Here is a 230,686-nt window from a genome sequence, read left to right as displayed (position 1 = left end):
CAATGGCTTTTGCTGGTGCACTTCCGGTAATACGTGAAGAGTGGCATATAGACGCCGCCGCTGCGGGAACAATACAGACGGTATTTAGTATTTCAAACGCCTGCGCCTTATTTGCTGCCTCCTGGCTGTGCGACTATCTGGGGGCTCGCAAGGTGTATCTCATTTTCTCGTGGTTCGGTGTGCTCGCTTTATTGCTTTTTGCCTGTTTTGCCCGCTCTTATTCCTCCGCTCTGGTCATGATGGCCTTTGTCGGATTGACCCAGGGTGGGGCCTACACGCCAGCGATGATGTTGGCTATGGGCATGAACAGCGTGCCCAAACGTGGACTTGCCGTTGGGATGATCCTGGCCGCAGGTTCGTTTGGCTACCTGCTGTCTGTATTTATCTCCGCCTGGGGAGCATTGCGCTGGGGAGCTTCCTTTGCGTTCTCTTTATGTGCCGCAGGCGCATTGGTTGGCGCGGTATCCGGTTCAGTGGCGTTATCCGGCTATCAGGAAGACATGTACAGGACGCAGAAGCAGGGGGGATCGGCAAAGAGCCATGTTCTGTCGGTCGGCGCGATACTGCTGATGGTAGGTTATATTGCGCATTGCTGGGAGTTACTGGGGAGCTGGGCATGGACCCCCAGCCTGGTGACGAATGCGCTGCAAGCCTGGCAGATGGAGCCGATGGCCACCGGGTTGATCGTCGCCTGTGCTGTACATTTATCGGGGATGTTCTCGACGCTGATTGTAGGGGCAATCTCCGATTATTTTAATCGCGCATCGGTGTTGATTTTTATGGGCGCTGCCGGTGCGTTGAGTTCACTCCTGATGGGATTATCGGTTTCCTGGGGGGCGGGGTGGACATTATTGTTCGCGTTTATGGGGAGTTTCTTCATTCTTGGTGATTCAGGCGTCTTATCTGCCGCGATTGCCGATAATGTGCCTCAGGCAAAGCTGGGGAGTGTGATGGGATTGCGGTCGCTGCTTGGATTTGGCGTGGGGTCTCTTGCGCCTTTAACATTTGGTGTGGTGATGGATTCAACGCAAAGCTGGGAACTCGCTTATAGCGTGCTGGCTGCGGGGGGAACCATCGCTTTCTTCTCCGCCTGCGTACTTAGATTCAATTGTTTTAACGCCAATAAATAACCCGTCTGGCGACGGGTTCTTTTTGAATCAGGCAAAGCGCATGACCCAGGCATCTGACTTACGATCGTAGTGCTCGCGGAATAGAACGGAATGTTCTCCATTGAGAAGGGCCGGGACGCTGGTGTCGGCATCCCAGGCGTCCAGTTGCATACATAAATCCGGATCGGATTTACAAGGAATGGTTAACGTTCGGTTCCCCGGCGATTCGCCATGTAACTCGGCGTCGTCGATTTCAAAAGCGCCAATGCGCACACTGGTTTTCATCATCGTGCTCTCCGTTGATTTGCGGGTTGTGGTACGACCAGTTAAGCCGCCCATTTTTCAGCGTAGTCAACGTGGGCAAAAGCGCCAGTAAAAACGTGCGTTATCCTGTAAAGAGTTTTCCATCCCGGACAAGATCGCGTGGATAACTGTTCTTCAACCGTGATCCAATACGTTTTGCCAGTCCAATCGGCTGATGCTGGAACGTGACCAGTACATCGTCGGTTGTTGGTGAGGTTTGCGGGTAGACATCTCTGCCGCGATACCACTCTTCCGCTTCTTCAAGCGTCAGTTCAAACGCATTGTGATGTTCTGGGTTAGCAAGGGCGATAACTGCCTCATGCTGCCAGCGGTAACCCTTATTGTGGGTTTCAGCGAGTTTAATCCCGAGGCGGGAAAAACGGACTTTACCAATCAGCTGTTCAATGTCTGTCGGGAATAACCAAATTTCTTTATCACGCTGCCAAAGGCGCAGATTGTCTTGCCATTGCAATCCACAGGCGGTAGCAGCCTGGGTGATTTGTGCGGCTTCCCGGCTTTTCAGCGGGCTGAAGGGGAAATTTCCCACCTTATATTTCGGCGCAGGCAGTGCAGGGATAGGGGCTGTTTTTCGCAAACGCGCGACAAAGAATCCTTCACAGTCATAAATTTGTGGGAACACGTGCAGGAATCCCTCAGGTGTCAGGGCGCGTCCGGCCTCCGGAAATAAATCACCCAGAGGAAGAAACTCGACGGCGTCCGGGTAAGTCTCAATCAACCACTGCATGACGTTTTCATTTTCGTCACGGTTAAGCGTACAGGTCGAGTAAACCAACGTGCCGCCGGGGCGCAGAGCGTGAAAGGCGCTGTCGAGCAGTTCGCGCTGAGTTGCGGCTATTTCCAGATTACTTTCTGGCGACCAGTTTTTTAGCGCATCGGGGTCTTTACGCATCACGCCTTCGCCGGAACATGGGGCGTCCAGCAAAATGGCATCGAAGGATTCAGGCAACGCTGCGCCAAATACCCGGCCGTCAAAATGGGTGAGCGCGACATTGGCTATCCCGCAACGGCTGATATTGGCATGCAGAACTTTGACGCGACTGGCGGAAAACTCATTCGCCAGAATCGCGCCCTGATTATTCATTTTTGCGGCAATTTGCGTGGTTTTAGATCCGGGGGCTGCCGCAACATCCATGACACGTTGCGGAGTATTACCTTCGGCAAACAACGCGGCGACTGGCAGCATTGAGCTGGCTTCCTGAATATAAAACAGACCGCTTAAATGTTCTGCGGTGCTGCCGAGCGGTACAGACTCTTCATCGTTGCGCTCAATCCAAAAGCCTTCAGCACACCAGGGAACCGGAGTGAGTGACCAGTCATAAGGCGCGGTTAAGTCGAGAAAATCAGCAACGGAGATTTTCAGCGTATTGATGCGGATACTGCGGCGTAATGGACGCTGGCAGGCTGCGAGAAAATCTTCAAAAGAGAGCGTGGAAGGCATTGCTTCACGCATTTGTGTCAGAAAGGCGTCAGGAAAATAAGCCACTTGGTACCACCGGCAAAAAAACAGGTGCGCAGTGTAGCATATACCCTCAATAATTCGAGTTGCAGGACAACTATGCGCCTACTTGAAGTATGACGAGGCTAACCGCTCCGGCGCGAGTACGCCGGAGCAGGGAAAAGATTAGCGTGGCAGGGCGGTTCCCCACTGACGCCATTCTTTCGGCTCACTCTCCAGTAGCAGGAAGTGTTTACCCGCCTGCGCTTTCGGTGCCAGTGGCGTACCTGGTGGGGTGGCAAACGCGATACCACCGCGAATGAATTGATTGAAGGTACCTGTCTTCACGACGCCGCCGGTGAGGCCGAAATCGAGATTGTATCCAGATGCCAGCCAGAACACGGAGTTATTGCGCACCAGGTGCTGGTAGCGCTGACTGATGCGCATGGCCACCATCACGCGATCGGACAGTGAACCCAGCGTCAGACCCGTGACGGTCCCCACTTCAATACCTCTGAACAGAACCGGAGTACCGATATTGAGTGATCCTGCTTCTGGCGCTTCTACCACAATACTCAGACCATCAAGGTAGCGTGAATCAGTAATCGTCGCTTCCTGCAGTTCAAAATCACGGCGCGGGTTACCGCGCCCTGGTTCCACGTTAATGTATGGCTGTAAGATAGTATCCAGATGCTCTACACCTGCCGCCGAAATTTGCGGGGTAATTACCGAGAATCGTGTACCGCTTCGCGCGAAGGTCTGCACGTATTCCGGATACAACACCGCTTTGGCTTGCACTTCGTTACGGCTGGTGAGCAGTTCAAGGGTCTGGATCTGACCAATATCAATCCCCAGGTAGCGAATTGGCATCCCTGCGGCGAGTTTCCCAGCGTCGAATGCGTGCAGAGTAATCTGTCCACCTACCGCACGTGCAGCGGTCTCTGACGCGTACAAAATACGCTTGTCGCCTTTGCGCTGGCTGGCGCTGGCACCGCTCAGGTTATCGAAGCTAATCGCCCCTTTTAGCGCCCGCGACAGGGGAGATGCCTGTACGGTCAGGCCGCTGCCGTTAAGCTGAACTTTTGCGCCACCTTCAGCCCAGAACACGCTGTTGCTGGTTAACAGATTGCGGTATTCCGGTTTGATATGCAGATCGATATCAAACGCGTCGGCACGAGGGCGTACGCTAATGACTTCACCGACGTCGAATTTACGGTATAGCACCACTGACCCGGCCTGCACATCCGGTAGTGTCTCGGCGCTCAGGCTGACGGTGGTGGTGGGCAGATCGCTCAGGCTGTTCTCAATTGCTTTTTCGAGGTTTGCATACAGTGGATAGCTTTTTTTCATTTCACCTTTGGTACCAGGCAAAATGCGAATACCGCCGCTTATCCATTCGCTGGCGCTGGCGCCAAGGAACTCAACGCCATCAATGCCCACTTTGACATCCACTCGACTATTAACCACGAATTTGCTGTCACCTTGCACCAGTGCACGATGCTGCGGCTCGATAGCCACGATAAATGAAACGCCATCGCTTGATAGCTTACGTTCGATAACCTGACCGACCTGCACGCCATGAAGGATCAGCGGCTGGCCAGCATCGATGCCGTAACTTTCCGGGGCGGTCAGTGTAAGTGTCATAACGCCGGGATCATGAAGCAGGGACTGTTCACCGGGGATCACCACAAACTGGCTACGTGGCTCGCCTTCGCCGGGCACCAGTTCAAACGTTTTCCCTGTTAACAGCGAGCTCAGGCTCATATCGTTTAATGATAATTTGGGGCTTTGTAACTCAATGCGCGTGCCGTCGCGCAGCAGCGTTACAACGCTGGGGTCGACGGTCATTTCACCAGTGACTTTACCGCCTGGATTCAAATCCAGCCGGGTCAGTTGACCGACTTCCAGGCCCTGATACATCAGCGGGGTTGATCCAGCCTTCAGGCCATCGCCGCTGGGTAGTTCCAGTTTGACGATCACGCCACGTTGGCTGTGGGCGAGATCCTGATATAACCCAAACGTGTCGTCGGCGGCGGCAGGTTGTGAATCTTCTGGGGAGTCAAAGGCTATGGCGCCATTGACCAGCGCGGCCAGACTTTCCAGTTTTACCTTTGCGCCGCTCAGGCTGACATCCGCATTCACGCCAGACACATTCCAGAAACGACTGCCTTTTTTCACCAGATTGGTAAAGCGGCGCTCAATCAGTACATCGATGGTTACACCCTGATGATTGGGGTTGATGGTGTAGTCATAGACCCGGCCTACCGGGATCTTGCGGAAATAAACCAACGAACCGCTGTTGAGAGAACCGAGGTCGGATGCTTGCAGGTGCAACATCAAATCGCCATTATTCAGCCGATATTTTGGCTGCGTGTCGAGCGCGACGAAATGATCTTCCGGCTCGCCGGTGCCCGGCATCATCCCGATATAGTTCCCGCCAACCAGTGCATCGAGGCCAGAAACGCCCGCCAGTGATGCCTTCGGCGTGACCAGCCAGAATTGTGTGTCTTTGCGCAGGGCATCTTTCATGGTGGACTTAATGCTGACTCGAACTTCAATTTTGCGCAGATCTTTACTCAGGCTGATATCCTGCACCGTGCCAACTTCGACACCCTGATAGCGCACGGGCGTGCGTCCTGGGACAATACCGTCCGCGGACATAAAGTCGATGGTCACGGTATTGCCACGATCTTCATAGCTGCCCCAGATGAGCCATCCTGCAATCATCAGTGCGATGAACGGCAGCAGCCAGAACGGAGAGATACGGCGTTTTGTTTTAATCTGCGCTTCAATCTGCGAAGCGGGCGTTTCCTGACTCATGTGCATCCCAAAGTAAGCGGCTGTCCAGCCATTCCACTGCAAGAATAGTCAATATTACCGCTGCACCGAAATAAAACGCAGCCGGTCCCATAGTAAAAGCAAGTATCTGATCGCGATTTATCAGCGACATGGTTAAGGCGATAACAAACAAGTCCAGCATCGACCAGCGACCAATCCAGGTCACCATACGGAGTAGCAGGATGCGGGTGCGCAACCCTTGTTCACATTTAAACTGGATACTGAACAACAACGTAAACATCACAATCACTTTGGTGAAGGGCACCAGGATACTGGCGATAAAAACAATGGCTGCTACACCAACGTTGCTGTTCGCCAGGGACATGATGCCTGTCAGGATAGTGTCTTCCTGGCGGGCACCGTTAACATAAATTACCGAGATGGGCAGCAGATTAGCAGGCAGCAACAGGACAATCGAGGCCAGCAGAGCTGCCCAGCACTTTTGGATGCTCTGATTTCTGCGCCAGCGTAATGGAATATGGCAACGGGGACAGCGGCCTCGGGCATCAGGATAACCTGTAAAGTGACAACCGAGGCAAACACGAAGCTGTCCGTCGGGGCGGCGTGCGGGCCTTTGTGGATAAAAGCGTTCCCATAATTGCTCAACATTGAGGTGCGACAGCGTCAAAATGCTCAGGATCACCAGCGCAATAAAAGCATAGAGTCCCACTCCAGGCAGCAGAAAAGCGTAGTCCTGCACTTTGATCGAGGCGACGCCGATACCGACAAGATAGATATCAAGCATGACCCACTCTTTAAGCCTTTCCAGCATCAATAATACTGGGCGCAGGTTCATACCGAGAATATTGCCAAACCATAAATAAGCGATTGATGAAACGAGTATTACGGGAGCGCCAATGACGCAAAACATCACGAAGGATGCGGTCAGCGGATCGCCTTGCCGGGTCATCTGCCAGATGCCCTGTACTACATTCGCGTCAATGCGTATGCCTAATAGATAGATGTGCAGCAGCGGCTCTCCCCACGCAAAGGGCATCAGTAACAGCATGGTGAAAGCCATTGCTGCCAGTCGCGTTAACGACCAGTCACGGCCGTCACGAATTTTGGCCTGACAGCGTGGGCAGAATGCACTTTGGTGCGAACGCATTTTCGGCAAGCTAAACAGCAGGTCACATTCAGGGCATCGTTGGTAATGCGCACGGGGTAGCGCTTCACCAATGGATCTGATCGCTATTTTTTTAGTCGGCGTGATGCGTGGATGAGTAAGGGCCATGTATCGCGAATCAAGTGTTGAAGTAATGTTATCTTAACCCATGATGGGAATGATCTTGAGCATTTACGCATTTAATGTTTATTTTAGTAGGCTGCAGTTTTAAGTAAGACAACTAAGTGATTACATAATGAACAAAATAGAGCTATACACGGATCTGAACCGTGATTTTCAGGCATTAATGGCAGGTGAAACCAGTTTTCTGGCAACGTTGGCGAATACCAGCGCGTTATTGTACGAACGTCTTGCAGAAGTGAACTGGGCAGGTTTTTACCTGCTTGAGAACACTACGCTGGTGCTCGGTCCCTTCCAGGGGAAAATCGCCTGCGTACGCATCCCGGTAGGGCGCGGCGTGTGCGGTACTGCGGTGGCGCAGAACCAGGTTCAGCGTATAGAGGACGTGCATGCCTTTGATGGCCATATCGCTTGCGATGCCGCCAGCAATGCGGAAATCGTTCTGCCGATTACGGTTGAGAATCAAACTATCGGCGTGCTGGACATTGATAGCACAGCGTTTGGTCGCTTTACAGAAGAAGATGAACAGGGTCTGCGGACGCTTGTGGCACAGCTTGAAACCGTGCTTGCAACGACGGATTACAAAAAATTCTTTGCGACCGTCGCAGGATAATCAACGGATAACGTAGCAATTACTGATGACGTCATTATAATGACGCCTGTTCATGCCTGCGCTTGTTGGCTACGTCCGTTGTAATCAGGAAATTTCATGGAAAATCAACCTAAGTTGAATAGCAGTAAAGAAGTCATCGCGTTTCTGGCCGAACGCTTCCCGCAGTGTTTTAGTGCGGAAGGCGAAGCGCGCCCACTGAAAATTGGCATTTTTCAGGATCTGGTAGAGCGTGTTGAGGGCGAAATGAACCTCAGTAAAACACAGCTCCGCTCTGCCTTACGTCTCTATACTTCAAGCTGGCGCTATCTGTATGGCGTTAAATTGGGCGCAACGCGTGTCGATCTTGACGGCAACCCTTGTGGTGAGCTGGATGAGCAGCACGTTGAACATGCGCGCAAACAGCTGGAAGAAGCTAAAGCCCGCGTTCAGGCGCAACGTGCAGAGCAACAGGCGAAAAAACGCGAAGCGGCCGCTGCTGCTGGTGAAAAAGAAGACGCACCGCGTCGCGAGCGCAAGCCGCGTCCTGCTCCGCGTCGTAAGGAAGGCGCAGAGCGTAAACCTCGCGCTGAAAAACCAGCAGCAAAAGCACCGCGTGCTCCTCGTGAAGAACAGCATACCCCGGTATCTGATATTTCAGTGCTGACGGTAGGGCAGTCTCTGAAGGTGAAAGCAGGTAATAATGCGATGGATGCCACCGTATTAGAAATCACCAAAGATGGCGTCCGTGTACAGCTGAATTCGGGTATGTCTTTGATTGTACGCGCAGAACACCTGGTGTTCTGAAACGGAGGCCAGGCCTGGCATGAACACTTTTTTTAGGCTTACTGCGTTAGCTGGTCTGCTTGCATTTGCAGGCCAGGCACTCGCTGTGGAAGACATCACGCGTGCCGATCAAATCCCCGTTTTAAAGGAAGAAACCCAGCATGCGACGGTAAGCGAACGTGTGACATCGCGTTTTACGCGTTCACACTATCGCCAGTTCGATCTGGATCAGGCGTTTTCGGCGAAAATTTTTGACCGCTATTTGAATCTGCTCGACTACAGCCACAACGTGCTGTTGGCGAGCGATATCGAACAGTTTGCAAAAAAGAAAACGGTCCTCGGTGATGAACTGCGTAGCGGTAAGCTGGATGTCTTTTACGATCTCTATAATCTGGCGCAAAAGCGCCGGTTTGAACGTTATCAGTACGCATTAGGCGTACTGGCACGTCCAATGGATTTCACCGGTAACGACAACTTTAACCTCGACCGGAGTAAAGCTCCGTGGCCGAAAAGTGAAGCAGAGCTTAACGCGTTGTGGGACGGCAAGGTTAAATTTGACGAACTCAGCCTGAAGCTGACCGGTAAAACCGACGCTGAAATTCGCGAAACGCTGACGCGCCGCTACAAGTTTGCGATTCGCCGTCTGGCGCAGACCAATAGCGAAGATGTGTTTTCTCTGGCGATGACGGCTTTTGCCCGTGAAATCGACCCGCATACTAACTATCTTTCTCCACGCAATACCGAACAGTTCAATACGGAAATGAGCTTGTCTCTTGAAGGTATTGGCGCAGTGCTGCAAATGGATGATGACTACACCGTCATTAACTCCATGGTTGCGGGCGGCCCGGCAGCCAAGAGCAAAGCGATAAGTGTTGGCGACCGTATTGTCGGCGTAGGCCAGACCGGAAAAGGTATGGTCGACGTGATTGGCTGGCGTCTGGATGATGTTGTCGCGCTGATCAAAGGACCAAAAGGCAGTAAAGTTCGCCTCGAAATCCTGCCTGCCGGTAAGGGAACCAAGACGCGCATCGTCACGTTAACGCGTGAACGCATTCGTCTCGAAGACCGCGCTGTTAAAATGTCGGTGAAAACCGTTGGTAAAGAAAAAGTCGGCGTACTGGATATTCCTGGTTTCTATGTTGGCCTGACGGATGACGTCAAAGTTCAGCTGCAGAAACTGGAAAAACAGAATGTCAGCAGCGTGATTATCGACCTGCGTACCAATGGTGGTGGCGCACTGACCGAAGCGGTCTCGCTTTCCGGTCTGTTTATCCCTTCTGGTCCGGTGGTTCAGGTTCGTGATAACAACGGCAAGGTGCGCGAAGACAGCGATACTGATGGCGTTGTTTACTACAAAGGTCCGCTGGTGGTACTGGTTGACCGCTTCAGTGCTTCGGCATCAGAGATTTTCGCTGCGGCAATGCAGGATTACGGCCGTGCACTGATTGTCGGTGAACCGACGTTTGGTAAGGGTACCGTACAGCAGTATCGCTCTCTGAACCGTATTTACGATCAGATGCTGCGTCCGGAATGGCCGGCGCTGGGTTCTGTTCAGTACACCATTCAAAAGTTCTACCGCGTTAATGGTGGCAGTACGCAGCGTAAGGGCGTAACGCCGGATATCATCATGCCGACAGGTAATGAAGAAACCGAAACCGGTGAGAAGTTCGAAGATAACGCGCTGCCGTGGGACAGCATTGATGCTGCAACCTACACTAAGTCAGATAATCTGACGCCGTTCGGACCTGAATTGCTGAAAGAGCACAATGCACGTATTGCGAACGATCCTGAGTTCCAGTACATCATGAAGGACATTGCGCGTTTCAATGCGATGAAGGATAAGCGCAACATCGCTTCTCTCAATTACGCTCAGCGCGAGAAAGAGAATAACGAAGATGACGCAATGCGTCTGGCGCGTATCAACGATCGGTTTAAACGTGAAGGCAAACCACCATTGAAGAAACTGGACGATCTGCCGAAGGATTACCAGGAGCCGGATCCGTACCTGGATGAAACGGTAAAAATCGCGCTCGACCTGGCGCATCTTGAGAAAGAGAAGCCAGCGGAACAGCCCGCAACCACTCAATAACCTCATACAGGCACAAGAAATTGTGCCTGTTTTTTTAACAAACGCATGAAGACGTCAGTCTGATACGATAAAATGTAAAGTTGTGTCTTTCTGGTGACTTAGCACCTATGGATGCTTGAAAATAGCCGTAAGACCCATACGATATGGGTAATCGCATAGTGCGTTTTGTTAAATTGAGGTTAAAAGAAAATTATGATGCGAATCGCGCTCTTCCTGCTGACGAACCTGGCTGTGATGGTCGTTTTCGGGCTGGTATTGAGCCTGACAGGGATCCAGTCAAGCAGCGTTCAAGGCTTGTTGATCATGGCACTGCTGTTTGGTTTTGGTGGTTCCTTCATTTCGCTGCTGATGTCCAAATGGATGGCGTTAAAGTCCGTTGGCGGGGAAGTTATTGAGCAGCCGCGTAATGAAAGAGAACGCTGGCTGATGAATACAGTCGCGAATCAGGCCCGCCAGGCCGGGATCGCTATGCCGCAGGTTGCAATCTACCACGCGCCTGATATTAACGCGTTTGCTACCGGTGCACGCCGGGATGCTTCGCTGGTGGCTGTGAGTACCGGCCTGTTGCAAAACATGAGCCCTGATGAAGCCGAAGCCGTTATCGCGCATGAGATCAGCCACATTGCCAATGGCGATATGGTGACCATGACGTTAATTCAGGGTGTGGTGAACACCTTTGTTATCTTTATCTCGCGTATTCTGGCGCAGATTGCCGCTGGGTTTATGGGCGGTAACCGCGATGAAGGTGAGGAAAGCAACGGTAATCCATTAATCTATTTTGCGGTGGCGACAGTGCTGGAGCTGGTGTTCGGTATTCTGGCGAGCATTATTACCATGTGGTTCTCACGCCATCGTGAATTCCATGCGGATGCAGGTTCTGCAAAGCTGGTTGGTCGTGAGAAGATGATTGCCGCATTGCAGCGTCTGAAAACCAGTTATGAGCCGCAGGAAGCGACCAGCATGATGGCGTTCTGCATCAACGGTAAATCCAAATCGTTGAGTGAGCTGTTTATGACTCACCCCCCTTTGGACAAACGTATTGAAGCGCTGCGCAGTGGGGAATACCTGAAGTAAGTTACCTGTATTGATAAAAGGGTCACATCGTGACCCTTTATTTATTAGCCCCAAACTACCGCCGATAGTGGGAGTATGGTCATATCCCGAGGAAAATGCTATGCAGATGGATTAATTTCAGGGAAGGTGGTTTTAACGTATGCAATAAATTTTTCATATGTGGAATTAATAGCCACTCTAACTGAATTATCGCGGCCCTCCCCCTTAAAACTGCCCGTCTCAGTATGACAGGATTTTACAAAATCATTTGCAACTATAATAGCCTGTCCGAAAAAAGTAGAAGCAAAATCCTTATCAAAAAAAATATTCTTATTTAAGTTTGTAGTGAAAGCCTTATATAAGGATAATGTCAGCTCGCGGTCATTTACTGGTAACTCCTGAAGCCGTTGATTCATATATTCATTAAAAGCAGGTTGCTCAAGCCTGGCGATGCTAGCGTCACTGATATGCACTGATCGAGAGGACGACAGAAATCTTTTGATAATTTGGCCTGCTGCATTACCTTGCTCACTAATTGCCATATTAATGTCAGATGTACTATATTCGGTGTTCAATATGTTAGTTAAAGAGGTCCTGATTGTATCAACATCAAGATTTGTAGTCTGTCTGACCGGTGACTCATTCAATTTAGTATATTTATTAAGCATTGCATTGAAAACAGGATTTATTGTATCAGCATCGACCATTTCTGCACAGGTTTCTACGCAGTTAATAACTGCTTTACCATTTTAGACCTGAGCAAAAAAATTGGTTTTAAATTCCTTTATTTTGTCTTTTAGAACATTATAAGCCTCTAAATTTTTCCCGCTAAGAGAATCAGTTTTGTATCGATTTTCAAAGGTTATTATGGCTCTATTCATATTTGAGGCTGTGTTTACCTCCAATTTTACACGATTTTCATTTAGAGTCATGATACCTCTATTATTGAACGAATGTATCGGAATATCTACACGATTAGCATTACTACGCGCCAAGTCTGCTGTTGTTTTTTGAAGGGTTTTGCTAATGCTAATATTTTTAGGGACATTAGCGATAGCTGATAAACATGCGGACAGTAAATTATGGTTCTTAACTTCTCTTTGCCTGTATAAATCACTTTTATAATGGCTATAAACATTGTGTGAGTATGTTTTAACTACACTTGGCATATACATCTCCATATGATTTTGTTAATCATCAAGTTTCACGTGTATGATGGCGTCACTGTTGACGGATTTCTTTCAAAAAGTGCCTCAATTTTTTATTTGGCAACCTGAGCGCTAATCTTCTAAATTTTTATTTATTTATTTCAACAATAAATGCGGTGATAATTATAGGAAAACAATTATCTATTATTTGTATGGATCTAAATTTATTATGGACAATGAAAATGATGTGTTGATGGAGGATCTTCTCAGCAAGATCTCTGCAGAAAATCGCGAACAGTTTATTGAAGATTTATTTGAGTCTGGCGCTACCCGCAAACAGCTGTATGGCATTCCAGATAGCCTGATGAACGGTTTCTACGCCTGTGCATACGAGTATTACCAAAAAGGAGAAATTGATAAAGCGGAGCACTTTTTTAAATTTTTAATGATGTATGACTTCTATAATCCTGATTACGCATTTGGCCTGGCCGCCGTTTATCAGCTAAAGCAGGACTACAAACATGCACTGGATATCTATGCAATTGCCTATGCGCTTGATGATGACAATCTGCGCGCCATTTTTGAAGCAGGGCAATGCTATATGCACTTGCATAACTATTCGAAAGCACGCGACTCATTTGAAGAGGTCGTGGCTCACGAAAAGGATCCTGAGCTGGTCAAGCGTGCCGAAGTGTATCTTAAAGCGCTAACAAAGATTAACGACAGTGATGAGGATCATAACCATGTACGGAATAACAAATAAGCCTGTCACGCTGGTTACCCAGCAGGTAACCAGTGAAGGTGATGTCGAAAGAGCAACTACCGCGAAAAAGGACATTAGTTCTACAAGCAGCAGCGATGGAAATGCGGCGCAGAAAATAGTCCAGGAAAAATTGGTTACGCGCGCAGAGAAATCGGTTATGACCAGTGAATCATGGAAACCAACGTTGCGTTCCCCTGAAAGTGTGACGCTGCGATCATCCCTGCAAGCTGAATCGCAGTCAGGTGAGACCAATAGTGCGATGCCTGGAGGGAGCGCACAATCATCGACCTATTCCCTCGCCGTTGTTTTGGCCACGTTAGCGGTAAAACTGGGTGATTCAGCTGTGGTAGGGCAGCTGTTTCGCGCTACGGCGACACAGTTGATGGGAAAAGGATCCTCCGCAGCACTTAATCAGGCTTCACAAGATGTTGAGAATGCACAGCAGGCAGTTACACAGGCAAACTCAGATTACACTGAGGCCGCAAGGGAGAAAGAAAAGGCTGACAGTAAGTTGACTGCAGCTGAAAAGGCGCTGGAAAGTGCCGATCAGACCCTGAAGTCTGCAAATAGCGAGCTTGCTGACGCGAAAGAAGATGCTGAGAGGATTTATCAGGTGGCGGTCAAGGGCTTTACCATTGATCCCAATGAATTGAGCGAGGCCCAGGACCGCGTGAAGAAAGCGCAACAGGCTGTGGATAAGGCTTCGGAGGGGTACCAAACGGCGCTGAATACCAGAGACAATGCGCGAGAGGCGGTAAAATCTGCCACCGCAAATATGGAGCAAAAGCAGCAAGTGCTGGTGGCGGCAAATCAGACGTCAGCTGCGGCGGAGGATCGCTTAAACACCCTGACGGCTAAAATTCAGAACATGAACAACACCAGTAAAGTTAACAACGCCAGTGATACCGGTGGGATTAATTCAGTTGACCTTATGATGGCACAGTTAGTGACTATTTTAGGTAAATGTAACGAAGAAACCTTAAAGACGAATATGGAGCTGGCAAAAAGTCAGCAGTCAGCCAAACAGGCTGAACTGGCAAAGGAAACTGAGAAATCAGATAAAATCGCGGAAAAACAAAAAAGGATGCATAAGATTTTTGGTGCTATCAGTAAAGTAATTATGTGTGTGACGATGATAGCCGGTGCCATTTCAGCACTATTTACCGGTGGTGTTATGGCAATTTTGTTTGTTGCCAGCACGGCCCTTATGATATCGGATCAAATTACGAAAGCGGCAACGGGTGAGTCCTTTATGGCTAAAGCGATGAATGCCGTTGTGAGCGAATTTGCTAAAATGTTTGAAGTTATGGGAGCGGATGAGCTTGTTGCCTCTATTCTTGCATCAATAACGATGTTATTAACAACGATTGCCGCTATGGTAGTGCTGGGGGGCGGGGCAAAATTATTGGGTAATAAATTCGCAAGCAATATGACAAACTCGGTGTTGCGAGGCTTGTCAAATCACGGAGAATCAGGTGCTGGACGCATTGTAAAAATTGTGTCTAAACATACATTCAGAACTTCGCTAGCAGCCAGCGGCATTAATAATGGCGCTTATTCAATTACCAGCGGTGTTTATGAACAACAACGCGATAATATTTCAGCGAAGCTGATCGAAATTATGAAAGATAATGATTTTGTAAAGAGATTTATGGATATGATCGTGGACAACTACAGTAACACGATGAAAACCATGACCGCGATTATTAAAAATGAAACGGAAGCAACGGGTATGTCTATGCAGGCGGGTAAGCAAATTCTGGCACATACCCGTGCGTAATTATCATAGAAACGGAGATAAATAGCATGGTTGGATCGATTAAATCAGTAGTAACGGGCAATATATATCTTAATGCTGGTGATAATACGGATATTGTTCTGACGGAAACTACGCAGAACGTTAACGATACGCAGGTCTACCAGACGTTAGTGAAATTGGTTAGCGATGGCTACAAAGGTGTGGGCGGGACTAAAGAAGACAAAGCCGCAGTACGTAATGAGGCTCAGCAACTTCTTAGTCAGTTACATAGTGGTTTAGGCAGCAGCGATACCAGCACAGGTAATGTGATAACAGTATCAATGCCAAAAGCCAGTTCGCTGCTAACGCTGTTGATTGCCATGATAGAATCAGAAAATGAATCTTCAATTGCGGGTTATAAGATGTCCGGTGAGCTCGGTGTCATCAGTCAGGATTTCACCAATGCTGCGGCAGATGAATTACGCGAGCAGGGGATATTGGCTTTGTCATCGGGTATTACTAGCGGTACTACTCAGATGGTTGCTTCGGGAGTGGGGATTGGGACGGGTTTCTTAAAAAATCAGGCGCACGCTTCTGCTTTCAGCCAAGGGGCTATGGGATTGGGACGAGGTCTTTCTGAGGCAGAACAAGGCTCGTTTGGTATGGAGACGAAAAATTCTGAAGCCGAGCAGACATCCCTGCAGGCAAGTAGTAAAATGATGGATCAAACTATGGAGATGAGCAAAGAAACAGCTCAAAAAGCGGCGCAAGTGATGAGTAGTCTTCTTTCTCTGATGGCTGATGTACGCCACTCGTCAGCAGATCTGGTTTCTACAGTCAGTAGCAATCTGAAAGCCTGATTGCTAACCGAAATATAAAAAAGGCCCGATATGTTTCGGGCCGTTATACGTGCTTAAAAATCAGAGAGCTAAATCGATTATTCCAAAACAGACTCTACTGCCTGCTGACGATATTCTTCAAGGCGTTCAGAAATATTCAGCGTAGCAAAAGAGGCGGCAATAGCTAATTTAGCCAGCTGGGATGGCTGGCGCTGAAAATTACAGCACCATATTTCCTGTCCGTATTCTACCCGTAACTCTTCAGCTTGACATGTTCGAAGTTCAACATCAATTCCGGACTGCTTAAAATGGTCACTGATGGATTTGGCTGAGCGAATGGCATAAGCAGGGAATGAAACGATAGCTTTGTAGTCCGTAATAGCATCACGTGATAGATAATGAGCTAAAAGTGCGAGTATATTTTCTATACCGGCCTCACTGGCAAATAATTGCTGCAACTGTTTCTCCAGTTGCAGTTGCGAACGTTGCAACAACTGTGATGTTGCAGATTCAACATTGCTGACGTAATCGACTACAGTTTGTGATGCCTTCTGTATTCCCTGAGTATAACCTTCTATCCAGGCAAGAGAACGCAATTCATCAGCCTCGTTTCTTGCATCACGGAGAATATGTTGAGCATGCTTTCTGGCAAGCAGCTCAAGTCTGGATGCACTGGTCGCTGAATTCAGCCATTTCGCTTTGATAAGTGGGGTATCTGGCAAATGATACTGCTTCGGAAGTGATATTTGTCTAAGCATATTCTAAGGCCTGCAAAAAAAGAAAGTATTCTTCAGAATAGATTTGGTCATCTCTGATATCTGGCTCTTGACATTCATCAGAGAAAAATAAGGCCAGTAGAGGGACAAGAGGAGGGGGAAATCGATTGTGCATTGCTTTTATCAACAATGTGCATGCATACTGTTCAAGCATAACGAGATCAGGTTGGCGATATTCCTCGTTTATGGGTAAAGATGAAAACCAGGGAATATAAAGGAAAGCGCGCTGTTTGGCCGTTAAAAGCGTGAGGGCGGCGGGAAACCGCACGAACATAGGAGCCAGTTGCCGTGATGCGGCCATTATCGCTGCACTATAGATTTTGTCCCAGCGAGAAATAAAAAACATATTTTGTTCAGAGAGTTGTAATAGGTCAATATCAATAGTGTTATGTGGCAACAGAAGTCTGTTTACAATAGTACGTGGCACATTGCGCAATTTAGCTACTCTGGTAATATTTGCCCAGTCAGCCGGCATTAGCACAATTTTGCTAAGCATAATTATCTCATTCATAGCTTATCCAATAATTAGCGACGAAAAGACATCGTCGCTAATGAAATATTGTGATTGATTACTCTGTCTCTTTCTTAGAAATAAAACGCTGAGATATACGGGGCCAGAACACACCTAGCAAAATCAGAAATAATAGTAGAACTGAACATGCAATGATAACGGTGTATCCCCATAGCGGATGTGAAGGTCTGATACTCACTAACTTAAGCGGCGCGGATTGGCGGAACATAACCACAGATATATTTTCATAGTGCATATCCTGCAATCCGTTCTTTATAAATAGGCGTATCTTATCTGAATATGCTGCCTCATCAATTGTTCCCTGATAGGTTATCAATACTGATGCCACCATTGAAGATGAATCATTATTTTCAGGGCTAATACCAGGATAACTCAAGTGCACTCGGGCGCTGGTAATATGCTCCAGTTCTTGTAGTGACTGACCCAGTCTCTGTTCAATAGCTGAGATCAGTCGTGCTTTTTCACCAAGGGGGGTCGACACCATAGCATCCGCAGGAAATTGTTGCGATATTTCAATATCCTCAGCAGATGGAAGGTTATAAGCAGTCAGTAATACCGTCGCGGAAGCCAGGCTTTCTGAGGAAACCTGAATGGAATATTTTCCTTTGCCACCGTCAACCTTGAAAGCATTGATATTATTCGACTCCAGAAGTGTAATTATTTCGTTAGCTTGCCTTTCAGATAATTGGTCAGCTAATTTTTCATTACATCCGCAAAGTAGAAACATAAGTAGTATCAGCGCAGTCTTTATATTCAATGATTTCATCATGTTTTTATTAATGTTTCGATTGCGGAAACACCCTTACGAGCCAGCGTGCTATATAAACTGGTATCTATAGTATAAGCGCTCAGCTTGTTTTGCCATATTACGAGTTGCTCAGGGTCGGAAGTGACAGCTGGGTTATTCAATGCGGCGGTAATTCTGTCTTTTTCAACCTGGGTACCTGCTGCCAGTCTGGAGACTTCTTCAGCTAATCGTGTATCCAGATCAACCAAATCACCCGTGACTAAAGAGGGTTGTGATTCTGAAAAAGTGGGTGTCTGTAATGACTGCAATGATATCTGATTAATAGACATGCTCACGTTAGTACTCCCTGTCCTTAGGATAAATCGATAGCGGCAAAAGCAGTGGACCTACCTTGCCGCACATCATTTTTACTTAAAGTTAGCAATAATGCCCTGGTCAATATCACGGAATGATTTAACAACGTTCGATTGCGCATTTTTATAAAGAGTATACTCAGATAATGCAGATTGGTATGCCGCCAGATTAGCGGGGTTACTTGGATCCTTTTGTAAAACCGTTAATGCATCATCCAGCGATTGTCTGAGGTCTTGTGTACCTTGCTCAAATCCTAAAGCCATATTGCTAATATATCCCGACCCAAACTCCAGGTCGGTTACAGTACTTGCATCATGCGATTTATTATCAAATGTGACCATTCTAATTGCCTCTTATTCCATTTAATTTAATAGGGATAAAGCCAGTGGTAATCAGACATGATGGCATAACTGTCATCACCGTTCCGATAGGTCAATGGCCGTAACCCCGGTTCGTCCAGTCCAAAATCAAACTGAACATATTCACCGCCAAACCTTTGTCTAAAACTGTCTATCGAATTCTGGATAACAGAATACTGTTCCCTATCGATAACACCATGAATAATAAAATTCGCTCTTAAAGGTGTAATGTCTGTTGTAAACTGAAATCCTAATTCATTGAGTTTATGCTTAGCAGATGCAATGATTTCTTGATCGGCAAATGAACCAATGACTGTATTTTTTATCCACGGATAATCTTTACCAATCAACGTGTTAAAGGGTTTGTTGCACGTATCTTTAGTACAACGTTCTGTACTAAATATTATTGCTAAAGTTGAAGAATCAGCGAGTTCAATTTTATGGAATGGGATCTTCAGTTCGTGGAGCATTGCTGAAAGATCAAGGCGAGCCGATTCAAGAGATACAATGTGAATTTTTTCTGTATTAATATTACTTTTATTGAGTTCCTGCCAGCCCCAGCCGGCGTCGGTATCGTTCCTCACAATGACATAAATACTGCCATCCTTAAGTTTAACGATATCAGGATCAACAGGAGACAATAAAGACAGTACGGAAGCACTGTTATCCACCTTAGCGTAATAACCGATGAAAGAAGTGGCGGCGACAGAAAGGATAACGGTGCTGAGAAAAATCAGCCAATAAAGTTGGCGACGAAAATATGATCTATCGGTTGATACTTTAGCAAATGAAGGATCGGTAATGCTTTCATCCTGATTCAGAGAAGAAAGCGGCTCTCTGGAATAGTTTACAACGGCCTGATTCCAGTATTCACCCTTGATTTTTAAGGCAATAGTTATCAGGCCAATCTTAACTGGGTTGTTCAGGTTTAAAGCTCGAACTGAAGTCTCTCCGCCATTTTCCGAAGAAAGGGGGTCTTCTCCGGCGAGGGACAGTACCTGGCAAGATACAGCCACTGTTTCATTTTCAGCAGAAGTTATAAACGACAACAGAAAGCAGGTGCTCTGGTCTGTGGGGGCTGGGACGACAACAGTGTTGACGCTGCTAAAAATAGACTGCTGTTCACTTTGTTCCGCAGTTAATAACTGTTCCTGTGACATGAAGCGGACATGCACGTTTTCGCTGTGAGGTAATGGAATGTCTACTCCATACATCGAGCCAGAAAGCACCTTCATGACATAGTGGGGCAGGCAATCCATACCTGCACGCTGCGAATTCTCTTCCATAAAAATCCCGTACAAAAACAAAGTTACTATGCTCCTAAGTAGTCTAGGGGATATAAAAAATGAAAAGAATAAACATTTATTTATTCAACAAAAAAGAAAATAGAAAAAATAAATAAAAATTTATGTAATTTTCTTATGAAAGACACTAGCCTATGTCAAAGCTAAGGTTCCTGATGATTAAAGGGGCATTCAATAGCAAAACGGCAGAGGCGTTTTCTCCCAAGGAAGGGAATTTAAATATGAATAAACATTATATGTATAAGGGGCCTTTATCATTTATTGCTGTAATGATTTTATCAACTGTGCTGTTCGGCTGCACAGTTAAAAAACCGTTAGAAAGAGACATCGCATTGGTGCCTGATGGACATATTACGCATTCTACGCGTTTATTCAGGCAACAGCTTGTATACTGTGCAACGCAGTATCTTGCCGAGGCTCAACATCCAGATGCTGAAATTCAATGGAATCTTCAGTCAAAAACCTTAACGATCAATAGCGCTGACCAAAATCTGGAACATTTCTTAAAAATCTGTGTAACGGACACCGTGGCAATGATGGCTGATGTTAACGATAGTGGAAGTATGACAATTTCTGCCAACCAGAGTTTTGAATAAAACGGATGTAGGCCATGAATGTTAAAGGAATTAAATGGTATCCAGGGAATAAAATTAGCCGCAGACAGTTATCTGAAAAATTTTTGCTATGCGTTTCACTAAACACTGAAAATAAATTGAATCAATGCCCAGGGAATGTGCGGTGTGAAAACCATATCTGGACGATTGGCGAACAGGGAAGATTTTCACAGCATTTAGTCTATGGCCGCCAGATCAGAGATTATCACCAGCAGTCACGGATTTTAACGGGTACTGTAAATGTAGGGTATTTTTCTGAATTGCTTGCATTTCTTGATGCTGCGTATCAGGTTTTTTCTGACATAAATACGTACTGGAATTCTGATACTCAACATAAGCATAATGGCAATATATGCTTAAGATATTCAGAACTAGAACAATTATTTATTATTAGATATATTCAAAGAATTGAAGATTTTGACTTTGCTTCATTATGTGAATTTATACGACAGCAAGAGTCTTATATGATCGCAAACTATCTTATAGGAAATTATATCAATAATGATATTAGCAATGTTACTAACTTGAGTGAACGTTACGGTTTGTCATACTCGAATTTCAGAAAAAAAACACAACTATATTTCGGTGATACAGTAAAAACCAGAATGCAGGCATGGCGATTGACAAAAACAATGCTGGATATTGTAGAGACAAAAGAAAGCCTTACTCATATAGCAATGAGCAATGGATTTAGCTCACAGTCTCATTTGAACCAGGTTATCTTATCCTCTTTCGGTATGACACCGTCCTCATTGAGGAAGATAAATGAAAAATTATAGTATCTGCCATTCTGAACAGTATGTGTTGTTCCAGCTAACCGACGAATATTTTATTGATAAGTATGCCGTTCTCTCAATGTTAGTGATGAAATTGAATCAATTTTTTGCGTGTGGAATTGGTATTAACGACGGCTGGGTTTGTTTGTTTCCACTTGAATGCTCGAATATGGAATTTCTCATGTCTTTCATGGATGGATATATCAATGTTTTTCGGGACTGAAGCCGCAATAAAAAATTTAAGTACACTCATTGTATTGGGTGTACTAAGCTATAGTGGAGCGGTTTATGCTGTTGAGGATAATTTGGAAAGTAATGGCATTCGCCAATCGATCCCCAGTAACGATGTCAATTTAACAGCACCAATTAACAGTTTTACTGCCAATAATAAGAGCGTTGATTTTGTTTTTAAAGCGATATCATCACAAACTAATAAACCATTTATTGTAAGCTCACGCGCAAAAAAATATTCGGTGACAGGCCGTTTCGATCTTAACAGACCAATGGAAATGGTCGAGCGCATTACGCATGACTTAGGGTTAATTTGGTACTTTGATGGTTCAATATATTATATATATGAAGCCTCAGAAGCTAAAACTGCAATCATTCATTTTCCAGCCAGAAGCTATAGAGATCTGGAGGATTTCTTGCACAGCAATGGTATGTATGATTCTCGATATCCACTTAAAATGAATATGCCATCCAATACACTTTATATCTCAGGGCCACCAAAATATATTGAAATCGTGGTTGGTATAGCTGGTTTTATGGGAGAGGGATATTCATCATCTAACAGCGAATTAGTCATTGATACAGTAAAACTCCGGCATGTGTTCGTGGATGATCGTACTTATAGCTATCGCGGGCAAACGAAAACGATGCAAGGTATTGCCACCACAATCAACAACTTGTTTTCCGATAATGGAGTTCAAGGAAAAAGTAATGTTGCAGTCAAAAAGCAAATTAAGCCAGAGTCTACAGCTGAAACAGAGATTCTCGAAGAATCTGAATTTGGCGTGCGTGCAGAATTTAACGATAATGGCAGAATTTCTGGCAGTGAAATTAAAGTATTGCCATTTTCAGGTCGTAATAGTTTGCTTATTAAAGGCACGCAAGATCAAGTTAACATGATAAAAGATCTTATTGCACGCCTTGATGTTCCTCGTAAACAAGTCGAGTTTTCACTTTGGATTATTGATATTAATAAGGATGATTTAGAACAAATAGGCGTAAATTGGCAAGGGCAATATAAAGTCGGTTCGAGCATCCAGACATTTTTTAATGCCACAAGTATCTTAACAAGCTCGCAAAGTGATATGTTTTTGGCAACCGTTAATGCGTTAAGTCAGAGGAATAAGGCGAATATTGTATCACGCCCCATCATCCTGGCTCAGGATAATATTCCGGCTATCTTTGATAATTCGCGTAGTTTTTATGTCAAATTGATGGGGGAAAGAGAAGTTTCGCTCCAGACAGTAACCTATGGTACTTCCATCAACGTTATTCCAATGATTTCAGATGATAATAAACTCGTTGAGATGAATATTGACATTACAGATGGAAATACTGTGGAAGATGATCAAGGTGATACTGCAACGGTAGATCAGTTACCGGTTGTGGGAAATACTGCTATCAGCACCATGGCTCGGGTGACTGCCGGTCAGAATCTTTTAATTGGTGGCTATACACGCGATCAGTTGTCTGATGGTGTTACTAAAATCCCATTGCTTGGCGATATTCCATTTATCGGTAATTTATTTAAAACAAAGACAAACAATTCCTCGAAGGCGGTAAGACTCTTTTTGATTCAGCCCAGGATACTAGAAGATGATTTTAGCCACAAAGATGCGCTTGATGGTTACATTAATGATGGATGGGATGCCATTAAAAATTATCAGAATAAGACGCAAAAAATTAATCAAGATGCTTTTATAACACCAACTCATCAGGGGTAGAATATGGCATTAGAATCTTTGCCAATGGCCAGTGTCCGAAGTGCGGGAGGGATTGGCGATTTAAGCAACGTCCTTGTTAAGATGCAGGATGATGCTGAAGTGAAGGTGGAGAAAGGTTCTTTTTCAGTTGCGATGACTATGGCCGATGATATGTCAGCGTTATTGAGTTCTTTTCTGCAGAATAATCGTGCGGCGAAGGCAAAACCTTCATCACCAGAAAGCATTGCTGAAGAGTGTGAAGCCTCAATAAAGGAGAAAACGCCAAACTGTGTGATGAAAATCAATGATTTTGCCAAAGGCGGAGCAATGACGGCAAAACAATTATTAAATTATCTGCATCAGTTATTCGCCGACCCGACAGAAATTGCTTTACTTCTTCACGCGTTTATCTTGATGAAAAAGAAGAAAAAAGAAAATGATGAGTTGCCTGATATTTCTTTGGATATTCTGGAGTCTGCTCTTGAAAATCTAAAGAAGGGACCTGACAGGAAAAAGATAAAAGCAGGCATTAACAGTGCAAATACAGCAAGAAAATTTAGTTTGCAACTAAAACAAAACGAACAGTCATTGCGTAAAGCTTATGAGGGGTTTCTTACGCAGGACCTTGATCCACTAGAAATATACCAGATGTCGATTGAGAAATTTGGCATTGAAAATCGCTACGCTGTGCTGGATTACTATTCCCAGGCACTGCATTGTGATATTAATAGTTACGACCCTTCATGCAGCGCACTTGAATTTGGCACTTTGCTTGAAGCAAATTTTAGAATGAATATACTTCGTTCTGCCGATAAGATGTTTATGTCGAAGATGAATGAAGGTGAGTATATTCCATCAACAAATGAAAGAGATTCCAGATTGCTTGATTTCTTCTTTCATATTGTTTTGCAACCTGATGAAACTAAGAATTTAACGATTGAACTGATTAACAACTGTATGAAATATTATGCAGGTAGCAATAAAACCAACTTTGTCCAACAAATTTATTCTGCTATTAAGCCACTTCCATTCGGGATCTTTGCAGATGATCTGGCAGATGCTGAAAAAATGAAAATGAGTGTTGAGAATACTCTTGCAATGATTATCGACGGGTTTTCTCGTTTTACTCATATCAGAAGGACATATGGTTAATAGCGGACTGGAAGATGAGGTATGCAATTTGCTAGCCGGAGAAGAAATCTCTGTTACATTCAAGGGAAGTTTATTCCGCTGCTGTCGATATGGAGTATGGTACTTTGTAATGGTGGAAATGCCCATAGGTGTGATCGATCTTTCTGCATGGATATATAATAACAGTGAAATGCTTAGTCACAATGAGCAAGTTCTATCGCATCACAATAAAGTCTATTATTGTGTATTGCAGAAAAAAATAGATATAGCTCTTATATACGAGAGATTTATAAAGTATATAGAGTGTAATTAACATTATAGCGTAGTCTGAGATACATATGTGGCAAAAAATAGCGCAGAGACCAGAATTATTTTTGGTTGTGTTGATGATATTAATATTAGCCATGTTGATTATACCACTACCAACATGGCTTATTGATGTACTATTAGCTTTTAATATTACATTTTCTATTTTAATTTTTATTGGCACATTTTATATACAGAAAGTGTTGGAATTTTCTGCATTGCCTTCACTTTTGCTCATTACAACGCTCTTTCGTCTTGCGTTATCTATCAGTACCAGCCGTATGATACTGGTGCAAGCTGATGCAGGACACATTATTACAACATTTGGTAACTTCGTTATTGCTGGGGATATTATTGTTGGTTTTATCATTTTTTCAATTGTTACACTTTTTCAATTTATTGTTATAACAAAAGGTTCAGAGCGTGTCGCAGAAGTTAGTGCACGTTTTTCTCTGGACGCCATGCCCGGTAAACAGATGAGTATTGATGCCGACCTGCGAGCGGGAAATATTGATGCTGATGATGCCCAACGGCGACGCTCCATGCTGGAAAAGGAGAGCCAACTGTATGGTGCATTAGATGGCACAATGAAATTTATCAAGGGTGATGCAATTGCCAGCATTGTGATTATCTTTGTCAATTTCATTGGTGGCGTATCTATTGGCATGGGGCGTCATGGTATGTCCTTTAGTGGGGCTACCGATGTCTATACGATTTTAACAATTGGTGATGCCTTGGTCGCTCAGATTCCGGCTTTGCTTATTTCCATTGGTACCGGCTTTGTGGTAACAAGGGTTAGTGAGGATGGAAAAAATCTGGGTAACAATATCATTGATCAGATTTTCCAGCGTGATTTTGTTTTGATTGTTACGGTAATTGTAGCCATTTTAATTGGTTGTCTTCCGGGATTTCCATTGATAATTTTTATGTTTATAGCTGGTATTATTCTTGCAGTTTATATTAATCGTATGATGAAAGCTAAAAAGCAGGCAACGTCTTCGGGGAGTATAAAAACGAATTCAGGGGGAAGTTTTGGTAGTGAAGGAAATACTCTTTTACCCACAGCAAGTATTATACCTGAAACTGTACCGTTGATGGTAATGCTTCCAGAGCAAGATTTTAACAATCTGGATCTTGAACATTTTGGCATGCGTTTTTCACAGGATTTTTACCTTAACTATGGCATTGAACTCCCGAAAGTCAGTGTGGTAATGAGCCCAAACGTACAGTTGAACCATGTTGTTGTCCTGATCAATGAAGTTACTGCAGGTGTATTTCCTATTAACTTTGGGCATTTCAAACTTTTGAATCTTGACGGTATTATTGATTTACCCGGCATTGATGTAATCACCACTGAATATGGAAATGAAAAAGAATACTGGGTCGCCGAACAGAGCCAGGAGTTATGTTCATCTTTGGGATTTACGTTGCGTTCGGCAGAAGATGAAATGATGCTTTCTTTTCAGTTGCTGGTGACCGCACAGATCCCTGAGCTGTTTGGTATCCAGGAAACCAAAAATATTATGGATAAATTTGAACGCCAGTATCCTGAGTTATTAAAGGAAACTTACAGGCATTGTACTGTCCAGCGAGTATCTGAAGTCTTACAGCGTTTGTTAAGTGAACGTATTTCAGTAAGAAATATGAAAGCAGTGCTGGAAGCGTTGGCGATGTGGGGCGGGAAAGAGAGAGATACGATCCAGTTGGTAGAGCATGTGCGCAGTGCGTTAGCTCGCTATATTTCAGATAAGTTTTCTACTGAAAATGTATTGTCAGTTATGGTGTTATCACCTGAGATTGAAAATAAAATCCGTAAGGGAATTAAAACATCTGCTTCTGGATCATTTATTAATATGGAACCGGCAGATAATGAGTTTGTTATTGACAGGTTTGAGCATCATTTATTGAACCTTTCACGAAAGGATGTTGTATTTCTAACTGCAGTTGATATCAGACGCTATACTAAACGTTTGATAATGTCGCAATTTACTGATCTGGATGTCATTTCATTTGGCGAAATATCAGAAAGTGTTAAAGTTAACGTAATCAAAATGGTGGATTAATTAAATGGATGTTTCAAAAATTGTAGATATTCTCAAACAGGCGCTTGAGGTAATGGGATGCGATCCATCGTTGATCTCTGATATAGATCATCATTCCACAATCGAGCTTAGTTTTGGTGAAAAACCGTCAATTATGTTTAGTACTGTTAACGGTGTTGTGGTTCTTTGGAGTGCTGTTGCAAAATATGATAGCCATGCCTTATTAAATGCTGCTCCACAACTTATCGAATCATTGGTTGCAACTTGTGACTGGAGTATTACAGGCCAGCTACAGCTAGTTGAAGATGATGGAAATTTTGTTTTAAGAGTATTTTTAAGTGAAAATGTAATTGAACAAGGTGAGTCATTGGCGGATGTATTGAACCAGTTTTATGAGCGTGTAGATGAATTTAGCCAGGCGCTAAAATAATGCAGGAAATCTTGCTTAGTGATATTTTTGATTGTAACGCCAGGATAACATCGATTCAGGGGACGATCATTACTGCACCGTTGCGCCATACTTTTATTGGGGAACGATGTCGTATTTATCGCTCTCTGAGCGATCCTCGTGTCATTGGACAAGCAGAGACTATCGGTTTTAGCCAGGGCAATGCTGTGCTGTGCCTGCTGGGCGGGTCTGATGGTATTTCATGTTCCAATATTATTGTTCCGGACGGTACTGCTTTTTCTCTTTCAGTATCGATGGACACGCTGGGTACAGTTATTAATGCACAAGGCGAGATTTGTGAACGTTTTGCGTCACCACCCCCTGCCAACGCATCTTTACCGATGTTTCGAACCATTATGCAATCTCCGCCAGATTACAGTGAGCGGCGGCCAATCGATAGCTTATTTGCGACAGGTGTCAGAGCTATCGACGGGTTATTAACTTGCGGTATAGGTCAACGTGTAGGGATCTTTGCTGGGGCTGGGGCCGGAAAAACGTCCTTAATGACAATGATCATTAGCCATTCATCTGCAGATGTTTACGTTATTGGACTGGTTGGTGAACGAGGCAGGGAGGTCACCGAGTTTTTAGCTGAAGGGATCCCGGAGGATAAGCGTGATAAAATTATTGTCGTCTATTCTACTTCTGATCGGCCCGCTGTCGAAAGGCGGAATGCAGCGCTTATTGCCACCACTATTGCTGAATATTTTCGTGACGCCGGCAAGAATGTTGTGCTGATGATTGATTCAATGACACGCTATGCCCGTGCGCTTCGTGACGTCGCGCTTTCCGCTGGAGAAATGCCTGCAAGACGCGGTTACCCATCATCTGTTTTTGATAATTTGCCACGAATCCTGGAAAGAAGTGGTAAAACTCAATTCGGCAGCATTACAGCGTTCTATACGGTACTGCTTGAAGAAGAAGAGGAAGTAGACCCCATCGGTGATGAAGTGCGCTCGATTCTTGATGGGCATATTTATCTTTCCAGAAAACTGGCTGGTACAGGGCATTATCCGGCAATTGACGTATTACGTAGCGTCAGTCGTGTAACGCGTGCAGTATCATCTGATGAGCAGTGTGAAGCTGCATCTTTATTTCGAAATTACTTGTCAAAACTGGACGAGTTGAAGCTGATGATTGAATTAGGTGAATACCAACCAGGTGAAAATCCAGCCACAGATAAAATTGTTGGGAAAACTGACATTATAAAGAATTTTCTCCAGCAAAAGATGGAAGATAAAACATCATTTACACAAATGTTGGAGTCACTGTATGCCATATAAAAGTATGGAAAATCTGTATTCAACGTACTGCGATAGCCTTGTTCTGAAAGTGACACGTATTGAACGCGAAATTGAACGATTAAAAAATTTGCTGATTGCTAATGCTGAAGGTCATAAGGAGACTAATGACTGTATCATCACCTTATGGCATGGAGTTACCGAAAGTGAAGTAACGAAAGACAATATATATGCTATTAAAAGAAAAGAATCATTGCTGCTCTCAGTTTTATATCGTCTGGATTCGGAAAAAGATGAATTAATTGCAAGTCAGCATGAACAAGAAGATGAAAAGTCGCGTCTGTTGCAATTACGCGCCAGCTATGAACGAAAAAAGCGTAAGTGGTCTTTATGCCAACAAAAAGTTAAACGCCTGCGTAGTGTCAAAAAAATTGCTCTGGAAGAATATTCTATAGAGGAATGTATTGCATGGAAAATATAAAATCATCATCAGTAGAAGCGTATTTATCAGAAAACATAGGTTCTTGTGACATTGTGCAATCTATTGATTGTATTATTCAGAAATTATTGAATGATACTGATACCAAGTGGAAAAAGAATACTAAGATTGAGGCTTTTGACGGTAACAAAGATGAGAAAAAAGGAGATAAGGGCACCGAGCAAACTGATCAGATTGCGGTATCGGTAATATTAGCTGGGGAAGCGCTATCATCGTCTCTGTCGGCCAGATTCGTGCAGCAGCTACAAACGAATAGTACGGGCAATAAGTCTGTATCTAATGTGCCGACACGTATTTCCGCCGGGAATATTAGCCAACATGCCAGCGTTGATGTAGGGCGATTAAAGGAAGAAGCCCTGATCCACAGTGGAGCGGCAGCAATTTTTACCGCAGCGGTTCCGCAACATCATGAGAATACTCAGAAATCTGATAAGAAAAAAAATGAATCTTCAGAGGTAACAGTTCTGTCTGCAATGCCAGTCCCTGACAAGGCTATCGTTGAATCTGGATGGGTAACGGAAAAGCTATTATCTGGAGAACGCGGAAAGGAGACAGTTAATCAGCAGCAATTAAAGTCTGCCAAAGATGTAGCGCTTGCAGTAAACACGAAATCGAATGTGACCGAAGTGAGCTGGACCTTTCCTACTCAACAAACGGCCCAGGTACGCATAGAACACGCACAGAATAAATCTGATACGCAAATACAAATTATGCCATCGGACATTGAAACTGAACAACAGCTAGTAAATTTCCAACAGCAATATCCTTTGCACGGATTGCGTGTAGATGGTGCCGTGTCGACGGCGAATGACTATCTACAGAATAAGCAAAACTCACAGCAGCAGAATGAGGCAAATCAGGATGTTTTAAATGACGAAGAGGAGGAGACGTGAATACCATTCTTTCGTGTTTACGGCACCTGGATGTCACAGAAAACCTGATCATGCAGTACTGCGCACGCAATTCTATCGCTTTGCTGACAAATCAGAAACGAATGCAGGGAGCATTCATTCGCTGTAGCGGTGTTCACGCCGGAACGGAGATATGTTTTTTTGTCTCTGCAGAAACGCTTTTGCAGAAATATGGCATGCAGGATGCTCGATTTTCTGTTCAGGCGATGGGAAACAAATTTATTTCTACATTGTACGGTGAGCTGTTATTTAATCTCTCCTTGGGGACTGAGTGGTTTTCAGCACCTATTGCTGAAGTTCTTATTGAGGACCCAGAATGTCAGATTCCTCTGCATGAAAAATTCTACAGTGCCGGTGATGATGCCGGTTTTGTTTGGTTTCCAAAAACATCTCTAACCTCATTAGATGTGCTGGATACGGAAACAGTAAACGATTGCCAGCATTTGCTTTGTCCCATCAAAGTATCTCTCGGATTCACATCGTTACCTGTGAGTGATATCGAAAATTTGGCCATTGGTGATGCCTTGTGGATTACAAATGTTCAGATTTACCTTTATGTCGGAAACATAGAATATTGTGCGATCCAATATGAACAACACAGTTTTACTGTAAGTGAGGATATTATGGATAGTCAAATAAATAATGCTCTTGTTGATAAGTTATGGGCGGCAGATGGACTCAAACTAAACATTGAGTTTGTACTCAGTGAAACAACCATGACATTAGCAGAAATTAGTAAAATACAAACCGGCGATGTATTAGATGCCCTGATTGGTCTGGGAGACAATAAAGTTGATGTTGAACTCCGGGTTCAGGGACAAAAGTTAGCAAAGGGAGAACTTGTTTTACTGAATGATCGCCTGGCGGTGGAAATAGAGGAAGTTTACAACACATTGTGAGATGAAATTATGACGGATTATAACAGCATTGGTCTGGTAGGGATTCTGAGTCTTGCGACACTTTTGCCATTTTTCATTGCGGGCGGAACGTGTTTTATTAAATTCTCTATTGTTTTTTCATTGATACGCAACGCCATAGGCTTACAGCAGGCGCCATCCAATATGACCTTGAATGGTATCTCACTACTATTAACTGCTTTTGTCATGTCGCCAGTTGCCCTGCAGGGCTATGAATATTATCGCCAGGAAGGTGTCTCTTTCGACAATGTTGAATCAGTGCAAAACTTCATCGATAACGGCATTTCTGGGTATAAAAATTATTTATACCGATTTTCTGATAAAGAACTCCTTACATTTTTTAGTAATATCTATCAGCAGCAATATCCCGTAACGGATGATCATCAGGTTGTTGGGGTTAAACCAACAGTTGAAAATAGCTCGTTATTTACGCTGTTAGCGGCTTATTCGCTGAGTGAAATAAAAAGCGCCTTTGTTTTAGGCTTCTATGTTTATCTTCCTTTTATTGTAGTGGATCTGTTAGTTTCCAACGTATTACTGGCTCTCGGCATGATGATGATGAGTCCTGTAACAATATCATTACCAATAAAATTGGTACTTTTTGTTGCCATTGATGGCTGGTCTAAGATTGCGACCGGCATGGTCATGCAGTACGCAGCCTTATGGAAAACGGCGGGATAACAATGGATGGTATCTTTTATATAGGCAATAAAGCACTATATATGGTCTTAATATTATCTTCAGTTCCGGTTATTGTCGCAACGGTGGTGGGGATAGTTGTGGCCATTCTTCAGGCAATTACTCATATTCAGGAACAGACCTTGCCATTTGGTATTAAATTGCTGGCAGTATGTGCCGCGCTTTTTATGACTGCGCCCTGGTTTGTTTCCAGCCTGAAAAATTTCTCTGCCGAAGTGTTGGCCCTGGCATTCCAGATACCCTAATGAGTCGCCTATGAATGTTTATGTGCTCTACCATGAATATATCCTGTTGATTGTTATCGGGATGGCCAGACTTCTGCCAATAACATTTTTCTTACCCTGGTTTAACAGCCAGGTGCTAGGGGGCATGTTAGCCAAAAATGTGATTACGTGCTTTATGCTTCTTGGTTTTTTGCCTCTGCTGAGTGTACAGTTTCCACTGGCGCCGGCAGCGGCACCAATGGTGATTATCGTTCGGGAAGCGATTATTGGTTTACTATGCGGTATTTGCCTGTCAGTGCCATTCTGGATTGCTTTGGTGGTAGGTGAGGTCATTGACAACCAACGCGGAGCAACTATTAGTAGTACTATGAATCCAGGTATAGGGGTTGAAACTTCTGTTTTCGCCAGTTTTATGAACTATTTCTACGGCGCGACTTTTATGCTAAGTGGCGGAATGGTTACGCTTTGTGAGGCGATAAAAAAAAGTTATCAAATATTTCCGGTAGCACAATCCTTTCACTTTGATAAAGCATTAGCATTGCAAGTGGTTCATCTTGTTAATGAGTTAATGCTGAAGGCTTTAATTTTGGTAGGGCCTGTCGTCGTCGCTTTATTTGTCACAGAATGCGCGCTTGGTTTACTTTCACGTTTCGCATCACAATTGAATGCTTTTTCTGTCGCATTAACGTTAAAGAGTGTTATCGCCATTTTTGTTCTGTTGATTTATTTAACACCATTACTTATCACCCAGTTGGCAGGATTACGACTGAGTGATTTTTTACCGAAGAGTTAAGTATAATGAGTGAAGAAAAAACAGAACAGCCAACACATAAGAAGAAAGAGGATTCTGCTAAAAAGGGACAGATGTTTCTTAGCCGAGATTTTGTAGGGCTACTTACGTTAATTGCGGTCTCATCTTTTGTATGGATGACCATCAATGCGAGGGAGTTGACATTTTATTTCGATTTATTCGTCAGTAGTGGTTTCATGCTATCAACGGGAGAATATGCGCGACTGGTATTTACAACAGCGTTTAAAATTATCTCTGGTATTGCCCTGATTTCTGTTTTCACTTCGGCACTGATGACATTGATACAAACACGTTTTAAAATGGCGTCGGAGGCGATTCGATTGGATCTGAATGCTATTAATCCAATAAAAGGATTTAAAGAAATATTCAGTATCAGGGGGCTGAAAGACAGTGTAAAAGCTATTTTGTATCTTGGGATGGCACTCACTGGGTTTAGTGTTTTTATTATAAAATATCATGCTCGATTATTTACTATACCGACTGGCGGGATCCAGCATTTTATTAATGTGTGGCGTGGGCTGATGCCATTGCTTTTTTGTTATACCTTGTTGCCGTTTTTAATTATTATGGCGTTTGATGCTTTGGTTGATTTTTATTTATATATTAAAGATTTGATGATGACCAAACAAGAAATAAAGCAAGAGTATAAAAATAATGAAGGTGATCAACACATTAAAAGCGCGCGTAAGCAGTTGCATCGTGAATTGCTTTCTGAACAGACTAAAGCAAATATATTGACTTCAAAAATGGTGTTGGCTAACCCGACGCATATCGCATTGGGAATTTATTTTAATCCCACGGTAATTGGCTTGCCTTTTATTTCAGTTGTCGAGAAAAACTCTCGTGCTGTTGCGGTTATTGCTTTCGCGGAAAAAAACAATATCCCTGTTATTCGCAATATTTCGCTGGCACGAAGAATTTTTAAGACGGCAAAAATTTATACTTTTATTGATAGCAGCAGTATTGATGAAATAATGCGCTTACTGACCTGGCTAGAGCAGATGGAACAAGCATGGAAAGATGATATTCCTCAGAATGACGTGCCAGGAGAGATGGCGGTTGATGTTAAATGCGATAAAGAAAATGCGGAAACAAACAAGGAAGGGGATGGAAATGCGCCATAGTATATTTGTTTTACTGTGTTGTTGCATGCCTCCTGCGATGGCAGCGCAGTGGTGTTATGAAGATGCTCAGGGAATCATGTATGTCGAACAGCAACGAACATCAAACAAGGGGCGGCGTTGCGCTATCGCTAAAAATGATGCCGTGCAACGCTGGCAGGCCACGAAAGCCAATTCCGCCATTCGCATATCACGTTCCTCACCGCGGCGTCAGTTTACGACACAGATGGCAAATGGTCGTTACGATAAGGTTATCGGCCACTATGCCAGGCAGTATGGTGTCGATCCGTATCTCGTTAAGGCGGTTATGGCCGTTGAGTCTGGATTTAATCCGGACATTATCTCGGCAAAAGGCGCTGTGGGTTTAATGCAATTGATGCCTGATACAGCGAATCGCCTGTCTTTAGCATTGGGCTATTCTCTCGAAAAGCATAGATTATCTGATCCTGAGATGAATATTCATCTTGGCACTTATTTGCTCTCGGAATTGACGAAACGCTATAGAAGTAATCCCGAACTGGTTCTGGCCGCATATAATGCGGGAGAGGGGAACGTTTCAAAGTATAACAATCAAATCCCTCCGTTTAATGAGACACATAAATATATTAAAAATGTGATAAATGAGTATAAAGCTATTCATTAATGAAATGATTTAATGTGTTTTTAATTCTAAAGTTAGAATAAATAATTTGAGTTGCGTTGCCCTGCATGAAATTATCGTAAATAATTTATTTTTAGCTAATTAAGGATTGATTAGCGTTTGCATAAGAAGGAATCGAGTATGTCCCATAAATTCCTACATTCCCGACTCTCCGTTGCGGTTGCCAGTGATGAACCGATTGTTATTACAGGATTACGCAGCTTACTTGCCGGGTATGCGGATATTGCATTTGTAACTCATTCGCGAAATGAATTGATTCACGCGTTATCAGGCAAGTGCGATGATAAAAATTTAGTGTTGATTGTTGATGTATCTTTTGACTGTCAAAATAATAATGATGCCAGTCACTATATCTCGAGAATTCAAAAGGTAGCACCGGAACTCAAGCTGATTGCGCTGGTAAGTGAAAACTACACGTTTACTCCCACGCTCCGCCGTCTCCGGGCGTCAGGGGTACACGCGTTAATCAGCAAGAAAGATGATTTGGAACGTTGTCTGCCAAAAGCATTATCTGATTTGGTGGCAAAGCGCTTTTATTCTTCTCCGCGGATCCAACAGACGGATATAACTACTGGTTATGCTCAACAGCAGTCCCAGTTAACTTCGAGAGAACTCGAAATTATTCGCTTGTATGCACGAGGCATGCGGGTAAAGGAGATTGCAAACCTTCTCAAGCGTTCAGTCTGTACGGTTGCGGTACATAAGCACAACGCGATGCAGAAACTTGCAATTACCAGCAACATACAATTGCTTCATTATGTGCAATCTCAGGATACGCTTGCCGGGATGTCAGGTAGCTAAAACGTTGCACACCTTTCAGGGAAAGATACGATGTCTACAAGTATCACAACAGCAGGACAAATTTCATTTTCAACTCTATGTACAACCACGGATGCGGTTTCTTCATCGCCTGAGGTGGTACAAGCTTCGACAACTGCCAACACTGCAGAAACGGGTACGCGACGCCAGCAGGTAATTGATATATTGACAGAAAAACTGGCAGTCTATTCTGAACAGTATCATCAGCTGCTCAACAAAGGGATCCTTATCGATACGGCTCCTGCACAGGCCGTATTGAAATCGTCTCTCTCTCGGTTCATGAGCACTGGTGTTTCAAGCGAAAAGAGCGTGGGAGAATCTTTAGAGGACTCCGCTGCTGGGGGGGCACTCTGGGACATCACTTTCGACAAAAACATGGATAAGGACGGTGATGGCAAGATTGATGATGATATCGATTTCAGCACCTCTATCTGGTCAAATGATAACGATCATGGCAATGGGGTGAATTATCCCGAGAGTGACTGGGAAATTTATGCGGATGTTAGTACTGAGCTTGCTGGGCTGCAAACGGATTATATGGATGTATATACCGATCTTGCTAATCAAAGCGTTGAATTTCTCAATGATGTTAACAGCTTTAAAGCGCGGATGGTGGCATTTGTCTCCAATAGCGACGATAAAATGAAAATTGAGATGAGCAGTGTAATGGAGGAACTCAATGCCATAATTGATGGGTGGGGGATATATGATGCCAACGGTAATATCAACCTGACGCCCATTAACCCTGAAACGACTTCCGGCCCCTATCCTGAACGCGGACCTGTGGCTATCCGCGGATTAGATGCCCAGGGAGTCTATTATTGGGCTACACAACTGGAGTTAACCGATCAGCTTGTTATTGCAACGCATGAAGAGGCAGGATCTGATGGGAAAATGAATACAGGTAACCCTGGAGATGATATAGATAATATTACGATGGTTGATTCGGTTGCTAATCTTAATGAACCACCAGAAGAGGACTGTCGGCTTTATTTGGTGATGGAAGCCGATGGCACTTATAGCCTGTATGTCTACCCTGATCTACAACCGATTCGTGACGCAATAGATTCTACAGTAGGTTTATATGGAAACGGTACAATCGGTAAAGACAACCCATTCAATATTGGGGCACCAACAAATCCACCTGCAAGCTCGTTGCTACCGCAACAACTGATTGCCGACGAGCGGTATTATGGCGATACGAAGAATTCGTATGATTATGAGCATTACTCTGGTGGTGACACAACTGAAAAGTATTATTATATGATGCCAACAGCTGAGGACTTAACGTATGTAAATCCAGTTCTCTTGGATATTGCGGGATGGTATGTACCTGAAGGTTATACAGCCGTGATTATAAAAGATAGAGGTGGTTCTGATCCATCTGACTACCTTTTAATCCCAACAAGCTTACTGACACCTTCACCTGAGGACGGCTTAAGTAACGGCTCTACGGTGCATGTCACAGAGCCTCTGGTTATTCAGGCTGAATCTTATAAAATGGGTAATAGCTCTGAACGCACTGACGTGTGTATTTCTACAGGTGCAGATTGGGATTATACTAACAGCGCAGCTGTCACTATCAGCAGCGGTATGTTTAACGAGTGGGAAAACTCGATGAACACGATGTCCAGTACAGTAGAAAGTCAGTCACAAGTTATGTCAGAAAAATTAAGCCAGGCTAATACCATCTTCAATAACCTGACCAAGGTATTGTCGTCGACGATAGAAGCTCTACTGGAAACCCAAAAAGAGTTCCTGAAATAGGTATTTATCATGAGCGACATGACCATCAGCTCAACGCCAGTTTCTGCAGATGATGCTGTTTCAGCAGAAGAACTCGACCCAACAGCGAATTTAACGGATGAGCAGCGTAAATTGATGCAGTTAGCCACTTCAGGATTTAGTCTGGAGTTTTTTTCAGATTGTATAATGGGAGATACCGACGATCCGTCCAATCCTATGTACCAGCCGGAGTGGTGACATCGGAATCGTTACGCGAATAATAAATGACGCCAGGCCCGGCGAAGTGTTGCCGGGCCTGGCGTTTATGCACGCGGCTGCGTGATACGCAGGCCGCTCACTATGGCAGCAACCGTTGCCAGTACACCCGCAGTTATCAGAGATATATGTGTTCCATTATCGCCAAACTGATTGAGCATCAATGCCACCAGCGCTGCGCCGGTACTTTGCCCTAACAGGCGCGCCGTTCCCAGCATACCGCTCGCCCCGCCGCTGCGCTCACGCGGCGCAGAGGTGATAATGGTGTGGTTATTCGGTGACTGGAATAGACCAAAGCCTGCGCCGCACAATATCATCGGCCAGATGATATTATAATCGGAGGGCGAAGCGGGCAGCAGCACCAGCGAAAACAACCCGCTTGCCATCACGACCATACCCAGCGCACCCAATAACCCCGCGTGGACGCGTTCGATAAGATACCCGGCCAGTGGCGCCATCACCATGGTTGCCAGCGGCCATGGGGTCAATAGCAGGCCCGTTTCTACTTCGTTACGACCGAGCACAGTTTGTAGAAAGAAGGGCAGGGAAACCATCGCCAGCATTTGTGCGCTAAATGAACAGATTGACGTGCAAATCGAGAGTGAAAACAGCGGAATGCGCAGCAGGTCAACCGGTAATAATGGTACCGGTAGCGCGAGCTGACGGCGGATAAAGAAGAAACCGACCACGATGAGCCCTACGAGCTCAGCACCAATTAACTTAAGCGATTGCCCTTGTGCAAAACCGCTAAGTGCGGTGATTAGCAAGCCAAACGTTAGCGCATTCATCACCGCGCTGGGCAGATCAAAACGTGGCTTATTGCTACGCGGTGTATTAGGTGGCAGGAAGCGCATGGCCAGCAGTAACGCGATAATACCCAATGGCACGTTAATCAGAAACAACCATTTCCACGAGGCAATTGACAGGATCGCTGCCGCAATCGTCGGGCCTGCTGCTGAGGAAACCGCCACGATAAAGGAGTTGATTCCCATGCCTCGTCCAAGCTGACGCTGCGGATAAATCAGGCGAATGAGTGCTGTATTCACGCTCATCAATGCCGCTCCGCCGAAACCCTGAGCCACACGCGCCAGTGTTAGCATGTGCAGCGAATCGGAGAGGGCACAGAAAAGTGATGCGAGCAGAAATACCACCAGTCCGCACTTGTATATGCGTCGGTAGCCAAACATATCACCCAGAAATGAGAGTGACAGGAGTGATACGACAATCGCAATTTGGTAGGCGTTAACGACCCAGATTGAACTGGCCGCGGAGGCCTGAAGATCGGTGGCAATCGTCGGCAGGGCAACGTTAGCAATTGCGCCGTCCAGTACTGCCATAGAGATGCCAATAACAATGGTTAAAATTGCACCATATCGCTGGGGCAATGGCAGGCCATCGGCCTGAATTTTTTCCATAGGAAGTCAATTTTGTCGGAAATTATGATGAGAATAATAATTTTAGCATTGATATTCAGGCGTTAGGTCGCAGATTTGTAACTAAGTGAGCAAAGACAGATTGCGACGGCAGGTACGTGAAATTATAATAAAAACCGGTTCTGATTTTTATAAAACACTCGCAATGAGGTGGTAAATGGCTATCGCAGATCTGGATAAACAACCCGATTCTGTATCTTCCGTGCTGAAGGTTTTTGGCATCCTGCAGGCGCTGGGTGAAGAGCGCGAAATTGGTATTACCGAATTGTCACAACGCGTCATGATGTCAAAAAGCACCGTTTATCGCTTTTTGCAGACCATGAAAACGCTGGGTTATGTGGCACAAGAAGGCGAGTCTGAGAAGTATTCCCTGACCCTGAAATTATTTGAACTGGGTGCGCGTGCATTACAGAACGTTGATCTGATCCGTAGCGCTGACATCCAGATGCGCGAACTTTCACGTCTGACCAAGGAAACAGTACACCTCGGTGCGCTGGATGAAGACAGCATTGTCTACATCCATAAAATCGACTCGATGTACAATTTGCGCATGTATTCCCGCGTGGGTCGTCGTAATCCGCTGTACAGCACCGCCATTGGTAAAGTGCTGCTGGCATGGCGCGACCGCGATGAAGTGAAGCAAATTCTGGATGGTATTGAGTACAAACGCAGTACAGATCGGACAATCACTAACACTGATGAATTGCTGGTATTACTCGATAAAGTCCGTGAGCAGGGCTATGGCGAAGACAACGAAGAGCAGGAAGAAGGACTGCGCTGTATCGGGGTACCGGTGTTTGATCGTTTCGGCGTGGTCATTGCGGGTCTGAGCATCTCATTCCCGACGCTGCGTTTTTCTGAAGAACGTTTGCACGAATATGTCGAAATGCTGCACACCGCAGCGCGTAAGATTTCAGAGCAAATGGGTTATAACGATTACCCGTTCTAATTTTGACGTGTTGCGATACGCAGAAAACCCGATACGGCGTATCGGGTTTTTTACGATCTGCCGTCGTCGCCGGAGCGAATAACGTACTGATTTTTTGCTGCTATATTAACCATTATCGATAACGACGGTGCTTTTCCTCAACAGGGGGCAATCTGACAGGCCAATGATGCCGCTGTTGGTATGGACGTATTGCGCGGTGCTGGTCCCGCGGGCGGTCAGATATTGACATTGCAGGCCCAGACCTGCCGCAGTCTCCTTACTTCCTATCAAAACGCCGTAGCCACTCAGTAATAAACCGATCCAAACCAGAGCGAGCAATACAATAGCGCGGATAATCAAACGCATTACAACCTCTTATCTTTTCTCGTTATTATTAGATTAGCCTGTACATGGGATGAAACAAGTGAATCATTCCTAAAAACATTTAATGCCGTTACAGTTAACTTAGGGTTTAGGTAACTCATGATAATTTATCAACATAGGTTGTAGATTCGGAGAGTGGAGTTGGAGTGAAAAAAATTCGATGGGTGGTCCTGATAGTTGTCGTGCTGGTATGCATACTGATGTGGGCTCAGGTGTTCAACATCATGTGCGATCAGGACGTACAATTTTTCAGCGGAATTTGCGCCATCAATAAATTTATTCCCTGGTAAGCGCATTTCAGTAACAGTTGATTACCTTCTTGTGCGGCAATGGTAAACTACGCTGTCTACATTGAGGTGGTGAAATGAACGAAGTTTTGAATTCTGGCGCGTTGAGTTTTGCGTCTTTAGTGGTATCGGTGGTGGTTCTGGTAATCGGGCTTGTATTGTGGTTTTTCATCAATCGGGCAAGTTCGCGTACTAACGAGCAGATTGAACTGCTTGAGGCGTTGTTGGAGCAGCAAAAACGACAGAACGCATTGCTCCGTCGTCTTTGTGAAGCTAACGAACCGGAAAAAGCAGAAGAGCCTACCGCGGTGCAAACTCAGGATGAAGATGATGACATCATTCGTCTGGTAGCCGAACGGTAGTAAACAGAAAGACAGGGTGAGAGTCTGTAGATGCTATTCTCAGATGCTTCATCCTGTCGTCAACGACATCAGATTATTTTCTTCTGCAACAATCCGGCAATTACTGCGCCGACACACGTGGAACCTGCGTTTTTCCAGATGCTCTGACCAATTAATATCTTATCTCTGGTTTGACATAAATATAATTATCCATAGATTAATAATATGATTGTGTCATTTTTGTGATACCGATCGTTTTATTATCAGCGAAACGTTTCTCTTACTTTTTTTGTGCATTGTCATCATTCTTTCATTATTTTGGTGCAAAACCAGAATGCCGGTCTCATTTTTACGCTTGTGATATTTTATGCATTACTAAGCATAAAAAATGATATCTGGCAGAGGCTGTGACAGATAATCTGGAACAGTTGAACCTGATGAGCTATGGTAGAAAAGTCCCTGCTACGGCGCAGGCCAGCCGGGGCAAGGGGAGAGAGGCGAGGATATATCTCTACTCGGCCTGGCGCATAACTGTGCAGTTGTTGTTTGATGAACTGTGGGATTTGTGCGACCGATCGAGACACGTTTAAAAATGGCTTGCCATTATTAACGTTGTATGTGATAACACGGTTTGGGTTAAACGAGGTACAGTTCTGTTTATGTGTGGCATTTTCAGTAAAGAAGTCCTGAGTAAACACGTTGACGTTGAATACCGCTTCTCTGCCGAACCTTATATTAGTGCCTCAAGCAGTAATGTCTCAGTTTTATCTATGTTATGCCTGCGGGCGAAGAAAATACTCTAAGGAATTTTGCAAATGGCAAAGATTAAAGGTCAAGTTAAGTGGTTCAACGAGTCTAAAGGTTTTGGTTTCATTACCCCGGCTGATGGCAGCAAAGATGTGTTCGTACACTTCTCCGCTATCCAGGGTAACGGCTTCAAAACTCTGGCTGAAGGCCAGAACGTTGAGTTCGAAATTCAGGACGGCCAGAAAGGTCCGGCTGCTGTTAACGTAACAGCTATCTGATCGATACCACTGATTTGAAGCGCTCAGGCGCAACCAATTCAGATATAAAGCCTCGCTTATGCGGGGCTTTTTAATTCAAATTACGTCAAAATATTTCTGAATGCCTCTCCATTAGCGCTTTGTTGCAAAGGCGCGATGTTCGTAGCATTGTTTTTCCCGCTTTCTCCCGGCAATTCCCGTTAAATCAGTCACCTGAAAAACTATCTTGCTGGAGCCCCGGTGAAAAAGAAAAACGACGGCGATGCGCGCAATTTTACTCCCGTACGTTTTGCCCTGCTTTGTGTGGCAATACTGTTGAGTCTGGGATTGTTGCTTGGTCGGGTTGCGTGGTTACAAATTGTCACCCCAACGAGCCTGGTCAAGCAGGAGGATATGCGTTCGTTACGTGAAGTCACAATCGCCTCACCGCGTGGGATGATTACCGACAGAGAAGGACGTCCTCTCGCAGTAAGCGTGCCGGTGAATGCAGTTTGGGCCGATCCGAAGACGATTGTCAGCAAAGGTGGCGTTGGCTATAACGAACGCTGGCAGGCATTGGCGAAGACCCTGCATATTTCACTCAGCACGCTGGCTGAACGTGTTAACAGCAATCCAGCTGGCCGCTTTATTTATCTGGCGCGCCAGATCTCTCCTCAGCAGGCGCAGTGGGTCGATGATCTTAATCTCCCGGGGATTAATCTGCGCGAAGAATCCCGCCGTTTCTATCCCGCAGGTCATGTGGCGGCAAATCTTATCGGCTTTACAAACATTGATGGACAAGGTATTGAAGGCCTGGAGAAAAGTTTCAACAGCCAGTTGATGGGTAAACCCGGCTCTCGCCTTGTGCGCAAAGACAAGTTCGGGCATGTGATTGAAAATATCACGGAAGTGATGCCGGTCCCCGCGCACGAATTGCAGCTCAGTATTGATGAGCGCTTGCAGACGGTGACTGAAGATGCGCTGGATAATGCCGTAACATGGAATAAAGCGGAATCTGGAGCCGCGGTGCTGGTCAATATTGCCACCGGCGAAATCCTGTCGATGGCAAGCTTTCCCGACTTCAATCCCAATAACCGTGATGGCGCGGTGCTGGATGATTTTCGCAACCGTGCAATTAGCGACACCTTTGAACCCGGTTCAACCGTTAAACCGCTGGTGATCATGACTGCTCTGCAGCAAGGGATTGTGCAGCCTGATAGCGTCATTGATACCCATCCTTTTAATCTCGATGGACATCGCATCCGCGATGTCGGATTTTACCCGGAGCTATCGCTTACCGGTATTTTGCAGAAATCAAGCGATACCGGTGTGTCGCACCTTTCGCTGGCAATGCCGGTACAGAAACTGCTGGATACCTATAAACGCTTTGGTTTTGGCGACCCAACCGGGCTGGGGCTAACCGGAGAAAGTAGCGGTTTAATGCCTCAGCGACGTTACTGGAGCGATCTGGACCGGGCGACCTTTGCATTCGGTTACGGGTTAATGGTGACGCCGCTCCAGTTGGCGCATGTCTATGCCACCATCGGCAGTTTTGGTATTTACCGCCCCCTTTCTATTACGCGTATCGATCCGCCAGTGATAGGTACGCGGGTGATGCCGGAGGCGTTGGTGCATCAGGTTGAACATATGATGGAAAGCGTCGCGCTACCCGGCGGCGGTGGGACCAAGGCTGCGGTGAGGGATTACCGTGTTGCGGTGAAAACCGGGACGGCAAAGAAAATTGGTGATGACGGTAAATATGTCGATAAATACGTGGCTTATACGGCAGGGGTTGCGCCAGCGAGCGATCCAAAATTCGCGCTGGTCGTGGTGATTAATAACCCGCAAAACGGTGCTTACTATGGGGGAGCCGTCTCCGCGCCGGTCTTCAGCCAGATTATGGGCGATGTTCTGCGTCTGGAAAACGTCAAACCGGACGGCATGCCTGCTGACTCCGATCATCTGCTGGTGATGCACGGCAGCAGCGTATCCTCGCCGTCGCTGTAAGTTATTTTCCCAGGGCGCAATTCGCGTTACACTTGCGCCCTTAAGCCACCTGCCGGAGTTGTCATGTCGTTTTCCTGTCCTCTTTGCCACCAGCCTCTTACTCAAGCGAATAACAGTTTTGTCTGCCCGGAGCGACACCAGTTTGATGTGGCGAAAGAGGGATATGTTAACCTGATGCCTGTTCAGCATAAGCGGTCTCGCGATCCGGGTGACAGTGCGGAAATGATGCAGGCGCGCCGGGCATTTCTTGATGCTGGTCACTATCAGCCGCTACGCGATGCGATTGTGGATGCGCTCAAGCAGAGGCTGATTTCAGACGATGCGACGATCCTGGATATCGGCTGTGGGGAAGGGTACTACACTCACGCGTTTGCCGATGTGCTGGCGGGCTGTACAACCTTTGGTCTTGACGTCTCCAAAGTGGCAATTAAAGCCGCAGCCAGACGCTATCCGCAGGTGACCTTTTGCGTTGCCTCCAGCCATCGTCTGCCGTTCGCAGACGAGTCAATGGATGCCATCATCCGGATCTATGCGCCCTGTAAAGCGCAAGAGCTGGCTCGCGTGGTTAAACCGGGTGGATGGGTGATCACTGCCACGCCGGGACCGCGTCATTTAATGGAACTGAAAGGGCTGATTTATGATGAGGTGCGTTTGCATGCGCCCCATACTGAGCAACTGGACGGTTTTGTTCTGCAACAGAGTATTGCGCTGGGATATCAGATGCAGCTTCAGGGCAGCGAGGCCGTTGCGTTACTGCAAATGACGCCGTTCGCCTGGCGGGCAAAGCCGGAAGTGTGGGAAACGTTAGCGGGGAAAACGAAGTTTGACTGCCAGACTGACTTTAGTATTCATATCTGGCAGCGTCTGAATTAACCGTGGAAGTGTGCCCAGAGGATCTGGGCACCGATACCAATCAGCACCACCCCACCCAGAATTTCAGCTCGCTTGCCCAACATCGGGCCAATAAAACGACCGATCATCATGCCAAGCGTGGACATAATTAACGTGGCGCAGCCAATGGCCAGCGCAGTGGCAATAATGTTGACCTGCAGGAAGGCCAGACCCACCCCGACGGCCATCGCGTCGAGACTGGTCGCAATGGCAGTGGTGACCAGCAGCCAGAAACCGTGGCGGCGCTGCGGCTCTTCATCTTCATCATCGTTGTCACGAAAGCCTTCGATTATCATTCGGCCGCCTAAAAAGATCAGCAAAATGAAGGCGATCCAGTGGTTCCACTCCAGCACGAATTTGCTGGCAAGCATCCCCATTCCCCAGCCAATCAGTGGCGTAAGGGTCTCGACTGCGCCAAAGATAAGGCCGGTACGCAGAGCTTCAGAGAATTTAGGTTTATGTAAGGTGGCGCCTTTGCCAATTGATGCTGCGAAAGCATCCATCGACATGCCGAAAGCGAGAAGAACAGTTGCGGTGATATTCATAACAGCGTCCTGACCGGGGTATTCCATAAAACACATCACTGCCCCCAGTAACCATGCACACTGAGCGGACCCATTGTCTATACAGAGCCATTCAAATATGCATTGCAGTTGATGTGCCTATGGTCTCGCCTGACTAAACGTGATGTTCAGTCCGTACGTGCCACGTTTTTCAACGAGTATGTTGACACGTACATTTCCGGAGTCTGGAAATCGGCTACTCCCCAACGACGGGCGCAACCTTAACATATTTTTGGAATATAAAACAAGAAACGCAGAAATATTATTTGACTTCTAAATGAAAACAATTTTCATTTAGATTTATTTATAGATAAAACGTTAAATTAAATAACATATGGGCGGAGAAATATAGCCTTAGCTATGTTTGTTTTTCACTGAGATATAAAAAACATAGTTCGGGCTATATTTGTAACTTATTGGTTTGAAATGAGAAGTTTATATATCTTCTCCAGGTCGTCTATATTTCGTACGCGAATAAGCAATCGTCTTTGCTCTAATTGCATCACCAGCACACCGTCTTCTGATAAATTCATCTCTTTAATCCGGTCATATTCAATCCAGACATTGGCGAAGAAAAAACCTTTTTGTTTGAAAATAATTTTAGGCGTACGGATCCAGAACAGATACAACCCCATTAACACCAGTGCACATAATAACCATGTGGTAAATTGCGCGCCGTGGCTGGTGATGTTGTTGTAGATCAGAATAACAATCAAACCGATGAAGATAACGCTGTCGACTCGACTGCGTGGAAGCAGGGCAACAGTAAGTAGAGTGGGGCCATTACGGCGGGGCATGATGAACTGATCGTAAATGGCATACGCCAGCAGCGAAAAGATAAATAGAACCAGCACCAGGTCCGTGATAGTCATGAATCCTCAACCCTCTAAATAGAAAAACCGGGGGCAAGCCCCCGGTGATGTACAACAGTCTTACAGGCCGAGCAGGCCGACAGCGTAGCCCGCGATACCGATGACGAAAAAGCCAACGATGATCCACAGTGGGTTCACTTTCTTACGCAGAAGCCACATACAGGCGAAGGTCAGTAGCAGAGGAACCAGGCCCGGCATCAGCTGATCAAGGATTGTCTGCACAGTGGTCACGCGCGTTTGGCCATCCTGACCGGTGATGGTGGAGACCACCAGTGGGATATTCACGTGCGTCCACTTGTTAACCAAGGCCCCCATGACAAACAGGCCGAGGATTGACGCTCCCTCAGTCAGTTTCTGCAGGAAGCCGCCGCCCATATCTTTAACGATATCTACGCCTTTACGGTAGCCGTATGCCACGCCGTAGTAACGGGTTGCCAGACGTACCAGGTTGAACAGGATAAAGAACAGCAGTGGCCCAAGCAGGCTACCGCTCATCGCGATACCTGCACCCAGCGCGGCGAATACCGGGCGTACGGTACCCCAGAAAATCGGGTCGCCCACGCCTGCCAGCGGTCCCATCAGACCAACTTTGATACCGTTGATAGCACCATCGTCAATCTCTGCGCCATTCGCACGCTGTTCTTCCATTGCCAGTGTAACGCCCAGAACCGGTGCCGCTACATAGGGATGGGTGTTAAAGAATTCCAGGTGACGCTTGATAGCTTGCTTACGGGCGTCGTTGTTTTCCGGATACAAGCGGCGAATAGCCGGTACCATGGAGAAACAGAAGCCCAGCGCCTGCATACGTTCGAAGTTCCATGAACCCTGAAACAGGTTAGAACGAATGAACACGCCACGAATGTCACTCGGAGTGAGTTTTTTCTCGGTGGTAGTTTTAGTCATATCAACCATTTCGCTCACCTGCTAGTCCAGTTCGTTATCGAGATCGTTATTGCCAGCCGCCGCAGCAGGCGCACCGGCTACGCGGTTATATTTCGGGCTCAGCTGAATGTAGAGGATCGCCATTACTGCGCCAATCACACCCAGAGCAACCAGGTTGAAGTTAGTAAATGCCGCGGTGACGAAGCCGAGGTAGAAGAATGGCATCAGGTAGCCTGCGCGCATCATGTTGATGACCATCGCATAACCAACCACCACGATCATACCGCCTGCGATGTTCAGGCCGCCGGTCACGACTTCCGGAATGGCATTAAGCATGCTCTGAACTTCACTGGTACCGACAGAAATCGCTACGATTACCGCCGGGATAGCGATACGCATAGCCTGCAGGAACAGGGAGGAAACGTGCAGCCAGGAGAGCGCCGTCAGGTTGCCGTTTTCGGCCGCCTTATCCGCCGCGTGCTGGAATGCTACGGTGATGGTACGAACGATAATGGTCAGAACCTGGCCTGCTGCTGCCAGTGGTATCGCCAGCGCGATACCTGCACCGATACTTTGGTGACCCGCAATAACCAGAACGGTAGAGATAATGGAAGCCAGTGCAGCATCAGGCGCAACCGCAGCACCGATGTTCATCCAGCCCAGAGCGATCATTTCCAGGGTACCACCGATGATAATACCGGTTTTCATATCCCCGAGAACGGCACCAATCAGCGTACAGGCCACCAATGGACGGTGGAACTGAAATTCATCGAGTACCGACTCCATACCCGCGATACATGCGACGATGAACACCAGCACAATCTGAAGAGTGGTAATCTCCATTGTACTTCTCCTATTGCTATACAGACTTAAGTGTGAAAACTAAGTAAATGCCAGGTGGTTATTTCGCCTTGGCAATCAAATCCATCATTTTCAGTTTCTGATCGGTAGAAACCTTACGGGCTTCGAGCTCAATACCGCGTTCGTTGAGTTTCTTGAAGGCTTCGATGTCTTTTTCATCCACCGAAATCGCGTTGTTTACCTGCGTTTTCCCCTGGCGGAATGCCATGCCGCCAATGTTAACAGAGGTAATTTTTACGCCACCTTCAACGATGCGTTCTACATCGGTCGGGTTGGTGAACAGCAGCATTACACGTTCACCGGCGTATTTCGGGTTGTTATAGACGCGGATCATTTTCGCGACATCAACCACATGTGCGGTAACGCCTGGCGGTGCGACCTGAGTCAGCAACGTCTTACGCACGGTGTCAGCAGCAACTTCATCACTGACGACGATAATGCGCGTTACGTTGGTTTCTTTGGTCCAGCGAGTTGCCACCTGACCATGGATTAAACGGTCATCGATACGTGCGAGGCCGATCTGCATATAGTCGTTCGGGCCCATCGGTTTCGCGGGTGCCGCTGCCTTAGGTGCTGCGACGGGGGCAGGTGCGGCTTTTTCAACAGGTTTTGCTTTCAGCGCTTTTACGCCTTCGCTACCCGTTTCAACCGCCAGTGCGACTAATTCATCGAAGCTGGGGTTGTCGTCACGCGCCATGAAGGTTTCTACCAGCATGGGAATGTTCACGCCTGCGATAACTTCATAATGCTCTTTATCGACAACAATGCGGCTCGCAGCGTTAAACGGGCTGCCTCCCCATGTGTCAACGAGAAACAGCACGCCTTTACTGGTATCCAGTTTTGCCAACTGAGCGTTATACTTTTCAATCAGCGTTTCGGCATTTTCGCCTGGAACGAAATCGATCCAGCCGACGTTTTCCTGCTCGCCTAACAACATCTCTGCTGTTTTAAGTAACTGCTCTGCAGCCCAACCATGTGTGCCTATTACAATAGCAATGGTCACTTGCTACCTCCTTTATTATCGTTAACACATCAACGTGAAGATGCATTTTGAATCGCTCGTCCGCAATCGAATCGATTCAGATAAGGGTTACAAAGAAAAACCTATGATTTTCGTGAATTATTTTAGATATCGAAAAAAATATTTTATGTGATGAAGATCCGTAATTTAACTTCCGATCAGAAGAAATTTCGAAGGGTGAAATATCTCCGAAACAACTTATTGCAAAGGAAGGTAAATCTTTGCTAAAAACCGGTTGTCTCTGTTATGTTTAGCATCTGTTTAATTACTCAGGAGTATAGGGCAGTAGCCCACCATATGGATCGTCACCGACGTCATTTCACCTTTAGGCCGTATCAAGCCTGTCAGTTTGGCACTTTTTGCCACAAACTTTATCTGCATATTGCTTTAACGCCTGAGATGTTCAGGGCGCAGTTTGATCATTCCTTAAGCAGGAGCTTGTCATGGAACTCTTAATGGACCCGCAGATTTGGGTGGGTTTGCTCACGCTTGTTGTTCTCGAAATTGTTCTGGGTATCGATAACCTGGTCTTCATTGCAATTCTTGCCGATAAGCTGCCACCGAAACAGCGAGATAAAGCGCGCCTCATTGGTTTGTCACTGGCGCTGATTATGCGTCTGGGCTTGTTGTCCGTGATTTCGTGGATGGTGACGCTGACAAAACCGCTGTTTACGGTCATGGACTACGCGTTTTCCGGGCGAGATCTGATTATGCTGCTGGGGGGTATCTTCCTCTTGTTCAAGGCTACGACAGAGCTGCATGAGCGGCTGGAAAACCGTGAACATGATACCGGGCAGTCAAAAGGCTATGCGAGCTTCTGGGTCGTGGTGACGCAGATTGTTATCCTCGATGCGGTGTTCTCACTGGATGCGGTCATTACTGCAGTCGGTATGGTCAACCATCTGCCGGTGATGATGGCGGCGGTGGTTATTGCGATGGCGGTGATGCTGCTGGCATCGAAGCCGCTGACGCGATTTGTGAACCAACATCCGACGGTGGTGGTGCTGTGTCTGAGCTTCCTGCTGATGATCGGTTTGAGCCTGGTTGCCGAAGGGTTTGGCTTCCACATTCCGAAAGGCTATCTGTATGCGGCGATTGGCTTCTCAATTATCATCGAACTGTTTAACCAGATTGCCCGTCGTAACTTTATTCGCCACCAGTCGACTCTGCCGCTGCGTGCGCGGACTGCGGATGCAATCTTGCGTCTGATGGGGGGTAAACGTCAGGCCAGCGTGCAGATGGAATCCGACAATCCGGTTCCTGTTCCGGTCCCGGAAGGCGCGTTTGTGGAAGAAGAACGCTATATGATCAACGGTGTTCTCTCACTGGCATCCCGTTCATTACGCGGCATCATGACACCTCGTGGTGAAATTAGTTGGGTCGACGCCGATCTGAGCGTAGCGGAAATTCGCGAACAGTTGCTTTCTTCTCCACACAGCCTGTTCCCGGTGTGTCGCGGTGAACTTGATGAAATTATCGGTATCGTGCGTGCTAAAGAGCTGCTGGTGGCGCTGGAAGACGGTGTGGATGTTGCAGCGATTGCGTCTGCCTCGCCGGCAATTGTCGTCCCGGAAACGCTCGACCCGATTAATCTGCTAGGCGTGCTGCGTCGTGCCCGCGGTAGCTTTGTCATCGTCACTAACGAATTTGGTGTGGTGCAGGGGCTGGTAACACCGCTGGACGTATTAGAAGCGATCGCAGGTGAATTCCCGGATGCCGACGAAACCCCTGAAATCATTGCTGACGCCGGTGGCTGGTTGGTGAAAGGGGGAACCGATCTGCACGCGCTGCAACAGGCGCTGGACGTGGATACGCTGGTGGATGAGGACGAAGACATCGCTACCGTAGCAGGGCTGGTGATTGCGGCTAACGGTCACATCCCGCGTGTAGGTGATGTTATTGAGGTTGCACCGCTGAGCATTACGATTGTCGAAGCTAATGACTATCGTGTGGATTTAGTTCGCATTGTTAAAGAACAACCCGCTCACGACGAAGACGAGTAAACGGGGTTAGCGAAATGGCATAATGGGCATGATATGGTGCCCGTTATGCCTGGCGGGTGGCGGCGTGCTGCCCGCCAGCCATTTGGGAAAATCACGAAGCGGCATCGGCTTGGCATACAAAAAACCCTGCAAGATATGTACGCCATGACGGCGTAAATGCTGCGCCTGTGCCTGCGTTTCTACGCCTTCAGCCACCAGTTCGATATTCAGCCTTTTTCCCAGCGCGATAATGATGTCTGTGACGGTTGAATTCACGGCGTCGGTTCCGATCGCCGAAGTAAATGATTTATCAATTTTCAGCACATCCGGGCGCAATTTTTCCAGCCAGGAAAGCGAGCTGTTTCCGGTACCAAAATCGTCAATCGCCAGCTTAACGCCGAGGCGATTCAACTCGCGGACGATCCGATAATCCACATCCAGTAAGGCATCGCGTTCGGTCAGTTCTATAACAAGTTGCTGGATGGGATGCTGGCTGAACCAGTACTGATTAAGGTCTTTTAACAGCGTACCGTGGCGGAAATGGCTGGCGGCAACATTGATACCGATATGAAACTGGCTACTCATCGGAAAAACGTGTCGTTGCTGAATGGTTTCTGCGATGACATGACGGGTAAGAGGGACAATCAGGTTGTGCTCTTCGGCGATAGGAATAAACACTTCCGGCGAAATCCAGCCCTGACGTGGGTTGTTCCAGCGCAACAGAATTTCTACACCCATACATTGCTGGGTCTGCGCGTTCAGCAGTGGCTGACAAAACAACTCGAACTCGTGTGCCGCGAGAGCCAGATTAATCTCCCAGGAAAAACTCATTCTGCTGGCGGTTGCCAGCCAGGCAAGGTATCCCACCAACAGGCTCAGGATCACCGCCAGCGGCAGTTGTGTCGGCAGATGTTTTATCGCCAATTCACTGGCGCCAGGGCCGGTGACGCTGATCGTGAAGGGAAAATGTTGCGATGAAAGCTGATAACGTTTTTCATCGTTCAGTGCAGGCAAGGTCTCGACAACACCTTGTCCGTAGAGCAGGTGGCGGTTGCCGACGGTTAAACTGGCGTTGGTGATTTGCGGTGGCTGGGGTTCCAGCAGCATGGTCGATAATAAATCAATATTGACGATTTCCAGCACCCCATTTTCGCCATCCGCGGAGGCCGGATACCACTGCGTCAGAATGGGACTACCTTTAATCAGCGAATGGTCGGTGGACAACAGCAGTTGCGCCTCCTGGCTCGGTAATTCAGGTTGAATTTGGCGGATAGGCACATTGCGATAGCCAAAGATACTGGAGCAATAAAGAATCCCCCCCTGAATCAGACTGATAGAGCGCACTGTTTGTAGCCTGGCAGCATGCTTGCTCAAAGGTAAACGCGCCACAGAGCAGGGAAGACCAATCAACGGGAGCAGTATATCGCGCCCGGCCTGCAGTGGGAGCAGCACATCATCCAGTGCCTCTACGGCATGATTAGCAAAGGTGACGGTGTAACGGTGATTTATATTACGCTCCGAAATAAATCGGACCGTTAATGTGAGGATGAGCGTCAGTAGTGCACATATTGTGCAGACGATTAAGCGATTACGGCGATAGTTTTGAATGATCCGTTGTGCTGTTTGCATGCGGGCCGCCCGATAAGCCGTTGGTCACAGAAGCCAACAGCAACAGAGCAAGTGTAGTGGGGAAAATTACAGTAGACGAGCGAGAAGGGGCAAATTCGCCCATCCGTCGCAGATGGGCGAAAATTAAGTATTAGTCACATTGAACTTTGATTGCCAAACCACCGCGTGACGTTTCGCGGTATTTGGCGTTCATGTCTTTACCTGTTTCGTACATGGTCTCAATGACTTTATCCAGCGAGACGCGTGGCGCGCTGGTGCGGCGCATCGCCATACGTGCGGCGTTAATCGCCTTCACGGACGCAATAGCGTTACGTTCGATGCACGGAACCTGCACCTGTCCGGCAACCGGATCGCAGGTTAAGCCCAGGTTGTGCTCCATACCGATCTCGGCAGCAACACACACTTGCTCAGGGCTCGCGCCCAGTAGCTCAGCCAGACCTGCAGCAGCCATGGAACATGCCACACCGACTTCACCCTGACAGCCTACTTCGGCGCCAGAGATAGAGGCGTTCATCTTGTACAACGCACCAATTGCCCCCGCCGCCAGGAAATAACGGGTGTAGATATCCGGGCTGACGGACTCGATGAAATGATCGTAATAGGCCAGTACTGCAGGCACGATCCCGCAGGCACCGTTGGTTGGCGCGGTTACAACGCGACCACCCGCGGCGTTTTCTTCGTTAACCGCCAGCGCGAACATGTTCACCCAGTCGATCACGTTCATCGGATCGTTGGAGAGCTTGTCGCTGGAAACCAGCATACGACGCAGGGCGGAGGCACGGCGAGGAACGCGCAGCGGACCCGGCAGCACGCCTTCGGTGTTCATCCCACGATCGATACAAGCCTGCATGGTCTGCCAGACGTTGCCAAAGTACTCTTCAATCTCTTTTTTACTGTGCAGCGCAAGTTCGTTCTGCATCACCATGCCAGAGAGAGACAAACCGGTGCTGTTGCAGTATTCCAGCATTTCAGTGGCGGATTTGAACGGATAAGGTACGCTGACCTCATTCGTTGCATCCTGACCAAAATGTTCTTCATCAACGATGAACCCACCGCCAATGGAATAGTACGTTTTGCTGTAAATGACGGTTTCGCCATTGTACGCATGGATCTGCATCCCGTTTTCATGCAGCGGCAGGTTGCCGTTGTGAAAACGCATGCCGTCATTCTGCGGGAAATCCACTTCGTGCTGCCCCTGCGCAAGCAGCAGGCGGCCACGCGTTTCTACGTCGCGGATAAATCCGGGGATGCTGTCAATATCCACGGTAGCAGGCTCATTGCCCGCCAGACCCATAATAATGGCGATATCGGTGTGGTGACCTTTACCCGTGAGCGACAGTGAACCATACACGTCGACGGCGACACGAGTAACGCTGTCCAGTAATCCTTTTTCGACCAGGTCATCGACGAACTGTTTACCCGCCTTCATAGGCCCTACGGTATGGGAAGATGAGGGACCAATCCCCACCTTAAACATGTCGAATAGACTAATCACGATAATACTCCTACAGGGCGACTGGGCTTTCCAGTAACGATGTTATAACTGCGCATAGTGTAAGAGGGAACGCGGCGATCGGCTTAACTATTCACATGAATTAAACTAATAGATAACCGCGGTTTTACTAATGTTGTGACCTGAGTTTCAAGTTGTCTATGGCGTGCGTAAAGATAAGTATAGTCAGGGCTTGACGCCAATTTGCAGCGCCAGCTCACGAATTATTCCGGCGGTCATTCCCCAGACGAAATAGTGCTCATACCAGGAAAGCCATACACGATGTGAATCACCGCGACGGTAGATATCCAAAGGATGATAGCGACCTAAATGCAGGGCCTGCGCCAGCGGCATTTCGAACACTGCAGACACTTCATCCTCACTGGCGCGATACGGTAAATTTGGCGGGATAATACCTACCACTGGCGTGACCTGAAATCCGGTAACGCTGTCGACCGGTGGCAGCACGCCAATCACCTCAACGCAAGAAGGTGGGATCGCCACTTCTTCCTGCGCTTCGCGAAGGGCGGCGGCAATCAATGAAGCATCGCTGCTGTCCACCGCGCCGCCGGGAAAGGCGACCTGTCCGGCGTGCTTGCGCAGATGAACGGATCGCTGGGTTAACAGCAATCCCGGCTGCGCACGGCGTACGACAGGGATCAGTACGGCGGCCTGGCGCTGGTTTAACGCGGCATGATTGACCTGCGGGCGCAGGAGTTGGAAGCGCGATAAAAAATCATCAAGCGTCAGGCTGCTGTATTCCACGTGTCAGTTCTCCAGTTGGTGCAAAATACGATTCACTTTATCAAACGTTTCCTGATACTCCGCGTCTTCCTGACTGTCTGCAACAATGCCACCGCCAGCGGAGCAATAAATTTGTCCGTTTGTGGCTGTCAGTGTGCGAATGGTGATGCTGGTATCCATATTGCCGCAAAAGCTCAGATAACCAATGCTGCCGCACCAGGCGTTGCGTCTTTGCGGCTCCAGTTCGTCGATAATTTCCATCGCCCGCACTTTTGGCGCGCCGGTGATGGAGCCACCAGGGAAGGCGGCACGCAGCAGATCGGCGGCGTGTAATGACTCTGGCAGACGTGCGGTAATGGTGCTGACCAAATGATGAACGGCAGGGAACGGTTCAACCACAAACAGCTCCGGAACCTTTACCGAACCCGGTACAGCAACGCGGCCAATATCGTTACGCATCAAATCGACGATCATCAGGTTTTCCGCCCGATCCTTTGGCGAATTTGCCAGCTTGTCGGCTTGCTGGCGATCGGCATCAGGATCGTCCAGTCTGGGTAGCGTACCTTTGATGGGGCGTGTCTGGATATGCTGATCTTCCAGTTGAATAAAGCGTTCCGGTGACAGACTGAGGATTGCGCCGTCTTCCAGGCGTATAAACGCACTGAATGGCGCGCGGTTAGCGCGATTGAGCTGCACAAACGCTTGCCATTCATCTCCCTGATATTGCGCCTGAAAACGTTGGGCCAGGTTGACCTGATAGCAGTCGCCGCTGTGCAAATAGTGCTGCACCTGACGAAATTTTTCGCCGTATTGCTCACGGCTCATATTCGAGTGCCATGCCGACGTTAATGTAAATGGCTCGCGTACCGGCGGCAGTTGATTTTCGAGCCACGCCAGACGGGCATGCACATCGCTATGGCTAAGCAGTGATACAGTCTGTAGCTGGTGATCGACAATCAACGCCCAGTCATAGATACCGACGCCCATATCCGGCAGGGCGATATCGCGTTCGGCAATATTTGGCAGCGATTCAAAGCGGCGGCCCAGATCGTAGCCAAACAAACCCAGTGCGCCGCCCTGGAACGGGAGGTCGGGATGATAATCAGGCTGAATAGCCTGAGCGGTTAGCGTTGAATATAATACTTTCATCGGGTCATCAAGCGTGCGCAAAATGCCTTGCCTGTCCTTGACCATAGTCTCCTGTGCACGCGTAACCAGGGTCGCTACAGGGTCGGCGACCAGAATATCAAAACGGTTATGCGGATGATCGGCATGACCTGAATGCAACAGCATCGCCCAGGGCAGATGGCTTAAGGTCGAAAAATAGCGTTCAGCGGCGTCCTGACACCAGGGCAATGTGATTACTGCGGGAGATAACGTCTTCATCAGTCCTGACTCGTTGCTACTCTACTGGCTAACTGCCCGGTAGCATGAAATAATTAGCGCAGACAATTTAGCAGGAGTTAACAATGTTTGCAGGTTTACCTTCACTCAGTCATGAGCAGCAGCAAAAAGCAGTAGAGCGGATTCAGGAACTGATGTCGCAGGGGATGAGCAGCGGACAGGCGATTGCTCTGGTTGCTGAAGAGCTACGCGCCAGCCATACCGGTGAACGGATCGTGGCGCGTTTTGAAGATGAAGACGAGTAGCGCCGCTTAAACCGCAGCGATAATCTTGATCTCGACTTTGTATTTCGGGTTCATCAATCCGGCCTGAACGGTACAACGTACTGGCGCGTGACCGGCAACGACCCACGCATCCCAGGCTTTGTTCATGGCGGCAAAATCACTTTTGTCCGCCAGAAAAAGGGTGGCATCAAGGATTCGTGACTTGTCGCTACCCTGTTTTTCCAGCACCGCATCAATTTGCGCCAGCGTATTTGCCGTTTGCTCAAAAGCGTCTGCATCCAGATTTTCCGGCACGCCGGTGTAATACAGCGTGTTGTTGTGGATAACCACGTCAGACCAACGAGCTTCAGCATCAATGCGCACAATCGTCATAAATCATTCCTTATTTACATTTTTCTTCATGGGCTTCAGATTGCGCCAAGACTGCCATAATGTTGCGCCCGCGTCACCTCTTCAACTGGCGAAAGACCCGCTGGCCTGACATAATCCCTGTTCAAATGAACAGGGGGCAGTGTGACGGACGATTTTGCAGCAGACGGTCAATTGGCTAAAGCGATACCGGGTTTTAAACCGCGTGAACCACAGCGACAGATGGCGATTGCTGTCAGTCATGCCATTGAAAAATCACAACCGCTTGTTGTAGAAGCCGGCACTGGCACAGGTAAAACGTACGCTTACCTCGCCCCAGCGCTTCGCGCTGGAAAGAAAGTGATTGTGTCGACGGGATCGAAAGCGTTGCAGGATCAGCTCTACAGTCGCGATCTTCCCACCGTTGCCAAAGCACTGAAATTCACCGGTAAGCTGGCGTTGCTAAAAGGGCGCTCCAACTACCTGTGTCTGGAACGCCTCGAACAGCAGGCGCTGGCGGGTGGTGATCTACCGGTACAAACGTTAAGCGATGTCATACTGCTGCGCTCATGGTCAAATCAAACGCTTGATGGCGACATCAGCACCTGCGTCAGCGTGGCGGAAGACTCTCAGGCCTGGCCGCTGGTAACCAGCACAAACGATAATTGCCTTGGCAGCGACTGCCCGCTGTATAAAGAGTGCTTTGTCGTTAAAGCGCGCAAGAAGGCGATGGAAGCGGATGTCGTCGTGGTGAACCATCATCTGTTTCTCGCTGATATGGTGGTGAAAGAGAGTGGATTTGGTGAATTAATCCCCGAGGCAGACGTGATGATCTTCGATGAAGCCCATCAGCTACCGGATATCGCCAGCCAGTACTTTGGTCAATCGCTTTCCAGTCGCCAACTGCTGGATCTGGCAAAAGACATCACCATTGCCTATCGCACCGAGCTGAAAGACACCCAGCAGTTGCAAAAATGCGCGGACCGGCTGGCGCAAAGCGCGCAGGACTTTCGCCTACAGCTCGGCGAGCCCGGCTATCGTGGAAACCTACGAGAGTTGTTGGCTGACCAACGTGTGCAGCGCGCGTTTTTGCTGCTCGATGACACACTTGAGCTCTGTTATGACGTGGCGAAGCTGTCTCTCGGCCGTTCTGCCTTGCTGGATGCTGCGTTTGAACGTGCCACGCTTTACCGTGCGCGCCTGAAGCGTCTGAAAGAGATCAACCAGCCAGGCTTCAGCTACTGGTATGAATGCACCTCCCGCCATTTTACGCTCGCGCTGACGCCGCTCACTGTGGCGGATAAATTCAAAGAAGTGATGGAACAAAAGCCGGGCTGCTGGATTTTTACCTCCGCGACGCTGTCGGTAAACGATGACCTCCATCATTTCACCGCGCGGCTGGGTATTGACGATGCCGAGTCGATGCTACTGCCGAGTCCATTTGATTACACCCGTCAGGCGCTGCTGTGCGTGCCGCGTAATCTCCCGCAAACCAACCAGCCGGGGGCTGCGCGGCAGTTGGCTTCCATGCTGCGTCCCATTATCGAAGCGAACAACGGTCGCTGCTTTATGCTGTGCACTTCGCACGCGATGATGCGCGATCTGGCGGAACAATTCCGCGCCACCATGACGCTTCCCGTTCTGTTGCAGGGCGAAACCAGTAAAGGGCAACTGTTACAGCAGTTTGTCAGCGCAGGTAATGCGCTACTGGTTGCCACCAGCAGCTTCTGGGAAGGCGTGGACGTGCGCGGTGATACGCTGTCGCTGGTCATTATCGACAAACTGCCGTTTACCTCGCCGGATGACCCGCTGTTAAAAGCGCGAATGGAGGACTGCCGCCTGCGCGGCGGCGATCCGTTTGAAGACGTCCAGTTGCCGGATGCGGTTATCACGCTGAAACAGGGGGTAGGGCGACTGATCCGTGATGCTGACGACCGCGGTGTGCTGGTGATTTGTGATAACCGTCTGGTGATGCGGCCTTATGGCGCGACCTTCCTGGCAAGCCTTCCGCCTGCGCCACGCACGCGTGATATTGCGCGTGCTGTTCGCTTTCTTGCTATACCATCGGCTGAGTAATTTGTTACGGAGTGTGGTAAGATGCGCGCCAAATTTATTGATCTGATCACAAATACCCATGCGAATTCTGGCTATCGATACCGCCACAGAGGCGTGCTCTGTTGCCCTGTGGAATGACGGTACTATCAAGGCTCACTTCGAGCTTTGCCCACGAGAACATACCCAACGAATTTTACCGATGGTCGAGGAAATCCTGGCCGCTGGCGATCTCACGTTAACCGACATTGACGCCCTGGCATTTGGGCGCGGTCCCGGTAGTTTTACCGGCGTACGTATTGGGATTGGCATTGCCCAGGGGCTGGCGTTAGGCGCGAATTTACCGATGATCGGCGTCTCCACCCTGGCGACCATGGCGCAGGGCGCCTGGCGTAAGTCGGGCGCGACTCGCGTACTGGCGGCGATTGACGCGCGAATGGGCGAAGTCTACTGGGCTGAATACCAGCGTGATGAAGATGGCATCTGGCACGGCGAAGAGACAGAAGCGGTGTTAACGCCGGAGCAGGTACACGATCGCCTGCTGCAGCTTTCTGGCGACTGGGTAACCGTTGGCACGGGCTGGCCAGCCTGGCCTGAACTCGGCAAAGATAGTGGTCTGATGCTGAACGATGGCGACGTATTGCTTCCTGCGGCAGAAGATATGCTGCCTGTCGCCACGCAAATGCTGGCTGCCGGTAAGACCGTGGCGGTTGAACATGCTGAACCGGTTTATTTACGTAACACCGTGGCGTGGAAGAAACTTCCCGGTAAAGAATGAATCTTAGTAGTACATCCCTGGTAAATTCGCACTGATGTCAATACACAGCATCGCGAACATGTCCGGGCAGAGGCTAAGAAAAGGGAGTCGCAATATGGTGGTGCAAAAGCAGTTATTGAAAGGTGTACTGGCAGGCGTATTGGCGTTATCGCTAAGTGGCTGTGTCACCATCCCGGATGCGATTAAAGGTTCGAGCCCGACACCGCAGCAGGATCTGGTGCGGGTGATGAATGCGCCGCAGTTGTACGTCGGACAAGAAGCACGTTTTGGCGGTAAGGTGGTGGATATTCAAAACCAGCAGGGGAAATCCCGACTGGAGATCGCCACTATGCCGCTCGATAGCGGGGCACGACCGATTCTGGGCGAAGCGTCACGCGGGCGAATTTATGCCGATGTTAACGGTTTCCTCGACCCGGTAGATTTTCGTGGTCAACTGGTCACCGTCGTCGGACCCATTAGCGGAACTGTGGACGGAAAAATTGGTAGTACACCGTATAAGTTCATGCTGATGCAGGTAACCGGTTATAAACGCTGGCATATTACTCAGCAAATTGTGATGCCTCCGCAGCCGATTGACCCCTGGTTCTACGGTGCGCGTGGCTGGCCTTACGGTGGCTACGGCGGATGGGGATGGTACAATCCCGGTCCCGCGCAGGTTCAGACGATAGTAACAGAGTAACTCTTTGTTTTAATGATAAAAGAAACAGCGGCTCGTCCGCTGTTTCTGCATTAACGTGGATATAAGAAAAATAAATAGTGACGTGCTTCGCAACCTTGTCGTTGTGTAATAAACAAACTGGTACGCTGAGTTAATATTATGTTAACAGTTTGTTTATTGTCTGGGGTTGTGATGACGACGAATACGCATTTTAGAGGTGATGTATTGAAAAAGGTTTGGCTTAACCGTTATCCCGCTGGTGTTCCCGCGGAGATCAATCCTGACCGTTATCAATCCCTGGTGGAACTCTTTGAACACTCAGTAAGACGGTATGCCGATCAACCCGCGTTTATGAACATGGGGGAGGTGATGACCTTCCGCAAACTCGAAGAGCGCAGTCGGGCATTCGCGGCTTATTTGCAACAAGGACTTGGACTGAAAAAGGGCGATCGCGTGGCACTGATGATGCCCAACCTGTTGCAATATCCCGTTGCACTGTTTGGGATTTTACGTGCTGGCATGATAGTTGTGAACGTGAACCCGCTGTACACGCCTCGCGAGCTGGAACATCAGCTCAACGATAGCGGTGCATCGGCGATCGTCATCGTCTCTAACTTTGCTCACACGCTGGAGAAAGTGGTCGATAAGACCTCAGTTCAACACGTGATCCTGACGCGTATGGGCGATCAGTTGTCCACCGCCAAAGGGACGCTGGTTAACTTCGTCGTGAAATATATCAAGCGTCTGGTGCCGAAATATCACCTGCCGGATGCCATCTCGTTTCGCAGTGCGCTGCAAAACGGCTACCGCATGCAGTATGTGAAGCCGGAAGTCGTGTCAGAAGATTTGGCTTTCCTGCAGTATACCGGTGGTACCACCGGTGTGGCGAAAGGCGCAATGCTCACGCACCGTAACATGCTGGCTAACCTGGAGCAGGTTAATGCCACCTATGGTCCGTTGCTGCATCCGGGCAAAGAGTTGGTGGTAACAGCTCTACCGCTGTATCACATTTTTGCGCTGACGATGAACTGCCTGCTGTTTATTGAGCTGGGCGGTCAAAATCTGCTGATTACCAACCCGCGCGATATTCCCGGACTGGTAAAAGAGCTGGCGAAATATCCGTTCACCGCGATGACCGGCGTCAACACGCTGTTTAACGCGCTGCTGAATAACAAAGAGTTCCAGCAACTGGACTTCTCGTCACTGCACCTTTCTGCAGGCGGCGGGATGCCGGTTCAACAGGCGGTAGCGGAACGTTGGGTGAAGCTGACGGGGCAGTATCTGCTGGAAGGCTATGGCCTGACGGAGTGCGCTCCGCTGGTGAGCGTCAACCCTCACGATATCGACTACCATAGCGGCAGTATCGGGTTACCGGTTCCGTCTACCGAGGTCAAACTGGTGGATGATGACGACAACGAAGTGCCACCGGGAGAACCGGGCGAACTGTGCGTGAAAGGTCCGCAGGTGATGCTGGGGTACTGGCAGCGACCAGACGCCACAGACGAAATCGTCAAAGACGGCTGGCTGCACACCGGCGATATTGCGGTGATGGATGATGAAGGCTTCCTGCGTATTGTTGATCGTAAGAAAGATATGATCCTGGTCTCCGGCTTTAACGTCTATCCGAACGAAATTGAAGACGTGGTGATGCAACATCCAGGTGTGCAGGAAGTGGCTGCCGTTGGCGTTCCATCAGGCAGCAGCGGTGAAGCGGTGAAAATTTTTGTGGTGAAGAAAGACGCCTCGTTAACCGATGAAGCGCTGGTTACTTTCTGCCGTCGTCACCTGACGGGCTATAAAGTACCGAAGCTGGTGGAATTCCGTGATGAGTTGCCGAAATCTAACGTCGGTAAAATTTTGCGACGAGAATTACGTGACGAAGCGCGCGGCAAAGTGGACAATAAAGGCTGAGCGTTAAGACAGCCAGCAGAAAGCGCCGGATAATCCGGCGTTTTTTTTGGCGAAAACCTAAGAGAGCACGATTTGAATTATCAAATGATCACCACGGACGACGCGTTGGCCACGCTGTGCGAAGCCGTTCGTGAATTTCCGGCGATAGCCCTGGATACCGAATTTGTTCGCACGCGTACCTACTACCCGCAGTTGGGACTGATCCAGCTGTTTGATGGCAAACACGTTGCTCTGATTGACCCGCAGGGGATCACCGACTGGTCGCCGCTGCGCGATATCCTGCGTAACACTGCGATCACCAAATTCCTGCATGCCGGAAGTGAAGACCTCGAAGTGTTTCTCAACACGTTTGGTGAGCTCCCGCAACCACTGATCGATACACAGATTCTGGCCGCCTTTTGTGGGCGCCCACTGTCGTGGGGCTTTGCTGCGATGGTGGAAGAGTTCACCGGGGTGGTGCTGGATAAAAGTGAATCACGTACCGACTGGCTGGCCAGACCGCTGACTGAGCGGCAGTGCGAGTATGCGGCGGCAGATGTCTGGTATTTATTACCGATCACCACAAAACTGATGGCAGAAACCGATGCATCCGGCTGGCTGCCCGCTGCGCTGGACGAATGTCGTTTGATGCAACAGCGTCGTCAGGAAATTCTGGCACCCGAAGATGCGTGGCGAGAAATTACCAATGCCTGGCAGTTGCGTACCCGTCAGCTCGCCTGTCTGCAACTGCTTGCCGACTGGCGGTTGCGCAAAGCGCGTGAGCGCGATCTGGCGGTAAACTTCGTGGTGCGTGAAGAGCATCTGTGGGCGGTGGCCCGTTATATGCCGGGCAGTCTGGGCGAGCTGGATAGTCTGGGACTTTCCGGGAGCGAAATTCGCTTCCACGGCAAGACGCTGATCTCCCTGGTAGAAAAGGCACAGGCCTTACCGGAAGAGTCGCTGCCGCAACCGTTGCTGAATCTGATGGATATGCCGGGTTATCGCAAGGCATTCAAAGCCATTAAAGCCCTGGTGGCCGATGTGAGTGCGGAGCAGAATCTTAGCGTGGAACTCCTTGCTTCGCGTCGTCAAATCAACCAACTGCTCAACTGGCACTGGAAATTAAAGCCGCAGGCGTCCCTGCCGGAGCTGATTTCCGGTTGGCGTGGTGAACTGATGGCCGACCGCCTCAAGACGCTGCTGCTGGACTATCCACAGTAAGCGAGCAGGCCGACCGGGGAGTCCATCGCTTATCCGGTCGGTTAAATTCTACAAATCAAGCACCAGGCGTTTGCCTTTGGCACGTGAACAGCAAATAAGCATGCTCTGCTGGCTGGCTTTTTCGTCGTCGCTAAAGTATTGATCGCGGTGATCCGCTTCCCCTTCAAGAATCGTCGTCTCACAGGTACCGCACACGCCTTCACGGCACAGGCACTCGACTCTGGCAGCTTTGTTATTTTCGATAACCTGCAGAATCGTCATCTCTTGCGGAACGACAAACTCACGTCCGGAACGTGCCAGCACGAGGGTGAAAGCATCACCGCTTTTATCTTCTACCGCAAATTGCTCGAAATGCAGCGTATTGTTATCCAGACCGTGGCGGGCGGCCTCGCTTCTTACGGCATCGTTAAGCACGGCCGGGCCGCAGGTATAAATATGGGTGCCGGGTTCTACATCGGCAAGCAGACGTGCCAGGTCGAGGCGTGTGCCTTCACTCGAAAGGTGCAGATGAATGCGATCGGCCTGGCGGTGCTGTTTCAGTTCATCATGAAACGCGCAGTTTTCAGGGCTGGGTGAACAGTAATGTAGCTGCCACTGTGCCTGGGCGCTTTCGAGTTCCGGGATCTGCGACAGGAAGGGCGTAATACCGATGCCGCCAGCGATTAACAAATGCTTTTGCGCCTGCGGTTCGAGGGCGAAAAGATTATTGGGCGTGGAAATCGTCAGCGTATCGCCGGGTTTGACCTGCTGATGCAGGTATCGTGAGCCGCCTTTGGAATTCTCCTCCAGGCGCACAGCGATTTGCCAGGTGCGGGTATCCAACGGCGAGCTCATCAGCGAGTACGCGTTGCTATAGAGATTTTCGCCATCGCGCATCTGCACGATGATATGGCTGCCGCCCTGGAACGCAGGCAACGGATCGCCTGAGGCAGCCGTTAAGGTGAAGCGCTTTACATGCGCGGTAATCGTTTCAATCTGACTGACCTGAACTTCTCGCATTTGATATTCAGACATTGCGGCACTCCCTAAAAATTCTGTCCGGCGCGGGTTACCCGGCGCGCCGGAATCTGTCGTTACAGCCCCTGGCAGAGATATTTCATCTCCAGGTAATCTTCGATACCGTGTTCAGAACCTTCTCGCCCCAGCCCTGATTGCTTCACACCACCGAAAGGGGCGACTTCATTCGAGATCAGTCCGGTATTAATACCGACCATGCCATACTCCAGTTGCTCTGAAACACGCCAGATGCGTGCGGCATCATTGCTGTAGAAGTAGGATGCCAGTCCATAAATGGTGTCATTTGCCTGGCGGATCGCATCCTGTTCATCTTCAAACTTCACCAGCGCGGCGACCGGTCCGAATATCTCTTCCTGGAGCAACTGCGTGCCCGGCTGCACGTTGCCGATGACGGTGGGCGTAAAATAGTTCCCTCCCAGAGCATGGCGTTGACCCCCGGTTAACAGCGTGGCGCCCCGCGTCAGCGCGTCATCAAGAAGCGACTGCACTTTGTCGACGGCGGCGGTATTGATCAGCGGACCGGTTTGTACGCCGGGTTGCTCACCGTTGCCGACTTTCAGAGCGGCGACCCGGGCCACGAATTTCTCGCAAAACGCGTCATAAACAGCCTGATGAATGTAAAAACGGTTCACGCAAACACAGGTCTGTCCGGCATTGCGGAATTTAGCCACCAGCGCACCTTCAACGGCTTTGTCGAGATCCGCGTCCTCAAATACGATAAACGGCGCGTTGCCGCCCAGCTCCAGTGAGACCTTTTTGATAGAATCGGAACACTGGCGCATCAGTACGCGCCCTACCTCGGTAGAGCCGGTAAACGACAGTTTGCGTACGCGATCGTCTGCGGTGAACAATGCTCCAATTTCGCGGGACTTTCCGGTCACGACATTGATAACACCCGCCGGAATACCGGCCTGACGTGCAAGTTCTGCCAGCGCCAGAGCGGTAAACGGTGTTTCGTTGGCCGGTTTTACTACCATCGTACAACCTGCAGCCAGCGCGGGACCGGCTTTGCGGGTGATCATTGCCGCAGGGAAGTTCCATGGTGTTATTGCCGCGCAGACACCGATACCCTGACGGATAACCATCAACCGTTTATCCGCCGCAGGCGAGGGGATAATCTCGCCATTAGTACGTTTAGCCTGCTCGGCAAACCACTCAATAAACGACGCGGCATAGACAATCTCTCCTTCCGCCTCAGCCAGCGGTTTGCCCTGCTCGGCGGTCATGATTTGCGCCAGCGCCGTTTTGTTGTCGAGAATTAAATGATGCCAGGCTTTAAGCAACGTGGAACGTTGGGCTGCGGTCATTGCCCGCCAGGCAGGAAGCGCCTGAGAGGCGGCATCAATGGCGCGTTGCGCCTCTGACGTTCCCATGTTGGGAATTTGTCCCAGAACGGCCCCTGTTGCCGGGTTGCTGACCGACAACGTGTTACTGTCATCGGCATCACACCACAGTCCGGCGATAAACGCCTGCTGGCGAAAAAGTGAAGTCTGAAAAACGGTCATGACTAACTCCTTCACTGATTAATCCTGAAACACCTGAGCGACCAGGTTATGGAAATGGGCAATGCCATGTTCGGAGATTCCGCTACCGCTGGTATCCGCCATAATGCGTCCCTGTCCACGATAGCCACGTGATTTCAGACCTTTTTGTACGCTCTCAACCAGGCGTAAATCCTCAGGGCGGAAGACATTGCGATACCATTCGATCAGCGCTTTTTGCTCTTCGGTCAGCTCTTCATTAGTGAAATAGATGTCGTAGTTTTGCAGTGTGGTTTCTGCATCCACCGGGAATTCATAAATAACGGTCATCATGCCTTTGATTGGCGTGACGTTAAGCATGGTGCACGGCCACAACCAGAAGCCGTGGAACGCAGCATCAACACCTTCTTCGAACTTAAACGACTGTTCAGAGGGTTTGGCAAAACCGTATTGCAGCGTCCAGTTGCCGTGCATGGTATGCCAGTAACGGTCAACCTGTACTGAGTCGGAAAAACCAGGGTGGGCCGGACCGCAGTGGTAGCACTCCAGATAGTTATCAACGATATTTTTCCAGTTGGCCGGCGTGCGGGTAGTGAAACGCGCGGCGAGTTTCAGATCGTGCACGTCAGGGCAGGCCTCGACGACTTTGGCTGCCAGTCCCGGAAGCTGATCTTCAACGCTACCGGCGTTCGGGTCCATATTGATGAATACAAAACCGGCATATTCTTCGAGTCGCACTGGTGTCAGATGAGCCTTCTCACTGTCAAAGTTGGCGACGTTTTCACAGTTACGGGCATGAGCCAGATTGCCATCAAGTTTGAATGCCCACGCGTGGTAGGGGCAGGTAATCACGTTCTTGGCTTTCCCTTCGCCGCTCAGCAGTTGATGACCACGATGCGGGCAGACGTTGTAGAATGCGCGCAGTACATTATCGCGGCCACGCACCAGCACGATGTTCTCACCAATCACTTCACGCGTGACATAGTCATTTGGCTTTGCCAGTTCGCTGCTGTGGGCAACACAAATCCAGCTTTTGGCAAACACGTTCTCTTGTTCGTGTTCAAAAGCCTGCTGGTCGGTATAGAACCGTGCCGGGATAGTCCAGGCGTCCTGCGGATTGGCACAAAAATTTTGCGGCAGAATAAACTCAGGGCTCAGATTGCTCATTGGATTACCTTTAATTTGTGAGTAAGAAGATTTTTGACTGGCGCTTAATTGCCGCCTTTGAGTAGTGTCCCAGCCGGTGGCGTGACAGGCGCGTCGCCCGGTGCTTCGGGAAGATGACTTTCAATTTGGTGAGCAGGAACATGGGCATAATCCTGCCGTACCCAGCGAAGAAAACCGCCGACCTTTACCAACAGGATGGCGAGGAAGGGAAGGGCGGTCAGTACCACCGTGGTCTTCATTGTTTCCAGAGACGCACCGGTGAATAAAATTGATAATGGAATTAATGTGATGACCACACACCAGAACAAACGTAAGCCACGTTCAGGATCATCCCCTTCCTGTAGATTACGTGTGCTGGTGGCTGCCATGGTGTAGGCCACAGCATCCATATGCGAGGCAAGGAAAATAATCATGATGGCCAGATACGCGACCAGGAACAGCTTCCCGGCAGGCAGTGACATCAGTACCTGCTGCACAGCCGTTTCTCCGCCCTGCGTTGACATGATCTGCGGGATATCAATCACGCCATTGACAAACTGATGGATAGAGTAGCTCTCCATCACCCCGAAGAAGAACCAGCAGCCAACGGTGCTACCGAGGATTAATGCCCAGATAACCTCTTTAATTTTGCGACCGCGGGATACGCGCGTGACAAACATAGCGACGCCCGGGGTGTAGGAGATCCACCACAGCCAGTAGAACACCGTCCAGTTGCGGGTAAACTCACCGTTACCGAGTGGATCGGTAAACAGACTCATCTGCAAAAAGTTTTGTGTCGTCAGGCCAATAGCGTTGATGATGTTATTGGTGATGAACTCGGTTGGGCCGACAATCAGTACCACCAACGGCAGTAAAAATGCCCCCCAGCCGACCATTTTGCTCAGACGTTGCAGACCATTGTTGATGCCAATCCAGGAGCTCAGGCAGAAAATGCCGCCAGAGAACAGGATCACAAAGGCTTGCACCGTGAAGTTATCCGGTAAACCGGTGAGTGCTGATAAACCACGAGTGAAGGTTGCAGCGGTAACGACCAGGGAGATGGTTAACGCGCCGACGGTGGCGATCAGGAACATCAAATCGACCAGTCTTCCCCATACGCCCTGTGGATGAACGCCGGTGATAGCAGCAATTATCCCGGACAGGCTCAAGCCTTTATTTTTACGCACATGGAAATGGTAGGCCATGGTTAACGAGGCCAGCGTGTAGGTCGCCCATGCGCTGATCCCCCAATGGAAAAAGGAGTAAGGCAGACTGAATTCCAGGGCCTTTTGTGATTGTGGGGCGATGTTTAGCCCCGGCGTTTGGTAGTAATAGGCCCATTCAGCAACCCCCCAGTAGAGCGTGGAGGAGCCTAATCCAGCGCAAATAAACATAAACAGCCAGGAAAGGGTACTGTATTCCGCTTTACCTTCACCGAGGCGAATATTGCCGTATTTGCTGGTGGCCAGCCAGACAACCAGCCCCATGGCCATGAGGACCAGGATCTGCACGGCGGAACCCAGCATTCGGGTTACGCCGTTAAAAATGGTATTTGCAACTTGTGCAGACTGCTGAGGGAAGAAACTGAGTGTGGCGGCGATAAAAAGAATAGCCACCAGGCTGATGGCTATCAGTGGCACATCTTTTTTCTTTACGTTGCTCAACATGGATGATCTCCTGGGCATAGTCGCCCGCGTTTGGCATTAGCCTGTCGTTGTTATCATGCTGTAGGGTAAGATTTTGTCGCTTCGTATTTAACAATTTTATTATTTGTTCTTTACATGAATTAAACAATTGCCTGATGCGTGAAGCAATAAAACACGGAACGGAAATAATAAAAGGTGAATTCACGCAGGTTATTTGACGTACAGAACACATAAAAAAACCGCGTCAGTGACGCGGCTCATATTTCGTGGTTTGACCTCTAACGCAGTGCCCGGCAGATAGCGTCAGCTACCTGTTGAGTGGTGGCATTGCCTTTCATATCCGGCGTTTTCGGGCCGCTGGCAATAACCTGTTCAATCGCAGCCAGAATGCCATCGTGGGCCGCCTGATAATTCGCATCGCCGTTGCCAAGGAAATCCAGCATCATCGCACCAGCCCAGATGGTGGCAATTGGGTTAGCAATATTCTTGCCGTAGATATCCGGGGCCGAACCGTGGACCGGTTCGAACAACGATGGGAAGGTTCGTTCCGGATTTAAGTTTGCCGAAGGTGCAATGCCAATCGTGCCAGTGCAGGCAGGTCCCAAATCGGACAGGATGTCGCCAAACAGGTTAGAGGCGACCACTACGTCAAAACGCTCTGGCTGCATCACAAAGCGGGCGCACAGAATGTCGATATGCTGTTTATCCCAACGGATCTCGGGATAGTGAGCCGCCATAGCTTCAACGCGCTCATCCCAGTAAGGCATGCTGATAGCCAGGCCATTGGATTTGGTCGCCGAGGTCAGGGTTTTACGTGGGCGGTTTTGCGCCAGCTCGAAAGCGTAACGCAATATACGATCCACGCCGCGACGGGTGAAGACCGACTCCTGAATGACCACTTCATGTTCGGTACCCTCGCTTACGCGCCCACCCAGTGATGAATACTCGCCTTCGGTGTTTTCACGCACAACGTAGAAATCAATGTCGCCAGGTTTCTTACCCGCCAGTGGGCAAGGAACACCAGGAAACAGGCGTACCGGACGCAGGTTGACGTATTGATCGAACTCCCGACGAAACTTGAGCAACGAGCCCCATAGTGAGATGTGATCCGGGACAGTGTCCGGCCAGCCGACCGCACCAAAGTAGATAGCATCGAAGGATTTCAACTGTTCATGCCAGTCATCGGGCATCATCTTGCCGTGATGCATATAGTACTCGCAGCTGGCCCATTCCATTTGCTCAAAGCTGAGCGACAACCCCCAGTGCTCAGCGGCCGCTTGTAACACATGAATGCCTTCAGGCAGGACTTCTTTACCAATGCCATCTCCGGGGATAGCGGCAATACGACAGGTTTTCTTCATAGCAGCTCTCACTTGTACGCCATCAAAATTGACTTTCCCCTTATCCTATAATTGACTGATTAATAGTTAATCCCTCCAACTGGTGAAACATAAAACACAGATCATGAATAATCTGCCGTTGTTAAATGATTTACGCGTCTTTATGCTGGTTGCCCGCCGTGCGGGTTTTGCCGCCGTTGCCGAGGAGCTAGGCGTTTCACCGGCTTTTATCAGTAAGCGAGTTGCCCTGCTGGAGCAGACGCTGAATGTAGTGCTGCTGCACCGGACTACGCGACGCGTAACCATCACGGAAGAGGGGGAGCGGATCTACGAATGGGCTCAGCGGATCCTGCAGGATGTGGATCAGATGATGGATGAGCTGTCTGATGTCCGGCAGATCCCGCAGGGGATGTTACGTATTATCAGCAGCTTTGGTTTTGGTCGTCGTGTAGTGGCTCCAGCGTTGTCAGCGCTGGCAAAAGAGTATCCGCAGCTGGAGTTGCGGTTTGACGTTGAGGATCGGTTAGTCGATCTGGTTAATGAAGGTGTCGATCTTGATATCCGCATCGGGGATGATATTGCACCTAATTTGATCGCACGTAAGCTGGCGACCAATTATCGAGTATTGTGTGCATCGCCTGAGTTTGTGGCGCAGCACGGTACACCGAAGCAACTGAACGATCTGTCCACGTTGCCCTGCCTGGTGATTAAAGAGCGCGATCATCCATTTGGCATCTGGCAAATGCGTAATAAAGAGGGCGTGCACTCGATCAAGGTGACGGGGCCGCTCTCCTCCAATCATGGCGAAGTTGTTCACCAATGGTGTGTCGATGGTCAGGGGATTGCGCTACGTTCATGGTGGGATGTCTGCGATAACATCGCCAGTGGGCATCTGGTTCATATATTGCCTGACTATTATCAACCAGCAAATATTTGGGCTGTTTATGTGTCACGTCTGGCGACATCGGCAAAAATCCGTATTACCGTGGAGTATTTACGTCGCTATTTTGCTGAGAACTACCCGAAGTTCAGTTTGGAATAAATGGGGCGCAGCCTGGACTACGATCAAAAATAAAAAAGGCAGAATAATCTGCCTTTTTTCAACCATGACTCATTTACAAAAGATGCTATTTAGACTCTTCTGCTTCAGGCAAAGTCACGTTAAGTTCGAGGATAGAAATATCGCCGTCTTTTTGTTCAAGCTGTACGGTGACCATTTCAGGATCAATTTGTACATACTTGCAGATAACCTCGAGAATATCTTTCCTCAGTTGCGGTAAATAATGTGGCTCTGCGTCACTACGACGACGTTCCGCAACAATAATCTGCAGTCGCTCTTTAGCGATGTTCGCTGTGCTCTTTTTCCGCGAGAGAAAAAAATCCAGTAATGCCATAACTTATCCTCCGAACAGGCGTTTGAGGAAACCTTTCTTCTCTTCTTCAATGAAGCGGAAAGGACGTTCTTCTCCCAACAGACGGTCTACGGTATCAGCATAGGCTTTACCGGCATCAGCATTGATGTCGAGAATAACCGGCTCACCCTGGTTAGACGCGCGCAGGACTGACTGATCTTCAGGAATCACACCAACCAGCTTGATTCGCAGAATTTCCAGTACGTCTTCCATGCTGAGCATGTCACCTTTATTTACGCGGCCAGGGTTATAGCGCGTAAGCAGCAGATGCTCTTTAATCGGATCTTCGCCATTTTCAGCGCGACGAGATTTCGACGCCAGAATACCCAGAATACGGTCAGAGTCACGTACAGAAGACACTTCCGGGTTGGTGGTAATAATGGCTTCGTCGGCAAAATACAGGGCCATCAGCGCGCCGGTCTCAATACCTGCCGGGGAGTCGCAGACGATGAAGTCAAATTCCATCGTTTTCAGGTCGTCCAGAACTTTCGCGACGCCTTCACGGGTCAGTGCGTCTTTATCACGAGTCTGTGAGGCCGGAAGAATAAAGAGATTTTCGGTACGTTTATCTTTGATCAACGCCTGATTTAACGACGCATCGCCCTGAATAACGTTGACGAAGTCATAAACGACGCGGCGTTCACAACCCATAATCAAATCAAGGTTACGCAGGCCGATATCAAAATCAATAACGACAGTTTTCTTTCCCTTCTGGGCCAAACCTGTAGCGATGGCCGCGCTGGAGGTGGTTTTGCCAACGCCCCCTTTACCCGAAGTAACAACAATAATGCGTGCCATAGAAATTCCTTGTTAAAAAGGGATCAATTCAACGGTTGAACTGTCAAAGCGTTCTCTGCCAATTGCAGACGTGCCGCTTTGCCATAAAATTCTGCTGGGATTTTATCACTCAGCCAATAAACACCTGCGATAGACACCAGTTCTGCCGTCAGGTGGGTACAGAAAATTTGCGCTTCCCGATCGCCGCTTGCGCCCGCCAGCGCACGGCCTCTCATCATGCCATAAACGTGAATATTGCCATCGGCGATAAGCTCTGCGCCCGCACTGACGTGACTTGTAACAATCAGATCACATTGTGGAGCATAAATACGCTGACCGGAACGAACCGGTACATTTATTAATCGTGTTTTTGTGATGGGAGTAACGTTTTGTGGCGGTACGGCAGGTGCCGGAGTTTCAACAGGTGCGGAACGAATGGCTTTTTCTTTACCTTCTGTCAGTAAAGGAAGACCCATTTCGTCGATTTCAGCTTTGAGTCTGGCATCTTTGCATCCGCTAACGCCGATAATGCGCAATCCGGTAGACGCGACAACTTTCTGCAGCGCTGACCAGTTTACCGGACTTTCAAGACCACTCACGTTAACTACGACGGGAGCATGTTTTAAAAAAGCAGGTGCCTGCGCGATTTTGTCTTCCAACGCCTGACGAATAACCTCGGGTTCTGCTTCATGTAAGTGAACCACTGATAAGGTGAAGCTACTGCCTTTAAGCTCGATTGGCGTGTTTGACATCCTGGCCTTACTCAATTTGCTATTTATCATCCCCGGTGCGGGGTGATATTCCGAAGACTATAAGGCATGTTATAGTCAGTATTATATTGAGGCAAGCCACCATTCCGTGAATTCAGAGTAAAAGATATGTTTTGTGTGATCTACCGAAGCAGCAAACGTGACCAGACCTATTTATATGTCGAAAAAAAAGACGATTTCTCGCGTGTTCCTGAAGAACTGATGAAAGGGTTTGGCCAGCCAAAGCTGGCAATGATTTTACCGCTTGATGGTCGTAAAAAACTGGTTAATGCCGATCTTGAAAAAGTAAAACAGGCACTAACCGAGCAGGGATATTATTTACAAATACCACCGCCGCCTGAAGATTTACTCAAACAGCATTTATCTGCGGTAAAAGAAAATACATCAGACGCTAAACGTTAAACTGCATCCGGCAGTAGCATGTCTCATCGATGCAGTACCTGAAATCTATGACTACGTTAGGGGAAAGTAATGTATCAACATCACAACTGGCATGGTGCTCTGCTGGATTATCCGGTGAGCAAAGTGGTTTGCGTCGGTAGCAATTATGCAAACCACATTAAAGAGATGGGGGGAGCAACGCCGGAAGAGCCAGTGTTGTTTATTAAGCCTGAAACTGCGCTGTGTGATTTGCGCCAACCGCTGGTCATTCCGGCGGATATGGGTTCCGTCCATCACGAAGTTGAACTGGCCGTGCTGATCGGTGCAACCCTGCGCCAGGCGACAGAAGAGCATGTGCGCAAAGCCATCGCTGGCTATGGTGTGGCGCTGGACCTGACCCTGCGTGATATTCAGGGCAAAATGAAAAAAGCGGGCCAGCCGTGGGAAAAAGCGAAGGGTTTTGACAACTCTTGCCCGCTGTCGGGGTTTATTCCGGTAGCGGAATTTAACGGTGATCCGCAGGATACTCAGCTCGGATTAACGGTGAATGGCGAAGTCCGCCAGCAGGGCACTACGGCGGATATGATCCATCATATTGTCCCATTGATTGCTTACATGAGCCGATTTTTCACGCTTAAAGCCGGTGATGTGGTATTGACTGGGACGCCAGCTGGCGTTGGGCCGTTACACAGCGGTGATGAGCTGGCTATCAGTTTCCATGGTCAGACGCTAACCACCCGGGTGCTGTAACCTCTGCTTGCCGCCTATTTCGGGCGGCAAAACTTGCATCAACGTGCCAGACTGGTTATAAGGTGCAGCTTTAGTGAAATAGCGGATACCCTGATGAGCGACATACCTTTCTGGCAAAGTAAAACCCTTGATGAAATGACCGATGCCGAGTGGGAGTCATTATGTGATGGGTGCGGCCAATGCTGCCTGCATAAGCTGATGGATGAAGACACCGACGAAATCTACTTTACCAACGTCGCGTGTAAGCAACTCAATATCAAAACCTGTCAGTGCCGTAATTACGAACGTCGATTCGAGTACGAGCCTGACTGCATCAAGCTGACGCGCGATAATTTGCCGACTTTTGAATGGTTGCCGATGACCTGCGCCTATCGTCTGCTCGCGGAAGGTAAAGGGCTGCCGGAGTGGCATCCGCTGCTGACGGGGTCAAAGGCGGCAATGCACGGTGAGCGTATTTCAGTACGCCATATCGCGGTGAAAGAATCAGAAGTGCGTGACTGGCAGGACCATATTCTGAACAAACCTTCATGGGCGGACTAAGCCGCCCATCGATTAACAGGCGTTAAGGATTAAGACTTTTTCGCCTGATACATCTCATCACTATGGTTGTCATCTTCAACCCAGAAATTAATGTTGAACTGCGCATCGTCGCTTAATTCAACACGATGCCAGTACTGCGGTGGGCTGGTCGCGAACTGTCCGGCATTAATGACCACTTTAACTTCAGGTTCTTTTGCGTCTTCATTGGCAAAGCCGTAATACGTTACAGTGCCTTCCATCACGCAGAGTTGTCCAAAAACGCCGGCTGCTGTGTTGTGGTGAGAAAGCAGAGCGGCCGGGACATTGTCTTTCGTAAAGAAGGGAGTAGAGCGTTTAACTTTCCAGTTTGCCGGGATGCGTAAATGGGACATAAGACATCTCCTTTGTATGGCATCTATAAGATGTATTTAATATACATCTTATAGATGCCAGCAAGCAATGACATTATGGCAAAAAAAACGCTCCCGAAGGAGCGTTCTGTTAGCGACCGAAGAGGTCACGTTTTTTCGGTTTAAAGGGCTGAGCAATTAGCACCAACACTGCAACGACCAGATACGCGGCAAAAATCCCCAACAGCCACTGCGGCATCTCCAGGGTTAAAAATGACCACTGACGCTCAGCGCAGTCACCGGATGCCATAAATACCTGCGGCAGCCATTTATCCAGCGGTAACCAACTCGGGAAGCGCGCGGCAAAATCACAGGTCATGAACGGTGATGGGTGAAGCTGAATCATCGTGTGTTCATACGCTAACTGAAGCCCGCGCCAGGCGCTGTAAATCCAGATAAGCATTGCCACATAACGCAGTGGCGTTTTTGGGGCAATTGCGCCCACCAGACCAGCACCCATCACGCCAAATAATGCGCTACGTTCGTAAATACACAACACGCAGGGTTTTAGCAGCATGACATGCTGGAACCACAAGGCAACAAGTTCCAACGCCAGGGCGGTTAGCGCCAGCAATAACCACGCTCCACGCCCACGGGAGCACTGGTTTAAAAATCGCAACATAATAATTTCCCTGCAACATGCGTAGAGACCGCAGTTTAAACCAATTCAATTTATGCGCCACTAGCGGCAATTGAAATATTGTGTAATCGGATAATTATCATGCAAAAAGTCAAACCGGGCAGTGATTTACCCGGTTTATTGTTATGAAAGTGTAGCTAACCAGCCTGTTTGCGTCATCCACTCGGTCACTGGAACCAGCGTGAACTCTACGCAAAGCAGACCGACGAGCGTCAGGACGAGAGTATACGGCAGAGCCATCCACACCATGCGACCATAAGAAAGGCGAATCAACGGTGCCAGCGCGGAGGTCAGCAGGAACAGGAATGCTGCCTGGCCGTTTGGCGTGGCCACGGAAGGCAGGTTGGTCCCGGTATTGATCGCCACCGCTAACAGTTCATATTGATTCAGGCTAATCGTCCCGTGCTCCAGCGCCGCTTTCGCTTCGTTGATGTAAATTGTGCCAACAAAGACGTTGTCTGAAATTGACGACAGCAGGCCGTTGAAAAGATAGAACAGGGTCAGCTGTGCATGCTCAGAAGACTGCAAAACAAAATGAATAATCGGCGAGAAGAGCTGTTGATCGATAATCACCGCAACGATAGAGAAGAACACGGTCAGCAGGGCGGTGAACGGCAGCGACTCGGTGAAGGCTTTACCAATAGCGTGTTCGTCAGTAACGCCAGTTAACGAAGTCGCCAGAATAATCACCGACAGGCCAATTAATCCAACTTCTGCCAGATGCAGCGCGAGGGCGACGACCAGCCATACGCCGATGACTGCCTGAATAATCAGCTTGATTTTATCCTGGCGGGTACGTTGTTGCCGGCTTTCATCGTCAAACTGTTGCAGAACGCCACGGACAGCTTCCGGCAATGTTTCACCGTAGCCAAACCAACGTAACTTTTCAACCAGCAGGCAGGTGAGCAGACCGCAAATCAACACCGGGACGGTGACCGGCGACATGCGCAGGAAAAAATCACCAAAATGCCAGCCAGCTGCTTTGGCGATAATCAGGTTCTGCGGTTCGCCAACCATGGTCATCACACCGCCTAAGGCTGTGCCGACTCCCGCGTGCATCATCAGGCTGCGCAGAAAACCGCGGAACTGCTCCAGTACGACTTTATTGTGCTGGTCGATATGGCTGTCATCCAGCAAATTGTTATCTCCCGGGCGGGAAGAGGCGACGCGATGGTAGATACCGTAAAAACCGACCGCCACGCTGATCACGACCGCGACCACGGTCAATGCGTCGAGGAACGCCGAAAGGAAGGCAGCGGCAACACAAAAGGCCAGCGACAGCAGCATCTTGGAGCGAATACTGAGCAGCAGTCGGGTAAAAATAAACAGCAGCAGTTGCTTCATAAAGTAGATGCCCGCCACCATAAACATCAGCAGCAAGAGCACTTCAAGGTTGGCGGCAACTTCTTCACGAACATGAGTGGCGCTGGTCATGCCGATGACGACAGCTTCGATGGCTAACAGCCCGCCCGGCAACAGTGGATAACACTTAAGCGCCATTGCCAGCGTAAAAATGAATTCGGCCACCAGCAACCAACCCGCGATAAAGGGATTGATGAAAAAAATAAGCGGGTTAATGATTAAGAAGACGAGCAGTGCAAGTTTATACCAGTCCGGCGACTGGCCTAAAAAGTTGCGCCACATAGCGCGGCCCCATGATAGCTCCATGGCAGTTTCCCTTACCTGTAAAAATGAAATCATGTTTTTATGTTTGACCGCAAAGCTTAGCGGCACGAGTGAACGCAGGCAAGCTCTTCACGTGGCTTATCGTACCGACTGCGTATCAGCGTTATCTGGAAAATGAAGCCTTGATCCACTTTTTCTTCGTTGCGTCAGCTATCAGCTAAGAAACCCGTCTGGTATGATGTGTGTAACTATGTTTTGCTGTGTAATGGAATTATCACTATGGTCATTAAGGCGCAAAGCCCTGCTGGGTTCGCGGAAGAGTACATCATTGAGAGTATCTGGAATAACCGCTTCCCACCTGGCACTATTTTGCCCGCTGAACGTGAACTCTCCGAACTCATTGGAGTAACACGTACCACGTTACGCGAAGTTTTGCAGCGTCTGGCGCGGGACGGCTGGTTGACCATTCAACACGGCAAACCGACGAAAGTGAATAACTTTTGGGAAACCTCCGGACTGAATATCCTGGAAACGCTGGCGCGTCTCGATCACGAAAGTGTTCCGCAGTTGATTGATAATCTGCTGTCTGTGCGTACTAACATCTCGACGATCTTTATTCGCACCGCATTCCGCCAACATCCTGATAAAGCCCAGGACGTTTTGGCCACGGCGAATCAGGTTGCTGACCATGCTGACGCGTTTGCCGATCTGGACTACAACATTTTCCGTGGTCTGGCATTTGCATCGGGCAATCCGATTTACGGTTTGATCCTCAACGGTATGAAAGGACTTTATACGCGTATTGGCCGTCATTACTTTGCCAACCCGGAAGCGCGCGGCCTGGCGTTGAACTTCTACCGTAAGCTGTCAGAGCTGTGTGAGCAGGGCGCTCATGATTTGGTCTATGAAACGGTGCGCCGCTATGGTCACGACAGTGGTGAGATTTGGCACCGTATGCAGAAGAATTTACCGGGCGATTTAGCTATTCAGGGACGCTAATCGCGCAATGCCGGATGGTGACGCCAAAGCGTCTTATCCGGCCTACAATGCGTCTACGTCGTAGGCCGGATAAGGTATTTACACCGCCTCCGGCAATAAGCGTTACAGGCCGTTCATCCTTGGCGGGCAACGCTCCAGCAGCTCAACGCTGCCATCTTCATTCTGCTGCTCCAGCATCACATCAAAACCCCATAGCCGGTGCACATGCTTAAGCACCTCTTTGCGTCCTTTATCCAACGGCGCGCGGTTATGTGGGATATAACGCAAGGTCAGTGAACGGTCGCCGCGCAGATCGACATTCCAGATTTGAATATTCGGCTCCAGATTGCTCAGGTTATATTGCGATGACAGCCTGTTACGGATCTCGCGATACCCCTCTTCATTGTGAATCGCTGAAATTTCCAGGTAATTATGGCGGTCATCATCCAGCACCGTGAACAGGCGGAAATCGCGCATCACTTTTGGTGACAGGAACTGGCTGATAAAGCTCTCATCTTTAAAATCACGCATCGCGAAATGCAGCGTTTCCAGCCAGTCGGAACCCGCAATATTTGGGAACCAGTATTTGTCCTCCTCGGTGGGCGACTGACAAATACGTTTGATATCCTGGAACATAGCAAAGCCCAGCGCATACGGGTTTATCCCGCTATACCATGGACTGTTATACGGTGGCTGGAATACCACGTTGGTATGGCTATGCAGAAACTCCAGCATAAAGCGCTCGGTGACTTTGCCTTCATCATAAAGGTGATTGAGGATGGTGTAGTGCCAGAAGGTTGCCCATCCCTCGTTCATCACCTGAGTTTGTTTCTGCGGATAAAAATACTGGCTCACCTTACGCACAATACGCAGGACCTCTCGCTGCCAGGATTCAAGCAGTGGGGCATTTTTCTCCATAAAATACAGCAGGTTTTCCTGCGGCTCAGAAGGATAACGACGCGCGGTAGAGATCGTCTTCTCTTCCTCTTTCTTCGGCAGCGTGCGCCACAACATATTCACCTGACTTTGCAGATACTCTTCACGACTTTTCTGACGGGCTTTCTCTTCCTGTAGGGAGATTTTTTGCGGGCGTTTGTAACGGTCAACGCCGTAGTTCATCAGCGCATGGCAGGAGTCGAGGAGCTTTTCGACTTCATCCACCCCGTAGCGTTCTTCACACTGGGTTATATAGTTTCGTGCGAAGATTAGGTAATCGACGATGGAACTGGCATCCGTCCAGCTACGAAACAGGTAGTTGTTTTTGAAGAAGGAGTTGTGTCCGTAGCAGGCATGCGCCATCACCAGCGCCTGCATGGTGATGGTGTTCTCTTCCATCAGGTACGCGATACACGGGTTGGAGTTAATAACAATCTCATAGGCCAGCCCCTGCTGACCATGCTTGTACAAGCGTTCGGTTTCAATAAACTTTTTACCAAACGACCAGTGCGGATAGTTGATCGGCATCCCAACGCTGGAATAGGCGTCCATCATTTGCTCGGAGGTGATCACCTCGATTTGGTGCGGGTAGGTATCCAGCCTGTAGAGTTTCGCCACGCGGTCTATCTCTGCCAGATAGACATCCAGCAGATCAAACGTCCAGTCGGGTCCATCGCTTAACCGTGTGCTGTCCTTGTTCATGGAATCAATCGTAGCCATTCGCGCACCCTCATTGTTGGCGGCACTCTCTGTCTGGAGTACCTCAATTCAAGCATAGATCATGGTGTTAAAAAACGTGCTGCAGGAGAAATTTTTTCTTTGCGATTTCACGTCAGCGAAGCGTCGAAAAACGGCCAGGTGACAAAATTTTATGCTGGATAAAAATAACGCACAGCAGGAGATGCCAAAGCAGAGACTTCCCTGCAATCACTGCTATGTGTGAGATACATCACCATAAAAAAGCCATATGTTGAATAATATTTTCAACTGAGTTATCAAGATGTAATTAGAAGATTGTTCTTTTACTGTTAACGGAGTGGCTATGCGAGTTGTCATACTGGGAAGTGGCGTCGTTGGCGTGACCAGCGCCTGGTATTTAAGTCAGGCTGGACACGATGTCACCGTCATCGATCGTGAGCCGGGGCCGGCACTGGAAACCAGTGCGGCGAACGCCGGGCAAATCTCCCCTGGTTATGCCGCGCCGTGGGCGGCCCCAGGTGTACCGCTAAAAGCGATTAAATGGATGTTTCAGCGCCACGCGCCGTTGGCAGTACGCCTCGACGGAACGCAGTTCCAGTTGAAATGGATGTGGCAAATGCTGCGCAACTGCGACACCAGCCACTACATGGAAAACAAGGGGCGGATGGTGCGCCTGGCGGAATACAGCCGTGATTGCCTGAAAGCGTTACGTGCCTCTACCGGTATCGAGTATGAAGGACGTCAGGGCGGAACCCTGCAACTGTTCCGTACCGCTCAACAATATGAGAACGCCACCCGCGACATCGCCGTGCTCGAAGATGCGGGCGTACCCTATCAACTGCTGGAAGCAAGTCGCCTGGCGGAAGTCGAACCTGCGCTGGCAGAGGTCGCGCACAAACTGACAGGCGGGTTACGGTTACCGAATGACGAAACCGGTGACTGTCAGCTGTTTACCCAGCGTCTGGCGCAAATGGCCGAGCAGGCGGGGGTAAAATTCCGTTTTAACACTCCGGTCGATAAGCTGCTGAGCGATGGCGAGCAGATTTATGGCGTTCAGTGCGGCGAGGAGATAGTCAAAGCCGATGCCTATGTTATGGCCTTTGGCTCGTACTCCACGGCAATGCTCAAAGGGATCGTTGATATTCCGGTGTATCCGCTCAAAGGCTACTCATTAACCATTCCGGTGGCAGAAGATGACGGCGCTCCGGTTTCAACTATTCTTGATGAAACCTACAAAATCGCCATTACCCGTTTTGATGAGCGTATTCGTGTTGGCGGTATGGCAGAGATTGTTGGTTTTAATACTGAGCTACTACAACCACGCCGTGAAACGCTGGAGATGGTGGTGCGCGATCTCTTTCCGCGCGGTGGGCATGTGGAACAGGCGACCTTCTGGACCGGGCTACGCCCGATGACGCCAGACGGAACGCCAGTGGTGGGGCGTACCCGCTTTAAGAATCTGCTGCTCAATACGGGTCATGGCACATTGGGCTGGACGATGGCGTGTGGATCCGGTCAGTTGCTGAGCGATATCCTCTCTGGTCGCACGCCTGCCATACCTTATGACGATCTGAGCGTGGCGCGTTACAGTCCGGGATTTACTCCGTCTCGCCCGCGGCATTTACATGGCGTACATAACTAATAAGGACGCGAGATGACCCGCCCGATACTGGCCAGCATTGACCTGCAGGCGTTGAAACAAAACCTGATCATTACGCGTCAGGCTGCGCCGGACTCCCGCGTCTGGTCGGTCGTAAAAGCCAATGCCTACGGACACGGTATAGAACGTGTCTGGAATGCACTGGGAACGACCGATGGTTTCGCGATGCTCAATCTCGAGGAGGCGATCACCCTGCGGGAGCGGGGATGGAAAGGACCGATTTTAATGCTGGAGGGTTTTTTCCATGCCGAAGACCTGACGGTGTATGACACATATCGTCTGACCACTTGTGTCCACAGTAACTGGCAGCTCAAAGCGTTGCAAAATGCCCGCCTGAACGCGCCGCTGGATATTTACCTCAAGGTGAATAGCGGCATGAACCGGCTGGGTTTCTTACCAGAGCGCGTTGCGACCGTCTGGCAACAGTTACGGGCAATGCCTAACGTGGGTGAAATGACGCTGATGTCACATTTTGCGGATGCTGAACATCCGGATGGAATTAAGGACGCGATGGCGCGTATTGCGCAGGCAACGGAAGGGCTGGAGTGTCGACGTTCGCTGTCGAATTCGGCTGCGACGCTGTGGCACCCACAAGCGCATTATGACTGGGTTCGCCCGGGTATTATTTTGTATGGCGCATCACCGTCGGGGCAATGGCGGGACATCGCCAATACCGGCCTGAAACCAGTAATGACCCTGAGCAGCGAGATAATCGGCATACAGACGCTGAAAGCCGGAGATCGGGTGGGCTACGGTGGACGCTACACTGCCAGCGGCGAGCAGCGCATTGGCATTGTGGCGACAGGCTATGCCGATGGTTATCCGCGCCATGCGCCAAGCGGCACGCCTGTGCTGGTGGATGGCGTACGTACCGGGACGGTCGGCACGGTATCCATGGATATGCTGGCGGTAGACCTGACGCCGTGCCCGCAGGCGGGGATCGGGACGCCAGTGGAGCTGTGGGGTAAAGAGATTAAAATCGACGATGTGGCGACAGCGGCGGGCACGGTGGGTTATGAATTAATGTGTTCTTTGGCGCTGCGCGTACCGGTTGTGACGGTGTAACTTTTGTAGGCCGGGTAAGGCGCAGCCTCCACCCGGCAAAAAACATCCGCGTTACTCATCCTCATCTTCTGCCACACGGACACCCACTTTCAGCACGGCATTATCTTCTTTCTCGGCTACCGTCCAGATCATGCCAGCAAATTCCACCTGGTCACCGACGACCGGCGCAGCCCCCAACAGTTGCTGGACAATTTCACCCAGCGTTTGCTGCTTATCGCGATACCCGGTGCCATCTTCCAGGCCATAAATCAGTGCCACATCGGCATATTTCGCGCTGGCTTCAAGAATAAAATCACCAAAGAAACGCTGGTCTAACGACACTGGCGGCGACTGGCTGAACAGCTTACCTAAGGCGGGCAGGTCGCGTTCGCGGCCAATGACGCACAGTACATCGCCTTCACGCAGGCGGGTACTGCCTGAGGGGTGAAACAGCACGTTGTCACGAAACAGGGCGGCAATTCGCGTCTCTTCCGGCATATGCAGGTCACGCAGCGCGGCCCCGACACACCACTTATCCGCACTGAGCTGATAAACAAACTGCTCCCAGGGATTATCCGGATGAATATCGAGACCTATACGAGAAACCGGCCAGCCAACGGGCGGGACCACCACTTTGGCTTTTTTGGCGGCCCACGACAGCGACGTTCCCTGGAACAGCAGCGAGATCAGTACCACAAAGAATGCGACGTTAAAGAACAGGCGCGCGTTTTCCAGGCCCGCCATCATTGGGAAGACGGCGAGGATGATCGGCACCGCGCCGCGCAAACCCACCCAACTAATGAAAATGCGCTCACGCAGATTGAAACCACGAAATGGCAGCAATCCGGCGAACACTGACAACGGACGCGCGAAGAAAATCATCCAGGCGGACAAAATCAGCGCCGGAATCGCGATAGGCAGCAGGTCGGACGGCGTAACCAGCAGTCCAAGCACCAGGAACATGGCGATTTGCGCCAGCCAGGCCAGACCGTCGAAGTTTTGCAGAATACCAAACCGATTGCGGATCGGGCGATTACCCAGCAGGAAACCACACAGATAAACCGCCAGAATACCACTGCCTTCCAGCGCGGTAGTCAGGGCAAAAATCAGGATCCCACCGCTCAGGGCCAGCAGTGGATAAAGCCCGGCAGGCAGTGAAATACGGTTAATCATCTGCTGGAGCAGATATCCACCGCCGAGACCGATAGCGATACCTAAGCCAAACTGCTGGATAATATGTACCGCAAACATCCAGCTTAAACCGGTCTCGTGGTTCTGGATCATTTCGATAAGCGTAATGGTCAGAAATACGGCCATTGGGTCATTGCTACCTGACTCAATTTCCAGCGTCGAGCCCACACGTTCGTTGAGTCCTTTACCGCCGAGCAGGGAGAAGACCGCCGCGGCATCGGTTGAGCCGACAATCGCACCAATCAGCAGCCCTTCAATGAGATCCAGATGAAACAGCCATGCCGCCATCATGCCGGTGAGGCCAGAGGTAATCAGCACACCCACGGTCGCCAGCGATAACGCCGGGCCCAGCGCTACACGAAATGAGCTGGCCTGGGTGCGCATCCCACCGTCGAGCAGAATAACCGCCAGCGCCAGGTTACTCACCATGTAGGCAAAAGGGTAGTTATCAAAAGGAATACCGCCCACGCCGTCCACGCCCGCTAACATGCCAATAGCGAGGAAAATCACCAGAATCGGGATACCAAGACGTGATGAGAATGAACTAAGCAAGATACTGCAGGTGACGAGAACGGAACCCAAAATAAAAAGGCTAATGATTGCTGCGGCATCCAACGTTCGGTTACTCCTGAATTACGCTGTTTCGTATTAATAAACCCTAACATAATAACGACAGAAACAGCGTTTTACTTAGCCCTGAGGCAGGCTTTTTTTACGATTTAAGCACCGGATGACCGGAGATTGTGAGTTGACTGCCGTTTTTATCATTTTTCAGCACGGCTTTGGCCCCTAAAGGTAAGGTGACGGTGCGTTGTTCGTGGCCAAAATCGAGGCCGCCTAACAGTGGAACGGATAATCTGGCGCGCAGAAAATCACAAACTGAATCAAGACTGTAACCGGCATCATAGTCATTAGGCGCACTGCCGCTAAAACTGCCGAGAATGATGGCGTTCTGGCGGGCGAGGATCCCAGCATGATAAAGTTGCAGCAGCATGCGCTCGATGCGAAACGGGTGCTCGTTGATGTCTTCCAGCACCAGAATACCGTTCTCAATGGCGGGCATCCACGGCGTTCCCATCAGCGAAATGAGCATTGCCAGATTGCCTCCCCACAGCGTGCCTTCGGTAGCGCAATCCGGGCCATGCCCTTGCCAGTCGAGGGTAAATTCGGCATTGCGCAAAGCCTGCCAAAAATGGTGCTCGGTAAAGGCGTTCATTTCCTCGGCACCGAAGTTAGCCGCCAGCATCGGGCCGCTGAAGCTAATCACATCACTCTGAGCCAGCAGACCACACTGAATGGCCGTGAAATCGCTGTGTCCACACAGCAGCAACGGGTTTTGTTGCTGACGAACGGCCAGCGCCTGCCAGTCAATATCTGCCAGCAAACGGCTCGCACCGTAGCCGCCGCGCACCGCCATCACAATAGTATCAGGCATTTTTAGCTCAACGAGTGAGTTCACATCCGCCAGACGCTCGGCTTCGGTACCGGCAAAACGCTGACAGCGGCGGGTAATGACGGCAGTGTTATCGACCTGATGACCGGCCTCAGTAAGACGCGCAAGCCCACGTAATGCTGCCTGCTGGTTAATACAGTAGCCCGACGGGGCAATTAAGTGAAACCGGGACATGGCATTTCCTTGCTACAACTAAAACCAAATGTATATCATGCCGCGTAGGTATGTCGTTGTCACCTCAGCGACAGGTTCCGGCTATAAGGATAGATGACGTGAAATTGAGATGGTTTGCTTTTTTGGTTGTATTACTCGCGGGCTGTAGTTCAAAACAGGATTACAAAAATCCGCCATGGAATGCAGAAGTTCCGGTTAAACGCGCAATGCAATGGATGCCGATCAGTGAAAAAGCCGGTGCTGCCTGGGGCGTTAGCCCACAATTGATTACGGCGATTATCGCTATTGAATCAGGGGGGAACCCCAATGCAGTCAGTAAATCTAATGCCATCGGTCTGATGCAGCTTAAAGCCTCTACCTCCGGGCGGGATGTTTATCGTCGTATGGGGTGGAGCGGTGAGCCGTCGACCAGTGAGCTGAAAAATCCAGAGCGCAATATCTCCATGGGGGCGGCATATCTGAGCATTCTTGAAACCGGTCCGCTGGCGGGAATTGAAGACCCACAGGTGATGCAATATGCGCTGGTGGTGTCATACGCGAACGGTGCCGGGGCGCTGCTGCGGACGTTCTCCTCTGACAGGAAAAAAGCCATCAGCAAAATCAACGATCTGAGTGCGGATGAGTTTTTCGAGCATGTTGTCGATAACCATCCAGCGCCGCAGGCTCCACGTTATATCTGGAAGCTTCAGCGAGCGCTGGATGCGATGTAACGCGCGTAATATTACTCGCGCACTTTATTCGTTTTTTCCCGAGCCTCACGCTCAAGTGAAAAAATAATCCGCTGTAAATTCCGCTCCACCGCCGGGCCGACGTTGAGAAAACGAAAGCTCAGGCGGGGAGTGGTGATGGTCTCATTTTTTCCGTCGATCACTTTTCGCTCGGTAATCGAGATGAGCTGGGCATCAACGTGATACACCCCCCATTGTTCCATATTCAGTTCAACCTGCGAGAAGCGCATGCCTTCGACCAGCCCCTCCGGTGCTGTCCCTTCTAATAGCGCGCCCATGCCGCCAAGAGACAAATCGAATAAGCGAAAATGCAGGAGACTGTTGTCCGGCATCTTCGCCTTGCAGTGATAGGGCGGGTGTAACGGCGCGCCGATGCGGAAGTATTCCCGACGCTGGACGAACCACAGCGAAGGTGGCAACGATGAGACAAAGGCTGGCAATCGCTGATACTCGCCTTTTGTCAGTTGCGGGAGGGTAAACTCCACCTTGGCACCCTGCGTTTCAGCGATAATTGAGATCTGGCTGGCGCGTTGCACGGCCTGGTTTTCATATTCCTGACTGCCAAAATCCATGATCAATTCGTCCGGGCCGACAGCAAGAATTTTGCTGATGAACTGACCTCCTGACCAGGAGATACGCAGTGGAACCTGCTGTGAATTTAAGTCCCGGAGTACCCCTAATACGGCGAGCGGGTTTTGCTTCAGGAACTGCTCATTGTAGTTACTCACACCTAATGACTCCTGGATACCTGGCTTATCGTTGGGTTATCGGCATTGCGAGACGGAACTTAATACAAATGGATGAAATTTTTTACCCAAGCCAATGAATTAAGTCTGAGTGCAAACAGCAGGTAGCGATGGCTTGCCTATACTTAACGTGCTGGCGCAAGAATGTCTTGCGTATGCGTTCACTGGAAAGAGGGCCTGAAAATGGGAATTATTGCCTGGATTATTTTTGGTCTGATTGCGGGGGTTATCGCCAAGCTGATTATGCCGGGGCGTGATGGCGGCGGATTTATTCTGACCTGCATTCTCGGTATTGTCGGTGCTGTGGTCGGTGGGTGGCTGGCAACGATGTTTGGTATCGGCGGCGATGTCAGTGGGTTTAATCTCCACAGCTTCCTGGTGGCCGTGGTCGGCGCGATTGTGGTACTGGGTGTTTTCCGACTGGTACGACGAGATTAATTGAACGGCCCCTGCGGGGGCCGTTTCTCTGCGTAGTTTAGTCAGAACTGGTATTCAATCCCCGCCCAGTAATTACGCCCTTCTTCGATAAACCCTTCGCTGTAGACGTACTGTGTATCAAACAGGTTGTTGACCGAAGCGTTAACGCTAAAGCCATGTCCGATGGTGTAATCTGCCCGGAGGTGGGTAATGGCGAATCCGGCCGCTTTTTGTGAGCCATCAGAATTGCTATAGCTTGAAGAGCGGGCTTCTTCGGATAGCGTAATGCTGAGTGGGTCCCACGGTTTCAGCGTCATCCAGGCGGTGAGAGTTTGCGTCGGTAGATCGGTAATTTTACCGATGTCGCTGCGTTTAACGTCAGCATGGATAAGACCGTAGCTCAGTCCCACATCCAGCATGTCAAAGACCTTACCTTTGACGCCGGCATCCAGGCCGGTGTAATCCACCCGACCACTGTTTTGGTTCTGAATCGTGTCGGCATCAATATTGTGCGACAGAATCGCATCGGTAATGCGGTTGTAATACACGCTGGCTTCGAATCCCCAGTTTTGGGTGAACGAACCGTTCCACGTGAGATCGACGCTACGGGCGCGTTCCGGTTTTAGCTGCGGGTTGACCAGCGCTATCTGGTTATAAGCCGGTTTTGACGTGGTGTAGCGCTCTTTCAGTGTGGGGAAGCGCGTTCTGTCAGAGTAGGACAGCGCTAATGTGTCAGAATTTTCAAAGTGATATTTGGTCATTACCTGCCAGTTAAAGGCGGACTGATCGTTGTCATCATAATGGGTAACGCTGCCGTTTTTCTCGTGCTTCATCCCCTCTACGCTGTCACGCCAGTCGTAGCTGATACCCGCCACCACATCGACATTATCCGCAGCCGCCCACTGATATTCACTGGCAACAGACCAGGTGCGATCTTCGTAGCGGTCATAAGCGGCATTTGGAGCCCCTTTTTCGCGATGAACATCGTCTTTCCAGTTCACGGCGAAAGAGAGCAGGTCGTTCTCCCGCATATCAGCGGAAAGCTGCAAACCTGCGCCGTCGCTATAGTCAGAATAATGGCTGTAGCTGCCTTTCTTATTTTTCAGATCGGCAAGGGAATTGTACATCATCAGTGTATTTTCAAAGGTGTCGCGATACAGGCGGCTTTTCAATGTAAAGCGATCGCCCAAATGCGTGGTGCCCTGATAGTAATAACTTTCTTTATCATATTGCGGCCATTGCCAGTAACGTGATTTCTGGCTGCTGGTCCCGGCATATGGCGGGTTATCTTTTTCGCCGTCCTGATTAATGTAGGTCAGAACATACTCATCATCACCGCGTGGCGTGAACCCCAGTTTCACGATGCCGCGTTTATCATCGGCTGATGAGTTAATCATCTTGCCATTGCTGCCCGCTACCGGGTTATCAACACCATGAGGTAATCCGAGGAAATCCTGTTTTAGCTGGCTACCGCTGAGCTGGATATATCCGAGATCGTTGCTGGCACCGAACGACGCGTGCATATCATGGGCATTGTCTTTGCTACGGCTCCAGCCCTGACGATAGCCCAGAGAGCCCTCAATCGGTTTGGTGGGCTTCTTGGTCGTGATGTTAATAGCGCCACCCATCTGGTTCGGCCCCTGTAGCAAGGATGAGTAGCCTTTAGAGACCTCGACAGAAGCGATATCGGATGTCAGAAAACGACCTAAATCAAGGTTGCCATCGTAGGGGATGTACACCGGAACACCGTCGAAAAAGACCGGGACCTGACGACTGTCAAAACCGCGGACCTTCACTTGTTGCTCGTTACGGTTACCGGATTTTTGCAGCACGACGCCGGGAACGACGCTTAGCGCCTGCGCCACGTTTTGTTTATCCAACTGCTGCATCGTTTCCTGGCCGAGAACCGTAGTGGTTGCGGCGGAGGCCGGACTAGACCAGACGGTCATGGTTTCGCTTTCCTGCCCAGCAAAAGCACCTTGCGCGAAAGCAAACGACAGGGCTGTGTAAAGACAACTTTTGTTAAAATTCATTATTTATAGTCCATTTATAAATGTTATACGCCGTGGGCGTCCGGGCTCAGGCTAACTTTGATATCCGCCGGTGGGGCGTAGTAAGGTGCGGAGGTGATAAAGAGTCTGATGCCACAGTCGAGATAACTCGCCAGTGAGGCGAGGGTAATGCCGCCAGTCAGCGCCAGCGTGCAATGGGGGGCCAGAGACGGTGCCAGGCGAGCGATGCCTGCTGCCTGCTCAGGGGTAAACTTATCGAGTTGCAGCACATCAGGGGCCGCATGTAGCGCGGCCAGTGCCTCATCGGGGGTATCTGCTTCGACCACAATCTTTTTTTCTGGCGCATGGGCGCGTAGTTGTGCTATTGCCGCGGCCCAGTTGTTCGGATCGGCAAGAAAGCGGCGATGATTTGCAAACAGCAGCACGGTTTCGGCGCACCCGCCCCGGTGGATAATGCCTCCGGCGGCAAGGATCGCCTGGGTAGCCAGCATACGGGTGCCTGGGATAGTTTTGCGGGTGCAGGCAATCTGGCCATCAGGATAGCGCTGACGCAGGATGCTTAGCATATCGTCGAGATAGCGTGAGACACCGCAACTCCACTCCAGCACGTTCTGTACCGCTTTCCAGCCCTGGTGTAGTGCCGCCGCGTTACCGTGCGCGCGCAGAAGTAACTGTCCGGTACGCGCCCGTTCGCCATCGGGCACAAGGTCGGTAACGGTCAAACCCAGTGATGTCAGCATTTGTCTGGCAACAGTAGTTCCGCTTACGCACCCGCCCTGGCGGTGATAAAAACCCATACTTCCTGGCTGTGCGCCGATACCCAACGCGCGGGTTGTTAAATCGCCGCCCTGAATATCCTCCAGCAGCAGCGCATCGACTTGCGCCTGTGAGAAGTAGATCATTGCAGCGCCTCCCGCGGTACGCTGTCCCACCAGATAAGCGCCCAGTCGCGACTGGCGGGAGCGATGGTGCCGGGGTCCTGCTGATGGTACCAGTGCTCCAGACGCTCAATTTCGTCGGTGCTCAGTTCTCCCATGCTCCAGCGCACGTTCTCCAGAAAACGTGTCCAGGTGCTGTTGTCCTGCTGACAGTTTGGTCCACGGATAAAATCAACATGTGCGTGAATGCCCATCTGATACAAAACATTCAGTGCATAGATATAGTTGGGAAGCTCAATCACCTCGCGCCCCAGCGCGCGCTGAATCGTGGGCGATACAAATGAGGAACTGACGAGATGGGTGGTGTAAACCCGCAGCCGTGCCTGATTATTCAGTTTGGTCATAGCCTGACGCATATCGGCAACCAGCGTTGAACGTGAGGCGACGGCAATATCACACTGGGGCAAGTCGTCCCAGTGCGCTTCCCATGCGCGCTGCACCCACTGTACGTGGCGCGCGCCCATCTGCCCGGCACGGCGAGCGGCAACGCTCAGCATTCCCTGGCTGTAGTCTACGCCGTAAACGATCGGCATTTTTTTGGCCAGCGCCAGCGCAACCGTTCCGGGGCCGCAACCCATATCAAACAGTGATTCAGCACCTTTCAGGTCAATCTTGCTCAATAACTGGAGCAGGTAGTTGTCGGTTAATGAGGCGCAATTTTCTGCCATTTTTTCCGCGCGTTTGTCCCAGTGTTCTGGTTTTTTCTCGGTTCGCTTCGCCTGAAGTAACTGTTTGCGGTACAGGTCAGCAAAATCAATGTCGTCAATGAGCATCGTGATTCCTTAATCGTGTGAGCCAAAGAGGTGATGGGCTATTTGTGAGGGCGTGACCCGATACAGCGTGGCCAGACGTTCAGCAGCCAGTTGGTGTTCAGGCCCCCCCTGTGACACCAGACCATCTGGCTCGACGCGTACCACGCTGTCGGCAATGGCCCGTGCATGCAACGGATGGTGGGTCGACATAAGCAGCGCCATGCCCGAATTTTTCAGCGTGACCAGGGTGTCGAGCAGTCGGATCTGGTGACCAAAATCGAGGCTGGAAGCAGGTTCATCCAGCAGTAAAAGACGTGGACGCTGTGCCAGCGCACGGGCAATCAACACCAGTTGACGTTCGCCACCGCTCAGGGTGTTCCAGCGCCGGGGCGCGAGATGCGGGATTGCCAGCACGTCCAGTTGTTCAAGGGCGATGTCGCGTTCTTTGCCGCCGGGAACGGCAAATGCCGCCATTTGCGGGGCCAGTCCCATCATCACCATGTCCAGAGCCGTGAAGGCAAACGCACCGTCATGTGCCTGAGGAACCCAGGCGATGGCGGCGGCGCGTTCCCGGTCGCTGAGATGATTCACCGCGATACCATCAAGCGTAATCTGGCCAGCAAGCGGTTGAAGAACGCCAAGAATGGTACGCATCAGCGTGGTTTTCCCACTGCCATTGGCGCCAATCAGGCAACAAATTGACCCTGGCGCGACGCTAAACGAGACATCGCGTAATACTGGGTGCCGGGAATGGTAGCCGAGAGATGCATGTTGTACGCTCAGCAGCGTCATTGTCGGCCTCCCCGGAGCAGAAGTAACAGGAAGAAGGGGGCACCAATAAACGCGGTCAGGATCCCCAGCGGGATTTCCGTGCTGCTCAGAGTGCGGGCAAGGGTATCTGTCAGCAGCAGTAAAATAGCGCCGATCCCCATTGAAACAGGCAGTAGCCGTTGGTGGTTGTTCCCACAAAGCAGTCTGCCAATGTGTGGCACCACCAGCCCAATCCAGCCAATAATTCCGGCAATCGCCACAGTACAGGCGGTGATAAGCGTGGCGCAGATAATCAGCCAGAGCCGTAGCCGGGAAACGTTGATGCCCAGAGAACGGGCTTCATCATCCGAGAGGGTGAGTAAATTCATACGCCAACGTAGCAGCAACAGCGGCACCAAACCGGCCACGATCAGCGGTGCGGACAACCACAGGTCATGGGCGGTGATGGTCGACAGACCACCGAGTAGCCAGAAGGTAATCGACGGTAGCTGGGTATACGGGTCAGCCAGCGTTTTGATGAGCGAAATCCCTGCGCCGCACACCGTACCCAGCGCAATGCCGACCAGTACAAGGGTGAGTACCGGATCGTGGCGTTTTACCCGCTGGGTGATGAGCCACACGCCCGCCACCACGAACAGGCCGCCGACAAACGCATACAGTTGAATAAACAGGATCGGTAAACCGAGCAGGATGGCGGTACAGGCCCCTAAACCCGCCCCGGCTGCCACGCCGAGAATATCCGGCGACACCAGTGGGTTACGGAACATACCCTGATAAGTGGTCCCTGCGCCCGCCAGTGCCACGCCCAGCAGCAATGCAGCCAGAATGCGTGGCAATCGAATCTGCCAGAAGACGATTTTGTCCTGGGGCGGCACGCCCGGATGGTCAGCAATGAGGTTCATCACCTGCTGGGCATCCAGGCGATATGCACCTGAAACCGTTGCGACGATGACACACACGGCAATGGCTGCGATCATCAGAGCACTCAGCGTAGTCATTCTCATCAGGGTGTCACCAGCTTTTGAAACTGTGCATCGCTTAATGAGGTGTGCCAGAACAACTCTGCGTAGCGCTGCATATCGGTCTTAAAGTGGGTTTCAATTTTGGGGTCAAGCCAGGCGTGCAGGCGACGTAATCCCAGCAACCGGTTGATGCCCGGCGGGGCGTCCAGCCAGCCAAACGGCAGTCCGCTGAGAAACAGAATACGTTGCTCAGCAACGGCTTTAACCCCTTGCCAGACGGGATCTTCTCGCAGGTACTGTGCGGTGACTGCATCCTGAACCAGAATAATATCGGGCTGCCAGCTCAACAGATTTTCCATGGATACCTGGGTCAATCCATGTCGTCCCGGGATTTGCGCGACATTGTGTAATCCCAGTAACTCTGGTGCTTCGGTATGCAGTGAACCCTGTAAACCGGTTTCCAGTCCTCTGGCACCGCGTGCGGCATAAAAGCGCAGTTTTGCTGCGGGCGAGTGCGAAAATGCATCTGCGTCATCAATAAATCGACGGGCAAGTGCAGCCTGTGCCGAGGCCCGTGTTGCGGTACCCAGCGCAGCCCCTGCGGCTTGCAGTTGTGCCGGGGTTTGTCGGAGCTCGCCGTTAATCAGCAGCCACGGAACGTGCGTTTGCGCGTTGACCTGCCGGGCTTGAGAAAGCCAGGTTTCATCAGCATTGCCGCAGTCAACCACCAGATCGGGTTTCAGCGCTAACAAGGCCTCCAGTGACAGGGTGCTGGCGCGTCCTGCCAGTCTTCCCAATTTCGGTAACGCCAAAATGTCATGATGGAATGGCACTGCGGCCTGGTGAGAAAAATCAAATGATGAAAATCCCACCAGTTTTTCCGGTGCGACAGCCAGCAATAGCATATCAGCAGGTGCTCCGGCACTGACGACGCGCTGGATTGCCTCGGGTGACGGCGGTGAACCGACAGCAACGGTAAGCGGTGTTTGGGCAAGGGCCGGAAAATGGCGTAACAGCAGCGCAGATGCCACGAGCTGGGCAAACATCCTTCTTGTCAGTGGCATTATGTTGGTCCTGAACAGTGATAAAATCGCTATATATTTACATATACAGCGAATAAAAACATGTTCAGAATCAATTTCACACGGATGAAAACAGGGGCTACCCCATAAGGGCTAGATGCAATGGATACACCTGAAATGGAGATACATGGCACCAAAAAATCCGCGACATGGCGCGGATTTAGAGGAGACTGAAGACACCAGAAGAAGATTAGGACGTCGGTTGAGTCTGCTTTTTGGCCTCGGAAGGCGTGTTACTGGCGGGGGCGGGGCGCGTTGCCGGTACGCTGTCGCAGGGTTTATCTTTAGCGCATATCAGATCGAGCATTTTTAACGTTACGCCGTTGGTCCAGCCGAAACCATCCTGTAGCGGGTATTCGCCACCGCCGCCGCCAGTTCCTGTGCTGCTCACGTCATACTTCTCAACCAATTTTTTCTCACGATCGTACGTGTGCTGCACATTGGTGAGGAATCGCCAGGTGACATCCATAGCGACATCATTTTGGCCATAGTTCTGTAATCCCGAGGCGGCGACCCACTGTAACGGCGCCCAGCCGTTGGGAGCATCCCACTGCTGGCCGCTTTTCACCGACGTGGTTGCAAGGCCGCCAGGTTGCAACAGATGCGCCTGAGTTGCTGCGGCCACCTTGCCGGCGCGATCTTTTGCCGCCGCATTCACAAATAAAGGGAACAGCGCGGCGGCAGTTAACTGATTACGGACTTTGTGGCTCTTCAGATCATAGTCGGCATACCAGCCTTCTTTGTCATTCCACAACCAGGTTTCAATCCCTTTTTGGCGGGCATTGGCAAAGCCCTCGTACTGCGCTGCTTTGGCATCGTCACCTGCGGCTTTACTGGCGAGAGCGATCATTTTCTCCATCTTGTATAACAAGGCATTGAGATCGACAGGCACAATGCTGGTGGTGCGCAGGGTACTTAGCTGGTTGGGGTTATCCATCCAGCGTGAACTAAAGTCCCAGCCGGATGCGGCGGCTGAGCGCAGGTCGCGATAAATTTCAGTGGCAGGGCGGTTCGGATTGCTTTTCGCGGTGGCAATATCCTCAACCCAGGATTCAGGTCTTGGCGTATCCCGGTCATCCCAGTAGCGGTTTAAAAGGGTGCCATCAGCCAGTTTGACCACACGTTTATGCTGTTGACCGGGCTGAAGTGTTTCGCCTCCTTCCATCCAGTAGCTGTACTCTTTTTGCATCTGCGGGAGGTATTTTTTCAGCGCGTCGTTACCGTCATGCTGCGCCAGCAGTTCAACCATAAAGGCAAAGAACGGTGGCTGTGAACGGCTCAGGTAGTAGCTTCGGTTGCCGTTAGGAATGTGCCCCCAGGAATCAATCTCATAAGCGAAGTTGGCCACCATATCAGAAACCTTGTCCCAGCGATTGCTCTCGGCAAGCCCCAGCATAGTAAAATAGCTATCCCAGTAATAAATCTCACGAAAACGCCCGCCCGGCACTACATAGGGTTCTGGTAGCGGCAGCAGAGAGTCCCATTTTTCGACATCGGTGGTTGAGCGAGTGAGTACCGGCCACAGTCCGTCAATATGCTCGCGGAGTGATTGCCCGGCCGGGGGCACGTATTTCTCACCCTCTTTTGGCAACGTAAAATTCACTTCCACAAAATGGCGTAAATCAAAGCCGGACTGATTTTTCTGCATCCGATAATCGGCAAGGATCATCAGCGGATCGCTGTTGGGCACTGCGTCGGCAAAAGTTTTCTGATCGGGAAATAGCTTTGCTGTCTGTACATCATTGAACAATGGACCAAGCAGAATATCAGGAGGAGAAGGCGTAGCGACAGGTGAATCCTCAGCGTTCGCAGTAAAAGAGGCCAGAGCAAAAAAGGTGCTTGCGAGCGTCAGTTTTATCGCCACTGAGAGCAGGCCAGGATGGCGAATTGCGGGTGTTATCATCGGTTAATCTCCTTAGCGGCGTGCCGAAGTTGCGGCATCTACCATGAGAAAACCTTAGTTCAGGATCGACCGTTGCGCGTGATCGGCCCCCCATTTTGCGATTAAACAGACATTTCCTGACGGAGGGAGTGAAATAGCCCACCTTTTACAGATAAAGGGTGGGCTGTGGGTATCAGCCCGCGAGGATCACCCGATTTGCTACACCGTCCAGAGTCAGAGCGTCACCCATCTTGATAGCATCGAGGGTTGCGCCTTGTTGGCATACCCAGCACAAGCCCATCTCGCGGGCGATAATCGCCGAGTGGGAGGCTTCGCTACCGGCGCGCAGGCAGATCCCTTTGATCGTGAGCGGGTCGAGTTGCAGCACGGTAGACGGATAGATGACATCGGCGACCAGAATGGTCGGTCGAATAGACGCGGGGATACGGGCACTTTCGCCGGTCAAATGTTGCAGCGTACGGGACAGCAAATCCTCAATATCAATGTATCGCGCCTGTAAATAAGGATCGTCGAGTTGCAGATACTGCTGACTCAGATCGCGCAGTACGTTATGCAAGGCATATGCTGCGCTACACTGCTCTTCACGCATCAAATCACAGGCCATATCGAAAAGCTCAGGATCGTCGAGCAGCGTGTGATGACCAGAGAAAATGGCGGCGATATCAGCGGAATACTTCTCCTCTGCCAGCGCGGTTAAATCACTCAGGTCGTCGAGTGTGCGTTGAATGGCCGCTTTTAGCCGCTGCTGCTCGTCCTGCATATCCGCGGTCGGGCGATGGGTGACTTGCGGTGAGAACGGCGTATAGCAAAATGCCGTACCCGTTGCCAGCGCTGGCACCGGTACTGCGATGCTTTCAGCGCGTGCTTCTTCGACGGACTCGCCAAAATTCTCAGCCGCCAGCTGCGTAAACGCAGCCAGCGCCGCGTCTGCCTGTTCACCTTTAGCAATCAGGCGCAGCGTGTCATTACAGCGCACCTGCAGCAGTGCTATCTGATTCAGGCTGTCAGGGACGACGCATTTGCCGTTTTTTTCCAGCCACATGTCGGCATTAAAGCCAGACAATGTGGAGACCAGCCGCGATGCCGGGCGAACATGTATACCGTTGGGGTTTCTTACGGTCACGGCAACCGAACGAGCATCGGCGTCGGGTGACAATTCAGCGGGTGCTGTCTTCGCAACAGACGACGAAGGTAAACCCAGTTGCTCACGCTTGGCGTCGAGGGCATTCATGGCATCATTGATGACCCGATCGATATCAGCGCCCGCCGCAGCACTGACGGTTGCCGCCAGCGTACCTTCAACCAGCGGGGCAGCGCACAGACGCACCTTGGCGGCGATTGCCGGATCGAGCAGATCCAACGCGGTTTCCGCACTCAGTAACGCGCTGCCAATATCCATCATCACCAGCACGTGATCCGTGTCTGCCACTGACTCAATGGCCTCCATCACTTTGATGGGGTCGGTGCCAATGGGGTTCTCAGGATCGTCAATGCCTGCGGCAATAGCGAGTTTACAACCATCACCCATTAACATCTGTCGGGCTAACGCACCGACGCCTTCGCCCAGTTGGGCGCTGTGAGACACAATAACCAGGTTTACCATCGTTTTATCCTTACTCTCTGGACGCCTGAGCCAACATTTGCATCATAAACATAACGGACGTTGCGCCGGGGTCCTGATGCCCAATGCTACGCTCACCAAGGTAGCTGGCGCGGCCTTTGCGCGCCTGCATCGTGATGGTACTTTGCGCCGCGGCTTCTGCCTGGGCGCTTGCCGCCTCCAGAGCGGCCTGTACGCTCAGCTTTTGCTCGCTGGACTGGCGTAAAGATTCGACGACAGGCACCCAAACGTCGCACATGGTTTTGTCACCCGGTTCGGCTTTACCACGACTAATGACACCTTCTGCGCCATCACGCATCATCTGATACAACTCGTCAACCGTCAGACTTTGATGGGCCTGAGTGACCTGCGCGGCGCGGATGAAAAAGGTGCCGAACAGCGGGCCACTGGCACCACCGACGCTTGAGAGCAGTACCATACCGGTATTTTTCAAAATAAAACCGATATCTTTATCCGCAATGGACGGGAGCTTTTCGACCACTTTACTGAAGCCGCGGTGCATATTCAGACCGTGGTCGGCATCGCCGATTTCCCGGTCAAGGCCGGTAAGAAAATCGCTTTCGGTGGTGAATATTTCGCCGCAGCGATAGAGCCAGTTAACAATTTGTGTTCTGGTGAGGGACATCATGAATCTCCTTATTTACCCCAGTTGAGTGCAGGGGTGTGAACCGGTGCATCCCATAAGCTCAGCGTTTCGTCATCCACTTGTAGCAGGGTGATTGAGAAACCGGTCATGTCCAGAGAGGTGCAGTAAGAGCCAATCAGGTTACGTTCGATGACAATACCGGCATCCTGGCAACGGCTTTCAAGGCGGTTATACACGCCGAAGAGCTCAGACAGCGGTGTCGCACCGAGATTATTGACCAGCGCAATCACGCGATCGCCGCTCTGTAGCGCGCGTTTGCTTTCTTTCCCTTCCTGCCATGCGCCCTGAAGGTGATCCCAGTGACGCAGCGTACGACTGTAGTTGCCGTTTTCCAGCAGGGTGTCAAACATTTCATCCACAGTTTGATCAAGCGAGGAGAATGGACGGCGGTCAATGCCGGGTTCGCCGTGGATACCGACGCCAAACTCCATTTCGTTGTCCTGCAGGGTGAATGACGGTTGACCGGCCGCCGGAACGGTACAGGCACCAATGGCAATCCCGATGGAATGACCCTGATTGTTCAACTGGCGCCCCAATGCCGCGCAGGCATCCAGTGAGTCACCGCGTTCTGCGGCCGCACCGACCAGTTTTTCAATCAATACAGTATTTGCCACACCGCGACGACCGGCGGTGTACAGACTGTCTTTCACCGCCACGTCATCATCCACGACCATCGTGGTGACTTTGACGCCGCTTTCATGCAATAGCTCGGTTGCCGTTTCGAAGTTAAGAATGTCGCCGGTGTAATTTTTGATTATCAGCAGTACGCCTTCGCCGCCATCAATTTGCATGGCGCATTCAAACATTTTATCCGGCGTTGGCGAGGTGAAAATTTCACCCGGACAGGCACCGGAGAGCATACCCTGGCCAATGTAGCCGCAGTGCATTGGCTCATGGCCGCTACCACCACCGGAAAGCAGCGCCACTTTGCCCATCACTGGCGCATCTGCGCGAGTGACATACACCGGGTCCTGATGCAGTGCCAGAGAAGGGTAGGCTTTTGCCAGCCCGGCGAGTTGTTCGTTCAGTACGTCTTCAACACGGTTGATCAATTTTTTCATTGTTTATGCTCCGCAGACAGTCCTGAGATGGCTGCACATATCAGGCAGACATCTGATGTAGGGTATCGGTTTGTACAGCGCCACGGCGACCTCTCGCTGCCGATAAGGTAATTTTGCACACGGGTAGTCAAAAGAAAATTGATGTGATTGGCGTTTCAATACGGAACATTAGCATCTGGTAATGTTCCGTATTGAAACGTATTGGTGCATAAAACAGCGGAAGTGAGAGATGCGGCAAGGTTTATGCTGACGGTATTGTGAATAAAACGTTATTCCTTACTCTTCTTTGCCATTAAAATCGAAAAACCAGAACAGGATAAAACCAATAAAACCAAAAATTAGCAGAATAGCCAGGGTATAGACTTCGTATCGTGCGGCATCTGCGGCAATCGCCTGCAATTTGTCCATTGCCGGGGCTGGCTGCTCTTTGAATAGCATGAGTTGCCATTCATAAAGGTTTGTTGTTTTTATCTCTTTAATCGGTTCCCAAATATGGTTAGCCGCCGCGCCGAGTGCTAAAGCGGAAAACAGTGCGCCGTAAATACGTTGACGTTTTTCCTGACGCTGACTAATCGCCTGGCGCATGAGCTGATCCAATTGCTCTATCTGCGCCATGAGCTCCTGGCGCTGTTCCGATAATCCCCACTGCCGCGAGAGATCGTCACTCAGCTGGTTATGCAGGGCATCGTTGCCGACCAAAGCACCTTTATTCATGGCTTTTAGCGCCCGGGCCTTGGTTTCCAGCATCATTTCGGACCAGTCAGATAAACGACGAATTTTTCCCTTTCGGTTGTGAATTTGCTGCGATTCGAGCAGATCCTTGAGCCACTGTTCAATCTGTTGGGCAGAGTTCGCCAGAAAATTTTCATACTCATGGCTGACATCCGCTACTGAACTGGCCGCTTTAATCAGTATTGCCAGATGTTTATCCTCTTCTTCGCGACAGAAGAATGTGACGCCATGACGGTGAGCGACGACCAGAATATTGCTGTACCACTGGCTGCTGTACTCGCTGGTGGGGGGGAGATCCGCAGGGCTCCGGACGACGCGCGTGCTATCGCTCTGTGCTGCCAGCCAGGCATGGAAAGTGGGGGTATCGATCATACGCATCAGCGGGACTATCGTAATATCACCGCCCTCCGGGATGCGATGCTGATAGACACGAATGCATTTACCCTTTGTGCGGCAATCAAGTTCGGGTAAAGCTATTGGCACAATGGCGTTATCAAGGTACCGGGTAAAATAATTTTCCCAGATTGTGGGTAAAACGTCTTGTTGCCAGGTCAGTTTCGAGCCTGGCTCTCCGGGCGCAAGCTGCTTCGGTGCCGCAATTAGCGTCATTCTGCCTTGATCGTCGTACCAGGGTTGGTTCGGTGCTCCTGGGATTAGTTTATCGCTTCCAGCCAGGCGATAGCTTTCGAGAAAACGCGGAGTATCGTGCGGGCGTAACCCTTGCCAGGCAGCATCTTCACGCTGTTCCAGAGCGAACCACAGGGCATCAAGGCGCGTCCCCTGAATGGGGTTGAGCGAAATAACGATATCATTGCCCGTGCCCACTTCTCGCGGGCGATAAATGGCCAGCAGCCCAAATCCATTGTGCGTCCAACTGCGTTCTTTGTCGCAGCGCGCGAGAATTTTCAGCATCCCGGAAGGGAGCGTTTCGGTGATAAACAGTGCATCAACCACCGTTTGCCGCCGGCCTGTGCCGAGGTCCAGCAGGAGTTGGCAGGTCACCGAACGCTTGATAACGTGTTGGTAAATCTGTTGCTCATACGCCAGACTTGCGACCGCACTTGCATAACATTGCGTGTGCATGGGCATAATGCCTGCGGTGGGGTCTGGGTTGGCTATTATCATATCGCTCAACAGGCGCAGGCAGGCCAATATGTTGTGGCGAACAACGGCAGTATCATCCATGGATTGCTCGCACAGGCTGCTATGCGCGAGTGCGGATAACAAGCACGCGGCAGAACGCGTCGTATCATCACCGTCCAGATAAATACCGCTTTCCCATGCGGTGACGTATTCCAGCCACGGATGTGTTGATAGCGACAGCGAACCAGCGGCATCGAGATGGTTCAAAAACAGCAACAGCGTAAAACAGGTATCCAGAGAGAAATCTTCGATAACGATTCGTTGTATTCCCTGGACACTTGAGAGTTTATTGCGCCATATAGTCCATTGACGATCGTCGGCATTTGCCACCAGTTCACTCACCGAATTGTAGTGACCTGCACGGTATCCTTTGTTATTGAGCGCGATACCCTTTTGGCTTTCCGTATCATTGCCGTCGCCCAATCCGATCAGCAGGCTGCCTGCCGGTGCATCACGCTGCGACGGATTGAACTCGAAAGTAAACTGCGGCCATGCATTGTTGAATGCGAACATATAATTCTCTTTCGATGGATGTGTTGTTGTATCGCTCATTATTTGACTACGTTATAAATGACCCGTTGTGAGCGACTCCAGTTATCGTCAATCGCAATATTGGGTTCATGGTTTTCTTGTTTCACGCAGTAGTTCTTAACCAGGCTTTTTAACTCTGCCCCGTTGAGTGTGCCGAACATCAGACGCGTATTCAGTTCTTTCAATAACACATCGTGGAGTGAATAGGTGGTAGGTCTTTGCAGTGAAAACTGCGCCGCGTCAGCCAGTAAGTCACGCGCATTATCGGCCATCAAACGGCGTTCACAGCGACCCGCAGGTTCATTTTTGGCCATTTCTTCATCGTAAGCTTTCTTCTGGGCTTTCTCAAAATTAAGCGCTCTGTCCAGTTCCGCTTTAATACCCTGAATATCCTTGGCAGAAGAACAGAATGTTTTTAAATAACGAATCTGTATGGGGGTCAGCGTGCCATTCTGGTTCGTTTGCTGACGTAATTTACCGGCCATTCTGAGACAACCGTTTTTTTCATCCATCAACGATGCTGATTGTAATAGGGCATTCAACGTTTCCTGGCGATCTTCCTGTAATGCGGCTTCGGCATAATACAGTTTCCAGCGCATGCCTCCGGCAAGAAACAAATTGACAACCTGGGTATCACCGCGGTCGATAGCGGCGCGAAGATTTTTTTCATCCCAGGCAATGCCGATATTCGCCAGTTCTTTACGCGGATCGCTACTGGTTTCTTTTTTCGCACCGGCAACCGTTTTACCCACTTCCCCGAGATCGCTACGGATGGACTCCGTATTCACCAGCGTCTTGGTTGAGGTTCCGAAAGTCAGTACCGAACCAACAATAATGACGACGATACCGCCCAGCACCCAGGCCACTCGATTGCGAATGATGCCCGTTTCCATTTTGATTTTTCCAATATCCTGAGCCTGAGCCGCCAGGTCATCCTTTATTCCCTGAACGTCACCGCCAAGATCGTCAATTTTTTGGGCGGTCCGTTCGAAATAGCGCGCAACCTCAGCATTGCTGTCATCAAAAAAACGATCAGGGTTAACTTTTACCCGACCTTCATCGAAGGCCTCCTGTACCGGCTCAGTAATTTCTCGGTAATAGTAATTCACCAATGTTGTTTGGACGGAGGTTACCCGCTTATGATGCGCCAGACGGTTGCGAATTACGCGAATATCGTCAAGAAAGGTATTCAGTGTTCTACGTTTATCGTTAACAAAGCTGAGCAAAGGGGTATATTGATAAAGTGGAGAATAGTGGATGGGATATTCGTCTTTATCAATAAACAGTGAGGCGAGTTCACTGAAAAGAGTACCGCTCAATACGTCATCACGATCGGCAACGTTCAGCCATTTTTTTACACGTTCCTGACCAAATAATTTGTTTAGGTGCTCAAGTAGGGCTTGTTGGTTATTGTACGCTTCATTAATTAAACTACGAATGGTCAACTCTAATGCCCGTACCTGCTGCAAACTACGTAACTGCTTTTCTTCGTCTTCGTTATTCAGCGTCGTTGAGTAAGTTAATTGAGGCTGTTTTTCTCGCAAATATTCGAGCTGCCACAAAAAACGCAACGCGGCAATGGTCAGATTTCTGTCGGCAGGCTGGCCATCTGTATTTCTGCCGAGCCATTTGTTCAAGGTGCGTAGTGCCGCAAGAAAGCTCGCCATTTCCTGCTCGTTATAGTTAAAGCGGGCCGCTACACTGTTCCAGTTGCCTAATTTCTCTCGGGCTTTATCAAGTGAATCATAAAACGTATCAGGCGAGAGTTGCGTGGGGGCTGGCATGCCCAGCAGGGATAAAATTTGTGGAAATGCGCTGTCGAAAAGAGACAGGCAACGAGTAAAATCGTTGTGCTCAGAAGCAGATGAATGATCGACCATTATATTCTCACATGGTTATTCGCTGAGTTTTCCCGGCCCGATCTAATCGCACTGTGTCAGGCAACTTTCCCTGCAGCCAGAATGCCATAATTCGACAATTATTCGGGATTTTTAATCAGTTCGTCAATATATATGGCGGGCGTAATATTGGTAGTAGACATTGCGGCCAATAATGCGTTGCTATGGGTTCTTAACGCAAATTATGGCTGCTGCGATGGGATTTAATGTTTATTGGCTAACAAACCGCGCAGATATTGGGTAAGTAAAACGCAGAAAGCGGGGCGGATGAATCAGGCGACTACACGCCAATAATGCCACAAATAATGCCGCATTATTGGCGTAACTCACGACTGGCGTTTATCGTCGTTCAAAACGTTGACGTATCTGCCGTCGTATTATCCCGGATAAATACCACGGTCCTTACGTGCCAGCAGGATACGCTCGCAGGCCACAATATAGGCAGCAGTGCGCAATGAGCAGGATTTCTCCGCCGCTTTCTCCCACACATGAACCATCGCATCGGTCATGATTTTATCCATGCGATTGTTGATCTCTTCTTCGCTCCAGAAGAAACTGGCCATGTCCTGAACCCATTCGAAGTAGCTGACGGTGACGCCGCCTGCGTTACATACGACGTCAGGTACCACGATGATACCGCGGCTTGCCAGCATATCATCGGCATCCGGGTAAGTTGGGCCGTTAGCGCCCTCAAGCACCAGTTTGCAGGTCAGTATTTCTGCACGTTGACGGGTAATCTGTCCTTCCAGCGCGGCAGGGATCAGGATATCCATCTCCACGCTCCAGAAGGCTTCGCTGGCGATAGTTTCCGCCCCCGGGAAACCGGCAATCTGTTTGTGCTCCAACTGCCAGGCGGTCAACGCGGTCATGTCGATCCCGGTGGTGTTAAACAGGGTGGCAGTGTGATCCTGAATGGCAACGACGCGTGCGCCAGCACTGGCGAACAGGCGAGCCGCTTCACTGCCGACATTACCAAAGCCTTGTACCGCTACGCGCGCGCCTTCAACGTCGATATTGGCACGACGAGCCACTTCCAGACCGCTGACGAACACGCCACGACCCGTTGCTTTATCACGACCCAACGAACCGCCAAGGTGGATAGGTTTACCGGTGACCACGCTGGTTACGGTGGTGCCGTGGTTCATGGAGTAGGTATCCATCATCCATGCCATCACTTTGCCGTTGGTGCCGACATCCGGCGCTGGAATATCTTTTTGCGGCCCAATGATAATGCCGATTTCGCTGGTATAGCGGCGGGTTAAACGCTCCAGTTCACCTTCGGACAGCGAGAATGGGTCGACGCGAACGCCACCTTTGGCACCGCCGTACGGCAGGTTCAGTGCGGCACATTTGATGGTCATCCAGGCGGAAAGGGCCATCACTTCATTAAGATCAACATCAGGATGATAACGCACACCGCCTTTTCCCGGGCCGCGGGAGAGGTTGTGCTGTACACGATATCCTTCGAAATGGCGAATAGTGCCGTCATCCATCTGCACCGGAATATCGACAATTAGCGCGCGTTTCGGGTGGCGCAGGGTATCCACCCAATGGGAAAGTTCGCCCAGGTAAGGGGCCACACGCTCGATTTGTTGCAGGTAGGTATTCCAGGCAGATGTGCTGCTATCTGAAGCGTAAGATAACTTATCCATGATAAACCTTAGTTATAAAAGTAATATGTTCTTAATTTGGCCGTGGTATACAGTGGATCTCACCATATAAACTTAAATTTAACATTTTTTTCAAGAAACGGCCTGTCCTCCAGCCCTCTAATAGCCATATAAAAAATATGTGAATTAAGCATTAAGTGAATAATTATCTATTGATTTTGCGAATGTTTGCGTTCAAGTAGCAATTCAGGCATTTAATATGCATCGTGCATGAGAATGACTATTTGTCAGATTTATGATGCACCTCTAAAAGTAAACAATATGATAATTATTTGTGTTTTCTTGATTGCATTTTAGCGGCGCGTCAGTAGGTCACTGAGATAGTGACGGTGTCCGCATAGTTGTCGGGGGTGTAGTTCGCGCTGGGAACGGTGGCATACACCGAATATGGCGTAGCGGAGCCGGTGCCAGTGCCTGTAACGGTATTGAGCGGGGTGTTGCCCCACACTGTGCCGGAAGGCCCTGGCGTTGAGCTGAGCTGATAGGGCACTTTATCGCTGTTTGCCCCCGTTCCGCTCATCACACCGTTGCCTGCAGTATTGCCGTTGGAGGGTTGCAGTCCAATGGTATAAGGGGTGTTATTGGTGCATGCCACCCCGATGGTATTTGATGCTGTCGCATTGCGCTGAGTTGCCTTCACCGGGGTAAAACTAATGTTAGTGGCCGATGTGATATTGCACTGTTTGCTGACAGTGGCTGATACGCTGAAGGGGAGTCTGGCGGCAACGGTATCACCGCACGTGGTGGGCGGAATAACTAATCCAGGGTTGAGGGTGATAAGTGCCGTGGCTGCCGTATAGCTGTCCTGATAGCTTCCGGGGACTGCAGAAGTTTGCGGCGTGACGAGCTGGGCGGATACTGTCAGTGAACCGGTCACTGGGAGCAAATTGAGCAAGTTAAGTTGTACCATGGGAACCGAGGTTCCGCTCTGATACTGACTCCCCCAGATTTTACTGTGCCCGGCGTCCTGATATAGCTGATAGCTCAACGTTCTGGCAGGTGTTCCGCTTAACGACATATTCCGTGTTGCCACCTGACCGCTGACGCCCGATGCGCCAATATTAAAACAGAGGTTAATCCCCGCCAGTACGTCGGTCACTTCTTTTGCACAAGTCCAGGTAAAGGTCATTGAGGTCGTTGCGCCTGATGATGACAACGGGTCCACTGCACCAAAACTAATTGGTTGGACGTTACTGACGGAGCAGGTGACCGCATGACTTATCCCTGGACAGACGAGGAGTGCAGCGATAAACAGCAACTGTCTTAATTTCATGAATGAACTCCTGCTATTGTGACCGACATTCCAGCGGGCCTATTTGTACAATCCCCTTTGCATTGGCGGGATAATCGAATTGTGCGTTACAGCTACCGGTATCTGTGTCAACGCGTAACCTGTTGTGCTGTTCCAGGCTGTCAAACCAGGCCATTCCATCGAATCCGACGACGGATGACTGGCCTGCGCCGTTAGTGATATATGCCATGCTGCCCTCAGAAATGGCCTTACCCTGTTCATTAACGAGAGTAACCTGCGCGGCGCGTACGGGAGTGATACCAAAACTGACCAGGGTTCCGGAGCGATCCGCCGGCGTTGCATTGGCTTCAACGCGGGCGATCCGCATATTGGCGGGTAGATCCATGGGGTCAATACTGATTTGATTGTTTTGATAGCTATTGAGTGACGTGACCAGCAGCAGACCCTGATCGTCGCTGCGACCGACAAGGTTGTTTTGCAGCTTGACTGGCACGTCCGGAATGCCGTCTGTTGATACGACGGCAAAACCATTGTTGATTTCCCGAGCCGCGAACAAACCTCCCCCCATCGCAACCAGGGAACCGGTCGCACCAGCATAACCGTAGTGGTTGTCGGGCAGGCGGCTAAATCCGGTGTAGGCTTTTCCGAAACGGCCCAAATACCCGACTTCTCCCTGGCCGCTTTGCCGGGAGGCTTGCTGGCTGGCAGCGACGTTCCATCCCCAGCCGCCGTCACCCGGTGGCGTTTGGCTGGCATTGATCTGGTAGCCGGTTTCATTATTGGTATGTTGTACGGTACTGCTGGCGCTCAGATTACCGCTGGTGGTGACCGTCACCATCAGGTAAACGCTGCGATCGCGGGTGTCGTCAATATTCTGGTTAAATCCGGCATTGAGTGAGATGTTTTCGGTGACGGATTTGAACCAACTGGCGTTGGCGTAGCGTACCGCGCTATCGTGCGGATAGCGAAACTGCAGGTAACTCAGGCTGACATTGCCGGCTGACGCCATTGCATAACCTATTACCGTATTGCTGCTCAGCGAGGGCGGCGGCTCACCATAATGGGTCGCGACATCACGGTAGTCACCTGACGTCGCCGTTGTGCTGGTGCTGAAATTAAACTGTTCACCTGACCAACGGTAACCAACACTGTACAAAAATCCACTTTTCCCTGAGTCCGTACTGGCTGCCAATGCGGTGGACACTGTGCCGCTGCGCGGGCCGGGAACCCAGTCATTGCTAAAACCTGCGTTAATCAGCCCATCACTGGTTTCCGCGTGCGTACCTGCAGTAAAGGTGTTACTGAATCCCCGACGCCAGGTCCCGCTAAACACAGGGGCACTGGCATAATCAAATGAGGCGTAACCGTAATTCTCTCTTACTGCGCCTAATTCCGCTGACCAGGCTGTTAGCCCTTCTCGCAGGAGTTGCTGATCGTTGTAGAACGAGAAATTTTGTACTGTCGTTCTGCCCAGCGCGTCGGTCATCATCACCTGACCGGTCCCTGCGCCGCTGATATTAGGCATGGTGTTGATTTGAAAACTTCCGGCCGGAACCTCCCCGTTGTAGTACTTAATCCCATTGACGTACAACTCAACGTTTGAAGGAAGCGTGGCAGAACCAAGATAGGAGGGAAGCGGTGTGGTTGGCATGTACGGCTGTAAACCAAAATCGGTTCCTATCTGGATGCCGCCAATGCGGGTCGGTCGGGACCAGGTGAGCGAGCTTGTCAGGGTATCGCCAACGTTTATCGCCAACATATTTTCCGGAAATGACGTGCGCCAGCGGGTGTCCATGCGGTAGAAGGCATTATCTGCGTTGGGCGCGGTGGAATATTGAGTCAGTTGGGTTGTGCTTAACACCCCTAAGCCATTAAACGCGCGCAACTCGCTAAATGTGTTGGCGCTGGTTTCATCTCCCTGCTGAGCATAGACATCGTAATTGAGTAACGCCCCACGTGAGTTTGATGCTATTGGTGTCGCTTCGCCGGTCGGGTTCACCTGCGTGGTGGCAAGATCAAGGGAACTGAGCGGCACAGTGAGCGCCAGAGTTTGTTGTTCGACGTTGTAGTCAATGCTCAGTTGGGCAATATCGTTCAGGCTGACGGTGGCAGCCGCATTTTGCGGTAAGCGAAAACCCAACTGTCGTAGGGTATTGGCGCCAGCATAGAGTTTTTCATTCTCATAGCCAAAATGAACCAAGCCGACAGGGTTTCCATTCAGGGTCACGTCGAGATATAAATCGATGCCCGCAAGAGGTGTTGCGTCGCCAATAATTCCACTGTTTGTCTGGTTATTATTGACCGCGTGAGCTGAAACCATTCCAGATAATAATGCTCCATTGAGTAAGCAACATTTCACCAGAAGCCAGGATCTCTTAGAGATCTTGTACTGTTTTTTGGCCATTAACTGTTACTTCAACTTTACCGCCATAATGGGTATCGCTGGCGGACGTGGATAATATCCACCGCATTGTTGAGCCCGGAAGAACATAGCCTAATAGTCCCGGCGTAATGACCTTTTTCGCACCATTATGGTTTATAAAGGTTGCCGCTGATAATTGCGCATGACCATTTCCCTGATTACTGACTTCAAGAAATTTTTTGCCGTCAAGTTGCTGTAATTTCCATTGCAATTTGGCCTGGGTTTCAGCCTGCGCCGTTGGTTGAATAAATACAGGTACGGAATAATGCAGCACAAACTGAAGTTTATTTTTTTGTAATTTTGCTGGCGGTAATTCGTCAATTGATAACCGATAGGCATCTTCGGTATGTGTCGATGGCGGGCCGGTGCGAATAACACGAATCAACTGGCGTTCACCAGGGGCTAACGCCAGCATCGGCGGGCTGATAACCAGCCCCTGAGAGGGAGACAGCTTATCGCCGTATGCGCTTTGGCTCCAGCGAAAGACCCGAACCTGGGCATTCAGCACGTTTTCTCCGGCATTGCTTAGCCAGATCCCATCGGCATTTTGCGACGCTTGCAGCGTTAATGTAACTGGGGCAACCTGCAATCCGCTGGCTGTCGCCGAATTTACGCTCATAGCCGCTCCTAACAGGCATGCGCAGGCATACTGCTGTACAGGCAGTTTTACTGTCATCTGTGTTCCTGAATTTAGTAGTTAACGTTTACCGTTACGGTGTCGGCATAGTCGTCAGGTGTGAAGTTCGCGCTTGGCGCGGTGGCATATACGGTAAAACTCTGTAGAAGCCCAGTTCCCTGGGATGCAACACCATTTCCTACCGTGGTGGCGGTGGCCGTATTCCCCCAGACCGGTCCTGTTGCTGATGTTTGGTTCAGCTGGTAAGGCACTTTATCGGTATTGTTTGCTGCATTTGCGACAGAGGACATGGCTCCGGACCCCGTGGGTGTCCCGCCGTTGGCCGCTGAAGGTGCCAGGCCAATAAAGTAGGGGGTGGTTTTTGAGCAATTAATTGAAATTGTGTTGCTTGCGCTGGTATTTGTCGCAGTGGTATTCACGGGACCGAGAGTAATATTTGAAGCCGACCCCGCAGTGACGGTACACGCTTTTTGTATCGTCATCAGTACCTGAAATGTCCCGCTTGTAGACGCTGCGTTTGCCGCCGGAATAATGGAAAAGGCGCCGCAAAAAAGAATTAAGCGTTTGTCGAAGACTAGAGCCATATCCTTCACCTTTTTCAAATAACCACATTTTTTGCTTTAAAAAAACAATAATGTGACACAAGAAGACATGAGTTAACCCTAGAATAAGTATTAGACGTACGCCAGTTGATCTCATGAATTTTACTTAGAGAAAAGGTGATGTCGTCGACAAAAAAATAATACCAACGGGTGAGTATGTCGTTTCTTTTTTATGCTACTCAAAAGTATGCCGTGAGGTCGCTATTTCGGAGGCCAGCTATTACAACTGGAAGGCAAAGTATGGCGGGATGGAAGCGGCCGATATTAAAAAATTCAAAGACCTTGAGGATGAGAATCGACGTTTGAAACAAATGTTTGCCGACCTGAGTCTGGAAAATCTCACGTTAAAAGACGTCATCGAAAAAAAGCTTTAAAACCAGCGATAAAGCGTGAGCTCGTCAGCTATCTGACGGCACAATTTGCCATGAGTTTACGCCAGGCCTGCAGGACGTTATCGTTGAGCAGGACGGTGTATTTTTATCAGCCCAATACCGGACGTGACGAACCAGTGATCCATGCGCTGACTGAGCTGGCAGAACGCTATAACAACGAGCGGCCTCATGAATCCCTGAACAACCTGACGCCGGAAGAGTACCGGCTGATGGCTGAAAACCGGAAATTTCAAAAAATGCGTGGAACTAAAACAGGTGTGCTTACAATTGCACTCACCAGCGTGCTCAATTTTAGCTGTGTTTCTAAGGTGCTGGCACGGTCGTTATGAAAACAAAAATCCACGCAGCTGCGTGGATTTTTTCGCGTTCATTGATCTGACAAAGCTCCGGAAAGCCTGATCAGACAGCAGAAGCAACTTAAACGTTGAACAGGAAGTTCATCACATCGCCATCTTTAACGATGTAATCTTTACCTTCTGCACGCATCTTGCCGGCTTCTTTCGCGCCTTGCTCACCTTTATAGGTGATGAAGTCTTCAAACGCGATGGTTTGTGCGCGGATAAAGCCTTTCTCGAAGTCGGTGTGGATCTTACCAGCTGCCTGCGGGGCCGTTGCGCCGACAGGGATGGTCCATGCACGGACTTCTTTCACACCCGCGGTGAAGTAGGTCTGCAGGTTCAGCAGTTCGTAGCCTGCGCGGATAACGCGATTCAGGCCCGGCTCTTCCAGACCCAGTTCAGCCATAAATTCGTCACGATCAGCATCGTCGAGTTCAGCGATGTCAGCTTCAACAGCGGCACAAACGGCAACCACGACAGACCCTTCAGCGTCGGCGATTTCGCGAACTTTATCGAGGTACGGATTGTTTTCAAAACCGTCTTCGTTCACGTTGGCGATATACATGGTTGGCTTCAGCGTCAGGAAGCTCAGGTATTTGATGGCTGCTTTGTCTTCATCAGTCAGGTTTTTCAGCGCTCGCAGCATACCGGCGTTTTCCAACTGCGGCAGGCATTTTTCCAGTGCAGCCAGTTCAGCTTTAGCGTCTTTATCACCGCCTTTGGCTTTCTTCTGTACACGGTGGATAGCACGCTCGCAGGTGTCGAGATCGGACAGTGCCAGTTCGGTGTTGATAACGTCGATATCGTCAGCCGGATCCACTTTATTGTTCACGTGGATAATGTTGTCGTTTTCGAAGCAGCGAACAACGTGACCGATAGCTTCGGTTTCACGAATGTTGGTCAGGAACTGGTTACCCAGGCCTTCACCTTTGGATGCGCCTTTTACCAGACCCGCGATATCCACAAATTCCATTGTGGTGGGCAGGATACGCTGCGGTTTAACGATTTCGGCCAGTTGATCCAGACGAGGATCGGGCATCGGGACAACACCCGTGTTCGGCTCGATAGTACAGAACGGGAAGTTTGCCGCTTCAATACCCGCTTTTGTGAGCGCGTTGAACAGGGTGGATTTGCCTACGTTTGGCAAACCGACGATACCGCATTTGAATCCCATGTTTAAATCACCTTAATCTTTTGATATTCAACCTGTTATGGAAAACAGATTGTAGAAATGTAAATAACTTTGCCTATTATACACAGCACGCGAGAAAAATGCCGCACATCGCTGCTTATTGCGCTTTAAAGGTGTGTAACCGGCTCGTTGCTTTGGTGAGTCCATCTTTGAATAAAATCTCGGTACAACGTGCCGCTTCGTCAATGGCTTCATCAATTAACTTCTGTTCTGAAACAGGCGGTTTGCCTAAAACAAAACCGACAACTTTATTTTTATCGCCCGGATGGCCGATTCCAACGCGTAAACGATGAAAGTTAGGGTTATTGCCTAACTTGCTGATGATGTCTTTCAGGCCGTTATGTCCGCCATGACCGCCGCCGAGCTTAAATTTGGCGACGCCGGGCGGCAGATCTAATTCATCGTGGGCGACCAGAATTTCATCAGGGTTAATGCGATAAAAGCTGGCCATTGCGCCAACGGCTTTGCCGCTCAGATTCATAAATGTGGTCGGTACCAGCAGGCGGACATCTTCACCTTCAAGCGTGACTCTGGAGGTGTAACCGAAGAATTTCGGCTCATCGCGCAGGGGGGCACGGAGTCTCTCTGCCAGTAAATCGACGTACCACGCGCCTGCATTATGTCGCGTTGCCGCATACTCTGCGCCGGGATTCGCCAGGCCGACAATCAATTTAATCGCCACGTAATTTGTCCTGAGTGTGTCTATAACCGGCGTGTAGTTTACTGTTTGCCGACGCGCTTGACAAAAAACTGCGTGGGTCGCACCGAAAACTGAATAATTGCAGAAGTGGACTATTGGAAATTGAGGGTGTTCAGTAGCTTATTTGTAAAGTTTTGTTGCGTTGCTGTTTGTATTTGTGATCACAGGCGCACTTGCGAATGGCAGTGTTGTCTATACTTTACACATAAGGATTAGGGGTATTCCCTGTAACAACCCAAAGTTCCGGAGGTGACACATGAAACGCAAAAACGCTTCGTTACTCGGTAACGTGCTCATGGCTTTAGGGTTGGTGGTGATGGTTGGTGGTGTTGGTTACTCTATTTTAAACCAGTTACCGCAATTTAATCTGCCACAGTTTTTTGCACATGGTGCCGTGCTCAGTATTTTTGTTGGTGGCGTCCTCTGGCTGGCGGGTGCCCGCGTCGGCGGACATGAACAAATCAGTGACCGCTACTGGTGGGTTCGCCATTACGACAAACGCTGCCGTCGTAATGATAGCCAACGCCACAGCTAAGTGCTGACATAACCTGCAGACCAGCCAGCGTTACGCTGACTGGTCGTTAGTTTTTCTCGTTGCTGCGCGAGCGGGATCGCATGCGCTGTAACAGTGCTAATAGCGCCAACATACTCGCCAGATATCCCATAACGACCGCTCCCTGATGTTTTCTGCTCTCAAGCTGCGGGTCAGCGGCCCATGCCAGAAACGCGGTGACATCTCGTGCGTACTGTTCTTCCGTTTGGGGAGCATGCGTTTGCATAGCCCAGGTGATGTCATTGTCAGCCAGCGGTTTGGGCATATTTATCATCCCGCCAGGGAAAAAACGGTTGGTTTTCATCTCCGGGTCATCGGTTGCATACCCGGTCAGCAGCGCATAAACATAATCAGCGCCTTGCTCGGTGTAGGGGGTGAACGCATCCAGTAAAAATCGCGGAAACCCACGGTCGTAGGTTCGCGCTCGAACGATATAGCTCAGGTCAACCGGCAGCGCGCCATTATTAAGGTATTTTGCTTCCTGGTCATTCAGATAAGGTGACGCGAAAACATCGTTCAGATTGCCTTCCCGTTCGCCGGGTTGACCGTCGTCTTCAATTGTCGCGAAGACGTAGCCGCTGGCCAGTGTTTTGGCCTCCGCCTCACTGAGTTGCGGCCCTCCAGCTTTAGTTAACGTTTTGAAAGTGAGATATTTCATACCGTGGCAGGCCCGGCATTTCTCTTCATAGACCTGCAGCCCGCGTCGCAGTTGTTCGCTATCGTGTTTACCGTTCACGCCGCTAAACGACCATGTCTGCGCGGTGGGTAGCTGTGCGCAAATCGCGTTGCTCAAGAAAAGAGCCAGAGTCAGAGTTGCAGTGGGTAAAAATCGCGCCATGATGTCAGTCCTGTCGTTCCAGTAAACGTCGGCACGGCAGCACAAGCAGAAACCATGCAAAATAAATAACGGTTGAAAGCTGAGACGCCGCGCGTGTCCAGCCATCGTCATCGCTAAAACCATCAATTAAGTCCGGCCCGACCAATGCTTTTGAGCCCAACCAACCCAGAAAGAGCGCATTGGCAACCCACAGCCAAAAAATGGCTTTAACCAGCCGACTGTTATTACGAAACCGTGCGTGTGACGTATCCAGCCACGGGAGAAAATAGAAAATCAGTACCGCAGCGCACATCGCAGTGATGCCTGCCAGTTCATTGGGGAAGCAGCGCAGAATGGAGAAGAAAGGCAGGAAATACCATTCAGGCGCGACGATAGCCGGTGTGAGTGTCGGGTCTGCCGGAATAAAGTTATCGGCGCTGCTGAGATAGTGCGGCGCGAAAAACAGAAACCAGGCGAACAGCATTAGAAAGAGGGTGAGTTTGATTGCATCGTTTTCGGTGATGCGAAAATCGAACAACACACGCTGAGACTCTTTGGGCGAAAATGTTTTCTTCCGCGCGTGGGCAAAAGCCGACTGGACGGTACGGATGTGCCATATCGTAACCGCGACAATGGCGAAGGGGATGATAAAGTGAAGGACATAAAAACGGCCTAATGTCGGCGTGCCGGGCATATAGCCACCGACCAAAAAGGTATATAGCGTATCGCCAATAAACGGTATCGCCCGGGCGAAACTGGTGATGACCGTAGCGGCCCAGTAGCTTTTTTGCCCCCAAATCAGGCTATAGCCGAGAAACGCTGTGATCATCAACAGCACATACAGCGTCACGCTGATTGCCCACATCTTCAGATAGGGTTTGCGGTAGACGTTATAATACATTGCCCGGAAAATATGCAGATAACAGGCGAAGAAAAAAAGCGACGCGCCAATAGCATGCAGATTGCGCACCAGCTCACCGTGTCTGACTGCGCGCAGAATATGAACAATAGAGTCAAAAGCGGATCCCGCTGTAGGCACATAGAACATAGCCAGCACGATACCGGAGAGCATTTGCACGCCGAGCATGACCAGCAATATGAGACCAATAGCAAAGATCCACACGCCAGCGACTGAGCGGGGGACAGGAAGACGAAACTGCAGGTGATACCAGGGGGAGGACGGATAAGCGGATTTCATCTCAGGCATCCTTCGTACCAATACGCAGACTCAGGCCGTCAGCCGACACGCTAAAGTCAGGGATGGCCAGATTCGCCGTGGCCGGGCCTCGTGTTACGCGCCCGGAGGTGTCAAACTCGGAACCATGACACGGGCAGACCCAGCCCTGTCCGTTGGGGTTGGCATTGGGTACACAACCCGCGTGGGGGCAGTAACCTTGTACTACCAGCCACTGTGGATGTGCCGCTGCCACCCGCTCGCTATCCGCCTGCGGATCGGCCAGTAGACGCAGATCAGCTTGCCGCGCCGCGGCAATCTCCTCCGCCGTGCGGTGGCGAATCAGGATCAGTTTTCCCTGCCAGATACGCTTCACCGTCTGGCCTGCTGTTACGCCTGCGAGGGAGACATCAACAGGTTCATTTTCCGCCGCCGTTTTATCATCCGGACCCAGCGCGGAAATGAGTGGCCAGACGGCGGCGGTCACGCCCGCTGCGCCGACAAATTTCGTCAGCTTGCACAGGCAATCGCGCCGCTGAGTTTGGATTGTTTCGCTAAGCGTTTTTTTGTCCACCACCGTTATTCTCCCTTTGTGACGGCGTTACTGTTTATCGATGCGGGTATAAATTTCCTGAAAACGCTTATCGGCAAGACCAGGGGCTTTGAACGCGCGGTAGCTGTCGGGTAAAACGGCGTCGCCGACTTTAATCAGCATGATCATGCCCTGCGCGTAGTGCGGTGAACATTTGATGCCGTAGAAACCTGCGTTGTCGTATTTCACTTCAATCTCTTCATCGATTTTGCCGATAAAGCCGGGGTATCCGGCGGGAGAGAGTTCGGCAATCGACGCGGCATTGTGGCTCTTATGTTTGCGGATAAACTTCACGCTATCACCTGGCTGGATCGCCAGATAGTCCGGCTCATAAACCATCGGGCCGCCTGTACCGCGGTTTTTCATCAGCACTTCGTAGGTTTGTGCAAAAGCCGTCGAGGTGAAGGCTAACAGGCATAAGATTTGCAAACTTTGCTTAACACATTTCATTGCGGTTCCTTTCGGTGTTTACGCGGGGCGTTGGTAACGGATAAAACAGTTCTCTTCGTCGGGGGCGTGTTCGACAATCGCGTCGATCCCAAACCAGCTATTAAGATTTTCACGGGTAAAAATGGCGGCAGGACGCCCCTGCATCGCCAGCTGTCCGGCTTTCATCACCATGATGCGATCGCAGAACATCGCCGCATGATTCAGGTCGTGTAGGGCAGCGATGACGGTGAGTTTTTCACGTTTAACCAGATTGAGCAGGCCAATCTGATGCTGGATATCAAGATGGTTTGTCGGCTCATCCATCAGCAGTACCTGCGGCTGTTGTGCCAGCGCTCTGGCGATGTGCAGACGTTGACGCTCTCCGCCGGAGAAGGTATGCCAGCAGCGATGCTGCATGTTTTGTAGAGCGACTTTCTCCAGCATCGTCTGCACAATATCGTCGTCTTTCCTCGACCACGGCGACAGCAGACTCAGCCATGGCGTGCGACCAAGCGAAACCGCCTGAATGGCGGTAAGACGCTCACTGGTTTCAGCCTGTTGTTCAACCAGTGCCACCTTTTGCGCCAGATGGCGGCGTGAATAGCGTCGAATATCCTGATGGTTTAACGTAACGTGCCCGGAAGACGGTTTCAGTAAACCCGCCAGGAGCGAAATCAGCGACGTTTTCCCGGAACCATTGGGGCCGATAATGCCGACAAACTCGCCGCGCGAGACCTGAAAAGAGACATCATTGACGATGGCTTTGCCTTTGACCTCCCAGTACAGATGCTGGGCGTTTACCACAGGATTAGCGGTCATTTCCCCGGATTCCCTCGTATCAAAATGATGGCAAATGCAGGTGCGCCGACCAGTGCGGTAATCACGCCGATCGGCAAGACCTGTCCTGGAAGTAAGGTGCGTGAAATAACATCCGCGACGATAAGGAAAATGGCACCAATAAGAGCGCTGACGGGCAATAGGCGATGGTGCTGATTTCCCACCAGTAACCGCGCAGCATGGGGGATGACCAGTCCGACAAAGCCAATGGCGCCGACGATTGATACCATTATGGCCGTCATCCCTGTTACGGCGGCAATCAGTACGCCACGGGTGCGTTTAACGGGAATGCCTAACGATGCCGCCGATTCCGCGCCAAACGAGAAAGCATCCAGATGGCGGGCGTAGCAAAAGCAAACGACGATGCCAATCAGCGCAGTAGGGATGGCCAGCACGACATCCGGCCAGCGTACCCCGCTGAGATTGCCCAGCAGCCAGAACATGATGCCCCGAGCCTGTTCGGCATTGGCTGAGCGCGTAATGATGAGCGAGGTAATGGCATTGAACAGCTGCGAACTGGCAATCCCGGCGAGAATGATTTGCGTGGTGGCCGAGCCGCTTTTGCCCCTTGCCGCCATCGCCAATAGCGCGACAAACAGAAATGCCGTCAGCGCGCCAATAAACGCGCCAAGCGACATGGAAATGATCCCTGCGCCAAGTCCGGTCAGGGCGATGAGCACCGCGCCCGTTGAGGCTCCGGCAGAAATACCCAGCAGGTAAGGTTCGGCTAGCGCATTGCGCAGCAGCGACTGGAGAACCACGCCTGAAACCGCCAGACAGGCTCCGCAACAGGCGGAAACCAGCGCGCGGGTCAGGCGGTAGTTCCAGATAATCCCGGCATCAAGCGCATCCACCGCATACTGTGTATCAAACAAGCGGTTTGCCAGCGTATGGCTGACATGCTGCCACGGGATAACCGTCTCACCGATTGAAATGCCCGCCAGAAGGACGCCGCACATCACCATGCTGACCCACAGCGCGTGGAACAGCGTCCTGCCTGCAAGCTGGCTCATGGCATGACGCGTCCTGCGTAATTCGCTCATTGTTTACGACTTCCCGGAATCCGAAAGGGCGCTATGCCCGTATAAGGCATAACGCGCGACGAGAGTTAGTGAGTCGTCTGAGGGTGCGCCAGACCATATTGCACCAGCGCATCGGCGAGTTTTTCCAGTCCGTCAATGGTTCTGATACCCGCGTTCATGGTTTGCACGTCGATCACCGGCAGGTGGTTTTCTTTCACTGCCGGGATCAGCCGGGTAACAGGATCGGACGTGAGGTATTCCATTTTGACTTTCCAGTCATCGGCCGGGAAGCGGCGACGGCCCATCTCGCCGAGGACGATGACCGATGGATTGGCTTTGGCAATGGTTTCCCAACCTACTGTTGGCCACTCCTCGGCGGAATCAATGACATTTTTCACCCCAAGAGATTGCGCTATCCACGCCGCGGGGCCAAATTTCCCGGCGACATAGGGGTCAAGCTGCAGGTCGGCGCTGGAGAACCAAAAGACGGCAGATACGTGGTTGTCCATGCCGGCAATCTTAGCTTTCGCAGCGGCTTCACGTGCTTTCAGGCTGGCAATCAGTTCATCGCCTTTGTCCTGTACATCAAAAATTTTCGCCAGGTCGGCAATTTCCTGATAGACCATGGCGATATCAAACATGCTCTTACGCACGCCGTCGCCGCCGTCTTCGTTGTCTTTGGCACAATCGGCTGGGGCGGTATAAACCGGAACGTGTAATTCGCTAAATTGTTCGTAAGAGGCAACTGTGCCCGCAGGGCCAATCTGCCATTCAAACTGACTGGCCACCAGATCCGGTTTTTTCGCAATAATCCCTTCGAAACTCGGGATGTTTTGCGCAATGACTGCAATCTTGTCATTCGCTGCTTTGTACTGTTCAGGTACCGGGCCAAACCACAGTGATGTTCCAACAACACGATCGGCCAGACCCAGGGAATAGAGGATTTCAGTACTGTTTTGTCCAACGGTAGTCACGCGTTTTGGCGCATGATTAAACGTAATATCCCTACCACAGTTTTTGATCGTTAATGGATATTCTGTTTTTGCCGCAGAAGCCATATTGCTGGTCAGGAAGAGTGCTGCGCCAGTCAGTGCCAGAAGTGAAAGTTTGCAATAAGCAGAAGTTATTTTTGCGTGCATTAGCGTTGTCCCGTTCATGCCAGAATCTGAACGTCTGGTCATGGTTCATTTCGTTCCATAAATTCGGGACAGGCACATGACGATAGATGACATCTAATCGTGAACTGCGGGCAAGATAATATGAAAATAAAACATATTGTTGCCAATTTGTTCAGAAATTATATTATTCATTCGTCAAATAAATCACCCCATGGACCATCCCGTCCACTCAATGTATACAACCTTGACAGCAGGTCTCCTGGCTCGCGGCAATCTGAATATCGGCCTTCCCATAAAGGCGTTCTTTACAGTGACCTGTCGTGGATAATCCACGACACAGTGATATTCAGTTTCCGCTTACAGTTGCGGGGGCAGCTATGGCATAAGATTAAAATAATCCGCACCATATTCCGTTTCAAAATGATAAATAGATTCTGAAATACTGTCGGTGGGGACTTTATCGGTATCGAATAGCCCCGTCAACCGCTTGAATAAGTAGGGTTGATACCGCTTTTATTTTTAAATTCAATAAAATCAATTCGTTGCTTTGGTGTTTGTGACATTAATTATGTGAAAAACACAAATGCCGATAAACTAAATGAGAATTGTTTGATGTTGATCAATTAATGTTTTCTTTGCCGAGCTGACCACGCTTAATAACGAAATTTACTGTGATATTTAATTATTTGCGCGGCGTCACATTTTTATTGATATTTTTCCATGTGTACGATTTGCTGTTCGCCACCTTCATCAAAAAAGACGGTAAAGTGATTTCGCAACCAAAATTGATAGCCACCAGGTAAAAAGTGGTGGGTGTGCAGATAGCGTATTTTATATTGTTGTCGGTCGCAAAATTGTTCCGCCAGCAGGACAAGTTGGCTGCCTATGCCTTGCCGACGATATTCCTGTGCGACGTAGCAGCGGCAAATTTCCGCGGTTGAGGATAATTGATAGCGTCCGCGCAGTGCCGGTATTCGGTCATCGTACTGGCAGACCGCCAGCGTAGCGATAAGTTGCTGTCGGTTATTCCATGCGCCGAGCAACAGATTTCGCGGTTGATGGAGGTAGTGTGAGCGCAGATTTAATACATCTGCATGCGGTTCAGGTGCTGGTCGGTTAGCGTTAAAATAGAGATTTAAATGGTGGATAATAAATGACTGAACGGACGAAATATCAGCCTCAGTTATTTCACGGAATATAAATGTAGTATCAGCGTTCATCGTTGCAGATATCATCAGAACCAGGGGAACTGGATAATAGCAACTCAGACGCGTTTACAGAAGAGAAGTGTTACCGGCAAGCCTGCGCAAGCCGGTAACATCGTATGATTAAATATCTGCCAGCGCGGCATCACGGTTCGGGAAGAACGCCAGACGGCCGGGGATGGGTTGGATACCCGCGCGTGCCATGGTGCGTAGCGGCTGGAATTCCAGATTACTGATACGCAACTCACAACCTTCCGGCAGGCGTTTAACAAAACGCTGGAAGGCGTCCAGACCACCGGCATCCAGTACCGGGACGGCGTCCCACTTCAGCACCACAATGCGTTTGCCTTCAAGGCGAGATTCGAGATCGGTAAAGAGTCCCTCTGCTGCGGCAAAGAAAAGCGGGCCAATAACGCGTAGTACCAGTACATCGTTTGGTACGTCTACGTTAACCGGTGCCAGACGCGTCATGCGTGCAATACGGCGCATAAACAGCAGCGAAGCGAGAACGATACCGACGCTGATGGCGATAACCATATCGAACAGCACCGTCAAAGACATACACATCAGCATAACGATGATGTCGTCTTTTGGCGCGTGGCGCAGGAGATCCACAACTTTATGCGCTTCACTCATGTTCCATGCCACCATCAGCAGCAGGGCAGCCATCGCCGACAGCGGTAACCAGGAAAGCAGCGGCGCAAGCACCAGCAGGGCGAGGATCACCAGAATCGCGTGAATGACCGCAGAAATTGGCGACGTTGCGCCGGCACGAACGTTAGCCGCAGAACGGGCAATTGCCGCCGTGGCAGTGATACCGCCAAAGAACGGTGCGACGATGTTGCCCAGACCCTGACCAATCAATTCGCTATTGGCCTTATGCTTGGTGCCGGTCATCCCATCGAGGACGACAGCGCACAGCAGAGATTCGATTGCTCCGAGCATTGCCATCGAAAAGGCTGCGGGTAACAGTGCCTGTAATGAACTCCAGCTCAGCGTAAAGTTGGACCCTGGCATATCCCATGGCAGTACCAACTGCGGCAGCAGCTGTGGGATACCGTTACCCTGCGAGCCATCGGCCAGAATGTAATGGAACTGAGACCCGATGGTCGCTACATGGCCACCCGTCAGGTTCACGATACCCATCACCGCACAGCCTGCCAGCAGTGCAGGAAGGTGGCCCGGCAGGCGGATCCCCAGACGCGGCCAGAAAATCAGGATCCCCAGCGTGACCACGCCAATCGCGGCATCCCCCACGTTGATGGTAGGCAGGGCCATAAACAGCGCGCCGACCTTCTGCAGGTAGTGCTCAGGGACATGAGCCATCTGCAGGCCAAGAAAATCTTTAATCTGCATGGTACCGATGGTGATACCAATACCCGAGGTAAAACCTAACGTAACGGACACCGGAATGTATTCGATCAGGCGGCCAAATCGAGCGAGGCCGAAAAGGATCAGGAATATCCCGGACATTAGCGTGGCGACCAGCAGACCTGCCAGTCCAAACTGTTGCGACACCGGATACAAAATCACCACGAAGGCGGCAGTTGGGCCTGATACGCTAAAGCGTGAGCCCCCGGTGAGGGCGATAACAATCCCAGCCACGGCAGAGGTGTACAGGCCGTACTGTGGTGCAACGCCACTACCGATTGCCAGCGCCATCGCCAGCGGAATGGCAATTATCCCAACCGTTATCCCGGCGATCAGGTCGCGGGTAAAGCGAGAAACGGTATATTTTTCTTTCCAACAAGCGTCGATGAGGGCGCGGAAAGGCATCACATGTGAGGAAAATAATCTGTTCACAATAATGTTTCATCCATGGGCGCATCATCTGTCAATTGAATGGCAGGTGAAGGAGGCAAAAGTCATACAAATAAATATTACAGATAAAAAAACCCGCCGCAGCGGGTTTTTGAGCCGGGTTCGATTAATGCTCGAACATAGCAGAGATGGATTCTTCGTTGCTGATACGACGAATCGCTTCGGCCAGCATACCCGACAGAGTCAACGTACGCACGTTTGGCAGTGCTTTGATTTCGTCGGTCAGTGGAATGGTGTCACAGACAACGACTTCATCAATTACTGAGTTGCGCAGGTTGTTTGCCGCATTACCTGAGAAGATCGGGTGAGTTGCATAAGCAAATACGCGTTTAGCACCACGCTCTTTCAGCGCTTCAGCTGCTTTACACAGCGTACCGCCGGTATCGATCATGTCATCAACCAGCACGCAGTCACGGCCCGCAACGTCACCAATGATGTGCATCACCTGAGAAACGTTCGCACGCGGGCGACGTTTATCGATGATAGCCATATCGGTATCGTTCAGCAGTTTAGCGATAGCGCGGGCACGCACGACGCCACCGATGTCTGGAGAAACCACAATCGGGTTGTCCAGATTCAACTGCAGCATGTCTTCTAACAGAATCGGGCTACCGAATACGTTATCAACCGGCACATCAAAGAAGCCCTGGATCTGTTCAGCATGCAGGTCAACGGTGAGGACGCGGTCAACGCCAACGCTGGACAGGAAGTCCGCGACGACTTTAGCGGTAATCGGAACACGAGCAGAACGTACGCGACGATCCTGACGTGCATAGCCGAAGTAAGGGATAACGGCGGTGATACGGCCTGCGGAAGCACGGCGCAGCGCATCAACCATAACGACCAATTCCATCAGGTTGTCGTTAGTAGGGGCACAAGTGGACTGGATGATGAAAATATCACCACCGCGTACATTTTCATTAATTTGTACGCTGACTTCGCCGTCGCTAAAGCGACCTACAGCGGCGTCGCCGAGTGAAGTGTACAGGCGGTTGGCAATACGTTGTGCTAGTTCCGGGGTGGCGTTACCAGCAAAAAGCTTCATATCAGGCACGAGAAGAACCTCAGGCATGCGTCCATTGGTGGAAAGAATCTGCCGAAAACTGTGCGGGCCAGGCAGTATCCTCTCCAGGCGGTGTATTAAAGAGCGCGATGCAACGTCTGGAACAGGGTGACGTTGTCACCGCAACTCAGCTTGCCCGGCTTACTCGTCATCAGCCGCGTTTCATGTGCTGGCATCAATTTCTCACACCAGTCACATACTTTTGTATGTGTCTGGCGATTCGTCATCTCGCCATCTTCCTGAAACCCAAATGATTTAGAGTAGCGCTCTGTGCAATGGGGAGAGGTTGACACCTTTCGCCACAAAGCCTTTGAGCCAATCCGGGGCTTGCTCAAGCACCTGGCGAGCACGAGACTCAGTGTCAAATTCAGCAAAGACACAAGCCCCTGTACCAGTCAGGCGCGACGGCGCGTATTCTAACAGCCAGGAAAGCGCCGCATCAACCTCGCGAAAACGTTTTCTTGCGATAACCTCGCAATCATTGCCGAATTCACATTTTAGTAACGTTTCTATTGACCTTTTTGGCGTGTTACGGGGGAGGTCAGGATCGTTAAAAATCACCGGCGTTGGAATACTGACTCCCGGATGGGCGACCAGGTACCATTTTTCTGCTGGATTGACCGGCGTCAGAATTTCTCCTACGCCTTCAGCAAAGGCTGCGTGACCGCGAACGAATACCGGTACGTCGGCGCCCAGCGTTAAGCCCAGTATTGCCAGTTCATCTACAGACAACCCACACTGCCACAGATGATTCAGCGCCACTAAAACGGTCGCCGCATTCGATGAGCCACCACCGAGGCCGCCGCCCATCGGCAGGCGTTTGTCGATACTGATGTCCGCGCCGCTCCCTTTGGGAAGACGATTGCTTTCAGACGCCGTTGTCATTAGCAAACGCGCTGCGCGAACGATCAGGTTGTCTTCATGCTCAACCCCATCAACGGGCGTTAACAGATGAATTTCACCGTCGCTGCGCAGCGCAATATCTATCGTATCGCCGTAATCCAGAAACTGGAACAACGTCTGCAGCGTGTGATAACCGTCCGCACGCTGCCCGGTGATGTATAGAAATAAATTCAATTTTGCCGGAGAGGGCCAACGGGTCATCATTTCACAATCCAGTTATCCATTTTCAGCTTAATGCGCTGGGAGCCGTCGGACAGCTCCATATTTGCAGGCATCGCCGGCTGCGTTTTGCTGTCGTAGGCGCTGTACACGACTTTCCAGCTTTTGCCATCTTTACTGTAATTCACTTCGCTCAGACGATATTGGTCGTCAAGTTTATAATCGGTGGCGTCTCCCGGCAGACCCAGGATCCACTGGCGCAAGCTGTTCAATGGAATAGGCATGCCGGTCAGTTTACCAATCATCTCTTCGGCGTCGTCAGCGGTGTAGTGCTTCCCTTTGTTGTCGACGAGTTCCACGTTGCCCGGTTGCGCGTTCAGTTCCAGTTCGGTACTGCCCAACGGATTGGTTAGCAGAAGGCGATAGCGATCCTGGCCAGTTTGCTGCCAGAAAAAGCGGGCATACACTTTCTGCTGGTCGGAAATATAGGCAAACGCACCGCGTGTCTGATATTGGTTCAGGGCGCGCACTTCCTGCTGGTGCTGGCGCCACTGCGGAGAGTCGGGGCTTTTGCCGGGACCTTTCGGCGCGTTGAGCGTACAGGCAGTAAGAACCAGGGCCGCCAGCGGCAGCAGGCGAATCAGGCGAAAATCAGGCAGGGTCATAATGATGACAAATCCTTGTAATACGGTGCATTAATTGCCTGATGGCGCGGCGCTTATCAGGCCTACAAACTGAATCCGCAGGTCGGAAAAGACGCGTTTTTCGCCATCCGGCAAAATCATGCCAGCGGTTGCAGTTATAACCCTTAATGCTAGCGCCGACCGTGAATATCGTCTACGGTCACGTTATCTTAATTTAAACCGTAAGCTATTACTCCAAAAGGGGGCAGTCTCTTTTATTGGCTGCACGCATCCTGTATGATGCACCCAGTCTAACCTTATCAACGCTGGTACTATTCCCGCACACATGACCCTTTTAGCGCTTGGTATTAACCATAAAACGGCACCTGTATCGCTGCGAGAACGCGTAACGTTTTCGCCGGATACGCTCGATCAGGCGCTGGACAGCCTGCTTGCGCAGCCAATGGTGCAGGGCGGGGTAGTGCTGTCGACGTGTAACCGCACAGAGCTGTATCTCAGCGTAGAAGAGCAGGATAACCTGCAGGAAGCGCTGATTCGCTGGCTGTGTGAGTACCACAATCTGAACGAAGAAGACCTGCGCAGTAGCCTCTACTGGCACCAGGACAACGACGCCGTCAGCCATCTGATGCGTGTCGCCAGCGGTCTGGATTCGCTGGTGCTTGGCGAGCCACAAATTCTGGGGCAGGTGAAAAAAGCCTTTGCGGACTCGCAAAAAGGCCATCTGAACGCCAGTGCGCTGGAACGTATGTTCCAGAAATCATTCTCTGTCGCGAAGCGTGTACGCACAGAAACGGATATCGGTGCCAGCGCGGTGTCCGTCGCGTTTGCTGCCTGTACCCTGGCGCGGCAGATCTTTGAATCCCTTTCCACGGTAACCGTGTTGTTAGTGGGTGCCGGCGAGACCATCGAGCTGGTGGCGCGACATCTGCGTGAGCACAAAGTGAAGAAGATGATCATCGCTAACCGCACACGTGAGCGTGCGCAGGTGCTGGCCGATGAAGTCGGCGCCGAGGTGATTTCTCTGAGCGATATTGATGCCCGCTTACAGGATGCCGATATTATTATCAGCTCTACCGCCAGCCCGCTGCCTATTATTGGCAAGGGGATGGTCGAACGTGCGCTAAAAAATCGCCGTAATCAGCCTATGCTGCTGGTCGATATTGCGGTACCACGCGATGTTGAACCGGAAGTGGGCAAACTGTCCAACGCCTATTTGTACAGTGTTGACGACCTGCAAAGCATCATTTCGCATAACCTGGCGCAGCGCAAAGCGGCCGCCGTGGAAGCGGAAACCATCGTTGCGCAGGAAACCAGCGAGTTTATGGCCTGGCTGCGAGCACAAAGCGCAAGCGAGACCATCCGCGATTATCGCAGTCAGTCTGAACAAATCCGTGATGAACTGACCGCTAAAGCGTTGGCTGCTCTGGAACAGGGCGGTGATGCGCAAGCCATTATGCAGGACCTGGCGTGGAAGCTGACTAACCGCCTGATCCACGCACCAACCAAATCACTTCAACAGGCCGCCCGTGACGGGGACAGTGAACGCCTGAATATTCTGCGCGACAGCCTCGGGCTGGAGTAGCAGTACACCAATCTCATTTTTTACAGGGTGCATTTACGCCTATGAAGCCTTCTATCGTTGCCAAACTGGAAGCCCTGCATGAACGCCATGAAGAAGTTCAGGCGCTGCTCGGTGATGCGGGAACTATCGCAGACCAGGAACGCTTTCGTGCATTGTCGCGCGAATATGCGCAATTAAGTGATGTTTCCCGTTGTTTTACGGACTGGCAACAGGTTCAGGAAGATATCGAAACGGCACAGATGATGCTCGACGATCCTGAAATGCGTGAAATGGCGCAGGATGAACTGCGCGAAGCAAAAGAAAAATGTGAACAACTGGAACAGCATCTGCAGGTTCTGCTGCTGCCAACCGATCCTGATGATGAACGTAACGCCTTCCTCGAAGTGCGTGCGGGAACCGGTGGTGATGAAGCGGCGCTGTTTGCGGGCGATCTGTTCCGCATGTACAGCCGTTACGCTGAATCGCGTCGCTGGCGGGTAGAGATCATGAGCGCCAGTGAAGGCGAACATGGCGGGTTTAAAGAAGTCATTGCCAAGATTAGCGGCGAAGGCGTTTACGGGCGACTAAAATTTGAGTCCGGCGGTCATCGCGTACAGCGCGTACCGGCGACCGAATCTCAAGGGCGTATCCATACTTCCGCTTGTACGGTCGCGGTGATGCCGGAACTGCCGGAAGCAGAACTGCCGGATATCAACCCAGCCGATCTGCGTATTGATACCTTCCGCTCATCCGGCGCTGGGGGTCAGCACGTTAACACCACCGACTCCGCTATCCGTATTACCCACTTGCCGACCGGCATTGTGGTGGAGTGTCAGGACGAACGTTCACAGCATAAAAACAAAGCGAAAGCGATGTCAGTGCTGGGCGCGCGTATTCGTGCCGCCGAAGTGGCCAGGCGTCAGCAGGCGGAAGCCTCTGAACGTCGCAACCTGTTGGGCAGTGGCGATCGCAGCGATCGCAACCGTACCTATAACTTCCCGCAGGGGCGTGTGACCGATCACCGCATCAACCTGACACTTTACCGTCTGGATGAAGCGATGGAAGGTAAACTGGATATGCTCATTGAGCCAATCGTCCAGGAATACCAGGCCGACCAGTTGGCGGCGTTGTCCGAGCAAGATTAATGGACTATCAGCAATGGCTGCGTGAAGCAATAAGCCAGTTACAGACCAGTGAAAGCCCGCGCCGTGACGCCGAGATTTTACTCGAGTTTGTCACCGGTAAAGGGCGTACCTTTATTCTGGCGTTCGGCGAAACGGTGTTAACCGAGGCGCAGCATCAACGGCTCGGTACATTACTGGAACGCCGTCAGCGGGGTGAGCCGGTGGCACATCTGACCGGTGTGCGCGAGTTCTGGTCGCTGCCGCTGTTTGTGTCTCCGGCTACGCTTATTCCACGCCCGGATACCGAGTGCCTGGTTGAACAGGCACTGGCGCGTTTGCCTGCCTCGCCGTGCCGTATTCTCGACTTGGGAACCGGTACGGGCGCCATCGCGCTGGCGCTGGCGTCTGAGCGTCCGGATTGCACGGTGACAGCAGTTGACCGCATGCCGGATGCCGTAAACCTGGCAAACCGCAATCGACAAAATCTGGCTATCGACAATGTGCATGTGTTGCAAAGTGACTGGTTCAGTGCTTTGCAGGGGCAGCAGTTTGAGATGATCGTCAGTAACCCGCCGTACATCGACGAGCAGGATCCTCACCTGGCGCAGGGCGATGTACGTTTTGAGCCGCTATCGGCACTGGTAGCGGGCGAGCAGGGTATGGCGGATATCGTGCATATCATTGATCAGTCTCGACACATGCTAACGCCCGGCGGTTATCTGTTGCTGGAACATGGCTGGCAACAGGGTGAGGCGGTACGCGACGCGTTTACCCGCGCAGGTTACCAGGCGGTTGAAACCTGTCGTGACTATGGCGGCAACGAGCGGATTACGCTCGGGCGCATCCCATCATGAATTCGTTCAGCACACTACTTACTATTCATCTCGTTAGCATCGTGCTTTCTGTCGGGCTACTCACGTTGCGTTTTTGGTGGCGTTCTACCAATACACGTCTTGCATCATCGCGCTGGACGCGTATTCTGCCACCGATCATTGATACCGTTTTACTCCTCAGCGGCGTGGCGTTGATCGCTAAAACGCACATCCTGCCATTCACCGAGCAGGGGACATGGCTGACTGAAAAGCTGTTTGGGGTTATCATTTACATCGTTTTGGGTTTTATTGCGCTCGATTACCGTCGGGCGCGCAGTCAGCAGGCGCGATTAATCGCATTTCCGCTGGCGCTGGTGGTGCTGTACATCATCATTAAACTCGCCACCACAAAAATACCGTTACTGGGGTAAGTCATGAGGTCGTTAGCTGATTTCGAATTTAATAAAGCGCCGTTGTGTGATGGGATGATCCTGGCGTCGGAGTCTATCCGTCTGGATTTTCCAACACAAACTGTCTATGACGAACTGGAACGTCTGGTTGGTCTGGCGCAAGAAGAAATTAGCCAGCTCCTGTCTCAGGATGAGCAACTGGATAAACTGCTGGCACTTTTTTACGGCGAATGGGGTTTTACGGACACCCACGGCGTCTATCGTCTTTCTGATGCACTATGGCTCGACCAGGTTCTGAAAAATCGTCAGGGCAGTGCGGTTTCACTCGGTGCCATCTTATTGTGGATTGCTAACCGACTGGATCTGCCGTTGGTACCGGTGATTTTCCCGACACAACTCATCCTGCGTATTGAATCGCTCGATGGTGAAATGTGGCTAATCAATCCGTTCAATGGCGAAACGTTAAATGAACACACGTTGGAAGTGTGGCTGAAGGGTAACATTAGCCCGGTTGCCGAACTGTTCAACGAGGATCTTGACGAAGCGGATAACGCGGAAGTGATCCGCAAACTGCTCGACACGCTGAAATCATCGCTAATGGAAGAGCGACAAATGGAACTGGCGCTGCGAGCCAGCGAAGCATTACTGCAGTTTAATCCTGAGGATCCGTATGAAATACGCGATCGCGGATTAATCTACGCGCAGCTGGAATGTGAACATGTTGCGCTGACTGATTTAAGTTATTTCGTTGAGCAGTGTCCGGAAGACCCGATCAGCGAAATGATCCGTGCGCAGATTAATACTATTTCGCACAAGCAAATTGTATTGCATTGATTAATAACACTTTACCTACCGTTTAAGGCGATCCTATGAAACAAAAAGTGGTTAGCATTGGCGACATCAACGTGGCAAATGACCTGCCGTTCGTGCTGTTTGGCGGAATGAACGTGCTGGAATCCCGCGATCTGGCGATGCGCATTTGTGAGCACTACGTAACCGTTACTCAAAAGCTGGGTATCCCTTACGTGTTCAAAGCCTCCTTTGATAAAGCCAACCGTTCTTCCATCCACTCTTACCGTGGGCCAGGTCTTGAAGAAGGGATGAAAATCTTCCAGGAACTGAAGCAGACGTTTGGCGTAAAAGTGATCACCGACGTTCATGAAGCCAGCCAGGCACAGCCTGTTGCCGATGTGGTGGATGTGATTCAGCTGCCGGCATTCCTTGCTCGTCAGACCGACCTGGTAGAAGCGATGGCGAAAACGGGCGCTGTTATTAACGTGAAAAAACCGCAATTCGTAAGCCCGGGTCAGATGGGCAACATCGTGGATAAATTCCATGAAGGCGGTAACGACAAGGTTATCCTGTGCGACCGTGGTGCGAACTTTGGTTATGACAACCTGGTTGTCGATATGCTGGGCTTTAGCGTGATGAAGAAAGTTTCCGGTAACTCTCCGGTGATTTTTGACGTCACCCACGCGCTGCAGTGCCGCGACCCGTTTGGCGCAGCAAGCGGCGGTCGTCGTGCACAGGTCACCGAACTGGCTCGCGCCGGTATGGCGGTAGGCCTGGCGGGTCTGTTCATTGAAGCGCACCCGGATCCAGCCCATGCTAAATGCGACGGTCCATCCGCGCTGCCGCTGGCGAAACTGGAACAGTTCCTGACGCAGATTAAAGCCATTGATGACCTGGTGAAAAGCTTCGACGAGCTGGATACTGAAAACTAAGAGCGTTCAACAGGCCGGGGGATATTCCTCCGGCCTGTTATTTCCGTCAGGCGCCAAACGCGCCGTCAATAGTATGCATTGCGCCTGTCACAAACCCTGCTTCAGGTCCAGCAAGCCAGGCAACCATTCCGGCAACTTCTTCCGGTCGCCCATGTCGTTTTAGTGCCATAAAGCTGTGCATCAGCTCTTTCAACGGGCCTTCTGCCGGATTGGCATCGGTATCAATCGGGCCAGGTTGCACAACGTTCACCGTAATACCACGCGGACCAAAATCACGAGCCAACCCTCTCGCCATCCCTTGTAGTGCCGACTTGCTCAACGCATAAGAGGCCATACCGGCGATGGGCATACGGTCACCATTTACTGAACCGATAATAATGATTCGTCCTCCATCAGGCATCTGGCGTGCAGCCTCCACCGCGGCGTAGTAGGGGGCGTGAATATTAATGCGGAAAAGACGTTCAACTTCATCAGGATCCTGCTCCAACGCGTCGCCGAACAGGATAATCCCAGCGTTAACGACCAGCACATCTAACGGGCCACTTTCCCGCACCCGTGCGATAACGTCCTCGCGTCTGGCGCTGTCGGTTTGCGCCGTATGGGTGCCAGTCTCATCGGCCAGCGCTTTGGCGGCGTCAGGAGAGCCGGAATACGTGAAGGTGACGGATGCACCCTCCGCGGCAAAGCGGCGTACAATTGCCGCACCGATCCCACGACTACCACCAAGAACCAGCACCGATTTACCCTTGAATGAAGACATCAGATACTCCTTGAACAATTGTGTAGTGATCGATATATAATTGGCGCATGGTTTTCTGTCAATGGATTTATAATGGTCACTACAAAATACTCACGCGCGCCGGGTCGACCACGTAATTTTGACCCAGAGCAGGCGGTTGCGACGGTACAACGTTTATTTCACGCTCACGGCTACGATACCGTTAGCGTGGCGGATGTCACTCAGGTACTGGGTATCAAACCCCCCAGTTTCTACGCTGCTTTTGGGAATAAGCTCGGCCTTTATCAACGAGTATTGAGCCGTTACGTACAAACCGATGCGATCCCTTTTGACGATATTTTATGTGCCGACAGACCCGTTGCTGGCTGTCTGGCAACGCTGCTTGAGGAGGCGGCACGTCATTACGCAGCCGATCCCGATGCGGCAGGATGTTTAGTACTGGAAGGAACACATTGCAATGACCCTGAGGCACGCAATGCCGCCCGTGCGTTCTACTCGGTAGCTGAAAATAAGATCCATAACTTTATTGCCCAGCGTTACCCCGAAGAGGCGAAAAGTATGACCGATTACGTCTGTACCACGATGTTGGGTTTGTCGGGAAAAGCGCGTTGCGGACACTCGCTTGAACAACTGGTATCCAGCGCGCAACTAGCCAGCCTTGCGTTTCGGCACAGGTTTCCTGATTAGCTTTGCACAAAAAAGGAAGATAAACATGATGAGTAAAATGGGCCTTTGCTTCAAAACACCTCCTCCTGCGATGCGTAATATGGCGTTGGCTGTAATGCTGATGGGGACATCCTCTTTGGCTTCTGCACAGGATAAAGCTGATGTTGTTTTGTATAACGGCCAGCTTATTACCATGGACGAACAACAGCCAAACGCGCAGGCTCTGGCGGTAAAAGGGCAACACATTATTGCTGTCGGAAATAATGAAGAGATTAAAAAATGGTCAGGGCAGAATACGCGAGAAATTAATCTTGCGGGTAAAACGGTGATCCCTGGATTAATTGATACGCATCTGCATGGTATTCGCGGAGGAAGGACGTTCTTATTCGAAACCTACTGGTTTGATGCCAAAACTATACCTGATGCTCTGCACAAACTGTCGCAATCGGCAGAAGAGAAAAACGCAGCGCAGTGGGTGGCCGTGGTGGGATCATGGATACCTGAACAATTTGCTGAAAAGCGAGATCCCACCCTACAGGAACTGAATCAGGCGCTGCCTGCAAACCCTGCAAACGCATGATATTACCCAGCTTCGCTGGTCAATAGCCCATTTAAATACCGGTACGGCAGAGACGATAGCCCGGATGAAGCAATTAGGTTTAGCCTATTCCGTGCAGATGGGGCCGTATTTTGAATCTCCCGCCATTGAACGCGCTAATGGTAAAACCGTTGCAGCACAGTCATCCCCCATTCAACCCGCACTAGAGCAAGGCGTGATCGTTGCAGGGGGAACGGATGCGACAAGAATTGGCGTTGCGGGTGTGTGGCATGCCATTGAATACCATGTGACGGGGAAAGCGCTCGACGGCTCTGTACGTGATGAGGAACGTCGGATCAGCCGGGAAGATGCGTTAAAAATGTATACGCTAAGTGCCGCCTGGCTGGCATTTGCCGAACAGCAGAGAGGGAGTTTGCGCGCTGGCAAGCTCGCTGATTTTGCCGTTCTGGATCAGGATGTTCTGGCAGTTACTGCAGATAAACTGCACCAGACACAAGCGCTATTAACGTTTGTGGATGGCCAACAGGTCTACCCGGAGCAATAAACCAGGATAAAAAAACGGCCCTGCAAAGGGCCGTGGATTGCACCTGAGTTGATTATCAGGCGAATATCGTCATCAGGTAGGCGATAAACAGTGCCAGATGCGCTGCACCGTTGAGCACATTGGTGCGTCCGGTGGAGAAGGAGATATGGCACAGCACCAGCGAAGAAACCATGACAATCATCTCTGGTGCGCCCAGCGCGAACACCAGGTCATTTCCTGTTGCCCAGGCAATCAGTGTGACGACGGGTACGGTCAGTGAGATGGTGGCAAGTACTGAGCCGAAGAATAAATTCATCGCTCGCTGCACCTGATTGTTCAGTACTGCTTTCAACGCACCTAAACCCTCAGGGGAGAGAATAAGCAACGCCACCAGGAAACCGGTAAATGCCACTGGTGCATTCAGCTCAGTGAGTAATGTTTCCAGCGGATTGGCATTCATTTTGGTAACGGCAATAACGGCAATCAAATGGATGACAAGCCAGGCTGCGTGCCACAGATTGCTGTGCGCTGAAGGTTTACCGTGATGTGGGTCATCGCCGTCCCCCTCATCTTCATGTTCGTAAATGAACAGGCTCTGGTGTGTTTTAGTCTGGATCAGCAAAAATACGCCGTACATTGCTGCTGAAATTAAGGCTACCAGCAGTGCCTGTGCGGTGGTGAAATTCGCTCCCGGTAATGCCATCGGGAATACCAGCACGATAATGGCCAGCGGGAATAGAGCAATTAAATACTGCTTAATACCGAACAGGTTCATATACTGGGTGGCAAATTTGCGGCCACCCAACAGTAATGAAAACCCGACCAGCCCACCGGTTACGATCATAATGATTGAATAGAGCGTATCGCGCATTAGCGTGGGTGCGGCGTCACCAGTTGCCATTAATGCGGAAATTAAACTGACTTCGAGAATAACCACCGAAAGGCTGAGAATCAGCGAGCCATAGGGTTCACCAAGTCGGTGAGCTAATACGTCTGCATGACGGACAACGCTGAATGCGCTACTTAATATACCAATAAGGGCTAGTGCGTTAATGCCGATGACCACTGGTAGTGACTGACTGCTCCCCCAAAAGAACAGTACTACCAGCGCCAAAATCGGAAAGGCGAGTGAGGTCTCCTTGTGGCGGGTTTTTACCGCCTCATGTGCATGTGTCATGTAATTAATTCTCCATCTCTGCAGGTGCTTATAATTATAAATGTATTAAAGAATGTAAAAAATAACAGATCTTTCGGTATTTCCGATCTGATTTTACGTAATTTTACGGCATGGACCATTTTTTGCATCAAAGTGAGCAAAATGGTGTGTCTTGTTTAGAGAGCATTTAAATAACAAGATGTTAGATTTCTAAATCAATCAAAATATCACACGATGAGATGCTGACGGTCGCGCCAGACCGGGACATAAAAAGAGGATATAAAGTGCCGTTGAGCCTTTGTTGCCTTGCATGCAGTCGATGAATTGCCTATTGTCCTGGTATTGGTTTCAAAATGAGCAGTAAAAAAGCCTGGAAGGCGTCAAAAAAGTTGTCGCAGGGAAGTCGCAGTGGCGGAGGTGTAAGGTGTTAACGCGTGATTTTTTATTGAATGCTGACTGTAAGACGGCATTTGGTGATATTGAAGAATCACTACTCTGGTCGGCGGAACAACGGGCAGCCTCACTGGCCGCCACGCTTGCCTGCCGTCCAGATGATGGACCGGTGTGGATCTTTGGTTATGGATCGTTGATGTGGAACCCGGCGTTAGAGTTTGAAGAGTCCTGTACCGGGACGTTAGTCGGCTGGCATCGCGCATTTTGTTTGCGCCTGACGGCAGGGCGAGGAACGGCGTGTCAGCCGGGACGGATGTTGGCCCTGAAAGAGGGGGGGCGCACTACGGGTGTGGCATACCGTTTACCGGATGCATCGCTGGAGCAAGAGCTGTCCCTGCTGTGGAAGCGTGAAATGATCACGGGTTGCTACCTGCCAACGTGGTGTCAGCTCACGCTGGATGATGGCCGAACGGTGAGTGCGCTGGTCTTTATTATGGATCCGCGACATCCATTGTTTGAGTCCGATACCCGTGCTCAGGTTATCGCGCCGCTTATTGCTTCTGCCAGTGGGCCATTGGGAACTAACGCGCAATATCTGTTCTCGCTGGAACAGGAATTGGTGAAGTTGGGGATGCAGGATGACTGTCTTAACGATCTGGTGATTACGGTCAAAAGATTGTTGGGAGAGAACCTGCCGGAAGGCGTCATGCGACCGGGATTTGCCTAGGCGTTGCCAGGTTATCTGTTGTGTGCCCGATAAGCGTAGATGCTTTCGGGCAGTACATCATCAGGCTGCAATATAACTGATTGAATGCTCCAGAGACTGGCTGTGGCTGTCGATCAGCACGTTCCAGACGCCGGTATACGGTACAGTCAGCCATGCGTTATCACGATTCTGCACGCTTAAAATGTCGGTCTGCGTGTCTTTGACGTGATTTTTCTCGCTCATCAGATGGATGTGACAACGCTCCGAACAGCGTACCACCACCGTATCTCCACCAAATAATTTCAAACTTGCCTTCACTAATGCCATTTTTCACCCCGTTCTTGAAAACAACGTACTTTCTGTCGAAAGTGCTGCGTGATGTTGTTCACATTTCACTCATTGCATAACACCAAAGGGGAGGGGGCAGGATGCTGATTTTGATCAAAAAATGGCATAACGATTAAACAAAAATGACAAAATCCCTTAAAAGGGTTGAAAGGGCGAGCTTACGTTTAACGAAACCGCGCCCATCTGAGATTAAATCGGGAAATTACCGGCACTTTCAGTACGCTTGCCTGAAAGCGTTGGCATCAGAAGGTCAAAACCTTATCTGCTGCCAGCGTCCACTGAGCCAGTTCCACCAGCGTACCGACTTCAACGCCATCAATTAACGGCAGAGCGGTGATCCCGCGGCCATCGGTACAGGTTTTGCAGAGTTTTACCGGAACGTTTTGTGCTGTCAGGATTTCCAGCATTTGCTGAATATTATAACCTTCCCCCGGTTTCTGCCCGCGCAGCCCTGCAGTGACGGCATCCGACATTAAAAACAGACGCAGGTCGAGGCTGCCCTCCTGCTCGCGCAGAGCGATGGCCAGACGCAGACTGTTGAATAACGACTCGCTTCCATAGGCTGCACCGTTCGCGATGATCACTATCTTTTGCATTTTTACTCCTGTTGCTGCATGTGAACGTTAATAACTGACACGTATGTTACACCTATTTCCCGATGCCAGGATAATGCCGAAAAAGGAAGGAAGGGCTGAAAATCAATGCTGAAGACGTTATGGTTTAAGATAAGTATGCCGCTGTGGCTAATTGATGTAAGAAACCGCTAACGATTTGAGCCGTAATATTTATTTATCTCTCGCAGTATTCTCACTCTTGCCGTTTGCAGGCGGTACTGCCAGCGCGCAATCGTCTTTTATTCACCAGGCGGAGAACCCTTTCGATAACAATAGTGATGGCTTGCCCGATCTCGGTATGGCGCCGGAGTCGCGGGCAGGCGAAAAGCACTTTGCCGAAATGGTTAAAGCGTTTGGGGAAGCCAGCATGACCGATAACGGCCTTGATACTGGCGAGCAAGCGAAGCAGTTCGCGTTTGGCCAGGTGCGTGACACAGTCAGTGAGCAGGTGAATCAGCAACTGGAATCCTGGCTTTCTCCGTGGGGGAATGCCAGCGTTGGGTTGCAGGTGGATAATGAAGGTAGCTTTGCCGGCAGTCGAGGAAGCTGGTTTATCCCGTTGCAGGACAATCAACGCTATCTCACCTGGAGCCAGCTGGGACTGACGCAGCAGGACGAAGGCCTGGTCAGTAATGCGGGGATTGGGCAGCGCTGGGTACGTGACGGTTGGTTAGTGGGTTACAACACCTTTTATGACAACCTGCTGGATGAGAATCTGCCGCGTGGCGGGTTCGGCGCCGAGGCGTGGGGAGAGTATCTGCGGCTATCCGCCAACTACTACCAGCCGTTTTCCTCGTGGCAGAATCGTTCTTCGACACAGGAGCAAAGGATGGCGCGGGGCTACGACCTTACTGCGTTGATGCGGTTACCCTTTTATGAGCATCTCAATACCAGCGTCAGCGTCGAGCAATATTTTGGCGATCGGGTAGACCTTTTCCATTCGGGAACGGGCTACCGCAATCCGGTGGCGGTAAACCTGGGACTGAGCTATACGCCAGTGCCGCTGATTACGGTGACCGCGCAGCATAAACAGGGCGAAAGCGGGGTAAGCCAAAATAATCTGGGATTGACCCTCAATTATCGTTTTGGCGTTCCGTTAAAAAAACAGTTAATGGTGAGTGAAGTCACAAACAGCCGATCGCTGCGCGGGAATCGTTATGACGATCCTCAGCGTAACAGCGTACCAACGCTGGAGTATCGCCAGCGTAAAACCTTATCTGTATTTCTGACAACACCGCCGTGGGATCTGAAACCCGGCGAGACGGTAGCGTTGAAATTACAGGTGCGTAGTCAGTATGGCATCCGTCATTTGACATGGCAGGGAGACACGAAAGCATTGAGTTTAACGGTAGGAAGCCATCCTCGTAGTGCGCAAGGCTGGACGGTTATTATGCCGAAGTGGGATAGCAGTGAAGGAGCAACCAACCGTTGGCGGCTGTCCGTCGTCGTGGAAGACGAGCAGGGCCAGCGTGTCTCTTCCAATGAGATCACGCTATCACTGCCCGAACCGTTTAATGCCGTTTCGGGAAATGATCCTCGTTAATACTCGCGTTATCAGAAGATGCGTTCCTGGTGCACCCATACCGCGGCTTCAACGCGTGATTTAAGCTTCATTTTCTTCAGCATATGCTTTACATGCACTTTTACCGTGCTTTCGGTGATATCGAGGCGGCGAGCAATCATCTTGTTAGGCAGACCCTGGGCGATGAGCTTAAGAATATCGCGTTCACGTGGCGTCAACTGAGTTACATCACGATCGGAGGTCGCACGGTTAGCGCGCAGGCTGGCGGCCAGAACCGGGGTTAAGGCTTCGCTCAGTACCATTTCACCGGCGGCAGCCTGTTGCAACGCCTTCAGTAGATCTTCTGGCTCCATGTCTTTCAACAGATAGCCGTCAGCACCGCGTTTCAGGGCAGTCACGACGTCTTCTTCATGATTGGAAACACTGAAAACGACGATGCGTCCGGACAGAGATTTCTCTCGTAGCTTATCAAGCGTTTCCAGACCGTTCATTCCCGGCATGTTGAGATCAAGAAGGATCAGATCGGGATCAAGTGATTCAGCCAGCTCGATACCCTGCTCGCCATTACTGGCTTCGCCGACCACGGTGATATCGGACGCCATGCTGACAAGCTGTTTTACACCGGTGCGCAGCATCGGATGATCGTCGATCAACAGGATGGTTGCCGGTTCCAGATTACTCATGGGTATCTCCTTGGACTTCTGTGAAGTTTGTTTCGGGAATAAAAGTGACAGCAACTTCAGTACCGCCCGTCTCGCGACGGCGTACACGGCAATCGCCGCGCAAGCTCTGCGCACGGTCGCGCATTATAATCATGCCGTAGTGGTTACTGCGTTCGGCGTTTTCTGGTACGCCGCAGCCGTTATCTTGCACTGTCAGTTTGACCTGTTTGCCATTTTGCACCACCGCCACGATGACTTCATTGGCCTGAGAGTGTTTAAGCGCATTACTCAGGGCCTCACGGGCAATCTGCAGCAGGTGGATCGCCTGATGTGAAGGGACCAGGCGCGGCGGCAACTGATAATCCAGCTTCACCGTAAAACCAAAGCGAGCGCTGTATTCCTGGCAGCTGGCTTCCAGCGCGGGCCGCAACCCAGGCTCAGTCAACTGCAAACGGAAGGTCGTCAACAATTCACGTAGCTGTGCCCAGGAGGCGTTCAGCTCGTTACGAATCTGACTTAGCAACTCACGACTGTTTTCCGGGAGCGCGTCGCCCTGCATCTGCAAACAACTGACCTGCATCTTCATACAGGAGAGCGATTGTGCAATAGAATCATGGAGTTCGCGAGCAATGGTGGCACGCTCTTCCATCACGATCAACTGCTGCTGACGTTCCTGGTGTCTGTCCAGCGCCAGTGTTGCGGTGAGTTGTTCAACCAGAGTATCGACCAGTTGCTGCTGATCGTGACTGAGATGACGCCCGTACGGCAAGGTGGCGAGCAGAATACCGTACTGGGTATGCGCATCGGTCAGCCGCCATTTCAGCGTAGTACCACCATCAATGGCGGGCAGTGTGCCTCGTGGACACAGATGACAACCTTTTTCATCGCAACTGGCACTCGACTGGCAGGTAAATTCCTGATGATTATCTTCATCTTCCAGGTCATAAACCCGCAACTCAATATCGTGCAGCAGCGTTAAATTTTGCAACCCGTTGAGTACCGGTGAAAGCCGCTCACACAACGGTATCTGTGAGTGCAGACGGCGGTTGGCTTGCCACAGGAAAGAGAGGATCTGGTTTTTATGTTCCAGACCCGCGGTTTTTTCCTGCACCCGCTGTTCCAGTACGGCATAACTTTCGGCCAGTTCTTCGGACATATTGTTCAGCGCCGAACCCAGTGCCGCCATCTCATTACGTCCGCTGATATGCGCACGTTGCGTAAAATCACGCTGGCTGACGGCGCGGGCCATCGCCAGCAGTTGTTTCCACGGCTGCAGCAGACGTACGCGCAGCCAGATAATCGTAAAGACCAGCAGCAGAGCCATAAATACTGCCATCAGGCGATGCAGCATAACAACGCGTTCAATACGCAACTCCGTGGTATGGTCAAAGGCGGTAACCAACTTATCCAGTCCGGTCACAAAGCGTGAAACATCGTCGGCGACCGCATCCCCCGTTTGTGCATGTTTAAGCCCAGGTGCCAGTTCGGTGTGCCAGTAATCCTGCAATGCCTTTAACTGGGTCTGCTGGCCGTCGCGCTGCGCGGCACGAGTCAGTTCAGGGCTAAACGCCGTTTGTTCCATTTCATCCAGCAGCGGTTGATCGCTGGCGTCCAGCGGTACGGCAGCCAGCAAACGGTAGCTCTGCATACGTAGCGAGCCGGCTTTATTGATCGCGTGAGCGCTACCCTGAATGCCTTGAACCAGCCAGCCGGAGACAGCCATACCCGCCACGCCAAGCGCGGTAGACAGCAAAACAATCAGCGCCACCTGGTTAACCAGCGTAAGCGGGGAAAGACAACGTTTAAACATGTGACTTCTTCCTTCGGGTTTTCAGTGAGCAGAAAACCTTATTGAATGACGATTCTGCTGCAGGCAGTGCCGCTATTCTCAGCGATACACTGGAGTATACCCATACCTCAAACGGGCTACCCCTTAATTGCCGGCAGGGGGAGAGATCCCGGACGTCGGGGAGTAGGGTGCGACAGAAGCGTGAAAAACCACATCTTTTTTACCGAAGTTATGTACTCATTTAGGGTAATGATAAATTTTAGGCGTTAATAATGACACCTTTTCCTTTGATTTATATCAACTTACCCCCGGCTGTAAACCCTAATGTTGCAGGCATCGAAACAAGTATCAGAGGTGTCTATGAGTCACTCATCTGCCCCGGAAAGGGCATCTGGAGCTGTAATCACGGAATGGCGGCCGGAAGATCCCGCCTTCTGGGAACAGCGTGGTCAACGAGTTGCCAGCCGTAACCTGTGGATTTCAGTCCCTTGTCTGCTGCTGGCGTTTTGCGTATGGATGTTATTTAGCGCAGTGGCGGTGAACTTACCGAAAGTGGGATTCAATTTCACCACTGAGCAGCTGTTTATGCTGACGGCATTGCCTTCAGTTTCCGGCGCGCTGCTGCGCGTACCGTACTCCTTTATGGTTCCCCTGTTTGGTGGACGACGCTGGACAGCGTTCAGCACAGGTATCCTGATAATCCCCTGCGTGTGGTTAGGCTTTGCTGTGCAGGATACCACCACGCCGTTCAGTACCTTTATTATTATCTCCCTGCTGTGCGGTTTTGCCGGTGCGAACTTTGCTTCCAGCATGGCAAATATCAGCTTCTTCTTTCCAAAACAGAAGCAGGGCGGCGCGCTGGGGTTGAACGGCGGCCTGGGCAACATGGGCGTCAGCGTGATGCAGTTGGTTGCGCCGCTGGTGGTCTCACTGTCCATCTTCGCCGCTTTTGGCAGCCACGGCGTTGAACAACCGGATGGCTCGCAGTTGTATCTGGCAAACGCCGCATGGATTTGGGTGCCGTTCCTCGCTATTTTCACGCTGGCCGCATGGTTCGGTATGAACGAACTGGCAACGTCGAAAGCGTCGTTAAAAGAGCAATTGCCGGTGCTGAAACGCGGGCATTTGTGGATTATGAGCCTGCTGTATCTGGCGACTTTCGGTTCCTTTATCGGCTTCTCCGCAGGTTTCGCGATGCTGTCAAAAACGCAGTTCCCGGAAGTGCAGATCCTGCATTACGCCTTCTTTGGTCCGTTCATTGGCGCTTTGGCGCGTTCTGCGGGCGGCGCAATCTCTGACCGTCTGGGCGGGACCCGCGTCACGCTGGTGAACTTCGTGCTGATGGCTATTTTCAGTGCCTTATTGTTCCTGACGCTGCCATCAAACGGTGTCGGCGGCAACTTCATTGCCTTCTTCGCCGTGTTCCTGGCGCTGTTCCTGACGGCCGGGCTGGGGAGTGGTTCAACCTTCCAGATGATCTCTGTCATCTTCCGTAAGCTGACGATGGACAGAGTGAAAGCTGAAGGCGGTTCAGAAGAGAAAGCGATGCGCGAGGCGGCAACCGATACGGCGGCAGCGTTGGGCTTTATCTCTGCTATTGGTGCGATCGGCGGCTTCTTTATCCCGAAAGCATTTGGTACGTCCCTGGCATTAACCGGTTCTCCGGTCGGTGCGATGAAAGTATTTCTGATCTTCTATGTCGCCTGCGTGGTCATCACCTGGGTGGTATACGGACGTCATTCTAAAAAGTAAAAAAGAGGTATACACAAAATCATTCTAACTGCATCAAGGCGGCAAGTGAGAAATCCCCAGGAGCTTACTGAAGTAAGCTCCTGGGGAGAACGAGCGCAGCCAACGCAGAAGCAGTTTGAAGGATGAAGTGTAGGTTGATTATCCATTGCGCGGTGTTAGACCGCGCTTTTTTTTGCCTGTGATTAGTTACAACATACTTTTGTATTGTGGCATGACAACAGCCTGTGAGAACGGCGTACGCAATATGCTAAGCAGGGGGGATACCCCTTAATACCCACTTATAAAGAATTTAACATTTGCATGATAAGTGAATTATTTAAAATCCTTTAAATTCAATTTATTACGTTAAATATCAATATCCCACTTTGGGGGTATGTAAAAACCAACCCTCATTTTTCATCCCTGCCTGCCTTGATCGTTATCAATTATCACGCCCTTTCAGAGCGTTACCTTCACCCCCAATCAAGCAATGTCGATTTATCAGAGAGCCGTCAGGCTCCTACAGGAGAAAACCGATGAGTAAATTCCTGGACCGGTTTCGCTACTTCAAACAGAAGGGCGAAACCTTTGCCGATGGGCACGGCCAGCTTCTCAACACCAACAGGGACTGGGAGGATGGATACCGCCAGCGTTGGCAGCATGACAAAGTCGTGCGTTCAACCCACGGCGTAAACTGTACCGGCTCATGCAGCTGGAAAATCTACGTGAAAAATGGTCTGGTAACCTGGGAAACCCAGCAAACTGACTACCCGCGTACTCGTCCTGATCTGCCAAACCACGAACCTCGCGGCTGCCCGCGTGGCGCGAGCTATTCCTGGTATCTCTACAGCGCAAATCGCCTCAAATATCCGCTGATGCGCAAACGTCTGATGAAGATGTGGCGTGAAGCGAAAAGACTGCACAGCGATCCCGTTGACGCCTGGGCCTCCATCATCGAAGACGCCGATAAAGCAAAAAGCTTCAAACAAGCGCGTGGTCGTGGCGGGTTTGTCCGTTCTTCCTGGCAGGAAGTAAACGAACTGATTGCGGCATCTAACGTCTATACCGTGAAAACCTATGGTCCTGACCGCGTTGCTGGTTTCTCACCGATCCCGGCAATGTCGATGGTTTCATATGCTTCTGGCGCGCGCTACCTGTCGCTGATCGGCGGTACTTGCCTGAGCTTCTACGACTGGTATTGCGACTTACCGCCTGCGTCTCCGCAGACCTGGGGTGAGCAGACAGACGTACCTGAATCTGCTGACTGGTACAACTCCAGTTACATCATCGCCTGGGGTTCTAACGTACCGCAGACCCGTACCCCGGATGCGCACTTCTTCACAGAAGTTCGCTACAAAGGTACCAAAACTGTCGCGATTACGCCGGACTACGCAGAAATCGCCAAGCTTTGCGACCTGTGGCTGGCACCGAAGCAGGGGACCGATGCGGCGATGGCGCTGGCGATGGGCCACGTTATGCTGCGTGAGTTCCATCTCGACAACCCAAGCCAGTACTTTACCGATTACGTGCGCCGTTACACCGACATGCCAATGTTGGTCATGCTTGAAGAGCGTGACGGCTACTATGCCGCTGGGCGTATGCTGCGTGCGGCAGATTTGGTCGATTCTCTGGGCCAGGAAAACAACCCGGAATGGAAAACTGTCGCGATTAACAGCAACGGCGAAATGGTTGCGCCAAACGGTTCAATTGGTTTCCGCTGGGGTGAAAAAGGTAAATGGAACCTTGAGCAGCGTGACGGTACGTCTGGTGCCGAAACCGAACTGCAACTGAGCCTGCTGGGTAGTCAGGATGACATCGCTGAAGTCGGTTTCCCGTACTTCGGTGGCGAAGGAACTGAACACTTCAATAAAGTCGAACTGGAAAACGTTCTGCTGCATAAACTGCCGGTGAAACGACTGCAACTGGCCGATGGCTCTACGGCTCTGGTGACCACCGTTTACGATCTGACCATGGCTAACTACGGCCTTGAGCGTGGTCTGAATGATGAAAACTGCGCGACCAGCTACGATGACGTAAAAGCGTATACCCCGGCGTGGGCAGAAAAAATCACCGGTGTTTCACGTTCTCAAATCGTGCGCATCGCCCGTGAATTTGCAGATAATGCCGATAAGACGCACGGTCGTTCGATGATTATCGTCGGTGCGGGTCTGAACCACTGGTACCACCTCGATATGAACTATCGTGGCCTTATCAACATGCTGATTTTCTGCGGCTGCGTTGGTCAGAGCGGTGGCGGCTGGGCCCACTATGTGGGCCAGGAAAAACTGCGTCCGCAGACAGGCTGGCAGCCGCTAGCGTTTGCCCTTGACTGGCAGCGTCCGGCGCGTCACATGAACAGTACGTCCTATTTCTATAACCACTCCAGCCAGTGGCGCTATGAGACGGTCACCGCGCAGGAACTGCTGTCTCCGCTGGCGGATAAATCCCGCTACAGCGGTCATTTGATTGACTTTAACGTACGCGCCGAGCGTATGGGCTGGTTGCCGTCCGCACCGCAGTTGGGTACTAACCCGCTGTACATTGCGCGTGAGGCGGAAAAAGCTGGGATGACACCCGTCGATTACACCGTTAAATCTCTGAAAGAAGGTTCTATTCGCTTTGCGGCAGAACAACCAGAAAACGGTAAAAACCATCCGCGTAACCTGTTTATCTGGCGTTCTAACCTGCTCGGTTCTTCCGGTAAAGGTCATGAATACATGCTGAAGTACCTGCTGGGTACCGAGCACGGTATTCAGGGGCTGGATTTGGGTAAACAGGGCGGCGTGAAGCCAGAAGAAGTGGAATGGCAGGACAACGGGTTGGACGGCAAACTGGATCTGGTGGTGACGCTGGACTTCCGTCTGTCGAGCACCTGTCTGTACTCCGACATCGTGCTGCCTACCGCAACCTGGTACGAGAAAGACGATATGAATACTTCGGATATGCATCCGTTTATTCATCCGCTGTCTGCCGCTGTTGATCCAGCCTGGGAGTCGAAAAGCGACTGGGAAATCTACAAAGGCATCGCGAAGAAATTCTCTGAAGTCTGCGTAGGCCACCTCGGGAAAGAAACCGACGTGGTGACGCTGCCAATCCAGCACGACTCTGCCGCCGAACTGGCGCAGCCGCTGGACGTGAAAGACTGGAAAAAAGGCGAATGCGACCTGATTCCGGGTGTTACCGCGCCGCACATCATGACCGTTGAGCGTGATTACCCGGCAACTTACGAGCGCTTCACCTCTATCGGTCCGTTGATGGAAAAAATCGGTAACGGTGGTAAAGGGATTGCCTGGAACACCCAGAGTGAAATGGACTTGCTGCGTAAGCTCAACTACACCAAGGCTGAAGGCCCGGCAAAAGGCCAGCCGATGCTGAATACGGCGATTGATGCCGCTGAGATGATCCTCACCCTGGCACCGGAAACCAACGGTCAGGTGGCGGTGAAAGCCTGGGCGGCGCTGAGTGAATTTACCGGACGTGACCATACGCATCTGGCGCTGAACAAAGAAGATGAGAAGATTCGCTTCCGTGATATTCAGGCGCAGCCGCGCAAAATTATCTCCAGCCCGACCTGGTCAGGTCTGGAAGATGAACATGTGTCTTATAACGCCGGTTATACCAACGTTCACGAGCTGATCCCTTGGCGCACGCTTTCTGGTCGCCAGCAGTTGTATCAGGATCATCAGTGGATGCGCGACTTCGGTGAAAGCCTGCTGGTTTATCGTCCGCCAATCGACACCCGTTCGGTGAAAGAGGTGATGGGCGAGAAGTCTAACGGTAATCCGGAAAAAGCACTTAACTTCCTGACGCCGCACCAGAAATGGGGTATCCACTCCACCTACAGCGACAACTTGCTGATGCTGACGCTGGGGCGCGGTGGTCCGATCGTGTGGATGAGTGAAGTTGATGCGAAAGAACTGGGTATCGAAGATAACGACTGGATCGAAGTTTTCAACAGCAACGGTGCCTTAACCGCCCGTGCCGTTGTCAGCCAGCGTGTGCCGGCCGGGATGACCATGATGTACCACGCGCAGGAACGTATTGTGAACCTGCCAGGTTCAGAAATTACCCAGCAGCGTGGCGGGATCCATAACTCGGTAACGCGTATTACGCCGAAACCGACCCACATGATCGGCGGCTATGCACATCTGGCCTACGGCTTTAACTACTACGGCACCGTAGGGTCGAACCGTGATGAGTTCGTTGTGGTACGTAAGATGAAGAACATTGACTGGTTGGATGGTGAAGGCAATGACCAGGTACAGGAGAGCGTAAAATGAAAATTCGTTCACAAGTCGGCATGGTGCTGAATCTCGATAAGTGCATCGGTTGCCACACCTGTTCAGTAACCTGCAAAAACGTCTGGACCAGCCGTGAAGGTGCCGAATATGCCTGGTTCAATAACGTTGAAACGAAGCCAGGTACGGGGTTCCCGACTGACTGGGAAAACCAGGAAAAATGGAAGGGCGGTTGGATCCGTAAAATCAACGGCAAGCTGGTGCCGCGCATGGGTAACAAAGCGCTGCTGCTGGGTAAAATCTTTGCTAACCCGCATCTGCCGGGCATTGATGATTACTACGAGCCGTTTGATTTCGACTACCAGACGCTGCACAACGCGCCTGCTGATAGCAAGGCGCAGCCGATCGCCCGTCCGCGCTCGCTGATTACCGGTCAGCGTATGGACAAAATCACCAAAGGTCCGAACTGGGAAGATGACCTGGGCGGCGAGTTCGAGAAACTGGCGAAAGACCAGAACTTCGAAAATATACAGAAGGCGATGTACGGCCAGTTCGAAAACACCTTCATGATGTATCTACCCCGTCTGTGCGAGCACTGCCTGAACCCGGCGTGCGTGGCGACCTGCCCAAGTGGCGCCATCTACAAACGTGAAGAAGATGGCATCGTGCTGATTGACCAGGACAAGTGCCGTGGCTGGCGTATGTGTATCACCGGTTGCCCGTATAAGAAGATCTACTTCAACTGGAAGAGCGGGAAATCTGAGAAGTGCATTTTCTGCTATCCGCGTATCGAAGCCGGTCAGCCGACCGTTTGCTCTGAAACCTGCGTAGGTCGTATTCGTTATCTCGGCGTGCTGCTGTATGACGCAGATGCGATTGAAAGCGCGGCAAGCACCGAGAACGAGAAAGATCTGTATCAGAGTCAGCTGGACGTATTCCTCGATCCAAACGATCCAGCGGTGATTGAACAGGCACTGAAAGATGGCATTCCGCTGAGTGTAATCGACGCGGCCCAGCAGTCTCCGGTATACAAAATGGCGATGGACTGGAAGCTTGCGCTGCCGCTGCATCCCGAATACCGCACGTTGCCGATGGTCTGGTATGTGCCACCTTTATCTCCGATTCAGTCCGCTGCTGACGCGGGTGAACTGGGTAGCAACGGTATTCTGCCAGACGTGGACAGCCTGCGTATCCCGGTTCAGTACCTGGCGAACCTGCTGACTGCGGGTGATACCCAGCCGGTACTGCGGGCGTTGAAACGTATGCTGGCGATGCGTCACTACAAACGCGCAGAAACCGTAGACGGTAAAGTTGATACCCGCGCGCTGGAAGAAGTCGGGCTGACCGAAGCTCAGGCACAAGAGATGTATCGTTACCTGGCGATTGCTAACTATGAAGATCGTTTTGTGATCCCGAGCAGCCATCGCGAACTGGCGCGTGAAGCATTCCCGGAGAAGAGCGGTTGTGGTTTCACCTTTGGTGATGGTTGCCACGGTTCTGATACTAAATTCAATCTGTTCAACAGTCGCCGCATCGATGCTGTCGATGTGACCAGCAAAACGGAGCCGCACCAATGATTGAACTCGTCATTGTTTCGCGTCTGCTCGAGTACCCGGATGCTGCCTTGTGGCAGCATCAGCAGGAACTTTTCGATGCACTCGCGTCATCTGAAAACCTGGACAAAGAGGATGCCCAGACTCTGGGCGTTTTCCTACGCGATTTAACTGCGCAGGACATGCTGGATGCACAGGCAAGCTATAGCGAACTGTTCGACCGTGGTCGTGCGACTTCGCTACTGCTGTTTGAACATGTTCACGGTGAATCCCGCGATCGTGGACAGGCGATGGTTGACCTGATGGCGCAGTATGAGCAGCACGGGCTACAACTCGATAGCCGCGAATTGCCAGATCACTTGCCACTGTATCTGGAGTACCTCGCACAGTTGCCAAAAAGCGAAGCGTTAGGTGGCTTGCAGGATATCGCCCCGATTCTGGCGCTGCTCAGTGCGCGTCTGCAACAGCGCGAAAGCCGTTACGCGGTGCTGTTCGATCTGCTGTTAAAACTGGCGAATACCGCTATCGACGGTGACAAAGTGGCCGAAAAAATTGCGGATGAAGTTCGTGACGACACGCCGCAGGCACTGGATGCTGTTTGGGAAGAAGAGCAGGTGAAATTCTTTGCCGACCAGGGATGTGGTGAGTCTGAAATTTCTGCTCACCAGCGTCGTTTTGCAGGGGCCGTTGCGCCGCAGTACCTGAACATCACCACCGGAGGACAGAACTAATGCACTTCCTGAATACGTTCTTCTTTGACATCTATCCGTATATTGCGGGTTCTGTCTTTCTGATTGGCAGCTGGTTACGTTACGACTACGGTCAGTATACCTGGCGTGCGGCTTCCAGCCAGATGCTGGATCGCAAAGGGATGAACCTTGCGTCAAACCTGTTTCACATTGGGATACTTGGCATCTTCGCGGGCCATTTCCTGGGGATGCTGACGCCACACTGGATGTACGAAGCGTGGTTACCGCTTGAAGTGAAGCAAAAGATGGCAATGTTTGCCGGTGGTGCCAGTGGTGTGATGTGCCTGGTAGGGGGCGTGCTGCTGCTGAAACGTCGTCTGTTTAGTCCACGCGTGCGTGCAACGACCACGGGAGCCGACATTCTGGTGTTGTCTGTTCTGGTTATCCAGTGTGCACTGGGCCTGCTGACCATTCCGTTCTCGGCTCAGCATATGGACGGTAGCGAAATGATGAAGCTGGTGAACTGGGCACAATCAGTGGTGACCTTCCACGGCGGGGCGTCTCAGTATCTGGATGGCGTGGCATTCATTTTCCGCATGCACCTGGTATTAGGTATGACGCTGTTCCTGTTGTTCCCGTTCTCGCGTCTGGTACATATCTGGAGCGTGCCAGTCGAGTATCTGACACGTAAATATCAGATTGTGCGCGCCCGTCATTAATTTCGCGTTGTAACGCACCAAACCCCGCTACGGCGGGGTTTTTTGTATTCTGCACGCCGGATGGCGGCGTAACCGCCTTATCCAGCCTACGCAGACGTCAGTTCTCTGTAGGCCTGATAAGCGTAGCGCCTCAGGCAAATTGCTGGCACGTATTGAGGGCAGAATATGGGGTATTGCAGATGGACTTGGTGTTGGTGCTATATGAAGTGATGGTGGTGGGGGAAGGATGACTCAGCGCTGTGCGCTTCGCCCTTCGGGTCGTTGCCTGCGGCAACGCTTTCTCGCTACGCTCGAATCGAACCTTAGTCGAAGCTTCTCATCCTTCCCGGCAGGGTAGAATATAAAGCACTGAGATATGATTTAGTAAAGTCTTACAGGAGAAGATGGTGGTGGGGGAAGGATTCGAACCTTCGAAGTCGATGACGGCAGATTTACAGTCTGCTCCCTTTGGCCGCTCGGGAACCCCACCAGGGGTAATTCAAATTGTAGGTAAAGCTTGAGGATGGTGGTGGGGGAAGGATTATTCGTCGCTTCGCTCCTCACCCTTCGGGCCGTTGCCGCTGGCAACGTTCTCTCGCTTTCGCTCGAGTCGAACCTTAATCGAAGATTCTCACCCTTCCCAGTAAGTGCAAACTTCAGCATAGCTTATTGGGGGTACTACATCGCTGTAGTGAATAATGGTGGTGGGGGAAGGATTCGAACCTTCGAAGTCGATGACGGCAGATTTACAGTCTGCTCCCTTTGGCCGCTCGGGAACCCCACCACGGGGTAATGCTATGTTACTGGCCTGCTTCCTTTGGAAGCGGGGCGCATCATATCAAATGATGCGCCCCTGTAAAGCATTCCGTTGATAAAAAAGAACTGGTTGCCTGATTTTTACGCGTAAAGATGTAAAGGTAACCAATAAAATTATCAATCGATTACAGAATAATCGTTCGGTTACCGTAAACAAAGACACGCTGCGCGAGAACCTGATACAGCGCGCGGCTTAATACGTTTTTTTCAACGTCACGACCGGCACGCATCATATCCTCTGCGGTATAGGTATGATCCACATGAATCACGTCCTGCATGATGATCGGACCTTCATCGAGGTTATCATTCACATAATGCGCCGTCGCACCGATGATCTTCACACCGCGGTCATAGGCCTGATGGTACGGGCGAGCACCAATAAACGCTGGCAGGAATGAGTGGTGGATATTGATAATCTTATTCGGGAAGCGAGAAACAAATGTCGGCGTCAGGACACGCATATATTTTGCCAGCACGACATAGTCTGGCTGATGTGCGTCGATAGCATCGGCCATTTTCTGGTCATGTTCGTCACGCGTTAATCCTTCGTGGCTGACCAGCTCAAAAGGAATATCAAAACGCTCAACCAGGGAACGTAGCGTGTCGTGGTTGCCGATAACCGCGGCAATTTCAACATCCAGTCCGCCGTAATTGGCCTTCATTAACAGATCGCCCAAACAGTGGGCTTCTTTGGTGACTAAAATAACGATGCGGCGCCGTCCCGCAGGCGTAAGCTCGCGAATGGAACCTTCTGGTAGCGCGCTGTCCAGATCGGTCAGCAGTGTGACATCGTTAAAAATGCCTTCCAGCTCGGTGCGCATGAAAAAACGCCCGGTACGGTGGTCCACGAACTCATTGTTTTGCACGATGTTCAGTTCGTGCTTGTAACAGATGTTAGTAATGCGCGCGATCAGACCTTTTTGGTCCGGGCAAATTGTACGCAGCACTTTTCGTTGTAATGAATGCATTTGCAGCGGAGATCCTGTTGAGAATGTTTGCATAATTGATACTGTCGGGCGTTGATTAGCCGCAGCACTTTTTAAATTTTTTACCGGAGCCACAAGGGCAGGTATCGTTTCGTCCAATTTGCGGGCGTGTACCATCGATATAGTACCACTGACCGTTTTCTTTTAAAAAACGAGAGCGTTCGATAATTGCGCCTGTTTTTCCCTGTTCAGAAAACCGTGCGACAAAACTGACATAGCCGATATTGTCGGTTTCTGCCGTCTGCTGTTCAAAAACGGTCAGTCCCAGCCATTCGGTATGGGTAAATCCTGCAATAATGTCATCCCGGAAATCGGCGGCATGACAATCTGGATGCCAGGTTTTGATGAGGTAATCTGCGTCTTTCATCACAAAAGCACAGTAGCGAGAACGCATGAGATGTGACGGCGTAGGTGCTACTTGTGCACCGGACACATAACGGTAGCAACATAGGCTATACTCGACAGCGCTACCACAGGGACAAAGCTGAGACACAAAGTACTCCCTGGAATAAAAAAACGGCGTAAAAACGCCAGGGTGGCACTATGTTAACTGAGCCGTGGCGATGTTGCTACGTCTGCAAGCCAGGGGAAGTCTGTAGGTATAATGAGAAAAATAAAAATTGGGCTGGCGCTAGGTTCCGGCGCAGCACGCGGCTGGTCGCATATTGGTGTGATCAAAGCCCTGAAACACATGGGCATTGATATTGATATTGTGGCAGGGTGTTCCATTGGCTCACTGGTCGGAGCCGCCTACGCATGTAACAAACTCCCCGCGCTTGAACAGTGGGTTTGCTCCTTCAGTTACTGGGATGTTTTACGCCTGATGGATCTCTCGTGGCGCAGGGGCGGATTATTGCGCGGCGAACGGGTATTCAATCAGTATCGGAATGTCATGCCGGTAGAATCTATCGAACAATGCTCACGTCGTTTTGCTACTGTCGCAACCAATCTAAGTACGGGCCGTGAACTCTGGTTTACCGAAGGTGATTTGCATCTTGCCGTCCGTGCCTCCTGCAGTATTCCTGGCCTGATGTCACCTGTGGCACATAATGGTTATTGGCTGGTTGATGGCGCGGTGGTGAACCCTGTACCCGTCTCCCTGACGCGTGCGTTGGGGGCCGATATCGTTATTGCAGTCGACCTGCAACATGATGCGCACCTGATGCAACAGGATCTGCTCTCCTTCAACGTCAATAGTGAAACCGAATCGAACGATGATGATGAGCTGTCATGGCATGCCCGCCTGAAAGAACGTTTGAGCAACATTACGGCCCGGCGTGCAGTCACGGCACCTACGGCGATGGAGATCATGACGACCTCGATTCAGGTTCTGGAAAACCGTCTCAAGCGCAACCGTATGGCTGGAGATCCACCTGATATTCTGATTCAGCCGTTTTGTCCGCAAATATCTACGCTGGATTTCCATCGCGCCAGTGCTGCTATTGCTGCCGGGCAGTTAGCGGTCGAGAAGAAAATGGATGAGCTTCTGCCCCTGGTAAAAACCAACGTTTAACGCATTTTTCATCAACACTTAAGCAAATTCTGACAGGCGTGAGTTGCAATAGCATGCCACTATTTACTAAAGCCAGTCAGGGGGGAGAATATGACGCAGCCATTGGTCGGAAAACAGATTCTTATCGTTGAAGATGAGCCGGTATTTCGCTCGCTTCTGGATTCATGGTTTTCCTCTTTGGGAGCGACAACAGCAGTAGCGGGAGACGGGCTTGATGCGCTGGAGTTACTGGGGCGCTTCACCCCCGACCTGATGATTTGCGATCTCGCTATGCCGAGAATGAACGGCCTTAAACTGGTTGAGTATCTGCGTAATCGTGGCGATCAGACGCCGATTCTGGTGATCTCCGCAACGGAAAATATGGCCGATATTGCCAAAGCATTACGACTCGGTGTGGATGATGTTCTTTTAAAGCCCGTGAAGGACCTTAACCGCCTGCGAGAAACCGTTTTTGCGTGTCTTTATCCCAATATGTTTAATTCTCGTGTGGAAGAAGAAGAGCGGCTGTTTCGCGACTGGGATGCGATGGTGGGCGATCCTGCAGCTGCTGCAAAACTGTTGCAAGAATTGCAGCCCCCAGTGTCGCAGGTCATCTCGCATTGTCGGGTTAACTACCGCCAGTTGGTTGCCGCCGATCAGCCAGGGCTGGTACTGGATATTGCGCCGCTCTCAGACCATGATCTCGCGTTTTATTGTCTGGATGTGACAAGGGCCGGGGATAATGGCGTCCTGGCGGCATTACTACTGCGTGCGCTATTTAACGGTTTGCTACAGGAACAGTTGGCACATCAAAATCAACGATTGCCGGAGTTGGGTGCGTTATTGAAGCAGGTGAATCATTTACTGCGTCAGGCTAATTTACCAGGACAGTTTCCTTTGCTGGTGGGCTATTATCACAGCGGATTAAAAAACCTGATTTTGGTATCAGCAGGGCTGAATGCGACATTAAATACAGGTTCACATAATGTACAAATCAGTAATGGTGTTCCGCTGGGCACCTTAGGTAATGCGTATCTTAATCAACTGAGCCAGCGTAGTGAGTCCTGGCAATGCCAAATCTGGGGGGCAGGCGGTCGTTTGCGCCTGATGTTGTCTGCGGAATGAACAATTGACAGGTAGGGGAATCAAATTGGCTCACCTACTCACGCGGCGAGTGCTACTATCAGCGCCAGATTTATACGTATTTATCTTAATTATACCGACGCGCGTCCTTTTCAGACCTGAAGCTTACTGCGGTACTGATATACTCGGATGCGAAACAGATTGATGAACATGTTCAATACATGAACAGTCCAGGAGAGTTTTAAATGGCTGCCCTTAATTCAAAAGTCAAAAAGGCCGTTATCCCGGTTGCGGGATTAGGAACCAGGATGTTACCGGCTACGAAGGCAATCCCGAAAGAGATGCTACCGTTGGTTGATAAGCCATTAATTCAGTACGTCGTGAACGAATGTATTGCTGCGGGCATCACTGAAATTGTACTCGTGACTCACTCGTCTAAAAATTCAATTGAAAACCACTTTGATACCAGCTTTGAACTTGAAGCGATGCTTGAAAAGCGCGTAAAACGTCAGCTTCTGGAAGAAGTGCAATCTATTTGCCCTCCGCATGTCACTATTATGCAGGTGCGTCAGGGGTTGGCAAAAGGTCTGGGGCACGCGGTATTGTGTGCCCATCCGGTTGTTGGCGATGAACCCGTTGCGGTCATCCTGCCGGACGTTATTCTTGACGAATACGAATCTGATTTATCCCGTGACAACCTTGCTGAAATGATCCACCGTTTTGATGAAACAGGCAGCAGTCAGATTATGGTGGAGCCTGTAGCAGACGTAACGGCTTATGGCGTTGTTGATTGCAAGGGCGTTGAATTAACGCCTGGTGAAAGCGTACCGATGGTTGGCGTGGTAGAAAAACCGAAAGCAGACGTTGCGCCATCTAATCTGGCCGTTGTGGGGCGTTATGTTCTCAGTGCGGATATCTGGCCTCTGCTGGCAAAAACACCTCCGGGAGCAGGTGATGAAATTCAGCTGACTGACGCTATCGATATGCTGATCGAAAAAGAAACGGTAGAAGCCTATCACATGAAGGGTAAAAGCCATGACTGTGGTAATAAGCTGGGCTATATGCAGGCGTTTGTTGAATATGGTATTCGCCATAATACGCTTGGCGCTGAATTTAAAGCGTGGCTTGAAGATGAGATGGGTATTAAGAAGTAACCTCGCGGTATTATAAGGACAGAACGGCGCTGTTAATCCAGCGCCGTTTTTTTATACCTAATTTGGGTAGGGCGATGTGCGAAGTACGGGAAAAAAAAACCCCGCCAGTGGCGGGATTTTAAGCAAACTATTTCTGAATTATTCCTTGATCAGGAAATCGTCCAGTTGTTTACCTTGTTCTTCCATCGCTTTTTTGATCACAGCCGGTGTACGACCCTGGCCAGTCCAGGTTTTAGTTTCACCGTTTTCGTCAACGTAGCTATATTTAGCCGGACGCGCTGCGCGTTTAGCTTTGGTACCGGACTTAACCGCTGCCATGCTATTCAGCAGTTCGTTCGGATCGATACCATCAGCAATCAGCATTTCACGATATTGTTGCAGTTTACGAGTACGCTCTTCAACTTCAGCAGCCGCAGCGCTTTCTTCTTCGCGACGCTCGCTAACTACAACTTCTAATTTTTCCAGCATTTCTTCAAGCGTTTCCAGAGTACATTCTCTCGCCTGCGCACGAAGAGTACGGATGTTGTTCAGAATTTTAAGTGCTTCGCTCATTGTAGTAATCTCAAACTTATATTGGGGGTGGTTTGTTGAGCTAATAATAGAGCGATAAATTCAGTTGTGCAATAGCCAGGAATGTAAGGAATTCAAAATTGCTCTTTATTTAGTGTCTGTATTAATTGTTCTGTCTTAATTTTACGACGATGTCGGGCATAAAAAAGGCTTATTGGTATGCGGGCTTCATGGCAGCAGCGAGTAAAAATTCAAGATTCAGGTCACATTTCATGGTGTACAAATAGTATCTCTTTGCAGTGATTTCAACCTTTTGTATTAGTTTTGCTTACGGGAATCCCCTATTACAAGGTGGCTATCGTTAGATGCAATAACAATAAGGGCAGGGTTTCTTTATTGCGCGGTGATGATAAGTGACGTTGATGAATTTCAGGAGCACTATTTGTGAAAGAATGTGTATATACTCATCATACTTCAGGTTGTTTGTGCTTTGGCAGCGGACTTTCACTCTATCGTACACTTGAGAAAGTACTCAAGGACACTTCCGCGCAGCGGGGTATTTAGACGAAACAGGGCGATGTTCGCACGTTCTTTTATACATCCCGGATGTCACGCTGCACCGACATGTTTGTGAAATATGATACAATCCTGCCCATATTTATTTTCCCCGGTGAGGGCCGATACACAATGGCACAGCTTTATTTTTACTATTCTGCAATGAATGCAGGCAAGTCGACGGCATTGCTGCAATCTTCATACAATTATCAGGAACGTGGGATGCGTGCCGTTGTATATACAGCGGAAATTGATGACCGTTTTGGCGCGGGAAAAGTAAGTTCACGTATAGGCCTGTCGTCACCTGCAAAATTGTTTAACCAAAATTCATCATTGTTCGAGGAGATTCGTGCGGAGAATGCGCAGCAACGAATTCACTGCGTGCTGGTTGATGAGTCTCAGTTTCTGACGCGACAGCAGGTTTATGAATTATCAGAGGTTGTTGATCAACTGGATATTCCCGTGTTGTGTTATGGCTTACGCACTGATTTTCGTGGTGAACTCTTCGGTGGTAGCGAATACCTGCTTGCATGGTCAGATAAGCTGGTTGAATTAAAAACTATTTGTTTCTGTGGCCGTAAGGCCAGCATGGTATTACGCCTTGATCAGGCCGGAAGACCTTATAACGAAGGAGAGCAGGTCGTTATAGGCGGAAATGAACGCTATGTATCGGTGTGCCGCAAGCATTATAAGGAAGCACAGTCTGAAGGCTCTCTGACGGCCATTCAGGAACGTCACAGCCACGATTAACCCTCCTCTGTTCTCCTGCTGAGTTAAAATCGCAGGGTAGGCCTCTGTTTTAGCCAGAAGCGATACCCTGCGTATTGCCTTCTGGTGCCACTTTCACACCTATTTCCCTTACGCCTTTTCACCTCGGTGGCTGGCGTCTGCATAGTCTGATTTTCGCTGAGTATGGCAAAAAAAAACGGCCCCAAAGGGCCGTTTATGAAGATACTAAAACTTATGTGAGTGCATTAAGCGGATTTTTTCGCTTTTTTCTCTGCTTTAGGCGCTGCTGCTGGCTCAGTTTTAGCAGCAGTTTCACCTTCGCTATACTCACGACCGTAGTAAGTATCCAGCAGGATCTGTTTGAGTTCAGAAATCAGCGGGTAACGCGGGTTAGCACCGGTGCACTGGTCGTCAAACGCATCCTCAGACAGTTTGTCGACGTGTGCCAGGAAGTCAGCTTCCTGAACGCCAGCTTCACGGATAGATTTAGGAATACCCAGTTCAGCTTTGATTTCTTCCAGCCATGCCAGCAGTTTCTGGATTTTAGCCGCAGTACGGTCGCCCGGTGCGCTTAAACCCAGATGGTCTGCGATTTCGGCGTAGCGACGACGAGCTTGCGGACGATCATACTGGCTGAAAGCAGTCTGTTTAGTCGGGTTGTCGTTCGCGTTATAACGAATGACGTTGCTGATCAGCAGGGCGTTCGCCAGACCGTGAGGAATGTGGAACTGAGAACCCAGCTTGTGCGCCATTGAGTGACATACACCCAGGAAGGCGTTAGCAAACGCAATACCGGCGATGGTTGCGGCACTGTGAACACGCTCGCGCGCTACCGGGTTCTTAGAACCTTCATGGTAGGACGCAGGCAGGTTTTCTTTCAGCAGTTTCAGCGCTTGCAGAGCCTGACCGTCAGAGAATTCAGATGCCAGTACGGAAACGTAAGCTTCCAGAGCGTGAGTCACCGCATCCAGACCACCGAATGCACACAGTGATTTCGGCATATCCATAACCAGGTTGGCATCGACAATTGCCATGTCTGGGGTCAATGCGTAGTCAGCCAGCGGGTATTTCTGACCCGTTGCATCGTCGGTAACAACCGCAAACGGAGTCACTTCAGAACCAGTACCGGAAGTGGTGGTGACGGCGATCATTTTCGCTTTCACGCCCATTTTCGGGAACTTATAGATACGTTTACGGATGTCCATAAAGCGCAGCGCCAGCTCTTCGAAATGGGTTTCCGGATGTTCGTACATCACCCACATGATTTTCGCGGCGTCCATCGGGGAACCACCGCCCAGTGCGATGATAACGTCAGGCTTGAAGGAGTTAGCCAGCTCAGCACCTTTACGAACAACGGTCAGAGTCGGGTCAGCTTCAACTTCAAAGAACACTTCGGTTTCAACGCCGGCTGCTTTCAGAACGGAGGTGATCTGGTCTGCATAACCGTTGTTAAACAGGAAGCGGTCGGTCACGATCAGAGCACGTTTGTGACCATCGGTAATCACTTCATCCAGCGCGATTGGCAGTGAGCCACGACGGAAGTAGATAGATTTCGGAAGTTTGTGCCACAACATGTTTTCAGCTCGCTTAGCAACGGTTTTCTTGTTGATCAGGTGCTTAGGACCAACGTTTTCAGAGATGGAGTTACCACCCCAGGAACCACAACCCAGAGTCAGGGAAGGTGCGAGCTTAAAGTTGTACAGGTCGCCGATACCACCCTGTGAAGCCGGGGTGTTAATCAGGATACGCGCAGTTTTCATCATCTGACCGAAGTAAGCAACGCGTTCTGGTTGGTTGTCCTGGTCAGTGTACAGGCAAGAAGTGTGGCCGATACCACCCATCGCAACCAGTTTCTCTGCTTTGTCTACCGCATCTTCGAAATCTTTCGCACGGTACATCGCCAGCGTCGGGGACAGTTTTTCGTGAGCAAACGGCTCGCTTTCATCAACAACTTTCACTTCACCGATCAGGATCTTAGTTGTTTCCGGAACCGAGAAGCCTGCCAGTTCAGCAATTTTATATGCCGGCTGACCAACGATAGCGGCGTTCAGTGCGCCATTTTTCAGGATAACGTCCTGAACAGCTTTCAGCTCTTTACCCTGCAGCATGTAGCCGCCGTGGCTAGCGAAACGTTCACGAACTGCATCGTATACAGAGTCAACAACAACAACGGACTGTTCAGAAGCACAGATTACGCCGTTATCGAAGGTTTTAGACATCAGAACAGAAGCAACCGCGCGCTTAATATCCGCAGTTTCGTCAATAACAACCGGGGTGTTACCTGCACCTACACCGATTGCTGGTTTACCGGAGCTGTATGCTGCTTTAACCATGCCTGGGCCGCCGGTCGCAAGGATCAGGTTGATGTCCGGGTGATGCATCAGAGCATTAGACAGTTCAACGGAAGGTTGATCGATCCAGCCGATCAGGTCTTTCGGTGCGCCAGCAGCGATAGCAGCCTGCAGAACGATGTCAGCCGCTTTGTTAGTGGCATCTTTAGCACGCGGATGTGGAGAGAAGATGATGGCGTTACGCGTCTTCAGGCTGATCAGCGATTTGAAGATAGCAGTAGATGTCGGGTTAGTGGTCGGAACGATACCGCAGATGATACCAATCGGTTCAGCGATGGTGATAGTACCGAAAGTGTCGTCTTCAGACAGAACACCACAGGTCTTTTCATCTTTATAAGCGTTGTAAATGTATTCGGAAGCAAAGTGGTTTTTGATCACTTTGTCTTCGACGATGCCCATGCCGGATTCGGCAACGGCCATTTTCGCGAGAGGGATTCGAGCGTCTGCGGCTGCCAGAGCGGCGGCGCGGAAGATTTTGTCAACCTGTTCTTGAGTGAAACTGGCATATTCACGCTGGGCTTTTTTTACGCGCTCTACAAGTGCGTTAAGTTCAGCGACATTAGTAACAGCCATAATGCTCTCCTGATAATGTTAAACTTTTTTAGTAAATCATCTGCTCGATACGAGAGTATAGACAGACCGACGAAAAATTGTATAACGGTTTGAAAATCAAACGGTTAATTAACGTCCACTTTACTTTGATTTACTAAAAGAGCTTATGCGTTAGCGTCATTTAACTCTAACGCGTTACCTCCAGGTGGCGTAAGCAAGATTACTCACTTCTGAGTAGTAATTGCGTGATCTGGATCAAATTTCCGCAAAGCTGACACCTTTCAGCAGACCCTTTTAGCGTTTCTTGGTAAGTGTTAAAAAATTGATGTAATGAATGAGGTTAACATTAGCATATTTAATACATATTAATAACACGGAGTAATGGTAGCGTATTTACGTAGATATACGCAGATAGCAGGTGAAGTATGCTGACAAAAGGCGTATCTTCAGCGCGGATTTCATCAATTTTATGACTCATTTTATCCGGCTAACGCTTCGGAGCTAACCGTGATCCATACGCTATTCGATTTTCCTGTTTATTTTAAATTTTTCATTGGGTTATTTGCATTGGTCAACCCGGTAGGGATCATCCCTGTCTTTATCAGCATGACCAGCTACCAGACCGCTGCCGCACGCAATAAAACCAACCTTACGGCAAACCTGTCGGTTGCTATCATTCTGTGGATCTCTCTGTTTCTGGGGGATGGAATTCTGCAATTGTTTGGTATCTCAATTGATTCGTTCAGGATTGCCGGTGGTATCCTGGTCGTGACTATCGCGATGTCGATGATCAGCGGAAAACTTGGGGAAGATAAGCAAAACAAGCAGGAAAAGTCGGAGACGGCGATACGCGAGAGCATTGGCGTTGTCCCGTTAGCGCTGCCGTTAATGGCGGGACCGGGGGCAATAAGCTCAACGATCGTCTGGGGCACGCGTTACCATAGTGCTATTAATCTGTTCGGCTTTTTCGTGGCGATTGCGCTGTTTGCGCTGTGCTGTTGGGGATTGTTTCGTATGGCGCCGTGGTTAGTTCGCCTGCTGGGCCAAACGGGCATCAACGTCATTACGCGTATTATGGGGTTGTTACTCATGGCGTTGGGCATTGAGTTCATTGTGACCGGGATCAAATCCATTTTCCCGGGCTTACTTGCCTGAATCCACCGAATCAATATAAACGGAGCTGCTTCCAGGCTCCGTTTCCCACCATTATCAGTAATACTTCTCACTAAAGTTGAAACGCGCCATAGCAGTAATAAAAGATGCTGATAGCCACTGCATTTTTATGTATTGATTTTCAACACAATTATCTTTTCAGCAGAACAGATGAACCAGGGCAGCATTGTTATTTTATTAACATCATACTCTTGGGCTTGCTGAAGGATTATCGAAATGTTATTAGTTATTTCAGCACCTAATTTAGATGAATGTGCTAATTAATAACCAATTGTTAAATTTATGTGCATTTTGACGTCTCTTCGATGCCGGACAGGGCGATGAGTCGAGTGTCTCACGTAACGCATTGAATTAATTGATTTTATCGTTAAAAAATTGCCGTATCAATGCTTTTGTTGTGCGTTTTTTTTCGATAAAAGAGAATTGGTTAACAAATCTGTAAAATGTATTGGCGGTGAAGAAACGCATTTGATACTTTCCGGCCAGGTATTTAGCAGAAGATTTCACGTTGATGAGAATAATTTTCATTTGATCTCTCTCAACAGGGTAATAGCGTGCTTCCGGCAGGGGAGGCACGTAGATAATCGACGCAAGGCGATCAAACGAATCGCCAGAATAAATAAAGTCGGTGATAGCGAGCAGTAAACAAAAAAACACCTGACGGCAGAAAATCTCCGGTGTCGTACAGGGATCCTGACAGGATTAACAGTCTGGTTATAAAACCAGCCATAATAATGAGGGAGTACAAACACAATGACTAACATCACTAAAAAAAGTTTAGTAGCTGCGGGGATCCTAACTGCGCTAATCGCTGGAAATGTTGCTACAGCAGCAGTGGTACCAGCAGGCGTTCAGTTGGCTGAGAAGCAGACTCTGGTGCGTAATAATGGTTCGGAAGTTCAGTCACTCGATCCGCATAAAATCGAAGGTGTACCGGAATCCAACATTAGCCGTGATTTATTTGAAGGTTTATTAATCAGTGACGTTGATGGCAAACCATCGCCGGGTGTGGCTGATAAATGGGAAAATAAAGATTTTAAAGTCTGGACATTCCATCTGCGTAAAGACGCTAAATGGTCTGACGGAACGCCTGTTACCGCACAAGATTTCGTCTATAGCTGGCAACGTCTGGCGAACCCCAATACTGCTTCACCGTACGCCAGCTATTTACAGTACGGACATATTGTCAATATTGATGACATCATCGCTGGTAAGAAGCCAGTTACCGATCTCGGTGTAAAAGCGATTGATGACCATACCTTTGAAGTGACTCTGAGTGAACCTGTTCCTTATTTCTACAAACTCCTTGTGCACTCTTCTCTTTCCCCTGTGCCTAAAGCCGTGGTGGAAAAATTCGGTGAAAAATGGACCCAGCCCGCTAACATCGTTTCTAACGGCTCTTATAAACTGAAAGACTGGGTTGTCAACGAGCGTATTGTACTTGAGCGTAATACTCACTACTGGGACAACGCGAAAACCATTATTAACCAGGTCACATACCTGCCAATTTCTTCTGAAGTGACTGACGTGAACCGCTATCGCAGCGGTGAAATCGACATGACCTATAACAACATGCCGATTGAGTTATTCCAGAAACTGAAAAAAGAGATCCCGAACGAAGTTCACGTTGATCCTTATCTGTGCACCTACTATTACGAAATTAACAACCAAAAAGCACCGTTCAACGATGTTCGTGTACGTACCGCCCTGAAGCTGGCGCTGGATCGTGACATCATCGTCAACAAAGTGAAAAACCAGGGCGATCTGCCCGCCTATAGCTTTACCCCGCCGTATACTGATGGCGCTAAACTGGTTGAGCCAGAGTGGTTCAAGTGGTCACAGGAAAAACGTAACGAAGAGGCGAAAAAACTGCTGGCCGAAGCTGGTTTTACCGCGGATAAACCGTTGACCTTTGATCTGCTGTATAACACCTCCGATCTGCACAAGAAGCTGGCTATCGCTGCGGCATCCATCTGGAAGAAAAATCTGGGTGCGAATGTGAAGCTGGAAAATCAGGAGTGGAAGACGTTCCTCGATACGCGTCATCAGGGTAACTATGATGTTTCACGCGCAGGCTGGTGTGCGGATTATAACGAACCGACGTCTTTCCTGAATATGGTACTGTCCGATAGCTCCAACAACACCGTCCACTATAAGAGCCCTGCATTTGACAAGTTGATTGCTGATACCCTGAAAGCAACTGATGATGCTCAGCGCAGTGAACTGTATTCGCAAGCAGAACAGCTGCTGGATAAAGACTCTGCAATTGTACCGGTGTTCTACTACGTCAACGCCCGTCTGGTGAAACCTTGGGTAGGCGGATACTCCGGTAAAGACCCGATGGATAATATCCACGTTAAAGACTTGTATATTATCAAGCATTAATGGCAAGACGTGGGGCGATTAAGGTTGCCCTACAGTGTCTTTTTCTTCGAACTATAAATACCTCTTTAGACAAAGAGAGGTATACCCTAAATAATTCACGTTGCAGGAAGGCGGCAACGCAGCGAATCGCCAGGAGCTTACTTAAGTAAGTGACTGGCGTGAGCGAGCAAAGCCAAGGCACCTGCAGCTTGAAGTATGACGGGTATAAAGGCACACGCCAGAAGGTACGGGCAATGTTGAAATTTATATTACGCCGCTGTCTGGAAGCGATTCCGACACTATTTATTCTTATTACGATTTCATTCTTTATGATGCGTCTTGCGCCGGGAAGTCCTTTCACCGGAGAGCGCGCCTTACCGCCAGAAGTTCTGGCGAATATTGAAGCGAAATACCATCTTAATGATCCGATCTCAACGCAGTACTTTAGCTATCTGAAACAGCTGGCGCACGGTGATTTTGGACCATCCTTTAAATATAAAGACTACACCGTTAATGACCTGGTCGCGTCAAGCTTTCCGGTTTCCGCGAAGCTGGGGGCTGCGGCCTTTATTCTGGCGGTGGTGATCGGTGTTAGTGCGGGCGTAATCGCCGCGTTGAAGCAAAACACGCGTTGGGATTATACGGTTATGGGGGTGGCGATGACCGGGGTGGTGATCCCCAGTTTTGTCGTTGCCCCCTTATTAGTCATGATATTTGCGATCACACTGAAATGGCTACCCGGTGGCGGTTGGAACGGTGGGGCGCTGAAATTTATGATCCTGCCCATGGTGGCGCTATCCCTGGCCTATATTGCCAGTATTGCGCGTATTACCCGCGGCTCGATGATTGAAGTGCTGCACTCTAACTTTATTCGGACCGCGCGTGCTAAAGGGTTGCCGATGCGACGGATTATTTTCCGCCATGCGTTAAAACCTGCGCTGTTGCCGGTGTTGTCCTATATGGGGCCCGCGTTTGTCGGCATCATTACCGGTTCGATGGTTATTGAAACTATCTATGGTTTACCGGGGATTGGGCAGTTGTTTGTGAATGGCGCATTAAACCGCGATTACTCGCTGGTACTGAGCCTGACTATTCTGGTTGGCGCGCTGACCATCGTGTTTAACGCGATTGTCGATGTGCTGTATGCCGTAATCGACCCGAAAATCCGTTACTGATACTGGAGCTCGCTATGATGTTAAGTAAGAAAAACAGCGAAGCGCTGGAGAATTTCAGTGAGAAGCTGGAGGTCGAAGGCCGCAGCCTGTGGCAGGACGCTCGTCGACGCTTTATGCATAACCGAGCGGCAGTAGCCAGCCTCGTGGTACTGGTGATTATTGCGCTGTTTGTGACGTTGGCACCCATGTTATCGCAGTTTACCTACTTCGATACTGACTGGGGCATGATGTCCAGCGCGCCTGATACGGAGTCTGGGCACTATTTTGGCACTGACTCATCTGGCCGTGATCTGCTGGTGAGGGTGGCGATTGGTGGACGGATCTCGTTGATGGTGGGGATTGCTGCGGCGCTGGTGGCGGTGATTGTGGGCACGCTGTACGGTTCACTGTCGGGTTACCTGGGCGGCAAAATCGACTCTGTGATGATGCGTCTGCTGGAAATCCTTAACTCCTTCCCGTTCATGTTCTTCGTTATTCTGTTGGTTACCTTCTTTGGGCAAAACATCCTGTTAATCTTTGTGGCGATTGGGATGGTCTCCTGGCTGGATATGGCGCGTATCGTTCGTGGCCAGACGCTGAGCCTGAAGCGCAAAGAGTTTATTGAAGCAGCCCAGGTCGGTGGGGTATCTACCGTGCGCATCGTTATCCGCCATATTGTGCCAAACGTACTCGGTGTGGTGGTGGTCTACGCCTCATTGCTGGTTCCCAGCATGATCCTGTTTGAATCGTTCCTGAGCTTCCTGGGACTTGGCACACAAGAGCCGCTAAGTAGCTGGGGCGCACTGCTCAGCGATGGTGCCAACTCGATGGAAGTATCACCATGGTTACTGCTGTTTCCGGCAGGGTTCCTGGTGGTGACGCTATTTTGTTTTAACTTTATTGGCGATGGCCTGCGTGATGCCCTCGACCCGAAAGACCGTTAAGGAGTGCCGCCATGAGCGTAATTGAGACCTCAACCGCGCCGCTCGCGCAACAACAGGCTAACGCACTGCTAAACGTTACCGATCTGCGTGTGACGTTTGCCACCCCAGATGGTGATGTTACTGCAGTAAACGATTTAAACTTTTCACTACGCGCCGGGGAAACGCTGGGTATTGTTGGTGAGTCTGGTTCAGGTAAGTCGCAGACTGCATTTGCCTTGATGGGCCTGCTGGCCGCAAATGGCCGGATTGGCGGCTCCGCTACATTCAACGGTCGTGAGATCCTGAACTTACCGGAGCGTGAGCTGAACAAGCTACGCGCCGAGCAAATCTCGATGATCTTCCAGGATCCCATGACCTCTCTGAATCCGTATATGCGGGTCGGCGAACAGTTAATGGAAGTTCTGATGCTACACAAAGGTATGAGCAAAGCGGAAGCCTTTGAAGAATCAGTCAGGATGCTGGATGCGGTGAAAATGCCGGAAGCGCGTAAGCGTATGAAAATGTATCCGCATGAATTCTCCGGCGGGATGCGGCAACGTGTGATGATCGCCATGGCGCTGCTGTGCAGGCCAAAGTTACTGATTGCCGATGAACCCACTACTGCGCTGGATGTCACGGTTCAGGCGCAAATCATGACGCTGCTGAATGAACTGAAAAGTGAATTCAATACCGCAATTATTATGATTACTCACGACCTCGGTGTTGTTGCTGGTATTTGCGACAAGGTGTTGGTGATGTATGCCGGACGCACGATGGAATATGGTAGTGCGCGTGATGTCTTTTATAAGCCGGTTCATCCGTATTCGATTGGCCTGCTTAATGCCGTCCCGCGTCTGGATGCCGAAGGGGAAGAAATGCTGACTATCCCGGGTAATCCGCCGAATCTGTTGCGTTTACCGAAAGGCTGCCCGTTCCAGCCCCGTTGCCCGCATGCCATGGAAATCTGTAACAGTGCTCCGCCACTGGAAGAGTTTAGTCCGGGCCGTCTGCGCGCCTGCTTTAAACCGGTGGAGGAACTGGTATGAATGCGGTAACCGAACAACGAAAAGTACTCCTCGAAATTGCCGATCTGAAAGTCCATTTCGACATCAAAGATGGTAAACAGTGGTTCTGGCAACCGTCGAAAACGCTGAAAGCCGTTGATGGCGTGACCCTACGTCTGTATGAGGGCGAAACATTAGGCGTAGTGGGGGAATCGGGTTGCGGGAAATCGACGTTTGCGCGTGCGATTATCGGTCTGGTAAAAGCGACTGATGGTAAAGTCGCCTGGCTCGGCAAAGATTTGCTTGGCATGAAACCCGATGAGTGGCGGGCAGTGCGCAGTGACATCCAGATGATTTTCCAGGATCCGCTGGCATCGTTAAACCCGCGTATGACCATCGGTGAAATTATCGCCGAACCGCTGCGGACTTATCACCCGAATCTGCCTGGGCAGGAAGTCCGTGACCGCGTAAAGGCGATGATGATGAAAGTGGGGTTACTGCCTAACCTGATTAACCGCTACCCGCACGAGTTTTCCGGTGGGCAGTGCCAGCGTATTGGTATTGCTCGCGCGTTGATCCTTGAGCCGAAGCTGATAATTTGTGATGAGCCTGTATCCGCGCTGGATGTGTCGATTCAGGCGCAGGTTGTTAACCTGTTGCAGCAATTACAGCGTGAGATGGGCTTATCATTAATCTTCATTGCCCATGACCTGGCAGTGGTTAAGCATATTTCCGATCGTGTGCTGGTGATGTATCTCGGACATGCGGTGGAGTTGGGGACCTATGACGAGGTGTACCATAATCCGCTGCATCCCTATACCAAAGCACTAATGTCAGCGGTGCCAATTCCCGATCCTGATATGGAGAGGAACAAGGTTATCCAACTGCTGGAAGGTGAGTTACCCTCCCCGATTAATCCGCCTTCGGGGTGTGTGTTCCGCACACGTTGTCCGATCGCCGGCCCAGAATGCGCGAAAACGCGTCCTGTACTTGAAGGGAGTTTCCGACACGCGGTTTCCTGCTTAAAAGTAGACCCGCTATAATCGAGAGGGCTGACACACTGTCAGCCCTTCTTTTTGGTGAGGTAAATGTGTCAGGCTTAGTCTCTTCTGTTCGCCGTACTCTCTATCGTACATTATTTGATTTAGACACGCGCTCGGGGCGCCGTTTTGAAGGCATGTGCGCACTGTTCGCATTGCTGAGCGTGATTGTTATCTTCATTGAGTCTGGGGTCGGGACGCAATACCATTTAACCTATGATGAATGGCATATTTTTGTCTGGCTGGAAGTCTTTATTACGCTGGTCTTTACCATCGAATATCTGCTCAGATTGTGCTGCTGGGCCAATCCTGCAAAATATGTGTTTAGCTTCTGGGGAATTATCGATCTCGCGACAATTCTGCCACTGTATGTGATGTGGCTATGGCCGGAAATTAGTCTGAGTTATGTTTTCGCCTGGCGAGCGATGCGCGTGCTGCGTGTACTGCGAATACTCAAACTGCTGCGATTTATGCCGTCGCTGCGTGTGTTCTGGAGCGCAATTAAAAGTGCCCGTCATCAGTTGATGCTGTTTTATTCGTTTATTGCCATTCTGATGATTGTCTTTGGCGCCCTGATGTACCTGATTGAAGGCCCGAAATATGGTTTTACTACGCTGAATGCGTCGGTATATTGGGCAATCGTTACGGTTACAACTGTTGGCTATGGTGATATTACCCCGCATACACCGCTTGGCCGCATGGTTGCGTCAGTGCTGATCCTGATTGGTTATTCGGTTATCGCAATCCCGACAGGATTGATAACAACACATATGAGTAGTGCGTTTCAGCACCGGCAAAATCAGCGCAAATGTCCACAGTGCCAACAAAGCCAGCATGAGCACAGCGCGCAATTTTGTAATCGTTGCGGAAGTAAATTGCCTGACTAGAAATAAAAAAAGCTGCGAGAGCAGCTTTTTGTTTTCATTATTCACGCCAGAGGATGTGGCAGAGTTTATGATCTTTTTCGCGACATAACAGAACACGCGCAAAAATATCGTTAATCTCGCCGTCTTCTGAGTCTGCCAGACCAATCACCACTTCGGCGAAGAAGTCAGGATTCAGGTCAAAATCAACGTGCTCCTGCCAGTCTTGTGCAGGGTCGAATAACTCTGCACCGCCACGCTCTTCAAACTGCAAATTGAACAGAAGGATGTCGGCCGGATCGAGATTGTCCGCCGCCAGTTCGAGAAAAATGTCATAAGCCTGCTCGAGCGTTTCGTCTTCGGTCAGGCGGTTGTTCAAATCCATATCCATAATGACTACCTGTTTACTGTCTGATGGGCACGTTTTACAGCAACGGGCTAAAGAAGTAAAACAGTCGCTCAGCGATACGCTGCCAGAGTGGTCGTTTTACCCACAAACGTGCATCTAGCAGGCGGGAACGCGAAATATAATCATCCTGTACCGCAGCGAGGTCACCGCCGAATCCGGCATCGTCAATTACTAGTGTTATCTCAAAATTCAGCCACAGGCTGCGCATATCCAGGTTAACAGTACCGACCAGACTCAATTCGCCATCGACCAGCACGCTCTTGGTATGTAACAACCCACCTTCGAACTGGTAGATTTTCACGCCTGCCGCCAGCAACTCGGTGAAAAAAGCCCGGCTTGCCCAGCCAACCAGCATCGAGTCATTCTTGCGTGGAAGAATGATGCTGACATCTACACCACGCTGCGCTGCCGTACAGATGGCGTGCAGCAGATCGTCACTGGGGACGAAGTAGGGGGTGGTCATGATTAAATATTCACGAGCAGAATATGCGGCGGTCAATAAGGCCTGATGGATCAAGTCTTCAGGGAAGCCAGGACCGGAGGCAATAGTGTGAATGGTGTGCCCGCTGGCCTGCTCAAACGGCATGATGTTGACATCGGGAGGCGGCGGTAAAATACGTTTACCGGTTTCAATTTCCCAGTCGCATGAGTAGACGATGCCCATAGCGGTGGCTACCGGGCCTTCCATTCTTGCCATTAAATCAACCCATTGCCCAACGCCTGCATCTTGTTTGAAGAAGCGCGGATCGACCATGTTCATGCTGCCGGTATACGCAATGTAGTTGTCGATCATGATCATTTTACGATGCTGACGCAGGTCCATACGGCGTAAAAATACACGCATCAGGTTCACCTTCAGCGCTTCTACAACCTCGATACCTGCGTTACGCATCATCGCCGCCCAAGGGCTGCGGAAGAACGCCACGCTGCCGGCGGAGTCCAGCATCAGGCGACAGTGAATGCCACGCCTCGCGGCAGCCATTAACGACTCGGCTACCTGATCGGCCATACCGCCAGGTTGCCAGATGTAGAACACCATCTCAATGTTGTGACGTGCCAGCTGAATATCACGGATTAACGCCTGCATCACGTCATCAGAGTTGGTGAGAAGCTGTAGCTGATTGCCCTTAACGCCGGCAATGCCCTGGCGACGCTCGCATAACTTAAATAATGAGGAGGCAACGCTGCTGTTTTCTTGCGCGAATATATGTTTGCAGGCTTTGAGATCGTTCAGCCATTTGGCTGTTGATGGCCACATCGCTCTGGCGCGCTCGGCGCGGCGTTTGCCCAGGTGGAGTTCACCAAAGGACAGATAAGCAATGATCCCTACCAATGGCAGTATATAGATGATCAAAAGCCAGGCCATTGCGGAGGGTACTGCGCGTCGCTTCATCAGAATGCGTAACGTTACGCCAGCAATGAGTACCCAGTAACCCAGAATGACCAGCCAACTCACCACGGTGTAGAAGGTTGTCATAAAATTAAAAATCCTTTTGAAAGCGTATTGTTAAGAGTTTACGCATCAGGAGTCATCTGGCAAATAAAAACACGGGAAAACCACTGGTCTGCATGCGGTCTGGGGGTATAATGCCCGCTCTGTGACTGGAAGAGTAGTTAACATGAAGCGTAGTAGAACGGAAGTGGGACGCTGGCGGATGCTGCGTCAGGCTAGCCGCCGTAAAGCACGTTGGCTTGAAGGGCAATCGCGCCGTAACATGCGTATCCACTCCATCAGAAAATGCATTCTCAATCATCAACGAAATTCGTTGCTGTTTGCGATCTACAGCATTTGATCCAAAAAGGGCACCGTTGCGGTGCCCAATGTATTCCTGTCCGTTCTGTTTCTTAAAATACTTTTTTGTACGGTTTGACCGAAACTTGCGCATAAACGCCTGCAGCTACATACGGGTCGGCATCTGCCCACGCCTGCGCTGCCTCTAAAGATTCAAATTCCGCAATCACCGTCGATCCGGTAAATCCCGCCGCACCCGGATCGTTACTGTCGACAGCTGGCATGGGGCCCGCCGTCAGTAGACGACCTTCATCATGGAGGAGTTGCAGACGGGCCAGGTGAGCAGGGCGCACGGAAAGACGTTTCTCGAGAGAATCTGCGATATCTTGAGCATAAATAACATACAGCACGGGTAGAGCTCCTTGATCGGTAAAAGTCGCGTTTACGTTATTGGAAAGCCCTGGCAACTGCAACGTAAAGATAATAGCTTTGTTAAGGCCATATTAAGATAATGGTTTTTTTACATGAAATTGCGTTTTAAATGCGGCTTACTGTCATGGGCTTATTGAATATGATTGCTATTTGCATTTAAAATCGAGGCCTGGTTTTATAACTGAAACGATTATGACTGCAATGACCCTTGATTTACCTCGTCGCTTTCCCTGGCCGACGTTACTTTCCGTCGGCATTCACGGCGCTGTAGTGGCGGGTCTGCTGTATACCTCGGTACATCAGGTTATTGAACTGCCTGCACCCGCGCAGCCGATCTCCATCACGATGGTCGCACCTGCCGATCTTGAGCCACCTCAGGCAGTTCAACCACCGCCGCAGCCTGTCGTTGAGCCTGAACCGGAACCTGAACCGATACCGGAACCGCCAAAAGAGGCGCCGGTGGTGATTGAGAAACCGAAACCTAAACCAAAACCGAAGCCAAAACCGGTGAAAAAGGTTGAAGAGCAGCCCAAACGTGACGTGAAACCGGTTGAGTCGCGTCCAGTATCGCCGTTTGAGAACACGGCGCCTGCTCGTTCGGCAACGACCAGCACCGCGCCGGCAACCAGTAAACCTGCGGTTAGCGCACCGTCTGGGCCACGCGCCTTAAGTCGTAATCAGCCACAGTATCCGGCGCGCGCGCAGGCTTTGCGCATTGAAGGTCGGGTGAAGGTCAAGTTTGATGTGACATCAGATGGCCGTGTGGAGAATGTTGAAGTGCTTTCCGCACAGCCTGCCAACATGTTTGAGCGTGAAGTGAAAAATGCGATGCGCAGATGGCGTTACGAAGCGGGCAAACCGGGATCTGGCCTGGTGGTGAATATCGTATTCCGTCTGAACGGTACGGCGCAGATTGAGTAACTGGCGTGCCGGAGTCGGCGTCAGGCTTTCTCCGGCAAGCAGGTCTGATAACGGTGTCAACGCGGTTATCAGACCTGTGTTGGTATCGGACGAGGTTTACCGTCTTTATCTACAGCGACGTAGATAAACAGGGCTTCAGTGGCTTTGTAACGCTGGCCAATAGGTTCCGAAGCGACTTTCTTCACCCAGACTTCAATATTAATGCTGATTGACGTCGTCCCGCGTTTTACGCAGCGTGCGTAGCAACAGACCACATCACCCACGGCAACCGGGCGCAAAAAGCTCATTCCTTCCACTCGCACCGTCACCACGCGGCCATGTGCGATCTCTTTGGCCTGAATAGCGCCACCAATATCCATCTGTGACATCAGCCAGCCGCCAAAAATATCACCGTTAGCATTGGTATCGGCAGGCATGGCCAGAGTGCGTAAAACCAGTTCACCCTGGGGGGTGTTATTCGTTGTTGTCATTGTAGAACCGACTGTAGAGAAAGATTACAGGCGGGATGCTACTAGAATTTACGAGCGGAGAACAGAGGGGATGCAGCGCGCGGAGGGGATGTAAGCCAGCTTGTCTGCCACGAAGAGCGTGGGTGGGTAAAAATTCGCCAGATCCGCAGATCTGGCGAACACTTATTACGATTTATCTTCCTGCGGCAGATGGCGGTAGATATAGATTCCGCTCAGCAACGTGAAGAATAAGGTCAGGGCGGTTAATCCGAACACTTTGAAGTTGACCCAAATGTTCTGCGGCAGCCAAAACGCAATGTAGATATTGGCCAGTCCACACAGGATGAAGAAGACGGCCCAGGCCAGATTTAGCTTCGACCATACCGGCTGCGGCAGCGTCAGCTCTTTTCCTAACATGCGCTGAATCAACGGTTTTTTCATCACCCACTGGCTAACCAGCAGTGCACCGGCAAACAGTCCGTAAATCACCGTAACCTTCCACTTAATGAATTCATCGTTGTGGAAGAAAATAGTCAGGCCACCGAAGACAGCAACCAGAACAAAGGTGATTAACGCCATCTTCTCGACTTTGCGATAGCGAACCCAACTGTAAATCAACACCACAGCTGTTGCGACAATAAGCGCCGAGGTCGCCGCGTAGATGTCGTAAAGCTTATAAAAAGCAAAAAAGACAACCAGCGGTAAAAAATCAAGAAACTGCTTCATTCTTCGAGTCCGTAATCAAAAAGCATTGGGTAACACACCCGGCATGCGTTCAGGGTTTATTGACGAATCAGCATATACAGGCGGAACAAATAGATCAGCAGCACAGCAGAGATCATATTGCTCAGCGTATTCGCCAATACCGCGCCTACGTTTGGCGTTAGTACTGCAAAACTTGGCGCAAAAAGCAACAGCAGCGTTTTTGCCAGTAACCAACCGATTACTGCCGGCGCTACCAGTCGCATATTAGACCACGCCAGACGCATACTGTTGCGCATAGCGGCAAAGACGCCCATTTTATCCTGCACGACCATCACCGGCGCGAGGGCCAGCAAGATAGCCAACAGAATACCAGGTACGACAACCAGCATAATACCGACCTGTACCAGCAGGGTAGTCAGAAAAATCAGAATAAACAATTTAGGTAATACCGGCGCGCTGGCGCCAATGGCGCGTAATGCGCTAACCCGATGACCCGCCGAAATCAATTGAATCATCAGGATGATGCCTCCTGCAAGGATGGCATTACCAATCAGCCCTGAAAACGTCGATGCTGCAGAAGCGCGTAGCAAAATTTGCTGCTGCTCCGGCGTCATATTCTGTACCAGATCGAACAGGCCCACACTGCTGGTTAGCTGATCCCCTTCGCTCAGTTGCGCGATTTGCGCGTCGCTGGGAGAAAAGGCATGCCCTAGCACCACTGTGATAAACGCGCACAATAACGATACCAGCAAGATGGTAATGAATTGATTACGGAAAAAGTTTCCCGTGTCACGGTAAACGGATTTCGCCGTGATAGACATGCACTCTCCTTGAGTTTTGCAGGTGTTCATTTGCGCGCAATTGTACCCTGGATAACTCTACAGTGGCAGCATCGTACGATGTATGGAAAGGCATATCTTTGTAAAGCTCCGGTAATTTTTGGCCAGGACTTCAGCATCTTGTAACATCGTTGTTTGTTCTCTGTGCATCACGTTCAAATAACCAACGCTTTGTGTTGGCGCTAAAGGTACTTGCATAGTGAAAATATATCAAAATTGATCTGAATTAATTTAACCAGGATTTTGAATGCAAGTTCTAACTTAATCTGGATCAATAAATGTTAAATTATCAAACTCAATGTGATCCAGGTTAGATCACTTATTACTCCATTGTGGGTATATTCGTTCCGCTTTTATAACCATAACGATGGAGCGGACATGAAAAAATTAACAGTTGCAGCATTGGCTTTAACAACTCTTCTCTCTGGTAACGCATTTGCGCATGAGGCCGGAGAGTTCTTTATTCGAGCAGGCTCGGCTACCGTCAGACCGACGGAAGGCGCGGGTGGTACGCTGGGAAGCCTGGGTGGCTTTGATGTCAGCAACAATACGCAGTTGGGCCTGACATTCACCTATATGGCAACCGACAATATTGGCGTTGAATTACTGGCAGCCACGCCGTTTCGCCATAAGATAGGCACCGGGGCAACCGGTGATATTGCCACCGTTCATCATTTACCGCCGACGTTAATGGCGCAGTGGTACTTTGGCGATTCCAGCAGCAAACTGCGTCCTTACGTTGGCGTGGGTGTGAACTACACGACTTTCTTCGATGAAGGTTTTAACAACAACGGGAAAGAAGCAGGTTTATCCGATCTGAGCCTGAAAGACTCCTGGGGTGCAGCAGGACAGGTCGGTATGGACTATCTGATCAACCGCGACTGGCTGATTAACATGTCAGTCTGGTACATGGATATCGACACCACCGCGAGCTATAAAATGGGTGGCGTCCAGCAGCGTGACAGCGTACGCCTCGATCCGTGGGTGTTTATGTTCTCTGCGGGTTATCGTTTTTAAGTCAATGATTCCAGTCTGATAGGCTGGTCGTTTCGCGGCCAGCTTTTTCTCCTCTCTTTTTCCCTTCCCGACTTTCTCCCCTTCGATGTAATGCTACTCTTTAAGCAAACTGGCTTTGAGGGTATTGACGATGATATTGACCCGTCAGCTTTTACAACAAAAAATTTCCCTTATGGAAGCATCCATAGACGATGATACAACAGAGTTTGCCGTGTATGCTGCGCGCGAATTATTGAATTACATGAGCAGGGTGGAAGCCCTGGAAAAGGTCATCGCCACACAAATCACACTACCTTACTGCAGCGCCAGCCCGGTTTGCGAGATTGAAGCGGGCTATGCCGCAGGCGTGAGCGACTGCCGTGAGGCCATCCGTCGGGCAGGGTATCCGATTGAAGGTGATGATTAGTTTGCATTTGTGTTAACAAAAATGTGCTTTTATTGTATAAGTCTGTAACTTTCGTGCACGAGTGCGCTTCTTATTTCAACTCATTAGTCTCTGGATGGTTAACATCTTTATCCATATACAACGCTGTTATGCAACAACATAAACGGGTAACCGGTTTGGTAATACTGTTAACTATCGGGGTGGACTCGTGAAGATTGTGCAGGATAAGCTCCGAAACAGGCAGGCTCTGCTGGTATCCGGGCTCATTACGTTGGTATTTACCTCGCTGTTTCTGTTTATCATTTATGAACAGCGTATGGCGACCGCCAGTGAAGGCGTGAGCCGCCTGCAAGCTCACATGTTGGACATTTTTAACGATAATGAACTAATTGCCGATGCGATTGGCGAGCGTTACTACCACATCAAAACCGGCGAACAGTGTGGTGTTATGGCGCAGTTTGTTCCGCGAAATAAAGATGAATGGGGAATTAACGCCGACCCAAAGCGGGTTCATTCCGCGACAGGGACGATTATTGCTCAGCAACCCAGCCATAATGCGCTGTGTATGTATACTGCGGCGGAGTTCATTCGTGGAATGGTTAATGAGCTAAATCCAGGCAGCTTCGATGCGCATCGTTACATTATCGCCAGCCATTCAGATTATTTTTACTGGTTTATGGCTTCCGACTCGCGCAATTTCAGTTTTTCTGACTCCGAAATGGCGATGGATATTACGCAGTTTTTCTATCCGCCCGTCGATTTCTATACCCGGTTGCTGCAAAAAAATGTCAAAAATAAAGCTCTCAGTTCAACAAACTTCTATACCGATAAAATTACCGGTGAAAAAGCCTACAGCGTGGTGAGCTATATCTACGATCTGTCGGGTAAAGAGATATCAGACCAAATCGTTGCCTATCTGGTCTATGATCATTCGAAACCCGAGCTGCAGGAAGCGTTGGCCGAGGCGTTTGATAATCAAATTCTTCCCGGATTGAACGTGGAGTTAGTGAATTTAACCAACAAAGAGAGCCTTTGTTTATCCGGCAAATGTGCGGGACAATCCAGCTATTTGGTGCGCAATTTCTCAGAAAAATATGCGCTGCACTATTCGCTGTCATTAGGCCGTTTTATGGCGCGCGATACGCAAGCCGGCATTGTTATTCTGCTGGCGCCGTTCTTTTTCATCATGATTACTTTCTCGCTAAAATCATGGCTGAATGAAAGCGACCTGAAAGTTTATATTGATACGCTGACCGGCTGCTTTAATCGCCGAATTCTCGACATCATCAAGCGCAGGGATTTATCACATTGCTCGGTAGTGCTACTGGATTGCAATAAGTTCAAGGCCGTCAATGATACCTGGGGGCATGCTGCTGGGGACCGTGCGCTGCAAATTATCGCCAACAGAATGTTGTCTAACACCCGTACCAGCCACGATCTTGTGATCCGCACCGGCGGAGATGAATTTATGATCCTGCTGTTTCGCTCTCAGGCCAGTGATGCTATCGCGATTGCGCAGCGTATAAGCGGACAGGTGACCAGCCATGTATTTGTGGTGGACGGCAACACTATACCCTTGTCAGTGTCGTGGGGGATTGCAGAGGTGAAGGGGGAGCTGGATGCGGCAATCCAGAATGCGGATACTGCCATGTACAAAATGAAGCAGGCCAGGGAGTAAAACCGCCAGAAGTCACTGGCGGTTTAATTAGCTTACTGTTGGGTGGCGGCTTTCATCGCGCTGACAAACGCTTTCAGCTCAGCCAGCATTTGCTCTGGTGCTGCAACATTTTTCTCAATGATTTTGACAATCGCCGATCCGGAAATAGCCCCCGCAGCACCTGCTTCAATGGCGCCTGTCACCTGTTCCGGTGCAGAGATACCAAAGCCCTGTAAAGAAGGCGGGGCATTGAATTCTTTCAGCTTTTCGACCAGATGATGCAACGGTAACGCCGCACGATTTTCGGCACCCGTAACGCCTGCGCGTGACAATAAATAGGTATAACCGCGGCCATGAGCGGCAATCTGACGCAGCAGTTCTTCGTCAGCGTTAGGCGGGCAAATGAAAATTGGCGCTACATTATGACGTAATGCGGCCGTTCTGAATGGCGCAGACTCTTCAACCGGCACATCGGCGACTAATACCGAATCTACGCCGACCTTCTCACACTGTGCGTAAAATTCGTCAATACCCTTGCTGAACACCAGGTTGGCATACATCAGTAAACCAATTGGAATGGTTGGGTGTTTTTGCCGAATCAACGCCAACATTTCAAAACATTGTGACGGCGTGACGCCTGCCGCGAACGCACGTAATGTCGCTTCCTGAATGGTTGGGCCGTCGGCCAGCGGGTCGGAGAACGGAATACCCAGCTCAAGCGCATCGGCACCCGCTTCGATCAGCGTATCAATGATTTTCAGTGACTGTTCAACAGAGGGATCGCCCAGGGTCACGAAGGGGACAAAAGCGCCTTCTTTGCGGTCCTTCAGCTGTGCAAACAGGTTTTCGTAACGTTCCATCAGATTTCCCCTCGCGCTTTCAGAATATCGTGTACGGTGAAAATGTCTTTGTCGCCGCGACCGGAGAGATTAACCACCAGTAACTGCTCTTTTTCCGGATTTTCACGCATCATTTTCAACGCGTGCGCCAGGGCATGGGAGGACTCCAGCGCCGGGATAATCCCCTCGTGCAGACACAGCGTTTTGAAGGCTTCCAGTGCTTCATCATCAGTAATCGATACATAGTCAGCACGTCCGATACTGTTCAGATAAGCGTGCTGTGGCCCGACTGACGGGAAGTCCAGTCCGGCGGAAATAGAGTAAGACTCTTCAATCTGTCCTTCTTCGGTTTGCATCATCGGGGACTTCATGCCGAAGTAAATCCCGACACGACCATGTTTCAACGGCGCGCCGTGTTCCCCAGACTCAATCCCGTGACCGCCTGGCTCTACGCCAATCAGCCCGACGCTGGTTTCATTAATAAAGTCGGCGAACATACCGATGGCGTTAGAACCGCCGCCCACGCAGGCGATCACGGCGTCCGGCAGGCGACCCTCTTTTTCGAGGATCTGCGCTTTGGTTTCTTCACCGATCATGCGCTGGAATTCACGTACAATGGTCGGGAAGGGGTGCGGACCTGCCGCCGTACCGAGCATATAGTGCGCAGTGTCATAGCTGCCAGACCAGTCGCGCAGCGCTTCATTACAGGCATCTTTCAGCGTCGCGGAACCGCTGTGAACCGGGATCACTTCAGCGCCCATCAGACGCATACGGAAAACGTTAGGCGACTGGCGTTCAACGTCTTTCGCACCCATATAAATACGGCACTTTAAACCCAGCAAGGCGCTGGCAAGGGCAGACGCCACACCATGCTGACCCGCGCCGGTTTCGGCGATGATCTCGGTTTTACCCATACGCTTCGCCAGCAACGCCTGGCCCAGCACCTGGTTGGTTTTGTGCGCGCCGCCGTGCAGCAAATCTTCACGTTTAAGGTACAACGTGGTGCTGGTGCCTTGAGTAATGTTCTGGCATTTGGTCAGCGCAGTTGGGCGACCAGCATAGTTTTTCAGCAGGTCTGTAAACTGTGCCTGAAACTCAGGGTCTTTTTGTGCACTGACGAACGCTTCTTCCAGTTGGCGCAGCGCAGGCATCAGAATCTGTGGCACATACATACCGCCAAATTCACCAAAATACGGATTGAGTAATGTTGTCATGTCCTTTTCCTTAATATGCGCGCAGCGTCTGAAAGACTGAAGCCAGAAGACGCGCATCTTTGATGCCCGGCTGTGACTCTACGCCAGAATTGAAATCGAGCCCGGCACAGCCGGTTTTAGCCGCGTCGACGCAGTTATCTGCACCGAGTCCGCCAGCGAGTAAAACGTTATCCAGCGATTGTCCGCCTAAGAGTGACCAGTCGAAGCGTTGCCCGCTACCACCCTGACCGTTGTCGAAAACGTATTTATCGACATGCTGGTAATCACGGGCTGGCAATGTCTCGCTGACGCTTAGCGCCTTCCAGATTTGCACCTGCGCGGGTAGCACATTGCGCAGAGCATCAATATAGGCCTGATCTTCGCTTCCATGTAGTTGTACGGCGGCCAGCGACAGTGCGGTGACTTTTTCGCGGACGTCTGCGATGTCGGTGTTACGGAACACGCCTACATACTGTAGCGGCGCACCCGTCATAACGTCTCGCGCCTGCTCAACGCTGACAGCGCGTGGTGAGGTCGGGACAAAAATTACGCCGCCATAAATGGCCCCAGATTCGTACGCTGCTTTTGCATCCTGTGCACGAGTCAGTCCGCAGACTTTATTTTCGCCAAGCAAAACACGACGAACGGCGGCGTGAAGATCATCATGGGACATCAGCGCAGAGCCTATCAGAAATCCGTTGGCGAAATGGCTGAGTTCGCGAACCTGACCATAAGTGTTGATCCCGGATTCGCTGATGACGGTGACGCCATGACCCAAACGTGGTGCAAGCTGGCGAGTACGGTTGAGGTCAATCGACAGGTCACGCAAATCACGGTTGTTAATACCGACGACTTTCGCCCCCAGCGCAATGGCGCGCTCCAGCTCTTCTTCATTGCTAACCTCGGTCAGCACGCCCATTTTCAGGCTGTGGGCGACGGCGGCGAGCTGACGATACTGTTCATCATCTAAAACCGACAACATCAGCAGGCAGGCGTCCGCCTGGTAGAAACGTGCCAGATAAATCTGGTAAGGATCGATAATAAAGTCTTTACACAGGATCGGCTGTGGTGCGATGCGACTGACGATGGGCAGAAAATCAAAGCTACCCTGAAAATATTTCTCGTCCGTTAGCACGGAAATTGCTGACGCATAATGTTTGTATACTCCCGCAATCTGTGCCGGGTCGAAGTCATCACGAATTACGCCTTTTGACGGAGAGGCTTTTTTGCACTCCAGAATAAAAGCGGTGCGTGTCCCTTGCAGCGCATCGTAGAAATCACGCGTGCTGGGTTGAACATCATTTTGAAAGCTGGTCAGCGGTTGTTGCTGTTTGCGGGCTTCTACCCAAATCGCCTTGTCAGCGACAATTTTCGCTAAAACGGTTTGCATCATTTACCCTCTCGCTGCCAGTGCAGTAACACGGTCGTAAGCCGCACCGCTGCGCAGCACATTAATCACGGTTTGCGCGTTGGCTTTTAAGTCTTCTTCACCGTGCAGGCGCATTAACATGGCGACATTCGCGGCAACAGCAGCCTCATGAGCGGCCTCACCTTTACCTTGTAACAAGCGACTCAGAATGTCACGGTTTTCTTCCGGCGTGCCGCCAGCCAACTGTTCCTGATGATATGGCGTCAGGCCAAAGTCTTCCGCCGTTAGCTGGTAGCTCTTGATTTCACCGTCGTGCAGCTCTGCCACAATGGTCGGTGCATGCAGCGAAACTTCGTCCATGCCACCACTGTGCACTACGGCTGCTCGCTGATAGCCGAGCACGCGCAGCGTTTCGGCAATCGGCAGCACCAGCTCCGGGCTGTAAACGCCGATCAGCGCAAGCGGCGGATGTGCCGGGTTAATCAACGGGCCGAGCACGTTAAACAGCGTGCGGGTTTTCAACTGCTGGCGTACCGGCATGGCATGGCGAAAACCGGTGTGGTATTTTGGCGCAAACAGAAAGCACACGCCGAGATCGTCAAGCGCCTGGCGGGATTTATCGGCGTTCATATCCAGATTGATGCCAAATGCCGCTAACAGATCCGAAGAACCCGATTTGCTGGAAACGCTGCGGTTACCGTGTTTGGCAACTTTCAGTCCGCAAGCCGCTGCAACAAAGGCGCTGGCGGTAGAAATATTGATGCTGTTGCTGCCGTCGCCGCCGGTACCGACAATATCGGCGAACAGATAATCAGGGCGCGGGAACGGGGCTGCGTTTTCCAGCAGCGCGGTTGCCGCACCGGCAATTTCATTCGGGTGTTCGCCACGAATTTTCATGCTCACCAGCGCCGCAGCCAGTTGCTCCGGCTTCAGTTCACCGCGGACCACGGCAGAGAACAGCTGGTGGCTTTCCTGCTGAGACAGCGTCTGAGCCTGATACAGTTTCTCCAGAATGGGTTGCAGCGTATTGGTTTGTTCAAGCTTCTGTTGCGCCCAGGCCAGCGTTTGCTCCAGCAGACGCGCACCCTGGGTGGTCAGAATGGACTCCGGATGGAACTGGAAGCCGCAGACGCGATCGGTATCGTGACGCACCGCCATCACCATGCCGTTAAAGTGGGCGTTAATGGTTAATCCTGCCGGAACGTTGCTGCCAACCAGCGAATGATAGCGTGCCACCGGCAGCGGATTCGCCAGACCAGCAAACATTGCCTGACCGTCGTGTTCAATGCTGGACGCTTTGCCGTGCAGGATTTCTCCAGCCTGGCCCACATATCCACCATAGGCCTCAACAATCGCCTGATGACCCAGACAGATGCCAATGATCGGCAGCTTGCCGCGCAGGCGGGTTAACAGTTCAGGCATGCAGCCCGCTTCACTGGGTGCGCCAGGCCCTGGAGAAAGCATCAGCACCGGATTTTTCATCGTCGCTAAACGGTCAATTAACGTCTGGGCCGGGATATGGTTACGGTAAATCACCACGTTGTGACCGTTAGTGCGCAGCTGATCTGCCAGGTTGTAGGTAAATGAGTCGATGTTATCGAGCAGCAGAATGTCAGCCATCAGAAAGTCTCCTGTGCGTGGTGTGCGGTAGCGATAGCACGCAGAACCGCACGCGCTTTATTACGGGTTTCATCGGCTTCAGACTGCGGAACAGAATCCAGAACAATCCCGGCACCGGCTTGTACGGTAGCAATACCGTCTTCCACGAGGGCGGAACGAATCACAATACAGGTATCCAGATCGCCATGGGCGGTGAAGTAACCTACGGCACCGCCATAGCTTCCACGGCGTCGACCTTCGGCCTCGGCGATAAGCTGCATAGCGCGAACTTTCGGCGCGCCGCTCAGCGTGCCCATGTTCATACAGGCGCGGTAAGCATGCAGCACATCCAGATCGCTACGTAATTCGCCGACCACGCGCGAAACCAGGTGCATAACGAAGGAGTAACGATCCACTTTGGTGAGATCCGCAACGTAGCGGCTACCCGGCGTACAGATGCGCGCCAGGTCGTTACGCGCCAGGTCAACCAGCATCAGGTGCTCTGAAAGCTCTTTATGGTCGGTACGCATCTCCAGCTCGATACGGCTGTCGAGATCGCGGTCAAGCGTTCCGTCTGCACGACGACCGCGTGGGCGGGTCCCGGCAATCGGGTAAATTTCAATCTGGCGGCTGGTGGCATCGTATTTCAACGAGCTTTCCGGCGATGCGCCGAACAGTGTGAACTCGTTGTCCTGCATGAAAAACATGTACGGGCTGGGGTTGCTTTTCTTCAGCACATAGTAGGCTGCCAGCGGCGACGGGCAGGGCAGCGAGAAACGACGAGATGGAACCACCTGGAAGATTTCGCCCGCGCGAATCGCTTTTTGCATGCCACGTACTACGGCGCCGAACTCTTCATCGCTCTGATTGCATTCGCAGCGCATCTGCGGGACTTCAGTGACGGGCAGCGGCGGCGCAGGTTCGGTAAGCTGTTGGCTCAACTGTGCCAGGCGGGCGTTCAGTCGTAGTTTTTCTTCGTCATTTGGCGTAAAGATGCTGGCCTGAATGCGGGTGCTTTTTTTCTGGTGGTCGATAACCATCAGCGTTTCTGCCAGATAGAAGCAGTAGTCCGGGCACTGGTTACCCGCCTCAAGCTGGGGTAAATCTTCAAATCCGGCAACCAGGTCGTAGGAAAACAGACCGCCGAAGAACATCGCTTCACGTTCCTGCGCCGGAACATTAACCAGTTCCTGCAGTAAACGGAACGCATCAAATACAGAAAGGGAACATAAGCGGGCATCTTCATCCAGCAGCGGGCTTACGCTGGGGAATGTCAACTGACGAGCATTCGGCTGTTTATCGTTGTCAACGCCCGCGGGCAGGGCGGCGTCCAGCAGGGGCAGCAGCGATGCGCCATTCGCCGACAGTGCCTGAATAGTGACAGTGTCACCCAGGGCGGTAATGCGCAATGCGCTGTCGACCAGCAGCAGGCTCTTGAGATCGTCCTTGCTGTCGATATCGGCGGATTCCAGCAGCAGCGTTGCCGGTCGTGCGCCACACACCTGATGAAACAGCGCCGTCGGGTTCTCACGGTAGGCGGCATCGCAGGCGAGCAGTTCAAGTGTTGGTTTTTGTGTTTGCATCGTTATTCTCATTAATTTTGTTCAAAAAAAAGCCCGCTCATTTGGCGGGCCGGGTATCTGGTTGCATATTGCAGACGTAAGACACTGCCCGAAATCAGGAAGTGCGCCACCAACCGTGCAGGATAAATGTTGCTTTCATCTCAGATACCTTCTTCATGTGAACTTGCGTACTAGTTAACTAGTTCGGTGGAATAAAGTCAACACCTGATTTCAGTATATTTGTCGAAACCGTTATGATGGGCGTGTTACGACATTTATTGAAACGGGAGCCGCCTTGAGCGACACGAATTACGCAGTGATTTATGACCTGCACAGCCATACTACTGCTTCTGATGGGCGATTAACGCCAGAAGCCTTAGTACACCGTGCGGTAGAGATGCGAGTCGGTACACTGGCGATCACAGATCATGACACCACGGCGGGCATTGCGGCGGCAAGAGAAGAAATTTCACGTTCAGGTTTAGCGTTAAATTTGATCTCTGGCGTTGAGATATCAACGGTCTGGGAAAACCATGAGATCCATATAGTGGGTCTGAACATTGATATCGCGCATCCAGTGATGTGCGACTTTCTGGCGCAACAGACGGAACGTCGCCAGCAGCGCGCGCGCCTGATTGCTGAACGGCTCGACAAAGCGCACATTCCCGGCGCATGGGAAGGGGCTCTACGACTGGCTGATGGCGGGGCGGTTACGCGGGGGCATTTTGCGCGTTTCCTGGTGGAATGTGGCAAAGCCACAACCATGGCGGATGTCTTTAAAAAATATCTTGCTCGTGGGAAAACCGGTTACGTTCCGCCACAGTGGTGTACAATAGAACAAGCTATTGATGTCATTCATCATTCTGGCGGTAAGGCAGTTCTGGCTCATCCAGGTCGGTACGATCTTAGCGCTAAGTGGCTGAAAAGACTGGTTGCGCATTTTGCTGAGCACCGCGGTGACGCGATGGAGGTGGCACAGTGCCAGCAGTCTCCCAATGAACGCACCCATCTGGCGACGCTTGCGCGTCAGCATCAACTGTGGGCATCGCAAGGGTCTGATTTTCATCTACCCTGCCCATGGATTGAACTGGGGCGTAAACTCTGGTTGCCCGCAGGCGTAGAAGGCGTCTGGCAACTTTGGGAGCAGCCCGAGACCACAGAGAGGAAAGTATGAGCCAGTTTTTTTATATTCATCCCGAAAACCCGCAGCAGCGACTGATTAACCAGGCCGTTGATATCGTGCGGAAAGGTGGGGTGATTGTCTATCCAACCGATTCCGGCTATGCGTTGGGGTGTAAAATTGAAGATAAAGGCGCAATGGAGCGCATTTGCCGCATCCGTCACCTGCCGGACGGGCACAACTTTACGCTGATGTGCCGTGACCTGTCCGAATTGTCGACCTATTCGTTTGTCGACAACGTGGCCTTCCGTTTGATCAAAAACAACACGCCGGGCAACTACACCTTCATCCTGAAGGGGACGAAAGAGGTTCCGCGCCGCTTGTTGCAGGAAAAACGTAAGACTATCGGCCTTCGTGTACCCTCGAACCCAATTGCACTGGCGCTGCTTGAAGCGCTGGGCGAGCCGATGCTCTCCACATCACTGATGCTGCCGGGCAGTGATTTTACTGAGTCAGATCCGGAAGAAATTAAAGACCGTCTGGAGAAACAGGTGGATTTGATTATCCATGGTGGATATCTTGGCCAACAGCCGACCACGGTCATCGATTTAACCGACGATTCCCCGGTGGTATTGCGCGAAGGTGTTGGTGACGTTAAACCTTTCTTATAAGGGCGCGAACCGCTATACTACGCGGCCTTAAAATGGCGCTGACTGGCGCCGTTGATTCTCCTGTTCGACGCCTGTGAAGGCGACACCTAAAGGAAGCTCTATGAGCGAAAAGTTACAAAAAGTGCTGGCGCGTGCTGGCCACGGTTCTCGCCGTGAAATTGAATCCATAATTGCCGCGGGTCGCGTGAGCGTTGATGGCAAAATTGCCACGCTCGGCGATCGCGTTGAAGTGACGCCGGGTCTGAAAATCCGTATCGACGGTCATCTGATTTCGGTGAAAGAATCTGCAGAACAAATCTGCCGCGTTCTGGCTTATTACAAGCCGGAAGGTGAACTGTGTACCCGTAACGACCCGGAAGGTCGTCCGACCGTATTTGATCGCCTGCCAAAACTGCGCGACGCGCGCTGGATTGCTGTAGGTCGTCTGGACGTGAACACCTGTGGTCTGCTGCTGTTTACTACTGATGGTGAACTGGCGAACCGTCTGATGCACCCGAGCCGTGAAGTTGAACGCGAGTACGCGGTGCGAGTATTCGGTCAGGTTGACGATGCTAAACTGCGTGATCTGAGCCGTGGCGTACAGTTGGAAGATGGTCCGGCTGCGTTTAAAACGATCAAGTTCAGCGGTGGTGAAGGGATTAACCAGTGGTATAACGTCACGCTGACTGAAGGCCGCAACCGCGAGGTTCGCCGTCTGTGGGAAGCGGTAGGTGTGCAGGTAAGCCGTCTGATCCGTGTACGCTACGGTGATATCCCGCTGCCGAAAGGCCTGCCGCGTGGTGGCTGGACAGAGCTTGATCTTGCTCAGACCAACTATCTGCGTGAACTGGTGGAACTGAAGCCAGAAACGACCTCTAAAGTGGCCGTCGAGAAAGATCGTCGCCGCATGAAGGCGAATCAGATCCGCCGTGCGGTGAAACGTCACTCTCAGGTCGGCAGCAGCCGTCGCCCGGGCGGACGCAGCAACAACGGTTAATCATGACCAGGCCTGATAAGCAAAGCGCCATCGGGCGTTAGCGTGGAGCCGGATGCGGCGCAAGCGCCTTATCCGGCCTGCTGTTAGTAATCAATCCCCATTTGGGCTTTAATGCCCGCCTCAAAAGCATGCTTGACCGGACGCAACTCGCTGACCGTGTCGGCTAACTCCAGAATATCGCGATGGCATCCTCGACCAGTAATAATGACCGTCTGCTGGGCTGGGCGCGCGTTTAAGGCGTTGATCACCTCTTCAAGCGGTAGGTAGTCGTAGGCCACCATATACGTCAGTTCATCCAGCACAACCATATCCAGCTCAGGATCGGTCAACATTCGCTTACCGTGTTCCCATACGGCCAGACAGGCAGCGGTGTCAGCTTCACGATTCTGTGTTTCCCAGGTAAACCCGGTCGCCATCACCTGAAATTCTACACCATGAGGTTCGAGCAGGTTTCTTTCGCCGTTTGGCCATGTACCTTTAATGAACTGCACTACACCGACTTTTTTGCCGTGGCCCACCGCGCGAGTCGCTGTACCGAACGCAGCTGTAGTTTTACCTTTACCATTACCGGTAAAAACGATGATAATTCCGCGCTCGTCCCTGGCGGCCGCAACACGCGCGTCAACCCGGTCTTTTACGCGCTGCTGGCGCTGCTGATAGCGTTCTTCACTCATTGGGCAATTCCTGGTTTACGGCCCGGCTGGGCATCAAAAGTCATACCGGTTTTACGGCGGCTGTCATCGCCCATCAGCCACAGGTAAAGCGGCATAATATCGGCGGGGGTTTTGAGTTTTTGCGGATCTTCCGTCGGGAATGCGCTGGCACGCATGCCGGTACGCGTGCCGCCTGGATTAATGCAATTTACGCGCAGATGACGATTCTGGTATTCGTCTGCCAGTACCTGCATCATTCCTTCAGTAGCAAATTTCGAGGTGGCGTACGCTCCCCAGTTAGCCCGTCCCTGACGACCGACGCTGGAGGAGGTGAAGACCAGCGATCCTGAATCTGATTTGAGTAACAGCGGCAGCAATGCCTGAGTCAACATAAATGTCGCGTTGACATTGACCTGCATGACATCCTGCCATACCTGCGGGTTTTGTTCGCTCATCGGGCAGATATCGCCCAGCAATCCGGCATTATGCAGTACGCCATCCAGACGTGGGAAATGCGCGGCAATACGCTGCGCGAGCTGGTGGCATTCGTCAGTAGTGCAGGTGAGCAGATCCAGCGTGAACCATTGTGGTTGTGTTCCGTTTTCATCGGCGACGGCGCGGGCAACCTGACGCAATTTTTCTTCATTACGTCCAAGCAGGATAACGGTCGCGCCGTAGCGTGCATAGGTAAGCGCGGCTTCACGCCCGATGCCATCACTGGCTCCGGTGACCAGAATAATGCGATCCTGTAACAGGTCTTGTTTAGGTTGGTAATGCACGGCTACTCCTCGGCGACGTCTGGCCATCTCGTTCGCGATAACTTTTCGGCTTTATGCCTTAAACACTGGTGTTTTTCAATCAGCCAAAGGTAATAACACCGCAAAATGAACACTTTGTCATGCTTTTTGCTGATTCAGCATCGGATGGATGAAGCAAGACGGGTTTACACGCCTGTTGTACACTGAGCGAAAGTAGCGTTGTTTAACCAAGGTGGGTCTCGTGGAATTGTTGTCTGAATATGGGCTGTTTTTGGCAAAAATTGTCACTGTTGTGGTGGCTATTGCGGTGATTGTCATGCTGATTGTAAACGCGACACAACGTAAGCGTCAGCGGGGTGAACTACGCGTTATTAATCTTAGCGATCAATATAAAGAGATGAAGGAAGATCTGTCGATGGCATTGTTGGATAGTCATCAGCAGAAGTTATGGCATAAAGCGCAGAAAAAGAAGCACAAGCTGGAGGCCAAAACCGCCAAAGCCAAAGCAAAACTGGGGGACAGTTCGTCATCAGAAAAACCTCGCGTCTGGGTGCTTGATTTTAAGGGCAGTATGGACGCCCACGAGGTCAGCGCATTACGAGAAGAGGTCACGGCGGTACTGGCAGTGGTGAAACCGCAAGATCAGGTGGTTGTGCGTCTGGAAAGCCCCGGCGGTGTGGTACATGGTTATGGACTGGCTGCGTCCCAGTTACAACGCCTGCGCGATAAGCAGATCCCGCTAACCGTCACGGTAGATAAAGTCGCTGCCAGCGGCGGATATATGATGGCCTGCGTGGCGGATAAAATTGTCTCAGCGCCGTTTGCCATTGTCGGCTCTATTGGCGTCGTCGCGCAGATCCCAAACTTTAACCGTTTCCTGAAAAGCAAGGATATTGATATCGAACTGCACACGGCAGGACAGTACAAACGCACGCTGACACTGCTTGGTGAAAACACGGAAGAAGGGCGACAGAAATTCCGTGAAGATTTGAATGAAACCCATCATCTGTTTAAAGATTTTGTGCAGCGTATGCGTCCAACTCTGGACATCGAACAGGTTGCTACAGGTGAACACTGGTTCGGGCAACAGGCGCTGGCAAACGGGTTGGTCGATGAGATCAATACCAGTGACGAAGTGATTCTGGGGTTGATGGATGGCCGTGAAGTGCTGAACGTCCGCTATATGCAGCGTAAAAAACTGATGGACCGTTTCACTGGCAGCGCGGCAGAAAGTGCAGACCGCTTACTCATGCGTTGGTGGCTGCGGGGACAGAAGCCCCTGATGTAAAATTGCAATTGCCGGATGGCGATGCTCACGCATCTTATCCGGCCTACAGGTTCAGAGCATCGTAGGCCGGAGAAGGCAGCGCCGCCATCCGGCAAATGATTTCTCGCGTTAATCGATCAAGTGATACTTTTCAGAAAGTACGTGCGCCAGGTGTTTAAACATATTAAACACAGCCGTACTTTTGGGCGTCGGCAGCCCTTGCTCGTCTAAAAAGTAATCTCCGCTGAAAACCAGCACACCATTTCGCTGCGTAACACCGGTGGCGACAATCCCCGCCAGCGTGTCCTCATGCTCACGAATGATTTTGTTGGCTTCAATCAGCAGTGTTTCGCGATCGATGGGTTGAGTGTCTTTATGCATGATTTACTCCTTAAACAAGGACATTAGTCTACGCCGAGCCCGCCTTATGGGCAAATATTCCCTGACACAAATGAAGGTTTTACGACGGTGTTACAACTAGCGAGATTTGTTTTTGCATGCTAATAAAGTTGCGTAACGCATTTTATCAGGTACAGTGTGACGCTTTCGTCAATCTGGCAACAGATTTGCTTGACATTCGACCAATACTCCGTCGCGCCATAGCGTTTGCGTGTGAAAAAGCCTGTTAACTCAGTTATATGAGCGTTACATTACAAGCGCGAATCAGTTTAAGGGGTTGATATCCGCCGACACAGAGACCATATCGATGTCTCGTCGCCAGTGGAAGGTGAATCAACGTGCGACGCATTCTGGAAGAATCAAATTAGGTAAAGGTGAATATGGGTAAAGCTCTTGTCATCGTTGAGTCCCCGGCAAAAGCCAAAACGATCAACAAGTATCTGGGTAATGACTACGTGGTGAAATCCAGCGTCGGTCATATCCGTGATTTGCCGACTAGTGGCTCAGCAACTAAAAAGAGCGCCGACTCAACCTCCACCAAAACGGCTAAAAAGCCCAAAAAGGATGAACGTGGCGCTCTCGTCAACCGCATGGGCGTTGACCCGTGGCACAACTGGGATGCGCGCTATGAAGTGCTGCCTGGTAAAGAGAAAGTTGTCTCTGAACTGAAACAACTGGCTGAAAAAGCCGACCACATCTATCTCGCAACCGACCTTGACCGCGAAGGGGAAGCCATTGCCTGGCACCTGCGGGAAGTTATCGGTGGCGACGACACCCGCTACAGCCGCGTGGTGTTTAACGAAATTACTAAAAATGCTATTCGTCAGGCGTTTGAAAAACCGGGCGAGCTGAACATCGACCGCGTTAATGCGCAACAGGCGCGTCGCTTTATGGACCGCGTTGTCGGCTATATGGTGTCGCCGCTGCTGTGGAAAAAAATTGCCCGTGGCCTGTCTGCTGGCCGCGTACAGTCGGTTGCCGTGCGTCTGGTGGTTGAGCGTGAACGCGAAATCAAGGCATTTGTACCCGAAGAGTTCTGGGAAATTGATGCCAATACCACGACGCCAGGCGGCGACGCGTTACCGCTCGAAGTGACGCATCAGAACGATAAACCGTTCCGTCCGGTTAATCGCGAGCAAACACTCGCGGCAGTAAGCCTGCTGGAAAAAGCGCGCTACAGCGTTCTGGAACGTGAAGATAAGCCGACCAGCAGCAAGCCGGGCGCGCCGTTCATCACCTCCACGCTACAGCAGGCCGCCAGCACGCGTCTCGGCTTTGGTGTGAAGAAAACCATGATGATGGCGCAGCGCTTGTATGAAGCGGGTTACATCACTTACATGCGTACTGACTCAACCAACCTGAGCCAGGATGCAGTGACTATGGTTCGCGATTACATCAGCGATAATTTTGGTAAAAAATATCTGCCGGAGAGCGCGAACCAGTACGCCAGCAAAGAGAACTCGCAGGAAGCGCACGAAGCTATCCGTCCTTCCGATGTCGCCGTACAGGCGGAATCGCTGAAAGATATGGAGGCCGATGCGCAAAAACTGTATCAGCTGATCTGGCGCCAGTTTGTTGCCTGTCAGATGACCCCTGCTAAATATGATTCCACCACGCTCACCGTGGGTGCGGGTGATTTCCGTCTGAAGGCGCGCGGTCGTATTCTGCGCTTCGATGGCTGGACGAAAGTGATGCCAGCGTTGCGTAAGGGCGATGAAGATCGCATCTTACCGGCGGTGGACAAAGGCGATACGTTGACGCTTATCGAACTGACGCCAGCACAGCACTTTACTAAACCGCCTGCGCGCTTTAGTGAAGCTTCGCTGGTTAAAGAGCTTGAAAAGCGTGGCATTGGTCGTCCATCTACCTATGCGTCGATCATTTCTACGATTCAGGATCGCGGTTACGTTCGCGTTGAGAACCGTCGCTTCTACGCTGAAAAAATGGGTGAAATTGTCACCGATCGTCTGGAAGAAAACTTCCGCGAGTTGATGAACTACGATTTCACCGCGCAGATGGAAGACAGCCTTGACCAGGTGGCGAACCACGAAGCCGAGTGGAAAGGTGTGCTCGACAACTTCTTCAGCGATTTTACTCAGCAACTGGGTAAAGCCGAGAAAGATCCTGAAGAAGGCGGTATGCGTCCGAACCAGATGGTGCTGACCAGCATTGATTGCCCGACCTGCGGACGCAAGATGGGTATTCGTACCGCCAGCACCGGCGTTTTCCTTGGTTGCTCCGGCTACGCACTTTCTCCGAAAGAGCGTTGCAAAACCACCATTAACCTGGTGCCGGAAAACGAAGTGCTGAACGTGCTGGAAGGGGATGACGCGGAAACTAACGCTTTGCGCGCGAAACGTCGCTGCCAGAAGTGTGGTACGGCGATGGACAGCTATCTCATCGATCCAAAACGTAAGCTGCATGTCTGTGGTAACAACCCGACCTGCGATGGTTACGAAATCGAAGAGGGCGAGTTCCGCATTAAGGGTTATGACGGTCCTGTCGTTGAGTGCGAGAAATGTGGTTCTGAAATGCACCTGAAAATGGGGCGTTTCGGTAAATACATGGCATGCACTAACGACGAGTGTAAAAACACCCGTAAGATCCTGCGTAACGGCGAAGTGGCTCCGCCGAAAGAAGATCCTGTTCCGTTGCCGGAACTGCCGTGTGAAAAATCGGACGCGTATTTCGTGTTGCGTGATGGTGCAGCAGGTATTTTCCTGGCTGCGAACACCTTCCCGAAATCACGTGAAACCCGTGCGCCGTTAGTGGAAGAGTTGTATCGCTTCCGCGATCGTCTGCCGGAAAAACTGCGCTATCTGGCCGATGCGCCGCAGACGGACCCCGATGGTAATAAGTCGATGGTTCGCTTTAGCCGTAAAACTAAGCAGCAGTATGTCGCTGCGGAAAAAGACGGTAAAGCAACCGGGTGGTCTGCATTTTTCGTTGATGGCAAATGGGTAGAAGGGAAGAAATAACAGCATTCCGGCTGAATTTCTCCTCAAAGGGTCGCGTAAGCGGCCCTTTTTGTTTCTGGCGTATTATTTTTTGTCATCCCTATACAGCGTACATAGAAATGATATAGTGGTTATAGTTGGCAGGCTTTTTATTATTAAATCGTATTAGCAGCGCGTGTGAGTCTGCTTTTAAACGATGTTCTGATGGCATAATTCTGGATGGCTTAACATGAAATTACAGCAGCTTCGCTATATCGTTGAGGTGGTAAATCACAACCTTAATGTCTCCTCAACGGCCGAAGGACTCTATACCTCCCAGCCAGGGATCAGTAAGCAAGTTCGTATGCTGGAAGATGAGCTTGGCATCCAGATTTTTGCCCGTAGCGGTAAGCACCTGACGCAGGTGACTCCGGCAGGGCAGGAAGTTATTCGTATTGCCCGCGAAGTCTTGTCTAAAGTGGATGCTATTAAGTCGGTTGCAGGTGAACATACCTGGCCCGACAAAGGCTCGTTGTATATCGCCACCACGCACACCCAGGCGCGTTACGCGCTGCCCAACGTGATTAAAGGTTTTATTGAGCGTTATCCTCGCGTCTCGTTGCATATGCATCAGGGATCGCCGACGCAAATTGCCGAGGCCGTTTCGAAAGGGAATGCTGATTTTGCCATCGCGACGGAAGCACTGCATTTGTACGATGATCTGGTGATGCTGCCATGCTATCACTGGAACCGTTCGATTGTTGTTACGCCAGACCATCCGTTGGCAGGCAAAGCCTCCGTATCCATTGAAGAGCTGGCGCAGTATCCGCTGGTGACCTACACGTTTGGATTTACCGGACGCTCGGAGTTGGACACTGCGTTCAACCGTGCGGGTCTGGAGCCGCGTATTGTCTTTACCGCGACTGATGCCGATGTTATTAAGACCTATGTCCGACTGGGGCTGGGCGTGGGCGTGATTGCCAGCATGGCGGTAGATCCTATCTCTGATCCGGATCTGGTGCGTGTTGATGCTCATGATATTTTCAGTCACAGCACCACTAAAATTGGTTTTCGTCGCAGCACGTTTTTACGCAGCTACATGTATGATTTTATTCAGCGTTTCGCACCGCATCTGACACGCGATGTGGTGGATACGGCGGTGGCGTTGCGTTCCAACGATGATATTGAAGCTATGTTCAAAGATATTAAATTGCCAGAGAAATAATAACGGAAGTTGCCTCGTTGGTATCCTGGTTCTCCAGCCATACCAGCGGGGCGGTTGAATGTACTCATGATTTTTTATTTGTCTATTATCCCTATATTATTTATGGAAAATATTCTCCAAAGTAGTTTCAAATGAGTAACCCTGCCAAAATCCCTTTCAAATATTTATAACCGATCAAACAATTAAGTTATTTATAAAGCTGGGTTCGAAAATTATCTGGCTTTTTCAGGATGTTTTTATTAGGATTCCTCTTATCTGATGATTAATTGTACCGATTGTTTGGTGCCTAAATGATAAGTGATTTCGATAGTATGAGGTTAGCAATGCCTTCTGGAAACCAGCCTGCGCGCAGAGATCCCGCGATGAAACGTAAAGCATGGTTCATCGTGTTTCTGGGCTCCGCCGTGTTCTGGATCGTGGTTGCTCTGGTGGTCTGGAAAGTGTGGGGGTAATTGATGTCCACGCAGGAACAGCAGTCTACTGTTACACCTGCTCATCATAATAATGAGCAAGAGAATGAAACCGGTATAGAAAAAAAGCAGGATATTCCCGCTTCGTGGGATCTTTCACCTGAGCAACGGGCATTTATTGATCTGTTTATTGAAGATGGTAAGCAAGAACAATAAGCAATACGTTTTTTATAATAATAAGTATTAACATGCTTATTGAATTCAGTATGAATAATCACATCGCAATCGCAGTACGTCATCTAAACAGCGTATTGTCGGTTGCATCGATGTATCGGGTCCGTTCATTTACCGCACTTTAATCTTATTCCCCGCCACTTGCATAGTTCGTTACCTTTTTGTCGTTCTCCTCGTTTATCAATTTGAGTTGTTATCAAAGCGTTACATTTTGTTTGTGTTATCTTTAATACTAACCCTGAGGAAAATCAGGGGATCCAACCCTGTCATTTAAGGAGGAGCTATGTCGTCTACCCTACGAGAAGCCAGTAAGGACACATTGCAGGTTAAAGATAAAACCTACCGCTACTACAGTTTGCCCCTGGCTGCCAAATCACTGGGTGATATCACCCGTTTACCTAAATCACTAAAAGTATTGCTGGAAAACCTGCTTCGCTGGCAGGACGGTGACTCTGTTACCGAAGAGGATATTCATGCTCTGGCGCAATGGTTGAAAACGGCGCATGCCGAGCGCGAAATTGCCTACCGACCCGCTCGCGTTCTCATGCAGGACTTTACCGGCGTTCCGGCGGTGGTCGATCTGGCTGCCATGCGCGAAGCGGTTAAACGCCTTGGCGGGGATACAGCAAAAGTGAACCCGCTTTCACCTGTTGATCTGGTTATTGATCACTCCGTTACGGTCGATCGTTTTGGTGACTATGATGCTTTTGAAGAGAACGTTCGACTGGAAATGGAGCGCAACCATGAGCGCTATGTGTTCCTTAAATGGGGGCAGCAGGCATTTAGCCGATTCAGTGTCGTTCCACCGGGAACAGGAATTTGCCACCAGGTAAACCTCGAATACCTGGGTAAAGCGGTGTGGAGTGAGCTGCAAAACGGCGAGTGGATCGCTTACCCGGACACGCTGGTCGGTACCGATTCCCATACCACGATGATTAATGGTCTCGGTGTGCTGGGCTGGGGTGTCGGAGGGATTGAAGCTGAGGCCGCCATGCTGGGGCAACCGGTTTCAATGCTGATTCCGGATGTCGTGGGCTTCAAACTTGTTGGTAAACTTCGCGAAGGGATCACCGCTACCGATCTGGTACTGACGGTCACGCAGATGCTGCGTAAACACGGTGTGGTCGGTAAATTTGTTGAGTTCTATGGTGATGGGCTGGACAGCCTGCCGCTCGCTGACCGGGCGACCATTGCTAACATGTCGCCGGAATACGGCGCAACCTGCGGCTTTTTCCCGATTGACGGGGTAACTCTTGAGTACATGCGTCTGAGTGGGCGTAGTGAAGAGCAGGTTGAATTAGTCGGTGCGTATGCTAAAGCACAGGGGATGTGGCGTAACCCAGGTGATGAGCCTGTGTTTACCAGCTCACTGGAGCTGGACATGGGCACTGTGGAAGCCAGCCTGGCCGGGCCGAAGCGTCCACAGGATCGTGTCGCATTGGGTGATGTGCCGAAAGCATTCGCCGCGAGTAATGAACTTGAAGTGAATAGCTCGCAAAAAGATCGTCAACCGGTCGACTATGTCATGAGCGGTCATCAATATCAGCTACCGGATGGTGCTGTGGTGATTGCAGCGATCACGTCATGTACCAACACCTCCAACCCCAGCGTCCTGATGGCGGCTGGGTTGCTGGCGAAAAAAGCAGTGACGCTTGGTCTGAAGCGCCAACCGTGGGTGAAAGCGTCGCTGGCGCCTGGGTCAAAAGTCGTCTCTGATTACCTGGCGCAGGCAAAACTGACGCCGTATCTTGATGAGCTGGGTTTTAACCTTGTTGGTTATGGCTGTACTACCTGTATCGGCAACTCTGGCCCGTTACCTGACCCTATTGAAACGGCGATTAAAAAAGGTGATCTGACGGTAGGGGCGGTGCTTTCCGGTAACCGTAACTTTGAAGGGCGTATCCACCCGCTGGTGAAGACAAACTGGCTGGCTTCTCCGCCGCTGGTGGTGGCTTATGCGCTGGCCGGGAATATGAATATTGATCTGACGAAAGACCCGCTGGGTCATGACAGAAAAGGCGATCCTGTCTATCTGAAAGATATCTGGCCGAGTGCGCAGGAAATTGCCCGTGCCGTGGAGCAGGTCTCTACCGAGATGTTCCATAAAGAGTATGCCGAAGTGTTCGAAGGCACGCCGGAATGGAAGTCGATTAACGTTGATCGTGCAGACACCTATGGCTGGCAGTCGGACTCAACCTACATCCGGTTATCACCGTTCTTTGATGGTATGCAGGCGAAGCCGGACCCGGTACAGGATATCCATGGTGCTCGTATCCTGGCGATGCTCGGCGATTCCGTCACCACCGATCATATTTCTCCTGCGGGGAGCATCAAGCCGGACAGCCCGGCGGGTCGCTATCTGCAAAGCCACGGTGTTGAGCGCAAAGATTTTAACTCCTACGGTTCTCGCCGTGGAAACCACGAAGTAATGATGCGTGGCACGTTTGCCAATATCCGTATCCGTAACGAAATGGTACCGGGTGTGGAAGGGGGGATGACGCGTCATTTGCCGGGTACAGAAGTGATGGCTATCTATGACGCCGCTATGCAATACCAGCAAGAGAAGACCCCGTTGGCGATTGTTGCCGGCAAGGAGTATGGCTCGGGTTCCAGTCGGGACTGGGCGGCGAAAGGCCCGCGTTTGTTAGGTATTCGCGTAGTAATTGCCGAATCTTTTGAGCGCATCCACCGTTCTAACCTGATTGGCATGGGGATCCTGCCTCTGGAATTTCCGCAGGGGGTTACACGTAAAACCCTGGGGTTAACCGGGGAGGAAGTCATTGATATTACGGACTTACAAAATATTAAACCGGGAGCGACTATCCCGGTGAATATGGTTCGTGCGGATGGGCGAAAAGAGGTGATTTCGTGTCGCTGTCGTATTGATACCGCGACAGAGCTGACCTATTACCAAAACGATGGTATTTTGCACTATGTTATTCGTAATATGTTGAATTAAATTATAAAAAAGCCTGCGAAAGCAGGCTTTTTGTACTGTCAGCAAGCGAGAATGTCACTCGCTTAACAGATGTCCCATCTTAGCGGCTTTGGTATCCAGATAGTGTTCATTCTTCGGGTTACGGCCAACAATTAGCGGCACACGCTCCACAATATTGATCCCAGCTTCTGTCAGAATTTCCACTTTCTTCGGGTTATTGGTTAGCAGACGGACTTCATCCACGCCCAATAATTTGAACATATCAGCACACAAGGTGAAGTCACGCTCGTCCGCCGCAAAGCCTAACTGATGGTTGGCTTCGACGGTGTCATAGCCCTGATCCTGCAACGCATAGGCGCGGATCTTATTCAACAGGCCGATGTTACGTCCTTCCTGACGATGGTAGAGCAGAATACCGCGTCCTTCTTCAGCGATATGCGTAAGCGCCGCTTCCAGTTGAAAGCCACAATCACAACGCAGACTGAACAGCGCATCGCCGGTCAGACATTCGGAATGAACACGTGCCAGGACAGGCGTCTGGCCTGAAATATCGCCAAAAACCAGTGCGACATGATCGTGTCCGGTTGCCAGTTCTTCAAATCCCACCATCAGGAAATCACCCCAGGGGGTTGGCAGTTTGGCTTCTGCCACACGTTTAAGCTGCATGTAATTCTCCAGATTATGCTGGCACTGTGCGTGCCGTCGCCTGTTGGCTTCTGTATTGCACTATTTTGCCATAAGGCAAGGGTGTTCACCTAATTGCAGCAACGCATTCATTTCCGAATGGCACAAAATTGTCAATTTCCCCGGTGTGCGGATTTTTCAGTTATGATTGTGGGACTTATCGACGAAAGGAGACGCAATGCTGTCTATTGCCAAGCGAACCACTGTAGGCGCAGCACTGTTACTGATTATGCCGGTTTCCGTATGGATATCCGGCTGGAGCTGGCAGCCTGGACAGAATGTCTGGTGGTTAAAATCCTTATACTGGGTAACTGAAACGGTGACGCAACCCTGGGGGATTATCACCCATGTTGTTCTCTGTGCGTGGTTTTTGTGGTGTCTGCGATTTCGTCTGAAAGCTGCGTTTATGCTATTTGCGATCCTGGCGGCGGCTATCTTAATTGGCCAGGCTGTGAAATCCTGGGTTAAAGAGAGGGTGCAGGAGCCCCGGCCATTTGTTCTGTGGCTGGAAAAAACGCACCATGTTCCGGTAGATGAGTTCTACACTTTAAAACGTAAAGATCGCGGACACTTAGTAAAAGAGCAGTTGTCCGGGCAGCAGGATATTCCGCCTTTTTTACGTAAGCACTGGCAAAAAGAGACCGGTTTTGCTTTCCCTTCCGGGCATACCCTGTTTGCTGCCAGTTGGGCGTTACTGGGTGTCGGGTTGTTATGGCCACGCAGGCGCACGCTGACGATTGTGTTCTTACTCGTCTGGGCGACCGGCGTAATGGGCAGTCGTTTGCTTCTGGGCATGCACTGGCCGCGCGATTTGGTTGTTGCGACGCTGATATCGTGGCTGCTGGTAACGCTGGCAACATGGCTTGCACAGCGAATATGTGGACCTCTGACACCGCCCGTCCAGGAGACAAAGGAAATAGCGCAGCGTGAGCAATAACGCAGACCGTGATTGATTTTTCAAATTTAGCCCTCAAATCATACAGCGTAAGGCGCTTTTCCGTTTCGCACTTGTCGTGAAAATGGTAATTTAAAGGGCTAAACGCGGTAAGTTGTACACGATTTATTCGCTCAAACCACATAACGGGAAGTAATGTGAAATATTTACTCATTTTCTTACTGGTGTTGGCGATTTTTGTTATTTCGGTGACATTGGGTGCGCAAAACGATCAACAGGTTACGTTTAATTACCTGCTAGCTCAGGGTGAGTATCGTATCTCCACGCTGCTTGCTGTATTGTTTGCAGCAGGTTTTGCGATTGGTTGGTTAATTTGCGGCCTGTTCTGGCTGAAGGTTCGTGTGTCTCTTGCGCGCGCCGAACGTAAAATTAAACGCCTGGAAAACCAGCTTGCGCCTGCGACCGACGTTGCGGTAACTGCCGACTCGTCGGTTGTGAAGGAATAATTATTTATGTTGGAGTTGTTGTTTCTGCTTTTGCCTGTAGCCGCTGCCTATGGGTGGTATATGGGTCGCAGAAGTGCGCAACAAACAAAGCAGGATGAAGCTAACCGTCTTTCGCGCGACTATGTCGCCGGGGTTAACTTCCTCTTGAGCAACCAACAAGATAAAGCGGTAGATCTGTTCCTCGATATGTTGAAAGAGGATACCGGCACCGTTGAGGCTCATCTCACCCTCGGAAACCTGTTCCGCTCACGCGGTGAAGTCGACCGCGCTATCCGTATCCACCAAACCCTCATGGAAAGTGCTTCGCTGACTTACGAGCAACGTTTGTTGGCTGTACAGCAGTTGGGACGTGACTACATGGCAGCCGGATTGTATGACCGTGCGGAAGACATGTTCAATCAGCTGACTGATGAAACGGATTTCCGTGTAGGGGCATTGCAGCAACTGTTGCAAATCTATCAGGCAACCAGCGAATGGCAAAAAGCCATTGATGTTGCAGAACGACTGGTGAAACTCGGCAAAGATAAACAGCGTATTGAAATAGCGCATTTCTACTGTGAACTGGCCTTGCAGCAAATGGGCAGCGACGATATGGATCGCGCCATGGCATTGCTGAAAAAAGGAGCTGCTGCGGACAAAAACAGTGCTCGTGTCTCGATTATGATGGGGCGCGTTTACATGCTGAAGGGAGATTACGCGAAGGCCGTTGAATGCCTGCAACGCGTGATCTCGCAGGATAAAGAGTTGGTCAGTGAAACGCTGGAAATGCTGCAGAGCTGCTACCAACAGTTGGGTAAAAACGATGAATGGGCGGAGTTTTTACGCCGTGCGGTCGAAGAAAACACCGGTGCTGCCGCTGAGTTGATGCTGGCTGATATTCTTGAGGCGCGCGAGGGTACTGATACTGCGCAGGTTTATATTACCCGTCAGTTGCAACGTCATCCGACGATGCGCGTGTTCCATAAACTGATGGATTACCACCTTAATGAAGCGGAAGAAGGGCGCGCAAAAGAGAGTCTGATGGTCCTGCGCGATATGGTTGGTGAGCAGGTGCGCAGCAAGCCGCGTTATCGTTGCCAGAAGTGCGGGTTTACTGCTTATTCGCTGTACTGGCACTGCCCATCGTGCCGCTCCTGGTCAACCATTAAGCCAATTCGCGGTCTGGACGGGCTCTAATTTTTAAAAAAAACTCACTTTAGTTACAACATACTTATTTATCTTTCTTCATCCAGCGCTCAGGCTCCTGAGCCACATAGTTTCGCAGAAATGTAAACGCACCTGTTAATTTTCTATGACCACAGGTAGAATGCACGCCGTTTATCCATTTTGCGCCGTTCGTGCGCCCATCATCAAGAAGGTCTGGTCATGACGTTTACTGCTTCATCTTCTTCCCGCGCAGCTACTGATTCTCCCGTCGTTGTCGCGTTGGATTACTCAAATCGTGATAAGGCATTAGCGTTTGTCGACAGAATTGATCCCCGTGATTGTCGTTTGAAAGTGGGCAAAGAGATGTTCACGCTTTTTGGACCTCAATTGGTACAGGATCTGCAACAACGTGGCTTCGACATCTTTTTGGATTTGAAATTTCATGATATTCCCAACACCACGGCGCATGCCGTCGCGGCAGCTGCTGACCTTGGCGTCTGGATGGTAAACGTGCATGCTTCTGGTGGGGCACGAATGATGACCGCTGCCCGCGAGGCATTACTGCCTTTTGGTAAAGATGCGCCACTGTTAATTGCAGTGACGGTCCTGACCAGTATGGAAGCCACCGACCTTGCCGATCTTGGTGTGACGTTGTCACCTGCGGAGCATGCTGAAAAGTTGGCGCGTTTGACGCAAAATTGTGGGTTGGACGGGGTAGTATGCTCGGCGCATGAAGCGGTGAGGTTCAAGCAGGCGTTTGGACAGACATTCAAGCTGGTGACGCCAGGCATTCGTCCTGAAGGTAGTGAGGCGGGTGACCAGCGCCGTATTATGACGCCACAGCAGGCGCTGGCCGCTGGTGTGGATTACATGGTGATTGGTCGTCCAGTCACGCAGTCGGAAGATCCGGCGCAAACGCTGAAGATGATCAACGCCTCTCTGAATCGAGGTGCATAAATGAGCGACTCAAACTCTCGACTGGTTTATTCAACTGAGTCCGGACGAATTGATGAACCCAGAGTGGTAGCAGAGCGTCCGAAGGGCGATGGTATTGTTCGCATCCAGCGCCAGACCAGCGGTCGTAAAGGTAAGGGCGTTTGCCTGATTACCGGTATTGATCAAGATGACGCTGCACTGGTTAAATTGGCCGCAGAGCTGAAAAAAAAATGTGGTTGTGGTGGGGCAGTGAAGGACGGCGTAATTGAAATTCAGGGTGATAAACGCGACCTGATAAAATCGCTGCTGGAAGCCAAAGGAATGAAAGTTAAGCTGGCCGGCGGCTAATAAAAAAGCCACGGATGCTCTCCGTGGCTTCTCTAATAATACAAACCTGAAAAAGTAAACGTATTATTATATCGAGCCGTTCAACCGTAAATTATTTACCCACCTGGTGGCCGATAATACCACCTACTGCAGCACCACCCAGCGTACCCAGCGTGCTGCCGTCAGTCAGGACTGCACCGCCTATCGCACCTGCACCAGCACCTATCGCAGTGTTACGGTCACGTTTGGACCAGTTAGAGCAGGCACTCAAAGACATTGCTAGTGTAATCGCCAGAATGGCAGCGGTCATTTTTTTGCTCGTTACTAACATAATACTTTCTCCTGAATTATTGAATCACGGAATCCAGTTCACTTTAATGATAGCGCCAAAATAGGACGACTAAAGATATTTCCGCGAAACCGTTTAGCGCAGGGCGTTACAATCAAATCCTGAGGTGACTGTTCGCTCCTGTTATATCGCTAACATTAATTCTACGACTTTATCCTGTTAACGACAGGTAAAAAGTCTTAATTGGACTGTCGGATAAGTCTCAGAGAGAAGATGATCTGCCCGCGGACAAATCATCTGCTGAAGTATTATGCGTGAGCATCAATGATATTGACGGTTAAACCCGAGTGTTCAAGTTGCATTTGCACGCTGGCGCTGAGTCTGGAGTCCGTGACTACGCGACTGAATCTGTCTAACGGGCCCAGCGTGTATGGATGAATGGCCTCAAATTTAGAGCTATCGGTGAGTACAATCACCTCAGCGCCTTTTTCCAGAACCGCATTAACCACATCAGAGCGCATCATATCACGCCCGGTGAAGCCGGTGTCAGCCTGCCAGCCGTCAATACCGATAAAGGCTTTACTGAAATGTACCTGCTGAATAAATTGGCGAGTCAGCGGTCCGACCATGCTCTCGCTTTTTTTCTGATAGATCCCACCGAGGAGAATGACTTCACACGGTGTTTCTTTGAGCAGGTGCGCGATGTAGCTACTGACCGTGATGATGGTGACATCTTTTTGTTCTGCCAACGTTCTGGCCAGCAGCGCATTGCTGCTGCCATTTTCAATAAATACGGATTCACCAGGATTAACCAGTGACGCCGCAAATTCGGCCAGTTCACGTTTAAGGGTGAAATTGGTCATCATGCGCGTTTCGACATCATCACTGTTCAGTGACACCGCAAAACCGTGCGCACGGCGCAAGTAGCTCTGTTTTTCCAGTGTGTTCAGATCCTGTCGAATCGTCACTTCGGAGACACCGGTGATTTTAGCCAGGTCGGCCACGCTCATCTGACCTTTATCGATCACCATCTGCAAAATAGATTGTTGTCGGGAATTCATAGTATTAATTTTTATAGCGATATCGTATCGGAAATTAAACGGTAGCTGCGTTATCTGAAATCTGATGGCTACAGCGACATAACGTGAGTGAAGTCATCAGATTTCCCACGGGGCCTTCGGTTTTTTTGACACAGACGCGGTATCTTCTTTGACCGTATCTAACAGTTCAGCCTTGAGAATTTCGAGATTGTGGATCGCTGAGTGGTAATCGCCTGCAACGAGAATATCCAGCACAGTATCAATGCGCTCGGCCAGACGTTGTGCGTCGGTATCAGACATGGTCATCATCCTAATGTCAAAAAGGTTTGAATTTCATGATGCAGAAATTCATGCCAAAAGAGAAGGGAAAAATAGTATTAACATGAATGATTGGAGAATATTATATATTCTGTGATTACATACAGATATGGTCATCACGTAGTGTCCATTTATGGCTATTTTTCACGTTTATCCCTTCCATTTTTCTTGTTGCGTTATCGCAATTTTTTATTCAGATGACGTTTATACCAACGTTCAAATGCAGCGGCTGGCATTGGCTTGGCGAACAAAAAACCCTGACGTTCATTGACGCCATTTTTGGTCAAAAAAGCATCCTCTTTCGTACTTTCAACGCCTTCAGCTATCACCTGTAGGTTAAGCGCCTGCGCCACTGCGACAATAGCGCGCACCAGCGACTGTGAAATGGGTTGTTTATGAATATCCCTGACGAACGCCTGGTCCAGCTTAATGGCATCAAGTGGGAAGCGGGCCAGTTGAGACAACGATGAATAACCCGTCCCAAAATCATCTAAATGGATCTGTGCCCCAAGCTGGCTAAATTGCTGAATAACGGACAGTGCCAGGTGTTCGTTTTCAATTAAACTGCTCTCGGTCAATTCGACATCGATAGGGCAATATTCAAAATTGAGATCGTGAAGCACCTGTTTCAGGTCGGTAAACAGCGTCTGATCGGCAAGCTGGCGAGCAGAAACGTTCACGGCCACTCGCAGATTAATCCCTTTATCGCGCCACTTTGCGACCTGACGAACAACGTCGAGAATAACCCAGCGCCCCAGCGGCACAATCAAGCCTGATTCTTCAGCGTAGGAGATAAACTCCAGCGGAGGAATGAGACCACGTTCAGGGGACTGCCAGCGCACCAGCGCCTCCAGACTACGTACTTCACCACGCCATGTTATTTTCGGCTGGTAATGAATCAACAGTTGATCGTTTTCCAGCGCCTTACGCAAGTTGGTATCCAGCCAAAGATACTCAAAGACTCGCTGGTTCATTTCCGGAGAGAAAACGCAGAATTGTCCCCGTCCGCCTTCCTTTGCGGTATACATGGCAGTATCGGCATTGCGAATAACGCTCTCGCAGTCGTGTCCATGCTGTGGTGCAAGGGAAATTCCAATCGAACAACCGGTATAAACCTCAATCAGGCCAATTCGGAAGGGCTGGCGCAAACGGGTCAAAATACGTGATGCCGTGGCTTCCAGCGCCACTTGAGATGTTTGAGTCGCGAGGACAATAAACTCATCGCCACCAAAACGGGCCAGTAACTGGTTATCATCAAGACAGCTGAGAATTGCCAGTGACACGCTTTGCAACAGTTGATCGCCGAACATATGTCCGTAGGCATCGTTTACTTTTTTGAAATTATCCAGGTCGAGGTACACAATACCAACCTGGGTATCTCCTGCATTCTCAATGGCTTCAGTGATCAGTTCATGAATCGCATTCCGATTAGGTAATCCGGTAATGGAGTCGGTATTTGCCAGAACTCTCAGGCGTTCCTGAGCACGCCGTTCTTCGGTGATATCGGTACCTGAGCAGATTAGAAATATTTCGTTCTTACCGCTGCCGTTGTGCACAAATTTATTGCGAAACAGAAACAGTCGCTGACCTTTACAGGTCTTCACCCAACGTTCGACTTCATATGAGTTACCTTCGCGAAAGAAAACATCGATGTTGCGTCTGGAGGCTGCGGCTTCGCGTCGACTCATAAACAGCGTGAAGACACTTTGACCAATCACTTCGCGTTCTTTGAGTCCGGTATATTCTTCACACAGGCGATTGAAACGCTGAATGTTCCCCATGCGGTCAAGGATGACAATAACGGAGTTGGCTTCAGAGACCACCTGTTCGGCAAAAGAAAGTCCTTGTGCCAAATCGCGGGCGACCGGAGGGGTATCATCCCAGGCGGATGCACTTCCGGCCCATTCGCGTTTATTTATTTTCCGCCCGACCAGGTGAACAGGGATATCGTCATCTTCAATCGACAGTGTTATTAACAGGCTTGACGTGATGACCGTCATCTCCCGAATGCGGTCGGCTTGCTCAGGAGATAATTCGATGTTTTGGTTCGTTTCTGCCGCTTCGTCAATAGAGAAATGCAGGATGTCGCAATCCTCTGACAAACGCCAGTAGGGGTTATGGGTGCCCACATAGCTATACAACGTAGCCAGCTCCCGAACGTCTTTCATGATGTGTACTATCCCGTTTAAAGCGCATAGAGCCTCAAAAGTAAGGGTAGCCATAATTCAAAGGGTGATGATGGCTGAACATATTGTTTTATTTATATATTTATGTGTAATCCAGATTCAGGAAAAAGCAAAGCTGGCGAACGGAAAATAGTAAAAAATAAATCTGACTGGATGGAAGAAGTGTAGTGCGTGGCAGGCAATTGGTCGGGAAAAAAGAAAACGACCTTTCACAAAAGAGAAAGGTCGTTGAGTTAATGCGTATTATACGGCAGGGCGCGCGATGACGCTGCGGGTTTCCATCCGCACTTCGGCGATGGTGACGTCAATGACATCAGTAACTTTGTAAACCACCTCACCTTTGATCTGGACCGTACCACTTTCCTGGCTACACACCAGTTCATCACGAACCGCGTGCAGGAAGGGGGCCGGAATAAAGGCTACCGCGCCGTTATCAATTAAACGTACACGCATACCACCACGGCTGACATCAATAATCTCGGCCGCAAAGCGGGTGTCGGTGCCGGCTTTGTCATTCAGAAAACGTGCATACAGCCAGTCACCCACATCACGCTCGGCCATGCGGTTCAGGCGGCGACGTTCAGCCATCTGCAAAGTCGTATCATCCTGCGGGCGGGAAATTGTCTCACCTTTGATGATGGCCTTAAGCAAGCGATGGTTGATCATGTCGCCATATTTACGGATAGGCGAGGTCCAGGTGGCATAAGCTTCCAGGCCCAGACCAAAATGCGGACCCGGCTCGGTGCTAATCTCAGCGTAAGACTGGAATCGGCGGATGCGGCTGTCGAGGAAACCGGAAGGCTGCGCATCCAGTTCACGACGCAGTTTACAGAAGCCTTCCAGCGTCAGGACCTCTTCAGCATCAACGTGCATACCATGGGTTTTCAGTAGGGCAGCCAGTGCTTCTGCGTTAGCCGGATCGAATCCCATATGCACGTTATAAATACCAAAGCCCAGCTTGTCGCGCAGTACGCGGGCAGCACAAATGTTCGCCGCAATCATGGACTCTTCCACAATGCGGTTCGCGATGCGGCGCGGTTCCGCCACGATATCCAGTACTTCGCCTTTTTCACCGAGAACAAAACGGTAATCCGGGCGGTCTTTGAATACCAGAGCGTGATTATGGCGCCATTCGCCACGACTGAGACAGATACGGTGCAGCAGATGGATCTGCTGTGCAATTGCGTCATTCTCCGGCTGCCAGTCACCCGAGCCTTCAAGCCAGTCAGAGACGTTGTCGTAGGCCAGCTTCGCTTTCGATTCAATCGTTGCTGCGAAGAAGGTGATATTGTCTTCGATCGTGCCGTCAGCAGTGATGCTCATGCGGCAGGCCAGAACCGGGCGAATTTCGTTAGCACGCAGAGAACACAGATCGTCCGAAAGCTCGCGCGGCAACATTGGGATGTTGAACCCCGGCAGGTAGTTGGTAAATGCACGAATTTTTGCAATGTTATCCAGCTTACTGCCTTCAGCAATCCAGGCGGTAGGATCGGCAATCGCGACGGTTAACTGCAATTTACCGTCCGTTTGTTCTTCGGCGTAAAGCGCGTCATCCATGTCCTGCGTACTGGCGCTGTCGATGGTGACGAAGTTCAGTGCGGTTAAGTCCTCGCGCACCAGACCCTCATCCAGCATCTCAGTGGCGATGCCATCGGGTGCTTCTTTTTCCAGATTATGGCGAGCCAGTGTGACCCACCACGGAACGAAGTGATCGTCAGCGAAGGTAATAAATTGGGTTAACTCGGCGTAGAAGGTGCGGTCGCCTTTTAACGGGTGGCGACGCATTTCTGCAACAGCCCAGTCACCTTCTTTAAATTCATGTTCAACGCCACGCGCGGCGCGGCAGGGAATCGCATCTTTCAGGAGCGGATGATCCGGCACAATGGACAGGCGGTCATTCTTACCCTGAACTTTGCCCACGAAGCGCGTCAGGAACGGCTCGATCAGTTCTTCCGGTTCGGCAGATTCGCGATCTTTTTCCGTATGGATAACCGCCACAATGCGGTCGCCATGCATCACTTTTTTCATCTGCGGCGGTGGAATGAAATAGCTTTTTTGTGCATCGACTTCCAGGAAGCCAAAGCCTTTTTCCGTGGCTTTTACCACCCCTTCAGCACGTGGCGTCTGGGAATGTAGTTGCTGTTTAAGCTGCGCTAGCAGCGGGTTGTCCTGAAGCATAATTGTCTATTTTCGTGGCTGAAAGAGCGGCTGACAGTTTTACGCGAATCTGCCAGTCGCAGCAAGCGCTCTTTCAGCAAGTGGATCGGTTAATACGTCTCGCCCAACGCGATCTTCAAACGATTTAACCATCCGCACAATCCGCTCCAGGCCAGTACGTTAATTGCCTGTTCTGAAGATATACCCTGGTCGAGTAACGGAGTAAGCAGTGCGGCGCTAAAGCGATCGGGCGCCCGGGTTAGCCATTGTACCGCCTGCAGGGTGACGCGCTCAACCGGATGTCGTTGCTCCCAACGCTGTATTTGGCGCTCATCCTGGCGAAGTATGGTAATAATCTCAGTGAGCTCAGTGGCTGAGAGGGCGTACTCATTGAAGCAGGACACGCTACCGTTAATCCGCGATGTGAACAGCGTGGTCAGAGAAAATGTCCGTGATTGCACATCGCTGTGTAATGTGCTGGTAAAAAGCGCTTCAAATAACGCCAGTTCTTCAGGTGAGTGTTGAAGTAATGGCCTCAGCGCTTGCAACACAATGGGAGTATGGCTGGCATGTGCTTCTGTGCCGGCAAGATGTTTTTCAATTGGCAGGTCGGCGGTGTGCCACTGTGCTTCTTCTGCACTAAAGGGGGATGCCTCGGCAAATTGCTGAATATCAAGGCCTGGAATGCGTCGCACAGGATGGCCAAACCAGGCCTGAAACAACGCAACGACGCGGGCCTGAAAGCCGACAAAGCCAACGATTTGATTCATCAGAACACTGTCGCTGGTCGTGAGGCCAACCGCCTCCAGATGCTGGCGATCGCGTGAGCCGATGACGTCCGGAGAGCTGGCTAGCTGGCGAGCATATTGGGTGATTTGCGCCAGTCGGTGGTTGCTTTCCCTGGATGAATTAGGGCCAGGAAGGGGGGTCAGACGTGCAGCATAATGATTACATAAACGCTGTACGCCACAAACCTGTGCGACGGTTAAAGCGGTACTCATACGTTCATAGGCGCTGAACGTGTGCATTGAATCCAGAGAAACATGCACTGGGAAGAGAAGTTGAGCAAGTTTACGGGCAGGTTCTAACCAGGACTGAAAGGGTAAAAGCGCAACGGCAGGTATCGTCAGATCCAGCAAAAATCGGTCCTCTACGTGTGCGGCTTCGGGCACCAACGGTAGAACATCTTGCGGATATGTACTGGACTGTGTCTCATGATACCAGTGGCTTTTGCCTTCAATTCGGCGTTGTTCCATGGGCGTTCCTTGGTCTAAAAAGTGGCGACCCGGATACGTCGTCATACCTGTACGCCGGATCGTTTGCGCTGCGATATCCTGACGTAAGCGAATGAGGTGATGAAAGATTGTTAAGTGATAATAAATATCAGAAAAGCATATATAGCCACGAGCGAAGGAGAAGGGAGAGGAAAATAATGGGCGACGGAGCGTCGCCCATAGAGGAAGTCTGAAAGATTATTTCAGTTCCAGTTCGTTCATTGCGGCGATGCTGAAGCCGCCGTCAACGTGAACGACTTCACCGGAGATACCGGCGGACAGGTCTGAGCACAGGAATGCCGCAGAGTTGCCCACATCTTCAATGGTAACGGTACGACGAATCGGCGTAACCGCTTCGCAATGTGCCAGCATTTTACGGAAATCTTTGATACCGGAAGCCGCCAGAGTACGGATTGGGCCGGCGGAGATTGCGTTCACACGCACGCCTTCAGGACCCATCGCGTTAGCCATATAACGAACGTTGGCTTCCAGAGAGGCTTTCGCCAGACCCATTACGTTGTAGTTCGGGATCGCGCGCTCTGCACCCAGGTAGGACAGCGTCAGCAGTGCAGAACCAGGGTTCAGCATTGAACGGCATGCTTTTGCCATTGCAACAAAGCTGTATGCGCTGATGTCATGAGCAATTTTAAAGCCTTCGCGGGTGACCGCATTCACGTAGTCGCCATCCAGCTGGTCAGCAGGTGCGAAACCGATGGAATGTACGAAACCGTCGAATTTCGGCCAGACTTTGCCCAGTTCAGCGAACATGGTGTCGATGCTGGCGTCTTCAGCCACATCACACTGCAGTACGATGTTGGAACCCAGCTGAGCGGCAAATTCTTCCACGCGGCCTTTCAGTTTGTCGTTCTGGTAGGTGAACGCCAGTTCAGCGCCTTCGCGGTGCATCGCCTGTGCGATACCGTAGGCGATGGACAGTTTACTGGCAAGACCGGTCACCAGAATGCGCTTACCGGAAAGAAAACCCATAGCTTTAATCCTTATAGTCATTACTTATTTTTTTTAGCAATCAATGAGTTATGATTGCAATTTCAAGGTCACTCGAAATTGGTGTGAAATTATATCCCACTCTTTGCCCCTTGTGTCACGATCTTTCTCTGCTATTCACCAGACGGTGAGCAGCAGTAATCGGCATTTCAGAGGGCAGGGAATCGTTGTCAGCACCTGGTGGCCTGTCACTATTCATTGCACGTGAGGAGTATATCACTCCCCCCTGGTTCTGCCTCATCCAACCAGAGAAGAGCAGGGGTATAAGGTGAAAATACAAGGCGTCAGAGGGTTAAAATGGTATGATCTGACCTCTAGTCGATGTTTTAACACATATCAATGTAAGAACATTCTTAAAACAAAAAATATGACCATATTCATTTAGTTATGATATATTGTTTTTATCGATCAATATCGATTCATTGATCGATATTATTGATTGATTATGATTAAAAGTGCATTATCAGGACGTTATGATCAATTGGAGTGGTCTTATGCACTATCATTTCATCGCGGAACCGATGAGAGACACAACAGATAAGTTGCTGGGTGTTGAGATGCTCGCCCGCTTCACCTCTGAGACGGTTCATCCGTTACACGCAGATTCCATCATTTCGGCATGGAGTAGCGAACAAAAACGTAATTTCATGCTTGAGCAAATTCGGTTAATTGCAGAAAAGCGTAATTGGTTCGAGAACAATAATCTGCTCTGTACGCTAAGCCTTATTGATGAAATGGCGCTATTAGCAATTGGTGATCCCGTCATTAAGTCGGCCTTGCATTCCATGCCCTTTATTGCGCTGGAACTCTCAGAACGCTTTCTGTCGAATACAGTTTGCCTGAACAACCTGCTGATTAATTCGCTGAGTGATGGCCCAAATGCCTTGTGGCTGGGCGATCTCGGATCTGGCAGTATTGGCGCGAGTCCGCTGGTGTGCGGCCGTTTTGACGTTGTGAAAATGGATCGCGACTTCTTCCTGTCACAGGTAGAAAAAACAATTTTCCCGGTGTTGATTAAAAATATCAGGGGATATTGCGAGCGCGTTGTGGTTGAGGGGATAGATACGACCCATCTTATCGAGGAGGTCTGCACCGCCGGCGTTTGGGCGATGCAGGGTGAAATTTTCCCGTCAGTCACGTTCTCTGAGGTTGACGCGCTACTCTTGCCCCGGTTTTGTCACTGATGACAGAACGGATAGCCCTCCCGTCCTGGTGGGCTATTATCTGATTAACGGTCTTTCCGCCAGGCATCGGCGGTAAGCGCCTCGCCAAAATGCCCTGCAATAAGACGACGAGTCAGCTCATGTAGCGGAGAGGCCAGCACGTCCGCCGTACTGCCGCGCTCGACAACTTCGCCCTGATGCATGACTAACACCTGGTCGCTGATGTGTTTCATCATCCCAATATGTTGGGTCACATAGATATACGAAATCCCCTGTTTTTCCTGTAATTCCAGCATCAGGTTGATGAGCTGCGATCGCATCGACATATCCAGAGAAGCCAGCGCTTCGTCGGCGATAATAACTTTTGGCCGCAAAATCAGCGCACGGGCAAGGCCCAGACGCTGTTTTTGCCCTGGGGCCAGCATATGCGGATAGTAGCTAACATGATCGGGTAGCAGACCCACCATACGCATAGTTTCCACAATCTGTTTGCGGCGCTGTTCAGGCTCCAGATCGGTATTCAGGCGTAACGGAAAATCGAGGATCTGCGAGATACGCTGCCGTGGGTTTAGCGACGTTGACGGATCCTGGAAAATCATGCGAATACGCTGACTACGAAATGAATAATCGCCATATTTTAGCGGATGATCGTCAATCAGCAGCTCGCCGCTGGTCGGCTCAACCATCCCAGCCAGCATTTTCGCCAGCGTGGACTTGCCTGAGCCGTTCTCGCCAATAATAGCGAGCGTTTGACGTTCACGCAGCGTAAAGCTCAGCGGTTTAACGGCTTCGACGGTCTGGCGGCGAAATAATCCCGTCCGGTAGCGGAAGGTTTTGCTCAGATTACGCACTTCGAGCAGGGTTTCTACCATCTCACTCTCTCTCCATATTCAGCGGGAAATGACAGGCGTAGAGATGATTCTTTGCTCCGGTCAGTCTTGGGGTTTCAATGCATTCGCGCTGCGCATAAGGGCAACGCGGCCCCAGACGACAGCCGATGGGCAACTGTTCTAACAACGGAATTGCTCCTGGCATGGTATTCAGGCGGCTTTTATGCGGCATTGCGCTACCAAAATCAGGAATGGCGCGAATCAGCGCTTGCGTATAAGGGTGATGGGGTATCGTCACCAAATCTTTACTGGGCGCGGTTTCCACCGTTTGTCCGCAGTACATTACGTTGATTTTGTCTGCCCATTGGCTGAGCATTTGCAGGTCATGGCTGATCAACAAAATGGTGGTATTGCTGTTTTGATTCAGTCGAGTCAGCAGACGAAAAATTTGCGCCTGGGTTGTGGGTTCCATCGCATTGGTGGGTTCATCTGCAATCAGCAGGCGAGGTTGGTTTGCCAGTGCGATGGCGATCATGACCTTCTGGCACTCACCGTCGGTCAGCTCATAAGGGAAACTGCGCATGGCATCTTTATGATCTTTTATCCCGACGCGGTGCAGGAGCTCAATTGCGCGGCGTTTGCGCCAGCCGATACGTTGCCACCAGCGCCCCTTGTAAGTCCAGGCGGGAATGTTTTGCATCAGTTGGCGTCCAATACGTTCAGATGGATCCAGACAAGACTGCGGCTCCTGAAAGATCATGGACACGTTATGACCGACCAGCTTACGTCGCTCGCGGGCGGAAAGGCGCAACAGGTCGATATCATCAAAACGCATGCGGTCCGCGGTAACGCGCCAGTTATCTTTGGCGACGCCGCAGATGGCCTTAGCGATCAAACTTTTGCCTGAACCCGATTCACCGACCAGTCCACGGATCTCACCTTCGTTTAGCGTCATGCTGACGCGGTCCACTGCTTTTACCCAGTCGTCACCGGTCCTGAACTCGATAGTCAGGTTGCGGATATCCAGTAATGGCATTATTCCACCCCCGCAATAATTGCGCGGCGTACGCCGTCACCTAACAGATTTACCAGCAGCACACTTATCATAATTGCCGCTCCGGGCAGCATGACGGTCCACGGCGCAACATAGATCAACTCCAGCGCATCGCCAAGCATGGCGCCCCATTCTGGGGAGGGCAGCTGTGCGCCGAGATCAAGGAAGCCTAGGGCGGCGATATCCAGAATCGCCATTGACAGTGCTCGGGTGATTTCAGTGATAAGACCGGCAGTGATATTCGGCAGAATCGCAAACCACAGGATATTGAGCGTGCTCGCGCCATCCAGACGAGCAGCAATGACATACTCTTTTTCCAGCTCGTCATGCACCATGCTGTAGACGGAGCGCACCATACGCGGCAGTAAAGCCAGCCAGACGGCGAACATCGCATGCGTCAGATGTGGCCCGGCAAAAGCCACCACAATAATGGCCAGCAGTAGCGATGGAATTGACAGCAGGGTATCCAGAATGTGGTTCAGCACCGCTGAGCGTAGTCCGTGCGTTGCCCCGGCAACCACGCCCAGCAACAGACCGCAGAGTGTGGCGGCGAGGGTAACGACAAACGCACCGCCAACGGTCGGGGCCGCGCCGCTGAGCAGACGGCTTAATACGTCGCGGCCCAGATCGTCGGTTCCGAGGAAGAATGACACTTCGCCATAGCGTGACCAGGACGGTGGCAACAGTTGGTAGCCAAGAAATTGCTGATCGATGCCGTAAGGGGCAAACCAGCCACCAAACACACACAGAATGACCAGCCCCGCACAACCGTACAGACCTACCATCGCAGAAGCATCGCCATAAAAATTACGCCATGCGGTGCGTAGCGTTCCGGGTGGGCGCTTCTCGCTATATACGCTATCGTAAGGCATACCATTCCTTATGTTTCAGAGGGTTAGCCATAGCACCCAAAATATCAGAGATGACGTTAACGATAATAACCAGGGAGCCAATCACCATCACACCCGCCGAAATAGCGGCGTAGTCTTGCTGGCGAATTGCGTTAATCAACCAACGTCCCAGCCCTGGCCAGCTAAAGACCATCTCGGTGATCATCGCCAGCGTCAGCATGGTGGAAAACTGTAATCCAAGACGAGGAATGACCGGCGGAAGTGCGTTGTGCAATACGTGGCGACGCAGAATGGTGAAACGTGACAAACCGCGCGTGGCTGCCGCTTTGACATAGTTCTGATCGAAGACCTCAATGGTGCTGATACGCATCAGGCGAATGACCTCCGTGGTGGGCGCGACGGAAAGCGTCAATACCGGAAGCACCATATGACGGATTGCGCTGACCAACATTTCGTCGCGCCAGGGGGAGTCAGAGATCCACGCATCAATAATGGCGAAACCGGTCACCGGTTTTACTTCGTAAAGTAGATCGAAACGTCCCGAAACGGGTAACCAGCCGAGAGTCAGTGAGAAGAGGAGCGTCAGCAGCAGCGCCAGCCAAAAAACGGGAATGGAAAACCCCATCAGAGCCAATGCGCTGATGCAGCGATCCTGCCATTTATTACGTGTGATGCCGGCCAGCATGCCGATGGGGATCCCGACCATCAGCGCAAACCCAAAGGCAAGAATACACAGCTCCATCGTGGCTGGGAAAACCTCTTTCAGCTGTTCTGAGATTAACTGACCGTTAATACTGGAAACGCCAAAATCCCAGTGGATCAGACCGTTGAACCAGAATATCCAGGCGTTCCACAGCGATGCGCCTTGTAACGGCGCATGGGGGGTGAAGTAGCTCAGGCTGAACCCAATGAATGTCAGGAAGAACAGGGTGACCAGCAGCAATAAGAAGCGACGCAGGGTGAAGATAATCATGGTTTTTTCACCTCATCAGTCTTTTCCCTGGAAACCCCGGCAAAGGACGCATTCCCGAACGGACTTAGCACCAGACCTTTGATGTCATAGCGGTAAGCCTGTAGACGCAATGATGAGGCCAACGGCAGGATCGGCAACTCTTGCGCCAGGATATTTTGTGCTTCGTCATAGGCGTCAATACGCGAGGAGAGCTGCTGCGAAGACAGCGCTTTGCGTAAAATGCTGTCGAACTGCGGATTGCACCAGTGTGCGAAGTTAGTCTGTGAGTTGATGGCGGCGCAACTGAGCAACGGTCGGAAAAAACTGTCAGGATCGTTACTGTCCGTCGCCCAACCGGACAACGTCAGATCATGGTTCATATCCATTAATCGCGCCTCCTGAAAACGACCTTCAACCGGGATGATCTTCACTTTCACACCCACCTGCGCCATATCTGCCTGGATCAGTTCCGCTGTTTTCAGCGGACTCGGATTCCAGGCCTGAGAGCTGGTCGGGACCCACAGTTGCAACGTCAGGTTCTCAAGTCCCAGTGCTTTTAGCTGCTGACGGGATTTAGCCGGGTTGTATTCAGTAATCTTAGCTTCATTGTCATAAGCCCACGAGGCGCGGGGCAAAATAGATGCTGCAGTTTCTGCCGTACCGTAGTAGATAGACTGCATCAGACGCTGGTTGTTAATGGCCAGTGCCAGCGCATGCCGCACTGCGGGGTTATCCAGCGGCGGTTTATTGGTGTTGAATGCCAGATAGGCAATGTTCATTCCAGGACGCAGCGTCAGGCGCAGGCGTGGGTCATCACGTAATATGGTGAGCTGACTGGCCGCGGGCCAGGCCAGAACATCGCACTCCCCGGTCAGGAGCTTTGATAACCGTCCGGTGCCGCCTGAACCGAGATCCACAACGACCTGTGGCATCAGGGGCGTGCCGCGCCAGAATTTTTCGTGACGTTGTAGACGAATATATTGCCCCGCGCGGTTTTCTGAAAGCAGGAACGGTCCGGTACCGACGGGCTGCCTGTCGAGTAATTCCTGGCGATCCTGTTTGGCCAGTTGTGTGGCATATTCAGCCGACATTACAGAGGCATAGTGTGTCGCCAGATGCCACAGGAAGGAGGCATCTGGCTGAGTCAGACGAAATTCAACCGTGTTGTTATCCAGCTTGCGCACGCTTTGCACGTTATCAGCGAATTGCAGGCTATCGAAGTAGGGAAAGCTGCTGCCATTGACGTTGTGCCACGGATGGTGACGGTCAAATATGCGCTCAAAGGTAAATACCACATCATCTGCATTTAGCTTACGGGTAGGCTTAAACCAGGCCGTCTTTTGAAACGAAACGTCGCGGCGCAAGTGGAAACGGTAGGTTGCGCCGTTGTCCAGCACTTCCCAGCTCTCAGCCAGTTCTGGCACCAGTCGGTAGGTGTACGGATCCACATCAAGTAGCCGGTCATAGAGTTGGGCTGCCAGAGTGTCGACAATCAGGCCGCTGCTCGCTTTCTGTGGGTTGAATGTATTGACTTGCCCGCTGACGCAATAGACAAAGCCGCTGTCACGAATATCAGCGTGCGTGGTCTGCAGAGGCGCGGCAACAGCCTGACCACTCAGAAGTCCAGCCATTACGATCAGAGTTGATAAAACCAGGCGCATAATTTTAAGGGACTATGAATAAAGAAGCTATCTTACTAATATTTAATGACATTCGCCATTACCGTTTGAGTTTGGGGGCAACCATACAGTTAGTTGCAAATTCTACGTCGCGGCCTGGTCAATATTCATACCAGCGCTCCACTTTGAATATAACTCATAAACTATCTTAGCATTTTCATGCCTCATCTGACCCGTAATAAACGAAGCGCGAGTTTCATGAGGGTATAGCTATGCCAAATTTATGTGCTGGGGTGTCGCAAGTACCGAAACGTAAGGAAGGGATAGCGTTAAAGAGATTCGGGAAGGAGGACAGAAATCATATGCATGCTGAACTATAATCATTCAGGTAGTGGTTTATGTTAAATACAGAGCATCAATGCCAAAATATCTAATTATTTCATTGTATTAATTACTCATTTATTTAACGTCTTTATTTTCTACACCCGGCGTATGTTAATGGTTTCTATTGGTTATTACAGGTGATTTGACTATCCGGTTATCAATGACCTTCTTGTGGCCATCTAACCATTAATGGAATGATTACTATGAAGCAATTACTTGGTTTTGCTTGTTCACTGATCCTTTTATCGGGCCCCGTTTTTGCGACTCCGGCCCCAGAATGTGTGAAGGTGAACAAAGCGCAAATCGAAGCGTTATTCGACAAGTGGAATGAATCACTGAAAACGGGTAACGCGAAGACAGTATCTGAAAATTATCTTAGTGATGCAGTATTACTTCCCACGGTGTCGAATAAAGCCCGCTTAACAGATGCTGAGCGTGAGGATTATTTTGAACATTTTCTGGCAAAGAAACCGACCGGGAAAATTGACAGTCGTACCATTCGCCTTGGCTGTAATAAGGCGATTGATGCTGGTACCTATACCTTCACCTTCGCAGACAAATCGACTGTTTCGGCCCGTTATACGTTTACTTACGCATGGGATGGGAAGGCGTGGAAAATTTCCACCCACCACTCTTCAGCAATGCATGAAGGGTAACAAAACAGATACGTAGGGGGCGGGGATTCACCGCTCCCAGGTGTATTGCGGGCTTGATTAACCAGGGCTAACCGCCCAGACCGTTCCATGATCAAAGAGGCCTGGTAACTATCTATCTTAACGCCTTGTAAATCGACGCCCCGAATATCTAAATCACCCAGTTCAGAATTGGTCAGATCGCAATGCGTGAAGTTCGCTGCTCGCCAGTTAAACGACCAACTTATTCGCCGATAGCGTTAGCCTGACGGGCGTACAGGTATGCGGTTGCTCTGGACACTCCCAGATGCTGCGCCACTGTATCCATGGATTTTCGTACGTTCAGTAAACCTTCCTTACGCAATTGTTGAATCAGTACCTTTCTGTCTTCTGTTTTCAGCGCTCGCGCCGTTGTTGCACGTTCAGCCGCAAAGTTATCAATACGCTGGCGAATCACTTCATTACTGCCAGGATCGAGGTGTTCGCTGACAGGTGAGCACTCGGTTTCAGTAAACCGTGCAAGCGCACTCTGCATCCCGCGAAATAGCGTCATATCAACATTCAGGCATAGCGCCGCGATGTATTTGCCTTGTTCGTCCTTGATGCCAATAGAGGTACTTTTTACCGGGCGACCATCAGCAAACTGATTGCTGTAGTTGGCAACGATGCTAGGAAAATCAGGTGATGCGATCCGCGCCAGTCCAAGCTCCGTTGCGGGCTGGCCAGCTTTGCGACCGGACAGATTATTATGTATGGATAAGATCGCATGCTCAGGGTTCTTGAGGTCATGAACCACAACCTCGCAAAACGGAGAGAAGGTATCGCTCAGTCCTTTGGCGATGGTTTCAATTTGATTGAGTAGCGAGTTATCGTCGGTTTTTGGCATGCCAGTCTCCTGCAGTGATGCCTGTTGCCATTATGGCGGCCAGTTTACAGCGTCCTGGGGCTTCTTTTCCAGACTGGAACAGGCGTATAGCGATAAGGTATCCGCACCGCAGATACCTTAATGAGATTACCCTGCAAGGAATTCACTGTAGCGGTTGATATCAACATTGCCACCACTGATGATAATGCCGATTCTCTTTCCCCGAAGGCCTGCTTTTCGCGCTCTCGCGGCGGCAAAACCAAGGCAGCCTGTTGGCTCCACGACCATTTTCATTCGTTCCGCGATAAATTTCATTGCGGCAATTAATTCATCATCTGAAACCGTCAGAATATCGTTAACATGTTTCTGGATCAGTGGAAAGGTATGCTGTCCAAGATGTTGGGTTTGCGCGCCATCTGCAATGGTTTTCGGCGTATCGATGTGCACAATTTTGCCACTGCGAAACGACTGTTGACCGTCGTTGCCTGCCTCAGGTTCCACACCATAGATAAGACAATCAGGGGACAAGTGTCGCGCGGCCAGTGCGGAACCAGATAGAAGACCGCCACCACCCAGACAAACAAAAAGGGCATCAAGAGCACCAACTTCTTCAATCAGTTCTTTCGTGGCAGTACCCTGGCCTGCAATAACGTGCGGGTGATCGTAAGGTGGGATCAGCGTTAGTCCCTGTTTTTCTGCCAGATCCCGGCCAATTTTTTCACGATCTTCAGTATAACGGTCGTACATCACGACATGTCCGCCATACCCTTTCGTGGCAGCAACCTTAGCGGCTGGCGCATCGTGCGGCATGATAATTGTCGCCGGAATACCCAGTAATTTTGCGGACAGGGCAATTGCCTGAGCATGGTTTCCGGATGAAAAAGCCACGACGCCGGCTGCTCTCTGTTCTGGTGTAAACTGGCGCAAAGCATTCATCGCGCCGCGAAACTTAAATGCCCCCATCCGCTGGAAGTTTTCGCATTTGAAGAAAACGTCAGCGCCAAACTCTTCATTCACCGTTCGTGATGTCATAACCGGTGTCTTGTTCGCATAACCTGCGATGCGCTCAGCGGCCGCGGCAACATCGTGGTAATCAGGTAGTGTCATTTCAGTCATTGTTGTTCACCTGTAACAGTTAATAGTCACACTTGTTGTGCTAACGCAATGGCTTCAATTTCTACGGCAAAGCCGTAATGAAGCTCTGCAACGCCAGCGACAGCACGGGCTGGACGGGAATCACCGATCCATTCGCCGTAGATCCGATTAAACGTCGGCCACTGATTAATGTCCGTGACATAGACGCGTACCGATACCAGGTGCTGACGGGAAACGCCGGCTCCTGCCAGACAAGCATCAACATTCTGTAGAGCCAGTCTGGTCTGTTCTTCAAAAGAAGCATCCGCTTTTCTTTCGCCATTAGTCGTGACAGGTAGCTGTCCAGAAATGAAAACGAATCCTCCGGCAGTCACACTATGTGAGTAATGGCCTGCTGGCGGGAAGCTATCCGTGGTTGTGTTCTGGGTAATATTGGTGGGCATGGTTCAATCTCCAGCTTAAGTATTGATGATTCATTTAGTATAAAATAATACTGTTTGTATTATTTTATACACCATCGTCATCCTGGCATCCAGTCTCTTTTTCAACGACATGGCCCTGTGGACGACGTAAAACGATCGGCATACCCGCTGAAATGCTTGTATAACGTTAGGATTTATGGCTGTGATGTCGGGCAGGAATGATGAGTGCGCAGAAATGATTTTTTGCTTTTACTCGTGGTCGGGAGTTCAGCTGCAATTCACCGAAAATTGTATAAATTGATACTTTATGTATTGATTGTGTTGACACCCACAATGCCCACTTCTGGCGCGAAGTGGGCAGGGGAAAGATCAGAAAGCAGGCTCGGGAAGTATTTTATTTAAGCAACTTTGACATTAAATCAGGGAACGCTGGTACATCTGTTTCCAATGAGAACGCAGGGTTAATAGCCTTACGTGCAATCAGTCCGTCAATAAATGCAAACAGAATGATGGTTATCGCTTGTGGGTTAATATCCCGACGAAACTCTCCTGCGGCGATACCTTGCGCAATTATTCCCGCAATGCTTTGTCGCATGATGTTATCACTGGCGATAAACGCTTCCCTCAGTTCCGGGTTGCGTGCCGATTCGGCCATGATCTCTATCCAAAGGTTGTGCGTGACAGGGTAACCGACATCGCTTATGCAAGAAACGACCTGCTTGCAAAGACGATCAAAAAACGATCCGCTACAGGGCTCATTATGGGCAGCCAGCGCAGTGTTTTGCTCTTCCAGAACGATTGCCCGAATAAGCTCATCCTTACTTTTGAAGTAAGTGTACATGGCTCCCTGGCTGATACCTGCACGCGTGGAAATTTCGCGCACGCTGGTTGCATTGAATCCTTTCTCAGCAAAACAGGCTGCGGCAGCGGTAATAAGCTTATGGTAGGTTTCAGTATTCATTAGCATATCGACCTTTATCTTTGAATCTATGGCGAAACTTTACCGTGCTTTGAGGCCTGGAACCAGCGATGAGATTTATCGATATCTTGCGTTACTTCATGAGAGGTAATGCACTGAGCATGTTCTTCAGGTTCACCATATCCCACGGCAGATGTTCAGCAATGGTAAGCCCGACGGCCTCGGCGTTTGCAGTAGCAAGATTAACCAGTTTAAGCACCTCTTCAATAGTCAGCTTACCCTCAGCCACATCGCCAAAATCATGTTCCCCTCGGCCTGGTTTGGCGAACAAAACAGAACGGAAAAGTGACGGGTCCAGAACATCCAGATCAATATGAATCGCCAGATATTCAATGTGTTCGCGGGCAATCCATTCCATAACCTCGTTGGCACCGTTTTTGACATCATCAGGGCCAACCGTCGCAATCCGGTGATGGGCCAGATAGTCGCTTTCGTATATCAGTGGATTGTGAATGCCGGCAATCATAATTTTTGACGGCGAAACCTTGTGTGTGACGTGGTCCACTAAATCTTTATCGCCCGTGCCAATCAGTGCGCCAAGTACATGGGCATGCGCATTTGGATACTGTTCAGCCGTCTGCACGTCGGGGTGAGAGTCGATCCAAAGCACGCCCAGCTTATCACCGTACTTATTCAGCAGATGCGCGAAGGGCACCAAAGAAACCAGGCAGTCACCGCCCAATACGACAATCGCGTCGGGATCGTGTTTTTCAATACGCGTCACCGCATCGTTCAACTGTTTAAGAATCTGTGGTTTACCAGTAATGCCATCTATTACACTCAGCGGCTCGCTTTCAGGTAAAGCAACCGGAACATCCTCGACGGGGCCTTTCGCTTCAGGCGAGAGAAAGGACAACAGAAGTGATCCGAGATGATAGGGGGGATTGTTGCCTCCCTGCCACTGGGGGAAGGAAAGTCGAAGCGTTTTTTTAGCCATAATTTACCTGCTGTCAGTTTCTAAAGAGGATCCTCAAGGCGTATCCGTGTTGGTCGCCTTGTAGTGATTGTGTGAATGAACGTTCATTCATTATGGGGTCAGTATGAAACTTATGCAAGATTGATGATATGTGGGAACCGTTAAACGGTACTATTTCAATGTGCTTTGTGGAGGATTTTGCACATGAAGGCGCTTAACGGTTGGTAATGCATCGTTAAATCTGGTGTTTTTTAAGCAACGCGCGGAGCTGATGGTACGTCAGCCCAAGCAGTTCGGCGGCCTTTTTCTGGTTAAATTTTGCCTGTTGTAGGCTGCTTTGCAGAAACGTCTTTTCTTGCTGTTGCTGGAATGCGCGCAGATCCAGCGGTAACGTTGCCGCTGTAGAGTGGGTTTCCTGCTGCTGAACGTCTGTAGTGTGGTGCTTAAACGGATCTATCACTACCTCGTCCAGCGGATAATCGCTGGTACCATGGCGGTATACCGAGCGTTCAACAACGTTTTTCAATTCGCGGATATTGCCCGGCCAGCGATAGTGGAGAAGTGTTTCTCTGGCTTGTGTGCTAAAACCGGGAAACAGCGGTAATCCAATCTCGCGGCACATTTGAATCGCAAAATGTTCGGCCATCAACATGATGTCGCTTTTACGCTCCCGTAAAGGTGGAAGTTGCACGACATCAAAGGCCAGTCTATCCAACAGGTCTGCGCGGAAAGTACCTTCACTGACCATTCTCGGTAAGTCGGCATTGGTGGCACAGACCAGGCGCACGTTAACCTGCAGCGGCTGGCTACCGCCTACGCGCTCGAGCTCTCCATACTCAATAACGCGCAGCAATTTCTCCTGTACCAACATCGGTGCGGTTGCCAGTTCATCAAGAAAAAGTGTGCCACCGTCGGCGCGCTCGAAGCGGCCAGGATGGCGTTTTTGCGCTCCGGTAAAAGCGCCAGCTTCATGGCCGAAGAGTTCGGAATCGAGTAAATTTTCGTTCAGCGCCGCACAATTAAGAGAAATAAACGGTCCTTGCCAACGAGTGGAAAGGTAGTGCAGACGGTTGGCGATTAACTCTTTTCCTGTGCCACGCTCACCGATAACCAGCACGGGTTTTTCCAGGGGGGCCAGATGGGAGACTTGTTCCAGCACTTCAATGAAGCTGTTTGCTTCCCCCAGAAGAGTATCTTTGTATCCTGCCATGATGAAATTCACCATTTGTTAGTGTTATTCACCAATTTACCCTAATTATCTCGTCAGGTAAAATTAGATATTATCTTCAAAATCAATAATATAAAAAGTTGGCACGACAAGTGCATTATGGAAGCAGCAGGGCATTGCCCGATATCAGAACAGTAAGTGAGGATTACATTATGGGTATTTTTTCTCGTTTTGCCGACATCGTGAACGCCAATATTAATGCGTTGCTGGAAAAGGCCGAAGATCCGCAGAAACTGGTGCGGTTGATGATTCAGGAAATGGAAGACACGCTGGTTGAGGTTCGATCTAACTCAGCGCGTGCACTGGCAGAAAAAAAACAGCTGTCCCGCCGGATTGAACAGGCCAGTGCGCAGCAGGCGGAGTGGCAAGAAAAAGCTGAGCTGGCGCTGCGTAAAGAGAAAGAAGATCTGGCGCGTTCTGCATTAATTGAAAAGCAGAAACTGACCGATTTAATTGCCTCTCTGGAGCATGAAGTGACGCTGGTTGACGATACGCTGGCGCGGATGAAAAAAGAGATTGGTGAGCTGGAAAATAAACTCAGTGAAACCCGGGCTCGTCAGCAGGCATTGATGTTGCGTCATCAGGCGGCGAGTTCTTCTCGTGATGTCCGTCGTCAGTTGGATAGCGGCAAACTGGATGAAGCAATGGCCCGCTTCGAATCTTTTGAGCGCCGTATTGATCAGATGGAAGCGGAAGCCGAAAGCCATAACTTCGGTAAGCAAAAATCTCTGGATCAGCAATTTGCTGACCTGAAAGCAGATGATGAAATCAGCGAGCAGCTGGCGCAGCTTAAAGCCAAAATGCAGCAAGACAAGCAATAATAACATCTGGCGGTGCCCGAACGCGCCGCCGCTCATCACCTGTAAGGAGTACTCATGAGCGCGCTATTTCTGGCCATTCCGTTAACTATCTTTGTGCTGTTCGTTTTGCCGATCTGGCTGTGGCTGCATTACAGCAATCGTTCCAGCCGTGGTGAACTGTCGCAAAGCGATCAGCAACGTCTGGTAGAGCTCAACAATGATGCACAGCGTATGCGTGAACGTATTCAGGCGCTGGAAGATATCCTTGATGCCGAACATCCAAACTGGAGGGACCGCTAATGGGGGGCGTTAACCTGAACAAAAAGCTGTGGCGTATCCCGCAGCAGGGCATGGTTAAAGGGGTCTGTGCTGGTATTGCGCACTATCTTGATGTCCCCGTGAAGCTGGTAAGGATCCTGGTGGTACTGTCAGTCTTTTTTGGTCTGGCCTTTTTCACCGTAGTTGCCTATATCGTGTTGACGTTTGTGCTGGACCCAATGCCGGACAACGTCGTATCCGGCGACCAACAGCCATCAAGCGGGGAACTGCTAGATTCCGTCGATCGTGAACTGGCAGCGAGTGAAAAGCGTTTGCGTGAAATGGAGCGTTATGTGACATCGGACACCTTCACATTGCGCAGTCGTTTCCGTCAATTGTGAGGATTGAAATGAATAATCGCTGGCAACGTGCCGGGCAAAGGGTTAAGCCGGGCTTTAAAATAGCAGGCAAGCTGGTACTTTTGACTGCGCTTCGCTACGGCCCCGCAGGTGTTGCGGGGTGGGCGGTGAAATCAGTGGCCCGCCGTCCGTTAAAAATGTTGCTGGTGTTGGTACTGGAGCCATTATTGAGCAAGGTTGCCAGGAAAATTTCCCAACGCTACGGCCAGTGATAGCATGCTCGCAATATTTCCTTAAGATCAAGTATATAGTGTTAGGTGACTTTCCATCATTTAACGGAACGATACTATGTTGAAAAAAGGAGTATTCGCACTAGCGCTGGTCATCGGGATGCCGGTATTTGCGGCCGAGCACTGGATTGATGTTCGTGTTCCTGAACAATATCAGCAGGAACACCTTCAGGGGGCCATCAACATCCCTTTAAAGGATTTGCAGGCACGAATTGCGGCAGAAGTCCCTGATAAGACCGACACCGTGAAGTTGTATTGCAACTCAGGTCGTCAATCCGGGATGGCAAAAGATATGCTGACCGGGATGGGCTATACACAGGTAACCAACGAAGGCGGTATTAGCGGGATTAATCTTCCTAAAGTAGAGAATAAATAATCCGCATGCTTTCTTTTGGCTAAAGGCGACATGAATGATGTCGCCTGATTTCTTTCAGGGAGTTGATAACTCAGTATTAAACCTTATGTTTGCTCCCTGTTTGTTATAATTTCTTCGGTTCCTTCAGCATAACGGGATGGCGATGAAGCGACTTAAAAATGAACTCAACTCGCTGGTTAATCGCGGCGTAGATCGGCATCTGCGCCTGGCTGTCACCGGACTTAGCCGCAGCGGTAAAACAGCGTTTATTACCGCAATGGTAAACCAGTTACTCAATATTCATGCCGGTGCGCGCCTGCCGTTGCTCAGTTGTGTGCGTGAAGAGCGTCTGCTTGGCGTAAAGCGGGTTCCTCAGCGCGATTTTGGTATTCCGCGCTTTACCTATGATGAGGGACTGGCGCAGCTTTATGGCTCTCCGCCTACCTGGCCGACGCCAACGCGTGGCGTCAGTGAAATTCGCCTGGCGTTGCGCTACAAATCCAACGATTCTTTGCTGCGTCACTTTAAAGATACGTCCACGTTGTACCTGGAGATCGTCGATTATCCGGGGGAGTGGCTGCTCGATTTACCGATGCTGGCCCAGGATTACCTTGGCTGGTCACGGCAAATGACCGGATTATTGCAGGGCCAGCGAGGTGAATGGTCGGCCAGATGGCGGCAGCTATGCGAGGGGCTTGACCCGCTGGCGCCTGCTGACGAAAACCGTCTGGCGGAAATCGCCGCGGCGTGGACAGATTATCTGCATCAGTGCAAACAGCAGGGATTGCATTTCATTCAGCCCGGGCGCTTTGTGCTGCCGGGGGACATGGCTGGCGCACCTGCGCTGCAATTTTTCCCGTGGCCGGATGTTGATGCTTTTGGTGAGTCAAAACTGGCACAGGCGGATAAACATACCAACGCAGGTATGTTACGCGACAGGTTTAATTACTACTGCGAAAAGGTCGTGAAAGGGTTCTACAAGAATCACTTCCTGCGCTTTGATCGCCAAATTGTGCTGGTCGATTGCCTGCAACCGCTTAACAGCGGACCACAGGCGTTTAACGATATGCGACTGGCGCTGACACAACTGATGCAAAGCTTTCATTATGGTCAGCGCACGTTGTTCCGCCGGTTGTTCTCGCCGGTAATCGATAAGTTGCTGTTCGCTGCCACCAAGGCCGACCACGTTACGGTCGATCAACATGCCAATATGGTGTCGTTGTTGCAGCAATTGATTCAGGACGCCTGGCAAAATGCTGCGTTTGAAGGCATCAGTATGGACTGTCTGGGACTGGCATCGGTGCAGGCAACCACCAGCGGCCTGATTGATGTGAAAGGCGAGAAGATCCCCGCGTTGCGCGGCAATCGCCTGAGCGACGGCGAGCCGTTGACCGTCTATCCGGGAGAAGTCCCAGCGCGTTTACCGGGCCAGGCTTTTTGGGATCGCCAGGGTTTCCAGTTTGAAGCCTTTCGCCCGCAGGTCATGGATGTAGATAAACCCTTACCGCATATTCGCCTGGATGCCGCGCTGGAGTTTTTAATAGGAGATAAATTGCGATGAGCGAGCCGTTAAAACCGCGTATCGATTTCTCAGGTCCACTGGAAGTGGAACCAAACACGGCATTTAAAGCACAGCAAATGTTCAACGATACGGAGGCGCAGACTTTTTCTCCGGCGACAGTGGATGAACCACTGGAAGACGAAGGTCAGGCAGAAGCCGTTATTGATGCGGCCCTTCGCCCTAAACGCAGTCTGTGGCGCAAGATGGTGATGGGCGGGTTGGCACTGTTTGGCGTAAGCGTTGTCGCTCAGGGTGTGCAGTGGACCATGAACGCCTGGCAGACTCAGGACTGGGTCGCGCTGGGGGGCTGTGCTGCGGGTGCGCTGATTATTGGCGCAGGCGTTGGGTCGGTGGCAACCGAGTGGCGTCGGCTGTGGCGTTTGCGTCAACGCGCACACGAGCGTGATGAAGCGCGTGATCTGCTCCACAGCCATGGAACCGGAAAAGGCCGCGCATTTTGTGAAAAGCTGGCGCAGCAGGCGGGTATCGATCAGTCTCATCCTGCGCTACAACGCTGGTATGCCTCTATCCATGAAACGCAGAATGATCGGGAAGTTGTGAGCCTGTATGCCCACCTGGTGCAGCCAGTGCTGGATGCGCAAGCACGACGTGAGATCAGTCGTTCTGCGGCGGAATCCACGCTGATGATTGCCGTCAGCCCGTTAGCGTTGGTGGATATGGCTTTTATTGCCTGGCGAAATCTGCGGTTGATTAACCGTATAGCTACGCTGTATGGCATCGAACTCGGCTATTACAGCCGCCTGCGCCTGTTTCGTCTGGTACTGTTAAATATCGCTTTTGCCGGGGCCAGCGAGTTGGTGCGGGAAGTGGGGATGGACTGGATGTCGCAGGATTTAGCGGCCCGGTTATCCACGCGTGCCGCGCAGGGTATTGGCGCGGGCTTGTTAACAGCGCGTCTGGGGATTAAAGCGATGGAGCTGTGCCGTCCATTACCGTGGATTGATGATGATAAACCGCGACTGGGGGATTTCCGCCGTCAGTTGATCGGCCAGGTGAAAGAGACCTTACAAAAGAACAAATCCCCGCGTGAAAGTTGAGTAAATACGGGTGCCGATCGTATAACTTTACGCCCCGGCGCCCAATTTTCCAGCGTGCTGTCAATATTTGTTGACAGAGTCCTTCCTGCTAACCCAATACTGGCTTATCATTTAATACATAATCCCTTGTCCAGGTGAAGGTTCCTATGCGTTTGGAAGTCTTTTGTGAAGACCGTCTTGGTCTGACCCGCGAATTGCTCGATTTACTGGTGCTGAGAAGCATTGATTTACGCGGTATCGAGATTGACCCCATCGGGCGAATTTACCTTAATTTTGCGGAGCTGGAGTTCACTAACTTCAGCAGCCTGATGGCTGAAATCCGCCGCATCGCAGGGGTAACGGACGTCCGTACCGTGCCCTGGATGCCTTCCGAACGCGAACATCTGGCGCTTAGCGCGTTGCTTGAAGCATTGCCTGAACCCGTTCTTTCTCTGGATATGAAAAGCAAAGTGGAGATGGCAAACCCGGCAAGTTGCCAGCTTTTTGCCCATCCCCAGGAGCGGATGCGCAACCACACGGCGGCACAGCTCATCAATGGGTTTAACTTCCAGCGCTGGCTGGAAAGTAATCCGCAGGATTCCCATAGTGAACATGTGGTGATAAACGGACAGAACTTCCTGATGGAAATTACGCCGGTCCATTTGCAGGGCGAAAATCAGGAGCAAATGCTGACCGGTGCCGTTGTCATGTTGCGTTCTACCCTCCGCATGGGCCGTCAATTGCAAAACATGACTACCCAGGATCTGAGCGCATTCAGCCAGATTATTGCCGTAAGCGCCAAAATGAAACACGTTGTTGAACAGGCGCGCAAGTTGGCGACGCTGAGTGCGCCGCTGCTGATCACCGGGAATACCGGTACGGGCAAAGATCTCTTTGCGCATGCCTGCCATCTGGCGAGCCCACGTGCGTCAAAACCTTATCTGGCGCTGAACTGCGCGTCTATTCCTGAAGATGCGGTAGAAAGCGAACTGTTTGGTCACGCCCCGGAAGGTAAAAAAGGGTTCTTCGAGCAGGCGAATGGCGGTTCAGTGTTGTTGGATGAGATTGGCGAAATGTCGCCGCGCATGCAGACGAAATTGCTGCGCTTCCTCAATGACGGGACGTTCCGTCGCGTGGGTGAAGATCATGAAGTTCATGTTGATGTTCGTGTAATCTGCGCGACGCAAAAGAACCTGGTGGAACTGGTGCAGAAAGGTCTTTTCCGCGAGGATCTCTATTATCGTCTGAATGTCCTGACGCTTAATCTGCCGCCGCTACGCGATTGCCCACAAGATATTATGCCACTCACAGAGCTGTTTGTGGCGCGTTTTGCCGATGAGCAGGGTGTACCGCGTCCGAAGTTGTCTGCCGATCTCAGCACGGTGCTCACCCGCTACGGCTGGCCGGGCAATGTGCGTCAGCTTAAAAATGCTATCTATCGGGCGTTAACTCAGCTTGAGGGCTATGAACTGCGTCCGCAGGATATCTTATTGCCGGATTATGATGCAGCGACAGTTGCCGTCGGAGAAGAAGTGATGGAAGGGTCGCTGGATGAGATCACCAGCCGCTTTGAACGTTCCGTGTTGACGCAGCTTTATATGAATTATCCCAGCACGCGTAAACTGGCTAAACGCCTGGGGGTTTCACATACCGCGATTGCCAATAAGTTACGCGAGTATGGTCTGAGTCAGCAGAAAAAAAACGAAGAGTAATGATGCAAATAAAAATGCCTCCATCCGGAGGCATTTTTGTATTCAGGGCAACTTAGGCTTTCAGCACGGCCAACGCTGCATCATAGTCAGGCTCGTTGGTAATTTCATTGACCAGTTGGCTGAACACGATGTTGTCATTTTCGTCGATAACGACAACGGCACGAGCAGCCAGACCTTTCAGCGGACCTTCGGCAATTTCAACGCCGTAGTTTTTCAGGAATTCAGCGTTACGCAGGGTGGACAGCGTGATAACGTTGCTCAGACCTTCCGCGCCGCAAAAACGAGAATGGGCGAATGGCAGATCGGCTGAAATGCACAGTACGACGGTGTTGTCGATTTCTGTCGCCAGTTGGTTAAACTTACGTACTGATGCCGCGCACACGCCGGTATCGATGCTTGGGAAAATATTCAGCACTTTGCGCTTGCCTGCGAACTGGCCCAGCGTAACGTCAGACAGGTCTTTAGCCACAAGGGTAAAAGCCTGGGCTTTGCTTCCAGCCTGAGGAATAGAGCCGGCAACTGCAACCGGGTTGCCCTGGAAATGAACGGTTTGTGACATGGTTATCTTCCTGTTTACATATAGTTAACGTCAAGGCTAGTTTATGCCATCAGCAGTTAACACGGCAAACGCTATTTGCGGATATCCGCTTCAGGGACTGCATTAAGGAAAACAAATGAGATCAGTTAAGGTGTATGAGGAAGCCTGGCCGTTACACACTCCCTTTGTGATTGCCCGCGGGAGCAGGACCGAAGCGCATGTGGTGGTGGTTGAACTGGAAGAGAATGGTGTAAAGGGCGTTGGAGAATGTACGCCTTATCCTCGCTATGGCGAAAGCGATGCGTCGGTACTGGCTCAAATCATGAGTGTTGTGCCGCAACTGGAACACGGTGTGACGCGTGAAGCGCTGCAGGCATTGCTGCCCGCGGGGGCGGCGCGTAATGCCGTTGACTGTGCGCTTTGGGATCTCAATGCGCGTCAGCAACAACAGTCTCTGGCCGACTACGTTGGTACTGAACTGGATGCAACAGTAACGACCGCGCAAACCGTCGTGATCGGCACGCCGGAGCAGATGGCGGCGAGCGCGACTGCGCTATGGGATAACGGTGCCAGATTGCTGAAAGTCAAACTGGATGCACACTTAATCAGCGAAAGGATGGTTGCGATCCGGGCGGCTGTGCCTGAGGCGACAATCATTGTTGATGCTAATGAATCCTGGCGTGCTGAAGGGCTGGCCGCACGCTGCCAGTTAATGGCGGATTTAGGCGTTGCGATGCTGGAGCAGCCTCTGCCGGCTAATGATGATGCCGCGCTGGAGAATTTCGTGCATCCGCTGCCTGTCTGTGCAGATGAAAGCTGCCATACCCGCAGCAGTCTGAAAGCGCTGCATGGACGCTATGAAATGGTCAATATCAAACTCGACAAAACAGGCGGCCTGACGGAAGCGCTGGCGCTGGCGACCGAAGCCCGCGAGCAGGGATTTGCACTCATGTTGGGCTGTATGTTGTGTACATCAAGGGCGATCGGCGCTGCATTGCCGCTTACGCCACAGGTCAGCTTTGCCGATCTGGATGGCCCAACGTGGCTGGCCCGAGACGTGGAGCCTGCCTTGCATTTTACAACCGGACAGCTTCATCTCAAGGATGCCAGCGCAAAAGATTAGACATTGCCAGCAGGTATTTTTCGCTCGCTTCATCCGATGAAATGGGCGGAAATTCTGCAGTAATGCAATGTAGGTTTAGATCGGCGCACCAGCTACCAAAAGAGCCCGGCGTTTCATAACCGACGCTGGTTACCAGCGGCAATTCGAACGACTGCGCCAGCCACGCGCCTAATTCGCTGTGTCTGGGATCTTCAATACAGGCCAGCGGATCGTGGAAAGAAACTACCCATGCAGGATGAATGAGGTGAATAAGTTGGCATAGTGCCTGGGTCTCAGGCTCAGATCCCGGATGATCGCCAGTCAATAACACCACATCACGCTCTTCTGCGCTGCTGTTCCAGCGATATACCGTTTCACCAGATTTCCAGTTTGCCGCCGGAAAGTTACGGTTAAGATCTACGCCGTTTGCATTTGCACGCAGACCCAACTGGCAACCGTCAGGGTTTACCGCCAGCACCACATGATGGCGACGCAGGGAGGGGTTAAGCGTACGCAATGCGCAGGAAAGGGTAACGACCGAGGAGTTTTCGTCGCCGTGCGTTCCCGCCAGTATCAGGCCGCTTTCACGATCGGCTGCCGGTGCCGGGAACCAGATTAGCGGCGCGCCCAATAGTGAACGTCCGTAATGTTCGGTTCCTGGCGGA

General features: G+C 50.5%; 224 protein-coding genes, 2 tRNA genes, 2 other RNA genes, 4 pseudogenes, 2 riboswitches and 1 other annotated feature (2 of these 235 cut by a window edge). Of the genes and pseudogenes, 110 read left to right on the top strand and 122 right to left on the bottom strand.

The window, feature by feature from the left end; genetic code table 11:
• Positions 1-1,130, top strand: the 3' portion of a protein-coding gene (locus FDX24_RS04895) for a nitrate/nitrite transporter (protein ID WP_116359891.1). 109 nt of this gene lie to the left of the window's left edge; only the last 1,130 of its 1,239 coding nucleotides appear in the window; the start codon falls outside the window, past its left edge; it ends in the stop codon at positions 1,128-1,130.
• A gap of 27 nt (positions 1,131-1,157) precedes the next feature.
• On the opposite strand, the gene FDX24_RS04890 is transcribed toward FDX24_RS04895, so the two are convergent.
• From FDX24_RS04890 to yebS, 4 genes are all read right to left on the bottom strand, one after another.
• Positions 1,158-1,394, bottom strand: a complete 237-nt coding sequence (locus FDX24_RS04890; protein ID WP_170973054.1) for a YebV family protein — start codon at positions 1,392-1,394, stop codon at positions 1,158-1,160.
• Positions 1,395-1,494: 100 nt separating this feature from the next.
• Positions 1,495-2,916, bottom strand: a complete 1,422-nt coding sequence (gene rsmF, locus FDX24_RS04885; protein WP_256373160.1) for a 16S rRNA (cytosine(1407)-C(5))-methyltransferase RsmF — start codon at positions 2,914-2,916, stop codon at positions 1,495-1,497.
• A gap of 138 nt (positions 2,917-3,054) precedes the next feature.
• Complete coding sequence (locus FDX24_RS04880; protein ID WP_061068062.1) at positions 3,055-5,688, bottom strand: PqiB family protein; 2,634 nt, start codon at positions 5,686-5,688, stop codon at positions 3,055-3,057.
• Complete coding sequence (gene yebS, locus FDX24_RS04875; RefSeq protein ID WP_121584744.1) at positions 5,657-6,940, bottom strand: membrane integrity lipid transport subunit YebS; 1,284 nt, start codon at positions 6,938-6,940, stop codon at positions 5,657-5,659. The genes FDX24_RS04880 and yebS overlap by 32 nt, the downstream gene beginning before the upstream one ends.
• A 127-nt stretch (positions 6,941-7,067) precedes the next feature.
• On the opposite strand from yebS, the gene FDX24_RS04870 reads away from it, so the two are divergent.
• From FDX24_RS04870 to htpX, 4 genes are all read left to right on the top strand, one after another.
• A complete protein-coding gene (locus FDX24_RS04870) occupies positions 7,068-7,565 on the top strand; it encodes a GAF domain-containing protein (RefSeq protein ID WP_137363907.1) in 498 nt (165 codons plus the stop codon).
• A gap of 96 nt (positions 7,566-7,661) precedes the next feature.
• Positions 7,662-8,348, top strand: a complete 687-nt coding sequence (gene proQ / locus FDX24_RS04865; protein ID WP_003833781.1) for an RNA chaperone ProQ — start codon at positions 7,662-7,664, stop codon at positions 8,346-8,348.
• Between the two features lie 19 nt (positions 8,349-8,367).
• Positions 8,368-10,416: a carboxy terminal-processing peptidase gene (gene prc, locus FDX24_RS04860; protein ID WP_048211395.1), complete on the top strand. Its 2,049-nt coding sequence runs from the start codon at positions 8,368-8,370 to the stop codon at positions 10,414-10,416.
• Between the two features lie 192 nt (positions 10,417-10,608).
• Positions 10,609-11,490 (top strand): protease HtpX, encoded by an 882-nt coding sequence (gene htpX, locus FDX24_RS04855; protein WP_137363906.1) that lies wholly within the window; start codon positions 10,609-10,611, stop codon positions 11,488-11,490.
• A gap of 98 nt (positions 11,491-11,588) precedes the next feature.
• Here htpX and FDX24_RS04850 read toward each other — a convergent pair whose 3' ends face one another.
• The gene (locus FDX24_RS04850; RefSeq protein ID WP_137363905.1) at positions 11,589-12,176 is read right to left on the bottom strand and encodes a hypothetical protein; all 588 of its coding nucleotides are present in this window, start codon (positions 12,174-12,176) and stop codon (positions 11,589-11,591) included.
• Positions 12,177-12,218: 42 nt separating this feature from the next.
• Complete coding sequence (locus FDX24_RS04845) at positions 12,219-12,638, bottom strand: hypothetical protein (RefSeq protein WP_137363904.1); 420 nt, start codon at positions 12,636-12,638, stop codon at positions 12,219-12,221.
• A gap of 208 nt (positions 12,639-12,846) precedes the next feature.
• Here FDX24_RS04845 and FDX24_RS04840 point away from each other — a divergent pair, with 208 nt between their 5' ends.
• Genes FDX24_RS04840 through FDX24_RS04830 form a run of 3 tightly spaced genes read left to right on the top strand, consistent with a single transcriptional unit; the run spans position 12,847 to position 15,978 of the window.
• A complete protein-coding gene (locus FDX24_RS04840) occupies positions 12,847-13,380 on the top strand; it encodes a SycD/LcrH family type III secretion system chaperone (RefSeq protein WP_137363903.1) in 534 nt (177 codons plus the stop codon).
• On the top strand, positions 13,361-15,160 hold the full coding sequence (sctE, locus tag FDX24_RS04835; RefSeq protein WP_137363902.1) for a type III secretion system translocon subunit SctE: 1,800 nt from the start codon (positions 13,361-13,363) through the stop codon (positions 15,158-15,160). Before FDX24_RS04840 ends, sctE begins: the two co-directional genes overlap by 20 nt.
• 26 nt (positions 15,161-15,186) lie before the next feature.
• The gene (locus tag FDX24_RS04830; protein WP_137363901.1) at positions 15,187-15,978 is read left to right on the top strand and encodes an IpaC/SipC family type III secretion system effector; all 792 of its coding nucleotides are present in this window, start codon (positions 15,187-15,189) and stop codon (positions 15,976-15,978) included.
• 77 nt (positions 15,979-16,055) lie between these two features.
• Here the strand turns inward: FDX24_RS04830 and FDX24_RS04825 are convergent, their stop codons facing one another.
• The 6 genes from FDX24_RS04825 to FDX24_RS04800 form a co-directional block, all read right to left on the bottom strand.
• Positions 16,056-16,715 (bottom strand): type III secretion protein HrpE, encoded by a 660-nt coding sequence (locus tag FDX24_RS04825; RefSeq protein ID WP_101742242.1) that lies wholly within the window; start codon positions 16,713-16,715, stop codon positions 16,056-16,058.
• Complete coding sequence (locus FDX24_RS04820; RefSeq protein ID WP_137363900.1) at positions 16,708-17,244, bottom strand: hypothetical protein; 537 nt, start codon at positions 17,242-17,244, stop codon at positions 16,708-16,710. Before FDX24_RS04820 ends, FDX24_RS04825 begins: the two co-directional genes overlap by 8 nt.
• 58 nt (positions 17,245-17,302) lie before the next feature.
• On the bottom strand, positions 17,303-18,034 hold the full coding sequence (sctJ, locus tag FDX24_RS04815; RefSeq protein ID WP_137363899.1) for a type III secretion system inner membrane ring lipoprotein SctJ: 732 nt from the start codon (positions 18,032-18,034) through the stop codon (positions 17,303-17,305).
• Complete coding sequence (sctI, locus tag FDX24_RS04810; protein ID WP_202927569.1) at positions 18,031-18,342, bottom strand: type III secretion system inner rod subunit SctI; 312 nt, start codon at positions 18,340-18,342, stop codon at positions 18,031-18,033. The genes sctJ and sctI overlap by 4 nt, the downstream gene beginning before the upstream one ends.
• Positions 18,343-18,420: 78 nt before the next feature.
• The gene (gene sctF, locus FDX24_RS04805) at positions 18,421-18,708 is read right to left on the bottom strand and encodes a type III secretion system needle filament subunit SctF (protein WP_101743353.1); all 288 of its coding nucleotides are present in this window, start codon (positions 18,706-18,708) and stop codon (positions 18,421-18,423) included.
• 26 nt (positions 18,709-18,734) lie between these two features.
• Positions 18,735-20,012 carry a PrgH/EprH family type III secretion apparatus protein gene (locus FDX24_RS04800; protein WP_137363898.1) on the bottom strand — a complete coding sequence of 426 codons (1,278 nt, stop codon included), beginning with the start codon at positions 20,010-20,012 and terminating at the stop codon, positions 18,735-18,737.
• Positions 20,013-20,185: 173 nt separating this feature from the next.
• Between FDX24_RS04800 and FDX24_RS04795 the strand changes: the two genes are divergently transcribed.
• From FDX24_RS04795 to FDX24_RS04705, 18 genes are all read left to right on the top strand, one after another.
• On the top strand, positions 20,186-20,626 hold the full coding sequence (locus tag FDX24_RS04795) for a hypothetical protein (protein ID WP_252362807.1): 441 nt from the start codon (positions 20,186-20,188) through the stop codon (positions 20,624-20,626).
• Positions 20,627-20,640: 14 nt separating this feature from the next.
• Positions 20,641-21,423 (top strand): helix-turn-helix domain-containing protein, encoded by a 783-nt coding sequence (locus FDX24_RS04790; protein ID WP_137345933.1) that lies wholly within the window; start codon positions 20,641-20,643, stop codon positions 21,421-21,423.
• A gap of 203 nt (positions 21,424-21,626) precedes the next feature.
• Entirely contained in the window at positions 21,627-23,375 is a 1,749-nt protein-coding gene (gene sctC, locus FDX24_RS04780) for a type III secretion system outer membrane ring subunit SctC (protein WP_137363896.1), read from the top strand.
• A gap of 3 nt (positions 23,376-23,378) precedes the next feature.
• Positions 23,379-24,506 (top strand): HrpJ domain-containing protein, encoded by a 1,128-nt coding sequence (locus tag FDX24_RS04775; RefSeq protein ID WP_137363895.1) that lies wholly within the window; start codon positions 23,379-23,381, stop codon positions 24,504-24,506.
• Positions 24,507-24,823: 317 nt separating this feature from the next.
• Positions 24,824-26,854: an EscV/YscV/HrcV family type III secretion system export apparatus protein gene (locus FDX24_RS04770; RefSeq protein WP_137363894.1), complete on the top strand. Its 2,031-nt coding sequence runs from the start codon at positions 24,824-24,826 to the stop codon at positions 26,852-26,854.
• 4 nt (positions 26,855-26,858) lie between these two features.
• On the top strand, positions 26,859-27,263 hold the full coding sequence (locus tag FDX24_RS04765; protein WP_137363893.1) for a hypothetical protein: 405 nt from the start codon (positions 26,859-26,861) through the stop codon (positions 27,261-27,263).
• Positions 27,263-28,564: a type III secretion system ATPase SctN gene (gene sctN / locus FDX24_RS04760; RefSeq protein WP_137363892.1), complete on the top strand. Its 1,302-nt coding sequence runs from the start codon at positions 27,263-27,265 to the stop codon at positions 28,562-28,564. Before FDX24_RS04765 ends, sctN begins: the two co-directional genes overlap by 1 nt.
• A complete protein-coding gene (locus tag FDX24_RS04755; RefSeq protein ID WP_116359905.1) occupies positions 28,554-29,003 on the top strand; it encodes a hypothetical protein in 450 nt (149 codons plus the stop codon). The genes sctN and FDX24_RS04755 overlap by 11 nt, the downstream gene beginning before the upstream one ends.
• Positions 28,991-29,914, top strand: a complete 924-nt coding sequence (locus FDX24_RS04750; RefSeq protein WP_137363891.1) for a hypothetical protein — start codon at positions 28,991-28,993, stop codon at positions 29,912-29,914. The genes FDX24_RS04755 and FDX24_RS04750 overlap by 13 nt, the downstream gene beginning before the upstream one ends.
• On the top strand, positions 29,911-30,831 hold the full coding sequence (locus tag FDX24_RS04745; RefSeq protein WP_137363890.1) for a FliM/FliN family flagellar motor switch protein: 921 nt from the start codon (positions 29,911-29,913) through the stop codon (positions 30,829-30,831). The genes FDX24_RS04750 and FDX24_RS04745 overlap by 4 nt, the downstream gene beginning before the upstream one ends.
• A gap of 9 nt (positions 30,832-30,840) precedes the next feature.
• Positions 30,841-31,530, top strand: coding sequence for an EscR/YscR/HrcR family type III secretion system export apparatus protein (locus FDX24_RS04740; protein WP_116359908.1), 690 nt, complete (start codon positions 30,841-30,843; stop codon positions 31,528-31,530).
• A gap of 2 nt (positions 31,531-31,532) precedes the next feature.
• Positions 31,533-31,793, top strand: a complete 261-nt coding sequence (sctS, locus tag FDX24_RS04735; protein WP_101742613.1) for a type III secretion system export apparatus subunit SctS — start codon at positions 31,533-31,535, stop codon at positions 31,791-31,793.
• A gap of 10 nt (positions 31,794-31,803) precedes the next feature.
• The gene (gene sctT / locus FDX24_RS04730; RefSeq protein WP_137363889.1) at positions 31,804-32,565 is read left to right on the top strand and encodes a type III secretion system export apparatus subunit SctT; all 762 of its coding nucleotides are present in this window, start codon (positions 31,804-31,806) and stop codon (positions 32,563-32,565) included.
• Positions 32,566-32,570: 5 nt separating this feature from the next.
• Positions 32,571-33,707, top strand: coding sequence for an EscU/YscU/HrcU family type III secretion system export apparatus switch protein (locus FDX24_RS04725; RefSeq protein ID WP_137363888.1), 1,137 nt, complete (start codon positions 32,571-32,573; stop codon positions 33,705-33,707).
• The gene (locus tag FDX24_RS04720; RefSeq protein ID WP_137363887.1) at positions 33,697-34,347 is read left to right on the top strand and encodes a lytic transglycosylase domain-containing protein; all 651 of its coding nucleotides are present in this window, start codon (positions 33,697-33,699) and stop codon (positions 34,345-34,347) included. Before FDX24_RS04725 ends, FDX24_RS04720 begins: the two co-directional genes overlap by 11 nt.
• Before the next feature lie 138 nt (positions 34,348-34,485).
• Positions 34,486-35,166, top strand: a complete 681-nt coding sequence (locus FDX24_RS04715) for a response regulator transcription factor (RefSeq protein ID WP_101742616.1) — start codon at positions 34,486-34,488, stop codon at positions 35,164-35,166.
• Positions 35,167-35,196: 30 nt separating this feature from the next.
• Complete coding sequence (locus tag FDX24_RS04710) at positions 35,197-36,951, top strand: IpaD/SipD/SspD family type III secretion system needle tip protein (protein ID WP_137363886.1); 1,755 nt, start codon at positions 35,197-35,199, stop codon at positions 36,949-36,951.
• A 9-nt stretch (positions 36,952-36,960) separates the two neighbouring features.
• Positions 36,961-37,167: a hypothetical protein gene (locus tag FDX24_RS04705; protein WP_115601884.1), complete on the top strand. Its 207-nt coding sequence runs from the start codon at positions 36,961-36,963 to the stop codon at positions 37,165-37,167.
• A gap of 65 nt (positions 37,168-37,232) precedes the next feature.
• On the opposite strand, the gene FDX24_RS04700 is transcribed toward FDX24_RS04705, so the two are convergent.
• Positions 37,233-38,600: an MFS transporter gene (locus FDX24_RS04700; protein WP_115601885.1), complete on the bottom strand. Its 1,368-nt coding sequence runs from the start codon at positions 38,598-38,600 to the stop codon at positions 37,233-37,235.
• 175 nt (positions 38,601-38,775) lie between these two features.
• On the opposite strand from FDX24_RS04700, the gene kdgR reads away from it, so the two are divergent.
• Positions 38,776-39,567, top strand: a complete 792-nt coding sequence (kdgR, locus tag FDX24_RS04695) for a DNA-binding transcriptional regulator KdgR (protein WP_005120190.1) — start codon at positions 38,776-38,778, stop codon at positions 39,565-39,567.
• A 105-nt stretch (positions 39,568-39,672) separates the two neighbouring features.
• Here the strand turns inward: kdgR and FDX24_RS04690 are convergent, their stop codons facing one another.
• On the bottom strand, positions 39,673-39,912 hold the full coding sequence (locus tag FDX24_RS04690; RefSeq protein ID WP_061068061.1) for a YobH family protein: 240 nt from the start codon (positions 39,910-39,912) through the stop codon (positions 39,673-39,675).
• A 164-nt stretch (positions 39,913-40,076) separates the two neighbouring features.
• On the opposite strand from FDX24_RS04690, the gene mgrB reads away from it, so the two are divergent.
• The 6 genes from mgrB to rlmA all read left to right on the top strand — a co-directional run bounded on the left by mgrB (position 40,077) and on the right by rlmA (position 44,421).
• Complete coding sequence (gene mgrB, locus FDX24_RS04685) at positions 40,077-40,220, top strand: PhoP/PhoQ regulator MgrB (protein WP_003034977.1); 144 nt, start codon at positions 40,077-40,079, stop codon at positions 40,218-40,220.
• A gap of 74 nt (positions 40,221-40,294) precedes the next feature.
• Complete coding sequence (locus FDX24_RS04680) at positions 40,295-40,579, top strand: YebO family protein (protein ID WP_061068060.1); 285 nt, start codon at positions 40,295-40,297, stop codon at positions 40,577-40,579.
• Between the two features lie 638 nt (positions 40,580-41,217).
• Complete coding sequence (locus tag FDX24_RS04675) at positions 41,218-41,361, top strand: DUF2627 domain-containing protein (protein ID WP_003034983.1); 144 nt, start codon at positions 41,218-41,220, stop codon at positions 41,359-41,361.
• A 12-nt stretch (positions 41,362-41,373) separates the two neighbouring features.
• Positions 41,374-41,583 carry a transcription antiterminator/RNA stability regulator CspE gene (cspE, locus tag FDX24_RS04670; RefSeq protein ID WP_001062678.1) on the top strand — a complete coding sequence of 70 codons (210 nt, stop codon included), beginning with the start codon at positions 41,374-41,376 and terminating at the stop codon, positions 41,581-41,583.
• A gap of 219 nt (positions 41,584-41,802) precedes the next feature.
• Entirely contained in the window at positions 41,803-43,548 is a 1,746-nt protein-coding gene (gene ftsI, locus FDX24_RS04665; protein ID WP_101742622.1) for a peptidoglycan glycosyltransferase FtsI, read from the top strand.
• Positions 43,549-43,611: 63 nt separating this feature from the next.
• Positions 43,612-44,421 (top strand): 23S rRNA (guanine(745)-N(1))-methyltransferase, encoded by an 810-nt coding sequence (gene rlmA, locus FDX24_RS04660; RefSeq protein ID WP_137363885.1) that lies wholly within the window; start codon positions 43,612-43,614, stop codon positions 44,419-44,421.
• Here rlmA and mntP read toward each other — a convergent pair.
• The 5 genes from mntP to manX form a co-directional block, all read right to left on the bottom strand.
• On the bottom strand, positions 44,418-44,984 hold the full coding sequence (mntP, locus tag FDX24_RS04655; protein WP_115602405.1) for a manganese efflux pump MntP: 567 nt from the start codon (positions 44,982-44,984) through the stop codon (positions 44,418-44,420). The two genes, rlmA and mntP, sit on opposite strands and share 4 nt — an antisense overlap.
• Positions 44,985-44,990: 6 nt before the next feature.
• A riboswitch (yybP-ykoY riboswitch) is annotated at positions 44,991-45,219 on the bottom strand.
• A gap of 196 nt (positions 45,220-45,415) precedes the next feature.
• On the bottom strand, positions 45,416-45,874 hold the full coding sequence (locus FDX24_RS04650; RefSeq protein ID WP_005122172.1) for a DUF986 family protein: 459 nt from the start codon (positions 45,872-45,874) through the stop codon (positions 45,416-45,418).
• A 60-nt stretch (positions 45,875-45,934) separates the two neighbouring features.
• Entirely contained in the window at positions 45,935-46,786 is an 852-nt protein-coding gene (locus FDX24_RS04645) for a PTS mannose transporter subunit IID (protein WP_003833769.1), read from the bottom strand.
• Between the two features lie 12 nt (positions 46,787-46,798).
• Positions 46,799-47,599 carry a PTS mannose/fructose/sorbose transporter subunit IIC gene (locus tag FDX24_RS04640; protein WP_003021004.1) on the bottom strand — a complete coding sequence of 267 codons (801 nt, stop codon included), beginning with the start codon at positions 47,597-47,599 and terminating at the stop codon, positions 46,799-46,801.
• A gap of 58 nt (positions 47,600-47,657) precedes the next feature.
• The gene (manX, locus tag FDX24_RS04635; RefSeq protein WP_005122176.1) at positions 47,658-48,620 is read right to left on the bottom strand and encodes a PTS mannose transporter subunit IIAB; all 963 of its coding nucleotides are present in this window, start codon (positions 48,618-48,620) and stop codon (positions 47,658-47,660) included.
• Between the two features lie 264 nt (positions 48,621-48,884).
• Between manX and FDX24_RS23815 the strand changes: the two genes are divergently transcribed.
• Complete coding sequence (locus tag FDX24_RS23815) at positions 48,885-49,094, top strand: hypothetical protein (RefSeq protein WP_071887353.1); 210 nt, start codon at positions 48,885-48,887, stop codon at positions 49,092-49,094.
• On the top strand, positions 49,082-50,641 hold the full coding sequence (yoaE, locus tag FDX24_RS04630; RefSeq protein WP_048211405.1) for a CNNM family cation transport protein YoaE: 1,560 nt from the start codon (positions 49,082-49,084) through the stop codon (positions 50,639-50,641). The genes FDX24_RS23815 and yoaE overlap by 13 nt, the downstream gene beginning before the upstream one ends.
• Positions 50,642-50,647: 6 nt before the next feature.
• On the opposite strand, the gene FDX24_RS04625 is transcribed toward yoaE, so the two are convergent.
• From FDX24_RS04625 to pabB, 4 genes are all read right to left on the bottom strand, one after another.
• Positions 50,648-52,249 carry an EAL domain-containing protein gene (locus tag FDX24_RS04625; RefSeq protein ID WP_137363884.1) on the bottom strand — a complete coding sequence of 534 codons (1,602 nt, stop codon included), beginning with the start codon at positions 52,247-52,249 and terminating at the stop codon, positions 50,648-50,650.
• A gap of 130 nt (positions 52,250-52,379) precedes the next feature.
• Positions 52,380-53,744 carry an L-serine ammonia-lyase gene (sdaA, locus tag FDX24_RS04620; RefSeq protein WP_048211407.1) on the bottom strand — a complete coding sequence of 455 codons (1,365 nt, stop codon included), beginning with the start codon at positions 53,742-53,744 and terminating at the stop codon, positions 52,380-52,382.
• Positions 53,745-53,927: 183 nt separating this feature from the next.
• Positions 53,928-54,506, bottom strand: a complete 579-nt coding sequence (locus FDX24_RS04615; RefSeq protein WP_048211408.1) for a CoA pyrophosphatase — start codon at positions 54,504-54,506, stop codon at positions 53,928-53,930.
• Between the two features lie 3 nt (positions 54,507-54,509).
• Positions 54,510-55,871, bottom strand: coding sequence for an aminodeoxychorismate synthase component 1 (gene pabB, locus FDX24_RS04610; RefSeq protein WP_161958609.1), 1,362 nt, complete (start codon positions 55,869-55,871; stop codon positions 54,510-54,512).
• A gap of 83 nt (positions 55,872-55,954) precedes the next feature.
• On the opposite strand from pabB, the gene FDX24_RS04605 reads away from it, so the two are divergent.
• On the top strand, positions 55,955-56,134 hold the full coding sequence (locus FDX24_RS04605; protein ID WP_003020986.1) for a YoaH family protein: 180 nt from the start codon (positions 55,955-55,957) through the stop codon (positions 56,132-56,134).
• Positions 56,135-56,140: 6 nt separating this feature from the next.
• On the opposite strand, the gene FDX24_RS04600 is transcribed toward FDX24_RS04605, so the two are convergent.
• Complete coding sequence (locus FDX24_RS04600) at positions 56,141-56,485, bottom strand: RidA family protein (RefSeq protein WP_005122186.1); 345 nt, start codon at positions 56,483-56,485, stop codon at positions 56,141-56,143.
• 141 nt (positions 56,486-56,626) lie between these two features.
• Between FDX24_RS04600 and FDX24_RS04595 the strand changes: the two genes are divergently transcribed.
• The 5 genes from FDX24_RS04595 to rnd all read left to right on the top strand — a co-directional run bounded on the left by FDX24_RS04595 (position 56,627) and on the right by rnd (position 63,060).
• On the top strand, positions 56,627-58,537 hold the full coding sequence (locus tag FDX24_RS04595; RefSeq protein WP_115601890.1) for an ATP-dependent DNA helicase: 1,911 nt from the start codon (positions 56,627-56,629) through the stop codon (positions 58,535-58,537).
• A 58-nt stretch (positions 58,538-58,595) separates the two neighbouring features.
• Entirely contained in the window at positions 58,596-59,291 is a 696-nt protein-coding gene (gene tsaB / locus FDX24_RS04590) for a tRNA (adenosine(37)-N6)-threonylcarbamoyltransferase complex dimerization subunit type 1 TsaB (protein WP_048211411.1), read from the top strand.
• 94 nt (positions 59,292-59,385) lie between these two features.
• The gene (locus FDX24_RS04585; RefSeq protein WP_048211412.1) at positions 59,386-59,970 is read left to right on the top strand and encodes a Slp family lipoprotein; all 585 of its coding nucleotides are present in this window, start codon (positions 59,386-59,388) and stop codon (positions 59,968-59,970) included.
• Positions 59,971-60,174: 204 nt separating this feature from the next.
• Complete coding sequence (gene fadD, locus FDX24_RS04580; protein ID WP_005122193.1) at positions 60,175-61,860, top strand: long-chain-fatty-acid--CoA ligase FadD; 1,686 nt, start codon at positions 60,175-60,177, stop codon at positions 61,858-61,860.
• A gap of 84 nt (positions 61,861-61,944) precedes the next feature.
• Positions 61,945-63,060, top strand: coding sequence for a ribonuclease D (gene rnd / locus FDX24_RS04575; protein ID WP_048211413.1), 1,116 nt, complete (start codon positions 61,945-61,947; stop codon positions 63,058-63,060).
• A 48-nt stretch (positions 63,061-63,108) separates the two neighbouring features.
• Here rnd and FDX24_RS04570 read toward each other — a convergent pair whose 3' ends face one another.
• The 5 genes from FDX24_RS04570 to FDX24_RS04550 form a co-directional block, all read right to left on the bottom strand.
• A complete protein-coding gene (locus tag FDX24_RS04570; RefSeq protein ID WP_121584739.1) occupies positions 63,109-64,074 on the bottom strand; it encodes a PDR/VanB family oxidoreductase in 966 nt (321 codons plus the stop codon).
• A gap of 59 nt (positions 64,075-64,133) precedes the next feature.
• A complete protein-coding gene (locus FDX24_RS04565) occupies positions 64,134-65,582 on the bottom strand; it encodes an NAD-dependent succinate-semialdehyde dehydrogenase (RefSeq protein ID WP_116359921.1) in 1,449 nt (482 codons plus the stop codon).
• A gap of 18 nt (positions 65,583-65,600) precedes the next feature.
• Positions 65,601-66,725 carry a carnitine monooxygenase, oxygenase subunit YeaW gene (yeaW, locus tag FDX24_RS04560; protein ID WP_061068052.1) on the bottom strand — a complete coding sequence of 375 codons (1,125 nt, stop codon included), beginning with the start codon at positions 66,723-66,725 and terminating at the stop codon, positions 65,601-65,603.
• Positions 66,726-66,769: 44 nt separating this feature from the next.
• Entirely contained in the window at positions 66,770-68,371 is a 1,602-nt protein-coding gene (locus FDX24_RS04555; protein ID WP_137363883.1) for a BCCT family transporter, read from the bottom strand.
• A gap of 257 nt (positions 68,372-68,628) precedes the next feature.
• Positions 68,629-69,711, bottom strand: coding sequence for a tartrate dehydrogenase (locus tag FDX24_RS04550; RefSeq protein ID WP_115643311.1), 1,083 nt, complete (start codon positions 69,709-69,711; stop codon positions 68,629-68,631).
• Between the two features lie 103 nt (positions 69,712-69,814).
• On the opposite strand from FDX24_RS04550, the gene FDX24_RS04545 reads away from it, so the two are divergent.
• A complete protein-coding gene (locus tag FDX24_RS04545) occupies positions 69,815-70,732 on the top strand; it encodes a LysR family transcriptional regulator (RefSeq protein ID WP_048211419.1) in 918 nt (305 codons plus the stop codon).
• An 85-nt stretch (positions 70,733-70,817) separates the two neighbouring features.
• Here the strand turns inward: FDX24_RS04545 and minE are convergent, their stop codons facing one another.
• The 3 genes from minE to minC are packed head-to-tail and all read right to left on the bottom strand — an operon-like array spanning position 70,818 to position 72,631.
• The gene (minE, locus tag FDX24_RS04540; RefSeq protein ID WP_001185666.1) at positions 70,818-71,084 is read right to left on the bottom strand and encodes a cell division topological specificity factor MinE; all 267 of its coding nucleotides are present in this window, start codon (positions 71,082-71,084) and stop codon (positions 70,818-70,820) included.
• 3 nt (positions 71,085-71,087) lie between these two features.
• Positions 71,088-71,900, bottom strand: coding sequence for a septum site-determining protein MinD (gene minD, locus FDX24_RS04535; protein WP_003020956.1), 813 nt, complete (start codon positions 71,898-71,900; stop codon positions 71,088-71,090).
• A gap of 23 nt (positions 71,901-71,923) precedes the next feature.
• Positions 71,924-72,631, bottom strand: a complete 708-nt coding sequence (gene minC, locus FDX24_RS04530) for a septum site-determining protein MinC (protein WP_048211420.1) — start codon at positions 72,629-72,631, stop codon at positions 71,924-71,926.
• Between the two features lie 126 nt (positions 72,632-72,757).
• Between minC and FDX24_RS04525 the strand changes: the two genes are divergently transcribed.
• From FDX24_RS04525 to FDX24_RS04515, 3 genes are all read left to right on the top strand, one after another.
• The gene (locus FDX24_RS04525; RefSeq protein WP_048211421.1) at positions 72,758-73,051 is read left to right on the top strand and encodes a YcgL domain-containing protein; all 294 of its coding nucleotides are present in this window, start codon (positions 72,758-72,760) and stop codon (positions 73,049-73,051) included.
• A gap of 69 nt (positions 73,052-73,120) precedes the next feature.
• Complete coding sequence (locus tag FDX24_RS04520) at positions 73,121-73,780, top strand: fumarylacetoacetate hydrolase family protein (protein ID WP_048211422.1); 660 nt, start codon at positions 73,121-73,123, stop codon at positions 73,778-73,780.
• A 93-nt stretch (positions 73,781-73,873) separates the two neighbouring features.
• Entirely contained in the window at positions 73,874-74,320 is a 447-nt protein-coding gene (locus FDX24_RS04515) for a YcgN family cysteine cluster protein (protein ID WP_003020944.1), read from the top strand.
• A gap of 29 nt (positions 74,321-74,349) precedes the next feature.
• Here FDX24_RS04515 and FDX24_RS04510 read toward each other — a convergent pair whose 3' ends face one another.
• The 3 genes from FDX24_RS04510 to nhaB form a co-directional block, all read right to left on the bottom strand.
• Positions 74,350-74,691, bottom strand: coding sequence for a DUF1971 domain-containing protein (locus FDX24_RS04510; RefSeq protein ID WP_016153372.1), 342 nt, complete (start codon positions 74,689-74,691; stop codon positions 74,350-74,352).
• Between the two features lie 109 nt (positions 74,692-74,800).
• Complete coding sequence (dsbB, locus tag FDX24_RS04505) at positions 74,801-75,331, bottom strand: disulfide bond formation protein DsbB (protein WP_005122248.1); 531 nt, start codon at positions 75,329-75,331, stop codon at positions 74,801-74,803.
• 141 nt (positions 75,332-75,472) lie between these two features.
• Positions 75,473-77,017: a Na(+)/H(+) antiporter NhaB gene (nhaB, locus tag FDX24_RS04500; RefSeq protein ID WP_048211424.1), complete on the bottom strand. Its 1,545-nt coding sequence runs from the start codon at positions 77,015-77,017 to the stop codon at positions 75,473-75,475.
• Positions 77,018-77,254: 237 nt separating this feature from the next.
• Here nhaB and fadR point away from each other — a divergent pair, with 237 nt between their 5' ends.
• Complete coding sequence (gene fadR / locus FDX24_RS04495) at positions 77,255-77,974, top strand: fatty acid metabolism transcriptional regulator FadR (RefSeq protein WP_005122254.1); 720 nt, start codon at positions 77,255-77,257, stop codon at positions 77,972-77,974.
• Positions 77,975-78,076: 102 nt separating this feature from the next.
• Here fadR and FDX24_RS04490 read toward each other — a convergent pair whose 3' ends face one another.
• Entirely contained in the window at positions 78,077-79,609 is a 1,533-nt protein-coding gene (locus FDX24_RS04490) for a SpoVR family protein (protein WP_048211425.1), read from the bottom strand.
• A 322-nt stretch (positions 79,610-79,931) separates the two neighbouring features.
• Here FDX24_RS04490 and FDX24_RS04485 point away from each other — a divergent pair, with 322 nt between their 5' ends.
• Positions 79,932-81,230, top strand: coding sequence for a D-amino acid dehydrogenase (locus tag FDX24_RS04485; protein WP_048211426.1), 1,299 nt, complete (start codon positions 79,932-79,934; stop codon positions 81,228-81,230).
• Between the two features lie 12 nt (positions 81,231-81,242).
• Positions 81,243-82,313, top strand: coding sequence for a catabolic alanine racemase DadX (gene dadX / locus FDX24_RS04480; protein ID WP_137363882.1), 1,071 nt, complete (start codon positions 81,243-81,245; stop codon positions 82,311-82,313).
• Positions 82,314-82,364: 51 nt separating this feature from the next.
• Here dadX and FDX24_RS04475 read toward each other — a convergent pair whose 3' ends face one another.
• Together FDX24_RS04475 and ldcA are read right to left on the bottom strand one after the other, a co-directional pair.
• The gene (locus tag FDX24_RS04475; RefSeq protein ID WP_040232328.1) at positions 82,365-84,098 is read right to left on the bottom strand and encodes a potassium/proton antiporter; all 1,734 of its coding nucleotides are present in this window, start codon (positions 84,096-84,098) and stop codon (positions 82,365-82,367) included.
• A 97-nt stretch (positions 84,099-84,195) separates the two neighbouring features.
• Entirely contained in the window at positions 84,196-85,110 is a 915-nt protein-coding gene (gene ldcA / locus FDX24_RS04470; RefSeq protein ID WP_137363881.1) for a muramoyltetrapeptide carboxypeptidase, read from the bottom strand.
• A gap of 98 nt (positions 85,111-85,208) precedes the next feature.
• Here ldcA and emtA point away from each other — a divergent pair, with 98 nt between their 5' ends.
• Positions 85,209-85,820 carry a membrane-bound lytic murein transglycosylase EmtA gene (gene emtA / locus FDX24_RS04465; RefSeq protein ID WP_048211429.1) on the top strand — a complete coding sequence of 204 codons (612 nt, stop codon included), beginning with the start codon at positions 85,209-85,211 and terminating at the stop codon, positions 85,818-85,820.
• An 11-nt stretch (positions 85,821-85,831) separates the two neighbouring features.
• Here the strand turns inward: emtA and ycgR are convergent, their stop codons facing one another.
• A complete protein-coding gene (ycgR, locus tag FDX24_RS04460) occupies positions 85,832-86,566 on the bottom strand; it encodes a flagellar brake protein YcgR (RefSeq protein ID WP_137363880.1) in 735 nt (244 codons plus the stop codon).
• Between the two features lie 201 nt (positions 86,567-86,767).
• On the opposite strand from ycgR, the gene FDX24_RS04455 reads away from it, so the two are divergent.
• A complete protein-coding gene (locus tag FDX24_RS04455; RefSeq protein WP_048212573.1) occupies positions 86,768-87,022 on the top strand; it encodes a GlsB/YeaQ/YmgE family stress response membrane protein in 255 nt (84 codons plus the stop codon).
• A 41-nt stretch (positions 87,023-87,063) separates the two neighbouring features.
• Here FDX24_RS04455 and FDX24_RS04450 read toward each other — a convergent pair whose 3' ends face one another.
• The 17 genes from FDX24_RS04450 to FDX24_RS04370 all read right to left on the bottom strand — a co-directional run bounded on the left by FDX24_RS04450 (position 87,064) and on the right by FDX24_RS04370 (position 109,618).
• On the bottom strand, positions 87,064-89,034 hold the full coding sequence (locus tag FDX24_RS04450; protein WP_115643314.1) for a TonB-dependent siderophore receptor: 1,971 nt from the start codon (positions 89,032-89,034) through the stop codon (positions 87,064-87,066).
• 23 nt (positions 89,035-89,057) lie between these two features.
• Positions 89,058-89,915, bottom strand: coding sequence for a ModD protein (gene modD / locus FDX24_RS04445; RefSeq protein ID WP_137363879.1), 858 nt, complete (start codon positions 89,913-89,915; stop codon positions 89,058-89,060).
• Positions 89,912-90,724: a class I SAM-dependent methyltransferase gene (locus FDX24_RS04440; RefSeq protein WP_048211433.1), complete on the bottom strand. Its 813-nt coding sequence runs from the start codon at positions 90,722-90,724 to the stop codon at positions 89,912-89,914. Before FDX24_RS04440 ends, modD begins: the two co-directional genes overlap by 4 nt.
• Before the next feature lie 9 nt (positions 90,725-90,733).
• Positions 90,734-91,495, bottom strand: coding sequence for an ABC transporter ATP-binding protein (locus FDX24_RS04435; protein WP_101742640.1), 762 nt, complete (start codon positions 91,493-91,495; stop codon positions 90,734-90,736).
• The gene (locus FDX24_RS04430; protein WP_371414765.1) at positions 91,492-92,472 is read right to left on the bottom strand and encodes a FecCD family ABC transporter permease; all 981 of its coding nucleotides are present in this window, start codon (positions 92,470-92,472) and stop codon (positions 91,492-91,494) included. The genes FDX24_RS04435 and FDX24_RS04430 overlap by 4 nt, the downstream gene beginning before the upstream one ends.
• A gap of 5 nt (positions 92,473-92,477) precedes the next feature.
• Positions 92,478-93,500 (bottom strand): ABC transporter substrate-binding protein, encoded by a 1,023-nt coding sequence (locus tag FDX24_RS04425; protein ID WP_048211436.1) that lies wholly within the window; start codon positions 93,498-93,500, stop codon positions 92,478-92,480.
• A gap of 208 nt (positions 93,501-93,708) precedes the next feature.
• The gene (locus FDX24_RS04420) at positions 93,709-95,421 is read right to left on the bottom strand and encodes an alpha,alpha-trehalase (RefSeq protein ID WP_048211437.1); all 1,713 of its coding nucleotides are present in this window, start codon (positions 95,419-95,421) and stop codon (positions 93,709-93,711) included.
• Positions 95,422-95,593: 172 nt separating this feature from the next.
• Complete coding sequence (gene dhaM / locus FDX24_RS04415) at positions 95,594-97,024, bottom strand: dihydroxyacetone kinase phosphoryl donor subunit DhaM (RefSeq protein ID WP_137363877.1); 1,431 nt, start codon at positions 97,022-97,024, stop codon at positions 95,594-95,596.
• 10 nt (positions 97,025-97,034) lie between these two features.
• Positions 97,035-97,667 carry a dihydroxyacetone kinase subunit DhaL gene (dhaL, locus tag FDX24_RS04410; protein ID WP_005122292.1) on the bottom strand — a complete coding sequence of 211 codons (633 nt, stop codon included), beginning with the start codon at positions 97,665-97,667 and terminating at the stop codon, positions 97,035-97,037.
• An 11-nt stretch (positions 97,668-97,678) separates the two neighbouring features.
• Positions 97,679-98,749, bottom strand: a complete 1,071-nt coding sequence (dhaK, locus tag FDX24_RS04405) for a dihydroxyacetone kinase subunit DhaK (protein ID WP_048211439.1) — start codon at positions 98,747-98,749, stop codon at positions 97,679-97,681.
• A gap of 276 nt (positions 98,750-99,025) precedes the next feature.
• Entirely contained in the window at positions 99,026-101,137 is a 2,112-nt protein-coding gene (locus tag FDX24_RS04400) for a hypothetical protein (protein WP_137363876.1), read from the bottom strand.
• A gap of 38 nt (positions 101,138-101,175) precedes the next feature.
• On the bottom strand, positions 101,176-103,035 hold the full coding sequence (locus tag FDX24_RS04395; protein WP_137363875.1) for an STY4199 family HEPN domain-containing protein: 1,860 nt from the start codon (positions 103,033-103,035) through the stop codon (positions 101,176-101,178).
• Between the two features lie 395 nt (positions 103,036-103,430).
• Positions 103,431-104,705 (bottom strand): Glu/Leu/Phe/Val dehydrogenase, encoded by a 1,275-nt coding sequence (locus tag FDX24_RS04390; RefSeq protein WP_005122303.1) that lies wholly within the window; start codon positions 104,703-104,705, stop codon positions 103,431-103,433.
• A 322-nt stretch (positions 104,706-105,027) separates the two neighbouring features.
• Positions 105,028-105,996 carry a spore coat protein U domain-containing protein gene (locus tag FDX24_RS04385; protein ID WP_101742645.1) on the bottom strand — a complete coding sequence of 323 codons (969 nt, stop codon included), beginning with the start codon at positions 105,994-105,996 and terminating at the stop codon, positions 105,028-105,030.
• A 13-nt stretch (positions 105,997-106,009) separates the two neighbouring features.
• Positions 106,010-108,295: a fimbria/pilus outer membrane usher protein gene (locus tag FDX24_RS04380; protein ID WP_137363874.1), complete on the bottom strand. Its 2,286-nt coding sequence runs from the start codon at positions 108,293-108,295 to the stop codon at positions 106,010-106,012.
• A gap of 55 nt (positions 108,296-108,350) precedes the next feature.
• Positions 108,351-109,073 (bottom strand): molecular chaperone, encoded by a 723-nt coding sequence (locus FDX24_RS04375; RefSeq protein WP_048211445.1) that lies wholly within the window; start codon positions 109,071-109,073, stop codon positions 108,351-108,353.
• A gap of 14 nt (positions 109,074-109,087) precedes the next feature.
• The gene (locus FDX24_RS04370; RefSeq protein WP_048211446.1) at positions 109,088-109,618 is read right to left on the bottom strand and encodes a spore coat protein U domain-containing protein; all 531 of its coding nucleotides are present in this window, start codon (positions 109,616-109,618) and stop codon (positions 109,088-109,090) included.
• A gap of 200 nt (positions 109,619-109,818) precedes the next feature.
• Here FDX24_RS04370 and FDX24_RS04365 point away from each other — a divergent pair.
• Both FDX24_RS04365 and FDX24_RS23810 read left to right on the top strand, forming a co-directional pair.
• Positions 109,819-110,180 (top strand): annotated as a pseudogene (locus tag FDX24_RS04365) (transposase); the annotation flags it as partial.
• Positions 110,157-110,357 carry a hypothetical protein gene (locus tag FDX24_RS23810; RefSeq protein WP_371414764.1) on the top strand — a complete coding sequence of 67 codons (201 nt, stop codon included), beginning with the start codon at positions 110,157-110,159 and terminating at the stop codon, positions 110,355-110,357. The pseudogene FDX24_RS04365 and the gene FDX24_RS23810, both read left to right, overlap by 24 nt.
• Positions 110,358-110,445: 88 nt before the next feature.
• Here FDX24_RS23810 and ychF read toward each other — a convergent pair whose 3' ends face one another.
• Positions 110,446-111,540: a redox-regulated ATPase YchF gene (gene ychF, locus FDX24_RS04360; RefSeq protein WP_005122324.1), complete on the bottom strand. Its 1,095-nt coding sequence runs from the start codon at positions 111,538-111,540 to the stop codon at positions 110,446-110,448.
• A 115-nt stretch (positions 111,541-111,655) separates the two neighbouring features.
• Positions 111,656-112,240, bottom strand: coding sequence for an aminoacyl-tRNA hydrolase (gene pth, locus FDX24_RS04355; RefSeq protein ID WP_003020814.1), 585 nt, complete (start codon positions 112,238-112,240; stop codon positions 111,656-111,658).
• A 274-nt stretch (positions 112,241-112,514) separates the two neighbouring features.
• On the opposite strand from pth, the gene ychH reads away from it, so the two are divergent.
• On the top strand, positions 112,515-112,793 hold the full coding sequence (gene ychH / locus FDX24_RS04350) for a stress-induced protein YchH (RefSeq protein ID WP_048211449.1): 279 nt from the start codon (positions 112,515-112,517) through the stop codon (positions 112,791-112,793).
• A 46-nt stretch (positions 112,794-112,839) separates the two neighbouring features.
• On the opposite strand, the gene FDX24_RS04345 is transcribed toward ychH, so the two are convergent.
• The 10 genes from FDX24_RS04345 to prs form a co-directional block, all read right to left on the bottom strand.
• Positions 112,840-113,649, bottom strand: coding sequence for a cytochrome c1 (locus FDX24_RS04345; protein ID WP_137363873.1), 810 nt, complete (start codon positions 113,647-113,649; stop codon positions 112,840-112,842).
• A 4-nt stretch (positions 113,650-113,653) separates the two neighbouring features.
• Complete coding sequence (locus FDX24_RS04340) at positions 113,654-114,826, bottom strand: cytochrome b N-terminal domain-containing protein (protein ID WP_101742648.1); 1,173 nt, start codon at positions 114,824-114,826, stop codon at positions 113,654-113,656.
• A 1-nt stretch (position 114,827) separates the two neighbouring features.
• A complete protein-coding gene (gene petA / locus FDX24_RS04335; RefSeq protein WP_137363872.1) occupies positions 114,828-115,379 on the bottom strand; it encodes a ubiquinol-cytochrome c reductase iron-sulfur subunit in 552 nt (183 codons plus the stop codon).
• A 24-nt stretch (positions 115,380-115,403) separates the two neighbouring features.
• Entirely contained in the window at positions 115,404-115,844 is a 441-nt protein-coding gene (locus tag FDX24_RS04330) for a pseudoazurin (RefSeq protein WP_048211453.1), read from the bottom strand.
• A gap of 18 nt (positions 115,845-115,862) precedes the next feature.
• Entirely contained in the window at positions 115,863-116,642 is a 780-nt protein-coding gene (locus FDX24_RS04325; RefSeq protein ID WP_048211454.1) for an ABC transporter ATP-binding protein, read from the bottom strand.
• Complete coding sequence (locus tag FDX24_RS04320; RefSeq protein WP_048211455.1) at positions 116,639-117,703, bottom strand: iron ABC transporter permease; 1,065 nt, start codon at positions 117,701-117,703, stop codon at positions 116,639-116,641. The genes FDX24_RS04325 and FDX24_RS04320 overlap by 4 nt, the downstream gene beginning before the upstream one ends.
• Positions 117,704-117,768: 65 nt before the next feature.
• Positions 117,769-118,821, bottom strand: coding sequence for an ABC transporter substrate-binding protein (locus tag FDX24_RS04315; protein WP_048212574.1), 1,053 nt, complete (start codon positions 118,819-118,821; stop codon positions 117,769-117,771).
• 210 nt (positions 118,822-119,031) lie between these two features.
• Positions 119,032-119,262, bottom strand: a riboswitch (cobalamin riboswitch).
• A 242-nt stretch (positions 119,263-119,504) separates the two neighbouring features.
• Complete coding sequence (locus FDX24_RS04310) at positions 119,505-120,020, bottom strand: GNAT family N-acetyltransferase (RefSeq protein WP_071887408.1); 516 nt, start codon at positions 120,018-120,020, stop codon at positions 119,505-119,507.
• 108 nt (positions 120,021-120,128) lie between these two features.
• Positions 120,129-121,808, bottom strand: a complete 1,680-nt coding sequence (gene dauA / locus FDX24_RS04305; RefSeq protein WP_075551372.1) for a C4-dicarboxylic acid transporter DauA — start codon at positions 121,806-121,808, stop codon at positions 120,129-120,131.
• Positions 121,809-121,932: 124 nt separating this feature from the next.
• Positions 121,933-122,880: a ribose-phosphate diphosphokinase gene (prs, locus tag FDX24_RS04300; RefSeq protein WP_001518537.1), complete on the bottom strand. Its 948-nt coding sequence runs from the start codon at positions 122,878-122,880 to the stop codon at positions 121,933-121,935.
• A 98-nt stretch (positions 122,881-122,978) separates the two neighbouring features.
• Here prs and FDX24_RS23400 point away from each other — a divergent pair, with 98 nt between their 5' ends.
• Positions 122,979-123,143 (top strand): hypothetical protein, encoded by a 165-nt coding sequence (locus tag FDX24_RS23400; RefSeq protein WP_170973050.1) that lies wholly within the window; start codon positions 122,979-122,981, stop codon positions 123,141-123,143.
• A 1-nt stretch (position 123,144) separates the two neighbouring features.
• Here FDX24_RS23400 and ispE read toward each other — a convergent pair whose 3' ends face one another.
• Both ispE and lolB read right to left on the bottom strand, forming a co-directional pair.
• Positions 123,145-123,996 (bottom strand): 4-(cytidine 5'-diphospho)-2-C-methyl-D-erythritol kinase, encoded by an 852-nt coding sequence (gene ispE, locus FDX24_RS04295; RefSeq protein WP_048211458.1) that lies wholly within the window; start codon positions 123,994-123,996, stop codon positions 123,145-123,147.
• Complete coding sequence (gene lolB, locus FDX24_RS04290; protein WP_048211459.1) at positions 123,993-124,616, bottom strand: lipoprotein insertase outer membrane protein LolB; 624 nt, start codon at positions 124,614-124,616, stop codon at positions 123,993-123,995. Before lolB ends, ispE begins: the two co-directional genes overlap by 4 nt.
• 304 nt (positions 124,617-124,920) lie before the next feature.
• On the opposite strand from lolB, the gene hemA reads away from it, so the two are divergent.
• From hemA to kdsA, 6 genes are read left to right on the top strand one after another with little or no spacing between them, the layout of a single operon-like run.
• Positions 124,921-126,177, top strand: coding sequence for a glutamyl-tRNA reductase (gene hemA, locus FDX24_RS04285; RefSeq protein ID WP_040233235.1), 1,257 nt, complete (start codon positions 124,921-124,923; stop codon positions 126,175-126,177).
• Between the two features lie 41 nt (positions 126,178-126,218).
• Complete coding sequence (gene prfA / locus FDX24_RS04280; protein ID WP_048211460.1) at positions 126,219-127,301, top strand: peptide chain release factor 1; 1,083 nt, start codon at positions 126,219-126,221, stop codon at positions 127,299-127,301.
• On the top strand, positions 127,301-128,134 hold the full coding sequence (gene prmC / locus FDX24_RS04275) for a peptide chain release factor N(5)-glutamine methyltransferase (RefSeq protein ID WP_048211461.1): 834 nt from the start codon (positions 127,301-127,303) through the stop codon (positions 128,132-128,134). The genes prfA and prmC overlap by 1 nt, the downstream gene beginning before the upstream one ends.
• Positions 128,131-128,523: an invasion regulator SirB2 gene (gene sirB2, locus FDX24_RS04270; protein WP_061068025.1), complete on the top strand. Its 393-nt coding sequence runs from the start codon at positions 128,131-128,133 to the stop codon at positions 128,521-128,523. Before prmC ends, sirB2 begins: the two co-directional genes overlap by 4 nt.
• Positions 128,524-128,526: 3 nt before the next feature.
• Complete coding sequence (sirB1, locus tag FDX24_RS04265; RefSeq protein WP_048211462.1) at positions 128,527-129,336, top strand: invasion regulator SirB1; 810 nt, start codon at positions 128,527-128,529, stop codon at positions 129,334-129,336.
• 35 nt (positions 129,337-129,371) lie between these two features.
• On the top strand, positions 129,372-130,226 hold the full coding sequence (gene kdsA, locus FDX24_RS04260) for a 3-deoxy-8-phosphooctulonate synthase (RefSeq protein WP_048211463.1): 855 nt from the start codon (positions 129,372-129,374) through the stop codon (positions 130,224-130,226).
• Positions 130,227-130,272: 46 nt separating this feature from the next.
• Here the strand turns inward: kdsA and bdcA are convergent, their stop codons facing one another.
• Complete coding sequence (gene bdcA / locus FDX24_RS04255; RefSeq protein WP_101743261.1) at positions 130,273-130,986, bottom strand: SDR family oxidoreductase; 714 nt, start codon at positions 130,984-130,986, stop codon at positions 130,273-130,275.
• Positions 130,987-131,058: 72 nt separating this feature from the next.
• Here bdcA and FDX24_RS04250 point away from each other — a divergent pair, with 72 nt between their 5' ends.
• Entirely contained in the window at positions 131,059-131,652 is a 594-nt protein-coding gene (locus tag FDX24_RS04250; RefSeq protein WP_137363871.1) for a TetR/AcrR family transcriptional regulator, read from the top strand.
• Positions 131,653-131,722: 70 nt separating this feature from the next.
• Positions 131,723-132,734: pseudogene (locus tag FDX24_RS23805) on the top strand (amidohydrolase family protein).
• Positions 132,735-132,789: 55 nt separating this feature from the next.
• Here FDX24_RS23805 and chaA read toward each other — a convergent pair.
• A complete protein-coding gene (gene chaA, locus FDX24_RS04240) occupies positions 132,790-133,890 on the bottom strand; it encodes a sodium-potassium/proton antiporter ChaA (RefSeq protein WP_061068020.1) in 1,101 nt (366 codons plus the stop codon).
• A 403-nt stretch (positions 133,891-134,293) separates the two neighbouring features.
• Here chaA and FDX24_RS04235 point away from each other — a divergent pair, with 403 nt between their 5' ends.
• Positions 134,294-134,989: a gamma-glutamylcyclotransferase gene (locus FDX24_RS04235; protein ID WP_101743259.1), complete on the top strand. Its 696-nt coding sequence runs from the start codon at positions 134,294-134,296 to the stop codon at positions 134,987-134,989.
• A gap of 60 nt (positions 134,990-135,049) precedes the next feature.
• On the opposite strand, the gene FDX24_RS04230 is transcribed toward FDX24_RS04235, so the two are convergent.
• Both FDX24_RS04230 and FDX24_RS04225 read right to left on the bottom strand, forming a co-directional pair.
• Positions 135,050-135,295 (bottom strand): DUF1883 domain-containing protein, encoded by a 246-nt coding sequence (locus FDX24_RS04230; protein ID WP_042318612.1) that lies wholly within the window; start codon positions 135,293-135,295, stop codon positions 135,050-135,052.
• 263 nt (positions 135,296-135,558) lie between these two features.
• A complete protein-coding gene (locus tag FDX24_RS04225) occupies positions 135,559-135,912 on the bottom strand; it encodes a DsrE/DsrF/TusD sulfur relay family protein (RefSeq protein WP_005126372.1) in 354 nt (117 codons plus the stop codon).
• 175 nt (positions 135,913-136,087) lie between these two features.
• Between FDX24_RS04225 and FDX24_RS04220 the strand changes: the two genes are divergently transcribed.
• On the top strand, positions 136,088-137,473 hold the full coding sequence (locus tag FDX24_RS04220; RefSeq protein WP_137363870.1) for a YchO/YchP family invasin: 1,386 nt from the start codon (positions 136,088-136,090) through the stop codon (positions 137,471-137,473).
• Positions 137,474-137,484: 11 nt separating this feature from the next.
• Here the strand turns inward: FDX24_RS04220 and narL are convergent, their stop codons facing one another.
• Both narL and narX read right to left on the bottom strand, forming a co-directional pair.
• On the bottom strand, positions 137,485-138,135 hold the full coding sequence (gene narL, locus FDX24_RS04215) for a two-component system response regulator NarL (protein WP_061068018.1): 651 nt from the start codon (positions 138,133-138,135) through the stop codon (positions 137,485-137,487).
• Positions 138,128-139,924, bottom strand: coding sequence for a nitrate/nitrite two-component system sensor histidine kinase NarX (gene narX, locus FDX24_RS04210; protein ID WP_137363869.1), 1,797 nt, complete (start codon positions 139,922-139,924; stop codon positions 138,128-138,130). The genes narL and narX overlap by 8 nt, the downstream gene beginning before the upstream one ends.
• Before the next feature lie 339 nt (positions 139,925-140,263).
• Between narX and FDX24_RS04205 the strand changes: the two genes are divergently transcribed.
• The 5 genes from FDX24_RS04205 to narI all read left to right on the top strand — a co-directional run bounded on the left by FDX24_RS04205 (position 140,264) and on the right by narI (position 148,833).
• Positions 140,264-141,655, top strand: a complete 1,392-nt coding sequence (locus tag FDX24_RS04205) for a NarK family nitrate/nitrite MFS transporter (protein ID WP_048211468.1) — start codon at positions 140,264-140,266, stop codon at positions 141,653-141,655.
• A 515-nt stretch (positions 141,656-142,170) separates the two neighbouring features.
• A complete protein-coding gene (locus tag FDX24_RS04200; protein WP_137363868.1) occupies positions 142,171-145,914 on the top strand; it encodes a nitrate reductase subunit alpha in 3,744 nt (1,247 codons plus the stop codon).
• Complete coding sequence (narH, locus tag FDX24_RS04195; RefSeq protein WP_101742308.1) at positions 145,911-147,449, top strand: nitrate reductase subunit beta; 1,539 nt, start codon at positions 145,911-145,913, stop codon at positions 147,447-147,449. The genes FDX24_RS04200 and narH overlap by 4 nt, the downstream gene beginning before the upstream one ends.
• Positions 147,446-148,156: a nitrate reductase molybdenum cofactor assembly chaperone gene (gene narJ, locus FDX24_RS04190; protein WP_048211471.1), complete on the top strand. Its 711-nt coding sequence runs from the start codon at positions 147,446-147,448 to the stop codon at positions 148,154-148,156. The genes narH and narJ overlap by 4 nt, the downstream gene beginning before the upstream one ends.
• Positions 148,156-148,833, top strand: coding sequence for a respiratory nitrate reductase subunit gamma (gene narI / locus FDX24_RS04185; protein ID WP_045443634.1), 678 nt, complete (start codon positions 148,156-148,158; stop codon positions 148,831-148,833). Before narJ ends, narI begins: the two co-directional genes overlap by 1 nt.
• A gap of 210 nt (positions 148,834-149,043) precedes the next feature.
• Here narI and FDX24_RS04180 read toward each other — a convergent pair.
• From FDX24_RS04180 to FDX24_RS04155, 6 genes are all read right to left on the bottom strand, one after another.
• A non-coding RNA gene (locus FDX24_RS04180) (RtT sRNA) lies at positions 149,044-149,174 on the bottom strand.
• Positions 149,175-149,217: 43 nt separating this feature from the next.
• Positions 149,218-149,302, bottom strand: a tRNA-Tyr gene (locus tag FDX24_RS04175).
• A gap of 34 nt (positions 149,303-149,336) precedes the next feature.
• Positions 149,337-149,468, bottom strand: a non-coding RNA gene (locus FDX24_RS04170) — RtT sRNA.
• Between the two features lie 43 nt (positions 149,469-149,511).
• Positions 149,512-149,596, bottom strand: a tRNA-Tyr gene (locus FDX24_RS04165).
• 157 nt (positions 149,597-149,753) lie between these two features.
• Complete coding sequence (gene purU, locus FDX24_RS04160) at positions 149,754-150,596, bottom strand: formyltetrahydrofolate deformylase (protein WP_048211473.1); 843 nt, start codon at positions 150,594-150,596, stop codon at positions 149,754-149,756.
• A 55-nt stretch (positions 150,597-150,651) separates the two neighbouring features.
• Positions 150,652-151,107: a YchJ family protein gene (locus tag FDX24_RS04155; RefSeq protein WP_061068013.1), complete on the bottom strand. Its 456-nt coding sequence runs from the start codon at positions 151,105-151,107 to the stop codon at positions 150,652-150,654.
• Positions 151,108-151,218: 111 nt separating this feature from the next.
• On the opposite strand from FDX24_RS04155, the gene rssA reads away from it, so the two are divergent.
• The 3 genes from rssA to galU all read left to right on the top strand — a co-directional run bounded on the left by rssA (position 151,219) and on the right by galU (position 154,343).
• The gene (gene rssA / locus FDX24_RS04150) at positions 151,219-152,127 is read left to right on the top strand and encodes a patatin-like phospholipase RssA (RefSeq protein WP_048211475.1); all 909 of its coding nucleotides are present in this window, start codon (positions 151,219-151,221) and stop codon (positions 152,125-152,127) included.
• A 90-nt stretch (positions 152,128-152,217) separates the two neighbouring features.
• A complete protein-coding gene (gene rssB, locus FDX24_RS04145) occupies positions 152,218-153,231 on the top strand; it encodes a two-component system response regulator RssB (protein ID WP_061068012.1) in 1,014 nt (337 codons plus the stop codon).
• A 203-nt stretch (positions 153,232-153,434) separates the two neighbouring features.
• Positions 153,435-154,343 (top strand): UTP--glucose-1-phosphate uridylyltransferase GalU, encoded by a 909-nt coding sequence (galU, locus tag FDX24_RS04140; protein WP_045443617.1) that lies wholly within the window; start codon positions 153,435-153,437, stop codon positions 154,341-154,343.
• Positions 154,344-154,481: 138 nt separating this feature from the next.
• Here galU and hns read toward each other — a convergent pair whose 3' ends face one another.
• Complete coding sequence (hns, locus tag FDX24_RS04135; RefSeq protein WP_003020723.1) at positions 154,482-154,895, bottom strand: histone-like nucleoid-structuring protein H-NS; 414 nt, start codon at positions 154,893-154,895, stop codon at positions 154,482-154,484.
• Between the two features lie 645 nt (positions 154,896-155,540).
• On the opposite strand from hns, the gene tdk reads away from it, so the two are divergent.
• Positions 155,541-156,158: a thymidine kinase gene (tdk, locus tag FDX24_RS04130; RefSeq protein ID WP_005126397.1), complete on the top strand. Its 618-nt coding sequence runs from the start codon at positions 155,541-155,543 to the stop codon at positions 156,156-156,158.
• Between the two features lie 224 nt (positions 156,159-156,382).
• Here the strand turns inward: tdk and adhE are convergent, their stop codons facing one another.
• Positions 156,383-159,061, bottom strand: coding sequence for a bifunctional acetaldehyde-CoA/alcohol dehydrogenase (gene adhE, locus FDX24_RS04125; RefSeq protein WP_115601914.1), 2,679 nt, complete (start codon positions 159,059-159,061; stop codon positions 156,383-156,385).
• A 486-nt stretch (positions 159,062-159,547) separates the two neighbouring features.
• Between adhE and ychE the strand changes: the two genes are divergently transcribed.
• From ychE to FDX24_RS04090, 7 genes are all read left to right on the top strand, one after another.
• Positions 159,548-160,195 carry an NAAT family transporter YchE gene (gene ychE, locus FDX24_RS04120; RefSeq protein WP_048211478.1) on the top strand — a complete coding sequence of 216 codons (648 nt, stop codon included), beginning with the start codon at positions 159,548-159,550 and terminating at the stop codon, positions 160,193-160,195.
• Positions 160,196-160,966: 771 nt separating this feature from the next.
• The gene (oppA, locus tag FDX24_RS04115) at positions 160,967-162,598 is read left to right on the top strand and encodes an oligopeptide ABC transporter substrate-binding protein OppA (protein ID WP_137363867.1); all 1,632 of its coding nucleotides are present in this window, start codon (positions 160,967-160,969) and stop codon (positions 162,596-162,598) included.
• A 233-nt stretch (positions 162,599-162,831) separates the two neighbouring features.
• Positions 162,832-163,752: an oligopeptide ABC transporter permease OppB gene (gene oppB / locus FDX24_RS04110; protein ID WP_005126405.1), complete on the top strand. Its 921-nt coding sequence runs from the start codon at positions 162,832-162,834 to the stop codon at positions 163,750-163,752.
• A 14-nt stretch (positions 163,753-163,766) separates the two neighbouring features.
• Positions 163,767-164,675, top strand: coding sequence for an oligopeptide ABC transporter permease OppC (gene oppC, locus FDX24_RS04105; protein WP_115601916.1), 909 nt, complete (start codon positions 163,767-163,769; stop codon positions 164,673-164,675).
• Positions 164,676-164,686: 11 nt separating this feature from the next.
• Positions 164,687-165,700: a murein tripeptide/oligopeptide ABC transporter ATP-binding protein OppD gene (gene oppD / locus FDX24_RS04100; protein ID WP_005126407.1), complete on the top strand. Its 1,014-nt coding sequence runs from the start codon at positions 164,687-164,689 to the stop codon at positions 165,698-165,700.
• On the top strand, positions 165,697-166,701 hold the full coding sequence (gene oppF / locus FDX24_RS04095) for a murein tripeptide/oligopeptide ABC transporter ATP-binding protein OppF (protein ID WP_048211482.1): 1,005 nt from the start codon (positions 165,697-165,699) through the stop codon (positions 166,699-166,701). The genes oppD and oppF overlap by 4 nt, the downstream gene beginning before the upstream one ends.
• Before the next feature lie 47 nt (positions 166,702-166,748).
• Positions 166,749-167,585, top strand: coding sequence for an ion transporter (locus tag FDX24_RS04090; protein ID WP_048211483.1), 837 nt, complete (start codon positions 166,749-166,751; stop codon positions 167,583-167,585).
• Between the two features lie 37 nt (positions 167,586-167,622).
• Here the strand turns inward: FDX24_RS04090 and FDX24_RS04085 are convergent, their stop codons facing one another.
• Positions 167,623-167,952 (bottom strand): HI1450 family dsDNA-mimic protein, encoded by a 330-nt coding sequence (locus tag FDX24_RS04085; protein WP_040233211.1) that lies wholly within the window; start codon positions 167,950-167,952, stop codon positions 167,623-167,625.
• Positions 167,953-167,986: 34 nt separating this feature from the next.
• Entirely contained in the window at positions 167,987-169,447 is a 1,461-nt protein-coding gene (cls, locus tag FDX24_RS04080; protein WP_040233209.1) for a cardiolipin synthase, read from the bottom strand.
• A 142-nt stretch (positions 169,448-169,589) separates the two neighbouring features.
• Here cls and FDX24_RS04075 point away from each other — a divergent pair, with 142 nt between their 5' ends.
• On the top strand, positions 169,590-169,763 hold the full coding sequence (locus FDX24_RS04075; RefSeq protein WP_005126414.1) for a YciY family protein: 174 nt from the start codon (positions 169,590-169,592) through the stop codon (positions 169,761-169,763).
• Positions 169,764-169,815: 52 nt separating this feature from the next.
• Here FDX24_RS04075 and FDX24_RS04070 read toward each other — a convergent pair whose 3' ends face one another.
• Positions 169,816-170,112, bottom strand: coding sequence for a YciI family protein (locus FDX24_RS04070; protein WP_048211485.1), 297 nt, complete (start codon positions 170,110-170,112; stop codon positions 169,816-169,818).
• A 223-nt stretch (positions 170,113-170,335) separates the two neighbouring features.
• Between FDX24_RS04070 and tonB the strand changes: the two genes are divergently transcribed.
• Positions 170,336-171,055 (top strand): TonB system transport protein TonB, encoded by a 720-nt coding sequence (gene tonB, locus FDX24_RS04065; RefSeq protein WP_048212575.1) that lies wholly within the window; start codon positions 170,336-170,338, stop codon positions 171,053-171,055.
• A gap of 68 nt (positions 171,056-171,123) precedes the next feature.
• Here the strand turns inward: tonB and yciA are convergent, their stop codons facing one another.
• From yciA to FDX24_RS23635, 4 genes and pseudogenes are all read right to left on the bottom strand, one after another.
• Entirely contained in the window at positions 171,124-171,525 is a 402-nt protein-coding gene (gene yciA / locus FDX24_RS04060; RefSeq protein WP_048211486.1) for an acyl-CoA thioester hydrolase YciA, read from the bottom strand.
• Between the two features lie 165 nt (positions 171,526-171,690).
• Positions 171,691-172,230 (bottom strand): septation protein A, encoded by a 540-nt coding sequence (locus FDX24_RS04055; RefSeq protein ID WP_005126421.1) that lies wholly within the window; start codon positions 172,228-172,230, stop codon positions 171,691-171,693.
• Positions 172,231-172,286: 56 nt separating this feature from the next.
• The gene (locus tag FDX24_RS04050; protein ID WP_040233207.1) at positions 172,287-173,030 is read right to left on the bottom strand and encodes a YciC family protein; all 744 of its coding nucleotides are present in this window, start codon (positions 173,028-173,030) and stop codon (positions 172,287-172,289) included.
• Between the two features lie 28 nt (positions 173,031-173,058).
• Positions 173,059-173,145: pseudogene (locus FDX24_RS23635) on the bottom strand (YkgJ family cysteine cluster protein); the annotation flags it as partial.
• A gap of 281 nt (positions 173,146-173,426) precedes the next feature.
• Between FDX24_RS23635 and ompW the strand changes: the two are divergent.
• From ompW to FDX24_RS04035, 3 genes are all read left to right on the top strand, one after another.
• Positions 173,427-174,065: an outer membrane protein OmpW gene (ompW, locus tag FDX24_RS04045; RefSeq protein ID WP_040233206.1), complete on the top strand. Its 639-nt coding sequence runs from the start codon at positions 173,427-173,429 to the stop codon at positions 174,063-174,065.
• Between the two features lie 130 nt (positions 174,066-174,195).
• Positions 174,196-174,471: a hypothetical protein gene (locus tag FDX24_RS04040; protein ID WP_048211488.1), complete on the top strand. Its 276-nt coding sequence runs from the start codon at positions 174,196-174,198 to the stop codon at positions 174,469-174,471.
• 187 nt (positions 174,472-174,658) lie between these two features.
• Positions 174,659-176,128 (top strand): GGDEF domain-containing protein, encoded by a 1,470-nt coding sequence (locus tag FDX24_RS04035; RefSeq protein WP_061068011.1) that lies wholly within the window; start codon positions 174,659-174,661, stop codon positions 176,126-176,128.
• Positions 176,129-176,160: 32 nt separating this feature from the next.
• Here the strand turns inward: FDX24_RS04035 and trpA are convergent, their stop codons facing one another.
• The 6 genes from trpA to trpL all read right to left on the bottom strand — a co-directional run bounded on the left by trpA (position 176,161) and on the right by trpL (position 182,829).
• Positions 176,161-176,967 carry a tryptophan synthase subunit alpha gene (gene trpA / locus FDX24_RS04030; RefSeq protein WP_048211489.1) on the bottom strand — a complete coding sequence of 269 codons (807 nt, stop codon included), beginning with the start codon at positions 176,965-176,967 and terminating at the stop codon, positions 176,161-176,163.
• On the bottom strand, positions 176,967-178,160 hold the full coding sequence (gene trpB / locus FDX24_RS04025; protein WP_137363866.1) for a tryptophan synthase subunit beta: 1,194 nt from the start codon (positions 178,158-178,160) through the stop codon (positions 176,967-176,969). Before trpB ends, trpA begins: the two co-directional genes overlap by 1 nt.
• 10 nt (positions 178,161-178,170) lie before the next feature.
• Positions 178,171-179,529, bottom strand: coding sequence for a bifunctional indole-3-glycerol-phosphate synthase TrpC/phosphoribosylanthranilate isomerase TrpF (gene trpCF / locus FDX24_RS04020; protein ID WP_048212577.1), 1,359 nt, complete (start codon positions 179,527-179,529; stop codon positions 178,171-178,173).
• A 3-nt stretch (positions 179,530-179,532) separates the two neighbouring features.
• Complete coding sequence (trpD, locus tag FDX24_RS04015; protein ID WP_003020639.1) at positions 179,533-181,128, bottom strand: bifunctional anthranilate synthase glutamate amidotransferase component TrpG/anthranilate phosphoribosyltransferase TrpD; 1,596 nt, start codon at positions 181,126-181,128, stop codon at positions 179,533-179,535.
• Positions 181,128-182,690, bottom strand: coding sequence for an anthranilate synthase component 1 (locus FDX24_RS04010; protein ID WP_121584716.1), 1,563 nt, complete (start codon positions 182,688-182,690; stop codon positions 181,128-181,130). The genes trpD and FDX24_RS04010 overlap by 1 nt, the downstream gene beginning before the upstream one ends.
• 23 nt (positions 182,691-182,713) lie before the next feature.
• Positions 182,714-182,808: a sequence feature (Trp leader region), on the bottom strand.
• On the bottom strand, positions 182,785-182,829 hold the full coding sequence (trpL, locus tag FDX24_RS04005; RefSeq protein WP_133087228.1) for a trp operon leader peptide: 45 nt from the start codon (positions 182,827-182,829) through the stop codon (positions 182,785-182,787). It overlaps the preceding feature by 24 nt.
• A 135-nt stretch (positions 182,830-182,964) precedes the next feature.
• Between trpL and rnm the strand changes: the two genes are divergently transcribed.
• The 3 genes from rnm to rluB all read left to right on the top strand — a co-directional run bounded on the left by rnm (position 182,965) and on the right by rluB (position 185,436).
• Complete coding sequence (gene rnm / locus FDX24_RS04000) at positions 182,965-183,843, top strand: RNase AM (protein ID WP_048211492.1); 879 nt, start codon at positions 182,965-182,967, stop codon at positions 183,841-183,843.
• Positions 183,840-184,460, top strand: a complete 621-nt coding sequence (locus tag FDX24_RS03995; RefSeq protein WP_061068009.1) for an L-threonylcarbamoyladenylate synthase — start codon at positions 183,840-183,842, stop codon at positions 184,458-184,460. Before rnm ends, FDX24_RS03995 begins: the two co-directional genes overlap by 4 nt.
• Before the next feature lie 100 nt (positions 184,461-184,560).
• On the top strand, positions 184,561-185,436 hold the full coding sequence (rluB, locus tag FDX24_RS03990) for a 23S rRNA pseudouridine(2605) synthase RluB (RefSeq protein ID WP_003020625.1): 876 nt from the start codon (positions 184,561-184,563) through the stop codon (positions 185,434-185,436).
• Positions 185,437-185,519: 83 nt separating this feature from the next.
• Here rluB and cobO read toward each other — a convergent pair whose 3' ends face one another.
• Complete coding sequence (gene cobO, locus FDX24_RS03985) at positions 185,520-186,110, bottom strand: cob(I)yrinic acid a,c-diamide adenosyltransferase (protein WP_061068008.1); 591 nt, start codon at positions 186,108-186,110, stop codon at positions 185,520-185,522.
• Positions 186,107-186,868, bottom strand: a complete 762-nt coding sequence (locus tag FDX24_RS03980) for a YciK family oxidoreductase (RefSeq protein ID WP_048211496.1) — start codon at positions 186,866-186,868, stop codon at positions 186,107-186,109. The genes cobO and FDX24_RS03980 overlap by 4 nt, the downstream gene beginning before the upstream one ends.
• Before the next feature lie 220 nt (positions 186,869-187,088).
• Here FDX24_RS03980 and sohB point away from each other — a divergent pair, with 220 nt between their 5' ends.
• Positions 187,089-188,135 (top strand): protease SohB, encoded by a 1,047-nt coding sequence (sohB, locus tag FDX24_RS03975; RefSeq protein ID WP_137363865.1) that lies wholly within the window; start codon positions 187,089-187,091, stop codon positions 188,133-188,135.
• 108 nt (positions 188,136-188,243) lie between these two features.
• Here the strand turns inward: sohB and FDX24_RS03970 are convergent, their stop codons facing one another.
• Positions 188,244-188,495, bottom strand: a complete 252-nt coding sequence (locus FDX24_RS03970; protein WP_003020616.1) for a YciN family protein — start codon at positions 188,493-188,495, stop codon at positions 188,244-188,246.
• Positions 188,496-188,893: 398 nt separating this feature from the next.
• Here FDX24_RS03970 and topA point away from each other — a divergent pair, with 398 nt between their 5' ends.
• The 5 genes from topA (at position 188,894) to acnA (ending at position 196,277) form a co-directional block, all read left to right on the top strand.
• The gene (topA, locus tag FDX24_RS03965) at positions 188,894-191,491 is read left to right on the top strand and encodes a type I DNA topoisomerase (protein WP_137363864.1); all 2,598 of its coding nucleotides are present in this window, start codon (positions 188,894-188,896) and stop codon (positions 191,489-191,491) included.
• Between the two features lie 208 nt (positions 191,492-191,699).
• Positions 191,700-192,674: an HTH-type transcriptional regulator CysB gene (gene cysB, locus FDX24_RS03960; protein ID WP_005126442.1), complete on the top strand. Its 975-nt coding sequence runs from the start codon at positions 191,700-191,702 to the stop codon at positions 192,672-192,674.
• Positions 192,675-192,985: 311 nt separating this feature from the next.
• The gene (locus FDX24_RS03955; protein WP_213083770.1) at positions 192,986-193,126 is read left to right on the top strand and encodes a YmiA family putative membrane protein; all 141 of its coding nucleotides are present in this window, start codon (positions 192,986-192,988) and stop codon (positions 193,124-193,126) included.
• A 3-nt stretch (positions 193,127-193,129) separates the two neighbouring features.
• Complete coding sequence (locus FDX24_RS23395) at positions 193,130-193,300, top strand: hypothetical protein (protein WP_170973049.1); 171 nt, start codon at positions 193,130-193,132, stop codon at positions 193,298-193,300.
• 301 nt (positions 193,301-193,601) lie between these two features.
• Positions 193,602-196,277 carry an aconitate hydratase AcnA gene (acnA, locus tag FDX24_RS03950; protein WP_137363863.1) on the top strand — a complete coding sequence of 892 codons (2,676 nt, stop codon included), beginning with the start codon at positions 193,602-193,604 and terminating at the stop codon, positions 196,275-196,277.
• A gap of 54 nt (positions 196,278-196,331) precedes the next feature.
• Here the strand turns inward: acnA and ribA are convergent, their stop codons facing one another.
• Positions 196,332-196,922: a GTP cyclohydrolase II gene (gene ribA / locus FDX24_RS03945; protein ID WP_005126450.1), complete on the bottom strand. Its 591-nt coding sequence runs from the start codon at positions 196,920-196,922 to the stop codon at positions 196,332-196,334.
• 196 nt (positions 196,923-197,118) lie between these two features.
• Between ribA and pgpB the strand changes: the two genes are divergently transcribed.
• From pgpB to yciH, 5 genes are all read left to right on the top strand, one after another.
• Positions 197,119-197,877, top strand: coding sequence for a phosphatidylglycerophosphatase B (gene pgpB / locus FDX24_RS03940; protein ID WP_137363862.1), 759 nt, complete (start codon positions 197,119-197,121; stop codon positions 197,875-197,877).
• Between the two features lie 155 nt (positions 197,878-198,032).
• Positions 198,033-198,341, top strand: coding sequence for a LapA family protein (locus tag FDX24_RS03935; RefSeq protein ID WP_005126452.1), 309 nt, complete (start codon positions 198,033-198,035; stop codon positions 198,339-198,341).
• Between the two features lie 6 nt (positions 198,342-198,347).
• Positions 198,348-199,517 (top strand): lipopolysaccharide assembly protein LapB, encoded by a 1,170-nt coding sequence (gene lapB, locus FDX24_RS03930; protein WP_101742281.1) that lies wholly within the window; start codon positions 198,348-198,350, stop codon positions 199,515-199,517.
• 189 nt (positions 199,518-199,706) lie between these two features.
• Complete coding sequence (pyrF, locus tag FDX24_RS03925; protein ID WP_137363861.1) at positions 199,707-200,444, top strand: orotidine-5'-phosphate decarboxylase; 738 nt, start codon at positions 199,707-199,709, stop codon at positions 200,442-200,444.
• Complete coding sequence (yciH, locus tag FDX24_RS03920; protein WP_048211503.1) at positions 200,445-200,771, top strand: stress response translation initiation inhibitor YciH; 327 nt, start codon at positions 200,445-200,447, stop codon at positions 200,769-200,771.
• 91 nt (positions 200,772-200,862) lie between these two features.
• Here the strand turns inward: yciH and osmB are convergent, their stop codons facing one another.
• The 7 genes from osmB to fabI form a co-directional block, all read right to left on the bottom strand.
• Positions 200,863-201,081: an osmotically-inducible lipoprotein OsmB gene (osmB, locus tag FDX24_RS03915; RefSeq protein ID WP_003020583.1), complete on the bottom strand. Its 219-nt coding sequence runs from the start codon at positions 201,079-201,081 to the stop codon at positions 200,863-200,865.
• A 266-nt stretch (positions 201,082-201,347) separates the two neighbouring features.
• The gene (locus FDX24_RS03910; protein WP_048211504.1) at positions 201,348-202,100 is read right to left on the bottom strand and encodes a DNA-binding transcriptional regulator YciT; all 753 of its coding nucleotides are present in this window, start codon (positions 202,098-202,100) and stop codon (positions 201,348-201,350) included.
• A 96-nt stretch (positions 202,101-202,196) separates the two neighbouring features.
• Positions 202,197-202,379 carry a hypothetical protein gene (locus FDX24_RS03905; RefSeq protein WP_048211505.1) on the bottom strand — a complete coding sequence of 61 codons (183 nt, stop codon included), beginning with the start codon at positions 202,377-202,379 and terminating at the stop codon, positions 202,197-202,199.
• Between the two features lie 194 nt (positions 202,380-202,573).
• A complete protein-coding gene (gene pdeR, locus FDX24_RS03895; protein ID WP_061068002.1) occupies positions 202,574-204,565 on the bottom strand; it encodes a cyclic di-GMP phosphodiesterase in 1,992 nt (663 codons plus the stop codon).
• 261 nt (positions 204,566-204,826) lie between these two features.
• Positions 204,827-206,761, bottom strand: coding sequence for an exoribonuclease II (locus FDX24_RS03890; protein WP_048211507.1), 1,935 nt, complete (start codon positions 206,759-206,761; stop codon positions 204,827-204,829).
• An 89-nt stretch (positions 206,762-206,850) separates the two neighbouring features.
• Entirely contained in the window at positions 206,851-207,996 is a 1,146-nt protein-coding gene (locus FDX24_RS03885; RefSeq protein ID WP_137363860.1) for a carboxymuconolactone decarboxylase family protein, read from the bottom strand.
• 216 nt (positions 207,997-208,212) lie between these two features.
• Positions 208,213-209,001 (bottom strand): enoyl-ACP reductase FabI, encoded by a 789-nt coding sequence (gene fabI / locus FDX24_RS03880; RefSeq protein ID WP_005126472.1) that lies wholly within the window; start codon positions 208,999-209,001, stop codon positions 208,213-208,215.
• Positions 209,002-209,513: 512 nt separating this feature from the next.
• Between fabI and FDX24_RS03875 the strand changes: the two genes are divergently transcribed.
• Complete coding sequence (locus FDX24_RS03875) at positions 209,514-210,203, top strand: EAL domain-containing protein (RefSeq protein ID WP_048212578.1); 690 nt, start codon at positions 209,514-209,516, stop codon at positions 210,201-210,203.
• A 44-nt stretch (positions 210,204-210,247) separates the two neighbouring features.
• On the opposite strand, the gene sapF is transcribed toward FDX24_RS03875, so the two are convergent.
• Genes sapF through sapA form a run of 5 tightly spaced genes read right to left on the bottom strand, consistent with a single transcriptional unit; the run spans position 210,248 to position 215,530 of the window.
• Positions 210,248-211,054 (bottom strand): peptide ABC transporter ATP-binding protein SapF, encoded by an 807-nt coding sequence (gene sapF, locus FDX24_RS03870; protein WP_048211509.1) that lies wholly within the window; start codon positions 211,052-211,054, stop codon positions 210,248-210,250.
• A 1-nt stretch (position 211,055) separates the two neighbouring features.
• Complete coding sequence (gene sapD / locus FDX24_RS03865) at positions 211,056-212,048, bottom strand: peptide ABC transporter ATP-binding protein SapD (protein WP_003020556.1); 993 nt, start codon at positions 212,046-212,048, stop codon at positions 211,056-211,058.
• Positions 212,048-212,938 (bottom strand): peptide ABC transporter permease SapC, encoded by an 891-nt coding sequence (sapC, locus tag FDX24_RS03860; RefSeq protein ID WP_005126480.1) that lies wholly within the window; start codon positions 212,936-212,938, stop codon positions 212,048-212,050. The genes sapD and sapC overlap by 1 nt, the downstream gene beginning before the upstream one ends.
• The gene (gene sapB / locus FDX24_RS03855) at positions 212,925-213,890 is read right to left on the bottom strand and encodes a peptide ABC transporter permease SapB (RefSeq protein WP_005126482.1); all 966 of its coding nucleotides are present in this window, start codon (positions 213,888-213,890) and stop codon (positions 212,925-212,927) included. The genes sapC and sapB overlap by 14 nt, the downstream gene beginning before the upstream one ends.
• The gene (gene sapA, locus FDX24_RS03850; RefSeq protein WP_048211510.1) at positions 213,887-215,530 is read right to left on the bottom strand and encodes an ABC transporter substrate-binding protein SapA; all 1,644 of its coding nucleotides are present in this window, start codon (positions 215,528-215,530) and stop codon (positions 213,887-213,889) included. The genes sapB and sapA overlap by 4 nt, the downstream gene beginning before the upstream one ends.
• A gap of 545 nt (positions 215,531-216,075) precedes the next feature.
• Here sapA and FDX24_RS03845 point away from each other — a divergent pair.
• Entirely contained in the window at positions 216,076-216,528 is a 453-nt protein-coding gene (locus FDX24_RS03845; RefSeq protein ID WP_137363859.1) for an SgcJ/EcaC family oxidoreductase, read from the top strand.
• Positions 216,529-216,602: 74 nt separating this feature from the next.
• Here the strand turns inward: FDX24_RS03845 and FDX24_RS23630 are convergent.
• The 7 genes and pseudogenes from FDX24_RS23630 to pspF form a co-directional block, all read right to left on the bottom strand.
• A pseudogene (locus tag FDX24_RS23630) lies at positions 216,603-216,743 on the bottom strand (pentapeptide repeat-containing protein); the annotation flags it as partial.
• A 5-nt stretch (positions 216,744-216,748) separates the two neighbouring features.
• Complete coding sequence (locus FDX24_RS03835) at positions 216,749-217,390, bottom strand: transcriptional regulator (RefSeq protein WP_048211512.1); 642 nt, start codon at positions 217,388-217,390, stop codon at positions 216,749-216,751.
• A 126-nt stretch (positions 217,391-217,516) separates the two neighbouring features.
• Positions 217,517-218,485: a threo-3-hydroxy-L-aspartate ammonia-lyase gene (locus FDX24_RS03830; RefSeq protein WP_101742274.1), complete on the bottom strand. Its 969-nt coding sequence runs from the start codon at positions 218,483-218,485 to the stop codon at positions 217,517-217,519.
• Between the two features lie 26 nt (positions 218,486-218,511).
• Positions 218,512-218,907, bottom strand: coding sequence for a RidA family protein (locus FDX24_RS03825; RefSeq protein WP_048211514.1), 396 nt, complete (start codon positions 218,905-218,907; stop codon positions 218,512-218,514).
• Positions 218,908-219,280: 373 nt separating this feature from the next.
• Positions 219,281-219,853 carry a TetR/AcrR family transcriptional regulator gene (locus tag FDX24_RS03820; protein WP_137363858.1) on the bottom strand — a complete coding sequence of 191 codons (573 nt, stop codon included), beginning with the start codon at positions 219,851-219,853 and terminating at the stop codon, positions 219,281-219,283.
• 85 nt (positions 219,854-219,938) lie between these two features.
• Positions 219,939-220,802 carry an arginase family protein gene (locus tag FDX24_RS03815; RefSeq protein ID WP_048211516.1) on the bottom strand — a complete coding sequence of 288 codons (864 nt, stop codon included), beginning with the start codon at positions 220,800-220,802 and terminating at the stop codon, positions 219,939-219,941.
• Positions 220,803-221,016: 214 nt separating this feature from the next.
• Positions 221,017-222,006, bottom strand: coding sequence for a phage shock protein operon transcriptional activator (gene pspF, locus FDX24_RS03810; RefSeq protein WP_170973048.1), 990 nt, complete (start codon positions 222,004-222,006; stop codon positions 221,017-221,019).
• 155 nt (positions 222,007-222,161) lie between these two features.
• Here pspF and pspA point away from each other — a divergent pair, with 155 nt between their 5' ends.
• From pspA to tyrR, 8 genes are all read left to right on the top strand, one after another.
• Complete coding sequence (pspA, locus tag FDX24_RS03805; protein ID WP_003020532.1) at positions 222,162-222,830, top strand: phage shock protein PspA; 669 nt, start codon at positions 222,162-222,164, stop codon at positions 222,828-222,830.
• A gap of 54 nt (positions 222,831-222,884) precedes the next feature.
• On the top strand, positions 222,885-223,109 hold the full coding sequence (pspB, locus tag FDX24_RS03800) for an envelope stress response membrane protein PspB (RefSeq protein WP_048211519.1): 225 nt from the start codon (positions 222,885-222,887) through the stop codon (positions 223,107-223,109).
• Positions 223,109-223,468, top strand: a complete 360-nt coding sequence (gene pspC / locus FDX24_RS03795) for an envelope stress response membrane protein PspC (protein ID WP_048211520.1) — start codon at positions 223,109-223,111, stop codon at positions 223,466-223,468. Before pspB ends, pspC begins: the two co-directional genes overlap by 1 nt.
• Before the next feature lie 8 nt (positions 223,469-223,476).
• Entirely contained in the window at positions 223,477-223,698 is a 222-nt protein-coding gene (gene pspD, locus FDX24_RS03790; RefSeq protein WP_040230893.1) for a phage shock protein PspD, read from the top strand.
• A gap of 76 nt (positions 223,699-223,774) precedes the next feature.
• On the top strand, positions 223,775-224,092 hold the full coding sequence (gene pspE, locus FDX24_RS03785) for a thiosulfate sulfurtransferase PspE (protein ID WP_101742271.1): 318 nt from the start codon (positions 223,775-223,777) through the stop codon (positions 224,090-224,092).
• Between the two features lie 142 nt (positions 224,093-224,234).
• Entirely contained in the window at positions 224,235-225,632 is a 1,398-nt protein-coding gene (locus FDX24_RS03780; protein WP_048212579.1) for a YcjX family protein, read from the top strand.
• A complete protein-coding gene (locus FDX24_RS03775; RefSeq protein WP_124021166.1) occupies positions 225,629-226,690 on the top strand; it encodes a YcjF family protein in 1,062 nt (353 codons plus the stop codon). Before FDX24_RS03780 ends, FDX24_RS03775 begins: the two co-directional genes overlap by 4 nt.
• A 146-nt stretch (positions 226,691-226,836) precedes the next feature.
• Positions 226,837-228,381: a transcriptional regulator TyrR gene (gene tyrR, locus FDX24_RS03770; protein WP_061067993.1), complete on the top strand. Its 1,545-nt coding sequence runs from the start codon at positions 226,837-226,839 to the stop codon at positions 228,379-228,381.
• 52 nt (positions 228,382-228,433) lie between these two features.
• Here tyrR and tpx read toward each other — a convergent pair whose 3' ends face one another.
• On the bottom strand, positions 228,434-228,940 hold the full coding sequence (tpx, locus tag FDX24_RS03765; RefSeq protein WP_040230898.1) for a thiol peroxidase: 507 nt from the start codon (positions 228,938-228,940) through the stop codon (positions 228,434-228,436).
• A 115-nt stretch (positions 228,941-229,055) separates the two neighbouring features.
• Between tpx and ycjG the strand changes: the two genes are divergently transcribed.
• Complete coding sequence (gene ycjG / locus FDX24_RS03760) at positions 229,056-230,042, top strand: L-Ala-D/L-Glu epimerase (protein WP_115601986.1); 987 nt, start codon at positions 229,056-229,058, stop codon at positions 230,040-230,042.
• Here ycjG and mpaA read toward each other — a convergent pair.
• Positions 230,017-230,686: the 3' portion of a murein tripeptide amidase MpaA gene (mpaA, locus tag FDX24_RS03755; RefSeq protein WP_061067991.1), read on the bottom strand. Its footprint extends 38 nt past the window's final position; 670 of the gene's 708 nt are visible here — the last part of the coding sequence; the start codon falls outside the window, past its right edge; the stop codon is at positions 230,017-230,019. The two genes, ycjG and mpaA, sit on opposite strands and share 26 nt — an antisense overlap.

Source organism: Citrobacter sp. wls716, from assembly GCF_005280975.1.
Lineage (GTDB): Bacteria > Pseudomonadota > Gammaproteobacteria > Enterobacterales > Enterobacteriaceae > Citrobacter > Citrobacter youngae.
This window is presented reverse-complemented; position numbering and strand designations above follow the sequence as displayed.

Bases quoted from the DNA above. Each gene is read 5' to 3' on its own strand.
- FDX24_RS04890 (WP_170973054.1), bottom strand. From the start codon at position 1,394: ATGAAAACCAGTGTGCGCATTGGCGCTTTTGAAATCGACGACGCCGAG.
- FDX24_RS04880 (WP_061068062.1), bottom strand. From the start codon at position 5,688: ATGAGTCAGGAAACGCCCGCTTCGCAGATTGAAGCGCAGATTAAAACA.
- yebS (WP_121584744.1), bottom strand. From the start codon at position 6,940: ATGGCCCTTACTCATCCACGCATCACGCCGACTAAAAAAATAGCGATC.
- FDX24_RS04870 (WP_137363907.1), top strand. From the start codon at position 7,068: ATGAACAAAATAGAGCTATACACGGATCTGAACCGTGATTTTCAGGCA.
- proQ (WP_003833781.1), top strand. From the start codon at position 7,662: ATGGAAAATCAACCTAAGTTGAATAGCAGTAAAGAAGTCATCGCGTTT.
- prc (WP_048211395.1), top strand. From the start codon at position 8,368: ATGAACACTTTTTTTAGGCTTACTGCGTTAGCTGGTCTGCTTGCATTT.
- htpX (WP_137363906.1), top strand. From the start codon at position 10,609: ATGATGCGAATCGCGCTCTTCCTGCTGACGAACCTGGCTGTGATGGTC.
- FDX24_RS04850 (WP_137363905.1), bottom strand. From the start codon at position 12,176: ATGGTCGATGCTGATACAATAAATCCTGTTTTCAATGCAATGCTTAAT.
- FDX24_RS04845 (WP_137363904.1), bottom strand. From the start codon at position 12,638: ATGCCAAGTGTAGTTAAAACATACTCACACAATGTTTATAGCCATTAT.
- FDX24_RS04840 (WP_137363903.1), top strand. From the start codon at position 12,847: ATGGACAATGAAAATGATGTGTTGATGGAGGATCTTCTCAGCAAGATC.
- sctE (WP_137363902.1), top strand. From the start codon at position 13,361: ATGTACGGAATAACAAATAAGCCTGTCACGCTGGTTACCCAGCAGGTA.
- FDX24_RS04830 (WP_137363901.1), top strand. From the start codon at position 15,187: ATGGTTGGATCGATTAAATCAGTAGTAACGGGCAATATATATCTTAAT.
- FDX24_RS04825 (WP_101742242.1), bottom strand. From the start codon at position 16,715: ATGCTTAGACAAATATCACTTCCGAAGCAGTATCATTTGCCAGATACC.
- FDX24_RS04820 (WP_137363900.1), bottom strand. From the start codon at position 17,244: ATGAATGAGATAATTATGCTTAGCAAAATTGTGCTAATGCCGGCTGAC.
- sctJ (WP_137363899.1), bottom strand. From the start codon at position 18,034: ATGATGAAATCATTGAATATAAAGACTGCGCTGATACTACTTATGTTT.
- sctI (WP_202927569.1), bottom strand. From the start codon at position 18,342: ATGTCTATTAATCAGATATCATTGCAGTCATTACAGACACCCACTTTT.
- sctF (WP_101743353.1), bottom strand. From the start codon at position 18,708: ATGGTCACATTTGATAATAAATCGCATGATGCAAGTACTGTAACCGAC.
- FDX24_RS04800 (WP_137363898.1), bottom strand. From the start codon at position 20,012: ATGGAAGAGAATTCGCAGCGTGCAGGTATGGATTGCCTGCCCCACTAT.
- FDX24_RS04795 (WP_252362807.1), top strand. From the start codon at position 20,186: ATGATTAAAGGGGCATTCAATAGCAAAACGGCAGAGGCGTTTTCTCCC.
- FDX24_RS04790 (WP_137345933.1), top strand. From the start codon at position 20,641: ATGAATGTTAAAGGAATTAAATGGTATCCAGGGAATAAAATTAGCCGC.
- sctC (WP_137363896.1), top strand. From the start codon at position 21,627: ATGTTTTTCGGGACTGAAGCCGCAATAAAAAATTTAAGTACACTCATT.
- FDX24_RS04775 (WP_137363895.1), top strand. From the start codon at position 23,379: ATGGCATTAGAATCTTTGCCAATGGCCAGTGTCCGAAGTGCGGGAGGG.
- FDX24_RS04770 (WP_137363894.1), top strand. From the start codon at position 24,824: ATGTGGCAAAAAATAGCGCAGAGACCAGAATTATTTTTGGTTGTGTTG.
- FDX24_RS04765 (WP_137363893.1), top strand. From the start codon at position 26,859: ATGGATGTTTCAAAAATTGTAGATATTCTCAAACAGGCGCTTGAGGTA.
- sctN (WP_137363892.1), top strand. From the start codon at position 27,263: ATGCAGGAAATCTTGCTTAGTGATATTTTTGATTGTAACGCCAGGATA.
- FDX24_RS04755 (WP_116359905.1), top strand. From the start codon at position 28,554: ATGCCATATAAAAGTATGGAAAATCTGTATTCAACGTACTGCGATAGC.
- FDX24_RS04750 (WP_137363891.1), top strand. From the start codon at position 28,991: ATGGAAAATATAAAATCATCATCAGTAGAAGCGTATTTATCAGAAAAC.
- FDX24_RS04740 (WP_116359908.1), top strand. From the start codon at position 30,841: ATGACGGATTATAACAGCATTGGTCTGGTAGGGATTCTGAGTCTTGCG.
- sctS (WP_101742613.1), top strand. From the start codon at position 31,533: ATGGATGGTATCTTTTATATAGGCAATAAAGCACTATATATGGTCTTA.
- sctT (WP_137363889.1), top strand. From the start codon at position 31,804: ATGAATGTTTATGTGCTCTACCATGAATATATCCTGTTGATTGTTATC.
- FDX24_RS04725 (WP_137363888.1), top strand. From the start codon at position 32,571: ATGAGTGAAGAAAAAACAGAACAGCCAACACATAAGAAGAAAGAGGAT.
- FDX24_RS04720 (WP_137363887.1), top strand. From the start codon at position 33,697: ATGCGCCATAGTATATTTGTTTTACTGTGTTGTTGCATGCCTCCTGCG.
- FDX24_RS04715 (WP_101742616.1), top strand. From the start codon at position 34,486: ATGTCCCATAAATTCCTACATTCCCGACTCTCCGTTGCGGTTGCCAGT.
- FDX24_RS04710 (WP_137363886.1), top strand. From the start codon at position 35,197: ATGTCTACAAGTATCACAACAGCAGGACAAATTTCATTTTCAACTCTA.
- FDX24_RS04705 (WP_115601884.1), top strand. From the start codon at position 36,961: ATGAGCGACATGACCATCAGCTCAACGCCAGTTTCTGCAGATGATGCT.
- FDX24_RS04700 (WP_115601885.1), bottom strand. From the start codon at position 38,600: ATGGAAAAAATTCAGGCCGATGGCCTGCCATTGCCCCAGCGATATGGT.
- kdgR (WP_005120190.1), top strand. From the start codon at position 38,776: ATGGCTATCGCAGATCTGGATAAACAACCCGATTCTGTATCTTCCGTG.
- FDX24_RS04690 (WP_061068061.1), bottom strand. From the start codon at position 39,912: ATGCGTTTGATTATCCGCGCTATTGTATTGCTCGCTCTGGTTTGGATC.
- FDX24_RS04680 (WP_061068060.1), top strand. From the start codon at position 40,295: ATGAACGAAGTTTTGAATTCTGGCGCGTTGAGTTTTGCGTCTTTAGTG.
- FDX24_RS04675 (WP_003034983.1), top strand. From the start codon at position 41,218: ATGTGTGGCATTTTCAGTAAAGAAGTCCTGAGTAAACACGTTGACGTT.
- cspE (WP_001062678.1), top strand. From the start codon at position 41,374: ATGGCAAAGATTAAAGGTCAAGTTAAGTGGTTCAACGAGTCTAAAGGT.
- rlmA (WP_137363885.1), top strand. From the start codon at position 43,612: ATGTCGTTTTCCTGTCCTCTTTGCCACCAGCCTCTTACTCAAGCGAAT.
- mntP (WP_115602405.1), bottom strand. From the start codon at position 44,984: ATGAATATCACCGCAACTGTTCTTCTCGCTTTCGGCATGTCGATGGAT.
- FDX24_RS04650 (WP_005122172.1), bottom strand. From the start codon at position 45,874: ATGACTATCACGGACCTGGTGCTGGTTCTATTTATCTTTTCGCTGCTG.
- FDX24_RS04645 (WP_003833769.1), bottom strand. From the start codon at position 46,786: ATGGTTGATATGACTAAAACTACCACCGAGAAAAAACTCACTCCGAGT.
- FDX24_RS04640 (WP_003021004.1), bottom strand. From the start codon at position 47,599: ATGGAGATTACCACTCTTCAGATTGTGCTGGTGTTCATCGTCGCATGT.
- FDX24_RS23815 (WP_071887353.1), top strand. From the start codon at position 48,885: ATGTTTAGCATCTGTTTAATTACTCAGGAGTATAGGGCAGTAGCCCAC.
- yoaE (WP_048211405.1), top strand. From the start codon at position 49,082: ATGGAACTCTTAATGGACCCGCAGATTTGGGTGGGTTTGCTCACGCTT.
- FDX24_RS04625 (WP_137363884.1), bottom strand. From the start codon at position 52,249: ATGCAAACAGCACAACGGATCATTCAAAACTATCGCCGTAATCGCTTA.
- pabB (WP_161958609.1), bottom strand. From the start codon at position 55,871: ATGAAGACGTTATCTCCCGCAGTAATCACATTGCCCTGGTGTCAGGAC.
- FDX24_RS04605 (WP_003020986.1), top strand. From the start codon at position 55,955: ATGTTTGCAGGTTTACCTTCACTCAGTCATGAGCAGCAGCAAAAAGCA.
- FDX24_RS04600 (WP_005122186.1), bottom strand. From the start codon at position 56,485: ATGACGATTGTGCGCATTGATGCTGAAGCTCGTTGGTCTGACGTGGTT.
- tsaB (WP_048211411.1), top strand. From the start codon at position 58,596: ATGCGAATTCTGGCTATCGATACCGCCACAGAGGCGTGCTCTGTTGCC.
- FDX24_RS04585 (WP_048211412.1), top strand. From the start codon at position 59,386: ATGGTGGTGCAAAAGCAGTTATTGAAAGGTGTACTGGCAGGCGTATTG.
- rnd (WP_048211413.1), top strand. From the start codon at position 61,945: ATGATCACCACGGACGACGCGTTGGCCACGCTGTGCGAAGCCGTTCGT.
- FDX24_RS04570 (WP_121584739.1), bottom strand. From the start codon at position 64,074: ATGTCTGAATATCAAATGCGAGAAGTTCAGGTCAGTCAGATTGAAACG.
- FDX24_RS04565 (WP_116359921.1), bottom strand. From the start codon at position 65,582: ATGACCGTTTTTCAGACTTCACTTTTTCGCCAGCAGGCGTTTATCGCC.
- yeaW (WP_061068052.1), bottom strand. From the start codon at position 66,725: ATGAGCAATCTGAGCCCTGAGTTTATTCTGCCGCAAAATTTTTGTGCC.
- FDX24_RS04555 (WP_137363883.1), bottom strand. From the start codon at position 68,371: ATGTTGAGCAACGTAAAGAAAAAAGATGTGCCACTGATAGCCATCAGC.
- FDX24_RS04550 (WP_115643311.1), bottom strand. From the start codon at position 69,711: ATGAAGAAAACCTGTCGTATTGCCGCTATCCCCGGAGATGGCATTGGT.
- FDX24_RS04545 (WP_048211419.1), top strand. From the start codon at position 69,815: ATGAATAATCTGCCGTTGTTAAATGATTTACGCGTCTTTATGCTGGTT.
- minE (WP_001185666.1), bottom strand. From the start codon at position 71,084: ATGGCATTACTGGATTTTTTTCTCTCGCGGAAAAAGAGCACAGCGAAC.
- minD (WP_003020956.1), bottom strand. From the start codon at position 71,900: ATGGCACGCATTATTGTTGTTACTTCGGGTAAAGGGGGCGTTGGCAAA.
- minC (WP_048211420.1), bottom strand. From the start codon at position 72,631: ATGTCAAACACGCCAATCGAGCTTAAAGGCAGTAGCTTCACCTTATCA.
- FDX24_RS04525 (WP_048211421.1), top strand. From the start codon at position 72,758: ATGTTTTGTGTGATCTACCGAAGCAGCAAACGTGACCAGACCTATTTA.
- FDX24_RS04520 (WP_048211422.1), top strand. From the start codon at position 73,121: ATGTATCAACATCACAACTGGCATGGTGCTCTGCTGGATTATCCGGTG.
- FDX24_RS04515 (WP_003020944.1), top strand. From the start codon at position 73,874: ATGAGCGACATACCTTTCTGGCAAAGTAAAACCCTTGATGAAATGACC.
- FDX24_RS04510 (WP_016153372.1), bottom strand. From the start codon at position 74,691: ATGTCCCATTTACGCATCCCGGCAAACTGGAAAGTTAAACGCTCTACT.
- dsbB (WP_005122248.1), bottom strand. From the start codon at position 75,331: ATGTTGCGATTTTTAAACCAGTGCTCCCGTGGGCGTGGAGCGTGGTTA.
- nhaB (WP_048211424.1), bottom strand. From the start codon at position 77,017: ATGGAGCTATCATGGGGCCGCGCTATGTGGCGCAACTTTTTAGGCCAG.
- fadR (WP_005122254.1), top strand. From the start codon at position 77,255: ATGGTCATTAAGGCGCAAAGCCCTGCTGGGTTCGCGGAAGAGTACATC.
- FDX24_RS04490 (WP_048211425.1), bottom strand. From the start codon at position 79,609: ATGGCTACGATTGATTCCATGAACAAGGACAGCACACGGTTAAGCGAT.
- FDX24_RS04485 (WP_048211426.1), top strand. From the start codon at position 79,932: ATGCGAGTTGTCATACTGGGAAGTGGCGTCGTTGGCGTGACCAGCGCC.
- dadX (WP_137363882.1), top strand. From the start codon at position 81,243: ATGACCCGCCCGATACTGGCCAGCATTGACCTGCAGGCGTTGAAACAA.
- ldcA (WP_137363881.1), bottom strand. From the start codon at position 85,110: ATGTCCCGGTTTCACTTAATTGCCCCGTCGGGCTACTGTATTAACCAG.
- FDX24_RS04455 (WP_048212573.1), top strand. From the start codon at position 86,768: ATGGGAATTATTGCCTGGATTATTTTTGGTCTGATTGCGGGGGTTATC.
- FDX24_RS04450 (WP_115643314.1), bottom strand. From the start codon at position 89,034: ATGAATTTTAACAAAAGTTGTCTTTACACAGCCCTGTCGTTTGCTTTC.
- modD (WP_137363879.1), bottom strand. From the start codon at position 89,915: ATGATCTACTTCTCACAGGCGCAAGTCGATGCGCTGCTGCTGGAGGAT.
- FDX24_RS04440 (WP_048211433.1), bottom strand. From the start codon at position 90,724: ATGCTCATTGACGACATTGATTTTGCTGACCTGTACCGCAAACAGTTA.
- FDX24_RS04435 (WP_101742640.1), bottom strand. From the start codon at position 91,495: ATGACGCTGCTGAGCGTACAACATGCATCTCTCGGCTACCATTCCCGG.
- FDX24_RS04430 (WP_371414765.1), bottom strand. From the start codon at position 92,472: ATGACTACGCTGAGTGCTCTGATGATCGCAGCCATTGCCGTGTGTGTC.
- FDX24_RS04425 (WP_048211436.1), bottom strand. From the start codon at position 93,500: ATGCCACTGACAAGAAGGATGTTTGCCCAGCTCGTGGCATCTGCGCTG.
- FDX24_RS04420 (WP_048211437.1), bottom strand. From the start codon at position 95,421: ATGATAACACCCGCAATTCGCCATCCTGGCCTGCTCTCAGTGGCGATA.
- dhaM (WP_137363877.1), bottom strand. From the start codon at position 97,024: ATGGTAAACCTGGTTATTGTGTCTCACAGCGCCCAACTGGGCGAAGGC.
- dhaL (WP_005122292.1), bottom strand. From the start codon at position 97,667: ATGTCCCTCACCAGAACACAAATTGTTAACTGGCTCTATCGCTGCGGC.
- dhaK (WP_048211439.1), bottom strand. From the start codon at position 98,749: ATGAAAAAATTGATCAACCGTGTTGAAGACGTACTGAACGAACAACTC.
- FDX24_RS04400 (WP_137363876.1), bottom strand. From the start codon at position 101,137: ATGTTCGCATTCAACAATGCATGGCCGCAGTTTACTTTCGAGTTCAAT.
- FDX24_RS04395 (WP_137363875.1), bottom strand. From the start codon at position 103,035: ATGGTCGATCATTCATCTGCTTCTGAGCACAACGATTTTACTCGTTGC.
- FDX24_RS04390 (WP_005122303.1), bottom strand. From the start codon at position 104,705: ATGGATAAGTTATCTTACGCTTCAGATAGCAGCACATCTGCCTGGAAT.
- FDX24_RS04385 (WP_101742645.1), bottom strand. From the start codon at position 105,996: ATGAAATTAAGACAGTTGCTGTTTATCGCTGCACTCCTCGTCTGTCCA.
- FDX24_RS04380 (WP_137363874.1), bottom strand. From the start codon at position 108,295: ATGGTTTCAGCTCACGCGGTCAATAATAACCAGACAAACAGTGGAATT.
- FDX24_RS04375 (WP_048211445.1), bottom strand. From the start codon at position 109,073: ATGACAGTAAAACTGCCTGTACAGCAGTATGCCTGCGCATGCCTGTTA.
- FDX24_RS04370 (WP_048211446.1), bottom strand. From the start codon at position 109,618: ATGGCTCTAGTCTTCGACAAACGCTTAATTCTTTTTTGCGGCGCCTTT.
- ychF (WP_005122324.1), bottom strand. From the start codon at position 111,540: ATGGGATTCAAATGCGGTATCGTCGGTTTGCCAAACGTAGGCAAATCC.
- ychH (WP_048211449.1), top strand. From the start codon at position 112,515: ATGAAACGCAAAAACGCTTCGTTACTCGGTAACGTGCTCATGGCTTTA.
- FDX24_RS04345 (WP_137363873.1), bottom strand. From the start codon at position 113,649: ATGGCGCGATTTTTACCCACTGCAACTCTGACTCTGGCTCTTTTCTTG.
- FDX24_RS04340 (WP_101742648.1), bottom strand. From the start codon at position 114,826: ATGAAATCCGCTTATCCGTCCTCCCCCTGGTATCACCTGCAGTTTCGT.
- FDX24_RS04330 (WP_048211453.1), bottom strand. From the start codon at position 115,844: ATGAAATGTGTTAAGCAAAGTTTGCAAATCTTATGCCTGTTAGCCTTC.
- FDX24_RS04325 (WP_048211454.1), bottom strand. From the start codon at position 116,642: ATGACCGCTAATCCTGTGGTAAACGCCCAGCATCTGTACTGGGAGGTC.
- FDX24_RS04320 (WP_048211455.1), bottom strand. From the start codon at position 117,703: ATGAGCGAATTACGCAGGACGCGTCATGCCATGAGCCAGCTTGCAGGC.
- FDX24_RS04315 (WP_048212574.1), bottom strand. From the start codon at position 118,821: ATGCACGCAAAAATAACTTCTGCTTATTGCAAACTTTCACTTCTGGCA.
- FDX24_RS04310 (WP_071887408.1), bottom strand. From the start codon at position 120,020: ATGAACGCTGATACTACATTTATATTCCGTGAAATAACTGAGGCTGAT.
- FDX24_RS23400 (WP_170973050.1), top strand. From the start codon at position 122,979: ATGCAACGTCTGGAACAGGGTGACGTTGTCACCGCAACTCAGCTTGCC.
- ispE (WP_048211458.1), bottom strand. From the start codon at position 123,996: ATGATGACCCGTTGGCCCTCTCCGGCAAAATTGAATTTATTTCTATAC.
- lolB (WP_048211459.1), bottom strand. From the start codon at position 124,616: ATGACCCTGCCTGATTTTCGCCTGATTCGCCTGCTGCCGCTGGCGGCC.
- hemA (WP_040233235.1), top strand. From the start codon at position 124,921: ATGACCCTTTTAGCGCTTGGTATTAACCATAAAACGGCACCTGTATCG.
- prfA (WP_048211460.1), top strand. From the start codon at position 126,219: ATGAAGCCTTCTATCGTTGCCAAACTGGAAGCCCTGCATGAACGCCAT.
- prmC (WP_048211461.1), top strand. From the start codon at position 127,301: ATGGACTATCAGCAATGGCTGCGTGAAGCAATAAGCCAGTTACAGACC.
- sirB2 (WP_061068025.1), top strand. From the start codon at position 128,131: ATGAATTCGTTCAGCACACTACTTACTATTCATCTCGTTAGCATCGTG.
- sirB1 (WP_048211462.1), top strand. From the start codon at position 128,527: ATGAGGTCGTTAGCTGATTTCGAATTTAATAAAGCGCCGTTGTGTGAT.
- kdsA (WP_048211463.1), top strand. From the start codon at position 129,372: ATGAAACAAAAAGTGGTTAGCATTGGCGACATCAACGTGGCAAATGAC.
- bdcA (WP_101743261.1), bottom strand. From the start codon at position 130,986: ATGTCTTCATTCAAGGGTAAATCGGTGCTGGTTCTTGGTGGTAGTCGT.
- FDX24_RS04250 (WP_137363871.1), top strand. From the start codon at position 131,059: ATGGTCACTACAAAATACTCACGCGCGCCGGGTCGACCACGTAATTTT.
- chaA (WP_061068020.1), bottom strand. From the start codon at position 133,890: ATGACACATGCACATGAGGCGGTAAAAACCCGCCACAAGGAGACCTCA.
- FDX24_RS04230 (WP_042318612.1), bottom strand. From the start codon at position 135,295: ATGGCATTAGTGAAGGCAAGTTTGAAATTATTTGGTGGAGATACGGTG.
- FDX24_RS04225 (WP_005126372.1), bottom strand. From the start codon at position 135,912: ATGCAAAAGATAGTGATCATCGCGAACGGTGCAGCCTATGGAAGCGAG.
- narL (WP_061068018.1), bottom strand. From the start codon at position 138,135: ATGAGTAATCTGGAACCGGCAACCATCCTGTTGATCGACGATCATCCG.
- narX (WP_137363869.1), bottom strand. From the start codon at position 139,924: ATGTTTAAACGTTGTCTTTCCCCGCTTACGCTGGTTAACCAGGTGGCG.
- FDX24_RS04205 (WP_048211468.1), top strand. From the start codon at position 140,264: ATGAGTCACTCATCTGCCCCGGAAAGGGCATCTGGAGCTGTAATCACG.
- FDX24_RS04200 (WP_137363868.1), top strand. From the start codon at position 142,171: ATGAGTAAATTCCTGGACCGGTTTCGCTACTTCAAACAGAAGGGCGAA.
- narH (WP_101742308.1), top strand. From the start codon at position 145,911: ATGAAAATTCGTTCACAAGTCGGCATGGTGCTGAATCTCGATAAGTGC.
- narJ (WP_048211471.1), top strand. From the start codon at position 147,446: ATGATTGAACTCGTCATTGTTTCGCGTCTGCTCGAGTACCCGGATGCT.
- narI (WP_045443634.1), top strand. From the start codon at position 148,156: ATGCACTTCCTGAATACGTTCTTCTTTGACATCTATCCGTATATTGCG.
- purU (WP_048211473.1), bottom strand. From the start codon at position 150,596: ATGCATTCATTACAACGAAAAGTGCTGCGTACAATTTGCCCGGACCAA.
- rssA (WP_048211475.1), top strand. From the start codon at position 151,219: ATGAGAAAAATAAAAATTGGGCTGGCGCTAGGTTCCGGCGCAGCACGC.
- rssB (WP_061068012.1), top strand. From the start codon at position 152,218: ATGACGCAGCCATTGGTCGGAAAACAGATTCTTATCGTTGAAGATGAG.
- galU (WP_045443617.1), top strand. From the start codon at position 153,435: ATGGCTGCCCTTAATTCAAAAGTCAAAAAGGCCGTTATCCCGGTTGCG.
- hns (WP_003020723.1), bottom strand. From the start codon at position 154,895: ATGAGCGAAGCACTTAAAATTCTGAACAACATCCGTACTCTTCGTGCG.
- tdk (WP_005126397.1), top strand. From the start codon at position 155,541: ATGGCACAGCTTTATTTTTACTATTCTGCAATGAATGCAGGCAAGTCG.
- adhE (WP_115601914.1), bottom strand. From the start codon at position 159,061: ATGGCTGTTACTAATGTCGCTGAACTTAACGCACTTGTAGAGCGCGTA.
- oppA (WP_137363867.1), top strand. From the start codon at position 160,967: ATGACTAACATCACTAAAAAAAGTTTAGTAGCTGCGGGGATCCTAACT.
- oppB (WP_005126405.1), top strand. From the start codon at position 162,832: ATGTTGAAATTTATATTACGCCGCTGTCTGGAAGCGATTCCGACACTA.
- oppC (WP_115601916.1), top strand. From the start codon at position 163,767: ATGATGTTAAGTAAGAAAAACAGCGAAGCGCTGGAGAATTTCAGTGAG.
- oppD (WP_005126407.1), top strand. From the start codon at position 164,687: ATGAGCGTAATTGAGACCTCAACCGCGCCGCTCGCGCAACAACAGGCT.
- oppF (WP_048211482.1), top strand. From the start codon at position 165,697: ATGAATGCGGTAACCGAACAACGAAAAGTACTCCTCGAAATTGCCGAT.
- FDX24_RS04085 (WP_040233211.1), bottom strand. From the start codon at position 167,952: ATGGATATGGATTTGAACAACCGCCTGACCGAAGACGAAACGCTCGAG.
- cls (WP_040233209.1), bottom strand. From the start codon at position 169,447: ATGACAACCTTCTACACCGTGGTGAGTTGGCTGGTCATTCTGGGTTAC.
- FDX24_RS04075 (WP_005126414.1), top strand. From the start codon at position 169,590: ATGAAGCGTAGTAGAACGGAAGTGGGACGCTGGCGGATGCTGCGTCAG.
- tonB (WP_048212575.1), top strand. From the start codon at position 170,336: ATGACCCTTGATTTACCTCGTCGCTTTCCCTGGCCGACGTTACTTTCC.
- yciA (WP_048211486.1), bottom strand. From the start codon at position 171,525: ATGACAACAACGAATAACACCCCCCAGGGTGAACTGGTTTTACGCACT.
- FDX24_RS04055 (WP_005126421.1), bottom strand. From the start codon at position 172,230: ATGAAGCAGTTTCTTGATTTTTTACCGCTGGTTGTCTTTTTTGCTTTT.
- FDX24_RS04050 (WP_040233207.1), bottom strand. From the start codon at position 173,030: ATGTCTATCACGGCGAAATCCGTTTACCGTGACACGGGAAACTTTTTC.
- ompW (WP_040233206.1), top strand. From the start codon at position 173,427: ATGAAAAAATTAACAGTTGCAGCATTGGCTTTAACAACTCTTCTCTCT.
- FDX24_RS04040 (WP_048211488.1), top strand. From the start codon at position 174,196: ATGATATTGACCCGTCAGCTTTTACAACAAAAAATTTCCCTTATGGAA.
- trpA (WP_048211489.1), bottom strand. From the start codon at position 176,967: ATGGAACGTTACGAAAACCTGTTTGCACAGCTGAAGGACCGCAAAGAA.
- trpB (WP_137363866.1), bottom strand. From the start codon at position 178,160: ATGACAACATTACTCAATCCGTATTTTGGTGAATTTGGCGGTATGTAT.
- trpCF (WP_048212577.1), bottom strand. From the start codon at position 179,529: ATGCAAACCGTTTTAGCGAAAATTGTCGCTGACAAGGCGATTTGGGTA.
- trpD (WP_003020639.1), bottom strand. From the start codon at position 181,128: ATGGCTGACATTCTGCTGCTCGATAACATCGACTCATTTACCTACAAC.
- FDX24_RS04010 (WP_121584716.1), bottom strand. From the start codon at position 182,690: ATGCAAACACAAAAACCAACACTTGAACTGCTCGCCTGCGATGCCGCC.
- FDX24_RS03995 (WP_061068009.1), top strand. From the start codon at position 183,840: ATGAGCCAGTTTTTTTATATTCATCCCGAAAACCCGCAGCAGCGACTG.
- rluB (WP_003020625.1), top strand. From the start codon at position 184,561: ATGAGCGAAAAGTTACAAAAAGTGCTGGCGCGTGCTGGCCACGGTTCT.
- cobO (WP_061068008.1), bottom strand. From the start codon at position 186,110: ATGAGTGAAGAACGCTATCAGCAGCGCCAGCAGCGCGTAAAAGACCGG.
- FDX24_RS03970 (WP_003020616.1), bottom strand. From the start codon at position 188,495: ATGCATAAAGACACTCAACCCATCGATCGCGAAACACTGCTGATTGAA.
- topA (WP_137363864.1), top strand. From the start codon at position 188,894: ATGGGTAAAGCTCTTGTCATCGTTGAGTCCCCGGCAAAAGCCAAAACG.
- cysB (WP_005126442.1), top strand. From the start codon at position 191,700: ATGAAATTACAGCAGCTTCGCTATATCGTTGAGGTGGTAAATCACAAC.
- FDX24_RS03955 (WP_213083770.1), top strand. From the start codon at position 192,986: ATGAGGTTAGCAATGCCTTCTGGAAACCAGCCTGCGCGCAGAGATCCC.
- FDX24_RS23395 (WP_170973049.1), top strand. From the start codon at position 193,130: ATGTCCACGCAGGAACAGCAGTCTACTGTTACACCTGCTCATCATAAT.
- acnA (WP_137363863.1), top strand. From the start codon at position 193,602: ATGTCGTCTACCCTACGAGAAGCCAGTAAGGACACATTGCAGGTTAAA.
- ribA (WP_005126450.1), bottom strand. From the start codon at position 196,922: ATGCAGCTTAAACGTGTGGCAGAAGCCAAACTGCCAACCCCCTGGGGT.
- pgpB (WP_137363862.1), top strand. From the start codon at position 197,119: ATGCTGTCTATTGCCAAGCGAACCACTGTAGGCGCAGCACTGTTACTG.
- lapB (WP_101742281.1), top strand. From the start codon at position 198,348: ATGTTGGAGTTGTTGTTTCTGCTTTTGCCTGTAGCCGCTGCCTATGGG.
- pyrF (WP_137363861.1), top strand. From the start codon at position 199,707: ATGACGTTTACTGCTTCATCTTCTTCCCGCGCAGCTACTGATTCTCCC.
- yciH (WP_048211503.1), top strand. From the start codon at position 200,445: ATGAGCGACTCAAACTCTCGACTGGTTTATTCAACTGAGTCCGGACGA.
- osmB (WP_003020583.1), bottom strand. From the start codon at position 201,081: ATGTTAGTAACGAGCAAAAAAATGACCGCTGCCATTCTGGCGATTACA.
- FDX24_RS03910 (WP_048211504.1), bottom strand. From the start codon at position 202,100: ATGAATTCCCGACAACAATCTATTTTGCAGATGGTGATCGATAAAGGT.
- FDX24_RS03905 (WP_048211505.1), bottom strand. From the start codon at position 202,379: ATGTCTGATACCGACGCACAACGTCTGGCCGAGCGCATTGATACTGTG.
- pdeR (WP_061068002.1), bottom strand. From the start codon at position 204,565: ATGAAAGACGTTCGGGAGCTGGCTACGTTGTATAGCTATGTGGGCACC.
- FDX24_RS03890 (WP_048211507.1), bottom strand. From the start codon at position 206,761: ATGCTTCAGGACAACCCGCTGCTAGCGCAGCTTAAACAGCAACTACAT.
- FDX24_RS03885 (WP_137363860.1), bottom strand. From the start codon at position 207,996: ATGGAACAACGCCGAATTGAAGGCAAAAGCCACTGGTATCATGAGACA.
- fabI (WP_005126472.1), bottom strand. From the start codon at position 209,001: ATGGGTTTTCTTTCCGGTAAGCGCATTCTGGTGACCGGTCTTGCCAGT.
- FDX24_RS03875 (WP_048212578.1), top strand. From the start codon at position 209,514: ATGCACTATCATTTCATCGCGGAACCGATGAGAGACACAACAGATAAG.
- sapF (WP_048211509.1), bottom strand. From the start codon at position 211,054: ATGGTAGAAACCCTGCTCGAAGTGCGTAATCTGAGCAAAACCTTCCGC.
- sapD (WP_003020556.1), bottom strand. From the start codon at position 212,048: ATGCCATTACTGGATATCCGCAACCTGACTATCGAGTTCAGGACCGGT.
- sapC (WP_005126480.1), bottom strand. From the start codon at position 212,938: ATGCCTTACGATAGCGTATATAGCGAGAAGCGCCCACCCGGAACGCTA.
- sapB (WP_005126482.1), bottom strand. From the start codon at position 213,890: ATGATTATCTTCACCCTGCGTCGCTTCTTATTGCTGCTGGTCACCCTG.
- sapA (WP_048211510.1), bottom strand. From the start codon at position 215,530: ATGCGCCTGGTTTTATCAACTCTGATCGTAATGGCTGGACTTCTGAGT.
- FDX24_RS03845 (WP_137363859.1), top strand. From the start codon at position 216,076: ATGAAGCAATTACTTGGTTTTGCTTGTTCACTGATCCTTTTATCGGGC.
- FDX24_RS03835 (WP_048211512.1), bottom strand. From the start codon at position 217,390: ATGCCAAAAACCGACGATAACTCGCTACTCAATCAAATTGAAACCATC.
- FDX24_RS03830 (WP_101742274.1), bottom strand. From the start codon at position 218,485: ATGACTGAAATGACACTACCTGATTACCACGATGTTGCCGCGGCCGCT.
- FDX24_RS03825 (WP_048211514.1), bottom strand. From the start codon at position 218,907: ATGCCCACCAATATTACCCAGAACACAACCACGGATAGCTTCCCGCCA.
- FDX24_RS03820 (WP_137363858.1), bottom strand. From the start codon at position 219,853: ATGCTAATGAATACTGAAACCTACCATAAGCTTATTACCGCTGCCGCA.
- FDX24_RS03815 (WP_048211516.1), bottom strand. From the start codon at position 220,802: ATGGCTAAAAAAACGCTTCGACTTTCCTTCCCCCAGTGGCAGGGAGGC.
- pspF (WP_170973048.1), bottom strand. From the start codon at position 222,006: ATGGTGAATTTCATCATGGCAGGATACAAAGATACTCTTCTGGGGGAA.
- pspA (WP_003020532.1), top strand. From the start codon at position 222,162: ATGGGTATTTTTTCTCGTTTTGCCGACATCGTGAACGCCAATATTAAT.
- pspB (WP_048211519.1), top strand. From the start codon at position 222,885: ATGAGCGCGCTATTTCTGGCCATTCCGTTAACTATCTTTGTGCTGTTC.
- pspC (WP_048211520.1), top strand. From the start codon at position 223,109: ATGGGGGGCGTTAACCTGAACAAAAAGCTGTGGCGTATCCCGCAGCAG.
- pspD (WP_040230893.1), top strand. From the start codon at position 223,477: ATGAATAATCGCTGGCAACGTGCCGGGCAAAGGGTTAAGCCGGGCTTT.
- pspE (WP_101742271.1), top strand. From the start codon at position 223,775: ATGTTGAAAAAAGGAGTATTCGCACTAGCGCTGGTCATCGGGATGCCG.
- FDX24_RS03780 (WP_048212579.1), top strand. From the start codon at position 224,235: ATGAAGCGACTTAAAAATGAACTCAACTCGCTGGTTAATCGCGGCGTA.
- FDX24_RS03775 (WP_124021166.1), top strand. From the start codon at position 225,629: ATGAGCGAGCCGTTAAAACCGCGTATCGATTTCTCAGGTCCACTGGAA.
- tyrR (WP_061067993.1), top strand. From the start codon at position 226,837: ATGCGTTTGGAAGTCTTTTGTGAAGACCGTCTTGGTCTGACCCGCGAA.
- tpx (WP_040230898.1), bottom strand. From the start codon at position 228,940: ATGTCACAAACCGTTCATTTCCAGGGCAACCCGGTTGCAGTTGCCGGC.
- ycjG (WP_115601986.1), top strand. From the start codon at position 229,056: ATGAGATCAGTTAAGGTGTATGAGGAAGCCTGGCCGTTACACACTCCC.